The following is a 230,686-nucleotide window of genomic DNA, read 5'->3' as shown; positions in this document are numbered from 1 at the left end:
GAACAAAATGAAAATCGCACTGATCTTGCGAGTCAAGCTACTGGCTGCCATCGAGAATCTCGCTGAGGGCGTGCTCATTCGTCGCAGGCTTGCAGACGATAACCGCTACCCGCGACGGTTTTTATCAGCTTGTGTGAAGCCTCTCCGTCCACGGCCTTACGCAGCATGTACATATGCGAACGCAGGGCATCGTTGTCCGGAACGTGGTCATCCCAGATAAGCGTTTCCAGTTCATCCCTACGCACTAAACCCGGGGACCTGCGCATCAGCAAAGCCAGTAAGGACCGTCGAACCGGAGTCATTGCGAGTGTTTTACCAGCCCTCGTCACTCTTAGGGTGTTCAGGTCGAACCGCAAGTCAGCCACTTCCAGTACCTGCGACTCAAGCAGCGCGCCGTTCACGCGTTGCGTGACAACTCTTAATCTTATTTCGAGCTCTGCAAGTGCAACCGGTTTAACCAGGTAATCGTCCGCGCCCGTCAAGAACCCCTGAATTTTGTCTTCAACCTGATCTTTGGCGGTGATGACGATCACCGGGATGCGAGACTTCAACTGACTGCGAAGCTTCGCCAACATGGTGATGCCATCCATGCGCGGCATCATCCAGTCCAGCACGATGACATCGTAGCGGTTGCTCGCCAGCAAACTGAGGCCGGTCTCACCATCCGGGGCCGCATCGGGGTTATGACCACAGGCCAGGAGGTAATCATAAATGTTGGCAGCCAAGGCAGCATTGTCTTCAATGATGAGAACGCTCAGCGCCTGTTTGACCATAGTGTCCATGCTCACGACTCGACGTATTTGCAGGAAGTCAGAGCCCGTATCGCAGCGCACATCAGCGAGCATCTGGTACGGGCTAGTTGCAGATCAAAAACCTCGCGATATCCCGAAAAACGCAGACATCGAGCCGTTTGTGTCCTCGTCTACCAAGGGGCTATCGGTGATTTTCCCTGGCAGGTGTTCGTAGGAAACGTTAGCGATGAACGCCCACCGGTCCGCGAAGGGTCGGACGAAATCCAGACCTACGTGTTGCACCGTAGCACTGCCTGGGCGGTAATCGATTACGCCTCGGTCGACTTCGCCAGGCAGCGTACCGTAATAGTAGTTCGCCAGTTTTTTCGACAGGAAGGAAATACCGACGTTAGGCGTGATGCTGTTTTTTCCCCACTGCATGGGGTAGCCATATTTCAACCCTGCTTCATAGCCATCGGTCGCGTTACTGATGTCGCCTTTGACGTCGAGTTCCAGCTGCCCCAGGTCCCCTGTCCACGTGGCCGCAATGCCGAGGTCAATCGCATCGTCGCGATCTTCGAGCAATGAGCGGTCGATGCCACGCTCTGCCAGTTCGCGCCTGCCGAAATCTGAACGATCGATGCCATCCATGCGTGCAGACAGTGTCGCGTCAATTGCGAAGTCGTCACGCTTGAACAGATGCGCGCCCCCGGCTATTCCGCGCCAGAAAAAGCGCTCACTGTCATAGCTGATCAGAGGGAAAGGCGTTACTTGCGTGCCCTCACCAGCGTAGACGCCGCTTGATACAGCTGCGCCAAGCCCGAGGCCCCAGCGCGATTCCTGCGTTTGCCGGGTAGACACCGAAGTAGCGTCACTGCCGGAAATCTCGGCTTTGGCCATGCCGGAAACGGCACACAGCATGACGGACAAGATCAGAGAAGGCTTCATTGCAGCACCATGAATTCATTTGAGTGGAGTTGTGCGCCGTGCGCAGTGCTAACGCTGAACCACGGCTGTCGTCGAAATGTCGCTGAGCGTCTCTCAGCGCTTATTTAACGGGGCTGACTGCAAACCACGTCGGTGGTGATCGAGCCAAGGTAATTACTTGAATAGCGCACGGTATTACCCGGTCGCAGATAGAGGCCTTTTTTCACTTCGCGCGCCAGGTAGTCCTCGATGACACCGAGCTGTTGATCCCGGTTACTGGCGCCCATGAGTTGGTTGATAACGTCCGGGCCGGGCTCTTTGAACACCACGCCATCACCCGTACCTGTAAGCACTGCGCTACCTGTGCCGATTGCCGGGCGATCGACCATGGGGATACGGCCGCCTTGATATGACCAGGTGCGGGTCGTCGCTTGATCAAGTGTTTCCTGCACGATAGTGCGAAGGTCTTTGATCATATCGCCCGCTTTCGCGTGTTGACGTCGTTCGCCATCGACGTAGGTTTCAATGACGACATCGGCGAGAAAGGCCTTCCAGTCTTTGGGAACTACCAGAAACGGGCCCGTGGGAAAACGGTCGCTTCCGCTTTTCGCATCGGGGAAACCGTCCCCGGAGGCGACGTCCTTCAAGTTGATATTTCTGACCAGTGTCGCGCGATCACTGAAGTCCCCGCAGATGAAGAAGCCCTTGCGTGCTTCGTCGAAGTCCGCTGCGGATTTAAGCTCGCGGTCGAACCGTGCGCACACTTCAACCTCGTAATCCATCAAGGCGCCGGCTGCGGCAGTGATCTTTGAACGGGGACCGCCGGCAGGCGAAATCTTGGGGAACAGAAAAGCCTCGTCTACGCCTACTTCCTCGCCATGCTCTGGATAATTCGTGCCTGCCGCGATATGCGCCACACCCCGTGGGCCTACACCCATCAGCCGTATCAGCGGGTGCACTTGCGTCTGTGACGATTGGCCTGCCAGCGCGTCGAGTTGCGTGGTGCTGAAACGGTTGATGACATCGAATGCATCAGCGCTGTGAAGACCGGACAGTTCGCTCAAGTCGATTGCCGTGACGCTGGTTTCGGACAACGTGATGACCAGCAGAGTACTGACGGCGTTGCCTCTGCGCACTTGTGCAAAGGTGTGGGCTGTCTGCACCGGCGCCAGCATCGGTTTGGCCGCCGCCGCGTTGATGGAAAGCGCAGCTGTGCTTTCGGCGACGGGAATGGCTGTCGCTAATATCAGTGCCAGAACGGGTACGACAGTTCGGATTGGAGGCATGCGGGAGGCTCGGAATGGCGGTTTGGGAGTGCCTATTCTGGTGGCCTCGTGTCGTTGGATTGTCGTCTGGAATTACGAGGCTTAATCCATCAACAGATACATACCGTCACCGCCTCTCCACGGTCACACAAGTCCTCGAAAACATCGCTAGTCGAGCTGATTATGGTGGCGTCAGGGAGGAATAGAATTGTTGAAAACAACATCCATAAACTTGAAGAAAACCGCTCGCGCCAACTGAACCGACAAACGGTAATAAATAATTAATGACATTGAATCAATAGGTTATGTATCTAAAAAATACGCATTTAGGCAATCGACAAAAAGTAATCGTAGCGAACTATTTGGTCCAATCTATGGTTTTAAAACCTAGGACGTCCACTCTGCATAACAGGGAGTAGTAATGGACAACATAGTCATCGCCGATAAGTCGAATTCCCAGCTCACTGCCCAGAATTGGGGCAATGTGCAGCTCAATCAGCCCTCCGTTGTACAGATGCCTGTCAGGCCGGATCAGTTGGCGTCAACTAGCCGTAGCGGGCTCGATTTGATCGTCAATTTGAAAAGCGGCGAACAGATCAAAATCACCAATTTCTTCGTCACAAGTCCAGACGGCGTCCCGAATGACATCGTGTTTCAAGGCGATGATGCCAAGTTGTGGCAGGCGCGCTACAACGCCGAGCCTTTCGACGGCTTTACCTTTGACGAAATTGCTTCGCTTGACGACCTGGTCGCTGGCGTTGGTGTGGTTGACGGCGCAACGCCCGCGTGGGCGCTCGCCGGGCTCGGCCTGCTGGGTGCGGGCGGTGCAGCTGCTGCAGCCGGCTCGGGTGGCGGTGGCGGTGGCGCTAACGGGGATGGCGGCGGCGCTGATGCGACGCCTCCCGCTTCGGCAACCGGGCTGACATTGTCGGCGGATGGCCGGGTGTTGAGTGGCTTTGGCGAAGCCGGCAGTATCGTGGCGGTGCGCGACGCGGCGGGTAACGTCCTGGGCACAGGAACCGTTGGTGCTGACGGGCGTTTCCAGGTCGACCTGAGCGCTGCGCAGACCAATGGCCAGCCCCTCGGCGTCACGCTTACCGACGTTTCGGGGAATATGTCCACTCCGGGAGTGGTCACTGCTCCGGATACGACCGCACCCACAGCGCCGACAGATATCACCGTCAGCCCCGACGGCACCCAGCTCGGCGGGACCGGCGCGGCCGGCGCAACCATTGAGGTGCGCACCGCCGATGGCACACTGCTGGGCAGCGCAGTCGTGGCAGCGGATGGCACGTTCAGTGTCACGATCAGCCCTGCGCAAACCGGCGGTCAGCCGCTGACCGTGAATGCCACCGACGCGGCCGGTAATTCGTCGTCTGCCGTAACCGTAAGCGCACCGGACATTGCCGAACTGCAGACGCCCGCCAATCTGGGCTTGAGCAGTGATGGCAGCCAACTGACCGGCAGCGCCACGGCGGGCTCCACGGTGGAAGTGCGCGCAGCCAACGGCGAATTGCTCGGGCGCGCTACGGTGGGCGCCGACGGTACATTCACCGTGACGCTCAGCCCGCCGCAAACAAACGGCGAAGTAATCGGCGTGATCGCCGTCGATAGCCTTGGTGCACAATCGCCCGCCGTGTCCTTCAGTGCGCCGGACATCACCGGCCCCGGGGCCGCATCAGACGTGGCAATCAGCAGCGATGGACTCTCGGTCACTGGTCGTGGTGAAGCTGGCAGCACAGTGAGCGTCACGAATGCCCAAGGCACCGTGCTCGGCACAGCCCTCGTCGCGGCTGATGGCTCGTTCATCGTGCAACTCAGCACAGCCCAGACCAACGGTGAAGGACTCAATGTCCAGCTTACCGACGCCGCTGGTAACCTTTCGCCGGTGGTCACCGTGATCGCGGTCGATGCGGACGGCCTCGCTCAGCCGAGCGCCATCAATTTGAGCGTGGATGGCACTCAGTTGATCGGGAGCGGCCTTGCCGGTACGACCGTGACGGTCCGCGACAGCAGCGGCAACGTGCTCGGCTCCGCAGTGGTCGCAGCGGATGGCACGTTCAGCGTGTTGCTGAGCAGTCCACAGAACAACGGCCAGACGTTGCTGATCAGTGCGAGCGACAGCGTCGGCAACAGCTCCGCCCCGCTGCCGTTCGTGACGCCCGATACTCAGGCGCCGGGGGCGCTCTCTGAACTCGCGGTCGACGCCCAAGGGCAGTCACTGACCGGTAGAGGTGAAGTGGGCGCATCGGTCACAGTGCGCGATCAGACTGGCAACATCATTGGTACCGGCACGGTCGGCGGCGATGGCCGTTTCAGCGTCAACCTGTCGACGCCGCAAACGGATGCGCAGCAGCTTCAAGTCATTCAAACCGACGCTGCCGGCAACCCGTCCGCACCAGCCATCGTGACGGCACCCGACCTGACGACACCGATCGCAGTAACCGACGTTTCTATTTCGGCGAACGGTGCCGTGGTCACCGGTGCGGGTCAGGCAGGCGCCACCGTTACCGTAACGGACGCAGGCGGCGTGGTCCTGGGAACAGCCGTCGCTGGCAGCAATGGCCGTTTCGAAATCAACCTTTCCCCGGCACAAATCAACGGCCAGGACCTGAGCGTCGTGCAGACTGACGCCTCCACCTCGGCGTCCCCTGCGGTGCCGGTGCAGGCCCCCGACATTCAGGCACCTGTCGCCCCGTCGAGTTTGTCTCTTGACCCAACGGGCATGGTGCTGACCGGCCAAGGCGAGCCTGGCGCGACAGTGACCGTCAGGGACTCGGCCGGCAATACGCTGGGCACGGCAACCGTGGACGGCAGCGGTGCATTCTCGGTAACGCTGAACAGTGCGCAGAACGATGGCCAGCAATTGCAAGTGAGCCAATCGGATGGCGTAAACGTTTCCCCCTCTACCCCGTTGACGGCGGCGGATACCACGGCACCGCTGGCGCCTGGCAATGTACTGCTCGGCAGTAATGGCGTGACGTTGACCGGTACCGGGCAAGCCGGCAGCACGGTTTCGGTCAGTGCGCCGGATGGCACGGCACTCGGCACGGCGGTGGTCGCCAGCGACGGCAGTTTCACCGTCAACCTGAGCCCGGCACAGCTTGACGGCCAGGTGCTGAGCGTCACCCAAACCGATGCGAGCGCTCTGCCCTCGCCGGCCACTTCTGTCACCGCGCCTGACATCACGGCTCCGCCAGCACCGACCGGTCTGGTCATCGACCCGGCGGGCAGCACGCTGACCGGCACGACTCAGCCCGGCAATACGATTCAGGTGCTGGACGTCGATGGCAATGTTCTCGGCGGCGCAACGGCTGATGGCAATGGCGCGTTCACCGTCACCCTCAACACCGCGCAGAGCAATGGCGAGGCCTTGCAGGTGGTGGCGTCGGATGGCGCCAACAGTTCGCTGCCGGCCAGTGTCGTCGCACCGGACAGCACCCCTCCCGCGCCGGTGAGCAATTTAGTAATCGACCCGACCGGTACTCAAGTGTCCGGCACTGCGGAGCCCGGTACCACGGTAACCGTCAGCATTGCCGGCGGCAGCGTGCTCGGCAGCGCGGTCGCAGGTGCGGATGGCAGTTTTGTCGTCACACTCGATCCTGCCGCCGGCATTGGCAGCAATCTGGAGGTCATCAGCACTGACGGCGGCGGCAACGATTCGCCGGCCGTTCCGCTGGCAGGCCCCGACGGGACCCAGGTAGCGACGCCCAGCGATCTGGCGCTAAGCGCTGACGGTTTCATTTTGACTGGCGCGGGCACGCCCGGCTGCACCGTTACCGTGACCAACAGCAATGGCGACGTCCTCGGGTCCGGGCTCATCAACAGCTCCGGCCGTTTCACGTTATTGCTGAACGCGAAACAGATTAACGCACAAGTACTGCACGTCACCGCCACCGATCCTAACGGTGAAGTGTCCGTCCCTGGCACCCTGACGGCGGGCGATGGCACGCCGCCGGACGCAGTGACCAACCTGGCCTTGAATGCCAATGGCAGTGCGCTCAACGGCCGAGGCGAAGCCGGTGCCACGGTGACCGTGACCGACAGCAGCGGCACGCTGCTGGGCACGGCACTGGTCGCCAGCAATGGCACCTTCAGCATGGCGCTGACGCCAGCGCAGCTTAATGGCCAGGCGCTGAGCGCAATCCAGAGCGACGCTGCCGGTAACGCGTCACAGCCTGCCAGCATTATCGCGGCGGATCTGCAGCCACCAGCAGCGGCCACCGGGCTCACCATCAATGGCATCGGCACCGTGGTCAAAGGCCAGGGCGAAGCGGGTAGCACGGTTACCGTGCGCGATGCCGCCGGCAATGTCCTGGCAACTGGCGTGGTCGATCAAAGCGGCAATTTTCAGGTCACCCTGCCCAGCGCCCAGAACAGCGGCGAAAGCTTGCAGGTCACACTGACGGACGCAGCCGGTAATGCCTCGCCCATTACGGGCGTGGACACCACCGACAGTCAGCCCCCGGCAGCCGTGCAGAACACGCTGATCAGCGCCGATGGCACCACACTCAGCGGGACCGGTGAGGCCGGTGCGACGGTGAATGTCACCGACGCTAACGCAACCTTGCTGGGCAGCGCCGTCGTCGGCGAGGATGGTTCATTTAGCGTGACCCTGGCGCCAGCGCCTACCAATGGCGAGCCTTTGGCGATTAGTCAGACCGACCCAGCGGGCAATGTTTCGCCGTCGACCAGCCTCAATGCACCCGACATCAGCCCTCCAGCCGCACTGACCCAGGTCGCAGTGAACGCGGACGGTGTGACGGTGACCGGTCATGGCGAGCCGGGCGCCACCGTGTCGGTACGCAGCGCCGACGGCACCGTGCTTGGCACGGCGTTGGTCAGCGGCGCCGGCGCTTTCAGCGTCACCTTGAGCTCACCGCAGATAAACGCCGAGGTGCTGACGGTCACCCAGGAAGACCCGCCCGGCAATGTTTCAACAGCGATCGAGGTGGTATCGGTGGATCTCACTGCGCCGGCCGCTCCGAGTGCATTGACCCTTAATGCCGGTGGCTTACAACTGGCTGGCAACGCCGAAGCAGGCAGCAGCGTGACTGTGCGCGACAGCCAGGGTAACGTGCTCGGCAGCACGACCGCGGCTGCCAACGGTACCTTTCAACTGACGCTCAACAGTGCGCAGGTCAATGGACAGGTGTTGAACGTCACGGCCAGTGACGCGGCAGGCAATCCATCAACCCCGGCCCTGTTCAGCGCCGCCGACACTACCGCGCCGGCGGCCGCGAGCAACCTGGCGATCAGTACCGACGGCACGACATTGACCGGTACAGGCGAAGCAGGCGCCAGCGTGGAAGTCCGCGACGGCGGCGGCAATCTGGTGGGTACCGCGACCGTCGGCAGCAATGGCAGCTTCAGCCTCACACTGTCTCCGGCCGCAGTAGCGGGTGCGACGCTCTCGGTTGTTCAGATCGATGCTGCTGGCAATACCGCACCGCCGGCACCGATTACCGCGCCGGGCAATCTGGCAGAAAGCGCGCCAACCAATCTGGCGCTCAGCGTGGACGGCTTGACGTTAACCGGCACAGCAAGCGCTGGCAGCACCGTGAGCATTCGCAATGCCTCGGGCGTGTTGCTGGGCACCGCGCTGGTTACGGGCGATGGCACTTTCACTGCCACGCTCAGTGCCGCTCAACTCAACGGTGAGCAACTCTCGGCCGTGGCAACTTCGAACACCGGCATCAATTCGTCACCCACCGCCTACACCGCCACCGACATCAGTGCACCATCACCGCTCAGCGAACTGAACCTGGCGCCCAACGGCACGACCTTGACCGGACGCGGTGAAGCGGGCGCCACCGTGACCGTGCTCGGCAGTGGCGGGGTCATCCTCGGCAGCGCACTGGTGGCCGCCAACGGCACCTTTAACGTTACGCTCAGCCCGGCGCAAATCGCGGGCCAGACACTCAGCCTCAGCCAGGCGGACGCCTCCGGCAATGAGTCCGGCAGCGTCAATCTGATCGCGCCAGACCTGGTAGCACCCGATGCACCTGTCGCGCTGTCGATCAGCAATAACGGTGCGGTGTTGTCAGGTGTGGGTGAGGCCGGCACCACGGTCAACGTGTTCAACGCAGCTGGAGCGCTGGTGGGTACCGGCAGCGTGCGCATTGATGGCACGTTCGCAATCAACCTGACCACGCCGCAAGCAAACGGCCAGGCCCTCACGGTGTCTTTGACGGATGCGGTGGGCAACACGTCGGTCGCGACGCCGTTCACCGCTGTCGACAGCACTGCGCCTACCGCCGTTTCGCAACTGACCATCGGCGGCGATGGTGCGACATTGACCGGCCGCGGCGAACCCGGCGCGCAGGTCAGGGTTATCGACAGTGACGGCAACGTGCTCGGTACCGCCACCGTAAGCGCAACCGGCACCTTCAGCCTGACGTTGACGCCAGCGCTGACCAACGCCGAAGTGGTGACGATCGTACAGGCCGACGCTGCTGGCAACGATTCCCCACCGGTGAGCCTGACGACGCCGGACTTCACACCCCCCGATCCGCTCGCCAACGTCAACATCAACGCATCGGGCGCGCTCGTCACAGGTACTGGCGAGCCTGGCGCAACCGTAACGGTCCAGGATGCCAATGGCACCTTGCTCGGCACCAGCCTCGTACTCGCCGACGGCTCGTTCAGCGTGACCCTCAACCCGCCTCAGATCAACTTGCAAATCCTCAGTGTTCAGCAGGCCGATCCGCCCGGTAACGTCAGCACGCCGGTGACGGTCACTGCACCGGACCTGACGCCTCCAGCGACGGCCATCGGGCTGCAACTGGATGCTGACGGTGACCTGCTCACCGGCAGCGGCGAAGTCGGCGCCAGCGTCAACGTGACGCTGGCCGATGGCACGGTCGTGGGCACCGGCACGGTCGGCATCGATGGTCGTTTCGGGATCACCCTGACCCCAGCGCAAACCAACGGTGAATCGCTGTTCGTGGTGCTCGAAGATGCGGCTGGCAACACGTCGCCGGCCGCCACGCTGGCGGCGCCCGACAGCACGCCTCCCGCACCTTTGAGTAACGTGGACATCGACGCAGGCGGCAGCTTCGTCAGCGGTTCCGGTGAGCCCGGCGCACGAGTGTTGGTCAGCAATGCTGCGGGCACTATCATCGGAACCGGGACCGTCGCGGCCGATGGCAGTTTCAGCGTGACCCTCGAGCAGCCACAACTCAACGGCGAAGCTTTGTCCGTTGTACAACGCGATGCGGCAGGCAATCCCTCCCCTGCTGTGCCCGTCACCGCCCCGGATATCACCGCACCAGCACTGCCCGCAGTGACCGCCCTCAGTCCCGATGGGCTGACGCTGACGGGCACCGGTGAAGCCGGCGCCACCGTACGCGTCACCAGCGCAGCCGGAACCTTGCTCGGTAGCGCGACAGTAGCGGCCGATGGCACGTTCAGCGTAGCGCTTGGCACAGCGCAGCTTAATGGTCAGGTCTTGAGCGTGAATCAGACGGACACGGCGTCGAACACTTCAGCGACACTGCCGTATCAAGTGGCCGACGTCACCGATCCGCTGCCAGTCGCCAACCTGACCGTCAGTCAAAACGGCTTGACCGTGACCGGCACCGGTGAAGCCGGCGCGATGGTCATGGTGCGCGATGGCGCGGATTTACTCGGCACGGCGACGGTGGCAGCCGATGGCAGTTTCAGCGTGACGCTGTCGGCGGCACAACTTGAAGGCAGGACACTGTCCGTTGTCCAGGCCGACGCCGCCAATAACCTGTCCGAGCCAATACTCGTCGCGACTCCGGACAGCACCGCACCAACGCCGCCGACCGTCACATCGTTGACGGGTGCAGGCACCCTGCTTGCGGGGACCGCCGAAGCGGGCAGCACGGTGACGGTGTTGTCGGCCAACGGCACACTGCTGGGCACAGCAGTAACGCCGGGTGACGGTACCTACACCGTCACGCTCAGCCCCGCCCAGGCCAACGGCCAGTTGTTGTCGGTGATAGCGACAGACGCGGCCGGCAATGCGTCGCCGGCGCTGCTTTACCCTGCGCCTGATATTACCGCCCCCGATGCCGTCAGCAGCCTGACAATCAGTGCCGACCTCACTCAACTGGCCGGTCGTGGCGAGGCCGGCGCCAGTGTCGAGGTGACCGACGCGCTCGGCAATGTCGTTGGCAGCGCAACGGTGGCGGCCAACGGTACCTTCCTGATTGCCCTGGACGCGGGCATCACTGCCGGCCAGGTGCTGACAGTGAACCAGACTGACGTGGCCACCAATGTGTCTGCTGACGCCAGCCTGACCGTACCGGCGGTTCCGCCCCCGGATGCGCCCGGCAATCTCGCCCTCACACCTGATGGCGTCACGCTGTCCGGCACTGCCGCGATCGGCACGACCATCAACGTCTACGGCGTTGATGCCAGCCTGATCGGCACAGGTCTTACGGGAGCCGACGGTACGTTCAGTGTGGTGCTGACGCCGCCGCAAACCAATGGACAGAGCCTGGAAATTACCGCCAACACCGCGCTGGGCGGCGCGTCGCTACCTACCGAAATCCTCGCCGCCGATACGACGCCGCCCTCGTCGCTCGGCGATCTGGCTGTCAACGCCACCGGCACACTGGTCAGCGGGCGCGGCGAAATCGGCGCCACGGTCACCATTTCGACCGCAGGCGGCGCCGTTCTGGGCACTGCGGTCGTGGGCGCCAATGGAACCTTCAGCGCGCCGCTCAATGCACCGCAAGCGAACGGTCAGATTCTCAACGCCGCTCAAACCGATGGCGCCGGCAATACGTCGTCCACCCTCAACGTGACGGCGCCAGACATTACCGCCCCGGCGGCACCGACGGCGCTGGCGCTGACCGGTGCAGGCCTGGTGCTGGGCGGGCTCGGTGAAGCCGGAGCCACGGTCAGCGTGCGCGGCGCGGGTGGCACGATTTTGGGCACCGCCACCGTCGCCGGCGACGGCACGTTCTCGGTGACTTTGTCTTCCGCGCAACTCAATGGGCAACTCCTGAGCGTCAGGCAAAGTGACGCCGCGGGGAATATTTCGCCGTCGACCAACCTGAGCGTCGCCGATACAACGCCACCGACACCGCTGAGCAATGTGACCCTGAACAGCGCGGGGCTGGCTGTCAGCGGCACGGGCGAAGCCGGCGCAACCGTCACCGTGACCAACGCTGTCGGTACTGTGTTGGGCACCGCCGTGGTCAATGGCGGTGGCACCTTCACCGTTCAACTGTCCAGTGCACAGCTGAACGGCCAACAGCTGAACGTCGTACAATCCGACCCGGCGGGCAATCTGTCTGCGGTATTCAACCTTACGGCGAATGATGTCCAGGCCCCGGTCGCGCCGAGCGGATTGGCTTTGGCTGCTAATGGCCTGACCTTGAGCGGTGTCGGCGAACCGGGTGCCACGGTCAATGTCTATGGCGGGGGCGGCGCTTTGCTGGGCACCGCGATCGTGGGCGGTGGCGGCACCTTCAGTGTTGACCTCAATGCCGCGCAACTGGATGGACAACTGTTGACCGTGCGACTGGTCGACCCGGCCGGAAACCTTTCGCCCAACGCCAGTCTGGCCGCTGCGGACATTACCGCGCCCGGCGCCCCGACCGGCGTCAGCGTCAACGGCAGCGGCACGTTGGTCACTGGCGCTGGCATTCCCGGCTCGACGATCAGCGTGCGTGACGCTGGCGGTACGCTGTTGGGCACCGCCACCGTCGCCGCCAATGGCAGCTTCTCCGTGGTGCTGGCGTCGGCACAAATCAATAGCCAAGTGCTCAGCGTGACTCAGGCGGACCCGAGCGGGAACGTTTCGGTGGTGGCGACCGCTACCGCGCCAGACCTCACGCCACCCGCTGCTGCCACGGCGCTGCTGGTCGGCGCCGACGGCCTGACCGTCAGTGGTAGCGGTGAGCCCGGTGCAATCGTCACGATCAAATCCGCCGGCGGTACCGTTCTGGGTACTGGTACCGCGAATGGCGCCGGGCTGTTTACCGTTGTCCTGAACAGCCCACAGATCAATGGAGAAAACCTGACCGTCAACCTGAGCGACAGCCGCGGTAACGTCTCGGTCGCCGCCAGCGTCACGGCGCCGGATGTCGACGTAAACGCGCCGGTTGTCGCCAACGATAACCTGGCCATCGGCACCGTCACCCTGGCTCCGGCCACTGCGTCGCAGACGTTCAACGACTCGTTCACGACGCTGCTGTCCGGATTTTCGAAAACCTTCACCTTCGCCGTTGCCAGCGGAGCGCGTCTCGATCCGACGTTGACACTGACCACCAGCAGCCTGATTTCGCTGATCGATGGCGTGGTCTATACGCTTCAAGTGAAAAACGCCAACGGCGAATGGATTACGCTGGACGTCAACGGCAGCGGCGGGCTGGTTGACCTGGTTGGCCTTGCCGGCCAGGGCGTGCGGGTGGACATCGATAATCTGCTGGCGGGCGAGTACCGGCTGACGGTGTCGAGCACCGGTATCAGCGTGCTGACCACGGTCAATACGCAGCTGCAACTGGACGTCAGCAGCCTGACGCAGTTCAACGCCATTGCGGGGCCGGCGGTTATCGGCAACGTCATCACCAACGTGGGCGTCGACGGCACGGTTGACCAGACCGGACCGGATAACGGCGCGCAATTGCAGGTCATGAAAAACGGTGCGTATGTCGGTGCCGGGGCTGGCACCACTGTGCAGGGGCTGTACGGTACGCTGACCATCGATGCGAGCGGCAACTACAGTTACACACCGAACGGCAGTGTCACCAGTGTCGGCAAGGTCGACGTCTTCAGCTATCAGCTGGTGCACCCGAACGGCTTGAGTGACACCGCCAATCTGTACGTGCGCATCGACAGCCCGCAAGCCACCGAAGTCTGGAATGACGCAAACCTGGGCAGCCCAGCGCTGGTCGTGGACGCCACTGCGGACGTCGCCTCGACCGATATCACACTGGTCAACCGCGAAGTGACCACCAACTCCAACCTCGGCAGCTTCAACGTGTTGCTCGGCGGCGGCAGCGGCAACTACAACACCAGCGTGGCGACCGATACCGTCAGCGACCTGACCGTTGTGGTCAATTCGAGCAACCTGCTGAGCTTGTTGGGTTCAATGACGGTGGGCCTGTACAAATTCAACACCGCCACCAGCCAGTATGTGCTGGTCAAGAGCTATGGCGGCGGTGCGCTGCTGAATCTGGGCGGCGGCAAATACGGGATCACCTTCGACGATCAGACATCGGGCAACTATCAAGTCAGGGTTTCAGTGGGCGGCCTCGGCCTGCTCAGCACGGTCAATACCAGCCTGATCAACGTGGCGACCTACACCAATCAGTTTGTGGCCGGCAGCTACACGCCGGTGTCGGGCAATCTGCTCACCGACACCGTGGGGGGCGGCGCCGACGTGTTGGGCTCGGTCTATACGTTGCTGAGCGTGCTGGTCGCGGGGAGTTATGTGGCGCCGGGCTACAACGGCATAACGCTGGTTGGCACGTACGGTTCGTTGCTGGTCCAGGCCAATGGCAACTACACCTACACGCTCAAGCCCGGACTGACCGACGCGGTCATTGGTCAGGAAGACGTGTTCAGCTATCAACTGACGCACCCGAACGGCACTGTCGATACGGCAACGCTGACCATCGACCTGAACCATGCCGGCGCTTTCGCCAGCACGGCCTTCTCGCTGGCAAGCGATGAAAGTGTGTTCGCACAGTCCGTCGGCAGCGAATTGATTCAGGGAACCGAGGGTAACGACACGCTGGACGGTTCGCAAGGCGGCGCGGTTTCGCTGCAAGGCGGGGCCGGAGACGACACGCTGATCATCACCGATCAGCAGTTCACGTCGGTCGACGGTGGCACCGACACCGACACATTGCTCTGGGCCGGCGGCGACGTGGCCATCGACCTGGGCGATCTGCTGAGCCGGATTCACAACATCGAAGTACTCGACCTCAACCATTCCAGCGCGGTATCGCTGACGCTGAATCTCAGCGATCTGATGGCCATAACGTCCAGCGACAACAACACGCTGATGATCAAGGGGGACAGCAACGACAGCGTACACATGACTGATGGCTGGACAGCTGGCGGCATGCAACAGGCCGACGGCATCGACTATCTCCAATACACAGCGCAGGAGGACCCGAGCCACCATTTGTGGGTGCAGAACAGCATTCAGGTGGTTTGAAACGCGACATCGGCAATGACCGTCTCTCAACAGTAAGGGAAGCCTGTGGAGTCAGTTTTACGCAAAAAATGGCCGGTGATCCTGTTGTCCATCGGCTTGTACCCCTCCTTAATCGTCGGCGCCCGCGCCGACGACAATCTCGACAACAGCTTGCGCAGCATCAGCCCGACGCAACTGCAATCGCCAATGCCAAATGCCGGCGGCCCGCGCCCTGCCCCTATACAGCGCGAGTCTGACGACGCCGCCGCTCAAAGTCTGGGGCTGGAACAAGCGGTCAGGCTGGCAGTGGATTGGCACCCCCGCATCGGCGAGGCCATCGGCACCCTTTTGCAACAGGGCGAAGGTGTGAATGTGGCCGAATCAGGCTACTACCCGCAAGTCTCCGGCGGCATCAAGGGCGGCTACACCAGCGGATACGGGAGCGATGCCGGCAGCCAGTCGGTGAGCATTTCGCTCAAGCAGATGCTCTACGACTTCGGCAAGGTCTCCAGCGCCGTGGACGCTTCCCGCGCCCGGGTAGCCCGCAGCCAGGCCGGCATTTTGCTGGCAATCGACGACATTGCCCGTGACACCTCGCGGGCCTACATCGAGGTGCAGCGCTATCAGCGTCTGCTGGACATCGCGCGTGCGCAAATCCAGGGCATCGGCGGCATCGTCGACCTGGCAAAGCAGCGCAATGACATGGGCGCCAGCACCCGCTCCGATGTGGTTCAGGCGCAGTCCCGAGCAGAAGGCGCGATGGCCACGTTGCAAGAATTCAAGGCGCAGTACGCGCGCTGGCAGGCGACCCTGACCAGCCTGCTCGGTCGCCGCACGCCACCCGCCGTCGGTGAAACGGTCGCGCCGACGCTGAGTCAGGCCTGCGATGCTTCGCAAGTGTCCGATGCCCTGCCCGCCGTCTTGCAAGCCGCCGCGCAACGCACCCAGGCGCAAGCCGAACTGGCGCAGGCCAAGGCTGAGGCCTATCCCACGCTGTCGCTGCAACCGTCGCTCAATCAATACCTGGACGATAACTATGACGACCAGAATCCGGCGGCGGATCGCACCCAGGTCGGGATCTTCCTCAACCTTGAAATCCCGATCTATCAGGGCGGCGCCATCAGCGCCCGGAGCCGCGCGGCCGGTCATGCGCTGACTGCCGCGGATTCGGCCGAAGATTTTGCGCGACTGCAGGCGCGCCAGGGTCTCAGCGAAGCCCAGGCGCAGACCTCCGGGCTGAATCGTCGCCTGCGCTCGCTGGAATACCGCCAGACCAGCATCACCGAGGCTCGCCAATTGTATGGCCGCCAGTACCTGGAACTGGGCACCCGCCCGTTGCTTGATTTGCTCAACGCCGAGCAGGAAATCCACCAGTCGCGCTTCGACCTGGTCAATACCCAGGCCGAACTGCAACGTCTGCAGATCGACTGCTTCTACAACAGCGGTGCGATGCGCCGGGTCTTCGGTATTGACCACAGCGCCATCCAGAATGTCGAGATACTGCCATGACCGATGCCAGCGTCCTCACCTCCGAGCCCGCGACTGCCGAGGCTCGAGAAGATTATTCGCCGTGGCTCGAAGCGGTGCTCAACGTCGCGCGGCACTATCGCCTGGACATTTCCCCGGAGAGCGTGCGTCTGGCCTCGGTGCACAGCGAGGGCCGCCTCGAAGCAGTCGTCCGGCACATGGCCCGCCAGGCCGGACTGAGCGTGAAGTTCGCGGTGTTCGATACCAAGAGCCTGAGCCGCTGGCGTACGCCTGTGGTAGTTCAACTGCGCGATGGCCAGGTCGGCGTCATCGAGAGTATCGGTGAGACGGGCGAGCTCGGCGTATGTTTCAGCGGCGATCAAGGCTTGCAGAGCCGCGTGGACGCCGCGGTTCTCGCCGAGCAGGCCGTGCGCACGCTGATCCTGCGACCGACGCAACCCGTGGCGGACGTTCGCACCAACGACTACATCAAACCGTACGACGAGCACTGGTTTCGGCGCATCGTCCTGACCGACCTGCGGCCCTACAGCCAGGTCATGCTCGCCTCGTTGGTGGCGAACCTGCTCGGCATGGCCGGGGTACTGTTCTCCATGCAGGTGTATGACCGGGTGATCCCGGCCGAGTCGTTGCCCACGCTCTACGTACTGTTCGGCGGCGTGATGCTCGCCCTGCTGTTCGATTTCGTGATGCGCATCCTGCGTCTGCGCATCACCGATGTGCTAGGCAAGCGCGCCGACCTGCGCGTCTCCGACCTGGTGTTCGGTCATGCCCTGCGCCTGCGCAATTCAGCCAGGCCGAAATCCACTGGCTCATTTATCTCTCAGTTGCGCGAGCTGGAGCAGATTCGCGACCTGATCACCTCGAGCACTGCCACAGCGCTGGCCGACATGCCGTTTTTTCTACTGTTCCTGCTGGTGTTTTATCTGATCGGTGGCCCGCTGGTGCTGATCCCCTTGGTGGCGCTGGTGCTGATGCTGTTGCCAGGGATCGTTGCGCAACCGCGGCTGGCAAAATTTGCCAATGCGTCGATGCGCGAAGCCGCCCTGCGCAATGCCATGCTCGTCGAAAGCGTGCAAGGCCTGGACGACATCAAAGCGCTGCAGGCCGAGCAACGTTTCCAGCAACAATGGAATCAGTACAACGCCGCCTCGGCTGATAGCAGCCTGCGCTTGCGCACCTTGACCAACAGCCTGGTGGCCTGGACGCAGAACGTGCAAGGCGGGGTTTTTGCGGTGGTCATCGTGTTCGGCGCACCGATGGTGATTGCCGCAGACCTGACCACCGGCAGCCTGGTTGCGGCCTCGATTTTGTCGTCGCGCATGATGGGGCCGATGGCGCAACTGACCCACGTGCTCACCCGCTGGCAACAGGCCAAGGTCGCGCTCGAAGGCTTGAACCGGATCATGCAAATGCCGGTGGATCATCCCGAAGGCAGTCAGCGCGTGCACCTGCCGGCAATTCGCGGTGACTACCGGATGCGCCAGGCCGGTTTCCGCTACAGCGAGGAATCCTCACCGGCGCTCACCGGCATCGACCTGAAGATTCAGCCCGGCGAACGCATTGCCCTGCTCGGCCGCAACGGTGCCGGCAAGTCGACGCTGCTCCAGGCGCTGGGCGGCGCGATGGATCTGAGTAGCGGTGAAACCACGCTGGACGGCATATCACTGGCGCACCTCGACCCCGCCGACCTGCGACGCGATGTCGGCCTGCTGTCACAGCAGGCGCGGCTGTTCCACGGCACGTTGCGCGACAACATCACCCTCGGCGCGGGCCAAGCGAGCGATCAGGAAATCATCGCGGCGCTGACTGTAACTGGCGCTCTCGACTTTGTCCGCCAGTTACCCAAAGGCATGGACCATCTGATACTCGAAGGAGGTCTTGGCCTGTCCGGCGGTCAGCGTCAGAGCCTGCTGCTGTCGCGGCTGTTGATCCGCCAGCCACAAGTGTTGTTGCTGGACGAGCCGACTGCCGCGCTCGATGACGTTACCGAACGTTTGCTGCTGGAGAAACTGGCGAGCTGGGCTCAGGGCCGAACCCTGGTGGTCGCAACGCACCGGCTCAGCGTGCTGCAACTGGTGGAGCGGATTATCGTGCTGGATAACGGGCGCATCGTCATCGACGACCACCGTGACGCGGCCCTCGCCCGCTTGCGTGCGCCTGGCAAGGGAGCGGCAGTATGAAATCGATGATAACGGACGTACCGGAGCCGATGTCCTACCTCGACGGGCGCGACGAGCGTGCCATCGCAGGAGGCGCGCGGGTAATCTGGGGTTGCGCGCTGATGCTCGCCTGTTTCATCGCCTGGGCAGCGTGGTTCGAGGTGGTGGAGGTCTCCAACGGCACCGGTAAAGTGGTGCCCAGCTCTCGCGAACAAGTGATTCAGTCAATGGAAGGCGGCATTCTTGAACAGCTCAACGTCACCGAAGGTGCACTGGTCGAACGTGGCCAGATCCTCGCGCAGCTCGACCCGGTGAAAAACCAGTCCAACGTCGGCGAAAGCGCGGCCAAGTACCGCGCGGCGTTGGCCAGCGTCAATCGACTGCAAGCCGAGGTCAGCGAAAAACCATTGGCGTTCGACCCGTCGCTGCAGGAATTTGCGGACTTGATCCGCGCCGAAACCGAGCTCTACCGCACCCGCCGCAAAGCCCTGGCGCAAACCCTGGACGGCATCCAGAGCTCGCTGAAACTGGTGCGCAGCGAATTGGAGATCACAGAGAATCTGGCGAAGATCGGCGCATCGAGCCGGGTCGAGGTGTTGCGCCTGACCCGTCAGCGCTCGGAGCTGGAATTGAAGGCGACCGAAGCGCGCTCCGACTACATGGTGCGCGCCCGCGAAGACCTGGCCAAGGCCAACGCCGAAGCGCAGATGCTCGAAGCGGTGATCCGTGGTCGCACCGATTCGCTGTCACGCCTGACCTTGCGCTCGCCGGTGCGCGGGATCGTCAAAGACATTGAGGTCAACACGATTGGCGGCGTGATCGCGCCCAATGGCCAAGTGATGCAGATCGTGCCGCTCGATGAACAATTGCTGATCGAGACGCGCATCTCCCCGCGCGACATTGCTTTTATCCATCCCGACCAGCCCGCGAAGGTCAAGATCACGGCCTACGACTATTCGATCTACGGCAGCCTGGACGGCCAAGTGGTAACGATCTCCCCGGACACCCTTCAGGACGATGCCAAACCAGAGATCTTTTACTACCGCGTGTTCATCCGCACTCACTCGGATGAACTGCGCAACAAGGCCGGCAAACGCTTCGCCATCGTGCCTGGCATGATCGCCACGGTCGATATCCGCACGGGCGAAAAAACCGTGCTGGATTACCTGATCAAACCGCTCAACCGAGCCCGCGAAGCATTGCGCGAACGCTGATCAGCGACTGGCCAGTTTGGTGGCCGGCGGCGCAGCCGGAGCAACGCTGGCGAGGTAGCGCGACCACTCGCGATTGATTTCGGCGTAGGGCAGGAAAATGCTGACCCGCGGTTGGTCCATCAGGTCTGCGCGTTTGAGTCTGCTGACATCATCGCGGGTCAGGAACGCCACGTTGATCCCGACCGCTTTACCATCGGCGGAAAATACCGGGCCGCCCGACATGCCTTTGGCCAGTGCGCCAGTGTGGGTGCCGTAGAGCACATTGCCCTCTTTGACGTCCAGGCGAACCATGGCCGGCAAGGCAAGACCGCTGCCTTTGACCGACATGTACAGCGAATTGAACCCGACCGAGGTCAGTGCTTCGCCCGGCTTGTAACCACGCCATGACGGTACGCTGCTGGCCTTGTGACGGAAGAACTGCACGTCCGCCTGCCCCTGGAAAACCGCCCCCGACAAATACGGGATGTGCTTTACCGTGACGGCGTATTCCTCGTTCCATTGCACGGCCGAACCCATCAGCACGTAAGGCAAAGGCGCGCCGGAGTGAACGATAAAGGCTTGGTCGAAAACAGGATCCTGGATAAAAGCGACTGGCATTCCATTGCACCCGCTGAGCAGCAACGAAGCTGCAACAAGTGACTTGAGGGGGCGCATTGTTGACACACTGGGAAGTCGAGAGGGGGTGCAATATGTCATTGCGCCATCATTTTAAGCAATAGGCTAAACCTACCGCTTGTCGACTTCCAATACAGTGAGTTAATTGGATCCAGTTAGGGCGTGCCCGCAACACCCTGTCCACTGGCGCTATACCTAAGCTCCAGCCTGGGCGTGGCAGCATGACCGTCAGTCAGAATGCGAACTGCCCGTGGGGTCGTCCAGTTGAATGACGTTTCCCTTACTCCAGGCATCGGCCCCCGCGTCGATATCAGGTGCAGGGATGTCGGCTCGCGCCTTCTTCTTCTCCGAGCTGTTTATGCCAAATCTGTTATCCCGTTCCCTGACCATTTTCGGGTCGGCCTGGCCATCGGCAGTGAATCCCATCATCAGTTGAGGAACACCCAAAGGCAGCTCTTTATTCAGGTCGGTGTGCCACGTATGCCATGTCTTGCCATAGGTATTAACGAGCTTTTCCATGAGCGCATGTTCGGCAACTTCTGGAATCCCGGGCGCAATTAATTGACCCGACTTCACCTCATGAACATGGCTGTGCCACAGCGCCTTTTCCGCACCGGGCAATCTGGCGAACAGTTGCTTGCTGATGATGTATTCCACTCCCATCAACTTGGCGTCCTTGCGATTGCCGTCGTAGATCACGCACTGGATGACCTCTTCGTTCAGGATCGAACAATAGTGGTGAGCTTCCATCTGCACGTCGCGGTGCCCGTTGTAGAAATGAAATCCATCGAGGTAGGCGTTGAGCGCTTCGATCGGCGGGCGCGATTGAAGCAGCGCTGCGCCCGCCTCCAGCGTTTTGGTGCTGGAAGTCTTCGCCTCGCCCGGTGCAAGCACCTTCGACGCCGTATTGTTGCCCGCGCACGCAGTCAGCAACCCGATGACGGCGAACGTCATCACTGTTCTGGACGCGATCTGATAATCAGCATTGAACTTGATCTCTTTCATTGCCCTGACTTCCTTCCATTGGCGATGCAGTCACCGTTGGACAGTGGAAGTGCCGATGAGATCAAAAAAACGCTCGGGGCAGGCTCATCCACACGTAGCCCAGACTCGCGGAATAAAGGAAAGCCAGGTTGAATGACCGGTACCCACCGAGCAAGCTCAGGAAAGAACCCGTCATTCACGCAAATGCGTTCGCCCGAGGAGGAAAACCCTGCCTCCCCGCGTATCGCGGTTTTCCAGCCGAACGCCCATGCATGTAAACATCAATTGCCCTGGCCGCAGCTCTGGGAGTAGGAGCCATAGTCGAACGCCTGAGTTGCACCAGCCGAATCAAGGTAAGTCAGCCGAGTCTGGACGATCCCGCAGCCGGAGGCCGATGCCTCTTTAATCGACAGTACTTTGGCAATGTCCAGATGATCGCCGTACATGTAAGCGGCAGGTTTGACTTCGTTCTGAGCGTTCGCTGCGACTGCGCTCACGCTGAGCAGGGCAAACAATGAAGCGAGGCTGAGGTTCTTCCAGTTCATGACATATCTCCGAACGTTGAGGGCATATGCGAGACGGGATGTGCTGTCTCGTTGGTTCCCATTTAACGGCCGTCAGGTATCCCGGATGTGTCACTCAGGGCTTCGAAATAAACATTACGTATCGACAGGCAGCCTGGATACACAGCGATACATTTCGAGCTGGGCGCTTTTTTTCAGTGTGAGTTGAAAGGGCTGATCCCCTATCTGCAGAAACGGAGAAAGGCGGGGTTTGTCGTCAGGGTTTGGCTTGATGCGCCTCGCCAACATGCGCATCCATCGGCTTCGTCTCCGGCACGATAAAACTCACCACTGTACTGGTGAGGATCTTGTGAGTCGGGTCAGCCACCTCCAGCAACACCTTGTGAGGGCCCGGCGTCAGCCCGACCAGAATAATCGGGTCTTCACTGGTGTGCGCCCATGTTCCCTTCCAGTCATCGACGGTCACATGCAGGTGGCCGAGACGCGGTGATACCTCCTGCGCCTCTTTGCCAAACACCGGAATGATCCTGGCGTGCTCGGCTCGATACTGAATAATGACAACACCACGAGCGAGCGGCGCGGCCAGCGGTGGATAGGCAATAAGTCGGGGCGCTGTTTCGGATTCCAGCGGGAGAATGGGCGGCGGGCTGTTATCGGCGAGCCCCTGCCCGGACGCTGCCATACACAGAACGAAGCCCAAAGCTGGAGCTGATGGATTTCCGAGAGCAAGGCGCATGGAATTTTCCTCCCGAGTGATCCTGTTAAGGCTAGATCAAACCGGGCAGTTGTCTACGCCTGCCAATGGGTTTTGGCCACTCGAAACGGCCTAGCAACCAAGGGCATCTGCCGCTTCCGTGAGGGAGTCGACGATCACATCCCAATCCTGTTCAGCCTTCAGGTCAGATGTCTGGCCTGGCCCATGTTCAGTCGGGCGCCGAACAAACACCGTTTTGAGCCCAATAGCACGAGCGGCGGCCAGATCGGAATTGTGCGCAGCCACCATCGCGATTTGCGCCGGTGCCAGGCCCACGGCCTTTGCGGACTTCAAGTAGGTCTGCGGCTGAGGTTTATAGGTTCCGGCGATCTCCGCGCCGAGGATCACATCCCAAGGCAAACCGCCGAATTTCGCGAGATTGAGCATGCCGGCAATGTGCCCGTTCGACAGCGCACCGATCGAGAATTTGCCCTTCAGTCGCGTTAGTGCAGTGACGGAGTCAGGCCAAGGGTCGAGCCTCTCCCATGCCTTGTTGAGGTCCACCAGTTCGGCGTTTGTAATTCCGCCAAAATCGGCGTCGTGCCTGGCCAGCACGGATTCCAGATTTTCCCGGTTCAGAACATCGAGCGTCACGAACGGCCGCTCTCCAGAGCGCACGCGTTGCATGGAGGGTTGATAGAGCCCTCGCCACTGATCGGCGAAGTCGAGGGGGTCAACGTTCAGACCATGACGCTGAAGAAATGCAGCCGCGGCTCGGGCGACACCGCTCCGCCAGTCCACGACGGTTCCGAACACGTCGAAACCGAGAAAACTTACCTCGTGCAGGTTGGTCATGCGGTTGCTCCTGAAATAAGACGTGTGATTTTTTCAACCCACTCACTTGGAGAATCCTCGCCCACCAAGCGGGCAATGCATCGAATCCGTAGTAAGGCACATTGACCGCTATTTTGTACTGACCTCGGGGCACGCCATTTCATTTCATCGGTAGCCGATTAGAAACTCATTTAAGGGACTTGTGCTTCACGTATTATGGTATACCATCAGACGCACAGACACCTTTCACCCGATACGGAGCAGCTCATGAGTTTCGAAATTCGCAAGATCGTCAGCTATGTCGAAGAAACCTTCATCGAAGGCGGCAAAGCCACCGATAAGCCAGTGACTATGGTCGGCCTGGCCGTTGTCATGAAAAATCCTTGGGTAGGCAATGGCTTCGTCGAAGACCTGAAACCACAGATCAGAGCCAACTGCTCCGATCTCGGCGCGATGATGGTCGAGCGTCTGGTGAGCATCATTGGCGGCGCCGAAAAAATCGAAGCGTATGGCAAAGCTGCCGTCGTTGGCGCAGACGGCGAGATCGAACATGCCTCCGCCGTGATTCACACCTTGCGTTTCGGCAATCACTACCGTGAAGCGGTCAAGGCCAAGAGCTATCTGAGCTTTACCAACAAGCGCGGTGGGCCGGGCAGCTCGATTCAGATTCCGATGATGCATAAGGACGACGAAGGTCTGCGTTCGCACTACATCACCCTGGAAATGAAGATCGAAGATGCGCCCCGCGCCGACGAAATCGTCGTGGTATTGGGCTGCGCCGATGGCGGTCGCCTGCATCCTCGCATTGGTAACCGCTACATCGATCTGGAAGAACTGGCCGCTGAAAAAGCCCAGTAATTCTGCCGAGTACCAAAACAAAAAGGCATGCAGGAGCGCTCCATGATTCGGCTCACCGCTGAACGCACCCCGGCTGGCACCAGTTACCTGGCGACCGGCCAAGGCCAGCCCGTGGTCTTGATCCACGGCGTGGGCCTGAACAAAGAAATGTGGGGCGGCCAAATCGTTGGCCTGGCCACCCAATACCGTGTGGTTGCCTACGATATGCTCGGCCACGGTGCCAGCCCGCGTCCTGAAAGCGGTACACCGCTGCTGGGCTACGCCGACCAGTTGCTGGAATTGCTCGACCACCTGCAATTGCCTCAAGCGACGGTGATCGGCTTCTCCATGGGTGGCCTTGTCGCCAGAGCATTTGCGTTGCACTACCCGCAACGCCTGCAAGGCCTGGTGGTACTCAACAGCGTGTTCAACCGCAGTCCCGAACAGCGCGCCGGGGTCATTGCCCGCACCGCTCAAGCGGCCGAACACGGCCCGGATGCGAATGCGGAAGCGGCGCTCTCCCGCTGGTTCAGCCGCGAGTATCAGGCCGCCAACCCGGCGCAGATTGCCGCGCTGCGCCAAACGCTGGCGGACAACGACCCGCAGGGCTATTTGACCACTTACGAGCTGTTCGCCACACAAGACATGTACCGCGCCGAGGACCTGGGCAGTATTCAAGCGCCGACCCTCGTCGCCACGGGCGAGCTGGACCCCGGATCAACACCGCAAATGGCCAGACAGCTGGCCGCGCAAATTCCCGGAGCCACCGTTGCCGTGCTCGCCGAGCAACGGCATATGATGCCCGTAGAATCGCCGCGCCTGGTCAACCAGCTGCTGCTGGAATTCCTCGACACTGCGCACTCCCGACCCACCCAGATAAAGGGGATCGTTGCATGACGCTCGCACGCTTCCAGATGTGCATTGGCGGTGAATGGGTTGACGCCCTCTCCGGCAAGACTTTCGACAGCCTCAACCCAGCGCTGGCAGAACCGTGGGCGCAACTGCCCGATGCCGACGAAGCCGATGTGGAGCGCGCCGTACAGGCGGCGCAAACGGCTTTCGACAGCCCTGCCTGGCGCGGATTGACGGCCACCGCCCGCGGCAAGCTGCTGCGCCGCCTCGGCGACCTGATTGCCGAAAACAAGGAGCAGCTGGCGCAACTGGAAAGCCGCGACAACGGCAAGCTCATTCGCGAAACCCGTGGCCAGGTCAGCTATCTGCCGGAGTTCTTCCACTACACCGCAGGGCTCGCCGACAAGCTCGAAGGCGGCACTCTGCCGCTGGACAAGCCGGATCTGTTCGCCTACACCGTGCACGAAGCCATGGGCGTGGTCGCCGCGATCATTCCCTGGAACAGCCCTCTGTACCTGACCGCGATCAAGCTGGCCCCGGCCCTGGCCGCTGGCAATACCATCGTGATCAAACCTTCGGAGCACGCTTCGGCGACCATTCTCGAGCTGGCGCGTCTGGCACTTGAGGCCGGCATTCCGCCCGGCGTGGTCAACGTCGTCACGGGTTATGGGCCGAGCACCGGCGCCGCCCTCACCCGCCACCCGCTGGTCCGCAAAATCGCCTTCACCGGCGGCGCGGCGACCGCGCGACATGTCGTGCGCAGCAGCGCCGAAAACTTCGCCAGGCTGTCGCTGGAACTGGGTGGCAAGTCACCCAATATTATTTTCGCCGATGCCCACCTCGACAGTGCAATCAACGGCGCGATTGCCGGCATCTACGCTGCCTCTGGCCAAAGTTGCGTGTCGGGCTCGCGCCTGCTGGTTCAGGACGAAATTTACGATGAGTTTGTCGAACGGCTGATCGAACGGGCCAAACGCATCCGCATTGGCAACCCGCAGGAAGACAGCAGCGAAATGGGCCCCATGGCCACTGCGCAACAGCTGGCAGTCGTCGAAGGTCTGGTCGCTGATGCTATCGCCGAAGGGGCGCACCTGCGACTGGGTGGCAAACGCCCGCAGGGTTTGGGCGAAGGCTGGTTCTACGAACCCACGCTGTTCGAGTGCGACCGCAATTCGATGAAAATCATGCAGGAAGAAGTGTTTGGCCCGGTCGCCTCGGTCATCCGCTTCAAGGATGAAGCCGAGGCGCTGGCGATTGCCAATGACTCGCAATTTGGCCTCGCTGCAGGCATCTGGACCCGCGACCTGGGGCGTGCACATCGCCTCGCCCGGGACGTGCGTTCGGGGATCATCTGGGTTAACACCTACCGCGCGGTCTCGGCCATGGCGCCGATCGGCGGCTTCAAGAACAGCGGCTATGGACGCGAGAGCGGCATCGATTCGGTGCTGGCCTACACCGAGTTGAAGACGGTGTGGATCAATCTGTCCCAGGCGCCCATGCCTGATCCGTTTGTGATGCGTTAGGAGAATTTTGAAATGATCGAACCCGGCATTTACAAAGACGTCATGAGCTCCTTTCCATCAGGGGTAACGGTAGTCACCACACTCGACCCGGAAGGCGGCATCGTCGGCATCACTGCCAGCGCCTTCAGTGCGCTGTCGATTGACCCCGCGCTGGTGTTGTTCTGTCCCAACTACGCCTCCGATACCTATCCGGTGTTGCGCGACAGCAAGCAGTTTGCGATCCACCTGCTGTCCGCTGACCAGACAGCCGAAGCCTATGCCTTCGCCAGTAAAGGCAAGGACAAAGCCAAGGCCATCGAGTGGCACCTGAGCGAGTTGGGCAACCCGTTGCTGGCCAAGGCGACGGCGATCATCGAGTGCGAACTGTGGCGCGAATACGACGGCGGCGATCACGCGATCATCGTTGGCGCAGTGAAAAACCTGATCCTGCCCGAGCAGCCGGTGACGCCGATGATCTACCACAAAGGCAAGCTGGGCGCCCTGCCCGTCCTGACCTGACCAACCCAAAAACTGTAGGAGCGAGCCTGCTCGCGATGCGGTGCACCCGTCATGATTGATGCTGAATGTACCCCAGCCATCGCGAGCAGGCTCGCTCCCACAGGTGATCTACCTAAAACTCCAGGAGCCAGCATGAGTCCAGCAGCCTCACTACTGTTCCGCCAGCAGGCCTACATCGATGGCCAATGGCTCGATGCCGCCGATGGCGCCAGTCAGGAAATCTTCAATCCGGCGAACGGCGAATTCATCGGACGGGTGCCAAACCTTGGCGCGAAGGAAGCAAAACAAGCCATCGCGGCCGCTGACAAAGCATGGCCAGCGTGGCGCGCATTGACCGCCAAGGAACGCAGCCAGATTCTCAAGCGCTGGCATGCGCTGATGCTCGAGAACTCCGACGCGCTGGCAGAAATCCTCACCCTCGAACAAGGCAAGCCGCTGGCGGAAGCCAAGGGGGAAATTCTCTACGCGGCGAGCTTCATCGAGTGGTTCGCCGAAGAGGCCAAGCGCATCTACGGCGACACCATACCGAGCCACAAAAGCGATGCACGCATTGTGGTCAGCAAAGAGCCCATCGGCGTCGTTGCGGCCATTACACCGTGGAATTTTCCGGCAGCGATGATTACCCGCAAGGCCGGCCCGGCGCTGGCCGCTGGTTGCCCTTGCATTGTCAAACCCGCGCCCGAAACGCCATTCTCGGCGCTGGCCATGGCCGCTCTGGCCGAGCAGGCCGGCATCCCGCCGGGTATTTTCAATGTCATCACTGGCGACGCCATCGCCATTGGCGCCGAGCTGACGTCAAGTCCTTTGGTGCGCAAGCTGTCGTTCACCGGCTCCACCGCCATCGGCAAACTGCTCATGGCGCAGTGCGCACCGACGCTGAAAAAAGTCTCGCTGGAGCTCGGCGGCAATGCGCCCTTTATCGTTTTCGATGACGCCAATCTGGAGCGCGCCGTCGAAGGGGCGATGATCGCCAAGTTTCGCAACGCCGGGCAGACGTGCGTGTGCGTCAATCGCTTTCTGGTGCAGGCCGGCATCCACGACGCGTTTGTAGCGCGACTGGCCGAACGCGTGGCCGAACTCAAGGTGGGCAGCGGCTTCGAGCAAGGCATCAATCAGGGCCCTTTGATCAATGAGCGCGCCGTGGCCAAAGTCGAAGACCACGTGCAGGACGCCTTGAGCCAGGGCGCGCAATTGCTCTGCGGCGGCGAGCGTCATGCATTGGGCCACGGGTTCTTCCAGCCGACCGTCCTGGCCGGCGTAACCCTGGCGATGAAAGTCGCCCGGGATGAAACCTTCGGTCCGCTGGCCGCCGTGTTCCGCTTCGACACCGAAGCCGAAGCCGTTCACATGGCCAACGACACCGAATTCGGCCTCGCCGCCTATTGCTACACCCGTGATCTGGGTCGCGCATGGCGCATGAGTGAAGCACTCGAATACGGCATGGTCGGCATTAACGAAGGGTTGATCTCCACGGAAGTTGCCCCCTTTGGCGGGATCAAATCTTCGGGTCTCGGCCGTGAAGGCTCCAAGTACGGCATCGAAGATTACCTGGAACTCAAATACACCCTGATGGGTGGGCTGGACGACTTCGGGAGCACGCCGCGATGAGTACCGACAAGTACGAAAACGGCTTGCAGATCCGCACTCAGGTGTTGGGCGAAGCCTACGTGAAACGCTCGATCGAGAACGCCGACGACTTCACCCGCCCGCTTCAGGAAATGGTCACCGAATACTGCTGGGGGCATGTCTGGGGCCGGGAGGGTTTGTCGCTTAAAGAGCGCAGCATGATAAACTTGGCCATGATTTCGGCCCTCAATCGGCCGCACGAGCTCAAGCTGCATGTACGTGGTGCCTTGCGTAACGGGCTGAGTCGTGAACAAATACGCGAAATTCTGCTTCAGGTCGGTATTTATTGCGGCGTTCCCGCGGCCGTCGATAGCTTCCGGCTCGCCCGTGAAGCGTTCGCCGAAGCCGATGCCGAGGCCTCCAGTTAACCTTTGGCTGTTGATTGACTGAGCACGATGATCCACGGATCGAAGTGCTCTTTTTGCATGGACAGCCACACTCAGAGCGGACCCCATGAAACGCCTGCCACTCGACGACAGCTTCAAGGTCAATCGCAATCCCGTTACCCTGCGCGAAATCGTGCTGGACAAGCTGCGCACCGCCATCATGAACTTTCAGCTCCTGCCGGGAGACCGTTTGGTCGAACGCGATCTGTGCGATCGTCTTGGCGTCAGTCGCACGTCGGTTCGCGAAGCATTGCGTCACCTGGAGTCCGAGGGGCTGGTGGAATTCGCCGATGCCAAGGGCCCGCGCGTGGCGATCATTACCCTCGCCGATGCCGTCGACATCTACGAGCTGCGGTGTGTCCTCGAAGGATTGATCGTTCAGCTGTTCACCCTGCGCGCCAAGGCGAAGGACATCAAGGCCTTGGAAAAAGCCCTTGCAGAGAACCGCAAGGCGCTCAAAGAAGGGGAACTGCAACAGGTCATCGACTCGGTACAAGGCTTTTACGACGTCTTGCTCGAAGGCTCGGGCAACCACGTGGCGGCCACCCAACTGCGTCAGTTGCAGGCACGCATCAGCTACCTGCGAGCGACTTCGGTGTCCCAGGAAAATCGCCGTGGCGCCAGTAACCAGGAAATGGAACGCATGGTGGAAGCGATCAAAAGCGGTGATGCTTTGGCCGCACATCAGGCGTGCGTCGATCACGTTCGGGCTGCCGCCGCCGTCGCCCTCGATTACCTCAAGCGCAAGCAGGAAGAAACCGGCGAACTGCCGCTGATCACCCTGCCCATCGCCCTCAAAGAACCACGCATAGGTCGCTAATCATGTTCAGCCCGAGCTTTTGTCCAAAGTGTGGCGGCGCTGACCTCAATCAGCAGCTGCCACCGGGCGATACGCACGAGCGACTGATGTGTCGAGGTTGTGGCTACATCCATTACATCAATCCGAAAATCATTGCCGGCTGCATCATCGAGCAGGACGGCAAATACCTGCTCTGCCAACGTGCAATCCCACCGCGCCCTGGCACCTGGACGCTGCCGGCAGGCTTTATGGAAGGTGGTGAGACCACCGAGCAGGCGGCGCTACGCGAAGTGTGGGAAGAAAGCGGTGTCCGTGCGGAAATTCTTTCGCCCTACTCGATTTTCAGCGTGCCGAAAATCAGCGAGGTGTACATCATCTTCCGCGCCATCGCGCTGGAGATCACCGGGCAATACGGGCCGGAGACGCTCGATTACAAATTCTTCGCGCCTGAGGATATTCCTTGGGAGAGCATTTACTACCCGGCGATCCGGCAGATTCTTGAGCGGTATATCGAGGAGCGGCAGGCGGGGGTTTACGGGATTTATATCGGCAATGATGACACCGGGAAGATTCACTTTATCCGCTAGCCGTGTATTTGTAGGAGCTGGCTTGCCAGCGATGGCGCCCTGCAGTTGACTGCGATCCATCTGCGAATGATGAGTCGCCTGTCAGGCAGCCATCGCTGGCAAGCCAGCTCCTACAATTGCTTCGGGCGCCACCCCCGGCCGTGCTCAAACCGGCGCCACGCCCTCTACGATAATGATCTGCGCCTGTGCCACACCTTCGCGATGGCGCTTGGCCTCCTGGTACTCATTTGACCGGTAACACGCGAGCGCCTGCTCGTAGGAATCAAACTCGATCACCACATTACGTTGCGCCTCAGGCCCTCCCTCCAACGCTTCGCTGCGCCCGCCCCGAGCCAACATCCGTCCGCCGTACAACGCGAAAGCCGCAGGCGCCCGCTGGGTGTATTGGCTGTATTGATCGGCATCCGCGACATCGACATGAGCAATCCAGTACGCCTTCATAGTGACCTCTCAGTGATTTCTGTATTATGGTATACCACATAATATCTCCATCAAACACTGAGAATCCGCACATGGCCTTCAACAGTATCGAACAAATAATCGAAGATTATCGTCAAGGCAGAATGGTCCTGCTGGTCGATGACGAAGATCGAGAAAACGAAGGCGACCTCCTGCTGGCTGCCGACTGCTGCACCGCGCAAGCGATCAGTTTCATGGCCCGCGAGGCGCGCGGCCTCATCTGCCTGACCCTGACCGATGAACATTGCCAACGCCTGGGACTGGAACAGATGGTGCCGAGCAACGGCAGCGTGTTCAGTACCGCCTTCACCGTGTCGATCGAAGCGGCGATCGGCGTCACCACTGGCATTTCCGCTGCAGATCGGGCGCGCACCGTGGCTGCCGCTGTTGCCACCGGAGCCGGCCCCGCGGACATCGTGCAACCGGGCCACATCTTCCCTCTGCGGGCCAAGGAAGGTGGCGTGCTGACCCGCGCCGGACACACCGAGGCCGGTAGCGATTTGGCCCGTCTGGCCGGATTCACCCCCGCGTCGGTAATCGTCGAAGTCATGAATGACGACGGCACGATGGCCCGCCGCCCCGACCTGGAAATCTTCGCGCGCAAGCACGGCATCAAGATCGGCACCATCGCCGACCTGATCCACTATCGCCTGAGCACCGAACACACCGTGGCACGCATCGGCGAGCGCGACTTGCCCACGGTGCATGGCACCTTTCGTCTGGTGACCTTTGAGGATCGCATCGAAGGCGGCGTACACATGGCAATGGTAATGGGTGAACTGCGCCGCGATGAACCGACGCTGGTGCGCGTGCATGTCATTGACCCACTGCGCGATCTGGTCGGTGCCGAATACAGCGGGCCGTCGAACTGGACGCTGTGGGCCGCACTTCAACGGGTAGCTGAAGAAGGCCGCGGCGTGGTGGTGGTGCTCGCCAATCACGAATCCTCGCAGGCCTTGCTGGAACGGATCCCGCAACTGACCCAACCACCGCGTCAATTCAGCCGTTCGCAGTCACGGATCTATTCTGAAGTGGGCACCGGCGCGCAAATCCTGCAAGACCTGGGGGTGCGCAAGCTACGTCATCTGGGTCCTCCGCTGAAATATGCAGGCTTGACCGGCTACGACCTGGAAGTGGTGGAGAGCATACCGTTCAGCCAACAGTGACGAAGCGCTTGTGGCCAGGAGCTTACTCCCGCTGGGGCGCGCAGGATCCCGGACCGGAGACCGGGACGTCGTGAGCGAACCTAGGGCCGCTTCGCGTCCAGCGGGAGCAAGCTCCCTCGCCACAGAAGGCATCCGCGAAGCATCAAAACGCGATTTTTGGCAGATAGCCGGTAAGGCGAAACGCTTGCACAAAGTTTGGAATACCATAATATGATATTCCATAGACCGGACGACCGTAACAGGCAAGACGGACCTACTGCTCCCGATAGGCGGGCACTCCAAGCCCCGCTCATAAACACAACAATGAGGGCGTGAAAATGGTGTTGAACAAACGTGCTACCGCGATTCTTTTTGCGGGACTGCTCAGCGTGACCAGCCAGGCGTTGATGGCTGCCGAAAGCGTGAACTTCGTCAGTTGGGGCGGCAGCACCCAGGACGCGCAGAAGCAGGCCTGGGCCGACCCGTTCAGCAAGGCCAGCGGCATCACCGTGGTGCAGGACGGTCCTACTGACTACGGCAAACTCAAAGCCATGGTCGAGAGCGGCAACGTGCAGTGGGACGTGGTCGATGTCGAAGCCGACTTCGCCTTGCGCGCCGCCGCTGAAGGCTTGCTCGAACCGCTCGATTTCTCGGTGATCCAGCGTGACAAGATCGACCCGCGTTTTGTGACGGATCACGGCGTCGGCTCGTTCTTCTTCTCCTTTGTCCTCGGCTTCAACGAGGGCAAGCTCGGCGCCAAGAAGCCCGAAGACTGGTCCGCGCTGTTCGACACCAAAACCTACCCCGGCAAACGCGCACTCTACAAATGGCCAAGCCCAGGCGTGCTCGAACTGGCGCTGCTGGCTGATGGTGTAGCTGCCGACAAGCTCTACCCGCTGGACCTGGACCGCGCCTTCAAAAAACTCGACACCATCAAGAAAAATATCGTCTGGTGGGGCGGCGGTGCCCAGTCGCAGCAGTTGCTTGCCTCGGGCGAAGTCAGCATGGGCCAGTTCTGGAACGGTCGAATCCACGCCCTGCAAGAGGATGGCGCCCCGGTCGGCGTGAGCTGGAAACAGAACCTGGTCATGGCCGACATTCTGGTCATCCCCAAAGGCTCGAAAAACAAAGCGGCCGCGATGAAGTTTCTGGCCAACGCGAGCAGCGCCAAAGGGCAAGCTGATTTCTCCAACCTGACCGCCTACGCCCCGGTTAACGTCGACAGTATCGCCCGCCTAGATTCGGTGCTGGCGCCCAACCTGCCGACAGCTTATGCCAAGGATCAAATCACTCTCGACTTCGCGTACTGGGCCAAGAACGGTCCGGCCATCGCGACACGGTGGAACGAATGGCTGGTCAAATGAAAGTGACGGCAACCACGTCCCGTCAATCCACACCGACCGGGGGCGCCGCGAGCGCTGCCGGGGCGGTTCCTGGCCTGGTGAAAGTCGCCTCGCAAGCGCCTTCATTGACCCAGCGCTGGCGTGGCGCAAGTAACCTGATTCCTGCCCTGCTGTTCCTCGGCCTGTTCTTTCTGGCGCCATTGATCGGCCTGTTGCTGCGCGGTGTGCTCGAGCCCGTTCCGGGGCTGGGCAATTACGAGCAGCTGTTCGCCAACTCGGCGTACGCGCGGGTATTGCTCAACACCTTTTCGGTGGCCGGGCTGGTAACACTGTTCAGTCTGCTGCTGGGCTTTCCGCTGGCCTGGGCGATCACGCTGGTACCACGCGGCTGGGGCCGCTGGATCCTCAGTATCGTGCTGTTGTCGATGTGGACCAGCCTCCTCGCCCGCACCTATTCCTGGCTGGTATTGCTGCAAGCCTCCGGGGTGATCAACAAGGCGCTGATGGCGATGGGCATCATCGATCAACCGCTGGAAATGGTGCACAACCTGACCGGCGTAGTGATCGGTATGAGCTACATCATGATCCCGTTCATCGTGTTGCCGTTGCAGGCGACCATGCAGGCCATTGACCCGATGATCCTGCAAGCAGGCTCGATCTGTGGTGCCAGCCCGTGGACCAATTTCTTCCGGGTGTTTTTGCCGCTGTGCCGGCCAGGACTGTTCTCCGGTGGCTTGATGGTGTTCGTGATGTCGCTCGGTTACTACGTCACCCCGGCGCTGCTCGGCGGTGCGCAGAACATGATGCTGCCCGAGTTCATCATTCAGCAGGTGCAGTCGTTCCTCAACTGGGGACTGGCGAGCGCCGGTGCCGCGCTGCTGATCGTGATCACCCTGGTGCTGTTCTACTTCTACCTGAAGCTTCAGCCGGAATCCCCGGTTGGCGCCAGTAACGCGAGGTAAACCGTCATGCTCCTGACCCCTAATGCCATGAGCCCCCGGATGCGTTTCGGCCTGTACTTCACGACGGGGCTGATCGCGCTGTTCCTGTTGTTGCCGATCGTTTTCATCATCCTGCTTTCATTCGGTTCTTCGCAGTGGCTGGTCTTCCCGCCACCGGGCTGGACGCTGAAGTGGTATGGCCAGTTCTTCTCCAATCCGGACTGGATGAATGCCGCGATCGCCAGCCTCAAGGTCGCCGTACTGACCACGTTCTTCGCCGTGGCGCTGGGCCTGCCTACTGCTTTCGCGTTGGTCCGCGGACGCTTCCCAGGGCGGGAAATGCTCTACGGATTGTTCACCCTGCCGATGATCGTGCCGCTGGTGATTATCGCGGTCGCCGTGTATGCGCTGTTTCTCAAACTGGGGTACACCGGGACGATGTTTGCGTTTGTGGTCAGCCACGTCATTGTCGCGCTGCCGTTCACCATCATCTCGATCATCAACTCGCTGAAGCTGTTCGATCAGTCGATCGAAGATGCTGCGGTGATCTGCGGTGCCTCGCGCCTGCAAGCGGTATTCAAGGTGACGTTTCCGGCGATTCGCCCGGGGATGGTTGCCGGTGCGCTGTTTGCGTTTCTGGTCTCCTGGGACGAAGTGGTGCTGAGCGTGATGATGGCCAGCCCGACCCTGCAAACCCTTCCCGTGAAAATGTGGACCACTCTGCGCCAGGACCTGACGCCCGTGATCGCCGTCGCGTCGACGCTGCTGATCGGCCTCTCGGTATTGGTCATGGTCATCGCCGCCGCCGTTCGCCGGCGCAACCCAATCAGCGCTTGAGCGCCAGGAGAACGACATGAGTGCCGTCATCAAAGATCCCGCGCAGCAAACCGACCAACCCTTGGTGAGCCTGCGCAATCTGAACAAGTACTACGGCGACTTCGCGGCCGTGGACGACATTTCGCTGGACATCAAGGATGGTGAATTCCTGACCTTCCTCGGCTCCAGCGGTTCGGGTAAAAGCACCACGCTGTCGATGCTCGCCGGGTTCGAAACCCCGAGCAGCGGCGAGATCCTGGTCAACGGCCAGTCGTTGGTCAACGTGCCCCCGCACAAACGCGACATCGGTATGGTGTTCCAGCGCTACTCGCTGTTCCCTCACCTGTCAGTGCGCGACAACATCGCGTTCCCGCTGGCGATTCGCAAACTGGCCAGCGCCGAGCGTGAACGTCGGGTCGACGCGATGCTCAAGCTGGTGCAGCTCGAGCAATTTGCTCATCGGCGCCCTTCGCAACTGTCCGGCGGCCAACAACAGCGCGTCGCCATCGCGCGGGCGCTGGTGTACGAACCACGCATTCTGCTGATGGATGAACCGCTCGGCGCGCTGGATAAAAAGCTGCGTGAAGACTTGCAGGATGAACTCCGCCAACTGCATCGACGTCTGGGCATCACCATTGTTTACGTGACCCACGATCAGGAAGAAGCCATGCGCCTGTCGCAAAGGATCGCGATTTTCAGCCATGGAAAAATCGTCGGCCTGGGCAGTGGCTTTGACCTGTACCAGAATCCGCCGAATGCGTTTGTCGCGTCCTTCCTCGGCAACTCGAATTTCCTCAAGCTCAAGGCCCAGGGCAATGCCGTCGCAACATTCGAGAACCAATCGCTGTCGATTCGCCTGACCTCCGGGCTCCAAACAGATCAGGATGTCTTGCTGATGGTCCGGCCGGAAAAAGCCTTGGCATTAAGCGTCGACCAGGCCGCACAAGAGCCGCTGGCAGCCGGCTGGAACGAAGTCTCGGCCATCGTGGGGGAAGTGTTGTTCCTCGGTGAAAGCCAAACCTGCACCGTGATGACCTCGGGCGGCACCTCGATGACGGTGAAGGCGCTGTCCGCGGCCGGCATGCCGTTGAAGACCGGCGACCCAGTGCTCGTCCGCTGGGCCACGGCAGATGCGTGTGTGTATACCGAGTGGGCCGAGAGCGATCTGAACAAGGCGGCAGGGGCGCACTGATTGTCTGGTGTGCGAGATCCAAGTGTCACCCTCGGGGTCGCCGCAACGTCGGGTTGCGGTGGCCCATTTTTTTCTGTTTTCAGGCGTGAGAATATTCATCGGGGAACAACTCTTACGTCCGGATAAAGAAAATCAATATGGTATCCAGATGAGCCGTCGCCAATAGCGACGTGCACCCCACTCACTCCTTCATTCATCTGAGAGTTAATTCCATAATCGATATGAGGACCGACTGCAGCGTTAACACCAATTGCAAATTCTGTAAGCATCACCCCTCGGGAACCAGCGGCCAGTTCCAAAAGCCCAACATGCTCTGCCTTCGCCGTTTTGAATGAAGTGATGCGATTATCATCAACTGTCAGCAATGCACCCTCTTCGGAAACGCACTTGCGCAACTGCTGTAATGAATCCTCCCAAGTGTCTGAAATCAAAAATCCGCGCTGGCTAGCACGGCCATTATGCTGACAACCTTTCAGGCTAAGATAAATGAAACCTCCGGCTATAGATGTAGGATGAGTCTGTAGCCACACTCCGAAAATTATGAGTTTCTCAGTTTTATCTTTTTTCAGCCTTTCAGGCTCGCTAGGTTATTCGGTGGCTTTTCTTGAATCAAAGCTCATCGATACTTACCGAGGACTCTTCAATGCAACCACAAAAAAAATACCTCACAGAGGCCGCCACCGATCAGGCTCTAAAGCTCCAGGACCTCACTGAGAAAAGCTCCCCGGATCACGCAATCCGACTACTCATAAATGAAATACTCTCCGGGCTCTGCGATAAGGGTTGGCCGCAGGCCGTAATCCACACCGGGCCGAGGATTGTTTCGGCGCAGGACAACTACGGATTGCTGGGATATGACCCCGCCGAAATAACCCTCGGCAGTGAACACACCCCGTTGGGTCGACGACGATTCGTTGCTGCGCACACAGACAACCAGCCAGATTCCGACAGCTATCCAGCAAGCTGCGTTTACCCGGCGCCCAGGCGAGATGATAGTGCTGGCAGCACCCGGGATCACTTTCCGACGCGATAGTCGCGATCGCTGGCATTGCGCGGAACCGCATCAAATGGATGTTTGGGTGCTCGGTGATCCCGAATTGTCGACGCACGCGCACCTGTTACGTTTGGTCAGCGATATTTTGATATCCGCTGTCCCTGGCAGGTCTTGGGTCCACAGCCCTAATGCCCACCATTACACCGAAGGCGGCATCGAGGTAAACGTGCTGAATGAGGGACATCCCGTCGAAGTGCTGGAGTGCGGAAGGATTGCAGCGTCACTACTGAACCGGTTGCAAATAGATCCGTTGCAACACGGGGGACTGGCGCTCGGCATGGGGCTGGATCGCCTGACCATGTTGCGCAAAGGCATCCCCGACATTCGTCTGCTACGGGATCAGAACCCACGTGTACAAGCGCAACTGCATGACCTGGCCCCCTGGAAGGCGGTGTCGCGCCTGCCCTCGATCACTCGTGATATTTCCTTGGCGGTCACACCTGGACTGAGCGAGGAAGTGCTGACAGAACGCATGCTGCAAGCCGCTGGCGACTGCGCTGACTGGATCGAAGAAATGCAAATCAAAGGTCGTTGGGAGCTTTCAGACTTACCCATGCAGGCAATCGAGCGCCTCGGCCTTTTACCCGGCCAGGAAAACGTGCTTCTGCGCGTTGTACTGCGTGACTGCTCGCGGTCTATCACCACCGCTGAAGCGAACACCCTTTATGCCAGGATCCAGTCGGCATTACATGAGGGTGCTCCGGGCGCCGGCTACAGAATGGACTCGGCTAACACTTAAAATCTCGCCCGTTGCCAGGCTTCGGCCGGGCAACGGGAAATAATGCGAGTCCTCAATCGCTATACCCCAACCGCGCTGCCCTGCCCTCCTGCGTCTGCCCCCGCGTCGCCAGGCAGTAATACAACGGACAGGTCACCACCAGTCCCACCAGCCAGGACAAATCCGCCCCTTCAACAAGATTGGCGTACGGCCCTACATACAACGAGGTGTTGGCAAACGGCAGCTGCACAATGATCCCGATGAAATACGCCACAATCGCATGCAGATTAAAGCGCCCGTAAATGCCGCCATCGGCACGGAAGATCGAGGCGATGTCGTAGTTGCCGCGCTTGATCAGGTAAAAATCGATCAGGTTGATCGACGCCCACGGCACCAGCACCAGGAGCAGCGCCAGAATCAGCCCGATGAATTGCGAGATGAAATCCGCCGAGGCGCCCAGCGCGACCAGGCAGCAACCCGCCAACACCACACTCGAGAGCACCACGCGCACCTTGACGCTCGGTGTCCATTGACTGGCGAACGTCTGGATCGAGGTGATGATCGAGAGCACCGCGCCGTACAGGTTCAGCGCGTTGTGGCTGATGATATTAAGCAGGAACAACACCATCAAAATCGGTCCCAGCCAGCCGGTAGACTGCTTCACAGCGTCCATTGCCTCGGTGCCTTCCGGGGTGGCCAATACCGCGACCGCGCCGAAGGTGAACGACAAGATCGTGCCCAGCGTAGCGCCCAGATAAGTGGCCCAGAACGGCTTGGCAATGCCGATGTCCGCTGGCAGGTAACGCGAGTAGTCAGACACGTAAGGTGAGAAGCTGATCTGCCAGATGATCCCCAGCGACACAGTGGCGAGCCAGCCGGACAGATTGAATTCGCCACGGGTGAAAAAATCGACGGGCAGTTCATGGGCAAAAATGTAGATGAAGCCAGCGAGCAAGGCGCTGCCCATGACCCAGGTCCCGATACGGTTGAGCGTGTGGATGAAGCGGTAGCCGATGATCCCGATTGCGGTGGCGCTGAGCGCGCCGATGATGATGCTAACCGGGACAGGCACCGAAGGCGCCAGGCCGACAATCGATTTGCCGGCCAGGACAATGTTGGAAATGAAGAAACCGACGTAGATCAGCGCAGCGAAGAACACGATCAGCAGTGCGCCGTAGCGTCCGAACTGACCTCGACTCTGCACCATTTGCGGAATGCCCATTCGCGGCCCTTGAGCCGACGCAAGTGCGATCACCAACCCGCCGATCATGTGCCCAAGCGCAATCGCCAGCAGACCCCAAAACAGGTCCAGGTGGAATACCTGAACCACCATGGCACCGGTGACAATCGGCAGTGGCGCAATGTTGGTGCTGAACCACAGGGTGAAAAGATCGCGGGCCTTCCCGTGGCGCTCAGCGAGTGGGACGTAGTCGACTGTATGATTCTCGATCAACGGATCTTGCCGGGTCATCTGGGACATAGGAATGAACTCGAGTTTGTCTGATCTTATATTTGTATGAAGCCAAACCGGGGGAGCTCTTTTGGCTGCCCCTCAGATGCAGGCCATATTATGGTATTCCAAACATTTCACAAGACTGATGCGCCCTTTAAGTGACCAGCTGATACGCATTTCCATGGCCATAATACGCTCCGTCCGTTCGTATAACCCCGTATTCACTGGCTTAAACCTGATGGGGTCACGTTTATCGGACGATTTAAACAGTCCTTGCAAAACACGTATTACGGTATACCATCAGACCTATAAGCCCATAAAAATTCGCACATCCGAGGACCGTCCAATGATCGATGCAGGCATCTACAAACAAGTCATGGGCTCGTTCCCGTCCGGTGTAACCGTCATTACCACACTGGATGACGATGGCCAGATTGTCGGTCTCACAGCCAGCGCTTTCAGCTCGCTGTCGATCGAACCGGCACTGGTGCTTTTCTGCCCTAACTACAGTTCCGATTCCTACCCAGTGCTGATCAAAAACAAGCGATTTGCCATCCACGTGTTGTCAGGCGGTCAGCAGAGCGAGGCCTATGCCTTCGCACGCAAGGGCAAGGACAAAGCCCAGGGGATCGAGTGGACGTTGAGCGAGTTGGGCAATCCGATTCTGGCGAACGCGACCGCCGTCATCGAATGCGAATTGTGGCGTGAATACGAAGGTGGAGATCACGCGATTATGGTGGGTGCAGTCAAAAACCTGATCGTGCCCCAGCAGAAAGCGGGACCACTGGTCTACTGCCACGGCAAAATGGGCGAATTACCCGTAATGGCTTGAGAAATCGACGCTCAAAAATTTTGAGCCTTTCTCGTATTATGGTATACCAGAATTAACAGGCCTTCAGTCGATTGGCCGTCAACAAAAGTTCAGAGGTAACGCGTCATGAAATTTTCCCTGTTCGTGCACATGGAACGTTGGGACGAAAGTGTCAGCCATCGTCAGCTGTTCGAGGATTTGACCGAACTGACGCTGATGGCCGAGGCCGGCGGTTTCAGCACCGTGTGGATCGGCGAGCATCACGCCATGGAATACACCATTTCGCCAAGCCCAATGCCTTTACTTGCCTATCTGGCCGCCAAGACCACCACTATCCACCTGGGCGCCGGTACTATCATCGCGCCGTTCTGGCATCCGCTTCGCGTAGCCGGTGAATGTGCGTTGCTGGACGTAATCAGTAACGGCCGGATGGAAGTTGGATTGGCGCGCGGCGCTTATCAAGTGGAATTCGACCGCATGGCCGGCGGCATGCCTGCCTCCTCCGGCGGCCAGGCACTGCGGGAAATGGTTCCGGTAGTGCGCGCACTGTGGAAAGGCGATTACGCCCACGACGGCGACATCTGGAAATTCCCGACGTCCACCAGCGTACCCAAGCCGATCCAGCAACCCAATCCACCGATGTGGATCGCCGCACGCGACCCCGATTCACACAACTTCGCGGTGGCTAACGGCTGCAATGTGATGGTCACGCCGCTGATGAAGGGCGATGAAGAAGTGCTGGATCTGAAGAACAAGTTTCAAGCAGCGCTGGACAACAATCCGGACGTGCCGCGCCCGCAACTGATGGTGCTGCGTCACACCCACGTACACGGTGTGGACGATCCCGAAGGCTGGAAAGTCGGGGCCAAGGCAATCTCCCGGTTCTATCGCACTTTTGATGCCTGGTTCGGCAACAAGACAGCGCCAGTCAACGGTTTCCTGGAGCCAAGCCCCGAAGAGAAATTCGCCGAGCGTCCAGAGTTCACCCTCGACAGCCTGCACAAGACCGCCATGATCGGCACCCCCGAAGAAATCATTCCGCGCATCAAGTACTACCAGGAATTGGGCGTCGACGAATTCAGCTTCTGGTGTGATAACAGCTTGCCCCACGCGGAAAAGAAGAAATCCCTGGAGCTGTTCATCAAACACGTGGTTCCGGCTTTTCGTTAATCCAGCTAACCGGCCTTCCGGCTGCTAAACCGGAGGGCTGGGTCTACTTTGTCATAGCGCAATCTTCAGCCCTTCTCTACCTCTTCCCATTGACGCGCACCTGGTCGCCCCATCGGCACGGGAGCTCGAACCTGTCGATCTGCTGCTCGCGTCCCGCGAGATCTGCTAGCTATCCCCTCACATCGCTGACGTTGATAGTCACCATCAGCCCAATGAAGTTCTCAAAAAAACCGAGCGGCGTAACACTAGACCCATACCCACTTACAACGCTTCGGAGTACACAGACATGAAAAGCCAACTCTTCTTCGGCATCGCTTTCTCGGTACTGGCCGCCAACACTTTCGCCGCTACTTCCCCAAATGCTATCGCCGAAGGTGGTTCTGATCGCCTGATCGAAAGCCGCATCGCCGCTGACGGTTCTGATCGTCTGATCGAAAGTCGCATCGCCGCCGACGGTTCTGACCGCCTCATCGAAAGCCGCATCGCCGCTGACGGTTCTGATCGCCGGATCGAAAGCCGCATCGCCGCTGATGGTTCTGATCGTCTGCAGCAGAATCGGGTTGCACTGAGCCCGGCCAATGCAGCAATCGATGGTGTGCTGGTTGCGGATGTCCGCGCAGAGTTCGGTTCGAAGTATCAGCGCTATTGATTCGCCGCAGTGAATCGGTAAACCCCAAAAGCCCGGTGATCCCGGGCTTTTTGCTGTGTTCATTTTGATGAAGCGCCCCTCAAGGCGCATCCACCACGATGTACGTCACATCACTGCCCTGATACTGCGGTTGATACCAGGTCGAACCGCATTGCATGTAAGCCATGTTGTAGCGAATGACTTGCACGCAACAGCTGAGCATTTTTGCCGGTGTGATTGCCCCAGCCCCGGTCTCTGCCAGACACGGCAGTGCCCGTTTGGCGGTTCAAGCGGCAAGCAAAGAATGAAAATCGACACTTGGCACGATCGAAACACCATGGACAACAAGCGCGAATAGTAATTCTTCCCATTTGCACTAACTTCGCAAAGCCCTTATCCTTGCGACCCAGCGGCGCGGTCTTCCGACAACTGCGCTGCCGGCTGACGCCTGTTACCAACAGGTCAGCAGGCTGCTGGCGGCAGGAGTGGACACAATGAACTGGAACGGTATCAATCTCAGGTGGGCCTACACGGATCTGCTGCTCAGCCTGAGTCGGCAGACCCGTTGCGTGCACGACGCCTACGATATCCTCCACGATGCGTTCGTGCGCTACATGCTGGCCAGCCAACGAATCACCATTGATCAACCGAACGCTTACCTGCGCCGCGTCGCGCATTCCGTGTTGATCGATCATTACCGCCACGCCGCGCGATACGTCGCGTTGATAGACGAGAGCGGCGTCAGCCCTCAGCTACACCAGACCGACGACTTTGCCCCCTCTGCCGAGCATCTGGTCGACATGCAGCAGCGTCTTGAAGCTTTGCAGCGCATCCTCGATTGCCTGCCCGCGCGCTGCCGCGAAGTGTTCTGGCTGGCGCGCATCGAAGGCCATCGCCAGGCTCATATCGCGACCATGCTGGGCATTAGCCTGAACATGGTGGAGCGCCATTTGATGCGTGCGTTGCTGGATTTGCGCGCGGCGCGGGAAGCGCTTTGCCCATGAGTTCACCGCGCGAAGAGGCTGCCGTCTGGTTCGTCCGCTTGCTGGAGGTGGAAGACGATCATCAGGACCGTGCCCGGTTCAACCAATGGTTGCGTGCCGACCCTCGGCATCGGGCCGAGTACCAGGCATTTTCCGAGCTGTGGGGCGACTTTGCCTCCACCCGCAAGACCGAAGCCCTGGCGCAGCAGATGGAGAAAAATAACGGACGGCGGCGATTCCTGCGCAACGGCATGTTGGGGCTGGTCGGGCTGCTGGTCGGCAGTTTGTCGTGGCGTCATTGGACGAAAAGCGGCGTTTACGAACAGTATTTACAAACGACCAAAGGTCAACGCCAGCCATATCGATTGCCCGATGGTTCGCAACTTTCGCTAGGCGCCGACACGCGCATGCTGGTTCGGTTTGACGGCCAGCAACGCCTGCTCTTGCTGTTGCAGGGCGAAGTAATTTTCGATGTGGCCCGCGACGTCGAGCGACCGTTTGTGATCGACGCCGGATTGGCGCGCGTGACGGTGCTGGGCACGCGCTTCGCGGTCAATCGACTGCACGACAGGCTTCGGATCAGCCTCGAACGCGGCCAGGTGCAAGTCGACAGCGAGGCAACCCGCTTGCAAATGCACCCGGGCGATGTGGCGCAGGTCATTCGCGGTGAGCCCCTCAAACGCTTGCCCTTGCCGGCAGATAACGCCTTCGCCTTCGAGCGCGGGCGACTGGTTTTTACCCAGGCGGATCTCGCGGAAATCGCCGACAGCCTTTCACGCTATCGAGAACGTCCGGTGATCACGCTGCCCGGAAAGAAGTCGCCGTTGATTACCGCCGTCGTACAGCTTGCCGACATCGACAGCTTCCTGGCGGCGTTGCCGGCCGTGGCGCCGGTTCAGGTCACACAGCTTGATGGCAGTACTCAGTTGCGGGCGCGTTGACGATGCCGCTGAAAAGAATTCGCACGACGACATCAGGGTTTTGCGAGCTACCGCGTCATTAGGTATCTGCTCCCTAAAACGAGAAAACCCATGCATCGTCATTCCTTGAATTCACTGGTGGTTGCCCTGTCACTGGCGCTGACCGGGCACGCGTTGGCGGCCCCCATTGCCTTTGATTTACCCTCGCAGTCGTTGGCAACGTCGCTGCGACAATTGGGCGAACGCGCAGGGCTGACGATTGCAGTGGATGACGGTATCGTTGACCAGCGCAGCGCGCCGGCGCTCAGGGGCACGCTAGAGCCCCTTGATGCGCTGCAACGCTTGCTCGACGGCAGCGGCCTGACTTACCAGCAGCAAGGCTCGACGCTGGTCATTTCGCAACGCAACGACACGGCAATCGAGCTCGGCAGCACACGTATCGAAGGCCAAGGCATGGGCCAGGCGACGGAAAACTCGGGGTCTTACACCACCGGCCTGACCAGCGTCGGCTCGAAGACTCCAACGAGTCTGCGTCAGACGCCACAGTCGATTTCCATCGTCAGCGAGCAGTTGATGGACGATCAGCAAATGACCGACATCAACGATGCGATGCGTGCAACGCCGGGCATTTCCGTGCAGAACAACACCTACCGCACCTTCGACATTCTTTCGCGCGGCTTCACCATTCAGAACTTCCAGCTCGATGGCGCGGCGCCCATGGCCCAAGGCAGTTCGCTGGGCAGTTTCTATTCGTCCAACGTCTACGATCTGGCGGAATTCGATCACATCGAAGTGCTGCGCGGCACTGCAGCTTTATTCGGTGGCACGGGGGACCCAGGTGGCTTGGTGAACATGGTGCGCAAGCGCCCGATGGACACGTTTCAGCTGAAGTTCAGCGCCTCGGCCGGCAGTTGGGACAACTACCGCCAGGAACTGGACGTCACCGGGCCGATTGCCTTCGACGGCAAACTGCGCGGGCGGATGGTCGTGGCCAACACCGATCGCCAGTATTTCGTGGATAACCGCAGCACCGAAAAACCGTTCGTGTATGGCGTGCTGGAGGCCGACATCACCGACGATACGATGCTCACCGCCGGCATCCGCTACAACAAATCCCACGAAAACGGTACCCAGAGTTCAGTGCCGCGTTACCTGGACGGCTCCGACATTGGCCTGCCAAGGCGCACCGGCATGAGTGAAAACTGGGCCTACACCGATGCCACCGGCCGCGAGGTGTTCGCCAAAATCGACCATCAGCTGTCCGATGACTGGAAGCTCAACGTGTCGTACACCGACCTCTGGGATGTCGGCTATTTCAAAACCACCACAGCCAATGGCGTGGGCATAAACCCCGCCACCGGCACTGGCCTGACGTGGTTCGGCAGTTCGAGCAAACAGGAAAACCAGCAGCGCATGCTCGACACCAACCTGTCCGGCACCTTCCAGATGTTCGGCCTGCAGCACGATCTGGTGGTAGGTGCGGACTACCAGGAAATCTCCAGCCGCTGGCTGGGCACTGGTCGCTATCCATCAGCGGGTGGCCCTTTGAGCCCGTTTGACCCAGACAGCACGCCATTCCCGGAACCGGCCAACGATCGCAATTACACCCGCGACTACAATCCCAACGACCAGAAGCAATACGGTCTGTACGGCAGTTTGCGTCTGCAACTGGCCGAGCCGTTGCACTTGATCCTCGGCGCGCGGGTTCAACGCTACACATTCGAACAGACTTACCAGACCCGTGTCGGCACGACCTGGACCACGCAGTCGAACATCGACATGCGTGAGCCGACCAAAGTCACGCCCTACGGCGGCCTGGTCTACGACTTGAACGATGAGTGGTCGGTCTACGGCAGTTACTCGGAAATTTACAAACCCCAGGTCAACCTGCTGCAAGGTCCCCTGCCCGGCTCGCCGATGGACGCGATGGAAGGCAAGACCTATGAAACCGGTTTGAAAGGCGAGCTGTTCGGCGGCGCGGTCAACACCAACATCGCGCTCTACTACACCACGCGCGAGAACCAGGGCGTGCGCGATCCGGCCTTTCCGACCAACGACTTTGCCTTCTCCGGCAGTTGCTGCTGGCTGGACCAGGGCGAAGTGGTCAGCAAAGGGGTCGACATGGAAATGTCCGGCGAAGTCATGCCCGACTGGATGCTGATGGCTGGCTACACCTACAACAACAACCGCAACCGTAATGCCAAGGCACCGATCAGCACGCAGACGCCCAAACACCTGTTCAAGATGTTTTCGACGTATCGCCTGCCGGGCATGCTGTCAGACTTCAAGGTCGGCGGCGGCGTCAACCTGCAAAGCTCAAACTACTTCAGCGGCACGGTCACGGCTAACGGCGCCAGTAATGCCTATGACTTCAGCCAAGCGGGTTACGCGGTGTGGAACGCCTTGGCGGAATACCGGGTGGACGAGCACTGGACGGTCACCTACAACGCCAACAACATTTTCGACAAAACCTACTACGCGACGGTGGGCTCAACGTCCGCCACCAACTGGTATGGCGAACCCCGCAACCACATGCTGACGTTGCGCGGCACGTTCTGGTGATCTTCGGAAAACCCGCTTCACATCGATCACATTATTTTCACATGCACCAGCGTACGGTGTACCCAGCTCCTTTGTGATTACCAGCCCGCACCCCCCCATCGCGGGCTTTTTTTTGCCTGCGATAAAGTGGGCGGAATATTTCCCGCCCCACGACAAGCAAACACAAAGAAGGATTGCCAGGATGGATTACCGCATTCGAAGTGCGATGCAAGAAGATGTCATCGACATAAGCCAAGTGATTGTCGCAGCCCTGCGTCAAACCAACGCCCAGGACTACACGCCGGAAATCATCAGCGAAGTGGAGAAACACTTTTCTCCAGAGGCGATCGGTCAACTGCTGGTTCAGCGGGAGGTTTTTGTGGCTACGGTCGAAGGTGAGATTGTCGCAACGGCCAGTCTCGATCGAGACGTCGTCCGCAGCGTTTTCGTCGATCCGCTATTTCAAAGGCATGGCCTGGGAAAAGCACTGATCGCGATGATCCAGTCAGTTGCCCTGAGCAAAGAGGTCCGACTGCTGCGTGTGCCCTCTTCCATCACCGCAGAAGGGTTTTACGCTTCGCTCGGTTTCAATAAAGTTCGCGACGAATTTCACGGCGCAGAGCGCACGATCATCATGGAAAAGCGGCTGTAACGAATACCGTCTAACCGCACATTACCGCCGAGCAACGAGATCACGACCAAAGCAAAGCCCCTCATCCATGAGGAGCCATCCCCCTGTCAGCTGAACAAATCAACACCCAGCTGGAAGGCCACCCACAGCGCGAGGCCGGTGGCGAACAGCAGTGCGATGTTTTCGAACAGGTTGTTGCGATACTTCTTGTCCAGCAACGACTTCTGGTTGGACATGATCAGCAGACCCAGAGAAATCACCGGCAAGCCAATGATGTTCAGGGCGCTGACGCCAATCGTCAGGGTGACGAAGTCGGGCATGCCCGGCAGCGACCAGATCAGCGGCGTGACCAGGATGAACAGCATGAACCACTTGTGCATCGGGTCATGGTGAAACTCTTTGCCGTACTTTTCGCGGCGCTTGGGCTGCACGTGCTGGAAGGCATCGGTGATGAGCATCGGGAACGCGGTGGTTTTGCCCGAGATGCTGGCAAACAGCGTGGCGAAGACGCCGATGAAGAAAACGTACCAACCGATTGGGCCGAAGAATAATTCAAGGGCCTTGCCCAGGTCGCTCAAGGTTTTAACTTCGATGCCATTGGGCCGAAGGATTTCTGCGCCGACGATCCAGATCGCCAGGTTGATCACGATCCCGACGAACACGGCAAACAGCAAATCATTACGCTGAATGCGTTTGTGCTCGGGGCCGACCCAACCCTTCTGACGCATTACGTACGGGTGAACGAAGTTGGCAATCGAGCCAGCCACCGCGCCAATTACCGATACCGCCACCAGCAACGCGCCGTGCACACCTTCATCGGGTGGAATGCTGAAGCCGATGGTGCCTTTGACGATGCCGACCACGTCCGGACCGGACATCACCGCCAGAGCAATGAACGCCAGCGTCATGATCGCCAGCAGCACTTTCATCACGCCTTCGATCATCGAATAGATATTGCGTCCAACCAGCAGCCACACCGCAATGACCACCGCGACGGAGCACAACAACGGATGGTCGATTTTCAGCAACATCGCCAGGGATTCACCGGCGCCCTTGATCATGTAGGCGTTCATCAAGTGGCCCATCAACAGGGCGTACACGAGCATGAACCAGGCGAAGAAGGGATTCAGTTGGGCGTAGCCCTGGAGGATGGTCATGCCCTGGTTATTGCACAACTGGAAGCGGGCAATGATGTTGACGATCAGGTAGCGCAGCAGCAACGACACTGCCAATACCCACATCATCGCGTAGCCGTAGTTTGCTCCGGCGACAGAAGACGTGATCAGGTCGCCCGCCCCCAGCCAGGACAACACGGCGATAATCCCTGGACCTAGAAGCTTCAATATCCGTGAGAAGCGATTTTGCGTGGGCGCAAGGGCTTGGCCTTCGACCGATGGAATGCTCGGCATAGAGGAGTATCTCCATTATTTTTTTTGTGAGAACGGACGCAGTCGAACATGGAGGTACGTCGTCGTACAACCTTTCTTGCACGGAGAGTGTAAGAAAATGTTTCTGCGCTGAGTGCAGCCCATGAAAAGCGAGCGCGCCGCTTCAGCCCAGCACTCTCAGCGTCGGTCCTGACTACGCAGACGACACTTTTGAGCTGAGACGATTCAGCGGCTTCCTGAATAATCGCAAGATCATTGATGAAATCGTCGAGGTTCAGCATGACCAGCGCCGCTACCGAGCAAGTCAGCCCGAAAACGCTGAAAAAAGTGATTGTCGCCGCGGCCATCGGCAACTTCGTCGAGTGGTTCGACTTTGCCGTTTATGGCTTTCTGGCCACGACCATCGCCCAGCAGTTTTTCCCCAGTGGCGATGCCAGCGTCGCCCTGCTGAAAACGTTCGCGGTGTTTGCCGTGGCCTTCGCCTTCCGGCCGCTTGGGGGGATTTTCTTCGGCATGCTCGGAGATCGGATTGGTCGCAAGCGCACGCTGGCCATGACCATTTTGCTGATGGCGGGTGCGACGACCCTGATCGGTCTGCTGCCCACCTACGCCGCGATTGGCGTGATCGCACCGATCCTCCTCACCCTGATCCGCTGCGCTCAAGGGTTTTCTGCCGGGGGCGAATACGCGGGTGCGTGCGCCTATCTGATGGAGCATGCGCCGAATCACAAGCGGGCCTGGTATGGCAGTTTTATTCCGGTGTCGACCTTCTCCGCTTTCGCGGCGGCCGCTGTGGTGGCTTATGCGCTGGAAGCCTCGTTGTCGGCCCAAGCCATGGGCAGTTGGGGCTGGCGCCTGCCGTTTCTGATCGCTGCGCCGCTGGGTCTGGTGGGGCTTTATCTGCGCTGGAAGCTTGATGAAACCCCGGCATTTCAGGCCGTCACGCAGGAGCACGCGGTGGCGCATTCGCCACTCAAGGACACCCTGCGCAACCATGGCGCGGCCATTTGCTGTCTGGGCGCGTTCGTCTCGCTCACCGCCCTGTCTTTTTACATGTTCACCACTTACTTCGCGACTTACCTGCAAGTGGCCGGCGGTTTGAGCCGTGCTACGGCGTTGCTGGTGTCGCTGATCGCGCTGATTTTTGCCGCAGCGATCTGCCCGCTCGCCGGGTGGTATTCCGACCGGGTCGGGCGGCGGATGACCGTGATGACGGCGTGTGCGCTATTGATTGTCGCGGTGTATCCATCATTCCTGATGGCCAGCTCCGGCTCGTTCGCAGCGTCCATTGCCGGCGTCATGCTGCTGGCGATTGGCGCGGTGTTGTGTGGCGTGGTCACCGCCGCCCTGCTCTCGGAGACCTTTCCCACGCGCACCCGTTACACCGCGTCGGCGATCACCTACAACATGGCGTACACCCTGTTTGGCGGCACCGCGCCGCTTGTGGCAACGTGGTTGATCAGCGCCACCGGCAGCAATCTCTCGCCGGCGTTTTATTTGATGGCCGTGGCGTTGATGGCGTTGGCCGGTGGACTGGCACTGCCGGAAACCTCGCGAATTTCCCTGCACGATATTCCCGCAGGCGATGCCAAAACGGCGAAACCCGTCGTGGTCTGACGGTCAAAAAAAATCCCGTGTTGGCGGGATTTTTTTCACTCGGGACTGGCGGTGCCGGCACTCGGTCTAAGGCAATGCCGACTCGACGGCAGGTTGCTCATGAACGGCGACTTCAGGCCACTGCGTCAGCACGTCGAAGCCATCGTCCGTCACCGCGATCATGTGCTCCCACTGCGCGGAAAGGGATTGATCCTTGGTGACCACTGTCCAGCGATCGCCCAGGGTTTTCACGTGACGCTTACCGGCGTTCAGCATCGGCTCGATGGTGAATATCATGCCCTTCTTCAGCTTCAGGCCCTGCCCCGGATAACCGTAATGGAGAATCTGCGGTTCATCGTGATACACCTTGCCGATGCCATGGCCGCAATATTCGCGCACGACGCTGAAACCGGCGTTCTCGGCGACCTGCTGAATGGCATGGCCGATATCGCCCAGCGTCGCGCCGGGCCGCACGACACGGATGCCCGCCCACATGGCTTCATAAGTGGTGTCGATCAGCCGCTGTGCCTCGGCACTCACTTCGCCCACCCGGTACATCCGGCTCGTGTCGCCATACCAGCCATCCTTGAGGACAGCGATGTCGATGTTGAGGATGTCGCCGTCCTTCAGCGGCTCATCTGAGGGAATGCCGTGGCAGACGGTTTCGTTGACCGAAGCGCAGATGGTTTTTGGATAGCCGTGGTAACCGATGTTGCCCGGGATGGCTTTCTGCACGTCGACGATGTACTGGCGGCACAGGGCGTCCAGTTCATTGGTGCTGATGCCCGGTTTGACATGAGGTGTGATCATCGCCAGCACTTCAGCGGCCAGGGCGGCGGCGGCGCGGGATCGGGCGATGTCTGCGGCGCTGTGAATGATGACATTCGCCTTCATGCTTCTGCCCCCGTTGTTGCGCGGGCGGCGCTGCTCGCCGGCAGCGCGCTGGCATCGCACAAGTGCGCAACATCAAGGCCGCCCGCCAGCTCGGCGCGAATCAGCAATCGGTTGATCTCGTTGTGATTGAGTTCTGGATGCAGCTCGGCGAGCATGCCGATACGCATCCAGTGCTCGGCTTGAGCGTTGATCGAACGGCTTAGCGCATTGCCGGCGATGCGCAGATTGTCATGCATTGCTTCGGAAATTTTGACGATGCCCATCACTCACACCTATACGAAACGACTATGAAACGTATATTAGACAGACAACCTGAGGATCGCAACGGTCAATTGCTCAGAACGATCGCGCTTGCTGTAGAGTCCAAGCGAGAGACTTCGATCGAGTGGCCGCAATGATGTTCAACGCACTGGTTTTCTTCACCACGCTGATCGGCATGGAAGTGTTCGCGTTTTTTGCCCATAAATATGTGATGCACGGTTTCGGTTGGGGCTGGCACCGCTCCCACCACGAACCCAGAACCGGCTGGTTTGAAAAAAACGATCTGTACGCAGTGGTGTTCGCAGCGTTTGCCATTGTATTGATTGCGCTGGGCACGCAAGGGATGCACCCGCTGGAATGGATTGGTGCAGGCATGACGGCTTATGGTTTTCTGTATTTTCTGGCGCACGACGGTCTGGTGCACAAGCGCTGGCCGTTGAAATTTGTACCTCGCTCCGGCTATCTCAAGCGCCTATATCAGGCTCACCTGATGCACCACGCGGTGTCTGGAAAAGACCGCTGCGTGTCCTTCGGCTTTCTCTTTGCGCCGTCTACCGCACGCCTTCGTGCACAGCTGCGCAAGTTGCACGCGGGGCCGCTTCACAAGGGTGACGAGGACGTTGCCACAACGTCGCCGGACGCGGCGGCCACTGCTTCGCGCGGCGAGTAAAGGCCCGCCAGGCACCCAGGCTGATCAAGCGTAATTTATCCAGCTTCGAAGTCGACACACGTACATCCCACGCCCGCGCTCCGGCAGCGTTGACCTTGACACCGATCTCGCGATACACCCCGCCCGCCGTGGCAACTGCCCACGCCGAGCGGCCGCTGAGTGACGCCATGCCGGCCTCGGCGCTGGCGTAATACGGCTCGGCCAGTGCTATCAAACGTTGCGCCAGCACGGCGACGCTTTGACGGTATTGCGGCTCAGCGAGGTGCTCGCGTGGTATCCCCAGTTCTGCCAGCCAATCGGCTGGCAAATAACAGCGCCCCACACCAGTATCCTCAATAATATCGCGGGCAATATTGGTCAGCTGGAATGCCATGCCCAGGTCACAGGCGCGGTCCAGCGTGGGCTCGTCGCTGACGTTCATCACCTGCGCCATCATCAACCCGACCACGCCCGCCACGTGATAGCAATACTCGAGCGTGTCGTCGATGCTCAGGTATTCGCGCTGATGCACATCCATCGCAAACCCGGCGAGATGATCCATCGCATAGGCCTGACGAATGCCGTGGCGCTCAACCACCTCTTTAAACGCGGCAAACGCCGGCGTCGAGACCGGGCGACCGGCATACACGTCCTGGGTCTGCGCAATCAGATCGTCCAGGCGCTGCTGCGCCAGCCCGGCATCCAGTACTGTCGCCGAGTGGCCAGCCTCCTGACCATCGATCACGTCATCACAATGTCGGCACCACGCGTACAGCATCACCGCACTGCGCCGGGTCACGGGATCGAACAAACGCGACGCCGCCGCGAAGCTCTTCGAGCCGACGGTGATGCTCTGCGTGGCGTGGTCCAGAAGTGCTTGCTGATCGCTCATCGCTGCAAGTCTCCAAGCATGAGCCCGGCGGTTGCCTTGGCGGAGCCGATGACCCCCGGCACGCCGGCACCGGGATGCGTGCCCGCGCCCACCAGGTAGACGTTGCCCAGGCTCGCGTCGCGGTTGTGCGGACGGAACCAGGCGCTTTGCCGCAATATCGGTTCCAGCGAAAACGCCGAGCCCAGGTGCGCGTTCAGCTCGTCGCGAAAATCGTTGGGCGTGAAGATGCGGCTGGTGACCAGATCTTCACGCAGACCGGGCATGTAATGCTTTTCCAGGTAGGCGAAAATCCGGTCGCGGTAACGCGGCCCTTCTACATCCCAATCGATCGACGCGTTGCCCAGATGCGGCACCGGCGACAGCACGTAATGGCTGGAGCAGCCCGGTGGCGCAAGGCTTGGATCGGTGATGCACGGCGCATGCAGGTACAGTGAAAAGTCCTCGGCCAGTGCCTCGCCCTGGAAAATCTCGTTGATCAACGCGCGATAGCGCGGGCCGAAGCAGACGGTGTGATGTTGCAACTGGGGCTGCGGCCGCTTGAGTCCGAAGTGGATGACGAACAGCGAGTTACTGAAGCGTTTGCCCTTCAACCGGGCGCTCTCTTTTTGACCGCGCGGATGATCACCCAACAGCGTCGCATACGTGTGGATGACATCGGCATTCGAGGCGACGCTGTCCGCCTGAAACTGCCGACCGTCCTGCAGACGCACACCCGTGGCGCGGTCGCCGCTGACTTCGATTTTCGCCACATCAGCGTTCAGTTCGACCCGCCCCCCGATGTCCTCGAACAGCTTGACCATGCCCTGCACCAGCGCACCCGTTCCGCCCTTGGGAAACCACACGCCCCACTCGCGTTCCAGCGCATGAATGAGGGTGTAGATCGACGACGTCGCAAACGGATTACCCCCCACCAGCAGCGAGTGAAAGGAAAACGCCTGGCGCAATTTGTCGTCTTCGATGAACTGCGACACCATCGAATACACACTGAGCCAGGCCTGCAGTCTGGCCAGTTGCGGCCCGGCCTGGACCATGTCGCGAAAGGACAGGAACGGCACGGCACCGAGCTTCAGATAACCTTCCTGAAACACCGCTTTCGAATACGCCAGAAAACGCTGATAGCCGGCGACGTCATTGGGGTTCATCGCATGAATCTGGCGGTCCAGCGAGACCTGGTCATTGCCGTAATCGAACGACGTGCCATCCTCCCAGCACAGCCGATAAAACGGCGAAACCGGCAGCAGCTCGACGTAATCCTTGATCGATTTGCCCGCCGCGCTGAACAGTTCTTCGATCGCGCTCGGATCGGTGATCACCGTAGGCCCGGCATCGAACGTGAATCCCTGATCGTGATAAACGTAAGCTCGGCCACCGGGTTTGTCGCGCTTCTCCAGCAACGTGGTCTGCACACCGGCAGCCTGCAGACGGATCGCCAGCGCCAGCCCACCAAAACCTGCCCCAATAACGATTGCAGTCTTTTGTTCAGTCATCGGAAGTTCTCATAATGCCGGGGCCGAAGCCGGAGAGCGGCGTGCACGGCCTCACCGACCGGGACCGGTGGTTTGCCTGTAAGCACTCGAAGTTTGTCGCGCAGTGAACTGTCGCCCGCATAAAACCGCTCGATCAGCCCTTCGGACAAACCGTAAAAACGCTGCATGACTTGCCAGCGATCCTGTGGACGCCCCGCCAGAAAAAGCATGCGATTGAGCAGCCGATAGAAGCCCTGACGCTGCCATTGCTGCCGGGCGCATTCACGCATGCCGCTGGCGAGCGAGTCGGCGTCGAGTGATTGCTGCGTGGCGATCCAGTCCGCGAGCCGCACCGCGTGCGGCAACGAATAGCCCGTGGTGCAGTGGAATAATCCGGCGCGCAGACCGGAGCGCGGCTGGCCCTGAGCCTCATCCCAGAACGCCTCGAAATCGCCCGCCAACGTGATCGGCAAAACGCCCTGCTCTTCGCGCAAACAGGCGGCGACGGACCAGCCCTGCTGACGCACATAGTCGGCAATGTGCTGGCGCAGTTGTTCATGGGACAGCGATTGGCGATCGACATAATGAGTGTCTTCGACGAGCACGGTGTCGGCGGAAAACGGCAACACGTAGACAAACCGATAGCCGTCGCCCTGCGCGACGCGCGCGTCCATGATGATCGGCGACGTCAAACCGTGGGGCGCGTGCAGGCGCAGTAATTGCCCGAGAAAGGCCTGTTTGCCCAGCACCATGTGGGCACTCGGCTGTACGCCGCGACCGTCAATAACGGCAGCGGCCTGGAGAGTCTCACCGTTTTCCAGCACTACGCTGCGTCGGGTGATTTTGGCGATACGCTGGCCGGTCCGCAGATCCGCGCCCAGCGCCGGCTCGATCACAGTGGCAAACCGTTCCGACGTGATGCTCGCGTAGCCGCTGTTCATACGGCGGGACCGTGCCGGGAAGTGCACGTAATAGCTCGGCCAGGTTTTGACAACCAGCGGCGTGATCCATCGATGCTGTGCCGCGCTGAGGTCGCCGTGATGGAAAGACCAGGTGTGGTTGCCGCCCAGTTTCGGCTGTTCTTCAATGCACAGTACGCTCAGGTCTGGGCGGGTCTGTTTGAGGCGCCAGGCAATCAGTCCATTGGCCAGACCGCCACCGGCGAGAATCAGGTCGTGGCTCATATCACTTCTCCGGTCCACACGGGCTGCCCGCTGCGGATCGCCGCCTCGACGATGCTGGCCGCGCGCGCCACGCCACCAGCGGTGTGTATATCGGCCGCCAGCCAGTTGAGCGGCTCCGGCGGATGGGCGAGCAAGCCCTGCAAATGGCGGCTTATGGTCGAAGCACCCGCTCGACGATTCACGCTCACACCGGCGCCGCTGTAATTGACCCGCGCCGCAACGCCAGGCTGATCGAAGGCGATGGGCATCACCAGCATCGGCGTGCGCGCCAAAATTGCATCCATCACCGTGTTCATACCGCCATGGGTCACGACCGCATCCGCCTGCTGCAGCGCCCATTGCTGAGGCGCGAAATCCGTGACCCAGGTCGCGCCCTGGCGCTGCAACGTCTGCTCCTGAGCACTGGTCAATCTGCCGCAATGGGCGATCAACAGCTGTGCGTCGATGCGTCGGCAGGCCTTGGCAATTTGCTTGAACATGCCCAGCCTCCCGCCTTGCATCGTTCCCAGACTAGCGAAGACAAATGGCCGGTCTGCTTCGATGGGCCAGTCGCCAGACGTCTCGGACGACAGCGCCCGCAACGGGCCAACGGCATGAAAATGCGCCGGCCTGTGTTGGCGCGGGAAATCGAAGCTGTCGGTGGTCTGGCTGATCTGTGCCAGCGGCGACAGGTAATGATGCACGCCATCGCGAGGCGGGATCGACAGTTGTTTCGAGGCCTGATGCAGGACGTCGCGCAACGGCCTCATGAACCAGTCATGCACCTGGCGGCTGCCGTCGTAAATGCGCTGGCTGCGTTCGTCGGTGGCGTAGGCAAACGGCATCACCGGCAACGGCAGCTTTGGTTCGCGGTTGATCGGCAACGCACAGGCCACCGATATAAAGGGCAGCCCTAGCCCCTCGGCGACCAGGCCACCGGCCGCCTCCATCTGATCGCAGAGCATCGCGTCGACGCCCTCGCCTGCCAATGCCGCGGGCAGTTCGGCACACAGCATCGCCGTGCTGTCACACAGGTCACGGATTACCCGGCGCAAACCCAGCGGATTGCCCGGATTCGCCGCGCGGCGCAATTGGCGTTCGAGACTGCCGGGCGGATGACTGCCGGCGCCCAGTGCGCGAAAGCCGATACGCGGATCGGTCAACCACTGACGCGTGTCGGCCTGCTGGAAAAACGTGACACGGTGCCCTCGATCCAACAACTCCCCGCTCAGCGCCTGAAGCGCCTGGAAATGACTGTAAAAACCGGGAGCGATCACTGCAAAATGGCTCATGGCTGCAAATCACCCAGTTTCAAAGGCGCCAGCAACCGGGCGTGACGTAACGCCTTGAGATCAGATGAGCCGGTGCAGAAACAGGCAATGCGCAGCTGACGGATAACAATGTCGAAGTGCTCGATGACGGCCGCCGTGGACAGTGTTGCGTCATGCAGAACACCGGCCGCCTGCCCCACCAGATCAGCGCCCATCCGAATCGCTTTTGCCGCGTCGACACCGTTACGAATGCCACCCGAAGCAATTAAAGTTACATCCGGCAATACTTTTCGAACCATCGCCAGACTGTTCACCGTTGGAATGCCCCAATCGGCGAAGGCCATGGCCACTTCCCGATCCGCCGGCAGCGCGGCCCGTTCCGCCTCGACAGCTGCCCAACTCGTGCCGCCGCAGCCGGCGACGTCTATCACGCGCACGCCGGCCTGGACCAATGCCACTGCCACGTCTGCGGACAACCCGGCCCCAACTTCCTTGACGATCACCGGTACGCCAACACTGTCGACGGTTCGGCGGATGGCCTCCAGCACCCCGCGCCAATCCTTGTCGCCTTCAGTCTGGACGGCTTCCTGCAGCGGGTTCAGATGAATGATCAGCGCGTTGGCCTGCAAATTGTCGACGGCCCGCCGAGCCAGATCCATTCCGTCTTTTTCCAGCAATTGCGCGGCGCCGATGTTGCTCAGCAACGCGATGTCCGGCGCCAGTCGACGCAGTTCGCGGGTCAGGCCCTGATCATTACCGCTGCGCAGACCGACCCGCTGGGAGCCCACTCCCATGGCAATCCCTAGCGCCTGCGCGGCTTCGGCCAGATGGCGGTTGATCGCGGTGGCGCGCTCTGCGCCGCCGGTCATGGAGCTGATCAGCAGCGGCGCACGCAAGGGAATCCCGAGCAGGTTGCTATGCAGATCGACCGTAGCCATATCCAGCTCCGGTAGCGCACAGTGCTCGAACCGGACCGCCTCGAGGCCATTGCTGACGCCATGGGCTCCGCCCTGTCGGCCCAACACGATGTCCAGATGATCGTCCTTGCGCCGACTCAGGTCGCTTTTATTCATGGCTACTCCATTTACTCGGATCAATTTTGTCCGGACGCGGTCTGCTGATTGAGTAGTGTTGTACAAAGATCCTGCTAATGTACAGGTTATGTACAAGGTAACTTGAATCTTGAGGCATTCCGGGGCGCAACTCGTTCCGTGATAATCAGCACATTAGTAGTGAAGCAGATAGACTTTTCAGCGTACTCAGCAAGGTGGAAGCGGTGATGACAGTGAATTCAGGCTCGGGCATTGATAACGGCTTCGTCGAGCACCTCGCCGCATTGCGGGCAGCGATCGATTGCCGCTTGCAGCAATTGCTGCCAGATGCTGGCAACGAGAGCAATCTGATCACCCAGGCCATGCGCGAAAGCACCTTGGCGCCGGGCAAGCGCATGCGCCCGATCCTGTTGTTGCTCGCAGCTGAAGGCCTGGGGCACAAGGGCAATCAGGCGCTGGACCTGGGGTGCGCGGTCGAGATGGTGCATGCCGCCTCGCTGGTGCTCGATGACATGCCCTGCATGGACGACGCCCGCCTGCGCCGTGGTCGTCCTACCGTACACCTGCAATTCGGTCAGGACGTGGCGATACTCACCGCCGTAGCGTTACTGAGCCGGGCCTTTGGCGTCGTGGCGGCCATTGAAGGCCTGGCACCGGAAATCCGCACGCAATTGGTCGAGGTCATGGCCAACGCGGTCGGCACGCAAGGCTTGGTGCTGGGCCAGTTTCAAGACCTGCGCGACGGTCAGAAAAGTCGCGACGCCGAACAAATCGCCCTGACCAACAGCCTGAAAACCGGCGTGTTGTTCGGCGCCATCATGGACATGGCGTGGCTGGTGGGCAGCGCCGACCCGCAGATGAGGCCGGTACTGCAAAGCTTCGCCATGGAACTGGGCCAAGCGTTTCAGCTGTACGACGACTTGCAGGACAAATGCGTCGACAACAACAAGGATCAGGACAAGGACAAAGGCAAATCAACCTTCGTCTCGCTGTACGGTGAGCAACGTGTTACCGAGCGTTTGCGCGCTCATCTGGCGAACGCCGAACAGCACCTTTACCAGGTTTACGGCGGTTCGCCGATGATCGGCTGTTACATGAAGATGATTTTCTGGAACGCCTCTGTTAGCCGGTGATGACGTTCACTGCACCAGTTTTTCGACGTTCTGACGCAATATCGCGGCGTCGGTAAAGCGCTGTTCGCGGGTCACTTTGCCATTGTTCAGCACCAGCCATTGCACGCTCTCGCGGTCGCCGTCATAACGCGACGCAACCCGCCCATCCTGATCGAGCATGATCCGGTACTTGGCCGAACGCATTGCCGGCACCGCCACCAGTTTCACCAGCGATGGCATTTTCTCGATGTCGGCGACGTACACCACATGTCGCGCTTCCAGATAGCCGGCCGGCTGGTCTTTCAACGCTGCATCCAGCAACTTTGCCGCCGCCATGCTACGAGCGATCAAAAGCACCTGCGCGTCATCGCTGAGGGTGTACGCCTGTTCATGCTGGTCGAGCAGCGTCCATTTCACCACTGGTTTTGCGGCCTCATCGGCCACGGCAGAGAAGGCAAACAAACTGAACACAAGTGCTGCGAACCGCATAGACAGATCCTTTTCAAGGGAAGAAGGTTTTGGCCGATATCAATAATGCGGCTAACCGTACGCGTTGCCGCGCTGATCGGGAAGTGCAATATATCCGCATATCGGACTGCACCGTGGTGACCGTTGTCACGTTCCTGGAGGTAGCCAATTCTGCGGACTAACCTTTTGTAGGAATGAAGGCTTCACAGATTCGGCGTATGGTCAGCGATATTTAGCTGTACGCGGCCACTTGCGAACCGCCCTTGCCAAGGAAGACACATGATTATTTCTTCAACATCCACAAACGCCGCGATGTCCGCTTACACCTCGGCGGTCGACAACCGTTCCGCGACCCGTGCGCGGCAGGCCGCTGTCGAGGATGATCAGGCACAAACGCAAAACAATGATTCGGTGAGCCTTTCCACTACGTCGACCGCTTACAGCAACTCGATTGGCGGTAACGCGCCGTTCTTCCCGGTTCGTCCCGGAATGAACGCCGACGCACTGGTGTTGGGCGTATCCGCACCCGGTGCCGTTTCCAGCTCCAAGGACAAGACGTTCGCCGAAGTGGCCACCGATGCGCGCAAACGTATGGATGAGAAATACGCGCTGATGAACGCCAGCGGCAAACCGTTCACCGACAGCGATGAAGACCGTAATGCGCTGATGGGCGATCTGGATCGACGCTCCCTGAACGCCGTGGCGACCAATCAGGGCGGCACCTTCACTGCGCAGGAACAAGCCTCGGCCCAGGCCTTGATGCGCCAACAGGCGCGGCTCGCCACCGGCTACTACAGCGGACCGGTCGATCAGCAGAAAAACTGGAAAGATCCGTTTGCCGATGATCCATATGCACGCGCCAGCGCCGCGCTGGACTTCATGAACAACATGAGTCCGGAAGAGAAAGCCAGCCCCGAGTGGCTGTCTCAGCATCAGACGCTGGAGGCCGCACTGAACCAAAGTACCAGCCTGGCCCCTACCGAGAAAAAGTCCGGGCATTTCCCCAATCTGGCGGAAATCCTCGCCGGTGTCGTGACGCAACCTGAGCAGGAGCAGAACAGTTCAGGCAAAAATGCAGACCCGAGTGTTCAGGTGATGAAAAAACTGCAATCGCTGATTTCGTAATCCTGTTGTCCGCTGATCACATTTGAATGCAGACCGGTGCATCGGTCTGCATTCAGGGTTAGCCCTTCACCGCCGCCTCAATCGCTGCGACATCAATCTTGCCCATCTGCATCATGGCCTCGAACGCGCGTTTCGCCACCGCCGGATCGGGGTCGTTGATCGCGGTGGTTAGCACGCGCGGTGTGATCTGCCACGACAGTCCCCACTTGTCCCGGCACCAGCCGCAGGCACTTTCCTGGCCACCGTTGCCGACAATCGCGTTCCATAAACGGTCGGTTTCCGCCTGGTCGTCGGTTGCCACCTGAAATGAAAACGCCTCGCTGTGGGTGAACGCCGGGCCACCGTTGAGCCCGAGACACGGGATGCCCATCACCGTGAATTCCACCGTCAACACATCGCCTTGCTTGCCCGCCGGATAATCACTGGGCGCGTGCATGATCCTGCCGACTGCACTGTCCGCAAACGTCTGCGCGTAAAACTTCGCCGCATCCAGCGCGTCGCCGTTGTACCAGAGACAAATCGTGTTTTTGCTGATCATCGTGATGCTCCAGAACTGAACTTGAAGCGTTCAGTCTAGTGGCGGTTGCGGGGTGAGAATTTCGGGCCGTTGAACGGTCTACTCCTCACGGCGCCCGGTGCCCTCGCGATCGCCCGGGTAGCTGCGGGCGAGCGGAAACGCAGGCAGCCAGGATTCGCGACGCACGGTCCAGCTTTCGTACGTGGGGGTCAATTGGTCAGGGGCATCCAGGCAGCCCAGGTTGATTTCGATTTCATCGACGCTGCGGTTGAATACCGAGGAGCCGCAGCGCGGACAGAAATGCCTTCCCGCGTAGTCGCGGGTTTCGCCAGTGATCGTCACTGCATTCTCAGGAAATATCGCCGAGGCGTGGAACAGCGCTCCGTGGAATTTGCGGCAATCAAGGCAGTGGCATAGTCCTACACGGTATGGCTGACCAGACGCTTCGATACGTAGATCGCCACAGAGGCAGCCACCGGTGATGGTTTGCATGCTTGTCTTCCTCTCTATCGTATTCCGGGTCTTCGGTAAAAATAGACTGTTCAGTAGCCGGGATCGATGTGAGTGAATCTCCACTGGTCGCGCGAACTTGCTCTATAGACGCAATACAACTAGATTTGAATCCATAGATTCAGAAGCGAGATTTGATATGGCCGTTGCTCTTCAGGAAAAAGCCTTCTCCAAAAGCCAGTGTGTGGCCGGCTTGCGCGCAGCCGTGGGTATTCTGGAAAAGTGGACCGCTTCCAGTGACCAGGCCTGCCGCATCCTGCGCATCTCCCGCAGCACATACACGCGCGCCCGACAACGCGACCCGGACTGGGAAGTTGCTCTGGACGCTGATCAAATGCAGCGCATCAGTTTTGTCCTCAACATCCATGCCGCCCTTCGCCTGGTGTTCGATAACCCGGACAACGTGTACGGCTTCCCTTCGATGGTCAACAACAACGAATTTTTCAATGGCCGCAGCCCACTGGAGATCATGGCGCAGGGCGATATGGTCTCCCTGTACGAAACCTTCCGGCGCATTGACGTGTTGCGTGGCGCGCAGTGGTAGCGCTGAATGATCTGGCAGAGTCTGCCGGCAAGCGCATACAGGCTTATCGACTGGTCAACTCGAAGTTTCCGCCTATCGCGCTCTTTAACGACGTCGCCGATGCGGATGAATTCGAAGTGCTGTATCAAATCCAGGAATTGACCAACCCCAGACTGAAAAATGAACTGGGTCGCCTCGAGTTGATTCCTCGACGCGAGATTCCGTTCGGTATTCCCGGCTGCTCTTACGCCATAGCGCCCTTCACCCACGTCAACCCGGCGGGCTCGCGCTTCAGCGACGGCAGCTTCGGCGTGTTGTACCTGGCCGATACCCTGGAAACGGCGCTCGCCGAAGTTCGTCATCATCAAAGCCTCTATTGGTCCAACGTCCCCAGCCTCAACTACGAACGCTTTGTGTTTCGTGGGCTGTCATGCTCTTTCTCGGATAAAGGCATGAGAGACGCCGCAACGATTGCGATCACAGACCCGATTTACGACCCCGACGATTACAGCTATTCCCGCCTGCTGGGAACGCTGATCAAAAAAGCACGCTGCCCGGGCATTCGCTATCACTCGGTGCGAATGCCGGGCGGTTACTGCTGGGCGCTGATGACACCGAAAGTGGTGTTATCGGTGATTCAGACAGCGCACTACGAGATGGTCTGGAATGGTCAGTTGACGAGCGTGAGTGAGATTAGTGAGGCGTGAGGGATCGGCGTGTGGTGGCGATTACCAACTGCCGTAGGGGATGCCGTATTTTTCTATGTAGCGCTTCGCTTTTTCACTGACTGGGTAGGCGTACCTTCCTTCGGTCTTACCTTGACTAGGCCCCAAGGGTTCTACAACCGCTTGCGCTCTGGCGACTTTTATCTTGTTAAAGCATTGGTCTTCTACCCATATCTGAACCACGCCGCCAGGCGCCAGCCCGACATAAACTGCTGCACGGTAATTTGCAGAATCTTGAGGTCTGCTCGGGCAACGTTGGTAGGTGGAGTCGTGCATTATTTGTCGTGCCTCTGCCGGTATAACGACCCATGCATGATAGGTTTGCGGCTCCACTATAGATTGCCAGCGAACATATATGCGCTTGGGTAGTCCTGCCCCGACCACTCCTCGAACACTGCCACTGATGTGACGGCCCCATCCCCGAGCTGCCTCAGTTCCATCCTCTGGCTCCCCCCCAGAAGCACGCCCCCCACCCGTACGGTTGAAGATCTTGCCATCGATGTCTTCAACTGCGCTGTCTTCCACCCAGGTCTTCATATAAAAAGGCTCGTTGAAGCTCAGGCTCCACCATGGATTTTTGGGATCAGCTTCACCGAAAAGCGATTGGGCTGCCTGACAGCCGGAAACCAGCAAAGCAATTAATAAGATGACCATGAATCGCATTAAAATAGCCTCCAGCCTGGATCCGCCACATGAGGATGGCGAACGCGAACTCCGTCGTTGGTTGGTGCATTTGTATAGCGTATTTTCAATCCGCGCTCGCGGTTACCGCCCACCGGGTTGCTCCAATTAGCTGACATATGAATGTATCTGAGCTTCAACAGCTCCTCCTCTTCGGGGAGCGGTTCGTATTGGCCCGAAAGTACGCGCTCAGAGAATCGCTCAATCTCAGGTGGAATGCCATAGGCAGGCGTTGCAGGAATATCGTCAAACTGGACGCCTTTCTCCTTCGCTAATTTATGCATCAAGAGAAGGGACACTATTGACAACTTTCCGCTAACGGATCTTTTCAATTGCAAACCGGCGTATGCCCTGACTTCATTCGAGCCTAGATGATCTTGCTCGGACCTCGCTAAATCTGTCGGGACAGGTGTCACGACCTCCAACATCTCCTCTGGCCAGCCCTCGGCGATCCATTTGGCTTTTTCCTGAAGCGCATCTTGATAAATCGACGTAGTACGTATGTCGCTATTTGTAGTAATCGTGAGTGCTTGCATCGGGCTAACCAGTACGCACTCCTCAATTTCTTCGCGATAACCACCGCCGATATCAGAATGCACACCCGGCAGTGAAATCTCCCGGTGTGCTGGAATGACAGTGCTTAGTGCAAAGTTAGCCCGATGCTCGTCGCGCGCAGTTATATGGACAACGTCGGTGAAATACTTTCTGTCCAGGTATAAATTTAAGCCAGGTGCCACAGGACTTTTTATATCACCGAAGTTTGTAATGCCAGCAACAGACGGCACGGTGTCAAACAGCCCTACAAAACCGACGATAATCTCTCTGTTGTATTGGCCGTCAAAGCTCATGCTTAGTCCGTTAGCGTTGGACCTGAGCACTTCCCCCAATGGACCATGCTTGCACCTTACGATTTCGTTGGCAAAGTGCCGTGCTGCAGCAGCACCTCGGCTGAACCCAAAAATATCGAATGTCAACAAAGCAATTTCGCCGTCAGGATTTCGTTCAATAACCCGCTTGATTAACATTTTTAAATCGGCAAACGCTTGCAGCACTTTACCTGCGACGCCCGTGGTTCCTCGACCACTTGCAGCGCTCAAAAGGCTATCTTCTGTTCCCGCATCGGTGCCAATTCCTTCGACATAAAGGCTACGAACTACAAGTCTGCTCGAATTTCCGTCATCAACATCTTTAGATTCCGGATAGAGATCAAACAGCTTAGAGACATTACTCACATCATTCCCATAACTCCCCTCCGGATCCGCCATATACGGCTTGCAGCTCGCATCGACATCTTCGGGGCGGATGGGGTGGTGGGCGCCGCAGAGCAGGCCTGAGGCCGAGTTGTTGGCGTTGTTCAGCGTACCGTCGAAGAACACGCCGATGCGTAACGCGACGCGGATTTTTTCTTTCGCGGCGGCGGGTGCCTTGCCGTGTTTTTCATATTCGGCCCAGCGCTCGGCGTGGATGTCGACGGGCTTGGCTTCGTCGTATCGGAAGTTTTTCGGGGGGTTGGGGACGTATCCACTCATTCCTTGATCACCTGCTCCTTGGTAACGGGCGCAGAGAGTGTCATTGCTCAGGCGATCAGGCAACGCCTAGCTACGGGCCATCATCAGAGGATGGCCCGGTCATCCAGACATTGCTGGCGTCGATAGTCACCATCAACCCAATGAAGTTCTCATAAAAATTGCGCGGCGTAACATCGCATCCATACCAACCAATAACACCCGGAGCACACCATCATGAAACGCCAACTCTTCCTCAGTATTGCTTTCTCGGTTCTTGCAGTTAACGCTTTCGCCGCCACCTCTGCTCACCCGATTGTCGCCGAAGGTGGCTCCGATCGTCTGATCGAACGCCGCGTTGCCGAAGGCGGCTCCGATCGCTTGATCGAACGCCGCGTTGCCGAAGGTGGCTCCGATCGCCTGATCGAACGCCGCGTTGCCGAAGGTGGCTCCGATCGCCTGATCGAACGCCGCGTTGCCGAAGGTGGCTCCGATCGCCTGATCGAACGCCGCGTTGCTGAAGGTGGCTCCGATCGCCTGATCGAACGCCGCGTTGCCGAAGGTGGTTCCGACCGGCTGATCGAAAGCCGCAATGTATGAGTGAATACGTGCGCAGCAACACCGAACGAAGCCCGGCTAAACAGTCGGGCTTTTTTTATGTGGCCAGCAAAGGGAAATGCTTGCTGGACGACCGGTCAGAAAATCCTTCGAACGTCATCGTCACCGCGCCTTCAAAGAAGTAAGCACAGCACCCGCGCTGCGCACAGGAGCGATCATGAATAACGACAATTACCTGCAAGGTGGTACGGGCAGCGAAGAACCGGTCCCCGTGTCCAATCCGGAGAATCCGGGGCATCACGATGAAGGTACCAATGTCGACGATCACGTACCGCTCGACCCGAATGACGACAGCCCGGTCGAAGACGAACTGGCGGGTCGCTAAAATCGTTCAAGGCTCATGCGACGTCATCGCCTGAGCCTGCCACAGCGCTCTGAACGGTCCATCGCGCTTGAGCAGGTCTTCCGGCATACCGTCTTCAACAATTTCCCCCTCATGCAGCACGATCACCCGGTCGAAATTGGCGATGGTCGATAACCGGTGGGCGATTGCCAGCACCGTTCGCCCGTGCATCAACGCGGTCAGTGCGGTGCGAATCACCGACTCGGTCTGCGAGTCCAGCGCGGAAGTCGCCTCGTCCAGCACCAGAATCGGTGCGTTCTTGAGAAACGCCCGCGCCAGCCCGAGACGCTGGCGCTGGCCGCCGGAAAGCATCGCCCCGCGCTCACCGATCAGCGTCGAATAACCATGCGGCAAGGCCCGGATGAACACGTCGCAGTAGGCTTGTTTCGCGGCGTCCATCACTTGCTCTTCAGTGGCTTTCGGCTGACCGTAGGCGATGTTTTCGAAGATGCTGCGGTTGAACAGCGCCGCCTCCTGGGGCACCACGGCGATTTGCCGGCGCAAACTGTTCTGGCTCACCGTACGGATGTCGCGGTCATCGATCAGGATGATGCCGCTGCGTACGTCATCCAGGCGTTGCAGCAAATTGATCAGGGTGGATTTGCCCGCGCCGGAAGTGCCGACCACCCCCACTGTCTGCCCCGCCGGAATGTCCAGAAACAGGTGTTTGAATACCTCCCGACCATCCGGATAGCTGTAGCTCACATCGATGAATTTTATGCTGCCGCGGGTTGCCTGCATCTCCTCCGGCGCGTCGGACAAGGCATGCGGTTGCACGATGATGCGCAGGGTTTCAGAGATATCGCCGAGCTGCTGCGAGGTGTCGACCAACGCCAGCGCCAAGTCTCGGGAGCCGTGGAGGATGCGGAAGGTCAGCGCGCTGATCATCACCACGTCGCCGGCGGTAATGCCGGCCTCGCGCCACAGGCTGATTGCCCAGATGAGCATGCCGCCCGCCATCACCGACAGAAAAATATCGTGCAGCACGCGGGCCTTTTCCAGATAGATCCAGCTGCGTCGCTGGGCCTTGGCTTCGACGCCGATGGCGCGTTCCAGCCGCTGCCGTTCGCGGTTGCGCGCGGAGAACGCTTTGATCGTCCAGACATTGGAAACCAGGTCAACAATTTCGCCGCCGACCCGCGCCGATTGCGAGGCAAAATCGATGTGCCGTTTACGCCCGCGAATCCCGAAAAACGTGATCAGCAGGCCGACGACAAAAACGCAGCCGATCAATGCGCCGGCCATGCCGATGCTCACCGTGGAGAGCACAATCACGGCGCCGAGAAAATCCACGCACGGCGGAATGATCTTCCACGCCAACCCTCCGTAAATCGACCCGGCGGCCGCGCCAGCCGAGGAAATCCGGTTGGCCAGAGCCCCGGCGAAATGCTGGGAAAAATAGCGCATGGGGTGGCCGGTCAAGTGACTGAACAGGTCGACCCGCAAGTCTGCGCAACTGGCGACTACGGTGCGACAGCCGAGCCATCCACCCAGCCGCCAGAAAATATTCTCCAGCACGATCAAACCGATAAACAGTGTGAACGGAAACCAGATGTGCGCGCTGGCCCGATCTCCCAGGGTCATGACGTCCACCAGCAATTTCATGCCGTATTGCACGGCAACTGCGCAGCTCGCGGCGCCCACGACCAGAAAGAGCATCCCGCCAAAATGCCAGGGACGTCGAAGCACATAGCGCCATAAAAACGCTACCGGTTGATCGGGCAACTGTTGTTCTTCGACTTCCTCTTCACGGTCCATGGTCGTCCGCACCGGGGGGAGTGAAACGTTGCGTCAGTTGTTGCAGCGCCAGGGCAAGCGGATGGCAGGCCGCACGTTGGCCTTCGCCATCGGCGTAACCGAACAGGCCGGCCGGGCAATAGCGGTCGTTGTCCCAACCGGGGTAATCGAGAATCGGGTACCAGCAAATGCCTTCAATCGGCACACCGCGACGTATTGCCAGTTCAACCTGCTCGCTGACATACGCCAGCCACGGCACACGCTCTTCGCCTTCTGCACCGGTTTCCGAGATGAACATCGGCCGTCGATAGCGTTGATGCACCTCGCTGAGCATGCCCGCCAGCGGTCGATATTGTGGCGCATCGCGGAGGATTTTCGGGCCGTTGAGAATCCACTGGTTATGCGGGTAGTAATTGATCCCGATGATGTCCAGATAAGACTCCTGCCCGCCCAGACCCGGCCACTGCCTGCCGGTGAGCAATTCCCAGGCATCGAACTGTGACTGGCGATAATCCTCGGCAGCGTTCACCTGATCGATACGGTGCGAACCGGCAATCACGTTGATCAACGGTTCACACTGCACAAACCGTGCGGTCGGCGCCTGTTCGCGGATCGCTTCGATGGCGGCGATGCTCGCACGCACCAGTTGATGCTTGAGCTCCAGGCCGCGTCCTTGTGCCGATGGATTGAAATACCCGACTGCCCCGCCCGCCCAACTCCAGAACGAAATTTCGTTCAGCGGCGAATAGAACGGCACCTCAATCCCCTCCTCCCTGACCAGTCGCGCAACCGCCCCACAGAACTTCGCAAAACGTTCGACGAACGCCGGGCGCCAGATGTCCAGGTCATCGGGGTAACCGTAGTGACACAGGTCCCAGATCACCTGCAGATCGCTCGCCTGCGCCGCTCGAAGCATCGGCAGGAAACTGCTCCAGTCGTAATGCCCCGGACGCGTCTCGATCAAGTGCCAGCGCAAACCATCGCGGACACTGCGAATGCCGGTCGCCGCCAGTTGCCGATAGTCACTCTGCACCCACCGCGCATGGCCGGTAGACGTTGAAAGGTCCAGCCGCCGCCCGTCGTTGCGGCGATGGGAGGAGCATTCGTAGCCGCCCAACAGAAAACTGTTGAACGTCCCGGGCGCCGTCATGAGGCCCGGGCCGGCTCGGCGGCGATCATGACTCCACTCCATCGGCCGGCACATTCGCCTCGGTGGCTGCTTCAGCGATGCGTTGATAAAGTGCCAACGCCTGGCCGACTACCTGATCCATGTTGTAGTACTTGTAGGTCCCCAGCCGACCGAGAAAAGTCACGTTCGGCGTGGTGTCGGCCAGCGCCTTGTAGCGCTTGTACAACTCGGCATTCTCCGGACGCGGCACTGGGTAATAGGGATCGCCGTCCGCACAGGGATATTCGTAACTGATGCTGGTCAGCGGGTGGGTTTGCCCGGTCAGGTGTTTGTATTCGGTGATGCGCGTATAGGGCACCGCTTCGTCGGGATAGTTGACCACCGACACCGGCTGAAACTGCGCCTGATTGAGCGTTTCGTGCTGAAATTTCAACGAGCGGTATGGCAGCTTGCCGAAGCAATAATCGTAATACTCATCGACGGGACCGCTGTAAACGAGGTGGTCGTAGCTGACCTGATCGCGCACACCGATGAAGTCGGTGCTCAGCAGGATGTCGATGTTCGGGTGTTCGAGCATGCGTTCGAACATGCGCGTGTAGCCGTCCAGCGGCATCATTTGAAAGGTGTCACCGAAATAGCGATCGTCACTGTTAGTGCGGGTCGGCACGCGCGAGGTCACCGATTTGTCGAGGTCCGACGGATCGAGGCCCCATTGTTTGCGCGTGTAACCACGGAAAAACATTTCATAGAGTTCCCGACCGACCTGGTTGATCACCACATCTTCCGAGGTACGAATGCTCTCCACCGGTTGCGCACGGCTGGCCAGAAATTCGGCGGCTTGTGGCTCGGTCATGTTCAAGCCATACAACGTGTTGAGTGTTGTCAGGTTGATGGGGATGGGCACCAGGTGCTCAGACACCTGCGCCAGCACACGATGTTCATACGGGCGCCATTCGGTAAATTTCGATAGGTACTGAACGATCCGCTCGGCATTGGTGTGGAAGATGTGCGGACCGTATCGATGAACCATGACGCCGGCCTCATCGAAATGGTCATAGGCGTTGCCACCAATGTGCTCGCGCCGATCGATCAGCAGGACGCGTTTACCGAGGCCGCCAGCCAGACGCTCAGCCAGAACGCTGCCGGCAAATCCGGCACCCACGATCAGGTAGTCGTAGCGTTTCGCAGCGGAGCCGTCGATGGCAGATTGCAGGGTTATCTCAGGCATTCGATCTGCTCCTTCATCACGGCGCAGGTCTTGTCCCATGACATGCCGTCGAGGACGGTGTCGATGCGTTGGGTGAACGCTGCGGTGTCGCTGTCATCGGTCAGAATGCTCTCGATGGCAGCGATGAATTCAGTCGCCGACGCGGCGATTTTTACCACGCCGCTGTCGCCGTAAGTGCGCACGACATCAGTGATGGGTGTGGAGACCACGGCGCATCCGCCTGCGAGGTATTCCGGTGTTTTGGTGGGGCTGATGAAGCGAGTCGATTCGTTCAGGGCGAACGGCATCAGCGCAACATCCCAACCGGCCAGGTACGCCGGCAACTGCGAATAATCCTTGCTGCCCAGATAATGAATATTGGGATAACGCGGCAGCATCGCCGGGTCGATCTTGACCACCGGACCGATTAATACGATTTGCCATTGCGGCCGCTGGCGGGCCAGTTCATCGACTAGCGCGACGTCGAAGCGCTCGTCTATCACGCCGAAAAATCCCAGCCGAGGATGGGCAATATTTATCTGATCGGCCGGTTCAGCAGGCGATTGGCGTGCGGCACCGAAATGCTTGAGGTCAACACTGCTGGGCACGGCATGCGCGTTTGCGTGAAGTTTGCGCTTGGCTTCCCAAAGGCTGTAACCACCGGTGAATACCACGTCGGCCCGATTCATCAACTGCCGTTCTTTTTCCACCAGTTCCCTGGGTGCGCCTTTGAAGGCGGACAGTTCATCCATGCAGTCGAAAATGGTGACCTGCCCTTCGAGGTGCGAGGTGAAATCCAGACTCATCGGCGTCAGGTACCACAACAACAATTGCGACGGCGCCTGGACTGCCAGGTAGTCGTCCAGCAATTGCCGCTGGGTAGCGTTGATTTGCTGCGGATCGAGGCCGCCGCGCATGTGCGGCACGAGGACAGTCACACCCTCGGACGGTTGCGACTGTTCGAGCCAGGCGATGTCTTCGGCATCGTGAATCGGCTCTTCGAAAAACAGCACATCGTAGTCCTTGGCCAGGCGCGACATTACATGTTGCGGGCGCTGATAAACAAAGCCCCAGCGTAAGTGCGACAGGCACAACAGAACAGGACGCAAAGACAGCGCGAGGTGCGGATCGGTGGACAGGGAAGTCGGTGTCAGTTGCGAGTCAGGTTGCTCAAGAAGATTCATAAAAATTTCCTTTCGGTCATTGCCAAAACAAAATTCGAAGCAGAGTAACCACCTGACTTCGACGCTAACCCATGCGACTGAAGAGCAGATTCCGTGATTGGCTATCACCTTCTGCACGCTTCTAAGGTTTTGAGGCACTGCGTATCGCCAGCGTTCAAAAGCCTTTTGTTTAAAGCGGATGAAGGGTATGTACCGGTCGCACTAATTCTCTGAACTAGTCGGATATGCCGACCCCATAACTACAAGCGACGCAACTTTGCTCGCCTCGGGATGAGGGTGGGATCATGATTTTGGTGACCGGAGGTGCTGGCTATATCGGGGCCCACGTATGCGTGGAACTACTGCGCAAAGGCCACGATGTCTTGATACTGGACAACCTGTGCAACAGCTCGCGAGTCGCGATAGAACGAGTCGCCGCAATCGCCGGTGCGCGACCGGGCTTCATTAAGGGTGATGTGCGCAATCGCACGCTGCTCGAGCGGATTTTTGATGATTACCCCATCGATGCCGTAGTGCATTGCGCCGGCCTGAAAGCCGTGGGCGAGAGCGTGCGCGAACCGTTGCGTTATTTCGAAACCAATGTCAGCGGCAGCGTGACGTTATGCCAGGCGATGGCGAATGCTGGCGTGCACACGTTGTTGTTCAGCTCCTCGGCGACCGTCTATGGCGATTGTGCGCAGATGCCGATCAACGAAGCCTGTGTGCCGGGTCAGCCGGCCAACCCTTATGGCCATTCAAAACTCATGGCCGAGCATGTCATGACCAGCATTGCCCGGTCGGATGAACGCTGGTCGGTGGGTCTGTTGCGCTACTTCAATCCGATCGGCGCGCATCGCAGCGGCGGTCTGGGTGAAGCGTCAACCAATACACCGAATAATCTGCTGCCGTATCTGTTGCAGGTAGCCACCGGAGAGCGCGACGCGCTGAATGTCTTCGGCGACGACTACGCCACACCCGACGGCACCGGTGTACGCGATTACATCCATGTGATGGACCTGGCGGCGGGACATCTCAAAGCGCTGGATTACCTGCAACACAAAACCGGCGTGCATGTGTGGAACCTCGGCACCGGGTGCGGTTATTCGGTACTTGAAGTGGTGCGCGCGTTCGAGCGCATTTCCGGGGTGCCCGTTCCCTTGAACTACAGCCCTCGCCGCAGTGGCGACATTGCTCAATGCTGGGCCGACCCGGGCAAGGCCGAGCGTCAGCTGGGCTGGCGTGCGACACGAGATCTGGATGAAATGTTGCGGGATGCCTGGCGCTGGCAGTGTCAGAATCCCAAAGGTTACGAAGCGGCAGCGTTGGTGAGCTAACCGATAAACCTGTCGCAGCCTGCGTCGGTCTGTGTAGCAGCTGGCGCAGCCTGCGTCCGGCTGCGCAGCGGTCGCTAATCCAAATCACGCGATAAGCCTGATTCACTGCGCAGGATGATTTTACGACTGCTGCGCAGTCGGACGCAGGCTGCGCCAGCTGCTACGAAGTGCGGGGTTGTACGGCCTCTAAAACGAATCAAGCCCCGCACTGGCAGGGCTTGAAAGGTGTCACGCGGCATTAAGACTTACGCGCGCCACCGCCGGAGCTTTGACCTCCTTTTTTGCCTGCTTCCGAGGCTTTTTGCTTGTCGTCGGCGAAGTTGCCGCCGCGACCGCTGCCTTGTCCGCCGCTGCCCGAAGCGCTACCCGAAGCCTGGCCGCCTTTCTTACCGGCTTCAGAAGCTTTCTGCTTGTCATCGGCGAAGTTTCCGGTGTTTTTGTTTCCGGTATTAGCCATTTTCGTTCACCTCTACATTGCTGGAATCGAGCACGGGGCTCGTTTAATTCCGAGAGGTGCAGCAAGCCGAAAGTTTGATCGAAATGCACACGTCACGACGAGCGGGCACCGCTCTCGATTCCACTTTAACCCAGCGACGTATCGAGGAACATCATCACACCAAAGCCAAGCATCAAACCCAAGGTCGCGGGTGTTTCATGACCGTTACGGTGGGTCTCGGGAATTACCTCGTGGGACACCACGAAAATCATCGCGCCAGCCGCCAGCCCCAACGCCACGGGGTAGCCCAACGCAAAACCCGACGAAACACCCAGCCCGATAATTGCGCCCAAAGGTTCCATCAGCCCGGACCCTATGGCGACCAATGCCGCACGAATCGAAGAGATACCCGTCACCCGCAGCGCCAGCGCAATGGCCAAGCCTTCCGGAATGTCCTGAATGGCAATCGCAGTCGTCAGCGGCAGCCCGACTTTCATGTCACCGTCGGCGAAGCTGACACCAATGGCCATGCCTTCCGGCAGGTTATGCAGAGTAATCGCCAGCACAAACAACCACACCCGGTTGAGCCGCTGGACATCCGGCCCACGGCGACCGCTCTTCTGGTGTTCATGGGGGACAAAACGGTCGAGACCGACCATCAATGCCACGCCCAACGCCATGCCGAATACAACGACGGCAGCCGCAATCATCTTGTTGCCGGTGATGGATTCAGCAGCCGCAATACCGGGGAGAATCAACGAAAAAGAACTCGCCGCCAGCATCATGCCGGCGGCAAAGCCGAGCATGGTGTCCTGGGTGCGCACAGCCACGTCGCGCAGCACCAACGCCAATGTCGCGCCCAGCGCTGTCGCGCCAAAACCTGCCGCGCCACCGAGCATGGCGTAGCGCAGCACTTGCGGGTTTGATTCGGTCAATGCGCTATAACCGCTAAAGAGCAACAGCAGTGTGACGACAATCAAGGTTAACCAGAACAGAACGCCCGGCCAGCTACCGCTCTTGGCCATTTCGAGCCATGAACGCGATGGATGTGCACCAGACGAAGCTGGATCCGACATAAAACCTCCTACCGACCGTTTGCCCGTTTGTTGCCTGTTCGTGAGACGCCCGCCTGTATTTGCCGGGTAATGCGCTGGGCCTCTTGTTCAAATGACCTGGCGGTCGCGTTGAACAGACCCGAAACATCTTCAACGAAATTGACGGACAGACCTCTGGATTTTGCAACCATTGCTTCTCACCTCTACCAACTGTAGCAACTTAAAGGCACCGCACGCCTTATCGGCGTGCGGTGAACGCAGTGACGCTTCACACATCGGGTTTGACCAGCAACCCGGAACCGATATCAGCACCGGTCATTGGGTCACTGTCGGGGTCGGACATCGTGCGGGCCTTCATGTCCATCAACAGTTCTTCTTCATCGGCACTCAACTCGACGCTGGCCGTGCCATCGCCGCCATCAACGGCCGGCATTGGCTCTTCCACAAATTCCCAATCGTCGCCCTGATTCCACGGCCCGCGAGTGCTGCCTTCGCCCTGGGACATGTTGTAGTAGACGTTGGTGAACTCCGGATTGCCGGGCAATTTGCCTTGGGGGAAGTTCGGCTGGATCGAGTGCAGCGCTTTCTCGAAGGACAGTTGATGCGCGATCTCACGCGTCATGAGAAAGCCCAGCGCTTCTTTCACGCCGGGGTCATCGGTGACGTTCATCAAGCGTTCGTAGACAATCTTCGCGCGGGACTCGGCGGCAATGTTGGAACGCATGTCCGCGGTAGGCTCGCCAATGGTATCGATGTAAGCCGCCGACCACGGCACTCCGGCCGAGTTGGTCAGTGGCGCACCGGCGCCATACAGGATCTGGGTGATGTGCGAGTCGTTGCCCGCGCCGTTGATGGCACGGTATAGCTCGCCCTCTTCTTCCACGCCTTCAGCCAAACGGCCTTTTGCGCCCTTGTTGAGCATGACGATGATCGAACCGACGATCTCAAGGTGACTGAGTTCTTCGGTGGCGATGTCCATCAGCAGATCTTTCCTGCCTGGATCATCTTCGGCCAACGCCTGGGTGAAGTAGCGGGAGGCGGCTGCCAGCTCACCTTGTGCCCCGCCAAATTGTTCGAGCAACAGGTTAGCCAACCCTGGATTGGGTTGAGCAACCCGCACGGTGTATTGAAGTCGCTTGTTATGTAAAAACATGACTGGATCTCCTCAGGCCAAAAGGCGCCGATACTCATCCGGGGATGGCTCGAATGCGGCGCCCACAGTTATCTGAAGCACGGTCCCGTTTGAAAATTTTAAAAAAATTGGCGCCTCGCGACGAGCGGCATGAAACCCCGATTTAACGCCCGGTCGTCGGCGCGCTACTGCGTGCGCTCAAACTTTCTACAGCGCCGATTCGTCTATATTGCACCCGGAGCGGATCTGGTCTTTGTAGCAGCTGGCGCAGCCTGCGTCCGGCTGCGAAGCAATCGTAAACCGGTCAACGCGGGGAATCAGGACAACCGTGATCTCTGGACTTACGACTGCTTCGCAGCCGGACGCAGGCTGCGCCAGCTGCTACAGAATCGTGGTTATCACTGACGGCAGTCACCATCAACCTTTGCTTTTGCTCGGATCGGCAGAACGCGGGAAGGTGCGTTCTTCTTCGAGGGTGCCGTCCTCGCGGTGAATTTTCAGGGACGCAGTTTTGCCGTCCAGAAATTCGCGCGCCAGTTTGATGATTTCCGCCTTGGTCGAAGCCGTTTTCGAAGCACGGTCCGCGCCTTGCTTTTTCAATGACCAGCCGGTGTCGGTTTTGGTGATGTGATAGTTGTCCATCCGATCTCCTCGCGCCCGTGGCGCATTAGCGATGTGGTGTGCTGTTGACCGCTGCCCTCGTCATGAGTTTAAAAAGTGGTCGGGGGATGACCCTGCTTGGTGTTAAATAGGCCACCTCAGGCTACAGCTCACACCCTGTCGCGTATTCAGTGCAACGAGAACCGATATGAACGCCTATTCCAACACCAGCGAATTCCCTGCCATCGGCACAACCACGGTGGTCAGCGCATGATTGAAGTGACTGAAGTTTCCATTGCCGAGCTGCGTGCGGCGCTCGAATCCGGCCGGACCACGGCGGTCGAACTGGTTCAGGCCTATCTGGAGCGGATCGAAGCCTTCGACGGGCCGACCACCCCGACCGCGCTGAACGCAGTCGTGGTGCATAACCCGCAAGCACTGGAAGAGGCACGCGCATCCGACGCGCGCAGGGCCAAAGGCGAAACACTCGGCCCGCTCGATGGCATTCCTTACACCGCCAAGGACAGCTACCTGGTGAAAGGTCTGACCGCTGCGTCGGGCAGCCCGGCCTTCGTCAATCTGCTGGCCCATCGCGACGCATTCACTATTGAACGGCTGCGCGGCGCCGGGGCGATCTGCCTGGGTAAAACCAACATGCCGCCGATGGCCAACGGCGGCATGCAACGCGGCGTCTATGGCCGGGCGGAGAGCCCGTATAACGGCGACTACCTCACCGCGCCTTTTGCCTCGGGTTCCTCCAATGGTGCAGGCACAGCGACGGCCGCCAGTTTCGCTGCCTTCGGCCTCGCCGAAGAAACCTGGTCGAGCGGTCGCGGGCCGGCGTCGAACAATGGTCTGTGCGCCTACACGCCGTCACGCGGGGTGATCTCGGTGCGCGGCAACTGGCCGCTGACGCCGACGATGGACGTGGTTGTGCCGTTCGCCAGAACCATGGCGGATCTGCTGGAAGTGCTCGATGTGGTGGTCGCGGAAGACCCCGACACCCGCGGCGATTTGTGGCGTTTGCAACCCTGGGTGCCGATTCCGAGCGTTGCCTCGGTGCGCCCGGCCGCTTATCCGCAATTGGCGGCTGATAGCGCTGCGCTGGCCGGCAAGCGCTTCGGCATACCGCGCATGTACATCAACGCCGACCCCGACGCAGGCACCGCGCAGGCGCCCGGCATTGGCGGGCCAACGGGCCAACGGATCAACACGCGGCCTTCGGTCATCGCCCTTTGGCAAGAGGCCCGACACGCGCTCGAAGCTGCCGGCGCGCAAGTGATCGACGTCGACTTCCCGCTGGTCTCCAATTGCGAAGGCGATCGTCCAGGCGCACCGACGGTGTTCACGCGAGGCCTGGTGTCCAAGGAATTTCTCCACCACGAATTGTGGGACCTGACCGCCTGGGCCTTCGATGATTTTCTGCAAGCCAACGGCGATCCGCAGCTGAACCGCCTTGTGGATGTCGACGGCCCGCTGATTTTCCCGCACGACCCCGGCACCCTGCCCAACCGTGAAGGCGATCTCGTCGCCGGCATGGACGAATACGTGCGCATGGCTGAACGCGGCATCACGCCGTGGAATGAAATCAGCACGGTGGCGGACGGCTTGCGCGGGCTCGAGCAAACCCGGCGCATCGACCTTGAGGACTGGATGGATGAACTGGGCCTGGATGCGGTGCTGTTCCCGACCGTCGCAGACGTCGCACCGGCCAATGCCGATATCGAGCCAGCGTCGGCCGATATTGCCTGGAGCAACGGCGTCTGGGTGGCCAACGGCAACCTCGCCATCCGTCATCTCGGCGTGCCCACGGTGACGGTGCCGATGGGCGTGATGGCAGATATCGGCATGCCGGTCGGGCTGACATTTGCCGGGCGCGCCTACGACGATTCCAACCTGTTGCGCTTCGCCTCGGCATTCGAATCGACAGGGTCAAAACGCCTGATCCCGCCGCGCACTCCGCCGCTGTCTGCCCGCTGAAAAATCGGGACTGGAGCATTCAGTCCCGCCTCTCCAAGGCTACTTGACCAGACGCTTTTCCTTGGACGGCCGATAGCCGAAATAGGCGCTGTAGCATTTACTGAAGTGGCTGGGCGACACAAAGCCACAAGCCACCAGTACGTCCACCTGGGACAGTTCCGTGTGCTGCAGTAACCGCCGGGCCTCGGTGATGCGCAGCTCCATGTAATAGCGTTGCGGCGTGGTACCCAGTTGTTCCTTGAACAAACGCTCCAGCTGGCGGCGTGAACGACCGGCGTAAATCGCCAACTGCTCCAGTTCCAGCGGTTCTTCAAGGTTGGCGTCCATCAGCTTCACCACTTCTCGCAGCGGTGCACTGACGCAGACATTTTCCGCCAGCTTGATGCGCCGATAGCGCGATTCCTCGAACGCCAGAATATCCTCGATGCCTTCAACCAGCGCCTTGTCGTGCAAGCCCTTGATCCAGTCCAGCGCCATGTGAAAAGCCCCCGAAGGGCTGGACGCGGTAAGCCGGTCTCGATCGATCACATAAGGTTCGCTGGTGACATGGGTGGCTTTGGAAATTTCCGCCAGTGCCGGACGGTGCTCGGGGTGAATCGCACAGCGGTAGCCATCGAGCACCCCCGCGCTGCCGAGAAACCACGCGCCGTTCCACAGGCCGGCAAGGATAACGCCGTGATCCGCCGCCAGCCGCAGCAAGTAGTTGAGTTCATCGCCGGCGTTCAGTTCGGTGCGGTAGCCGCCGCAAATCACCAACAGATCGAGGTCATGGATTGCCGATGTATCGATGCGCCCGTCGGGGCGGATCACCAGACCGAGGTCGCTGATGACCTCGCCGTCATGCAGGCCGAAGGTGCGCGATGAGAACAAACCCGGGCGCAGCAGATTGGCCGTGACGATCGTGTCCAGCGCTTGGGTGAATGCGGGCAGGGAGAAATGCTCAAGCAGCAGGAAACCGGTGCGGGTGATCCGAGCCGGCTGAGATGGCTCATTCAGATAGCGGAGGTTTTTGCCCTTCATGCCACCGCTGAATTGACGTCTTTCGGTCAAGGTGCGACTCACTCGGCTGCGTTGATGAACCTGGCGTCAGGTGCGCTGATGAAACGCCATGCTAACCGTAGATCTTCGACAAATATATCAATCCTGATACATGCCCCCTCGCACCTGTGGTACATAACCATGACCGCGCGATCCAAGAGGTTTGCTTATGTGCCGCTCTTCCCGTTTGCCGCTGCTCGCCGCCCTGCTCGCTCTGTTCGCGGGCGCCGGACACGCCGCCACGCCTTCGCCGGCACCCGACAGTCTGCAACCGCTGCTGGCGACCATGTACGAACGCCTGAACATCGGCGATCTGGCGGCGTTGGCCAAGTGGGACAGCGGCAAGCCGATCCAGGACAACGCGCGGGAGGCGCTGGTCATCGCCGATGCACGCAGGCAGGCCACGCAGAACAAGGTCAACGCGGACGAGTTCGCCGACCTGATCGCCGCGCAGATTGAGGCCAGCAAAGTGGTGCAATACGGGCGACTTGCGCAATGGCAGGCAGCGGGCAAGGCGCCCCCTACCCCTCGACTAGATCTGGAGAAGCAGATTCGCCCGCAACTGGATCAGTTGCAGCAGCGTCTGTTGCAGCAATATGCGGCTTTTTCGCGGTATCGCACCGACCCGGATTGCCCGCACTGGCTGGGCAAGACCCGCGCAACGTTGATCAAGGATCAACTGCACGGTCAGGCGCTGATCCGCGCGTCCGGTGAACTGTGTGCCGTCGGCCGCTGACGCCAGGCCTCCTCGACATCGCACCCGCTGAAAAAAATCCGGACCGCTACGACGCCCGATCGACTACCATGCCCGCCGCCGGTTTCCAAATGGGATTAATAGGGAATCCGAGGTGCCTTGCATGGCATCAAACGGAACTGCCCCCGCAACTGTAGATGCCGAGCCTGCTCCTCAACTGCCACTGGGATGATTCCCGGGAAGGCTGGAGCCAGGCGACGACGCATCAGTCAGGAGACCTGCCGGCCAAGCAAATCACTAACCGGCGGGGTGTCCGGGAAGGACATCCTTGCGCCCGGTTCCCGAGTTACAACGGCAGCGATCAACGATGTGTTTCCAGTCCGTACCCTGCTTTTATGTACGGTCAACCGGAGATTGCGTCATGCGGCTGTCGCGCCTTGCCACCCTCGTCACTGCCTTGGGTTTTTCCACCCTCGCCCATGCGGCACCGACTCACTATCCCCTGACGGTGGAAAACTGCGGCAGCACGCTGACGTTTGCCCAGGCGCCGAGCCGCGCGGTGACCATTGGCCAGGCCGGCACCGAGATGCTCTACGCCATGGGCCTGAGCGACAAGGTGGTCGGCACTTCGTTGTGGTTCAACAATGTGTTGGCGCAATACCAGCCCGTCAATGACCGCATCGAGCGTCTGGCCGACAACGAACCGAGTTTTGAAGCGGTGATCGGCAAGCGTCCGCAACTGGTCGCCGTCGAGCTGGAATGGATGGTCGGGCCGCAAGGCGCGGTCGGCACCCGCGAGCAGTTTCATGAGATGAACATCGCGACCTACCTGATACCCTCCGATTGCGAAGCCAAGGACAACCTGGTCGGCGCCGACGGCACGCGGCTCGAAGCCTTTCGCGTTGACAGCCTGTACAAAAGCATCAGCCAACTGGCGCAGATTTTCAACGTGCAGGCGCGCGGCCAACAACTGATAGCAACGCTCAAGGCCAGCCTGGCGAAGTCGGTGGCGACGGCCGCGCAGAACAAGGATTTGCGCCACACCAGCGCACTGTTCTGGTTCTCCAGCGCCAGCCTCGACATCGACCCTTACGTTGCCGGACACAAAGGCATTCCCGATTTCATGCTCAACACCCTGGGCGTGCGCAACGTGGTGGAATCCGACGAAGAATGGCCGACCGTGGGCTGGGAAACCATCGCCAAGGCCAACCCGACCTTTCTGGTGATCGCGCGCATGGACCGCCGCCGCTTCCCGGCTGACGACCACCTGAAAAAACTCGAATTCCTGCGCAGCGACCCGGTCACCCGCAACATGGACGCGGTGAAACACAACCGCATCATCATTCTCGATGCGATGGCCATGCAGGCCAGTGTGCGCATGTTCGAGGGTCTGGAAACCCTGGCGACGGCCATCCACGGCTACGACCTGGGGCAATGACGGCGATGCTGATGCGTACAGTCCTCGCGCTGGTGACCTTACTGGCGGCAGTGATTGCCGGCGTGACCATCGGTGAAACGGCCATTGAGCCGGGCGTGGTGTTTCAGGTGCTCGCGAACAAACTGTGGGCCGCCGGTCATGTGCTCGACCCGATCGATGAAGGCATCGTCTGGAATTACCGCCTGACCCGCGCCCTGGTCGCCGCGGCCTGTGGTGCCGGGCTGGCGACGTGCGGGGTGATTCTGCAATCGCTGTTGCGCAACCCGTTGGCCGATCCTTATCTGCTGGGCATTTCCGCCGGTGCCTCGACCGGCGCCGTGCTGGTGACGCTGCTGGGCTTGGGTGCGGGGCTGATTTCGCTGTCAGTCGGCGCGTTTGCCGGCGCGGTGGCAGCCTTCGCGGTGGTGGTGTTGCTGGCGCGGGCCAGCGGTGCGCCGGGGCGAACCGGGCAGATTATTCTGGCGGGGATCGCCGGCTCGCAGTTGTTTAATGCGCTGACCGCGTTTCTGATCACCAAGTCGGCCAGCGCCGAACAGGCGCGCGGCATCATGTTCTGGCTCTTGGGCAATCTCAGCGGGGTGCGCTGGCCGTCAGTGTGGCTGGCGGTTCCAGTGGCGTTGGTCGGTTTGCTTGTTTGCCTGTGGCATCGGCGCACACTCGACGCCTTCACGTTTGGTGCCGACTCGGCCGCCTCGCTAGGCATCGCGGTGCGTCCCGTGCAATTTCTGCTGATCAGTTGCGCGGCGCTGGTGACGGCGGTGATGGTCTCGATTGTCGGCTCGATCGGCTTCGTCGGGCTGGTCATCCCCCACGCTGCGCGGCTGTTGTTGGGCACCCAACATGCCCGCCTGTTGCCGGCCAGTGCGCTGGGGGGCGCGGTGTTCCTGATTGCCGCCGACATCCTCTCGCGCACGCTGATCAAAGGCCAGGTGATCCCGGTGGGCGTCATCACCGCGCTGGTCGGCGCGCCGGTGTTCGCGCTGATTCTGATCGGCCGAAGGAATGCGCGATGAATGCCGTGCAGTCTGTTGGCGACGCCGTGTTGCGATGTGAAGGCCTGGGGTTTCATGTTCGCGACGTCGAGCTTTTGCACAACGTCAATCTGGAGGTGCGACGCGGCGAAACCCTGGGCATTGTCGGGCCCAATGGCTCGGGCAAATCCACCCTGCTGAAACTGTTGGCCGGTTTGCGCATCCCCGGCCGGGGCGCCGTCTACCTCAATGGCAAAACACTCAAATCGGTGGCGCGACGTGCGATTGCGCAGACCCTCGCCGTGGTCGAGCAACAGGCCGATACGCTGGACACCATCAGCGTATTTGACGCCGTCGCCCTCGGCCGCACGCCCTGGCTGTCGGCCTTGCGCCCATGGTCGAGTGAGGATGACGCCATCGTCCAGCAGGCGTTGCGCGATGTCGATGCGGCGCATCTTGAAAGACGCAGCTGGCACAGTCTGTCCGGCGGCGAACGCCAACGCGTGCACATCGCCCGCGCACTGGCCCAGCGTCCACAGATTCTGCTGCTTGACGAGCCGACCAATCACCTGGATATCCAGCATCAACTGGCGATTATGCAAGTCGTGCAATCGTTGCCAGTGACCACGCTGATCGCCCTGCATGACCTGAATCAGGCGTTGAGTTGCGACCGTCTGGCGGTGCTCGAACGCGGGCGTCTAGTGGCGCTGGGCAAACCACTGGAAGTGCTGACGCCCCACCGTTTGCGCGAGACATTTGGCGTGCAGGCGCACTACCTGGTCGACCCGTTCGACGGCGCGCAGATTCTGCGGATCAGGCCGGCTTGAAGCCGGTGTGAAGCAAATAGCGCTGCCCTCCCCCTCACGGGAAAGGGCAGACACTGGTTTCAGGAGTGGTTGATGTCGCGGTCTTTGGTTTCCGGGAGGAAGAAGATCCCGAGTACCGCTGTCATCAGGGCGATCACGATCGGGTACCACAGGCCGTAGTAGATGTCGCCGGTCGCGGCAACCATCGCGAATGCCACGGTCGGCAGGAACCCGCCGAACCAGCCGTTACCGATGTGATACGGCAGCGACATCGAGGTGTAGCGAATGCGCGCCGGGAACAGTTCCACCAGCCACGCCGCGATTGGCCCGTAAACCATGGTCACATAGATCACCAGGATGGTCAGCAGGAGCAGCACCATCGGATAGTTGGTTTTCGCCGGGTCGGCTTTCTCCGGGTAACCGGCTTCCTTAAGCGCACCACCCAAGGTCGCGATGAAGGCGTCGTTGCGAGCCTTGAAATCGGCGCCCGGCATGTCGGTGCCTTCGAAGCTCGGGATGACCCTGTCGCCAATCCGTACTTGCGCGACTGTTCCCGCCGGCGCTTCTTCGTTCTTGTACGGGATGGCTTTCCTGGCCAACTGGGTCTTGGCGAGGTCGCAGGAGCTGGTGAATTTGGCCTTACCCACCGGGTCGAACTGGAACGAACACTGGTTGGGATCAGCAATCACCGTCACCGGGTTCTTCGCCTGCGCGGTGAACACATCGGGGTTACCGTACTGGGTCAGCGCATGGAAGATCGGAAAGTAGGTCAGCGCCGCAAGAATGCAGCCGGCCATGATGATGCCCTTACGCCCGATGCGGTCCGACAGGCTGCCGAAAATCACGAAGAACGGCGTGCCGATCAGCAACGAGCCGGCGATCAGCAGGTTAGCGGTCTGCGCGTCTATCTTCAGGGTTTGCAGGAGGAAGAACAGCGCGTAGAACTGCCCGGTGTACCACACGACTGCCTGGCCCGCAGTGCCGCCAAGCAGCGCCATGATGACAATTTTCAGGTTGTCCCAGCGGGCGAAAGACTCGGTCAGCGGCGCCTTGGATGACTTGCCTTCGGCCTTCATTTTCAGGAACACCGGCGACTCGCTCAGTTGCAGGCGGATATAGACCGAGACGATCAGCAGCAGGATCGACAGCAGGAACGGTATCCGCCAGCCCCACGCCTCAAAAGCTTCAGTGCCCAGAATGGTGCGGCAGGTGAGGATCACCAGCAGCGACATGAACAGGCCAAGGGTCGCGGTGGTTTGAATCCACGAGGTGAAAAACCCGCGGCGGCCCTTGGGTGCATGCTCGGCCACGTAGGTCGCCGCGCCGCCATATTCGCCACCGAGCGCCAGGCCCTGCAGCAAGCGCAAGGTGATCAGGATGATCGGCGCCGCAACCCCTATCGTTGCGTACCCCGGTAGAAAACCGACGATGGCGGTGGAGACGCCCATAATCACAATAGTGATCAGGAAGGTGTGTTTGCGCCCGATCATGTCGCCCAGCCGGCCGAACACGATGGCGCCGAAGGGTCTAACCGCGAAACCTGCAGCAAATGCCAGCAGCGCAAAGATGAACGCCGTTGTCTCGTTGACGCCGGCAAAGAAGTGTTTGGCGATGATCGCCGCGAGGGAACCGTACAGGTAAAAGTCGTACCACTCGAACACCGTGCCCAAAGACGAGGCAAAGATGACCTTGCGCTCCTCTTTGGTAATCGTGTGTTTGGGCGTGCTGCCTGTAGAAGTGTTGTCGATTGCGGCCATGGGTCATCTCCGTCTTTCTTGTTGTAGGCCGGAGTACCTCACTACCATTTGCCGCACCCAGGCCCCAGGGCTGATGTCATCGGATTACGGTGTGCGCGAAGCGTGCAACAGGCAAAAGGCCTTGCATCGCTGCAAAGCCTTTGAAGGAAGCATAATCATGTTCTGCCAGATATCCACTCGCCATCATGCGTAAATCCGGGCCATCGTCTGGAAATCGGTCAATTTCCCTGACAAAAGCCCTGTCAGCCTGGGGTGCGTGCCGCGTTTGCGGTGATTCAACTCACGGCTGGCGGCTGCTGACGCTTTGCGCGCCCTGCTCGAACATGGCTTCGAAACGCGGCTTGTTCGCGGCGTAATAGGCAGCCACGGCTTTATCCGAAGACGTTTCACGTGCCTGCATCATCAATGCTTCGAGGTCAGCCTGGGGGATCGAATAGTGAGCGAAGAAGTACGCCACTTCCGGGTACTGCGCACTGAAACCCTTGCGCGCCACGGCGTGAATCTGCTCGGCGCCGCCGAAAATCTTCTTGGGGTCGTCAAGGTAGCGCAGCGACCATTTGGAGAACATCCAGTGCGGGCTCCAGGCGTTGACCAACGACCATTTATTGCGTTTGAGGTTGCGATCCAGCTCGTTGAGCATGCCGCTCTCCGAGGACGCCACCAGCTTGTAACCGGTGAGTTTGTATTCCTCGATGGCCTGGACCGTGAGCTTGTACTGGCCGTTACCGACTTCCGAGGTGAGGATCTTGCCCTCGAGCTTTTCCCTGACCGCCGGCTTGTTGAGGTCCTCGACGCTGGAGATTTCGCTGATCGGGATCGACGTCGGCACGGCCATGCCGATGCGCCCTTCATAGAGAACGCCGAGGTCTTCCAGGCGATCCTTGTGCTTGTCGTAAAACGCCTTGTGGGTGCTCGGTAGCCAGACCATCGGGATCAGATCGATGTTGCCGTTGGCCAGCGCCTGAAACTGGATGCCGATATCGGCCATGACCAGTTTGACCGGTTGCTTGAGGTGTTCCTGCAACGCGGTAGTGGCCAGTTTGACGGTGATTTCGGTGTCGGACCAGTTGACCCAGCCAATGCGGATCGGCGGTCGATCGGCGGCGTGGGTCCACGTGGCGCTGGCGGCCAGAACCAGGCCTGCCAGGCAAGCGCTGGCTACTTTTCGATACGGCGAATGAGCGTTCATCAGGCGTCTTCCTATTGGGATGGGATAGGCAGCTTGCTTCACTTGAACGGCCTTACGGTCGTGATGGCTGCAGTCTCGGGCTGCTTCATCGTCGGGGCCTCGTGACTTTCGTCGCGGCCCTTTCGAAGCTGATCTTATGCCCGGCTTTCAAGCCACGCAAGAGAAATGTACACGTGTGTCAGCGATGATTGACACCCGTGTACATTTATCCTAGTTTCAAGTCGCCGAGTCTGATGATGCCCAACCTGGAGCGCCTCTGAAATGTCCAGTGATCCCCTGCTGCAACCCTATAAAATCAAGCACCTGACCCTGCGCAACCGGATCATGACGACCGCGCACGAACCGGCGTATCCCGTGGACGGCATGCCCCAGGCGCTGTACCGCGCCTATCACGTCGAACGTGCAAAGGCCGGCGTTGCCCTGACCATGACGGCGGGGTCCGCCGCGGTATCGCGAGACAGTCCGCCGGTGTTCAACAACATCCTTGCGTACAAGGACGAGGTGGTGGGATGGCTGAAGGACCTGACGGACGAATGCCACGAACACGGCGCGGCGGTGATGATCCAGTTGACTCATCTGGGTCGCCGCACGCGGTGGGACAAGGCTGACTGGTTGCCGGTGGTTTCACCCTCGCACCGGCGCGAGGCGTCGCACCGTTCGTTCCCGAAGAAAATGGAAGACTGGGACATTGAGCGCATCATCAAGGACTACGTCGACGCTGCCGAACGCATGCAAGCCGCAGGGCTCGATGGCTTGGAATTGCAAGCGTACGGGCATTTGATGGATCAGTTCTGGTCACCGCTGACCAACGACCTCGACGGCCAATATGGCGGGTCGCTGGAGAACCGCATGCGCTTCACCTTCGATATTTTGCGCGGGATTCGCCAGCGCGTCGGCGAGAATTTTCTGCTCGGCGTGCGCTACACCGGTGATGAAACCCTGCCCGGTGGTTTCAACGCGAGCGAGGGGCTGCAGGTTTCGCACATGCTCAAGGACAGCGGTCTGGTTGATTTTCTCAACGTGGTGCGCGGGCATATCGATACCGATGCGGGCCTGACCGATGTGATCCCGATCCAGGGCATGCGCAACTCGCCGCACCTGGATTTTGCTGGTGAGATTCGTTCGGCAACAGGCTTTCCGACGTTCCACGCGGCAAAGATTCCTGACGTTGCCACTGCGCGCTATGCGATCGCTTCGGGCAAGGTCGACATGGTCGGCATGACCCGCGCGCACATGACCGATCCGCACATCGTGCGCAAGATCATCGAGAAGCGCGAGGAAGACATTCGCCCGTGTGTGGGCGCCAACTATTGCCTGGACCGCATCTATCAGGGCGGCGCCGCCTATTGCATTCACAACGCGGCGACCGGCCGCGAAACCAGCATGCCTCACGACATTGCCAAGGCGGCGCTCAAGCGCAAAGTGTTGGTGATCGGCAGCGGCCCGGCGGGACTGGAAGCGGCGCGAGTCGCGGGCGAACGCGGGCATGACGTGACCGTGCTGGAGGCGGCCGACCAGCCCGGCGGGCAGATCCGCCTGACGGCGTTGAGCGAACGGCGCCGCGAGATGATCGGTATCATCGATTGGCGTATGGCGCAGTGCGAGCGGCTGGGGGTGAAATTCCACTTCAACACCTGGGCCGAAGCCGACACCGTGCTGGCGCATGAGCCGGATGTGGTGATCGTCGCCACCGGCGGCTTGCCGCACACCGAGGTGTTGCGCCAGGGCAATGAGCTGGTGGTGTCGACCTGGGACATTATTTCCGGCGACGTAAAACCGGGGCGCAATGTGCTGATTTTCGATGACGCTGGTGATCATGCAGCGCTGCAGGCTGCGGAAGTTATTGCGCGCAGTGGTGCGACTGTAGAAATCGTTACACCGGACCGGTCGTTTGCGCCCGAAGTGATGGCCATGAACCTGGTGCCGTACATGCGCAGTCTGCAGGACCTGGACGTGACGTTTACCGTAACGTATCGGGTCGAGTCGGTGGAACGGCGCGACGGCAAACTTGTTGCGACGTTCGGCAGCGATTACGGAGCAGTGAACAAGCAGCGCGTGGTCGATCAGGTGGTGGTCAATCACGGGACAATTCCGCTGGACGACCTGTATTTCGAGCTGCGCCCGCATTCGCGCAACGGCGGCGCGGTGGAACACCACGATCTCATCGCCGGCCACCCGCAAAACATCATCACCCACCCGCAGGGCCTGTTTCAATTGTTCAGAATTGGCGACGCGGTGGCTGCACGCAATACCCATGCAGCGATTTACGATGCGTTGAGGTTGGTGAAAGACCTCTGAGCGAATGGGTCCCGGCAGATCACATTTTCTGTCCAGGCCACATATCTGCAGGAGCGAAGCTTGGTCGGGGCGGCGTTCCGACGATGGCGGCGGGTCAGGCAACATCGATGCTGACTGTGCCGGCCTCATCGCGAGCAAGCTTGCTCCTACGGAATTGTGTTCGAGCGCAAATCCTCTGCACGCCGCCGATCTACCGTAGGAGCAAGCTTGCTCGCGATGGCGGTGGGTCAGGCAAATTGATGCTGACTGTGCAGGCCTCATCGCGAGCAAGCTTGCTCCTACGGAATTGTGTTCGAGCGCAAATCCTCTGCACACCGCCGATCTACCGTAGGAGCAAGCTTGCTCGCGATGGCGGCGGGTCAGGCAACATTGATACTGACTGTGCCGGCCTCATCGCGAGCAAGCTTGCTCCTACGAAATTGTGTTCGAGCGCTAATCCTGTGCACGCCGCCGATCTGCCGTAGGAGCAAGCTTGCTCGCGATGGCGGTGGGTCAGGCAACATTGATACTGACTGTGCCGGCCTCATCGCGAGCAAGCTTGCTCCTACGGGATGGTGGTAGGCCACAAATCCTCTGCACACCGCAGCTCCTACGCAATTGTGTGCGACCGCAATTTCAGGGGTGGTTACAGGCCTTTACGGGCCAGGTCCGCGCCTTGCTTCACGGCATTCCCGATGATGCTTTCGATGTGCTGATCGGTCATCGCTTGCAGCGCCGCTGCGGTGACGCCGCGGTAGGCCTCGAGGGTTTCGAGCATCTGCAACGGGTCGTTATCGGCCAGCAACTGCCCGCCGCCGACCACCACGCCATGGGCGGCGCGATGGGCGATGGCTTCGGGAATACCGGCGAGAATCGCCTGGCTGACCAGCGCTTTGTACAGCAGCGCCGGAAACGCCGGCCCGGTACCCGACAAAGCACTGAGGTAGTCGATGCAATCTTCGTTCGGCACTTCATCCGCCGTGCCCACGCACTCGAACATCTGCTGCACAAATTGCCGATCGTGTTCATCCAGCGCGCCGGCACTGAACCACGGGGTGTACGACTGGCGTATTTGCACCGCAGCATTCGGCATCGCCCGAACCACCCGGTCTGCTCCGGTAGCTTCGCAGATCAAAGAGGCAGGCACACCCGCCATCAGCGAGACGACCGTTTTGCCTCGCGCATGGATCGTCAACTCGCGAAACTGCTCGGGCCTGATCGACAGAACGACAATGTCACTCAGGTCCACCAACTGCTGATTATCCGCCAGTACCCGCACCTGCGGCCCGAACGTGCCAGCACCCGAGCGATTGGAAATCAGCAGACGATCGGCACTCACGACGCTGCGCTCCAGCAGCGATCTGGCAATCGCCCGCCCCAGCATCCCGGTGCCGCCAATAATCCCCAGCGTCTTATTCTGCATCGGGATCCGCCTGCGCAAAGGTGTCGACCAGTGCCACAAACACCCCAGGCTCTTTCTCCGCATAACCGAACTTGCCGAAAAAGCGGTCGAGCTCGCGCCGCTTAGGAACCTTGCCGGTAAACACACTGACGTACTGCGGAATGCGCCGAAACCGCACAATCACGTCTTCGTTGGTTTTCATGGAGATGTAACCGATCTGCGTCAGGTAAATCGTCCGCGCCCGTGTGTCAGCGGCCTCAGGCTCGTAGCCAAAACGGCGGAACATCGCCGCCAACGCGTTGATCCGCGCCTCGTCGGCGCGCGCAATTTCGGCGGTTACCTCCTCAGACTGCAGAGCCCAACTGCGCACCGCGAATTCGAATTGCGAGTCGAACAACTCAGGATTCAGCCAGCATTCGAAAACGTTGAGGATCGCTTCGCTAATGCTCTCCGCATAGCTCTCGCTCTGGGTAAGCAGCCCGCCGGTGTTCTTGTCGCGCCAGCGTGCCAGCAGCGCGGCCAGCAGCTGTTCGCGGTCTGAATAAAACCAGTAGAAACTGGTGCGCGACAGGTTCAGTCGCTTGGCTAGCGGCATCACGCGCACCGCGTCGACCCCGGATTCCTTCAGCGCTTCATAGGCTGCATCCAGCCAGCCATCGACCGAGCCGCGCCATCCCGCATCCTGCGCCTTGGTGCGCGTTTTTGCTGCTTGCGACATGTTCGGAATCCACCCTGAAACAGAAATTCTGCCCCACTTTACCGCGCGGACTCCATTGCGTACACAACCTGTACACCGACGTACATTTTCTCGGCAAACTCAAACGCTCGCTTGCGCTACCTTCGCCTCGCGTCCTTTGAAGGCCAGGCCGAAACAGAAAAATATCGCCAGGGCAAAACCCGCCGGGAACAGCCAGATGCTCTTCCAGTCATGTCCGTCGGCCATTGCGTAGTGGTCGGTTACCTGCCCGGCCACCCAGAAACCGATCAGCATGCCCAAGCCATAAGTCGCCAAAGTAATCAGCCCTTGAGCCGAACTTCTGAAGCGCTCCGACGCTTTTGCATCGGTGTAAATCTGCCCCGAGACGAAAAAGAAGTCATAGCAGATGCCGTGCAGCGCGATGCCGGTGAACAGCATGAACGCCAAATCACCGTTATTGCCGAAGGCGAACAGCACATAGCGCAGCGCCCAGGCCAGCATGCCCACCAGCAACGCAATCTTGATGCCGAATCGGTGAATGAACAGCGGCAACAGCAACATGAACAGCACTTCGGACACTTGCCCGATGGCCATCTTCGCGGTCGGATTGGTCACGCCGATTTCTGCCAGAAACGGATTGGCGTTCTGGTAATAAAACGCCAGCGGAATGCAGATCAGGATCGACGCAATGAAAAACACCAGGTAACTGCGATCCTTGAGCAAACCCAATGCGTCCAGGCCGAGCATTTGCTTGAGCCCGCCGCTGCCGGTTTCAGGCGGCAACGGTGCGGTGCGCGGCAGGGTGAAGCTGTACAGACCCAACACCAGTGAAGCAATTGCCGACATCAGGAAAGTATTGCGCAAACCGCCCGAAGAAATGGCCCCCTGCGAATCCCAGGCAAAGACAAAACTGATCACCACGCCGGCCACGATCCAGCCGATGGTGCCCCACACACGGATGCGCGAAAACTCCGCCGCCGGGTCGCTCATCTGGCGGAACGCGACCGAATTCACCAGTGCCAGAGTCGGCATGTAGATCATCATGTAAGCCAGCACGAACGGATAAAAAGTGCTGAAGTCCGGCGCTGCGTAGAGCTGATACAGCAGCACCGCGCCCACCAGATGCAGCACGGCGAGGATCCGTTCAGCATTGAAAAAACGGTCAGCGATCAGCCCGATCACGAACGGGGCGATGATCGCGCCCCAGGACTGGGTCGAGAACGCCATACCGATCTGCCCGCCAGTGGCGCCCAGATTGCTGGCGAGGAAGGTTCCGAGGGTGACGAACCAGCCGCCCCAGATAAAAAACTGCAGGAACATCATGGCGCTCAAGCGCGCTTTCATCGTGGTCATAACGGGTCACCGTCTTATTGTTTTTGTTGTTGGATAATGATGATTGCGGCGCCCGTCAGGCGTCAGGCAATCCCAGCAAGCGTCGATTGAAACCTTCGTCGGATTGCACGCTGACAAAATCGTCGAAAGCCTTTTGCGTCTTGTTGATCATGTGTTGCTCGATGAAGGCAGCCCCTTGCGCAGCGCCCTGCGCGGAGTCCTTCAGGCAGCATTCCCACTCCAGCACTGCCCAACCGGCGAAATCGTATTGGGTGAGTTTGCTGAAGATGGATTTGAAGTCGATCTGGCCATCGCCCAGCGAGCGGAAGCGCCCCGGCCGATCAACCCAGCCCTGATAACCGCCATACACACCGGAGCGCGCGTCGGGGCGGAATTCGGCGTCCTTGACGTGGAACATGCGGATCCGCTCGTGATAGCGATCAATGAAGCCCAGGTAGTCCATTTGCTGCAGCAGCAGGTGACTCGGGTCGTACAGGATCGCGGCGCGTGGGTGGTGATCGACCGCCTCAAGGAAACGCTCGAACGAGGCGCCGTCATGCAGGTCTTCGCCGGGGTGAATTTCGTAGCACAGGTCAACGCCGGCCTCTTCGAAGCAGTCGAGGATCGGCAGCCAACGCTTGGCCAATTCGGTGAACCCCTGTTCGACCAAACCGCTCGGCCGCTGCGGCCACGGGTACAGGTAGGGCCACAGCAGCGCCCCGGAAAATGTCGCGTGCGCGGTCAATCCCAAGCGCTGACTGGCACGCGCCGCCAGCTTCAACTGGTCGATCGCCCATTCGGTCCGTGCTGGCGGCTGACCGCGCAAATGCGCCGGGGCGAAGTCGTCGAACAGTGCGTCAAACGCCGGGTGCACGGCCACCAGTTGGCCCTGCAGGTGCGTCGACAATTCGCTGATCTCGACACCGGCTTGTGCGCATACGGCTTTGAGTTCGTCGCAGTATTCCTGGTTGTCGGCCGCACGGGCGAGGTCGATGAATTGCGTGCCCAGCGTCGGTAGCTGAATCGCCTTGTAGCCTTGTGAAGCGGCCCAGTGAGCGATATTGCTCAAGGTATCGAATGGCGCTTCGGCGGACATGAATTGCGCGAGAAATATTCCCGGGCCGCGCAGGCCTGGCTGTGCAGTAGCGTTCACGGTTGGGTGCTCCGGGTGCGTGGGCAGACCAGGTCGGTCCACTTGGTGTTGCCACGGTGATTGGCGATTGCCGCTTCGATGAACGCCATGCCGCGCAATCCGACATCAATGCCGGGTACGCCGGGCGCCTCATTGCCGGTGACCTTGCTGCGAATGGCCGTGGCGAAATCGCCGTAGAGATTGGCCATGGCTTCCAGATAACCTTCGGGATGGCCTGCAGGCAGGCGCATCCGCTGGGTTGCGGCTTCACACAGCCACGGCTGGCCGACACCGGAACGCAGGACGCGCATTGGCTGATCGAGGGCACGATGGATCAGGCTCGCCGGTTCTTCCTGGCGCCATTCAAGACCGCCCTTTTCGCCATAAACACGGATCTTCAACGGGTTTTCTTCGCCCGCGCAAACCTGGCTGGCGATCAGCACACCGCTCGCGCCGTCAGCCATCTTCAGCAGCATGGCGGCGTCATCGTCCAGTTGCCGGGTGGCTACATGGATATTGAGCATCGCGCACAATTGCGTGACCGGTTGATCCGCGACGAACTCGGCCAAGGAAAAAGCGTGGGTGCCGATGTCGCCAATGCAACCGCCCAAGCCGGAATGCTCCGGCTGATCGCGCCAGCCCGCCTGCTTGTTGCCCTGCCCCGCGACATCCTCGCTCAGCCAGCCTTGCGGGTATTCAACGATGACCTTGCGCAGGGTGCCAATCGCGCCATCGCGAACCATCTGCCGTGCCTGCCAGACCATCGGATAACCGAGGTAGGTGTGGGCCAGGCCATAAAGACGTTTGCTGTCTTGCACCACTGTTTTCAGCGCAAGCACCTCGGCCAGGTTCAGTGCCGCGGGTTTTTCGCTGAACACATGGAAGCCCGCTTTTAATGCCTGAGTGGCAATTGGTGCGTGCAGATGATTGGGCGTGACGATGATCAGCAGTTCCATGCGCTGCTCGGCCGGCAGCGCGGATTCGCTATCAAGCAGCTGCTGCCAATCGCTGTAACAGCGTGAAGCCTCAAGCCCAAGCTGCGCACCGGTGCTTTGGTTGTTGCACGTATCGCGACTGAACGCGCCGCACACCAGCTCGAAACGCCCGTCGAGACCGGCCGCCTGACGGTGAGCCTGGCCGATGAAGGCGCCTTCGCCACCGCCGACAAACCCGATTCTTATTTTTGCCACTGGAACATTCATCGCAACGCTTCTCTGTTTTTCCGGCAGTTTCAGGCTTAAGCTCAGTTGACGATGTAACCGGTTACATCATGGGCGAAATTTAAGCTGAGTTTTACGGGGTGTCAAACACTGGCTGGCCAACGCCGGCACATTTCAGGCTTCTGTGTCGCTGCGTTAAACTCGCCGGCCGCACTGTGTTCAACGAGGTGAACTTGTCCAATATCCGTGAAGTAGCCCGCCTTGCCGGGGTCTCGGTGGCGACGGTATCGCGAACCCTGAAGTCGCCGGAACGGGTGCTCCCGGAGACGCGGGACAAGGTCAATGCCGCTGTGGAACAGGCTGGCTATCGTCCGAATCTGATGGCCGTGCAGTTTCGCTCGCGGCGCACCGGCAATCTGGTGATCCTGGTGCCGGCCATCGCCAATACGTTTTTCGCCCGGGTGATCAGCGGCGCGCAACAGGCCGCTCAGCTCGCCGGCTATCGGCTGTTGCTGTGCGATACCCAGGGGCGCGAAGAAATCGAACGGGAATTCGCCGAGCTGGTGTACGCCCATCAGGCCGACGGCGTGATTCAGTTGCGCGCCTATGACCCGTTCGAAGCGCCCTTCCCCAGCGCCGAAACCCCACCGATCGTCAATGCCTGCGAAGTGATTCAAGGCGGACGCCACCCCACCATCAGTCTCGACAACCGCGCCGCTGCCAAGGCAATGACCGAGCACCTGATTGAACTGGGCCACCGCCGCATCGGCCTGATCAAAGGCCCCAAAAGCAGCCCGCTGACCCGCGACCGCGTGGCCGGCTATCAGGATGCGTTGCGCGAGGCGGGTATCGCCAGCGACACCGGCCTGATCTGCCACGGTGATTTCACTTTGAAGGCCGGTCAGGACGGCGCCGCTGAAATGCTCGCCCTCTCCGACCGCCCCACGGCGCTGTTTTGTGAAAACGATGAAATGGCCATCGGCGCGTTGAAGCGCATCAAGCAATTGGGCCTGCGCGTGCCCGAGGACATTTCATTGGTGGGCTTTGACGACATTCCTTTCGCGCAATACTGCGACCCGCCGCTGACGACCATTGCGCAACCGGCCGAAATTTTTGGGCGCAAAGCCGTGGAAATGCTGATCGCGCTGATCGAGAAAAAGCCGCTTGAACAACGGCATGTGATCCTGCCCTTCGAGTTGACCTTGCGTAACAGCACGGCGGCTGTCAAAGCGCGCGACGATCAGTCACCGGGGCGTGTTGCTCCATCAACTCGGCGATCCAGTCGATGAACACGCGCAGTTTGAGGCTGATGTGCCGATTCGGCGGGAAGGCCACGTACATGGGCATCGGATCGAGTCGCCAGTCCTCGAACAACGGCACCAGTTCGCCTCGCGCGACGTGCGCCCTGGACATGTAGTCGGGCAACCACAACACGCCCATCCCGGCCAGGCCCGCCGCGAGGTAGGCATTGCCATCGTCAACCGCCAACACGTAGCGCCCGTTGACGTGAACGCTCTCGTCGCCCCGGCGCATGGCATACGGCAGCGCTTTGCCGGTGCGCGCCCATAAGTAGCCGACGATCCGGTGAGCCGAATCCTCGAGCGCCTGCGGGTGCATGGGCGTGCCCAGGCGTTGCAGATAACCGGGCGCTGCGAACACGCCAAGCTGCAGATCACCGATCCGCCGCGCCATCAGCGATTGGTCGGTCAGTTCACCGCCGCGCACCACGCAGTCGACGTTCTCGCGGATCAGATCGACGATCCGGTCGCTGACGCCCATGTCGATCTGGATGTCCGGGTAGCGCGCGTGAAAATCCGGCAGCGCCGGCATCAGAATCATCCGTGCAAACGGGCTGGGCACGTCCACCCGTAATCGGCCGCGAGGCAATGCTGCTGCGGCAGACAAACCCGTCTCGGCATCATCCAGATCAGCCAGCAGTTTGACCGCACGCTCGTAGAATGCCGCGCCGTCGGCGGTTACGTTGACCTTGCGCGTGGTGCGGTTGAGCAATTTGACGCGCAGCCTGGCCTCCAGTTGCTGGACCAGTTGCGTCACGCTGGTCTTGCTCATGTGCAAGGTGTCCGCCGCCTTGGTGAAACTGCCCGTTTCGACCACTCGGGCAAACGCTTGCATCGCATCGAAACGGTCCATTTACATTCCCGGGATTGTTTGAGTTTTACAAACAGTGATGGCTAGAGTTGCTGGTTTATCCCGTGGGTACAAGCCCCTTAAAGTCTCTTCATCGTTAACCGAGGAGACCACAACATGACCAATACCCGCGATGTAGTTTTTCCAGCTGGCCGCCAAGCGCTTTACGAGCTCAACCGTTACTCACCGGCGGTTCGCGCCAATGGCTTCATGTTTGTGTCCGGGCAGGTTGGCAGCCGTGAAGACGGCTCACCCGAGCCGGAACTGGACACGCAGGTACGGCGAGCGTTTCAAAATCTCAACGCCGTTCTGGAGGCAGCCGGTTGTACGTTTGACGACGTGGTGGATGTGACGGTGTTTATCGTTGATCCGGCCTCAAAGTTCGAACAGATCTGGAGCATCGTGCCGGAGTTTTGGGGCAACGCCCCGTTTCCGAATATTACGTGCGTCGGTGTGACCTGGCTGTACGGGTTTGATTTCGAGATCAAGGTAATTGCGAAGTTGCCGCAGGGGTGATGTGGGCGTCTTGCCCTTAGACTGGCGTACGCAAGATCTGTAGGAGCCGAGCTTGCTCGCGATGGCGGGGTGTCAGGCTTCGGTTGTTTTGAGGGTGTACACTCGGTGCCTCGCCCTGGCTGTCAAACGCGGTGCAGTGCGCCTGCGTGATGCATCGCCAGGCGGCCGGTCTTGTCGCTCTTGACCTCGTATTGAGGTTCGTCGCGTGAGGCCGGCCGATGTTTGCCCATGAACTCGACGTCTTTGACGTGCACCTTGGTGACCTTGCCATGGATCTGGCCAGCCTCGGAGTTCCAGTGGACAGCGTCGCCAACCTTGAATGAAGGGGTCATGGTGTTCTCCTGCAGTCACAGCAATGGTCAGGGGATTGCTAAATCCGACACCTCGGGCGGCTGGAACGTTTCAAGATACGCCAACACATCATCGATCTTCTGCGCATCGCTCATGCCCCAGAAAATCATGCGAGTGCCGGGCACCACCGCTTTGGGATCTTCGAGGTAGGCAGTCAGGGTTTCGCGGGTCCAGACGATACCGGCAGCTTTCATCGCGTCGGAGTAGACATAGTCGGTAGTGCTGCCGGATGCCCGCCCGAAAATACCGTTGAGCTGCGGACCAAAGGAACCCCGCGCCGACTCACCCACCTGATGACAACCACCGCAGATCCGCTTGAACAGTTTCCCGCCGTCCTCGGCATCACCGGCAGCGTAGGCCTGCTGGCCGAACAGTGAGGTAATGAGCGCCAAAGTGCAGGTGGTGAGTGAGGCTTTGTTCATGTAGAGGTCCAGATCGGTTGTTCCAAGTGTGCAAAGAATGCCCAAAGTATTCGCCATGTTCTCACACACGAAAACCAAAAAAGCCCCGCAGGCGCAAACCTGCAGGGCTTTTTCTGTGGCTCCCCGGCTTTTCAGCCAGCGGAGTTTTTCACCATCCGCTCGCTTGCAGGCGAGCCAATGCCATTACTGAGCGTTTTTCAACTTGATCACATCGCCGGACACCGTGGTGGTGTAGCCGGTCAGTACGTACGCCCAGAACCAGTTTTCCTGGACCTGGGTGTTGATCAGTGCGTCGCCGCCCTTGGCTTTGATCGCGGCTTCTTGGGCGCGGATGAAACGGTTGTTATGGCGAATCGGGATGCAGCCGAACAGCAGCATGCCGGTGGCGCTCGCTTCGCTATGGCCAATCACGGTGTATTGGCTGGCGTCGTACTGACGGGACTTCATCGGGACGCCGGTGCAGCCTGTCATGATCAAACCCAAGACGCTGACGGCAAGCACTTTGCTGAGGTAATTCACTGAGTAACTCCATGAGAAAACGCCCGGGATCCATCTCTCGGGCGGCGCACACTCTAGCGGAAAAGATGGCCAGATGATATCGCTCGATAGCCGTCCGAGGCACTGGCAGCGACCTTTCTTTGCGCATACCATGCCGCCACTCCTGCCGTCAGAATGTGCTCATGATCAAAGCCAGTTTGCGTAGCCGCCTCACTATATGGTTTGCCGGTTTGTCGTTGCTCACCTTGCTGAGCGTGGGCTTCTACGTCGGCCACATCGCCACCGGGCAGATGAAACAGGCCAGTGGCAATGCGCTCTTGAGCACTGCTCGTTCAGCTTCAGAACTGCTGGGCGCGCAGTTGCACGAACGGCAACTGGAAGTTTCGCTGCTGAGCCGCGCCCCGCTGTTCAGACGTGGCAACCTGGACGATCCGGACATCCTGACGTCGATGGAATTGCGCTCACAATCCCGCGCCGAATATGCCTGGATGGGCGTGGCCGATGCCGAAGGGCGTGTACGCCAGGCGGCGAGCGGCTTGCTGGTCGGCCAATCGGTGCAGGCGCGGCCATGGTTCCAGGCCGGCTTGCGCGGCGCCTACACAGGCGACCCGCACGAGGCTGTTTTGCTCGCCAAGTTGTTACCGGGTAATGCAACAGGCGAGCCGCTGCGTTTCATCGATTTCGCCGCGCCGATTCTCGATAATCGTGGCCAGGTGGTCGGGGTGCTGGGCGCCCACGCGCATTGGAGCTGGGTGACCCGGATCGTCGATTCAGCGGTGCGCAAAGGCGCGATGCCGGACGTCGAAGCGCTGATTGTCGACCACGACGGTAAGGTGCTGTACCCGGAAAATCTCATGGGTGAACAGCTGTCCAACCTGCCGACAATGTCGAGCGACGCCGGCACAACGCCTGGCTGGTCGGTGGGCAACGGCTTCCTCACCAGCATTGTTGCTGTGCCTACGCCGGCGGGCACCGACCTGACCTGGTACATCGCCGTCCGCCAGCCGCTGGACATTGCGCTACAGCCCGCGCGCGTGCTGTTTTACGAACTGCTGATGCTGGGCGTAGCGGCGGCGATTGTCTTCGCCTTGGTCGCCTATTACCTGGCCCTGTCCCTGAGCCGTCCCATCGAGCAACTGGCCAGGTCAGCCCTACGCGTGCAAAACCAGCAAGCCGGGGCGACGTTTTCGCTGAATCACCCGGTACGGGAAATTGCCCAGCTGGGCCAGTCGATGCATGGCATGACTCAATCGTTGCTCGGCAAGGAACGCGAACTGCAGGAGGCCAACGCCTCGCTCGAAGCCACAGTCGCGCAACGCACCGCCGCCCTTACCGAGGCCAACGCCGAGCTGTTGAAACTGGCGACCCACGATGCCCTGACCGGCGCGTTCAACCGTCGACGTTTTGATGAAAAACTGGCCGAGTACAGCCTGCTGTTTCAGCGCACCGGGCGCACGTTCGCCTTGCTGGTGATCGACGCCGACCACTTCAAAAATATCAACGACACTTACGGTCATGACGTCGGCGATGACGTGCTGCGGCAATTGGCCCAACTGATTCAGAGCAGCACCCGCGTCACCGATTTCGTTGCCCGTTACGGCGGTGAGGAGTTCGCAGTGCTGCTGCCGGATATCGAAGCGCCGGAGAGCCCGGAGGTCGTTGCCGAGAAGATACGCGCTGCGATTGCCGGGGCGACTTTCGATACGGTGGGCAAAGTCACCGTCAGCATTGGTGTCGGTCTGGCAAGGCTGTCGGACGGCACCACGACGGCGCTGATCAAGAGAGCCGATCAACAGCTGTATGAAGCGAAGCGCGCGGGACGAAACACGGTGGCGTTCAATTCGGGAGACAGCGGCAAACCGATTATTTCCTGACGCCCGCTGCCGATTTATCAAATCGTCGTTTTCAGGGCGTTGTACCAGTGTGCATAGGGCGTATTGGCAACCTTGTGCCGATTGAAGTCGGGACTGCCGTCGTCCCACCAGACGGGGCCCCGCTCGCCCAGCCCTACCTTGGCGGTTTGCACCCGTGCTCTGGCCGCCTTCATGTGCGCGGGGTCGCCGCTGGCTTTCGCAGCCTTGACCTCACAGCGCGCGGCCATCAATTCGTCGACGAGTTGCTGCCGCGCTTCCTCGCTCAGGGAAGGATCAGAGCAGCGCCATAATTGTTCCTTGACCACAAAATAGCGACCGTCCGGCGTCGTCGGGTTCATCTTCGATACTCCTGTTGCAACGGCATGAACTCGCTCATTCGCGCACAAGGTAGCAGATCGACAATCAGCAGGCGGCATGTGATCCAGATCACATTGCCCTTGATGGACTACGGTTATCAGCACGGACAGGCACTAACCGCAGGCATCCCTGTCTCTAACTGCAACGCATTACCAACCCCCGGTATGAGTGCCGCAGCGGATTGCACCAGCCCGTAGGAAAAGGATTCGTCGATGCCTGGCCGCCAACAGCCGAAGTCACCGCCAACAATCCCGCCTGGAACCGCAGCACCGAAACCGGTCAGGGCCGGCGCAACATTCCGCCTGATCGTCAGCTTCATGCTGCTGGTCATCATGGCCTTCGTAACCGTCGAGGGCTGGCGGATCTGGCGCGACTATCGCTCGGCTTTCGCAACGGCCCGGGGCTCCGTGACGAACCTCGCACGCGCCACGGCCCAACACGCGGAAGATGCCATCCGGCAGGTGGACATACTGACCGCTGCCCTGAGCGAGCGCGTGGAAGGCGACGGCCTGCAAAATATCAACGTCGCGCGTATTCACAATCTGCTGGTTCAGCAATCGAAGATCATGCCGCAGCTGCACGGGTTGTTTGTGTACGGCGCAGATGGCCAGTGGATCGTCACCGACAAGCAAGAGACTCCAGAACCGGCCAACAACGCCGACCGTGATTATTTCCAGTACCACCGCACGCATGACGATCGCAATGTACGCATCGGCAAAGTAGTCAGAAGCCGCTCCACCGACGATCTGATCATCCCTATCTCACGCCGCCTGAATAACCCCGATGGTTCCTTCGCGGGCGTGCTGCTGGGGACAATTAAGGTCAGTTATTTCGTCGATTACTACGGCGACTTCAAGATTGACGACAAGGGCGCGCTGGTTCTGGCCCTGCGCGATGGCACGATTTTGGTGAGACGCCCGTTCATCGAGTCCGTGGTGGGTAAAAGCCTGGCGAACAGTGAGATCTTCAGGCGCTATCTGCCCATCTCCAACGAAGGCGTCGCGGAAGTCAAAGCGGTTGTCGACCACACGGATCGTCTCTACGGCTACCGCGCGCTGAGCACCTACCCGCTTGTTGTCGAAGCCGGACTTTCACGCGATTCGATCACGGCCCCGTGGTGGCGGGACCTGCTGAAATCCGGGTTGGTGCTGGTTTTCCTGATTCTGGTTCTGACGGTCTTCGGCTTGATCGTGCTCAGCCAGCTTCGCCAGAGAATGGCCATGGCCCGTGAGATACGGCACGCGCATCAGGCCATGCGGGAAATGGCGCTGACAGACAGTCTCACTGGCCTGGGCAACCGTCGGCGCCTGGATGCGGCGCTGATCGATGAAATCCGTCTGGCAAAACGTCAGGGCTCAGCGCTCGCGCTGATCATGCTCGATGTCGATCACTTCAAACGCTACAACGATGCCTATGGCCACGCCGCCGGTGATGACTGCCTAGGCGCCGTCGGCCGCGCGATCCAGCAAGCGGTCAAACGCCCCGGTGACCTTGCCGCCCGCTACGGTGGCGAAGAATTCACCGTGCTGCTGCCTAATACCGACAGCGCCGGCGCAGTGCGAGTGGCCGAAGAAATCCTGCAGGCCATTCGTGCACTGAATATCGAGCACTCCGGGCATCCGTTGGGCAAAGTCACGGCCAGCGCGGGCATCACCACGGGGCACCCGGCCACGACTGAGGTGACCTCGGCGACGTTACTCAAATCGGCTGACCGCTGCCTGTATCTGGCCAAGCAGCAAGGCCGCAACCGTTGGTGTTCGGATGACCGGCCGGTTGAGCGATCCAGCGGTGGATAAATGCCGGCCTGGCGCTTATAGCGGGCAGTCCTCGCGATCCAGACGCTCGCGCAGAAATTCCACCAACGCCTGCACTGGCCTTGAGCCCTGACGATGCTGCGGATACACCGCGGACAATGTCAGCGGTCCTGTGCGAAACTCATCCAGTACGGTGACCAGGCTCCCCTCTCGCAACGCCGCCCCGACAATGAACGTCGGCAGATACGTAATCCCGAGGCCCGCCACCGCCGCGTCCTTGAGCACCTCGCCATTATTGACCCGCATCCGCCCGGCGACATTCACTGCCAGCGGCTTGCCCGGCCCTTCGAAACGCCATTGCACCTGTCGACCATGGCCATAAGGCAAACAATCGTGCCCCTGCAAATCCTCAGGCTTGAGCGGCGTACCGCGCTCCTTCAGATACGCTGGGCTGGCGCAATACACACGATCCACAGAGGCAATCCGCCGGGCAATCAGCGTTGAATCTTCAAGAACGCCAATGCGCAGCGCCAGGTCATAGCCTTCGCCGAGCAAATCCACCGAGCGATCACTCAAGTCCACTTCAACAGTGACGTCCCGGTAGCGCTGCAAAAACAGTGGCAGCAAACAGCCCAGATGCGCCAGTGCAAAGGACAGCGGCGCACTGACCCGGATCGTCCCGCGCGGCTCGCTGGTCTGCCCGGCGATGCCCTGCTCGACTTGCTCGACATCACCGAGCAAGCGCAATGCTGACTCGTAGTAGCTCTGCCCCAGGGGCGTGACGTCGAGACGTCGGGTCGAGCGGTTGAGCAGGCGCACACCCAAACGTTCTTCAAGCTGCATCAGGCGACGGCTGACGAATTGCTTGGACAGGCCGAGCTGATCAGCGGCCGCGGTGAAGCTGCCGGAGTCCATGACCTGGCAAAAAATACGCATATCTTCGAAAGGGTTCATTGTCACGCCTTGGTTGACAGTCAAACACGTTATAGCGGCTTTTTCACTTTCGAGCATCCTATTAATCTGTGTCCACGGTGCTGATGAAGCCCACCTCCATGTGACCTCACAGATTAATTAAAAAGGATTTACTCGATGAACATCGTCAAAAAAACCTTGGCCGCATCCTTCCTCGCTCTCGCCGTCGGCAATGCATCCGCCGCCGGTAGCCCGGGTGTCGAGCACAACACCCAGGCGTTCCTCGAAGCGCTCGCCGCTGGTGGTGGCAAACCGCTTGAACAGCTGAGCCCGAAAGACGCACGGGCCGTACTGACCGGCGCGCAAGCATCGGTGAAGGTCGACCTGTCGGGTGTAGATGTCAGCGAGCGTGCGATCAAGGTTGACGGCCAAACCATCAAGCTGAAAATCGTCCGCCCGGCCAAGGTCAAAGGCAAGTTGCCGGTGTTCATGTTCTTCCACGGTGGCGGCTGGGTATTGGGCGATTACCCCACTCACCAACGTCTGATCCGCGACCTGGTAGTCGGCTCCGGTGCGGTGGCGGTGTACGTCGATTACACGCCGTCGCCAGAAGCGCAGTACCCGACCGCGATCAACCAGGCCTACGCCGCGACCCGCTGGGTGGCCGAGCATGGCAAGGAGATTGGCGTCGACGGCAAGCGTCTTGCGGTGGCCGGCAACAGCGTCGGCGGCAACATGGCGGCGGTCGTGGCCTTGATGGCCAAAGAACAGAAAACGCCGGCGATTCGGTTTCAATTGTTGATGTGGCCAGTGACCAATGCGCAGTTCGACAGCGGTTCTTACCAGCAATTTGCCGAGGGCCACTTCCTGACCAAAAACATGATGAAGTGGTTCTGGGACAACTACACCACCGACGCCAGCGAGCGCGCACAGATTCACGCCTCGCCGTTGCAGGCCAGCGCCGACCAGCTCAAGGGCTTGCCCGCCGCGCTGGTGCAGACCGCCGAGTTCGACGTGTTGCGCGACGAAGGCGAAGCCTATGCCCGCCATCTCGACGCGGCGGGCGTGCCAGTCACGGCGGTGCGATACAACGGGATGATTCACGACTTCGGGCTGCTGAACCCGCTGAGCCAGATCCCGGAAGTGAAGGCTGCGGTGCGTCAGGCGGCACTGGAGCTGAAGACGCATTTGAACTGAATGCTCCCCCTTCGCCACCAGCAATGTGTGGCGAAGCTGCTGTTCTGTAGGAGCCGGCTTGCTGGCGAAGGCGCCCGCAAATGCGCCATCGCCAGCAAGCCGGCTCCTACGAAAAGCGATTGCGCACTCTTCTCCCTCTCCTCCCCGCCGTCTGGAGTTCCCATGTCCTTCTTCCTCGCTCACCTGCTGTCCTGGAGTGCCCTGTTGCTGGTGATCGACACCGTGCTCTGGCATGTGGCGCCGTTCACCCATCGCGTCACTCGCGTCGGCGTGCGTCTGGCGTTGTTTGTGCTGTTCAGCGCGCTGATCATCAACGCTGGCGTCAGCCCCTTGCAGGCGCCGCTTTTGGCCGAGGATCGCGTGGCGCAATTGGGCGCCACGGCGCTGGGGATTCTCTGGTGGCTGTACGCTGCGCGGGTCCTCACCGAAGTGATCGGCCTGGTGCTGATGCGGCGCATCGGTCACAGCGGTCGGTTGTTGCAGGATGTCATCGGCGCGCTGGTGTTCCTGATCGCCATCGTCGCAGCGGCGGGTTACGTGCTGGAACTGCCGGTGAAAGGTTTGCTGGCGACCTCGGGGGTCGTCGCAATCGTTGTCGGTCTGGCGTTGCAAAGCACCTTGAGCGACGTGTTTTCCGGGATCGTCCTCAACACCACCAAGCCGTATCAAGTGGATGACTGGATCGCAATCGACGGCGTCGAAGGCAAGGTGCTCGACATCGACTGGCGCGCCACTCACCTGCTCACCAGCGCCGGCAGCACGGCGGTGATCCCGAATTCTGTAGCGGCCAAGGCCAAGATCGTCAATCTCAGTCGGCCCAATGACCGGCACGGCGTGTCGATCAGCATCATGGTGCCCAATCACATTCGCCCGCGTCGAGTGCTTGATGCGCTGGAGCGCACGCTGCAAGGCAGCAGCCGTTTGCTGCTTGATCCGGCACCAAAAGTCGTGCTCAAAGAGACCGGCGAAACCATGTCCGAGTACGTTGCGAGCGGTTTCATCGCCGAGCTCGGGAAAAAGAGTGAAGTGCGCAATCAGCTGTTCGACCTGGCGCACCGGCACCTTGAAGCGGCGGGTATTTCCCGTCAGCTCGATGGCGTGATCGAACCGACGACCCGTGCCCGTGCCCTGCTCGATGAGGTGAAAATCTTCCGTTCACTGAGTCAGGACGAACGCGATCAACTGGCGCAGTCGATGGTTGCCCAGCAATATGCAGCGGGCCAAGTGGTGCTGGATCTGGGCGAAGTGCCGGACAGTCTGATGGTGGTTGCTACCGGTGTGGTCAGCGCCACCGTGCCCGACGGCAGCGGGCACATTGAAGCCGGCCGCATGGGCCCGAGCGAAGTCATGGGCGAACAAAGCATCCTCGCTGATACACCGTCGCAGGCAACCTTCACCACACTGACCTCGTGCATCATCTACCGCATCGACAAAACCCTGACGCGCAATGTCATGGAGCAACGCACCGAAGTGAGCCGGGCACTGAACAAACTGCAAGCGGTGCGCCAGCAAAACAGCCGACAGGCGTTGCTGGCCAAGCCGGTGCAGATCAAGAAAGGTGGGTTTCTCAGTTGGTTGCAGAAGCGTCAGCCGACGTAGTTTTGGCTAATCAGCTGGCCACAAGATTATTGTGCAAGCAAGACAGTTCTTGTGGCGAGGGAGCTTGCTCCCGCTGGACTGCGTAGCGGTCCCCTGCTTTTTTGTAACAAGGGGGCTGCTTCGCAACCCAGCGGGAGCAAGCTCCCTCGCCACAAAATCTCATCATCACAAAATCTCATCATCACAAAAGATCAGCACCACAAAAGCAGATCACTAGAAAAGCCCTCGCCACAGAGACTCCCCTCACCTTGAGACTGAAAAAAATGCCCGCACAATGGCGGGCATTTTTTTCGCCACAGGACTTACTTCGCGCTCAGCACCGAGTAGCTGTTCATCAGGTTGCGGTAGTTTGGAATGCGCGGCGACAGCAGGTTCGCCAGGCCTTCCATGTCGTTGCGCCAGTCGCCCTGCAGCTCGCACGCCACCGAGAACCAGTTGACCAGTTGCGCACCGGCCGCAGTCATGCGCGCCCAAGCAGCTTGCTGCACGGTTTCATTGAACGTGCCGGAAGCGTCGGTGACCACAAATACATCAAAGCCTTCAGCCAGTGCCGACAGGGTCGGGAACGTCACGCACACGTCAGTCACCACACCGGCGATGATCAATTGCTTGCGACCGGTGGCTTTCACCGCTTTGACAAAATCTTCGTTGTCCCAGGCATTGATCTGGCCTGGACGCGGAATGTACGGCGCATCCGGGAACTGCTCTTTCAACTCAGGAACCATCGGGCCGTTCGGGCCGTTTTCAAAACTGGTGGTGAGGATGGTCGGCAGTTTGAAAAACTTGGCGACGTCGCCCAGGGCCAGCACGTTGTTCTTGAATTCATTGGGCGAGAAATCCTGCACCAGCGAGATCAGACCGGTCTGGTGGTCTACCAACAGCACCACAGCGTCGTCTTTGTTCAGGCGTTTGTAGGGAACATTGCTCATGTGAAACTCCTCGAGGGATGGTTGTCGCTGGCAGCGCCGGCACGTCGGGCCGACGCTTTATCATGTTCATCAGAAAGCGAAACACGAGCAGCCGAAGGCGCCCCAGAAACCGGCAAAGTCACTCACCGGCGCATTCGACAAACGCGCGCGGTCATGGCTGTGCGCGTGCACGCCACACGGCCCGCTGCAATGGTGCACCTGCGCCTGCATCGGAGAAGTCGGCCGCCAGTGTCCCGGCACCTTGGCCACCGGCGACCAGTCCGGCAGCACCGGTACGCTGGCCGGGCCGAGTTTTTCGAAATCTCCGGCGGCGTACACCACCTTGCCGCCGACCACAGTCAACAGTGACTCGATCCACTTGATCGCTTCTTCGTCGACGCTGAAAAAATCCGCGCTCAACGCTGCAAGGTCAGCCAGTTGCCCGACCTTGATCATGCCTTTCTTGCCCTGTTCGGAAGAGAACCAGGCGCTGCCGTGGGTGAACAATTCCAGCGCGGTCTGGCGCGATAGGCCTTCGCTGTGCAGTTCCAGCCCGCCGACCGTGCGGCCGCTGACCATCCAGTACAACGAAGTCCATGGATTGTAGCTGGACACCCGCGTGGCATCGGTGCCGGCACCGACCGGTACGCCTTCGGCCAACATGCGCTTGATCGGCGGCGTCGCTTCGGCGGCTTTGGCACCGTAACGCTCGACAAAATATTCGCCCTGAAACGCCATGCGATCCTGAATCGCAATGCCGCCACCCAACGCCCTCACCCGCTCGATGTTCTGCGGCGTGATGGTTTCCGCGTGATCGAAAAACCATGGCATACCGTTGAACGGAATGTCGCGGTTGACCTTCTCGAACACGTCGAGCATGCGGCTGATGGACTCGTTGTAGGTCGCATGCAAACGGAACGGCCAACGCTGCTCGACGAGGTGGCGGACCACCGGCTCCAACTCGTCCTCCATGGTTTGCGGCAGGTCCGGACGCGGCTCGAGGAAGTCCTCGAAATCCGCCGCGGAAAACACCAGCATTTCCCCGGCTCCGTTGTGGCGCAGGTAATCATCGCCCTGATGCAGCGTGACGCTGCTGGTCCAGTTCTTGAAATCGGTGAGTTCTTCTTTCGGCTTTTGGGTGAACAGGTTGTAAGCGATGCGGATAGTCAGTTGCTGGTCCTTGGCCAACTGCTCGATCACTTGATAATCGTCCGGATAGTTCTGGAAACCACCGCCGGCATCAATGGCGCTGGTAAGGCCCAAGCGGTTGAGCTCGCGCATGAACTGGCGGGTCGAGTTGACCTGATATTCCAGCGGCAGCTTCGGCCCCTTGGCCAGCGTCGAGTAGAGGATCATCGCGTTGGGTCGAGCGACCAGCATGCCGGTCGGCTCGCCGTTGCTGTCCCGGACGATCTCGCCACCCGGTGGATTCGGCGTATTGCGCGTGTAGCCCGCCACTCGCAGCGCGGCGCGGTTGAGCAAAGCGCGGTCGTACAAATGCAGGACAAACACCGGGGTGTCCGGCGCAGCCTGGTTGAGTTCTTCAAGGGACGGCATGCGCTTTTCGGCGAACTGGAATTCGTTCCAGCCACCGACCACGCGCACCCATTGCGGGGTCGGCGTGCGATCGGCCTGATCCTTGAGCATGCGCAACGCATCGACCACCGACGGCACGCCTTCCCAGCGCAGTTCGAGGTTGTAGTTCAACCCGCCACGGATCAGATGCAGGTGCGAGTCGTTGAGGCCGGGGATGACGCAACGGCCCTTGAGGTCGATGACCTGGGTGCCGGAACCACGCAGGGCCATGGCTTCGGCATCGGTACCGACGGCGGCAAAGCGACCTTCGCTGATCGCGACGGCGCTGGCGCGCGGGTTTTCCCGGTCAACGGTATGAAATTGGCCATTGAATAAAATCAGGTCGGCGTTCATCGCGTTTCCTTGGGCTGAGTGGAGGGAGACAGCCAGGGCGCGAACAGGCGCGTCGCCAATGGCATGAACAGATACACCACCGAGAACACGATGGTCAGCGTGATCAGGAACGTCGCGACCACGTAGTTGGAGAGAAAAGCATGCAGTTGCAGCAATGGTCCCCAGAGCAACGGCACCAGCAGCGTGTGCGGCAGAATCACCAGCAGCGTCACCACTGCCTGTTTCCAGCGTGGCGGTGGCGGTGAACCCGCTTCGGCCGGGGCGAACCAGAACTCGTTGACCGGGTTGACTTCAGTCTGGTCGCCATCGGCCAGCATCGGCGTGGCTTCGTTAACAAGTGCCTGGCGCTGGGGTGAATCGAGCCAGCGCTGCATCGCCTCGGTGGAGCAAAAGCGCAGCACGCAGGTGTACAGGTCGAGGCCGGCGTTTTTGCCGCGCATCACATCGACACCTAAGTGCCCGTCCTGCTGCCCGGCGATGCTGACAATGTTGCGCAACCACGCCTCGTAAGCCACTTCAAAACCGGCCTTGACCCGGTGCTTGATAACCAGGGTCACGACTTCATCGAAGCTTTTTTTGGCAAGCTCGGGCTGGATGGAATCAGGCATAACGTAAAGCTCCGGCGAAACGCACATTGAGCGCCAGCCTTCCCGGCCCGGCGATAAAAACGCTGGTGAAAACGATCAACAGTAACCAACCGAACTGCCCTTCGGCGAGGGTCCACTGCGGGTGCACTACCAACATCGCGATCAACAGCACGGACAAAATCGGCAGACAGGCCAGACGTACCAGCGCCCCTGCGATGATCAGCAACGGGCAGAACACCTCGGCGAATATCGCCAGCATCAACGTGACGTGGGCGCCGAGGTTGAAGGGATCTTCGATGAGCTGCAGTTCGGCGCTGTAGTTAAGCAGCTTGGGCAGACCGTGAACCCACAGCAAAAAAAGCCCACCGCTGACGCGCAGGAAAAGCAAGCCGAGGTCGGGAGCGCGTTCATCCCATTGCGATGTGTTCATGGCCCGCCCGCACAGAAAAAAACCGCCGGCGTGGGTGCGCCGGGAATGGTTTGATAGTGCCCGGGTCGGGGGGTTGGGAAATTGGATGTACGTGCTGTTTTTTTCGGAGGAGCTTGCAGATGACCGCTCTCACCCACAGCGGGTTGAGCGACGCCTGCAGGGCCGGAGAATCACTCATTCTCTTCCTCAGGCACAATCTTGCTCTGCGCCAGATACCGATCCAGCGTCTCATTCTGCACCGCAGCCGCGTTATCCCCCGCCACCGCCCACAACTTGCGCTCGATCCCCTGCGTCAGCAAATGCCCCACCGCCGACTCGATCGCCGACAGCACACACAACTGCGCCGGCTCGTTAGTGGTGTAGCCGACTTCAGCCTCGAGCAACTTCTTGAACTCGATAAACTTGAACACCCCGGCACTGCGCCCGACCGAATAAATCGTCTTGCTGGTCATCACGTTCGCCAACACCTGCCCACTGCGCACATCTACCGCACGGAGGTTCACCGAGACCTGATCCACCCGGTACTCCCGGGAAATATCAATCCCCAGATACCGCGCGCCCTCGCCGCCACTGCGCACGTTGGTGTCATACGCAATGATTCCACCCTCGAGCATCAGATTCGCCGCCTGCAACGGCGGCAACTCACCCTGAATATTCACCGGCGTATTGGCCTTTTTCTGCGACGCGCGAATGATCTTGCGCTCGGTCAGCAGATTCTGCAGCCCCTCACGTTCCAGCACCACAAACCAGCCGCTCGCCTGCAACGCATCCATCAGCATGCTCGCCGCGCCCTGGGTCACGCTGGTGGAAAACGAACTGGCCGGGGTCGGTTTGTATTGCCCGGTCTGATCGCGAAAACCATAGACCACCGCCATCAGGCGCCCCTTGGGCCGTGGCATGTTGAGCAGATCGTAATAGGTCGACGCCCGTGGTGTCAGCGTCGGTGATTCGGTGTCCTGCTCGGCACCCATCGGCTCACGCAAACTGCAACCCTGCAACGCCGCCAGCATCAGCCCAACCAGTATTATTTTTTTCATGTCCGTCACTCCCCGTCGACCCGAGTCCCCTTCAAGGGGCCAGTCCATTCACCTGGATTTCAGAAATTTCACCCGTCACCCGATCGGTCACCACAATCGTCAGCGCGCCCGAGTCGTCGAGCACATCGACGATAAAAGCATCGGTGGACAAGCTGCCGGTGTTGCCGGTGGAGATGTTGTCCAGCAACTGCCCGAGCAAGCGCGATTCCAACTGATTGCTGAAGCGCTCCAGCGCTGAGGTGCCGGCCAGCGATGAGCGGCTTTTCAGATCGGGGTCGTCGTAGTCGTTCTGCGATTGCGCGTTATTGAGCAGCCAGGTGCCGTTCAACGGGTTGCCGCCAAACGACGGATTGATCGGCGTGTAAACCAGCTCCGTGGCCTGGACCAGGCCGCCGCTGACAAGGCCAAGCATCCATAAGCCGGTGCACTGCGAGAGCGTTTTGGTTTTCATAATTCGTCCCTCTCAAGGTCCGTGGTGTCCTGCAACAAGGCTTCCAGCTTGCGCTGAACTATCTGTCCGCGAACCCAGTCGGCAGCGTCGGACGCCTCCTCCTTCAGCTCGACGGTGTTGGGCGGCAGAAAGCGCCGGTAAACCAATCGCTGTTGATATTCCACGGTCACCAGGCTGCCCCAGCGCGCCGAAGGTCGTTCGCGTACCACCAGGTTGAAATCCATCGGGCTGGTGGCGCGCAGGCGTTCGGTGAACGCGTAATAAAACTCGTGGCCAATGTGCGAAATCGTGTCATCGACGACGAAACCCAGCAGTTCGTCCTCTTCGGCGGCCGAGGCAAACGAAGCGCTCAATATCAGGACCAAGGCGATGCAGAATCTGTTCATGGCTGCACTCCCGGCGCTGCACCAGGCTGGGCTTTCGGCCCGGGCGCGCCTTCGAGGAAAGCTTTCTCGGCAACGAACTGCCAGTCCGCGTAGCTGGCCATCCCGGTGAAATCCGACCACTGCGCGGGGAAGTCCGCCTGCTTCATCGGCTTGTCCGTGGACGGGCTGTTGAGGCCAGTGATGCGCCCGTCAAACCCACGCATCAAGGTCCATTCGCCGCCGCCAACCGGGTCCGGGTACAGCTGCCGAATGTGGGGCTTGGCATTGGGGAAACGCTCGTCCTGCAAAAGGTCCGCCAGCTCTCTGGGGTACTGCGCCAGACCTGGCGAACTGCGGTAATAGCTGCGCAAGGCCTGCGCGTATTGGGTGCCGACCCAGAGCAACTGGCGCTCGCGATCGCGCTTGGAGGCGGTCGACCACAATTGGCCGGCACTCGCCAGGCCCATGCCCATCAGCACGATCAGGAACAGCACGCCGAGGTAGGTGATACCCTCCTCGCCAGCCGGCTTACCACTCGGAATAAAGGCTGCCATCGCGCGCCCTCCCGGTGGCACCGCTTTTGATATCGGCCACGCCGCCCGCCACGCCGTCCGGCGGCGCGACCAGCACCCAAAGGTCCTTGCGCTCGGCAATCGGATCGGTTGGCGGGTTGCGCAGGTAGCGCTGCTCCACCAGCTGCTCGATGGAATCGGGATAGCGCCCGGTGTCGCCGTAATAGTGATCGAGCGCCTCGCGCATGGCGGACAGGCTCTGGCGCAGCGTGGTCTCTTTCGATGCTTCGAGGCTGTTGAAATAACGCGGCAAGGCGATGGTCATCAGGGTGGCGATGATTGCCATGACCACCATCAGTTCGAGCAAGGTAAAACCCTTTTGCCGAGTCATGATCACCACTCCCGATACGCGATGCCGTTGAGCCCCTTGCCACGCGATTGCGAGTAAACGTCAAACACGTCCTCGCCCTCGCGCGGGTTCAGCGCCGTGCTGTCATAAGAGCGCACGCCCCAGCCGCCTTCGTCATCACGCTTGACCGGTGCCAGCGGATCGCGCGGCACGCGGCGCAGGAAATAGAACTTGGCACCTTTGGCACTGCGCACATCGCGCACGCCTTCGACCAGCACTTGCAGGTTCGGCGGGTAACCGCTGCTGTTCAGCGACTTCTCGATGTACCCGGCGTCGAACGCACGTTTGTAGGCGTCGATGGCGTCGCGAATCTGGTACAGCGCGGTACGCAATTGCTGCTCTTTGCCCCGACGCACCACGGTCTCGGTCAGGGGCGCAGCCATGCCGGCCAGCAGGCCGATCAGGGCCAGCGTCACCACGACTTCGATCAAGGTAAAACCGCGCTGCGAGGCGTTCATGATCAAGGCTTCCCGACAACGACTGGGGCGTTGACCGCGACCGGATGGTCGAGGCCCGCAGGCTGAGTCGAGGTCTGCATGCGCCGGTCCGGTGCCTGGATGTGCAGACTGGTTTCGGTGCCGGTGGGGAATTCCATGTCCGACGGGCTCTGGTACGGCAGGTTTCGTACGATGCGCGGCGTGATCGACAGCACCAGCTCGGATTTGCCAACGGTGTCCTTGTTGCTGCCGAACAAACGGCCCAGCCCGGGGATGTCGCCAAGGCCTGGAATCTTGTTGCCGGTGGCGCCGTGATCGTTGCGCATCAGCCCGGCGAGGATCTGCGTTTCGCCGTCATGCAGACGCAAGGTGGTCTGCGCATTACGGGTGTCGACCTGCACGGGAATGGTGCCCTGCCGGGTCGGCTCAAGCGGCGTTGCGTTACTCACTTCCAGCGCGATCTTGATCGCGACTTCACCGTTGAGGTGCACGGTCGGCTGCACTTCCAGCTTCAGACCGACGTCCAGGTAAGTCACGCTCTCGGTGATCACCGGCCCTTGGGTGGAAGGCACCGACGTGGCGCTGATGATCGGTACGCGCTGACCAATGTGGATGCGCGCCTGTTCACGGTTGCTGACGCGAATCACCGGACTGGCGAGGGTGTTGATGTCGTTGTCCTGCGCGTTGATCTTGGCCTGTGGCGACGGCGAAATGCTGATCCGGCTAGAGTTGATGCCTTTGAGCTGATCGAGCAACGTCACCGCCGAGCCATCGCTGTTGACCACGCCGAAGGTGTTCGGCCACTGCAGGCCGAGGTCGAGAATCCGCTGGGTGGCGACTTCCATCACCTCCACTTCCAGCACCACTTCGGGGTTGGACTGGTCCTGCGACTGCAGGAGCTTTTCCGCCATGCGAATCGCGTCTTCGCTGTCGCGCATGGTCAGGGTGTTGAGGCGTTCATCAACGAACACGTCGCGGGTCTTGAGCATGGTTTTGATCATGTTCAGCGCGGTGTTGGCGTCGATGCTCGTCAGGTAAAAGGTACGCATCACCAGCTCTTGATAATCCTTGAGCTTTTGCGGCGAGTCCGGGTAGATCAGCAAAGTGTTTTCGTTCACCACTTTCTGATGCAGCTGGTTCTGTTGCAGCAGCAGTTCCACGGCGTCTTCAATGCGCACGTCACGCACGAAGATGGTGGCTTTCATGTCCGGGCGCAGGTCTTTGTCGAAGATGAAATTCAACCCGGCGACCTGCGACAGCACTTCGAAAATGGTCTTCAGGTTGGCGTCGCGAAACTCCAGGGTCACCGGCCGATCCAGCCGTGTGCGCAGTTGCGGATACGGGATGACGTTGCGGCTCTGCACCAGGCGAATATTGCCTTGCAGTTCCAGCGCGCCGTCGTTTTTCGGGTCCAGTTCGAGGATCTGTTTGACCTGGCGATCGGCGCCGTAAATGTCGCCGCGACGCAGGTCGCCCCGGGCCAGTTCGAGTTTTTCATCCATGCTGCGCAGGTAGTCGAGCTGGCGCAACGCGTCCTGCGCACGACGGTTGTTCGGTTCGATGGTCAGCACCCGGCTGTAACCCATGCGCGCCTGGGGAAAATCACGGTGCGCACGGTCGGCATCGGCTTCAGTCAGCAGCGCAGTGATCGCTTTCGCACGGCCGCTGTTCAAGGCCAGATGCAGTTCCGTGTCACGAGGATTTTCACGCAGGCCATCTTCGATCCGCGCCAGGCCGGCTTCGTACTGGCCCTGTTCGATCAGGTCGGACGCTTCCTTGTTGGCGACCTGGGCCGAACTGCACGCGGCCAGCGCGGTGCACAGGCACAAACTGGTCAATAAACGGGATCTGTTCATTGCGCGCTCCCCACAGACAACGTCTGGGATAAATGCAGAGGCAGGTAGACCAGGCTCAATTCCACATCGGAAATACCCTCGATCCGCCACGTTTCGTCGATCACATCCCCTTTGCGTACGACGTATATTTTCTCGCCGTTCTGCAGAAAAACCTGCAAGTCGGAACGGTCATCCATGCGGCCAACAAACTGGAACGGCATCGGCGGTGCAGTGGGGACTTGCACGACCGGGGCGACGCTGATGGGTTGTTCAATGACGGTGGCGATCTTCGGTGCGGCTTTCCAGCTGCGCGCGGCGAAAAGGTCACCGGCCGGGCTGAGGTCCTTGACCACGGCGGTTTTCTTGCTCGTAGAAGCCGCCGGCAGCGTGCCGACGTTTGTGCCTTTGGCCGGGCGGGCCACCACGGCGACCACATCGCTGTTGTCCGTGGGCATCAGGTATTCAGGCAACCAGGCCAGCGCCGCCGCGACGACGAAGAAACCGAGCCATCCCGCTACGCGTTTGGTATTCATCATGACCTCGACAAGTAAAGGGTCATGCGGATCCGGCCGGTCAGGTCGGTGTCGGCGATCTTCTTGCGCTGGAACTCGACGTCTTCCACCACCACGGCCGGCAGTTGCAACAGCAAGGCATGCAGAAAGCGCCGCAGTTGCGGGTAGCTGCCGCGCACGGGCAGCAGAATTTGATAACGCGCCAGGTGAGTTTTCGGATCGATACCCAAGGCGTATTCACCACGGGCCAGGGTGATGTGTTCCTGCGCGGCCAACGCGTAGATTTTGTCGATGGCGACCGTGGCCTGCGGTTGTGATGGCAGCTTGCTGCGGAAGTCATCGAGCTGGCGCTGCGGCACCACTGGTGCGGCGACGCTGCCGTTCTCGACGCGGGCCAGGTACTCGCCGGCTTCGCGCGTCTGCTGGCTGAGCTGTTGCAGCGATTGCCAGTCCGGCATCAGGCCCGCCAGGCCATACACCAACGCCACCAGCACCATCGCCAGCCCCGCAAGTCCTGGCACGCCGAGCCCTTGCAGATATTCGTGGACGATCAATTTAGGGATTCGCATCGCCAATCTCCCAGGTAGCCGACAGGTTGAATTGCACCGGGCGTTCCGCCACGTTGGCGACGATTTCGTGGCTCAGCAGCGACACATCGGAGAGCTCGTCGCTGGCTTCGAGGTTGCGGTGGAAGCCGAGCATCGCTTCCAGGTCTTTCGCCTCGGCGCTGATCCGCACCTGACCTTTGCGCGCATCCGGGGTCAGTGCCAGCAGCGCGATGTTGTCCCGTGGCATGCTTTCGAGCATGGCGAACAGGTGCTCCCATGGCCGCCGCAGCTGTTGCGAGACCTTGCGCATTTCCGCGAGGTTTTGTGCCTGTTCGCGGGTTTCGGCCGGGGTCAGGCTGGTCTTGCTGCCACTGTCGCCGGTAAGCACACGCTGCGCGGTTTGCAAGTGGCCTTGCTGTTGCGCCGCCTGCTCACTGAGGTGGTGCTGGACGAACAGGCAACCCACCGTTAATACGGCGCCGACGGTGAGCAGGCTCCAGCCCAAAGGACCGGAGCGGCGACGTGGCTGAAAATCGAGCATCAGCGGGCGCATGTCAGGCCACCGCCCGGGACATCACGTACAGGTAATCGCGTACGTGGGTCCGGTCTTCTTCGAGGGTGCGCAACTGCACACCGGGCACATCGGGTTGCACGTCGACACGCGCCGGCGCATGCAGATAAAGGTTCAGCGGTCGCTCGCTGGTCGAGGCCTGCAACTGACTTTCGCGGCCGATCAGCGCGCTCAATGCGGCGTCACTGTCACCAGTGCCGACGGAGCGCACCGAGGCCCAGCGCCCTTCGCGGGCCACCAGCAGCACGCTGCGCACCGGCTCGGCGACCACGAACAGAAAGTCACCAGCGTCGAAGCTTTTGTCGAAGTGATTGAACGCCGCCATCAGGTACGGTTGCACCGAACCCAGCCGCACTTCGCGCGCGCTGGCGAGGTTGCGCAGACGCTCGAGCAACTCCTGCGGCAGCGCCGTGGCTATGCGGTCGTAACCGGCAGGCTCCGGCGACAACACAACGTTCCAGGGCTGGGTCGGTACGCCATACAGGTCTTCGAAACACAGCGTGGCGAAACCGAGCAATTCGGCCGGGCTGCTGATCTGGTCGCTCCAGGGCACCAGGCAAAAACGCCCGAAGTGCCCGGAAATTACCACGCTCAACTCAGCCCCAGGGCGAGTGTGTTCTGCGAGCAGGTGGTCGAGGGTTTCCAGCGCCACCGACCAGGCATGAAAACCTTCGTCGATGAAGCCGACGCTGCCCAGCCACAGGGTTTCGCTGCCCTTGCGCTGGCCGAGGCCGACGCCACTGGCGCCGAGCACGGCGATAAAACGATCACGAGACAAAAGTGACACGATTGATCTCCTCGAGCGTGGTCCGCCCTGCCTGCACCAGTTCCAGCGCCGACTCGCGCAGCAAGCGCAAGCCTCGTTTGCACGCGTGAGCCTTGATCTTCGAAATCGGTTGGCGCTCGACGATCATCTGCCGCAGCTCGTCGTCCAGGTGCAGTAACTCGGCAATCGCCGTGCGCCCGCGATAGCCGGTGCCACGGCAATTTCCGCAGCCTTTGCCATGCACAAATTGATAGTGATCGACCTGCCGAGGATCGAGCCCCGACGCCTGCAACTCTTCATCGCTGGGATTGCTCGGCGTACTGCAGGTGGCGCAGACCAGGCGGATCAGCCGTTGCGCCAGCACCGCATTGAGCGCCGAGACCAGGCTATAGGGGTCGATTTCCATCTGGGTGAAACGGCCGATCACGTCGAACACGTTGTTGGCGTGAATGGTGGTGAATACCAGGTGGCCGGTGAGCGCCGATTGCACGGCGATCTGCGCGGTGTCCGGATCGCGGATCTCGCCGACCATGATCTTGTCCGGATCATGGCGCAGGATCGAGCGCAGGCCCCTGGCAAACGTCAGGCCTTTTTTCTCGTTGACCGGAATCTGCAGCACGCCCGGCAACTGGTATTCCACCGGGTCTTCGATGGTGATGATCTTGTCCACGCCGTGGTTGATCTCGGTGATCATCGCGTACAGCGTGGTGGTCTTGCCGCTGCCGGTCGGGCCGGTCACCAGCACCATGCCGTAGGGTTCGGCGGCGAGGCGGCGCAGTTGACGCAAGGTCTCGTCTTCGAAACCCAGCGCCTGCAACTGAACGCCACAGACCTTGTCGGCCAGGTCCTGTTTGTCGAGCACCCGCAGCACGGCGTCTTCGCCAAAAATGCTTGGCATGATCGACACGCGGAAGTCGATCTGCCGCCCGCTGATGCCGATCTTGAAGCGACCGTCCTGGGGCACGCGTTTCTCGCCGATGTCCAGCTCGGCCATGACCTTGACCCGCGATAACACCTGTTCGGCGAACTCGCTGCCCTGGATTTTGCTGATGTTGTTGAGCACGCCGTCGATCCGGTACTTGATCACCAGACCGCTGCCGGTGGTGCCCAGGTGGATGTCGCTGGCGTGCATTTTCAGCGCGTCGTACAGGGTCGAGTTGACCAGTTTGACGACGACACTGGCGTCCTCGCTGATGCTGGTCAGGGACAGACTTTGCAGGTTGTCGATTTCGATATGGGCGCCGGCCTGGGCGTTGAGCGATTCCACCGCGTGAAAACTTTCTTCGTGACGCGCCAGATAGGCTTTGAGGTCATCGGCATGCACCAGGTACAGCGGCGCGCCGTGCAGGCAGTCGTCGATCCAGGCCAGACGGCCGCTGTCGAAGGGGTCGGCAAACACGCCGATGACAGCGTCGTCGTGGCGCAGCAGGATGAATTCACGTTTGAGGCATTGGGCCAGGGTGACCCGGTCGAACACCGGCGTGGCGCTGAACAGGGTGTCGGTGTCGAGCACCGGATAATGCAGGGTCGCGCCCAGGCACTGAATGAACGGCCTGGGCGCCAGTTCGCAAAGCACCCCGAGGGCTTCGAGCATGCGCTCGCCGGAGGTGGTTGCACGAGCGCGGGCCTGGGCCAGTTGTTCGCTGGTGAAACGGGACGGTGTGCAGTCCAGCAGCGCCGGCTCTACGGCAAGGGATAGAAGGTCCATGGCTTGCTCTCCAACGCCGGGGGCTTGAAGCCCTGTCGACGCGGCGAGCAGTTACGGCGAGAGCCGAACCTCTTGTCGCGTCACTAATCCCCGGTGAGCAATTGTTCGTCGTCTGGTGCCATGGAAGTCGACGGGTTGCGTCGACGATCTGCCAGCACCCAACTGCCGTCGTACAACTGCAGCGGGAAACTCTCGGTCCTGCTCTGGCGTCGTTCGACGAAACCTACGGATGTGTCCATGCCTGCTCTGGGTTCGCGCTTGATTCCCAGAAGATCACAAACTGCACGGGCCAATTCCGCCAACGGAAAGGGTTTGAACAGGATATGGCTGACGCCCAACTGGCGGGCCCGTTCGCAAACTTCGGCGGTCGGGTGCCCGGTGATCAGCACAAAATGACACTTCCCGTTCTGGCGGACGGCATCGAGCACCTCAAAACCTTCCATATCAGGCAAGCGGTAATCGAACACCATCACATCGGGTGCAAAACGTTCGGCTTCACCGATTCCCGCCGCACCTTCATGTGCCATCCGGACGTCCAGACCTTGCGCTTCAAGGTATTCCTTGAGGTTTTGAGCAAGGAGTTGTTCGTCTTCAACAACCAGTACTTTGTTTACCAAGGTGGACTCCTTGAAACCGCAGGTCCGAGAAACGTACCTGGCGGAGTGCGCGCCTTATTGAGGCTAACGCACACTTCATGCCAGGCTTAGCGCCGGTTCTATTGCCGCTGCATGTCGTTGTAATTCATGGAAAAGCCAACTGGTCCTGGCACCCCGCCCCCCAACTGTGGGGAAGCGTACGGAGAGGGTCAGATCCTTTCCCCACTATTGGGGGGGAAACTTCAGTCATCGTCAATCCGTTCGATTCGATTGCTTGATCGCAACTGAGCCAAGACCTGTTCCCGCACTTCAGCCTGTTGCTGTCGGGCAAGGTGCGCCCGAACTATTTCAAGCCCTTCTTCTTCTGAGACATCGGCGGCCTGCATGTGGTTCTCAAGAATAATCAGATGCCAACCCACTGCCGTGCGCACGGGCTCACTGACCGCGCCGGGTGTGAGCGCAAACGCGGCGGCGTCGAACTCCGGCAGCATGCGCCCGCGAGCGAAGTAGCCGAGGTCACCGCCATTGCTGGCCGAGCTGTCTTCGGAACCCCTTTGAGCCACGCTGGCAAAGTCCGCACCCTGGCTGATTTTTTCCTGCATTTTTACCAGGCGTAGCCGCGCTGCTTCGACTGTCGCGGCATCGGCACCGCCAGGCACTTTGACCAGGATGTGACGGGCCTGAATTTGCTCGGGCCGGCTCATCGCGGCGCGATGTTCGGCGAAGAACGCACGCACCTGTTGCTCATCCGGTGCGCTGCCCTTGGTCAATTCGGCGAACACTTGCTGCGCCGCCAGCTCGCGGCGGGTGTACTCGACAAATCCCGGCTCGTCGAAACCGGCATCGCTCAGGCGTTGGGCAAATTTGTCCGGGCCGCCAACGGCCTGGCGAGTTTGCTCGACCTGCGCCTGCACCGTGGCGTCGCTGATCACCACCCCGCGCTTGACGGCTTCCTGCCACAGCAATTCGCGGTCGATCAGGGTGTCGAGGGCCGCCTGACGCAGCTGTTTGTAGGCCTTGGGATTGCGAATGTTGCCCACGGCGCGCCCCTGATCCTCGAGGAATTCAGCGAAATAGCGTTCGAGGCGCATCTCGGAGATTTCTTCGCCATTGACCCGTGCAGCCACCGGACCATTGTTGGCGAACGCGACTGGCAGCCACAACGCAAGCAGGATCAACACGCTGGTGATTTTCATGATCGGCCTCCGCTCAGGGCATTGCGGCAATGGGTTTATAAGGGGCGACCCGATAGAAGCGCTGGTCGGGCAGCTCCACGGTGACGATGTGCGCACCACTCAGGCCCAGGCGTCGACCCGGGCCGAAGCTGATCAGCGGGGTCAGGCCGGTCTCGAAGTCATGCAGGCCTTCCAGGGCGCTGACCAGTTTCTCGCGACTGGCATCGCGCCCGGCCTGCTTCATGCCTTCGCTGAACAGCAGCATCGAACTGTAGGCGCCGACCTGCAGCACCGTGTGCTCACCGCCCAAACCTTGATGTTCGCGCAAACGGGTCAGGGCCGTGCGCCCGGCCAGGGTCCAGTCGCTGGGCACAAACGGGTAAGCGAGAAACACCCGCCTGGAAAAACCACTGGGCACCTGCATCAGGTCCCCCGCCACCTGGTTCGAGGCGGCGAACAAATACGGCACCTGCCCGGCGCTTTGCAAGCGTTCGGCAAGCTTGCTGAAGCCGCCGCTGCTGCCCAGGTAAAACACCGAGCGCGAGCCCAGTGGCAACGCGTCCTGCGTCACGTCATAGGTTTGCAGACTGACGTTTTGCCAGGCGCGGTCCTGCAAGTACTGAGCGAGATTCTGCGCGGCCAGGCGCTGGTTCGACTCATTCGGATGGATGATTAAGGTCGGCCCTTGCAGCACGCGCAAGCGCTCGGCGGCGTAATCAGCGAGCGCGATCATCTGTTCGCGCAGGCCCGGCAGCAATTCGAAAATCTGCCGACTGCTTTGCGCGCTGCCCAACAGCGACAGTGGCCCGATCAGTGGAATGCCGGCGCTTTCCAGGCGCTGTGCCAGGTCCGTGCCCAGTGCCGGTGCCAACGGTGCAATCAGGGCGAACACCTGTTCTTGCTCGATCAAGCGCTGCAAGGCCTGTTCGGCGCTGGCGCGGTCCGGGCCCGGATCGACAATCGTCAGATGCACTTGCCGACCGTGCAGGCCGCCGGCCTCGTTGATGCGCGCGACACTGCCGTTGAGTACCGCTGCGACGGTGGCGCCCTCCTCGGCCAACGGCCCCTTGCTCGGCAGCAAAGTGCCCAGGTGCAGAGTTCCCGGGGTCAGCCCTGGATCACGATCATCAGCAATCCGCTTCAGGTAGGCGCTCAGGTTGCGCTGGTCCTTCATCGACAGGACGAACCGTGGCATCGCCGGGTCGAGCCGATGGTTACCCGGATCGCGCCCCTGCTGAACCGCCCGCGCCAGGCTGCTTTCGGAATAGGCCGGATAGTTACGGCCGTTGATTTGCTGCTGGCCGTAGGTGCTGCTCAGTCGCGACCAGCTGATATCGGGCGGGCGCACGCCACCTTCAGGCCGCCCGAGGCCATCGGCGCCATGGCAGTTGGCGCAGGGCAAACGGGTGGCGGGCAACAACACGTCCGCCGCACCGACCCGCGCCATGATCGGATCACCGCTGGCCGACACGCCCTCGCGGTAAAGCCGCTTACCCGCGCTTTCACTGGGGCTGAGGGGCAGCGCGTGCACGGTCAAACTGAGACCACCGAGCACCAACAGGCAGAGGGCGAATGAAGTGTTCACGGCCCTGACTCAACGGCCGGCCACGGGCATTGCCAGCAGCTGCAGGCGCTGGGCGATGGCAGCGGCCGGTGCATCGGGGCGGATCTTGCTCCAGCGTTTGTTGGCCACGTCACCAACGATCAGCTGTGTGGAATGCTGTTCGGGGCTCGGGATGATCTGGCCGATGCGGCTCAATACAAGGTCCATTTGTGCCTTGTCGCCGGTCAGAAAAAGCCAGTGGGGGCCATCGACGCCCTGCTTCAAGGTGTAAGCCTTGAGCACCGCCGGGGTGTCCCGCAGCGGATCACTGGTAAGGGAAATAAAGGTGATGCCGTCCGCCTTGTCGCCCAATACTTCACGCACCTGCTTGAGCTTTTGGGTGATCAGCGGGCAGGCATCGGTGCAATGGGTGAAGATCACGTTCAACAGCACGATGCGGTTCTGCAAGGCATCGCTGTAAAAGCGCAGGGTTTCGCCGTTCTGATCCTGCAGCGGGGTGTCGGTGAACCAGGTTTTTGCGTCACGGGTGCCGGGGGCCGGTTGCGCCGCCCTTGCTGTTTCTGCCGCTGGCTCTGTGGCCGCAGCCGGTTGATGACCTTCGTGGGAGAACGCCGGAAAACTCATCATGGTGAGGAAGATCAACGCGAGCGCTTTCATGGGTGGTGCTCCATGGCTATAGCGGTGTGCTTGGCGTGGCTGTTGCGCAGGCCGCTGAGTTTTTCCACTTCTCGGCTCAGAACCGCCGGGTCGGTAAACCCGTAGTAGCGCGTCCAGTGGCGGCTATTGCCGTCGCCGACGAGGATCAGCGGCTGATGGCTTTTGAAGTCGCCGCTGAAGCTGCCCAGACCCTTGAGGGTTGCGTTGACCGATTGCGTGCTCCCGGTCAGCCAGCTCCAGCCCGGGCCGTTCTGGAATGCACGGGCGTAGTCATTCAAGCGCTTGGGGTCGTCGCGCTGCGGATCGATGCTGATCGACACCAGTTGCACCTCGCTGCCGACCCGGGCGCCGAGCTGTTTCTGCACCTTGCCCATGATCGACGACACCACCGGGCAGACCGTGGTGCAACTGGTGTAGATAAAACTCATGACGACGATTTTGTCGGTCACCAAGTCCTTCTCCAGGCGCACCGCTTTGCCGCTCTGATCGACCAGCGCAACGTCGGCGAATTTCACCTGAGCGCTCTCGGCGCTGGCGCTTTTGGCGGACATGTCATGCCCGGCGTGTTCGTCCGCCGAGTGCGCCAGGACTTGACCGATGCCAGCGGCCAGGAGGCAGAACGTCAGCAGTCCACGGTGTGCGAATCGGTTCATGTCGATTTCCCCTTCAGTGGGCGTTGCCGGGCAAGACCCGAACGCTGGCAAAAGTCTTGTCATCGAAGCTCGCGCCGAGGGACGCCGCACGCACATGCAGGTACCAGGCGCCGTTCTGGTCGAGGCTCACCGGGGCTTCATAGATGCCGTTGCCGACTTCCAGCGCGGCGACCTCCTGGGCACGCGAAGACGGCGCGCGGAAGTAACGCACCTGAACGTCCTTGACCCCGCTGCGCCGCGCTTTCTGCTGGCCCTGAACGATGCGAAAGCGCACCACGTAAGGGTTGCCTACGGACGCTGTGTATTTGTCGAGCATGAACTCGACCTTCGGTGGACCGGCCAGTGGGTTGACGTTTTTATCCGCCTCCACCGCAGCGCTGAAGCAATGGATAATGTTCGGCTGGTTGAGCAGGAACGCCACGTCGAAGCGTCCGGCGGCCGGCAGTTTGACCCGCGCGCTGTAGAGTCCCGGCTCGACCTCGCGCAAGCTGCGGTCGATGACCAGCGCCGCGCGCGCCACTTGTCCGCGATTGGGGTAACCGGACATCGGTGCGTTCATGCCTTCAGCGTAGAAATAGGTGGTGTTGTCCACCGGGTTGACCACGAACACCGCGTTGTCATCGCGCGACACTGCCAGGCTCGACGCCAGTGGCAAGTCACCGGCCAGGCGTGGTGCCTGCGGGCCGGCTTCGAAACCCTGGCTGATCGGCGTACGGCCTTCGCCCAGCGACGACAGGTTGATCATGGTGACCTTGGCCGAGGCGAGTCCGCGGACGTAGGCGTAGGCCTTGGTGAACACCACTTGATAGGGTTCGGCAGACACGTCCAGTTGATGGATCAGCGAGTCGGTGGCGGCGTCGATCACCGAGGCCTGGTTCTCGAGGGTATTGAGGGCGATGCCGTACCGGCCGTCCGCACTGAAGCCCATCGGCCCAAGGCCCTGATTGACGTTGATCACCTTGCGCACAGCGTGGCTGACTGCGTCGACAACGGTCACGGTACCGTCCTTGCCATCCGCCACGTACACCGCCTGGGACAGCGGCGAATAGGCGACTGACAGCGGGTGCGAACCGGTTTTGAGTTGTTTGCTGACGGTCAGGGTTGCGATGTCGATGATGCTCAGTGTGCCGTCGTCGCGGTTGGTGACGAAGGCATGCCGGCTGTCTTTGCTGAAGGCGATTTCGTGATGACCGGGGCCGGTGGCGAGGGTTTTCAGGTGTTTGAGACTTTGTGCGTCGATCACGGTGACGCCGGATTCTTCCGCCTTCGCGGCATTGTTGCCGACCCACAGCAGGCGCTCGTCCGGTTGCAGCGCGACGCGTACCGGGTTGCTGCCGGCGCTGACCGAGTCGATCAATTTGAATTGCTGACTGTCGATCACCGCGACTTCGCCGGCAGTGGGCATCGAGATGAACACGCGTTTGTTGTCGCGCGGTGTGACCCAGTCCATGGGCGGCTGCTTGATCGCGATGCGCGCCATGGTGCTGGTGACGCCGCCCACCGAGACGGTCGGGTCGACCACCGAGACGCTGGCGTCGCGGTTCATCACCATCAGGAAATAGCTGTTGAGGTCGAGCAGTGGTCGCGCGCCGATGTTCGATTTGAGGAACACCCCGACCCGCGATTTGCAGCTTTGCTCACGGCCCTGGGCCTTGTCGCCGGCAACGGTTTCCGGGTCGAGCCAGGCACCAGGGGCGACGCCGGAGAGCGGCTGGCCGGAGGTGCTGTCGTTGATGCGAAAGCGCACGTCGGCGAATTCGCCTTCGCGCAGCACGCCGTCCTTCGCCAGGGACTGCATCTCCAGCGCGATGGAGACACCGTCGCGGACCAGGGTCTGATCGTTGGCGGTGACCGGCATTGCGGCGGGTGCGGCGGGTGCGGCGGTTGCGAGCCTGGTCGGCGCGGTGGTCGTCTGCCCCACCGTTAGCCATATCAGCCCAAGCCCGGCCAGCAACGCGCCGGTGGTGAGTTTGATGGTCCTGTTCATGGTGATTCTCCCCTCATCAATCTGCCTTGGGCGCGCCGCTGTGGGAGCGAGCCTGCTCGCGAAGAAGTCACCTCGGTTTGCAGTGAGGCGAATAACGCTTTCGCGGGCAGGCTCGCTCCCACAAGGTGTGCGGCGTCTCCCGCCACACACCTCAACCTTCCTTTCTACGGAGCCGGGGCGGGTTCTGGTTCATTGGTAACCCGCAGCAATCCCCACAAACCGGCGGCGCTGCCGAACGAGGCGTTGTCGCGGTAGAGGTAGTCGCCCGGGATCGCATTGCTGCCGCCGGCGCTCGGGTGCATGAAGCTGAAGTGCGCTGCTGGCAGCACGCTTTCCCGGGCGCCGATGTACATCGACATCGGGTTGTAACCGAACCGCACCGAGCCAATGCCTGGCGCACTCAACGGGTAACCACTGGCATCGCTCTTCTCCGACAGGAACGGGTTGACCGACCAGACGTGACCGTCGAGCTGGAAGGTCGAACCACGGCTGCCACCGGACGGCATCAGGATATGCGTGCGGAACGGTTGCCCCAGTTTCACATAAAACACCGGCGTCTGCGGATCACCGGCCACTAGCGCGTTGCTGAAAGCCATGTGCGCATTCGGCACGTCGCCGTAGGTGCCGGGGCTGCCGGCGTGACCGAACGGTGCATCAGGGGCCAGGCCGAAGCGGAACCACATCGGCTCAACCTTGTAGTTGGCGGCCATGCTGGCGTTGTCTTTCGGATCATTCGGTATGCCGTTGCCTTCCGAGGCGATGCCTTCGACCGGGCGGCCATTCGCCCAACGGGTGTTCAAGGCTTTCTGCCACACCATCGCAAAGTCGCGATAGACCGTCTGCCCCGGCGCGGTCACCGTGGCTGAAGCACGCTTGGCATCTTCAACCCAGGTCGAACCGATCGGCAGCACGCTCATGGCCCCGCCCAGGCCTTTTTGCGGTTGCTTGATCACATCCGCCGGGGTGAAATTCAAGCCGCCGAATTCCACCGCCGTGGCGTTGATGTTGTCGACGTTACGGCCCAGCTGAGTGACCGGTTTGCCTTCGCGTTCCAGGTGCCCGGCGTAGTACTGATAGGTACGGGTCGGGTAAGCACCGGTGCTGCCGACACGCGGTGGCACGGTCTGGATCGGGTTGGCGCCGACGTTGGTGCCATCGGATTTAGTGATGTCATAGGCCAGCAATTGCGCATGCAAGCCAACGTGGCTGGACGGCCGCAACAAGTTGTTGTTGAAGGTCGTCGAACCTTGCCCGTCGTTGCGGTCACGCTTGGCCAGGCCCTGCAGAATCGCCGTTTGGGCCAGGTCAGGCATCACACTCGGCAAGCGGTTTTCCAGGGTGATGTTGATGCAATCACCCGCAGCGGCGCGCAGTACCAGCGGCTCGACCGGTATGCCGGGCTTGAGCTTGCCGGTGGCTGCATCGAGATCGCCCTTGCGCACATACAACACGGCAGTCGGGTCATGCAGCGGCCCGCTCTGCCCGCCGATGGTGAAGGTCTCGCCATCTTCCGGATCGGTGATGGTGACCTGCGGGATGCTCACGGTCCGCGAGTTGTACACCAGGGTGCCTCCGGCCGCATTCAACGGACCGCCGACGTGTTGGCCAATCCCGGCTGGATCGCCGATGGTCAGGCCCAACGGATTCGGCAGGATGTCGTTAGCCAGCACCGCGACCACATCGTAGTTGCGCTGCACGGTGGGCCGTGTGCCGATGCCGTTGGGGTTGGCGCTCATCCGTGGGCAGGTGCCATCGAACGCCACGGTGTTGCGCATGCCCATTGGTTTCGGATTGTTCGGCAACGCGAACAGATCGCTGCGCTGCGCGGTGTAGTTGCGCATCACGCCCCAGATGCCATTCCAGTAGCCTTCGAGCGAAGCGTCCATCGAGTAAAGGTAATCGCCGGTGGTCGCCGCTGAACTGGAGAGCATCGAAACAGGTGCCACGAAGCCCATCTGCTCTGAGATCCCGACCATCTGCGACGCGCGCCAGCCCGAGTTGGAGCTGTTGCCGTAGCCGGTGCCACTTTGCAGCCATTTCACCCCGTGCAACGTCACGTTGTGCTCTTCTTCGTGACCGCCGGCGTGTACCCGCAGCCGCACGTTGTCACCGGTGTAGGTACGCAGCATCGGCGTGAACGGATCGCCCGGCTCTGAACCACGGTTGATGTGCGGCGGGAACAGCGTGGTGCCACCGGTTGGGCCGCTCGCCGAGGTGATCAGGTTGGGCGCCAGGTTCATCACCGGAATCGCCCGGTCGGTACGGCTTTGCATGGCGTAAGCGAGGTCACCGCCAAGGCCGTCGGCCTGCATGCCGCGCTTGCCGTCCGGGCCGACCTTGTTCGGGTCGTACACCCGCAGGGCCAGCGGTTCGTTACGGTAATTGACGACGAACATGCCCGGATCATCCACCGAGATCGCTTGCGGGCAAGGCCGGCTTGGGCAGACCGGCAGCACCCCGCCACGCACTTCCACCACTTGTTCGAGCAACTGGCTGGTGTTGTCGCGCACCGGCGGGTTAATCGCGTAGCGGAACGTGTCGGCAGTGGCCGGGAACGCTTGTGGATCCGGCACGCCATTGGGCCCGGCACCAACATAGACGCCGGCTTCATAGGCGTGCTGGAAGTCGCTGTACTCCAGGAAGAACTCGCGGAAGCTGTCATTGCGGCCGTCACCGTCGATGTCGCCGGTAGAGACCACCGCTTGCCACGAAGTCGGCCCGCCATCCTGCCGTGCACCGCTGTGCAAAGGTTCGCCGGTTTCGCCATGGAACCAAGTGGAACCGGCAGGCTCGGCAAGCACGGTGGCGTACAGACCGATCTGCTGGTGCGTCGATGGGCCGAGGTGGTCGTGGGTGAAAATGGTGCCCAGGCCACGATCGACGCCTTTGATGTTGATCACCGGATCGATGAACCAACGCTGCATTGCTGTCCGCGCACCCACCCAGTCGGCCCGGCCGAACTGGCCGAAGTACGGGTGATTTTTCGCTTTCGGACACGCGGGTGTGCCGTCACGCGGATCCGCGCCTTCGCAGTCGTTGAACTCACGAATCGCCTCAATGCGTTCCTGCACGGCGCCAGGTGAGAGCACGCCGTCTTCGTAGTTCCAGCCGTTGGCCGAACCATCGGCTGAGGTCAGGTCCCATTTCGGCAAATGAATGTGCTGGCCGATCACGTCGGTCGGTGTGCGTACCTGATAATCGTCCATTTCATAAGTGGCCGGCACCAGGTTGGTTTGCAGGTATTGCACGCAATCGAAGGTGTTCATGCGCATCACCAGCGGCTCTGGCGGACGCTGTTTGGTGATCACCGGCCAGGCGTCTTCCCACAATGCGAGGATGCGCGCTTGCGGGAAGTGATAACCGACTTTGTTGTACACCGCGTCAAACTGGATGTTGGCGGCTTTATAGACACGCGGACGGTCGGCGGTGAAGTTCGAGCTGCCGAGAAACGACATGCCGTCGGCGCGCTCGCCGCTGGCAAATTCACCCGTGCCGGCGCTGCTGGTCAGACGTTTTTGCCGGTCATCCATGCACGGTTCGTAATAAGGCGCGCCAGCGATTGGCAGTGCGCCGTTGGTGCGGAAGCTGCGCGCCACGATTTGATTACCCGGCAGCAAGGCGAAGCTCGGGTGATCTTTTTTGGAGTGGAACAACATGGCCGCCTGTTCGACTTCAGTGCCTTCTTCGGGCAGGTAAATCGGTTTGGCGCGGGTCACTGACTTGGAGAAATCCAGAGAGGTGGTCACGGTCTGCGCCTGGCCACCGGCCGAGACGCCATCCAGCGTGTGCCGCCCCAGTCCGCCGTCCCAGCCGCCCGACTGCGCAGGGTCAAGGTTGGCCCACAAGGCATTGCCGCTGGCTTTCAGGCTTTGCGCCGTGGCGGCGTCGAGCATGTCCAGAGGCGGCGTTGGCGGGCGTTGGCCGACCGAGCTTTCCATGCCCCCGATCCAGAACGGATAGCCAGGGTTTTTCAGGCTGCCGTCGGCGTTGCGGTTGGCTTCACTGCGATCCACAAGGGCCAGGGAACCGATGGCCTGCACATCGCCGGGGCCGTCGTCATCGCCGGCTTCTTCATCATCATCGTCATCGCCGGCGGCGAGCAGGGTTGTGCCGACTTTAGGCACCACTGCAACTTTGCCCGGCATGGGCGGCATGGCTTTGCCAGGCAGCGGCACGATCGCGGGGATCGGGGTGCCTGCAACAATTTCGCCATCGGGCAAGGCCCGTGCGCCTGCCGCCGGTTTACCGCTGCGCAATGCGAAAGGCTCACTGTGGAAGCCGTCCTCGCCCTGCTGCGACACTTCCAGTCTGGTGCCTTCTTCGAACACGTCATGCACTCGCCACATGGCCCACATGCCCTGGGCGAAGTGCGGGTAGAAGTGGCAGTGATAGACGGCATCGCCAGCGACGCGGTTGCGGTTGCCTGAACCGCCGTTGGCGATTTCATAGGTGTAGCCGGAGCCCGGACCGATGCCCTGGGCGTCGAGGTAATCGGAGTTGTCGTCATTGGGATTGAACAGCCACTGGTGTCCGTGCAGGTGGAAGATGTGGTGTTCATAACCATTATGCGTGTTGCGGAATTTGACGAAGTCACCGATGTAACTGTGGTTGACGTTGGAAGGTTCGGACGGGTACAGCGCCATGGTCGCCTTGATTCCGACCTGATCAGCGCTCGGTGTCTGCCCCGGGGCGATGTTTTCCAGGCCGGAGTTGGCTGGTACGTCCACCAGCATCGCGACGTCACCGACGGTATGCGAACTGAGGAAAAACTCCTCATAGGCGCAGGACAGGCAATCGTGCATCGGCCCCACACCCAGGCGGTTGGCGAGCACTTCGGCGCCCAGGCCGCCGGAGCCGTAGTTGATCATGAAGGAGTCGCGGGTCGGTTCCAGCACATGGCCCATCACCGGGTCCGCCCAGTAAGCGGGGAATGCCTGGGTCACGGCGGTTTCATCCTGGAATTGCGAGGAGAAATCGCGGAAGGCTTCAAGTCGATTCGGTATCGCCGGGTTGCGTTTGCCGAGGGTTTCCAGCGGATACGTTGAGGCCGGGAAACTGCCGTCGGCGTTACTGCCCATGACCACGGCATCGGCTTCGGTGGTGATGATCTCATTGCCATCGATCATACCCAGGATCGGCGTACCGGCCTTGCCTTCACGGATCCACGGTTCGCGCTGCGGGTAGCGCGCCTGGTAATCGACGATGGGCTGGCCGGCCGGTGTACGGCCGGTGCTGGCCAGGCGCATTTCTTCTTCAGTCAGCGTATTGCGATAAATTTTTGCCCCTTTGGGCATCACTGCCACCTGGCCGAACAAACCATTGGCATTGTTGCCTGCGGTGCCTTCGCTGCCGAACGTCGCGCCACGGCTGCTGACGGTGAACGCACCTTCGCGCTCGGCGTACAGGGTGTAGGTGCGGCTGGCGCCGGGGGCGATCAGGGTATTGGCGTTTCGCCCGGTGTAGGAGGAAATGTCATCAATGCTGTTGACCGCTTGCAGGCCGTTGACCTGGAAACCGACGTGACGATCGCGCACCTGCTCATCGGCCTTGAAGGATTGCTGATTGGCGTTTTGCAGGTCTTCATCTTCGTGGCCTTCCTCTTCTTCGCCCTCCTCCTCGCCGCCATCGTCCGAGGAGTGTGGGTTGGCTTGATAGGCCAGCAGGTTTTGCAGGTTGACGGTCAGGCAGTCGCCGGCAGCGACCCGCAGCACCAGTGGCCGAGGGCGTTTGTCCGGGCGCAGCGACACTTTCCCTGGCACCGCCGCGCCGCCCTGGGCCAGCGACTTATCGTGGTCGTCGACCACGTCGCGGCGCAGGGCGTACATCATGCCGTTGACGTTCTGCGCACCGAGGCGGTTGAACATCAGCGGCTGGTCCAGCGCCACGACGTTGGCGACCAGGTTGCGCTCACAGCGCAGGGCTGCTTGCGCTTGACTGAGGCCGATCATCGACGTCACCAACAGCAGCAAGTGGAACAGAGACTGAGCGTTGGATTTGCCGGTCATGATGATGGACCTCGCAGTAGGTGCTCAAAGGAATGGTTCACGACAATGTCGCTGGAGCAATCGGCATGCCATAACAAATTAGTTAATTGATTCAGTGAGTTGCGAACCGATTTGAATAGGCCGGGGGATATTCCCCACCCAATCCCCCTATTACGGGCGGGCCTTAGCCAACGTGCTCTGTCACGGCTGTGAAGGCCGCATCCGTTTCTGTAGCAGCTGTCGAGCCTGCGAGGCTGCGTCCGGCTCGGGCCACGTGCAGTATTTGGATTGAGCGAAGCGCCGAGCGCGATCGTCGGCCTGGTGTTCCCCCACATTCGGGGCACCCCCCAGTCACAGCGGCGCATCCACCGCCAGGCCTTGCAATCGCCGGTATTGGCGCAGCACATTCGGCACGTAACGCTGGGTTTCGGTGAACGGCGGGATCACGCCGCCACGGCTCAGGACCGCCTGCGGCCCGGCGTTATAAGCGGCCACCGCGAGGCTGATGTCGTTGTCGAACAGGATCATCAAGCGCTTGAGATAACGCGCTCCTCCCTGAATATTGGATTTGGGGTCATAGACGTCCTCCACCCCCAGCTCGCGAGCGGTGTCGGGCATCAGCTGCATCAACCCGCCCGCACCTTTCGGCGACGTCGCTTCGGCGTTGTAACTGGACTCGGCCTGGATCACCGCGTGCAACAACGCGGCCGGCAATTGATGCGCTGTGGCCGCCGCCGAGACCAGTTCGGCATAGGGCTGCCGGGCGATCATTTGCGGTTGCTGATCAAGGCTGACCAGCGACGATTGCGGGTCGCGAATGACCCGTTCATAAGTACGGCCGGGACGGTGGACATTGGACAGCACGTAGCTGCCCTTGGCGTCTACGGAAACGAACACATCGGCCTGAGCGACGCCGGTCAGCAGCAGAAAACCGAGCAGTCCGGTGGTGAGTGTTTTCATTGTTGTGCCTCCCCTGACCGGCCCCGGAAAGTGGGGGTAATGCCCCAATGGACGGTCGTGGATCAGCCATACGCAAGCACTGTGCCGCAACTGCAAAGCCCCGTAATTCGGGAAGTTGAGGAGGATGCCGAACCGTGAGCATGGCAATTGCATAAGACCTCTCAGCGACCCTTCTGCCTAATTGTGTGAGGTCATCATGAAACAGCGTCTGCGTTGTGCTCCGCGTTCCCAACGCGGGTTTACCCTGCTCGAACTGTTGGTGGTGCTGGTGGTGCTGGGGCTGTTGGCCGGTATCGTCGCGCCGAAGTATTTCGCTCAACTCGGCCGCTCGGAAGTGAAGGTGGCCAAGGCGCAAATCGAAGGCCTGAGCAAAGCCCTGGACCTGTATCGCCTGGAGGTCGGCCATTACCCGTCGACCGAACAGGGGTTGCAGGCGCTGGTCACCGCCCCCAGCGATGAAACCCGCTGGACCGGTCCGTACCTGCAGAAAAAACTCCCGCAGGATCCGTGGGGCCGTAACTACGCCTACCGCCACCCCGGCGAAAACGGCGAGTACGATCTGCTGTCGATGGGCAAGGACGGCCAGCCCGGCGGCGAAGGCGAGAACGCCGAAGTCACCAGTTGGCAATGACGGGAGTGTCGAGCATGCGCTTTCATCTCAAAGCCGTGGGCAAGGCCGGTGTGGTCTCGATGACGGTCGAAGCGCCTGGCCATAGCGAAGCTCGGCGCATCGTTGAAGATCAGGGTTTGCGCGTGGTCAGCCTGCACGTCGAGCGACACTGGCGAGCGCTGCGATTGCGCAAAAAGGAAACCTTCAACCTGGTGCTGTTCAGCCAGGAACTGACCACTTTGCTGAATGCCGGGCTGCCATTGATCGATGCGCTGGAAAGCCTCGCAGAGAAAGAAAGCGCTCCACAGGCGCGCAAGACATTGAGCGAACTGGTGCGGCTGCTGTACGAAGGTAAATCGTTCTCCCAGGCGCTTGGCCAGTTGTCTGCGGTGTTCCCGCCGCTGTATGTCGCATTGGTGCAATCCAGCGAAAAAACCGGCGCTGTCGGCGACGCGCTGGGCCGTTACGTCAGCTACCGCCAGCGCATGGACGAGGTGCGGCAGCGCATCGTCAGCGCCTCGATCTATCCGCTGCTGTTGCTGGTGGTTGGCGGTGGCGTGGTGCTGTTTTTGATGGGCTACGTGGTGCCACGTTTCAGTCTGGTGTTTGAAGGGCTCGGTTCGAATCTGCCGTGGCTGTCGCAGGTTCTGATGAGTTGCGGCATGTTCCTGCATGCGCATCAGGGCGAGTTTTTCGGCGCACTGGTGACGATCATCGTCGGCCTCGCCTTCCTCCAGCGCCAACCGGCCTTCCGCCGCGGCGTCGACCGCCTCATCGAAAAACTCCCGGCGGTGCACCAACGCATCTTCATGTACGAACTCGCCCGCTTCTACCGATCGCTGGGCATCCTGCTGCAAGGCGGCATCCCGCTCGTCACCGCCATGGGCATGGTCCGCAATCTGCTCACCGTCGGCTCCCGCGTGCGTCTCGACCAGGCCTGCGAACGCGTGCGCGAAGGACAATCGCTGTCCGCCGCCCTCGAACTCAACCAGCTCGTCACCCCCGTCTCCCTGCGCCTGCTGCGCGCCGGCGAACAGTCCGGCAACCTCGGGCAAATGATGGAACGCAGCGCCGATTTCTACGACGAAGAAATCAGCCGCTGGATCGAATGGTTCGTGCGTTTGTTCGAGCCGCTGCTGATGACATTTATCGGGTTGTTGATTGGCGTGATCGTGATTCTGATGTACATCCCGATCTTTGAATTGGCGTCGAGCATTCAGTGAACTTGGAGGTTTCAGTGGTAAATTGATGCCTGATCGGCGCAGCGCTTCTACATTCGATGTGGACTTCAGCCTATAAAGAACGCATTCGCGACGACTGATCACCCATCAGTCCCATCAGAGCTGACCCACTTGGATGGCAAAACCTCAATGACATTGGATGAGCACGATTTAGCGCAGGTGCGGCGGTTCAACAAGACGCTCGCCTGGTTGCCGCGCTTCCGCATCCGCAATCGCGTCACCCCGCGTGTGATTCAGGCACTCTTGCGCCTGGGCCAGATCGGCGGTGCAGGCAAGCTGGCCCGGCATGGCGTCGAAGCTGAGACGCGGGTGATCCGCGTTGATGGCGTGGCTGTTTCCTTGCGGATCATCAGACCGAAAGGACCGGTAAAAGGCGTCGTGCTGGACTTTCACGGTGGCGGCTGGGTGATCGGCAATGCGCAGATGAACGATGCCTTCAACGTCGCCATGGTCAACGCGTGCAATGTCGCAACGGTCTCGGTGGATTATCGGCTGGCGGTAACGACACCGGTTGAAGACCTGATGAGCGACTGCCTGGGCGCAGCGCGCTGGCTGTTGAGTGACGACTGCGAAGAATTTGCCGGCCTTGCGGTGATCGTCGTGGGTGAATCCGCCGGCGGGCATCTCGCCGCCGCCACCCTGCTGGCGCTCAAGGCATGGCCGGACTTGCTTCGCCGGGTGAAGGGCGCGGTGCTTTACTACGGCGTCTACGACCTTACGGGAACCCCAAGCGTACGCGCCGCAGGCCCCGAAACGCTCGTACTGGACGGCCCCGGCATGGTCGATGCCTTGCGCATGCTCACCCCGGATTCAAGCGACGAGCAACGTCGGCAACCGCCGCTGTCACCGCTGTATGGCGACTTTGACGGTCTGCCTCCCGCGCTGCTGTTTGTCGGCGAACTGGACCCGCTGCGTGACGACACGCTCGAGATTGCCGAGCGCTGGAAGCCGTTTGCGCAGATCGACGTGCACCTGTTGCCGGCGTGCCCGCACGGGTTCATCCACTTCCCTACGGCCGCAGCAGCCAAGGTGCTGGCGCATAGTCGGGAGTGGATCAGTCAGCGAATCCATCCTCAGATTCGCTGACTGACCTGCACTACCCACATGTTATCGAACACTGTGTTCAATTTCTTCGGTGGCGCTGACTCCTCGCTGTTTAATCATTTAAAAAAAACCCCGCAACCCAGTAGGGAGCGGGGTCAAGAATTGGTTGGTTGCGGCCAACCAAAGGAGCTCGGTGAGGCGTTGACAAAAACAGGTCCGGCAAGAACCTCAACAACACGGTGAAATGTGAAGTCAGAACGTTCGATGGAGGTGATTTTCCAGCCTTTGCCGGAAAAACAAAACTTGCGTTTGGTAATGGTCACTATTACTTCTAACGATAGTTGCGCGCCGCGCAGGCGAATGCGTACTCCATCACAAAAGACAGATGAGGATCTCTCCTTGAGAACGTTCGATCTGATCCGCGACGCCGTGCTGCCTGAGTTCCGCGATCGGGTGGCTGAGTACCTGGCCCAGTACGAAACCGTATTACTGGCTGAAACCGCGCCTGACCCTGAGCTTGTTTCAGCAACCGCCAATCAGTTGCGCGGTTATTTGCGCGGTTTGAATACCACGCGAGTGTTGGGCATGGCCGATTGGGAGGAACTGGATCGGCGCGTGGTGAACACGTGGCTCTAGCGGTCGATGGGCTGGACTGAGCTGTCGGTCGGGCACGCCAGCAGCTCGCTGATCCACCGCACTTCCTGAGCGAGCTCCTGCACCTTCTCTTCGGGTATTGCCTGGCGCGCGCGACCCAAATGAATCAAGGTTTTCTGCTTCTCGCGCAGTCGGCGTTGCCACTTGGCGAGGAACACTGCGCTGCGTGCCTGCATCTGCAGGGGCCCGAAGTACAACTGTTCGGCCGTGTATTGCACGGTCCCGACGTATTCGGCGACGATGATTTCGTAGTCGAAGCGATTTTCCCGCAGCAGTTCTTCGCAGAGGATGCGGTAACCGTTGCCCATCAGCCAGTGGCGCAGGGGTGGCTCGCCGCCGTTGGGTTGCAGAATCAAGCGTTCGCGGCGGCTGAGGCGGGCCTTGCCAGACTCCAACAGGTCGCGAATGGTCTCGCCACCCATGCCGCAAATGGTGATAGCGGTTATGCCATCATCGGGCTCGATTGCCGCCAGGCCATCGGCCAGACGCACGCTGATCTGCTGGGCGAGCTGGTTATCGCGCACCGTGCGTTCGGCTGCGTGGAACGGCGTAGACGCCACCTCCCCCGCCACCGCCGCGGTGATGGTGCCTCGCCGCATCAACGCCACCGGCAAGTAGCCATGATCCGAACCGATATCGGCCAGCCGCGCACCGGCAGGCACATGCGCCGCCACCCGCTCCAGGCGCATGGACAATGTGTGTGGGCTCAACGGTATTTCCTTTTAACGTGGTGCGTAGGGCAACAGCACAGGCTAGCTATGGTCCATGGAGCTGACGCCGGTTTCAACTCCTGAATATTTCGACACCCACCGCCATCGCGAGCAAGCTCGGCTCCTACAGGTTTTGCGGGGAGCCTGATTTCTGTGACCGCCGCAGAGCCATATGGAGAATTGCTGTGGCCTTTAGCGAGTAAGCAACGACGTCGCCAACAGTGCCTGCAACCCCATTGGTTTGGCGAAGTAATAACCCTGAGCCTGTCCGGCGCCCATTTCGCGCAGCAATACCAGCGTTGCTTCGTCCTCGACGCCCTCGGCCACCACGCTGAGGTCCAGCGATTCGGCCATGCGCACGATCGCCCGCACTATCGCGCGGCTGCGGGCGCTGGTGGTCAGTTCGAAGATGAATGACTTGTCGATCTTCAAGCCGCTGAAGCGGTATTGGTGCACATAGCTGAGGGACGAGAAACCTGCGCCGAAATCATCCAGCACCACCGACATGCCGTTGTCGGCCAATTGCTGCATGGTCAGTCGGGCCATCGCCGGTTCGGCGACCAGTGCGCCTTCGGTCAACTCCAGGCAGATCCGCGAAGGCGCAACATCATGCCGGGCCAGCAGTGCCAGCACATCACTGGCAAAATCCGCGCGCGTCATGCTGTAACTGGAGCAATTGACGTGCACTGGCGGCCAGTTGGCATGTTCGGGCAGGGCGAGGATTTCCGCGATGCTGTTGAGCATGTACAAATCCAGCCGACCGATCAGCCGCAACCCCTCGACATCCGGCAAAAACTCACCCGGCGCAATCACCCGTCCACCCGGTTGATGCCAGCGAATCAGCGCTTCCAGGGCCAGCAACTCACCGCTGTCTACGCTGACAATCGGCTGGAAATAGGGCAGGAGTTCGTCGGTGCGCTTGAGTGCATTTCGCAACGCGCCCTCCTGCTCAACCTGGTCGGACACCTCGCGACGCACTTCTTGATTGAACACCGCGTAACTGTCGCGCCCGGCACTCTTGACCCGATACATGGCTGCATCGGCGTCGCGCAGCAGGTCGGCGGGCTCGTCATGGAATTGGCTGTCGGCACCGACGATGCCGATGCTGCAGGACGAAAACACTTCGTGGCCATTGATCAGGAACGGCAGGTCGAAGGCCACCAGAATCCGCTCGGCAATCTCGATCACTGCCTCCAGCGGCGCGTCCGGGGCGAGCACGGCAAACTCGTCGCCGCCCAGACGCGCGAGCATGTCCGTTTCGCGCAGACAACTGCGCAACCGCTGCGCTGCCTGCCGCAGCAGCAGGTCACCAAAATGGTGGCCGAAGCTATCGTTGACCATCTTGAAGCGGTCCAGGTCGATGAACATCACCGCCAAGTGCCCGCCTTCGCTTTCGAACCGCGCCCAGGCCAAATCGAGGCGTTGTTGCAGATAAGTGCGATTGGGCAAGCCGGTGAGCGCGTCGTGGAAGTTTTCGTGCTGCAGCCGAGCATTGACGTGATCGAGCTCACGGGTGCGGCTCTGCACTCGCGCTTCCAGTTTAAGGTTGGCAGCGTGAATAGCTTCCGCGGCGGTGCGCCGTGACAACGCGGTATCGATATGCCGCGATACGAAGGTCAGCAACTCCTGGTCGCGCAACGTGTAGCGCACCAGCGAGGTGTAGCTTTGCACTGCCAGCACGCCACGCACGGCATCGCCTTCGAACAGCGGAATGCCCAGCCATGAATAGGATCGAACGTGCTCGTCGGCCAGTTGGATTTCGCCAAGTGCGGACAACCGCTCGGCCTCGTTGACGTCGATCAGGCAAGGGCGACGCTGACGGATGATGTACTCGGTCAAGCCTCGACGACCACGCCGCGCGACCGGGCAAGTAGTCAGGCGCTCATCGACGTAATAAGGAAAGGTCACTTCACCGGTCGCTTCGTCGAACAGCGCAATATAGAAGTTCTGCGCGAACAGCAGCTCAGCGACGATGCCATGCAAGGTCTGAAACAGCTCGGTCATGTCGCCGGGCTGGCTGGACAGTTCGGCGATCTGAAACAGTGTGCTCTGCAAATGTTCGGCGCGCTGGCGGTCGGCGACTTCCTGGCGCAAGGCATCGTTGAGCGCGGACAGTTCGAGGGTGCGGCGCAGCACCGTTGCTTCCAGGTCGGCACGGTGCAGAATCCGGTCCAGCGCCATGGCCACGTGGCGCGCTACCACCAGAAACAACGCGCGATCTTCGGCGCTGTAGGTGCGGGAAACGTCGTAAACCTGCATCGCCAACATGCCGAAGACGTCGTCCGACGCGTTCTTCAACGGCGCGCCCATCCAGAACTCGGGACGGTCACCCACGCAAAAAAAGCGCCCCTCGTCCTGCGCTGCACATATGCCTGCCGCGTCGATCAGCAGAGGCTGGCCGGTGGTCAGCACTTGCGCGGTCAGCGACAGGTGTGAAGGGTCAAGGTATTCATAGTGCTCGGACTCCACCGCATCAACGTCGATGATGTCGACGTAATACGGATAGTCGATTTTGCCGGTGTGCGGGTCATACAGCGCGAGGTAGAAGTTCTCGGCATCGATCAGACTGGCCAGCAGCCGGTGTACGCCGACCAGAAACACTGAGCGGTCGCGGGTCGAACTGGCCAGGTAGGTGATTTCATAAAGCACGCGCTGGGTGATTTGCGCGCGGGCCAGGGTGTTGGTCTGCACCTGAATGCCGAGGCGCTGGGCAAAACCGGCGAGCGCCGGCTCCGCCGCATCGTCGAGGGGCGCGAGCAGCCAGCCCAGCACGGTTTCGCCACTGCCAGTCGGCCAGCGGTGCAAATACCGGGACTGGCAAAAGGCGTCAAACGCTTCATTGGCGATGCTGGACGGCCACTGCATGCGCGGATCGCCCTGCCCCATCAAATGCATTTGCTCACCGGCGCGATACACCACCCATGCGGTGGTGTGTGCCCAGTTTCTCGCTGAATCCAGCAAGTGTTCAACCGTGTCTTCATTGCCAGCGTAAGCCATGCCGACCCTGCCCAGATTCCCTTTCGATGAAGATGCAGCAACATCGCAATCGTTCGATTGCCGCAGTGAGTCCGTCAATGGACAAACACTCATCAGCGCTCCCGGAGCCAGAGACTGGCGATACTTTTTTATGATTGCCAGCAGTGTGCCAGTGAACATCTCGTTTAAAGCTTATGAGAATTTTTTTCAATGGGTTTCTTTGATTTAGCGGCAAGTGCGGCAAGTTTAGCGGGTGTTAGGCATTTACGGCGTCGCAGATAGCGACGCGGAGCGTCCCGGGAGGCGTTCCCACGCGAGGGAACGATCATTAACTGCAGGACGCAGGCTTCGCCAGCTGCTACAGGGTTGCGATCAATCAAAAAACGGCCCAACCAACACCCGACTCCCGACAAAAAAGCTGTCCGCGACCAACCGCAAAGGCTGCAGGTCCAGAGCGCTCGCACCATCGGCAATCAACTGCTGAAAATGACGATACACCGCCGCATACTCCCCCTCCTCCGACACCACCTGAGGAACCCCATCAATACTCAACAGCGCGCCACCGTTGTCCAGCCGCAAAACACCCTCGCTGCAGCGAATCTCAATGCTCCAGAGTTCGTCATGACCGTGGTCGAAATCGAACTCGGCCCGCACCTCCAGATGCTGCGCATCCGACATTTTGATCGATGCAGCAATCGGCGACTGGCAATTCTCGGGAACACGTAACTCGGCCGACCCGACAAACAGCGGCAACGCCAATAGATGAGTAACAATCGACAAGGCATTGATGCCCGGATCGAAAACGCCCAGACCACCCGGCTGCCAGATCCACGTCTGGCCGGGGTGCCACTTGCGCACGTCCTCCTTCCAGTCAATCTGAACGCTTTGCAACGTGCGGCCGGCCAGCCAGTCGCGGGCAGCCGCAATGCCCGGCGCATAGCGCGAATGCCAGGCAAACAAACCACTGACGCCCTGCTGCGCAACCTGATCCACCAACGCCATCGCTTCACCGAGCGTGGCACATGGCGGTTTCTCAACCAGCACGTGCTTGCCCGCGGCTAACGCTTGCTGCACCAAGGCAAATCGTCCTTGCGGCGGCGTGCAGAAGGCAATCGCATCAACGTGCGGACCGCGTTCAAGCAGCTCGCTCAGCGAACGAAAGTTTTCCACGCCAGCGCAAGGTTGCCCTTGCGTCGCGACAGACACCAGCTCAAACGCGGGATTGGCGTTGATCGCAGGAACGTGTTGATCCTGGGCAATCTTGCCGTAACCCACCAGACCGAGACGGATCGGTTGCATCAATGACTCCTGTTGTTTTTCTTGTCTTGAGAAACGAATAGGCGAGATTACGTTTCTCTGGACAAGAAGTCATTGGTGGCGTGTTCGGATGCGCATCGTCAAATCGCTTGATCGACAACCTCAATCTGCATCACCCCGACCAACTCGGCCTGCTCCAGAATTTCTTCCGGCGTCGCGTCTGCGTTGGGCATGATCAGGCTGTTTTCGCTGTCGCCAAAATGTAACTGCAGAAGGTGCATTGCAGCCTCATGAACAGGCAGCGCGGGGTCTTTTAGCTCGAAGGTATGCTCGCGGGTCTCGCCATTGAACAGATATTTCACAGTGTATTCATGCATGTCGGATTCCTCGAATGGGATGAGTGCAGCTGTTTATCCTGACTTGATGGTCAGTTTTTAGTTCAACCGGAATCACAGGCATTCATGCGCGATATCGTGGACTGCAGTGCGCTGCTGGTAGGCTAGCGGCCTGACACGATTTTGATAAATGTAGGCTGGAGCGGAACATGGCAGTAAATAGCTTAAGAATGCTGTCGGTCGGCGAGGTTGCGCGGCGAGCCGGGGTAGCCGTTTCAACACTGCACTTCTACGAAAAAAAAGGCCTGATCGCCAGTGTCCGCACCAGCGGAAATCAGCGCCAGTTCCCGGCGCATGTGTTGAGATACGTCGCTGTGATCAAGGTTGCGCAGCGCGCCGGCATTCCTCTGAAAGAGATCAAGCAGGCGCTGGATGCCTACCCGTCGGACGGCAAGCTCTCGGCTGGGCAATGGCGCGATATCTCCACGCAGTGGCGAGACAACCTCAACGCTCGCATCGTCATGCTCACGCGTCTGCGCGATGAGCTGGATGGCTGCATCGGCTGCGGTTGTCTGTCACTGGAAGACTGTCCACTGCGAAATCCGGCCGACAAGTTCGGTGAGCAAGGTCCGGGCGCTGGCATTCTGGAGCGCGAATAGCAGCAAGCACATGTCCGGCAAAAGGGGCTTGACCTCAATATACGTTGAGGTCTGACGATTCGGCTTCATTCACTTGGAGAGTCCGTCATGCCATCCGAAATATCTTCGCCCGCGTTCACCCTGTCCAATCCTGCCGGCCTTTACGACCCCACGGACAACGCCTATTCGCACGTCGCTCAAGTCCCCCTTAACGCGCGGATAGTGCACCTCGCCGGTCAGGGTGGGCAGGACCGCGAAGGCTATCTGGCGCCAGGCTTTGCGGAGCAGGTGCGGCAAACGATCGCCAACGTCGAGATCGGCCTCGCAGCGGCCGGCGCCACGCTCAATGACGTCTATAAACTCACCATACTGGTGGTCGATCACTCCGAATCACGCCTCGCCGAATGGGCTGCTGAGGCAAAACGGGCGTGGGGATCGCACCTGCCAACCGGCACGCTGATCGCGGTCCCGCGGCTGGCGCTGGACGGCATGCTGGTGGAAGTCGAGGCGATTGCCGCACTGCCTGCTGCATAGCCGTAACGCGATCCTGAACAGACGTTGGTACGGTTAGTGGGTATGATCCGGGAACCCATTCATGGTGGAACCACGCTTATGCCCGCATCCCTCACCCGCCCCTCCCGCGCACCAATGCTCAAGCCAGGCGAGACCGTGGTCTTGTTCGACGGCGTGTGCAAGCTGTGCAATGGCTGGGCGCGATTCCTGATCCGTCATGATCGCCAGCAGCGCGTGCGGTTGGCGACAGTGCAGTCACCCGAGGGGCAGGCACTGTTGGCCTGGGCCGGGCTGCCGCTGGATGAGTTCGATACCATGGCAGTGATTCGCGACCAGCACTATTGGGTGCGCTCGGATGCCTTTCTTGAAGTCATCAACCAACTGCCTGCTGGCTGGGCTGTGTTGAAACTTCTGCGCTACTTTCCCCGCTCATTTCGTGACTGGTGCTACGACCGCATCGCACTGAATCGTTATCGGATGTTCGGAAAATACGACACCTGCCTTCTGCCTGATCCCGATCATGAGCGTCGTTTTCTGAAGGCGCCGGTGTGAGCGCATTGCCCGCATGAAGTCGCTTACAGCAGCAACTGCAGCACCTGACCCGGCGTCATCTTCGTCACCATGATCAGCACGATCACAAACATCCCGGTGAAACCGCACCCTTCAGATACAGCATGATCAGCCCTGCCCGTCCGAAAAATGCACGGCCAGGCTCACGTTTTCCGGTTCATTGATCGCGGCCATGTACTCGTCGACCGAGATTTCACCGACGCACGCCCGGGCGCCGGGTTCGGGCGAGTATCCCCCGGCGATTTTTGCCGCCAGAGCGACGGCGGCACAGCTCGGGATTTCCGGGCCTTTGTCATTCAGCGCGGTCAGCTGCACGGTCATTGACAATGGCTGGCCGTTGGCGCCAAGACCTTTGACATCGATATACAGCGCACTTTTACCGTCGCCAAAGCGTTCGAACCAGAGCCCCCAGCGATGCAGTCTTGCCGCCCATGGTGCAGGGTCACGGACGATGCCCGTCCTCAGCGCTTGCGCCAGCAAATAATTGGCCACTCCGCCCAGCTTGAGCCCTAACCCGGCCTTGAAGGCCAGGTTTTGCGCGCCATAGCGGCTGGGGAAAATATCCATGTCCGGTACATCGACTTTGGCCAGCAAACGCGTGCCCAAGTGCCCCATCTTGCGCAGGGTCAGGTCTTGCCAACCCAACACTTCATGCACCTGGCCGTTCCTGAGTTGCTTGATCGGTTTGCCGGCATAGGCCAGCACACCTTCGACGGTGGACAGGCCGGGCATCTTGGCTGATGAGGTAATGCCATGTTCGATCGAATCGATACGCGTAAAGCGATGCCACTGCTGATCGATGAGTGCGGCCGATAACGATGGCACCGAACTGCAACCGCTGAGTACCGCCACACCCACCTCTCGAGCGCGGCCGTCGAGAACGCCAATACCGCTGACGAAGGTTCTGCAGTCAGACAAGTCGCAGTAGTTCACACCGGCATCGATGCAATGCTCGGCAACGGCATAGGTCTGCCCCTGGAACGGGCCGCCGGTATGAATGACCAGATGAATGTCCATCGACAGCAGAACCGCCTTGAAATCGGCGCCCATGGCATCGCCGCACCATCCTTCGCAGGCCTTGCCCGAACGGCTCTTCAGCTCGTCGAGTTTGACTTGCAACTTGCGCGCATCGCGGCCTGAAATCACCAGCTCGACATCTGGCATCTCCACCAGATGCCTGCAAACGATGCTGCCAAAATTACCGTACCCGCCGACCACCATCACCCTCAGAGCCATGCCATTCTTCCCTAACTGTTTGATCGCGCGATGCGCAGTCCTTGAACAGGTGGCGAGCTTCTCTGATAAAGGTGGGCCAGGCAAGCGTGGTCACCGCGCACCGCGCCGGCTCTGCTCTGGCGAATCATCTCTCACAACGCCTTGGCCCAATCGCGCAGCAGGTACTTCTGAATCTTGCCGGTCGAGGTTTTCGGCAACTCGCGGAACACCACGGTTTTAGGCAACTTGAAACCGGCCAGATGCTCACGACAGAACAGAATAATGTCAGCCTCACAAGTGACTGCGCTGTCGACCTTGAGGGTGATGAAGGCACACGGCGTTTCCCCCCATTTCTCGTCCGGGCGGGCGACCACCGCCGCTTCCAGCACAGCCGGATGGCGATAGAGAACATCCTCGACCTCGATGGTGGAAATATTCTCGCCACCGGAAATGATGATGTCTTTGAGTCGGTCCTTGATTTCGACGTAGCCATCCGGGTGACGGACCGCCAGGTCGCCGGTGTGAAACCAGCCCCCTGCGAAGACCTCGCGGGTCGCTTCCGGGTTCTTCAGGTAACCCTTCATCACCGTGTTGCCGCGCATGAAGATTTCGCCAATGGTGACCCCGTCGCTCGCCACCGGTTGCAGTGTTTGCGGATCGGCCACCATCAAACCTTCCAGCGTCGGATAACGCACACCCTGACGCGACTTGATCCGGGCGCGCTCATCGAGCGGTTTTTCATCCCACTCGCCATGCCATGCGCACACCGTCACCGGCCCGTAGACCTCGGTGAGCCCATACACATGAGTGACCTTGATGCCCATTTCCTCCACCGCGCCAATCACTTTCGCCGGCGGTGCTGCACCGGCCACCATGGCATCGACCGGATGCTCGATAGGCACCTTGGCCCCATCCGGCAGATTCACCAGCGCGTTGAGGACGATGGGCGCGCCGCACAGGTGGCTGACCCGGTGTTCACGAATCAACGCGAGAATGTGCAGCGGCTCGACGCGGCGCAGAAACACGTGGGTACCTGCAAGCGCTGTAACCGTCCACGGATAACACCAGCCGTTGCAGTGGAACATCGGCAACGTCCACAAATACACCGGGTGATTGCCCATCGCCCAGGTCATCTGGTTGCCGAGCGCATTCAGGTAGGCGCCGCGATGATGGTAGATCACGCCCTTCGGATTGCCGGTGGTGCCCGAGGTGTAATTGAGCGAGATGGCTTGCCACTCGTCATCGGGCCATTGCCAGGCGAATTGCGGATCGCCCTCGGCGAGTAACGCTTCATAGTCCAGATCGCTGAGCACGCTGCCTTCGCCGTACTCCGGATCGTCCACGTCGATCACCCACGGCGGATTTTCCAGCAGCGTCAGCGCCGCGCTAACTACGCTGTGAAATTCGCGATCGGCGAACAGCACTTTGGCCTCGCCGTGTTCGAGCATGAACGCAATCGCTTGCGCATCCAGACGCACATTGAGGGTATTAAGCACTGCGCCGATCATGGGCACGGCAAAGTGCGCTTCAAGCATCGCCGGAATGTTCGGCAGCATCACCGCCACCGTGTCGCCTTTTTTGATGCCGCGTCTGCTGAGTGCGCTGGCAAGGCGCCGACAACGCTCGTAGGTGTCCCGCCAGTTGCGGCGCAGCGAGCCGTGAATCACGGCGGGATAATCGCCGTAAACCGAGGCCGTGCGCTCAATGAAGCTCAGCGGCGAGAGCGCCATGTGATTGACCGGCAACGGCGCCAGGTGCTGTTCGAAAATAGACATGAGTTTTTCCTGTGGGGAGGTTGCCGGCCAAGCGCTCTGCGCCGGCAAAATCCCGTGGCTGATTGTTAGCTCTGTTCAGGCACGCTTAGTGTTTGTTCAAGTGTTCTGACGTTTACGCTGGAACGCCCGCCATGTCATCGCCCAATGTTGCGGATCGTCCATGTTGGCGCCTTTCAAGCGATGAATCGCCTGGTTGTGCGGCGACGTTTTGACGATATCCGGATTGGAATAGGCCTCGTCGGAAATCTGCGCCAGTACCGCGATCCAGGTGTCCAGCGCCTCCTTGCCATACATCTCGCCCGGCTCCGGGGTAAAGGGCTCTTCCACCAGCCACGGGTGATGGCTGCTCCACATCGGGTCGATGCCGAAATCACTCATGCGATTCTGCACGTCGTGCACATCCACGCCGGTTTCTTCCTTGAGTTGCTGCAGGCTGTAGCGGGTCATTTCCAGGCGCGGGCTGGTGGCATCCGGGTGTGAGCGGGTCACGCCACGAATGGCCAGCAGGCCTTTTTCCATGTAGTTGTTGGCCAGCACCGAGATGTCCGAGGCTTCAGCCATGCCCTCTGCGCCCATCGCGCGGGACCATGCGTAGGCTTTAAGGATCACCGGCACGTTGCCCCAGAACTCGCGGATCTTGCCGCAGCTTTGCGGACGGTCATGATCAAGGCTGTAGCGCTCACCATCAAACGCCACCACCGGTGCCGGCAGAAAAGGCGCCAGCTCGGCGGAGCAGCCATAAGCCCCGACAGCCGGCCCGCCCACGCCACTTTTCGGCGCGCCGAAGGTTTTGTGCAGCATGAACATGCAGGCGTCAAAGCCGAGTTCACGGGCGCGGATTTTGGTCATCGCGCCATTGAAGTTGGCGTGATCGTAGAAGCACAAACCGCCCGCCTCGTGCACCAGCCGCACCCATTCGCGAATCTCGGGGTTGTAGACGCCCATGTCGTCGGGGTTATTCACCATCAACGCCGCGGTGCGACTGGACACGGCCGCCTTCAGTGACTCGAGCGATGGATAGCCGTTTTCTTCAATCATCAGCGTGATGACCTTGAAGCCGGCCGCCGCTGCCGTTGCTGCGCTGCTTGGGTGAGTCTGGATGGTCGTGATGATTTCGTTGCGCTGTTCCAGTTCACCGCGCGAAGCATGGTAAGCGCGGGTTACCGCACAGCTGGTATACGCCGCATCCGCACCGCCGCCGGCCTGGAAAATAAACTGATCCATGCCGGACAATTCGCGAAGAATCGTGTCCATGCTATGGACGATTTCAAGCGCGCCCTGCAGGGTAGACTCGTCCTGATAGGGATGGACTTCAGTTATCTCGGGACGCCAGGCCATCGCTTCGTTTATCTGCGCGTTGTACTTCATCGTGCAGGTCCCGAACAGGCTGATGCCCATCATGCCCAATGTCTGTTGCGACAGACGCAGGTAGTGATAGAGCACCTCGGGTTCGGACATTTCCGGCAAGGCCGGTTTTTTGTCGCGACGCATCGATACCGGCACCAGTCCGTCTACGCTGCCGACGGCCGTTTGCACGTCTTCCTCAACATCGGAAAAAATCAGCCCGCGACGGCCCGGATAGCCCATTTCCATGATGACCGGCTCGCTCCAGACCGGAGCATGGTATTCCCTGAGTGTGGTGCTCATTGTGCGATTACCTCTTTGAGTGCGTCGGCCAGACGCTCAAGATCGGCCTGGGTGTGAACCTCGGTGACGCAGTAAAGTGCGCTGGCGCCAAGCTCCGGGAAGTCCCGGGTTAGGTTTTTGCCGCCGAAGATCCCGAGGTCGAGCAGGCGCTTGTTGATGTCTGCCACGGAGTGCCCGGTGGCATCGAAATTCACTACGAATTCCTTGAAGAAACCCGACGGGAAGGTCACCCGCACGCCGGGAATCTGCCCGAGCAGTTTTGCCGCGTAATGCGCCCGTTGCAGGATCACGCCGCCGACATCTTCGAAACCTTGTGGCCCCATCATCGCCATGTACACCGCATTGGCGATGGCCCACATGTACACCGAGTGGCCGGTCCAGTCGTTGCCCTTGTCGCGCAAGCCATAGGACGATTGTTCGAACAGGCTCAGGCCAAATCCGTATTCACCCGGCTTGGTGGTGGGCGCGATGCTGATGAACAGCGTCGGGTATTGATGGGCGTAGCGCTCTTCATCCCGGGAGGCGATGAAACCACTGACGCCGCCCCCGCAGTTCATGTGCACACCCAGTGGCTGCGTAGTGCCGACCACAATATCCGCGCCGAAATCGATGGGTGCCGCGAGCACGCCGAGGGAAATCGGGTCGACCCCGACAATTACTTCGGCGCCCGCAGCGTGCGCAATAGCGGCAATTTCCGCGCCCTGATGTTCGATGACACCGAGGTACGACGGCGTTTCGAAATAGACCGCTGCGGTGTTCGCGCCGACGGTCGCGCGCAGATGATTCAGATCGATCACGCCGGTGGCCGGATCGTAATCGACGAGCCGTACGGTGATGTGGCTGGGCATCTCGACGGGTTCGCAGTAATTGCGAATGACCGAGAGCCGCTCCGGATCGATGGCGCGCACCACGGCGACCTCGTTGCGGCCATTGATGCGCGTGGCCATGCGGATCGCATGCCCGGCGGCGCAACCCCAACTGCGCACCGGCAGGCCGACCAGGTCCATGTTGAGCAACTCGCCGAGCTGGCTGCAGAATTCAAACCAGGCCTGATTGCGCCCGTGGTCGGAACTCGGCTCGCCGAACACCGACGTCAGCCATTCATTGCGCCGCACCACTTCGTCGCAGGCGGCGGGCACATGGTGTTGCCAACTGCCGGCGCCGAGAAAGTTGAGGTATTGCTCGGTGGTCTTGTTCTTCGACAGGATGCTCAACAGGTGCCGACGAAGCTGACTCTCGTTGAGCGCCGGCGGCAAATTGATTGGTCGCTTGAGACGATGCTCGGCAGGAATCTGCTGGAACAACTGCTCGATGCTGTCCACACCGATCGAGTCGAGCATTTCCTGTTGGATTGCGGGAACGGAATTCGCCATGTAGGGATGGGCGACATGAAGACTCATGGGGTTAACCTCGTTTGAGTTCAGGTGGGACGGCTGATCAGGATGTAACCTTGAAGAAAACCGACCGGTCAGGTCCGGTGTGCACGCGCCTGTAGCCGGCGAGCATGGCGTCGACTTCGGCATCGCCGGTGTCGACGCGCAAACACCCGGCTTCCAGGGAAAGAAGCTTTTCGACGGTGGTGATCACGATGATGTTGTCCGCGCCTGTGCGGCGGATGATCTCGGCGCTGATCTGCTGATTGCCGCGGCCGAAGAGGCTGCCATGGCCACCGAGCACGCCGACGATGATCCGCGCCTCACGCCCCGCCATCAGTTGCAGGATTTCGTGCTCGTTGAGGTCAGCGCCGACGCGTACGCCGTTCAGCACCGCGTCCACGCCCAGCAGCGTGGAAGGAAGACCGAGGGCTGACATGACCCGCCGCGTCGTGGTGCCAGGCCCGACGATGTACAGGCAGCCTGTGCGCATCTCGCGGACGATCTGCCGGCTCGCAGCATCGAGCGTGGCGTTTTCGCCAGGCCCGGAACCGGCCTTGGCGTTTTGCACCAGGTGACGTTCATAGGGGCTGCGGGCGTAGCCGTACAGCCGCGTCGACACCTGATCGTTGCGGATCGCCGCCTCGTCGATGTCCATCACTTCGGCTTCGCGCGAGCGCAGCGAACCGGCACCGGCGATGAATCGCGAGGCCAGATGCCCGGCGTTCTCCGGGGTCGTGCCAAACACCGCCGAGTACATTTTCACGCCGGTGGGAATGCCGAGGATCGGCACGCGGTCGTTGACCATGCCGAGCACATCGCGCGCCGTGCCATCGCCACCGGCAAACAACAGCAGATCGACCGAGGCGCGCAGCATGGCGCGGGCGGCATTGCGCGTGTCTTCCGGCAGGCTGCAGCCGCTGCGTGTGCGGTACACCACGATCGGCTCAAGGCCGGCGGCGCGCGCCACGTCCTCGCCCAGTTCGCCGGAGCCGGTAACAAGGTGGAATGGCGTGCTTGAAGCAGCCAGTCGTTTCAGCGCCTGCAACGCACGCTCGCTGGAAAGCGGCCGCGCACCGCGTCTTTTTGCCTCTTCCAGAACACCGGCACCATCGGTGCCTTTCAAGCCGACCCGCCCGCCCATACCGGCGATGGGGTTGACGATAAGCCCGATGGTTATGCGCGTGTGCATGTGCTGAATTCCTCTGCTGAATGCGGCTCGGCGGACCGAATCACGCCTGTGGCGGCAAATTGCATACGCCGCGTATGTCGGCTATATTAGGACATGCATCGCGTATGTCAACTGGCATACGTCGCGTATGACACTAATTTTTGAGGATGACGTTCTGATGGCACAGAAGCGCGCGGACATGATTTTGGAAACTCGCGGCAAGCTGATAAGGGCTGCGCGAGAGGCCTTTGCGGCGAAGGGATATGCAGACAGTTCGATGGACGAACTGACGGCTGAAGCGGGTCTGACGCGGGGTGCCCTCTACCACCACTTCGGTGGCAAGAAAGGCTTGCTGGAAGCGGTGATCGCGCAGATTGACGGGGAAATGATTGAACGCCTGAGTGTGATCATCAATGAGGCCAGCTCGACGTGGGAAGGTTTTATCGACGAGTCCATCGCCTATATCGAAATGGCGCTCGAACCGGAATTCCAGCGCATCGTGCTGCTTGACGGGCCCGCGGTACTGGGCGACCCAGCCGGCTGGTCGAGCCAGAACGCGTGCATGCAAAGCACTCAGCGCAGCCTCCAGAAACTGATCGACGAAGGCACGGTGCACGCAGTGGATGCAGAGGCGATGTCGCGTCTGATCATGGGCTCGTTGCTCGGTGCTTCGTTATGGATTGCCAATGCCGACGACCCCCAGTCCGCGTCGCGCAAGGCAGTGGAGAGCTTCGTGACACTGGCTTCGGGGTTGCTGCTGGACAGCGGGAAGAAAGGCGGGGTGAAGAAAAGTTGAAACTTCGTGTCTCACGAACATAGCCCAGCACCGACGCGTATTACGCCTGCATCAACTACAGTGGAATGACTCTGCACAAAGCCAATAAAAGACGGAGCCTTTCCCATGCGAGTGATCAACCGCCTCACCCTTCTGGCCGCTGCTGCCGCATTGGCCGTGACGACCGCCGCACACGCCGCCCCGGTGTTTATCAACATACTCACCGGCGGCACCAGTGGGGTTTATTACCCGATTGGTGTCGGCCTGTCGCAGATCTACGGCGACGGCATTCCCGGGGTCAAGACGTCAGTGCAGGCCACCAAGGCCTCGGTAGAGAACCTCAACCTGTTGCAAGCCGGTCGCGGTGAGTTGGCGCTGGCGTTGGCCGACTCGGTGGCAGATGCAAAAAACGGGGTGGAAGACGCCGGGTTTAAGGCGCCGCTGACCAAACTTCGCGCCATCGGCGGCGCGTACCCCAACTACATCCAGATCGTGGCCAGTCAGGAGTCAGGGATCAAGACGCTGGCGGACCTCAAGGGCAAGACGATCTCGGTCGGCGCGCCGAAGTCCGGCACCGAGCTCAATGCGCGGGCCATTTTCAAAGCGGCAGGCCTGACCTATGAAGACATGGGCAAGGTGCAATACCTGCCGTTCGCCGAGTCCGTCGAGCTGATCAAGAACCGCCAGCTGGACGCGACTCTGCAGTCGTCCGGTCTGGGCATGGCGGCCATTCGTGATCTGTCCTCGGTCATGCCGCTGAACTACGTTGCCGTACCAGCCGACGTCGTCAGCAAAATCGGCAACCCGGCGTACCAAAGCGCGATGATCCCCCCGAATACCTACGACGGCCAGCCCGAGGCGGTGCCGACGGTGGCGATCACCAATATCCTGGTGACCCGCGCCGATGTGCCGGATGACGTGGCGTATGAAATGACCAAACTGATGTTCGATAACCTCACGCGGCTGGGTAACGCTCATTCGGCAGCGAAAGACATCAAGCTGGAGTCCGCGAGCAAAAACCTGCCAATCCCGCTGCATCCTGGCGCCGAACGGTACTACAAGGAAAAAGCTGCGCTGTGATGGCGCGTGGCGCAGCGGCATACCCTGCCCCTGCCCCTGCGCCCGCGCATCACCCTTCTTTGCATTGTGATCATGAGGCAGGCAGTTAATGAGTGAAGATCAGCACGGTATTCCGGCGAACCCGCGGGACTGGCCAAAAACCCTGTTTTACGTGGCGCTGGCGTTTTCAGTCTTTCAGATCGTGACCGCTGCGTTTTCGCCGGTGTCCAGCCAGGTGTTGCGCGCCGTGCACGTGGGCTTCCTGCTGTGGGTGGTGTTTTTGAGCTACCCCGCCTACGGCAGAAGTCGGCCGTGGCAACCGCTGGCCTGGCTGCTGAGTCTGGCCGCTATCAGCACCGCGATTTATCAATGGGTGTTCGAGGCGGACCTGATCCAGCGCTCAGGCGACCTGACGCCCAGCGACATCGTCGTGGGGCTGGTCTTGATCATTCTGGTGTTCGAAGCAGCACGCCGGGTGATGGGCATCGCGTTGCCGATCATTTGCGGGCTGTTCCTCGCCTACGGTTTACTCGGTGAATTCTTGCCGGGCGAGTTGGCTCATCGGGGTTACGGCTTCGATCAGATCATCAATCAGCTGTCATTTGGCACCGAGGGTTTGTACGGCACGCCGACGTACGTGTCGGCCACTTATATTTTTCTGTTCATCCTGTTCGGTTCATTTCTCGAGCAAGCCGGGATGATCAAACTGTTCACCGATTTCGCCATGGGCATATTCGGCCACAAGCTCGGTGGCCCGGCGAAGGTCGCGGTGGTTTCATCGGCCTTGATGGGCACCATCACCGGGTCGGGGATTGCCAACGTCGTCACCACCGGGCAGTTCACCATTCCATTGATGAAGCGCTTCGGCTATCGCGCCGCATTTGCCGGTGGCGTCGAAGCGACGTCGAGCATGGGCAGCCAGATCATGCCGCCGGTCATGGGCGCGGTGGCGTTCATCATGGCCGAGACCATCAACGTGCCGTACGTCGAGGTAGCCAAAGCGGCATTGATCCCCGCGATGCTCTACTTCGGCTCGGTCTTCTGGATGGTCCACCTGGAAGCCAAACGCTCCAACCTCAAGGGCCTGCCGAAAGATCAATGCCCGAGTGCACTGGGGGCGATCAAGGAAAACTGGTACCTGCTGATCCCGCTGCTGGTCTTGGTCTATCTGCTGTTTTCCGGTCGCACACCACTGTTTTCGGGCATGGTCGGGCTGGCGCTGACGGCCATCGTGATCCTCGGTTCGGCGATCATTCTGAGAGTCTCCAGCTTCGCCTTGCGCTGCGCCTTCTGGGTGGCGCTAGGCGTGCTCTGCGTGGGTTTCTTCCAGCTCGGTATCGGGGTGATCTTCGCGGTCATCGCCGCGTTGGTGGTGGTCTGCTGGTTCATCAAGGGCGGTCGCGAGACGCTGGAAATCTGCCTGTTCGCGCTGGTTGACGGCGCACGTCACGCGGTGCCTGTGGGGATCGCCTGCGTGCTGGTCGGGACCATCATCGGCGTGGTGTCACTGACCGGCGTGGCGTCGACGTTCGCCGGTTACATATTGGCGATCGGGCGGGACAACCTGCTGCTGTCACTGATCCTGACGATGATCACCTGCCTGGTGCTGGGCATGGGCATTCCGACCATTCCAAACTACATCATCACCAGCTCCATTGCTGCGCCTGCACTGCTGGAACTGGGCGTGCCGCTGATCGTTTCGCACATGTTCGTGTTTTATTTCGGCATCCTTGCCGACCTGACGCCGCCGGTAGCGCTGGCCTGCTTTGCCGCCGCGCCCATCGCCAGGGAGTCAGGTTTCAAGATCAGCCTGTGGGCGGTGCGGATTGCCCTGGCCGGGTTCGTCATCCCGTTCATGGCTGTCTACAACCCGGCGCTGATGATGCAAGGCGACAGCCTTTGGATGACTGCCTACATGCTGATCAAGACTGTCTTGGCAGTCGGCTTGTGGGGCATGGCGTCCACCGGTTTTCTGCAACAGAAGATGCCGATGTGGGAACGCTTGGCAAGCTTCGCTGCGGGCGCCTTGCTGGTGGTCGCACTGCCGCTCACCGACGAGATCGGTTTCGCGCTCGGCGCGCTGATCATCGCCCAGCACCTGTGGCGCTCGCGACACACCCGGCTGGCACAGGCATGATCGGTGTGTGCCTGGGCCTGGCGGGAGTGGTTTGGGCTCAGCTTCCCATCGTCAATTTCACCCTGGCGTGGGATCACACCGTCGAAAAGATCCGCTGGGAGGAAGACTACCGCGTCACCGCACAAGGGCTGGTGCTGGGTGAAGCGCGGGTGCGGGGAAATGGCGCGGGCATGGAAATCCCTGCAGAGGCACGCTTGGTCGACGGTAGCTGGCACTACCGTCGGGCGTTGCCGCCGTTGCCATCGTTGCACCTAGGCAGGACACCGGAAGCGGGCGATTACCAGCTGTGTTTCGACGGCAGCTGTCACCCGTTCAGCAAATGGATTGGCGCTCCGGACAGTGGCCAGCCGTCCGTACAGCTGTGGGGCTGCGAGATTGCCGCTCTGCACTGAACAGAGCGACAGACGACTCAGCGATTGTTGCGCAGGATGGAAAAATTAAGCGCTGCAGCCACCGATAGCCAGGCAAGGTAAGGAAACAGGATCAGCCCGGTCACCAGATCAAAACGCAACGCCATCACCACCATATACGCTACCACCAGCCACAGAAGCACGAGGATCATCAGGGCGGCAAAGATCTGGTGCGCGCCGAAAAACACTGGTGTCCAAAGCGTGTTTAGGGCGATCTGCGCCGCCCATAATGCCAACAGCAACTGGCTGCCGGGTAACAGCGTCAAGCGATAGCCGACCCAGGCTAGCAGCAGATAAATGATCGTCCAGGCCACCGGAAACAGCCAGTTGGGTGGCGTGAAGCCGGGCTTCTTCAGCTCGTTGTACCATTGGCCGGGTTTGAACAGGATGCCGGTGCTCGCCGCGGCACCGCAGGCTATAAGAAAAATGAAAAAGGTCATCGTCCGTCCTTAGCTGAGGCCAGCTGTCTGAGGTTGGTAAGCCATGTTGGCAGTCTCAGGGTTGGACGTCAGGCGAAGCAAAAAGTCGCCCGCCAAAAAAGTTTTCTCGGTCGATCGTGGATACACAGGGCACAGCTTGCGGGCACCACCCGGTCAGACCCGCTTTTCCACACCGTTGAAACGCGCTTCAAAATCCTGCGCCAACTGCTCCAGCGTAACGCTGCCCAAACGCGCGATCAGCAGCGCCTGAGCGGCATCGAATGCGTCGGTGAGCGCCGCATTCACCGCTTGTTCCACCAGACATTCGGGGTGGTCAGTGGACAGGCCAATGGCGAACAGCGAAGACGAACCCAGCGCCTGGTGAATATCCAGCAAGGTTATTTGCGTCAACGGTTTGGCCAGGGTCCAGCCGCCGCGATGGCCCTTCTCCGAACGAACATAGCCCTCCTCCTTGAGCAACGCCATGGTCCGGCGCACCACCACCGGGTTGGTGCCGAGCATCTGCGCAATGGTGTCGGAAGTGGCGGGCTGATCGTGACGTGCGATGTGAATCAGCACGTGAAGCATCCGTGACAGGCGAGTGTCGGTTCTCATAGACGACGAATCCGGGCAAATAGATGCGCCGAGTATGAATCGCTACATCGAAAGTTACGAGACCATTGACAGCCTGCTTTCACGTAACTTACGGTGTGTCGAGAATTTATCGAGCGCTCTTGAAGAGCACGGAGTGGTCATCATGGTCTACGACATCATCATCGTTGGCGGCAGTTATGCCGGAATTTCCGCAGGCCTGCAGGTGGCGCGCGCACGTCGCAAAGTGCTGGTGATCGACGGCGGACAGCGACGCAATCGCTTCGCCCACCATTCCCACGGTTTCCTTGGACAGGACGGGCGAGACCCGGCCTTGATCGCCAGCGATGCGCGCACGCAGTTACTGGCGTATCCCAACGTTGAATGGATTCTCGAGTTGGCGGTGCGGGCGGTCAAGCGTGGCAATGAATTTGAGATCATCCTCGCCGATGGCCAGTCGTTCGCCGGTCGACGGCTGATCCTGGCGACGGGCGTGACCGACGAATTACCGGCCACTCCTGGTTTGGCGGAGCGCTGGGGCCAATCGGTATTCCACTGCCCGTATTGTCACGGGTACGAGTTGAATCAAGATCCAATCGGTGTTCTCGCGACCGGTCCGCTGTCCATGCACCACGCCCTGATGCTGCCCGACTGGGGGCCGACTACGCTGCTGCTTAATGAAGCGTTCGAGCCGGACGCCGAGCAGTTGGCCAGCCTGCAACGACGCGGCGTGGCCCTGGAGCGCGACTCGGTGAAATCCCTGAGCGGGCACGCCGACGTGACGTTGAGCAGCGGCAGAATCTTGCCACTGGCGGGGGTGTTCGTACTGCCGCGTTGCCACATGGCGGCGCCACTGGCCGAACAACTGGGCTGTGAGTTCGAACCTGGCCCAATGGGCGATTTCATCAAGGTCGACGCGATGCGTGAAACCAGTGTGACGGGCGTGTTTGCCTGCGGTGATGCGGCTGTGGCGGCGGGAAATATCGCCATAGCAGTCGGTGACGGAGCGCGCACCGGCGGCGCGGCTCATCAATCGTTGATTTTTCGCTGATTGAAGGGCTGCTGGAACCGATCCGGTTGAACCTCCGCCACGCACGCGGGCTCAGAAAACTATTCACCGGAGAACCTTATGACCCAGACAGCATTGATCGTGGGCGCCAGCGGCATCGTTGGCAGCGCCATCACCCAGTTACTCATCGACAATAAATGGCAGGTTGCAGCGCTTTCCCGTAACCCCGCCCCGGCACCGGGAGTGATTCCAGTGGCTGCGGACCTGCAGGATCCGTCGTCGTTGAAGCAAGCGCTGGCGGATTTGAAACCGACCCATGTGTTCATCACCACGTGGTCGCGGCAAGCCACGGAAGCGGACAACATCCGCGTCAACGGCGCTATGGTGCGCAACGTCCTCGACGCGGTTCGCCCGGCGCAAAGTGTTCAGCATGTAGCGCTGGTAACCGGCTTGAAGCACTACCTGGGGCCCTTCGAAGCGTATGGCAAAGGCAGCCTGCCGCAAACTCCGTTCCGCGAAGAACAGGGTCGTCTGGACATCGAAAATTTCTATTACGTCCAGGAAGACGAAGTGTTCGCCGCCGCCGAAAAGGACGGCTTCACCTGGAGCGTGCACCGGCCTCATACCGTCACGGGTGTCGCCGTGGGCAACGCGATGAACATGGCAACCACCCTCGCCGTCTACGCCAGCGTCTGCAAACACACCGGCCGTCCGTTTGTGTTTCCTGGCTCCCGTGTGCAATGGGAGAGCCTCACCGACATGACCGATGCCCGGCAACTGGCGGCGCAACAACTATGGGCCGCCACCACACCCGAAGCGGCCAACCAGGCCTTCAACGTCACCAATGGTGATGTGTTCCGCTGGAAATGGATGTGGGGCCGAATCGCCGATTACTTCGGGGTGCAGCCCGCCGATTTCCCCGCAACCGTCTCGCCACTGGAGATACAGATGGCGGATGACCAAGCTGACTGGCAGCAGATCGTTGCTGAACATGGGCTGAAAGAATCGGATATCAGCCGACTGACTTCACCATGGCACACCGACGCAGATCTGGGTCGCCCGATCGAGGTGGTCACCGACATGTCGAAAAGCAGGGCCATGGGCTTCACTGCCTATCAAGCGAGCGATCAAGCGTTTTTCGACGTGTTCGAGAAATTGCGCGAGTCTCGCCTGATTCCCTGATCGTTCAACAAAATGGCGATCTGAGTCACCCGCCATGACCTCGATCCGGACAGCTCCTGCGGTGCAAACCTGCACTGCGGGTTGCACTATCCAGATTGATCGATTAGCACCACTTCTTGTATGACAACACATCAAACAGCTACGACGAGTTATCGTTTCCGCCAACTGAAAAACCCTCACAGCAAACCCCTCTGGCAAGCCCCTCCTGTATTACACTCAATAAACACTGGCATAAATAACCATTACCGCCACATACCCCAGCCCCTTATGCAAAGAAACACGGCCTACCGCCGTTGCAGGGTAAAAAATCTACTTGTATGATGACTGACACCATAAACCCGCATAAAAATAATCAGTGGGAGTTTTGAATTGTGACCAATTCAAGCAATGCGTCTGTCGCTCCGGCAGAAGATTCAGTCCTGGCTCACGCCGTCCGTAAAGTGAAGAGACACGTACTCCCGCTTTTCGTCATCATGTTCATCCTCAACTACATCGACCGGGTCAATATCGGTTTCGTGCGCACGCACATGGAACATGACCTCGGTATCGGTGCAGCCGCGTACGGGCTGGGCGCAGGCCTGTTCTTCATCGGCTACGCCCTCTTCGAAGTACCGTCCAACATGCTGCTGCAAAAAGTCGGCGCTCGAATCTGGCTGACCCGCATCATGTTCACCTGGGGCATCGTCGCCACGATGATGGCGTTCATCCAGAACGAAACCCATTTCTACATCCTGCGCTTCCTGCTCGGCATTGCTGAAGCCGGCTTCTTCCCTGGCGTGATCTACTATTTCACCCGCTGGTTGCCAGGCGTAGAACGCGGTAAAGCCATCGCGATTTTCCTCAGCGGCTCGGCCATTGCATCGCTGATTTCCGGCCCGCTGTCGGGTGTTCTGCTGCAGATCGACGGCTTCGGCTTCAAGGGCTGGCAGTGGATGTTCGCCATCGAAGGTCTGGCCTCGGTGTTTCTGGGCTTCTTCGTGTGGTTCTGGCTCGACTCCAAACCTCATGACGCCAAGTGGCTGAGCCGCGAAGAGCAGGATGCGCTGGTAGACGCCATCGACCAGGAACAGCGCGACCGTGAAGCGCTGACCACGGTCAAACCCACGATCGGCAAGTTGCTCAGAGATCGGCAGATCGTGCTGTTCTGCGCGCTGTACTTCTGCATCCAGTTGACGATCTATGCCGCGACGTTCTGGCTGCCGAGCATCATCAAGAAAATGGGCGACCTGAGCGACATCCAGGTCGGCTTTTTCAACTCGATTCCGTGGCTGATTTCCATCATTGCGATGTACAGCTTCGCGGCGTTGTCCGGCAAGTTCAAATTCCAACAGGCCTGGGTTGCCACTGCCTTATTGATCGCCGCTGCGGGGATGTTCCTCTCGACCACCGGCGGGCCAATTTTTGCCTTCGTCGCCATCTGCTTCGCCGCGATCGGTTTCAAATCGGCATCGTCGCTGTTCTGGCCGATTCCTCAGGGCTACCTGGATGCACGGATTGCTGCGGCCGTGATCGCCTTGATCAACTCGGTCGGCAACCTCGGCGGCTTCGTCGCGCCGACGACTTTCGGTTTTCTCGAGCAGACCACCGGCTCGATTCAGGGCGGTCTATACGGCCTGGCCGGCACGTCGATACTGGCCGCGATCCTGGTTTTTTTCGCCAGGACCTCGCCTAAATCATCGTCCTTGCTGTCCCCGCCGATCGCCGCAGCCCCCACAGTGACCGTCAGCAAATCTCACTGACTTTTATTGATCGCTGAACGAACTCATTTGCAGGAATTTGCCATGAACGCTGAACACGCTGCCAACACCACCAAGTCACCGGTTATCACCAGTTTTCAAGTCGTCCCCGTCGCCGGTCACGACAGCATGTTGCTGAACCTGAGCGGCGCCCACGGGCCGTTCTTTACCCGCAATATCGTCATTCTCAAAGACAGCGCCGGCAATACCGGCGTGGGTGAAGTGCCGGGTGGCGAGCGGATTCGCGAAACCCTTGAAGACGCTCGCGGTTTGGTAATTGGCCAGCCGATCGGTCAGTACCAGCGCATCCTCAACCAGATGCGCACCACCTTTGCATCGCGTGACTCGGCCGGTCGCGGCCTGCAGACATTCGACCTTCGAATCACCATTCATGCGGTTACCGCAATGGAGGCCGCCCTGCTCGATCTGCTGGGTCAATTCCTTGAGGTTCCGGTCGCTGCGTTGCTGGGTGAAGGGCAGCAACGTGATGCAGTAAAAATGCTCGGTTATCTGTTTTACATCGGTGATCGCAACGTCACGGATCTGGCTTACCGCAACGAGTCGGATGCAGATAACGACTGGTTCCGCTTGCGTCACGAGAAAGCCATGACCGCTGAAGCCGTGGTGCGCCTGGCCGAAGCCGCAAAAGCCAAATACGGCTTCAACGATTTCAAGCTCAAAGGCGGCGTGCTGAGCGGCGATGCAGAAATCGAAGCCGTCACCGCACTGGCCAAACGCTTTCCCGATGCGCGCATTACGCTCGACCCGAATGGTGCCTGGTCGCTCAAAGAAGCCATCCGTTTGTGCCGCGACCAGCATCACGTGCTCGCCTACGCCGAAGATCCGTGTGGCGCGGAAAATGGTTATTCGGGTCGTGAAGTCATGGCCGAATTCCGTCGCGCCACCGGCCTGAAAACCGCGACCAACATGATCGCTACCGACTGGCGCGAAATGGGCCACGCGATCCAGCTGCAATCGGTCGACATCCCGCTTGCCGATCCGCACTTCTGGACCATGCAGGGCTCAGTCCGGGTGGCTCAGATGTGTCATGAATGGGGCCTGACCTGGGGCTCTCACTCCAACAACCACTTCGATATTTCCCTGGCCATGTTCACTCAAGTGGCGGCCGCTGCACCGGGCGAAATCACCGCGATCGACACGCACTGGATCTGGCAGGACGGCCAGCACCTGACCAAGGAACCGCTGAAAATCGAAGGGGGTTACGTCAAAGTGCCAACCAAACACGGTCTGGGCGTAGACATCGACATGGACGCCGTGGCGAAGGCACACGAGTTGTACAAAGGCATGGGACTCGGCGCTCGCGATGACAGTGTAGCGATGCAGTTCTTGATTCCAGGCTGGAGCTTCAACAACAAGCAGCCTTGTCTGGTGCGCTGATTTCTCGCCGGGCCTATGACTTAAAGCTGACCAAGGTGCGCTGGAGATGCTCGGCCGGCGCCCCTTCAAGCAATACCCCTCAGAAAGTTCGCTGACGGTGTACCATTGCGGGACACCATCAGAAGTCCTTCCCCCATGCCTACGGAAAGCGAAGAGGGTCGTCAGATAGCCGCTGCCCTTACGCAGCGGATAGGTGACACCTCTGACATCGCAAAGATTGCTAACGCCGTCGTTGCTACGCTGCAAGACATGAACGCAGCCCTTGCGCCGATTATTGGCGAGCGAGGGGTTGTGGCTCTTTTTCGTCGCAGCTTTATCGTCTGCAGTAAAAATCCGCGTCTGGCTGGTATGTATGATTCCCTTCTGCCGGCCATGACCCTGGCGGAACTCAAAATAGTTCTCCTGAAGCAAAGCGCAGGCAATGCGCTTTACCTGGGGGAGAACCTTCTTACCTCTCTGTACCAATTGCTAACCACTTTGATAGGGCCGTCACTGACGGCCAAATTGCTCCGTAGTGTGTTGCACACTTCTTCAAGCGACACCCCTGCGCAGGATATTTCGTCATGACCACGAAAGTGACAATCAACCGCCTGGCCACCGGCGTCCCTGGGCTGGACGACGTATTGGGTGGCGGATTACCTGAGTTTTCCTTCAATCTCATCGCTGGGCCACCGGGCTGTGGCAAAACCACCCTGGCGCATCAGATGATGTTTTCCCTGGCGACCCCTGAGCGCCCAGCATTGTTCTTCACCGTACTGGGTGAACCGCCATTGAAAATGCTGCGATATCAGCAGCAGTTCGACTTTTTTGATGATGAAGCGATCAACAAATCGATTCGTTACATCAATCTGGTCGACGATACCCTCGCCGGCAATCTGGACGAAGTGTTGCGGCGCATCGTCAGCGAAGTGGAAGCCCATTCGCCGTCCCTGGTGTTTGTCGATTCATTCCGTTCTGTGGTCCTGGCCAGCCAGACCCAGACCAACCCGAACAACAACTTGCCTCAGTTCGTGCAGCAACTGGGCATGCTGATGACCACGTGGCAGGCAACGACGTTCCTGATCGGCGAATACTTCACCGAAACCGATACCAACCCGATCTTCACCGTGGCTGACGGCTTGATCTGGCTGAGGCAGAGTGTCTATCGCAACTCGATGGTGCGCAAAATGGAAATCATGAAGATGCGCGGCCAGCCTACGGTGCCCGGTCTGCATACGTTTCGGATTGAAACCTCAGGGATCAAGGTGTTCTCGCCGGCCGTCATGCCGGGTCAGAACGCCGTTGAACTGCATACGACGGAGTCCTCCGCGCGGTTGAAGATGGGTGTGCCCCGCCTCGATGAAATGCTCGGTGGCGGGCTGCCGCGGGGTTATTCGCTGCTGGTTGCAGGGCCTTCCGGTTCGGGCAAAAGCATACTGGCTGCTTCCTTCCTCGAAGAAGGTGCAAAAAACGGCGAGACGGGTGTTGTCGCCGTTTTTGAGCAGCGTCCCGATCACTTGCGGAATGCCACCTTCAAAAAATTGATTGCAGATGGCCATGTAGCGCTGATAGACAGCCATGCGCCAGACCTGTCGATCGCTGAAATCGTCCATATGCTGTTGAAAGAGATCAAGCGACTGAACGCCACACGAGTCGTCATTGACTCGCTCTCCGGGTTCGAACTGGCACTTGCGCCCACTTTCCAGGAAGACTTCCGTCAATCATTGGCGTGGATGGTGAGCACGTTGACCAGCGCCGGGGCCACCGTGCTGATGACCTCGGAGCTGGAAGATCGCTATAACGATTTGCGATTCAGTCCTTATGGCACCGCCTTCCTGACCGATGCCATCATCGTACAGCGCTATATCGAGGTGGAAAGCCGACTGCTTCGCATCATGGCGGTGGTCAAGGTGCGCGCCAGTGCGCATTCCGATGAGTTGCGGGTTTACAACATTGATAGCAACGGATTGCAAATTGGCGACAGACTTCCTGAACAAGAAGGCCTGCTCGGTGGTCGACCTACCAGACAACGATTGGTGCACGACAAACCCTGAGGTGGCTATGGTCGATTCAATTCATGATTAAGGCGGATGGCAACAACGAGACGGAGCTCGCCAAGGCTGCTCTTGAGCTGCATCTGCTCGGCCAACAGGTCGAGGATAGACGCGCCACCCTCTCATCGCTGCAAAGCGAACTGGATGAGGCTCGTAAGCTGCTCAGCGACAGCCAGCACCTGGAAAACCTGATTGAAGCCAATCAACAACTGGTGCTGCGCATCCTTGGCCAGTCCGAAGCCTCCCCTCCCGTGCAGCCAGACTTATCGGTTGTACAGGAGCTGCGAAAAGCTAATCAAGAATTGACCACCGCCGCATTAAGGGCCCAGCAAATGCAGGCTTCGGCGGAGCTGGCTGTTGTTCAACAAAAGAGCATTCTCGCGATGGTTGCCCATGAACTTCGCAATCCACTGACCCCGATCAGCATGATTGCCGAACGCATGACCCGCCTTCCAAGCGGAGACCTGCCCGGGATGCGCGCGCTGATTGAAGGGAAGGTTCAGCACATTTCGCGAATGATCGAAGATTTGCTGGATGTCTCGCGGGCCAGTACGGGCAAGCTGAACATCCATTGCCGTGATGTCGATGTAGTGCAAGTCGTTCGCGAGGCCGCCACTGCGTGCATGCCGATGATGGCGGCGCAGAACCTGAATTTCAGCGTATACCTGCCCAAATGCGTCCTCTTGGTGAAAGGCGATCCAATTCGCCTGAATCAGATCCTCAACAACGTTCTGACTAACGCCGCCAAGTACACCCCGGAGCGAGGCTCTGTTGATCTGAAGGTCACGGCGGATGCCGGGACGGTCAGTATTCGCGTTACTGACAGTGGCATCGGCATATCTCCAGAGATACTGCCCACGATCTTTGATCCGTTCGTCCGGGATGTCACCGCCCAGGCAGTCAACAGATCAGGACTCGGACTGGGCTTGGCGGTCACCCGACAGCTCGTCGAAGCCCACGACGGTGAGGTTATCTGTAGGAGTGAAGGAGCCGGAAAAGGTAGCGAGTTCATTGTGACGCTGCCGTTGTTGACTTATGGCGCCACGACGTATGAGTGGTGATTACACTGCCGAGGGCGGGAAACACGTTAGCACTCGGCCCAGCTTCGATTGGAGTACCGGACGATGACATCCACGGAACAGCTGATTGAGTGGAACGCGCAATGGAGGCTTGTCAACGGCTCTATCACTTGCAGAGCGTGCCAGGCAGAACAGAAGGAGGCTGAAAAGGGCACGGCGTTCGTTCACGCGCCAGGGTGTGGTAATGCCTGTCGGGAAATCAATCCAGGAAAAGCGCTGGATGATATCGCTGCCTCTTTTACATGATGTGCGCTGTGCGAGAAGCCCCCGGAAACATGCAGCGACAGCGCTTGATCAGCGTTTAATCGCTGCAGCCTCAATCCCTCCATCCTGACGTCCATAGTTTCTCCCGCCGCATGAAGCGCACGCAAGTGGCGCCCCTGCGCATGTGAAAATTTTGTTAACTAACTGACTCGTCTATCTTTCTTCAGGTGTAACGATCTGAGACACTAATGCGAATTATTATTAGATGCGCTTGCATTCGATTCGTTTTGGTATCGCTTGGGGAATCAGATTGATGTCGTTTTACACCACAAACCGCCGTTGCAACCTCTCTCCCAGTCTGTTGGCATTGGCCATCGGCATGGCAAGCATTCCGCTAGCTTCAGCGGATGAGACGCCGCCCGCTGTTAAAGACGCTCCATCCAGCACTCTGGAGCTGGGCGCGACCGAAATCAGCGCCACCGGCTTGGGCAGCACCACCGAAGATACCGGTTCCTACACCACAGGCCCCATGCAGACCGCTACCAAGCTGCCACTGACCATGCGCGAAACGCCTCAAGCGGTCACCGTGATTACGCGTCAGCGCATGGACGATCAAGCGATGACCAGCATCAATGATGTGGTGAGGGGCACGCCGGGGCTGTTCCTCAGCCAGGCGAGTGGACCGGGTCGACAGACGTACAGCTCGCGCGGTTTCGACATCGACAACATCATGTATGACGGGCTGCCCAGCTCTTACCAGCCCTACACGATGCCCGTACAGCCGAACCTGGCAATGTTTGACCGCGTCGAAATCATTCGCGGCGCAACCGGTCTGGTGACCGGCGCCGGCAATCCTTCGGCCGCCATCAACATGGTGCGCAAGCGCCCCACGGCCGACCAGCAAGTGACCCTCACGGGCGCCGCCGGCAGTTGGGATGATTATCGCGGTGTGTTCGATGCGTCGAGCCCGCTGAACGAAAGCGGCACGTTGCGCGGTCGTGTGGTGGGCTCCTATCAGGGCGCCGACAGTTTTCGCGACAAGGAAGAAAACGATCACGGTCTGTTCTACGCCATCGGCGAAGCCGATCTGAGTGACAGCACCATGGCAACCCTGGGCTTTTCGCGCCAGAACGAGCAGACCAACTATTTCTGGGGCGGCTTGCCGATTGGCACCGACGGCCACCACCTGGACCTGCCCCGCTCCACCTACCCGGGCACGGATTGGGAAAACAAGAAGCTGCAGATCGATACCGTGTTCGGTGAAGTGGAGCATCGTTTCAACAACGACTGGAAGCTGCACGCCGCGGCCTCGGCTTCGACACTGGACGGTGAATTCTCCGGCACTTACCAGTCACGCTACGCAGGACCGCTGGAAACCACGGCCTATCAATCGCATCACACCGACAAACAAAACGCGCTGGACGTCTATGCCAGCGGCCCGGTCGAAGCTTTCGGCCGCACCCACGAAGTGGTCGTCGGCGCCAGCAACCGCGCTTACGATGCCACCACCAAAGAGTACAGCCCGTACACCACGGCGTGGCCGATCGGTGCGCCGAAGCCGGACTTTGTGCGTAGCGGCAAAACCCACAACGTCACCACTCAGGACGCCGTTTACCTCACGACCCGTCTGAGCCTGGCCGATCCGCTGACGCTGATTCTCGGCAGTCGCCTGGACTGGTACGACTACGACGACCGCTCCGGCGACGGCGACTTCAAAGTTACCCGCAACCTGACGCGTTACGCCGGCCTGATCTACAAACTCGACGACCACCACTCCGTTTACGCCAGTTACACCGACATCTTCACCCCACAAACTTCAAAGGACATTTCCGGCAAGCTGTTGGAGCCGATTGTCGGCGAGAACTATGAAGTCGGCATCAAAGGCGAATACTTCGACGGCGCACTCAATGCCAGCCTCGCGGTGTTCCAGATCGACCAGAAAAACCGCGCTTCGCTGGCGGACAGTCAGCTCGGTTGCCCGGTCATGACCTGCTACGAGACGTCCGGCAAAGTTCGCAGCCAAGGCCTGGACCTGGAACTGCAAGGCGCCCTCAGCGAGAACTGGCAAGTGGGTGCCGGCTACACCTACACCCGCGCGCACTACATCAAAGACGAAAACCCGGAAAACAAGAATCAGCGTTTCGACACCGACACGCCTGAGCATCTTTTGAAAGTCTCGACGGTGTATCGCCTGCAGGGGCCACTGGAGAAATTCCGCATTGGCGGCAACGTCTATTGGCAGAGCCGGATGTACAACGACGTGCCGCTCACCGCTGGCAGCTATCGCCTCGAGCAGGGCAGCTACGCCGTTACTGACTTGATGGCAGGCTACGAAGTCAACAAACACCTCGACCTGCAAGTCAACGCCAACAATGTGTTCGACCGGGTCTACTACTCCTCGATCGGCTACAACACCACTTGGGGCTCTACCGACAATTACGGCACGCCACGCAGCTACATGCTGACGGCCAAATACAAATTTTGAGTCGGTAATACGCAACGAACCGTTGCCGGAGACGCCACGCATGTCTTCAGCAACGGTCGCTCCAGCTGACGATGTCGACTACGTGGCCGCTGGTTTCGCGCAAATTTCTTGAACTAAAAGGTTGGTACCGTCCGTCTCGACCGGCACTAATAAACGAAATTCCGCCGGTTTCTGTACCTCACAGCTTATGCACGCGCTAACACCCGCAGTGGTGATTGCGCATTTAGCCTGCATGAGGAATGACCCAATGTTTTTACATAACAAACGCCTTCAGTACACCGTGCGAGTTGCGCAACCCAACCCGGGGCTGGCAAACCTGCTGCTTGAGCAATTTGGCGGTGCCAATGGTGAACTGGCAGCGGCAGCTCGCTATTTCACTCAGGCATTGGCGGAAGAAGATCCTGGTCGCAAAGACCTGTTGATGGATATTGCCACTGAAGAATTGAGCCACCTTGAAATTGTCGGTTCGATTATCGTGATGCTCAACCGAGGTGCCAAAGGGCAGTTGGCGGAAGGTGTGCAAGAGGAAGGTGAACTGTACCGGGCAATTAACGGCGCCGGTAACGACTCGCACATAACCAGCCTTCTGTACGGTGCAGGCGCACCACTGGTCAACTCCGCAGGCGTCCCATGGACGGCGGCTTACGTCGACTCGATTTCTGAACCTACTGCAGACTTTCGTTCAAATATCGCTGCAGAAGCACGGGCAAAAATCTTGTATGAACGCTTGATCAACGTGACCGATGATCCCGGCGTGAAAGAAGCACTGGGCTTCTTGATGACGCGAGAAATCGCGCACCAGAAGTCATTTGAAAAAGCGCTGCACGCCATTCAACCGAACTTCCCGCAAGGCAAGCTGCCCGGCGATCCGGCATTCACCAACAAGTACTTCAATATGTCAGGCGAGCCAAACGTGCGCGGCCCCTGGAACGAGGGTGCTGCGTGGGAATACGTTGAGAGCCCGGAGCCTGCCGTTGACGGCGGTGATGGCTCGGCTTCTGTGAATCTTTCCCGAGACGATGAAACTGTTCTGGAGGCGATGAAGATTCGCACTGCATCCGACCCGCTCAGCGAACCGGTTACAGGCGCAGATCTGGGATCAGGTTACGTGCAAGGCAAAGATGCTTGATTTGTGTTCAGCGACCTCCTCTGAGGTCGCACGACTTCAGGAGTGACGAGAATGGGACCCGATAACGGAACAGTGTCAGTTCAAGACCACTTCAACAAAGTGATGGACAGAGCCTTCGCTGGCTTTGAACACGATTGCAGACAAGCGTGCAGAGGACTCAAGGTTTACATGGCGGTGATTATCTTCGGGATAGGCACAACCCTGCCAAACGACCTGTCCGACCGTGAATAAGACCGAGTAGCGTGAATACGAAAATTCCTGGTGGAAATACCGCTAGCGCAGAAAGACTGAACGCTGGCCCCATAAACGTCTCGAAAAATTGAGCGTTCATTTTTCAATGCGTGGAGAACAGCATGAACCAGCGCAACCCTGACCCGTTAGAGCAGGTTTCAGAAACCGATAGAACCCATGAAGTCCCGACAAAAAAAGACAACTCGGATGTAGGCCTGACCGACGACGAGCGTGTCAGTCGCGAAGAATCTGAAGGTGATGGCGCACGCGTCAAACCCGGACCTGCTGACCTGGAAAGAGCTCCGATCCCCTAAGCTGGCCGTTTTGACTTGCCTGGAATGGAATTAGCCAGGGATGACATTTGAATACTGGAGTACTGCATGCGATCGCAAACCTCATTCATATTTGACCTCGACGGCACGCTGACTGACAGCGTCTATCAAAACGTCGCGGCCTGGAAAGAAGCACTCGATTCGGAAAATATTCCGCTCGCGATGTGGCGCATTCACCGGAAAATAGGCATGAGCGGCGGGTTGATGCTCAAGACGCTGTCCCGCGAAACCGGGCTGACGATCAGTCCGGAACAAGCGAAGAAGCTGAGCGAGAAACATGCGCAGGCCTATGAGGCTTTACAGGGTCAGATCATCGCGCTGCCCGGTGCAGTTGAGCTGCTGAACACGCTGACCGAGGAAGGCGTTCAGTGGTGCATTGCGACCAGCGGAGGCGTCGACACTGCGAGCATCAACTTGAAGGCCTTGAAGCTCAATGCCAAAGACATCAATCTCATCACCCGCGATGACGTCAAGTACGGCAAGCCAGACCCGGACCTCTTCCTCGCGGCCGCACAGAAAATGGATGTAGCAATAGAAGAATGCCTGGTCATCGGCGATGCGGTGTGGGACATGCTGGCCGCGAGGCGGTGCAAAGCGACCGGTATCGGGTTGCTTTCCGGTGGCTATGACCGCGGTGAGTTGGAGCGAGCAGGAGCGCTGAGGGTTTATGAAGATCCGCTGAGTTTGCTGCACCACCTGGATGAGGTGGCTTCGCGTCCCTGAATATGCACTGAGATTGCTGCATGGCCGAGTATTTGCGCGGCTGCGTTGCTGTGCGAGCTGATATCATGCAAGCGCTTACAAATTGGGTAGAGCGCTATGAATCGTCGTAAAAAAATACAGCAGTTATTAAAGGCGCACGCCAAAAAGGCCAGTGCCAAATTGGCACCGGCGAGCAAGTCCAAATACGTCAGCAAGGCTGACCGGCTGAAGCTGGCTGAGGAGTCCGTTGAGGGTACGGTCAACTCGTCCGACAGTTGATTCAAGCCGTCCTCAGGCCTACCTGCCAACTCTCATCACTGCGTGGTCAGCAGTAATAGTGAACAAACCACGCCAGCATCCTATTTGACAGAAAATTTGTTATTGGTCTTATTGGTCGTGCTATCAACGAACCAGATTGAGGCGCCATCACTGAGCACTTTGTTGCACTCCTTGCCATATTTCTGATAGCTCACGCAGATAATGTCCTCGGTCATGACCCATGACCCTTTTTGCAGGGCTTCACTGGAAATCTTTATCTCAGCAGTCCCGTCAGGGTTGAGTGTTTCGGTAAAGGAATAACCTGTAGCCGTCACACTCGAATGCTCACGACCTATCACCGTCGAGTTGATTTCGCCTGCGCTCAATTGTTTGGCGTTCGGTGGCGCAACCGCGTGCGCGTCGGCCGCAGCTTGATGACCAGAAGAAGCGCAGCCCGTTATAAACAGCACCATTAACAAGCAAAGTATTAATTTATTCATCACCTGCCCCCTTGTCATGAGCAACATATTCCAACGCGTTGAATATTAGCCGCGCACAAAGGCGTGAATATATTCATTCACGATAATTTCAATAGCGCGGAATAAACCTCTTTATCGGCAAGCTTTAATGCTCGCCGATATCTTTGCGAGAGCATTGTTCTGCATTACCTCTCCCCCGTGCTGCTCAAGTAGTTCGCGTCTGTGGCACTTACGTTCGGTACAAACCGTTGAGGTGGTGCCCGGCGACCCGCTGTGCACTCGCGCCAGCGGCTGGTGCGTGGCGGCGCGATTCGATCTCGCTCAAAAGGGAAGGTTCAATTCCAGACGATACGGCCGACCAACGGTAGCACTTTCAGGCATGAAGGCTGCAATGGCTCCTCTTGACGATCATTTGACGTCAAACATCCGCCATACGGATTCCACCGTCAGCAAGACCAACCGACACCGCCTAAATACGGTTCGAGCGTGACTGTGGCCGCAACATTCTTCGCCCTATAGGAATATCGCCATGATCGACCTCGGAAACTGGAATTTAAGCATCCCTGTAGGCAGCCCACCGGCCACCATAGAAACGCCCCGACTGGCGCAAGGTTTCAAAGACGAATATTTCAGTTCCGACGCCGCGACCCTTTCCTTTTGGGCGCCTGTGACAGGTTCCAAAACGGCCAACGCGAGTTACCCGCGTAGCGAGTTGCGGGAAACCAATACTGACGGGACGCTGCGCAACTGGACGTACTCGGCGGCGGATAACATTCTGCGGGCGAAACTTTCGATCAATCAGGTCCCCAGCTCTGGCAAAATCGTGATTGGCCAGATCCATAACAAGGACAGCAACAGCCCCATGGTGAAGCTGGAATACCAGTACAAGGAGAAGTCGTTAACGGGGAACATCGTCGCCAAGGTGCGCCTGCATCCTGACGATGAAGAGGGCCAGGTCATCACGCTGGTGAAGGGTGTTGCGCTCAACCAGAACTTTACCTACCAGATTCACCTGAGCCCGGGGGGCGCACTGGGCATCAGCGCGGCGGGGTACAACTGGAGATCCAAAGTCGACCCGAGCTGGAAGACCAAACCGCTGTATTTCAAAGCGGGTGCGTATGTGCAGGACAACACCGGCTACCCCACCGAAGGCGGAAAAGTGACGTTCAGAATGCTGGAGATCCACCACAAGATTTAGTGGGTTCTACAGTAGCGTAACCTGGCCACGCCTCGTCAATGTGCGTGGCCAGTACGCATGCACAGGCCTCATGCAGGCTTGGGAAATGCGCCGCCCGGTTCAGAGTCGGCATCTTGCACTGCTTCGTCATGACCCAGTTCTCGCGACACTGAAAGGCGCTCGTCATCGATGCGCTGAACCAGATTGAGCGCGCGTTCTGCACTGCCCAGCAGGGCCAGAATGGCACCCCGTTCATCCCATCCGAGTTTCAGTTCTGGCTGCAAGCAACGCTCGCGCAGTTCCAGCAATTGTTTGCTGTGGGCTTGTGGCAGATAAACGCCTTGCGGACCGTTTTTCACCGCAGGCTCGACGATATCCAAGACAGCCGCGACGATGGCCTGGCCGTTGGCAGAGAACACCTGGCGCTGAACCCGGCGGGTAATTTGCGACAAGGTCTCGGTCAGGCTCGCGCTGAAATCCTGTTCCTCGATCAGGCTCGCCAGCAGGTTGGTCTGGCGTTCGCTCAGGTCGTTCTTGAACATTTGTGCGGTGTAGCCGCGGATCTCCTGACTCAAAGAATCGAGAGCGTGCTCATGCTCGGTGGAGTTTTTCACTGTCTCGTGATCGCCCCGGGCTGCGGCCAACAGCAGGCCAGTGCCTTGAGTATGCCGCGCCAGTTCTTTGCTCACGGCCGCCACACCGGTGCTGAGGTTGCTCTGCGCTGCACGGTCCAGATAGCGTGGCATCGCGTAGTCCTCGACATCGCTGCGACCGGCACCAATACGAGACAAGACGCGGTCGAAGACGCCTATGAACGGGAACATCAGCGCCGTGTTGAACAGGTTGAAACCGATGGAGTACACCCCTACGGCCACCGGCACCAGCGGGAAGCTCTCCTTGCCATCGACCATCACCGACTTGGTCACGTCCATGCCAACCAGGCTCATCAGCCACTGCAGCAAATCCATCGACATAAAGAACAGCGGAAACATCGCGGCCACGCCGATCACATTGAATGAGATGTGCGCGTAGGCCGCGCGTTTGGCGTTCTTGGATAAATTAAGTGAGGCCAGCCAGGACGTGACAGTGGTGCCCAGGTCGGCGCCCAGGGAAAAAGCCACGGCGGTCTGCCAGTCCAGGACCCCCGCCGCTCCCAGCCCCATCACGATGCCGATGGTGGCGGACGACGAGTGGATCATTGCGGTGATACCTGCGGCCGTCAGTACGCAGATCGCCAGACCGCCAAAGCTGTCGGCCTGCAGACTGGAAATGACCGACATCACTTCGGGTAGATCGCGCAACGGTTTGAGGCCACCGGTTAACAGGTTCAGCCCATAGAAGATCAGAGAAAAGCCAATCACGGCAAGCGCGATGTTTCGGGTCTTTTCGCTTTTGCTGAAGACATAAACCAGGGCGAACAGCCCGGCAAAAATCAACCCCAATGGCCCCAGCGGCATGGCGATCAAGCCATTGCCCAGCGTGGTTCCGATATTGGCCCCCATGATGACGCTGATCGCAGGTCGCAGCCCCACGACCCCGGCATTGACCAGGCCGACCACCATGACGGTCATCGCGGTGCTTGACTGCAGCACGCCAGTAATCATCGTGCCGGCCGCCAGCCCCTTCGCCGGGGTGCCCGCCAATTTCGCCAGCCAGGCGCGCATGCGATTGGCCGCCAGATTGTTTATCCCGTCGGACATGAATTCCAGTCCGAGCATGAATATGCCCAGACCGCCTATCACGGGCACCAGCAAATCTCTGAAAATGTTGATTTCCAAGACGGCTCTCCAATAAACGGACGATGGCCGGCGCGGATCTCTGTCTACCGGACAGCATGCTCGGCAGGTACGCGGGGGCGATGCTTGAACGCTAGACACACAATGTGACGCATTGGTGAAGGACGCGTCAGGGTTCGACTTGGGGCGATGGCCGGTCTGCGGCCCCTGCCATCAGGGCCGCAAACGCGCCTGGAGCCGGCTTGCTGGCGATTGCGGTCTGTCTGCACCAGAGATGCAGACGCCGCAGAAGGTCTTGAAGGGCTCACGAGCGCCTGTCGGTCACCTACAACTTATAAGAAATACCCACCTGAACCGTCCTCGGCTCACCCGGGTAGGCGTAGATGTTGCCAAACGCACCCTCTTGATAATCGCGATCAAACAGGTTCTTCACATCAAGATTGAGCCTGACGTTGTCGTTGACCTTGTAGAAACCGAGCAGGTCCATAACGGTGTAACTGCCCATCGAAAACGCGGTATTGGCGGTCTGGCCCGCACGTTCATCGACGTACTTGCCACCCACCCCCAGGCCCAGGCCTTTCAGATGACCGTCCTGAAACTCATAGACGTTGAGCAGGCTGAAGCTATTCTTCGGAATGTTCATCAACCGGGTGCCCGACTGCAGGACGCTGTCTTTGGTCACTTCGGCGTCGACATAGGCGTAGCCACCGATCATTCGCCACTCTGGGGTCAGATTGCCTGCTACGTTCAGATCAAAGCCACGGCTGCGCACTTCGCCCGCTGCCACGCTGAACGTCGAGTCCACGGTATCCGTTGTCAGGACGTTGCGTTTTTCAATCTGATAAAGGGCTGCGTCCACGCTCAATTGACGATCCAGTGCCTCCCACTTGATGCCCATTTCATAGGACTTGCCTTTCTCCGGCGCAAAGCCGCCACCCTGCCGACTGGCCCCGGTATTGGGTTTGAACGAGCGCGCGGTGTTGGCGTACACCGCCACGCTATCGGTGAGGTCATACAGCACGCCAATACGCGGCGTCATCGCATTGTCGCTGGCCTGCCAGCTTCTGCCGCCCGGCACGAAGGTTTCATAATCATGCTCGAAACGTTCGAAACGGGCGCCCGCCAGCACCTTCAAGCGCTCGGTCAATGCCACTTGATCCTGAACGAAGGCCGCGTACGTCTTGAGGTTTTCCTTGTCGTGGGTCGGCGTGCGGGTCAAGGCCGGCCGTGGCTGACCATAAACGGGATTGAATATATCGATCGGGTAAGCGTCGACTGCACCACTGGAGCGCTGGATGATGGACTTGTAGTCGTAATCCTCGTACTCGATACCGGTCAACAAAGTGTGGTCGAAACCGCCGGTGGAGAAACGCCCGGTGAGGTTCAGTTGGGTGTCCTTGTCCGTCCATTCCAGTTTACGGTAGTTGAAGTTGCGTCCCAGCGTGCGCCCGTCCGCCGCCATGCCGTTGGCTTCGATGGCGTTGCCTTGCAAACTGCCATCCAGCCACTGGAAACCGCCGCCCAACGTCCAGTTGTCACTCAGGAAATGCTCGAAGCGCAACTGCGCCATGTTGTTGTCGTTGTGCAGTTTGCCGGCGTCTTTTTCACCGAAGAACGTGTCCCGGGACGCGGTGCCAATCTGATTCGGATAGCGCGTCACGCCGCGATCCAGTGGGTGGTTGTTGCGCATGAAGTCGCCTTCGAAGATCACCTTGGTGTCATCGCTGGCCTGCCATGAAATCACCGGAGTCACACCGTAGCGTTCGGTTTCGACATGATCGCGAAAAGTGTCGCCGCCCTCTCCCACCACGTTCAAGCGATAGGCTAGACGCCCCTCCTCGTCGAGCGGCCCGGAGGCATCCAGCGTGCCGCGGCGCATGCCCTGATCGTCGAGCTGGCTGCCCAGCGTTACGGTGCGCTCGGCCAGAGGTTGCTTGGAGACAACGTTGAATGTGCCGCCGGGATCGCCGCGCCCATACAGAGTGGTCGCCGGGCCGCGCAACACTTCCAGGCGCTCGATGGTGTTCGCGTCCGGCATGTTCGGATATCCGCGATTGATCGGGAACCCGTTGCGATAGAACTCGCCGGTGGTAAATCCGCGCACGGTAAACGTGGTGAGCCCCTGGCCGCCGAAGTTGTTCGCCCGGCCCACTCCGCCGGCATAATCCAGCGCGTCTTGCAGGCGAGTGGCGCCGATATCTTCTACGGCGTCCTCGGTCACGACACTAATGGACTGCGGCGTTTCGTGGATCGAGGTGTCTGTTCGCGTCGCACTGGCGGAGCGCGTCGCCCGGTAGCCCTGCACGGGCCCTTGTGCCGTTTCATAATCGGACGTTCCAACGATGTCAGTAGCCTGCAACTCCAGACTGTTTGTCGTGATTGTTGCCTGCTCCGCCCAGGCTGGAGCGGAAAACGCCTGAAGCACACAAATGGAAACCAGAGTACGACGCATCGAGCAAACCTTGAGAAAAAAGCCATATGGGACGGCATACGTGCCAGTAATCGCGGCGCATGGTATCCCATATCATTAGCTTCTGATACGTATTCTCATTTACAAGTATCCCAAGGCGCTGAAATTGGTCGCGTACCTTTGAACGTTATGTAGAAAATGCCACAGCCAAGTTAATGTGAAAGCGCACCCCTCCCCTTTTCAGTTTAATGAGGTTCGTCCCGTGACTGATTCCCCCTATGTCCCTCCGAAAATCTGGTCGAACGACACGTCATCCGGTGGCCAGTTTGCCAACATCAATCGCCCGACTGCCGGGCCGACTCACGACAAGACGCTGCCGGTCGGCAAGCACCCCTTGCAGCTCTATTCGCTGGCGACGCCCAACGGCGTGAAGGTGACCATCCTGCTTGAAGAGCTGCTGGCGCTGGGGCATGCCGGTGCCGAATACGACGCCTGGCTGATCCGCATCGGCGAGGGTGATCAGTTCTCCAGTGGCTTTGTCGAGATCAATCCGAATTCGAAAATTCCGGCATTGCTCGATCACAGCGTGCAGCCACCGATTCGCGTGTTCGAGTCCGGCGCCATCCTGCTGTATCTGGCTGAGAAATTCGGCGAGTTACTACCGACCGATCTCGCCGGGCGCACGGAAACCCTCAACTGGCTGTTCTGGCAGATGGGCGCCGCGCCTTACCTGGGCGGCGGTTTTGGACATTTCTACGCCTATGCGCCGGAGAAATTCGAGTACCCGATCAACCGTTTCACCATGGAAGCCAAACGGCAACTGGACGTGCTGGATCGGCGTCTGAGTGAAAGTCCGTACCTCGCCGGCGACAGCTATTCCATCGCCGACATCGCCGTCTGGCCGTGGTACGGCGAACTGGTGCGCAACAATGTCTATTCGGCCGCCGAGTTTCTGTCAGCCAGCGAATACGTTCATTTGCAACGCTGGGCGCAAGAGATTGCCAAGCGGCCGGCGGTTGTCCGTGGGCAACGGGTCAACCGCACGTGGGGCGATGAAGCGAGCCAGGTTGCCGAACGGCATCAGGCCTTCTGATTGGGCTCGACGGCAGCCCGCATGGCCACGCGAGAAAACGCATAGAGCAGCGTGCCGACCACGATCAACCCGCCGCCCCGCAGCCAGGTTTCCAGGCTTTGCTGGCTGAGCAACAAAAGGCAGGAAATGATCGCCAGCACCGGCACCCAGGTCGGCACGCGAAAATGCGCTTCTTCAACAGTGTCGCGACGCAGCACCAGCACCGCGACATTTGTGCTCATGAAAACGAAGAGCAAAAGCAACACGACGGTCTCGGCCAGGGTCGCGAGCGTTCCAGTGAGCGTCAATGCGATGGCGACCACGGTGGTAACGATAATCGCGACCCACGGCGTCTGCCTGTTTGGCAGCACTTTCGCCAGCGGACTTGGTAACAGTCCCAGACACGCCATGCCATAGGTCAGCCGACTCGCCATGATCATGGTCAGCAGCGCGCCATTGGCGACGGCGACCAGGGCGATGAAAGCAAACAAACGCGGCGGGATATTCAGCCCCGATGCGCGAACGACTTCGAGCAAGGGAGCCGAGGTCTGCACCAGTTTATCCATCGGCAGAACGGCAGACGCGGCAATGCCGACCGCCATGTACACGACACCTGCCGTCAGCAGCGCGGCGAACAAGGCGCGCGGATAAACCCTGCGCACATCGACGATTTCCTCCGCCAGATTGGCTGAGGTTTCGAAGCCCACAAAAGAGTAAAAAGCCAACAGAGCGGCACCCAGCACCGCCAGCGTGGGGCTGACCCCGGGCTTGAATTCCAGGCTACGTCCGAGGTCGGCTTCGCCCGTCTGGAAATACCAGGCAGCGGCGACGATCACCAGAATCAGCCCGGACAATTCGACCACGGTCATGAGCAGATTCGCGCCGAGGGATTCTTTGATTCCCCGGGCATTCAGCAGCGCGATCACCACCAGAAACGCCAGCGCGGCCAGGTGAGGTGGCACGCTGAAAAACGCTGCAAGGTAGTCACCGGCGAAAGCCAGCGACAGGCCCGCAGCGCTGGTCACCGCAGCTGCCAGCATGCAAAAGCCGACCAGGAAGGAAATCATCGGGGACTTGAAGGCTTTCTCGGCGTAGACCGAGGCGGCACCGGCGTGCGGGTACTTCGTCACCAGTTCGGCATAGGAGCCCGCCGTGAGCATCGCGAAGAACAAGGCGATCAACAGCGGTATCCAGATGGCGCCGCCCACTTCCCCGGCAATGGTGCCCGCCAGTGCGTAAACACCGGCGCCGAGCACGTCGCCGAGAATGAACAAAAACAGCATCGACCCGGTGATGGCGCGACGCAGTGGGGCCTTGGAGGTTGCGGAAGTCACTTTCATGCTCAGGTTCTCGGCGCGGATCTATCGAGCAAACCAGTGTTGGTTGCTGCTTGAGTTTGTCTGCAGTGAGAAGTTATCCGAGCCATGAAAGTTCAGTTCAGTTCTGTTTCACGGCGATCAAATGGCGTAACTCGCGCGGAGCTCCTCAACAGCGCGCTCATCGATGACGGGGCATAGACATCAACTTAAATCCATCAGGTTGTTCTTGAGAGTTGGCCACAGGGAGCCGCTGGCCGCGCGTCATCCAGCCGGCCGCTGCCCGTGAGGCAGAAGCCTTGGGATTCGGTTTTTTTCGCTGCGAGCGATCGTCGCGTGCGGGAGCGCAGTACCAACGGCCGCTGGCGCTGGTACTGCCTGTGCGGTTACTGAGCCTTGCGAACCGCCTGGATAATGACCTTCGCCACATCCGCCGGGCGCGACTGCTGGGGCACGTGGCTGGCGTCGACTTCGGTCATCTCGGCGCCGATTTTCCTGGCAAATGCTCGTTGCAGATCAGGCTGGATCATGCGGTCTTCACGAGCGACGACGTACGATGATGGTTTGCCTTTCCAGGCAGCGACGCTGGTTTTGTCGTCAAACGCCGAGGCACGGATCGGGCCCTGCGTCGCCGCCATCACTGCGGTTTGCTCGGGGGGAAGGTCTTGAGCAAAACCGCTGGCCATGCCCTGAGGCGTCATGTAGAGAAAGCCGTTTTTGTCGGCAGCGATCTCTTTCACGCCGGACGGCGCAGGGTACTCCTTGCCCAAATCCTCGGTGGCCTGACCAGCATCGGGAGCAAACGCGGCAACGTAAACCAGGCTGCGCACTTTCTTGTCGGTGCCGGCCTGACTGATCACAGTCCCGCCCCAGGAATGTCCGACCAGCACGACGTCGTTATCCTGGTTGTTCAAAACACGCTGAGTGGCTGCCACATCATCGGCCAGCGATGTCAACGGGTTCTGTACCACCGTCACCTTGATACCTTCGGCCTGCAGCAGCGGAACGACTTTGCCCCAGTCGGAGCCGTCGGCGAACGCACCATGCACAATCACTACCGAGGGTTGCGGGGAAGCAGCTGAACTGGCGCCGGAAAAAACCGCGGCGGTCATGGCGAGAGCGAGGGCGAGGGCGAGAGCTTTGGGTTTGAACATGATGCGATCTCCTGTGTGGGTGTGATCAGTTTCGGCGAGACCTGCGGGTGTGGGTATCGGTCGTTTGTCCGAGCCAGGTGAAAAAATGTCTGCTGGAAACCCTCAGCGGATCTGCAATGGAAACTGGTGATTGTGTTTCACCGGTTCGATGGCAAGGTTCAGCGCTTAAATCAGGCCTAAGGTCAGCGCCTTGAGCGTCGCCGCCGCCCGGGTCGAACATTGCAGTTTGCGGAACACACTTTCCACATGAGTACGCACGGTGCTGGGGCTAATGTGCAGCTGACGGGCAACTTCCTTGTTGCTGCCTCCCTGACTGATGCAGCGAAGAATTTCGGTTTCCCGCTCGCTGAGCAAACTGCCGCTGCCTTTCGAGGCCGGCACCAACGCTTCACCACGCGCCGCCGCAATCACGGCCTGACACGCGCGCGAATCGAACCGGCCCTTATCGGCCTCATCGAGCAGCAGGCGCGTCGTCTCATCCTCACTGAACGCCGGTCGCCACGGTCGCTGGCTGCGCAGTGCCTCCCAAGCCAGCGCAGCGGCCAGCAAGCGATGCTCCGCATTCAGCGAACTGGCGCTCAGATTACGGAAGGAGCCGCTGCCATCCAGCCGTTCATAGGCGTGCGCCGCCAATTGACCCGACTCGGCAAGGGCGGGAATCTGGCTGCAGGCGCGCGAAGTCCAATAAGGCACAAGACGCGCTTGTTCCCGATCGCCCTCCAGGAGCGCGCCCGGCGTGTTCCAGATGCGATTGGGCACCGCGGCCTTACCAATGCCGTGGATCAGCGCCGCTTGCCCCAATTGGTCAGTCGACGCTTGCGATAAATCCGAAAGCTGCGCGGCTGCCCGCACCAGGCTGGCCGAACGCCGCGAATAGCCTGCAAGCCAGGGCAACTTGAGATCGATCACATCACCGACCAGCGTCAGCGGCACATCGGCCTGGTCTGAACGCGAGCTCGCAGGCACTTCCGGCGGCAGGCGCAACTGTTCCAGCCAGTCGCCGGCATGTCGCAAGAGTTCCCCGGCCAGCGCGGCGGGATAACGTTGATCACGCATGCTGGCGATCCACTCCAGGGCGGCCTCCAGTCCGTGAACACGCGAGAGGATTTCCAGATCGCCGGCCAGCAATACCTGATAAACCACTTCAGGCACTTCAGGGTGACTCAGCCCGGAAGGCCTGCCCCCACCGTCGAACTGCTCAAATACGTTGCGCAGGCCAGACTCGACGCCTGCCCCAAGACCTAACGTCCGCGCGATATCCCCGGAAACCTCGCAGTGCACCTGCGCCAACGGTGTAGACCTGCGCATCGCTCGCAGGCCCGCAGCGCCCAACGTGTGACTGAGCATCGCGTTACGCCCTTCGACGTCGTCCCCCAGCAGACGCGTGAAACCTTCCGCATTGGCGGTGCATCCCGACCAGCGCAGCAGCGCAACTTGTCGCCCGACCTCTATGTGCTCGCCGTCACCGTCGCATGTGCGTGCGAGCAATTGCACCAAGCGCGCGGTACGCCGCGACTGATCGAACGGCTGGCCCATGCTCAGGTCGCCGACCATGGACAACGCCAAAACCGCACTTTCCCGCTCGACGAAGTCGCTTTGCAACATACCGCTCTCCATACTGGTTGGGCTTGGCCTATTAACAGTGATCCTGCCCGTTATTTTGAAGGCTGATCTTCGCTCATAATCCGAGCTACTGCCCCTGAAGCTTCCAGCTGCTCGAATGAGCGCCGGGCCTTCTCGACGATTTCGTCCGATGTGTCTCGACTGAACGCCATGTAGATCCTGGCAGGCTGGTCATCAATCGAATAGACGTCCTCCAGCAAGCTGAAATCCACCTGCGCGGCCGCACTTTCCAGCCGTGCCGAGTTCTCCGACATCGGTAGCAGCAGGACTTGCTGATTGAGCAATTTCTGAAAGTTAGCGTGATTATCAGTTGAAACAACCAGCCGCGTGAATCCTTGATGCTCCAGGAAAGTCTGCTTGGTATCGTTCCGCACCACCCCGACCGTGTAGCGTTTGCCATCTTCAAGGCTGTTCAGCGTGATATCGGTGCGCCCGCGCAATTTGTAGAACTTGATCGCAACCCGGTCGATCTCGCCCACCCACTTGAACAAGTCTTCGCGAATCGCGGTTCTCGTGAGCGGATAAATCAACACGTTCGGCTCATGCAAGGCTTTTTCGTAGGCCCGTGCCCACGGGTAAAGCGAGAGGCGATAGTCAGTCAGTGCAGCGCCACGCAAGGTTTCTTCGACGATGCGCGTCCCCGGCCCGACGACCTTGCCGTCACGAGGGTAAGCGTACATCGAGTCCTCGGTCACCACTTCAATCCCCTCAGCACGGGATTGCACGCTGACCACAGCCAGCAACAGGCATGCGCAAAACGTCATACGAAAATGCATACAGACCTCGTGGCCACAGTGGTTTATAAGGCGACGCGATTGCGTCCTTGAGACTTGGCCCGGTATAACGCCTGATCGGCGCGTTGCAACAATTGGTCGAAATGATCCATGGTCTGCGGGTCCAGCTCGGCGACCCCGATACTCAGAGTGACAAAGGGCGATACCGTCGAGCCACTGTGTGGCAATTCGCGCGCAGCCAGGCTTGCGCACAGTCGTTGTGCAGCGTTGCAGGCCTGCTCGGCATTGATGTTCGGCAAGACCACTACGAATTCCTCGCCGCCGACTCGGGCAGCCAGTTCACCCGAGCGTCCGAAGACCCCCCTCAGGGTTTCCGCGACCTGTTTGAGGCACTCGTCACCCTGCATGTGGCCGTAGGTGTCGTTGTAAAACTTGAAGAAATCGACGTCACACATGAGCACCGCCAGCGGTGTTTTGTGACGCATGGCACGGCGGAATTCCACATCCTTGAGTTCGTCGAAATAACGACGGTTGGCCAGCCCGGTCAGCGCATCGTGACGCGACAAGGCTTCGAGAGACTGATTAGCGGCTTTCAATTGCGCGGTACGCGCTTCGACCAGTTCGGCCAGATGATCGCGGCTGGAGGCAATGGCCAGTTCATCCGAACGCTGGCGCTCCAAATGGGCGTGAAGATTGTCCTGAAGCTCATTCACCTGGAATTCGAGCAGGCCCAGCTCGTCCTGACGCCGCACCGAGCGATGCAGCCTGAGGTGATTGCCGAGGGACTGTGGCGCAAGCTCGCCCAGATGCCGTGCAATGTGGACGACATGCACGGTCACCAAACGATTGAACATGGTCATGATCAGCCCGGCCAGCAGCAACGACTGAATCACCTGAGTGATAACGATGCCGCGCGCTTCGCCCCAAAGACGCTCCCGAAGCAAATTGGCGTCACCTTCGATTGTTAGCTCGCCGACAATTTCGTGAGCTCCCGCGTAAGGCTGCGCAACGAGCTGGCGATGCAACACCGGCGCCTTGTCCGACGAAGCGTCGGCGTACTTCTTCAGTTCAATGACTTCAGCTGATTGACCGGGCCGCGGGATGTTCAGCACCACACGCCCGACGGGCGCGGCGCTGGCGACGCTGGCGAGCTGCTTGTTCAGCGATTCACGGTCCATTTCCCAGATGGCATGCGACAAAGTGTTCTGGAACACCTGATCGATCAGGACGAGTTCCGAATTCATGTCCGCCAGATTGCTTTCCCAAGCGATCCATGTGCGCAACGAGACCATCGCCAACGTAAAAAGCAGACAAAACAAAAGCGTCGCCATGACCAGGCGACGCCCTAGCGAACTGAACTTCATCGCCTTGGTTTCCTGGGCTGAAGTTTCTTCAGATGTGCGCTCGAGATTGTCCACCCGGTCATAACCACTTGCGCATAATGGCGTCATAAACGCCATTGCGCCGGATGGTTTCCAAGCCTGAACGGAATTTCTCAACGGTCTGAACTGGTGTATTGCGGCTGAACGCCATGCTCAAGCCCTCCTCACTGGTGAGGTCCGGAAGCGGCAGGGAACGGATCAGCACCTTGTCCGGGTCCTCGCCATTCTGGCGGGTCAGGTACAGCGCGTTAAGTTCGTTGGAAATCCACAGCTCGACGTGATCGACCTTGAGCTTGCGGTAATTGTGTTCGTACTTGGTGCTCGACTGCAGTTCCTCACCGATACGAAAACCTTTCGAAATCAGATATTGCTCGCCCACATCCTGATTGACCGTGGCGATCTGATGACCGCGAGCATCGCTCAACGTGTTGAGTTTTACCGGCCGCTCAGCCAGTGAAAAGATGTACCACTGAGTCGGCGCAATCGCCCCTACCCATTGAAAAAGCTGCTCGCGTGCAGGCGTGCGGGCGATCGAATATATCAGCACATTGCTTTCATTGAGTGCCAGCTCATACGCACGCGCCCAGGGCATAGGCTGGATCGACGCTTCAACGCCAATCTCCTTGAGCACGGCCTGAACCACCTCGGTGCTCATGCCAGTCACCTGGCCATTCTGCGTCATGTTATAGGGTGGCAACTCTTCCGTGACGATCCGCAGTGCAGGCTCGGCGTAGGCCGCCGGCGCTAACTCGCAGGCAGCCAGCAGCGTGAGGACGCTGGACATCAGTAGGCGGTAAAGGGGCGAAGCCATAGACGATTACCTGGATTGACTCAAAACAGCAGGCGAGGCTGGGAGCCGTCGACATAGTTGTTATCGGCCGTGGTGGCGCGGGCTTGAGTACCGTCGGCCGAGGGTGGGTGCACCTGGGGGCACGAAAGAATTGGAACGGCGGCTTTTCCCCTTGGCGGCAGTCACTTGAGCCGGCACCCAGGTAGTTGCTCGGCGCACTGTTCAGGATTTTTTTCTGGAGCGAAATGCTGCCACCTTCATGCGGTTGCCGCAGGTCGCCATGCTGCACCAGCGGCGGCGGTGGGATTTGGTCAGATCGTGGAACAACAGCTCGCAGTCCTGGGCCTCGCATTGGCGGACGAACTGAAACTTATCGCCGGTGACCAGCCCCACCAAAGACTCGGCCACAGGTGCGAGCAGGCTTGCCGGGCTCCTGTCCCGCGGGTGAACCGCCACTCGGTACGCCCGCACTTCTTCATCCCATGCCAGCACCCTGGCAGGGCGACCCTCTTCAAGCACCTGGTTGATCACGCCGAGATCTGCAGGAACGCCATTCATCGCAGCGCGCACTACCACCCGTAAACACTCGCGAAGCTTGAGTGCTGAATCCAGCAGTCCACATGCATTTGTCTGGACAGATCCTTCCGGCAAAAGCCCAGCCATTTCCAGCCAGCTCTCCACGCTTTGCTCATCGGTAAGGCAGTCCTGATGTCGGTCATCTACTCCGTATTCGGTGTTGATGAAATCCAGTGCGAGGTTGTCGCCAAGGAAGAGCGCGTGAAACGAAGTACGGTCAGGATTCATGGTGTTTGTAACCCCTTAAAAGTTATTTGACAGGTTACCAAAATACTCTGTAACCTTCAAATGCGCACTTCAGAGGTTACGCGAGAGTTTCATGCCTCGCCTCTACGACACCGGCCACTTCGTGCTGGTAACCCACAGCAGAAATCAGGAGAACACCATGCAGAACGTCAACCCTTCGGCAGACACCACGTTCGTCACAGCCGCCCGAGCAGTTGCGCTAGCGGGGGTGGTATTGCCCTTGCTGATGATCGGTGTGCTGAAATTCACCCAAATCGAGGTAGAAGCGCTCAAGCCCTTGATAAACGGCACACCTTGGCTCGCTTGGCTCTATCTGGTTTTTGGGGAAGTGGGCACGTCTTATCTGCTGGGTGTTGTAGAGATGATCACCGCTGCCTTGCTCGTCGCGTCAGTCTGGTCAGCGCGCGCCGCTGTCGTCGGCGGTCTTCTCGGCACCCTGACGTTTCTTACGACTGTCTCGACCATGATGGCACTCCCGATATGGGAACAGGCATCCGGCAGCTTTCCCTGGCTGAACGCCCTCGGCACATTCCTGATCAAGGACATCGCTCTCTTGGGTATTTCGCTAGTGGTCATGGCTGAAGGCGTTGCCCGTTTACGCGCGAAGCGTGCGCTTTAAAGCGCCGAGTGCTAAAGAATGTTTATCGGCAACAATGGCCCCTACAAAGGGCGAGCACAGTTCGTTACGTAATGCGCTTGATCTACCCTTATCCCAGCGATCACCCATGATCGCACCAGCCCAGGAACTCACGATGCGTAACCATGCGCGGCTCTATCTCGCGGCCACACTGACAGCTGCCCTGTTCACCGGTGCAACCTATCCGCTGTCTTCCGTTGCAGGGCAAGCGTCACAGACATCGACCGTAGCGGCGGGTTCGACATCTAAACCAGCAAGCGCAGGCATCTACGCCTTCAACCTGGGCAAGTTCCGCATTACCGCTCTGAGCGACGGGACGCTGCCACTGGATCTGCATCCGCTCCTCAGAGGCATCAGTCCAAAGCAGATCGACGCACTGCTGCAACGCGGGTTTGCTCGCAACCCGCTGGAGACGTCGATCAATGCTTACCTTATCGATACGGGCTCACACGTGGTGCTGGTCGATACCGGTGCTGGTGAGTTGTTTGGCAAAGTCGGAGGAAAACTACCCGAAAGCCTGGCTGCCGCGGGTTATCAGCCGGCACAGATCAGCGATGTGCTGATCACCCACATCCATACCGATCACTCCGGCGGCCTGACACGCAGCGGGCAAATGATGTTTCCCAATGCGACCATCCACGTCGGTCAGGCCGACGTCGATTTCTTTCTGGATCGCGCCAATCTGGAAAAGGGCTTGAAGCCGGCGCATCTGGAAGAAGCGTTGAAGACCGTTGGCCCCTACCAGCGTGCAGGCAAACTGAAGACATTCGCTGCCCAATCGGAAATCATTCCGGGCATCACGGCCATTCCTACGCCGGGACATACCCCGGGCCACAGCTTTTTTCGGGTTGAAAGCGAAGGCGAGAGTATCGATTTCTGGGGCGATATCATGCACGTCGGCCTCATTCAGTTCGCGCGCCCAGAGGTGACTATCACCTTCGACGTCGACCAGAACACTGCTCGCGTCCAGCGGCTGGACCAGTTCGAGACCGCCGCAAATGAACAGCGTTTGTCAGCGGTCGCGCACTTGCCATTTCCGGGCATAGGCCACATTCGGCGCGAAGCCGGCAAGTATGAGTGGGTGCCCGTGCAATACCGCAATCGCGACTAATGGTGCACGCTTGGGCCTCAATTGAACAGGACGCAACACAGCGCGAATGGCTCCCCGGCTACGGAGGGGCCCACAGCGATACAACTCGGTAGTTTGTTTCAATAAGCGAGCCGCTAATGGCTAAATGAAACTTCTAAAATTTCGCAGCCCAACGTTTGAATGCCCGTCTGCCGCGAAGAACGCCCCATGACAGGAAAAGTCCAGCGCCGCTGGATACGATGAACAGCGCGATGATCTGCAGTAAATACAAACTGAAGCGCCATGGCTGCTCGTCAAAGACGAAATGCTCGGTGATCCTGTGGTGACGCAGGCCTGTGATCGCATCAAATCGCCAAATGGTCAGCGCGTTGAATATCTCCTCCGCTAGCGCCCAAGAGGCGAGCAGGAACACCAGCGCACCGATGAAACAGTAAATGCGGATTCGATACCCTGGAATCATAACGGCTCACTTTCCATAATCTGCCGACAACGCTATTGAATTTTCAACGCGGAATTCAGGCTCAATTAAGTCTCAGCAGCCGGACGCGGTCGACGATAATCACCGTAAACGTCCGCAGGGGCGATCTGGCATGAGGATTAGCGTTAGGCCACCGCTTTGTCTACAGGATTAGGGTGACCAAATTGTTAGCTGGACTGCGGAGTAGTCAGCGGCCCATTCGACACCACCCACCGCGTTCTGCGACATTACCCTCTGCCACTCTTAGAGGGATCTCCTGCAATGGACAGCACTCCGACATTTACCACCCCCCGCTTGCTTCTCACCCCGCTACAACTCACCGACGCACCCGATATCCAGCAACTGTTCGCACACTGGGAAGTGGTCCGCTACCTCGACAGCCGTGTGCCATGGCCCTACCCGGCTGACGGCGCGTTGACTTACGTGCGTGACATCGCATTGCCGGGCATCGCGGCGGGACGCGAGTGGCACTGGATGATTCGTCTGCGCGAGGCATCGACGCAAAGCATCGGCAGCATCAGTTTGTACGATCAGCCCGGCAACAACCGAGGCTTTTGGCTGGCGCCGCAATGGCAGGGAAAAGGCTACATCCGTGAAGCCTGTGAAGTGATCAATGCCTACTGGTTTGAAGAGCTGGCGCGCCCGGTCATGCAAGTGCCGAAGGCGGTGGAAAACCAAACATCGCGCAAGGTCTCTCTGCACGAAGGCATGCGAATGATCGAGACGCGGGAGGGCCAGTTTGTCTCGGGGCCGATGCTCAAGGAGATCTGGGAGATGACGCGCGCGGAGTGGTTCGGCAGAGGCTGCCGCTGACGCCGTGAAGCTAGATACCAAGGGAACACGTTTCACGTCTGGCCTTCCTGCTGGAATGAAAAGCTGCGCCTACTGGCGGTTGCGAGAGTCATGAGCTTCTAGCTCACTTGGAAAAAATGGCACAACAGGGTTGTGCCATGGGTTGTTGTCATTTGGCGAAGAGTTGGCTCATATCCTTGAAAGCCTTGAATTCGAGGGCGTTACCGCACGGATCGAACAGGAACATGGTGGCTTGTTCACCCACCTGCCCCTGGAAGCGGATGTAAGGTTCAATCACAAATCTGGTATCTAAAGACTTCAACCGCTCTGCGAGTGCTTCCCACTCTTCCCAACCGAGGATGATCCCGAAATGCGGAACAGGCACGTCGTGTCCATCCACGGCGTTACTGTGAACGCTTTCTTGCGAGGCGGTTTTGGGATGCTCATGGATCACCAGTTGGTGACCGTAGAAGTTAAAGTCGACCCATTGATTGCTGGACCGGCCCTCCTCCAGACCGAAAACCTCACCGTAAAAGGTGCGGGCTGCGGCCAGGTCGTAAACGGGGATTGCGAGGTGGAAAGGCGAGAGGCTCATCGGAACTCCAATAATCGTTTTTGTTGGGGTACAGCACAGCAGCGCCTGACTGATGATCGCGTGAAACGCGATGTTTCGAGCTTAGGCGTCCCGCCGACATCGATCCAGCGTGTTTGGCTTTGCCGGAGGATGGGTTCATCGTGGCCGGAAAATCAACCAACGTGACATCGGGCTCGTGCACAGGCCGCGCCGTGGCTTCTCCGAACAAGTACAAGTACTGGCGCAACTTATCCGCGAGCAGATGAAAACTGGCAGTGAAAGTTTTTTTCGGCAAATGCGCGTGGTGATTTGATGCCAGTCGCGATCATTCGTGACTGCACGTGACGGAGTGCCCACTGTGCTCCCGCAAGACTCTAATCTTCGAGAAAAGTTTAGAATTTATTAACTACCAATTTTATTTTTTAAAACAATCAGTTGGTTTCGTACAGCTCGGCTAAATCTGGATAAAAGGCATTTTTTTGACAAGCCCCGTTTGACAGTTCATTAAGACTGGTCAATAACTAAAACAGTCAATCCAGCAATCACATGCGTGGGAATTGCCGATTCAACGCTCTTCCCCAGAGCGACCTCCGTAAACCGTTATCTACAAGATCCCCAGCAAGGACCATGCGGTAGCTTTGTCCGGGTACTCCCCCTTTAGCCAAACTCTCTCCGACTACCCCTGACATCTCCGACAGGCCACCCTGCTTCAGCCATCTGACAGGTCGTTTCCACGCGATCTAGCCATGGCGTAATAAAAGGAGTAACCCATGTCAGACCAAGCCGCCCCTTTATCGCCTACCGTCTGCGTCGTGATCCCGATGTACAACGGCGCCGCCAGCATTGAGCAGACACTGGCGTCCCTGGCCGATCAAACCCGACTGCCGGATCACGTCATTGTCATCGACGACGGTTCCACCGATGACGGGCCGCAGCGTGTAAGAGACTTTGTGGCGCCGTTTCGCCTGACGCTGTTGCAGCAAGCCAACGAAGGCCAGTCCAGCGCCCGCAACCACGGGCTGCGGCATGCTGAAGAGACTTTTGTGGCAATGCTGGATGCCGATGACCAGTGGCTCCCGCAAAAGCTGGAGCTGCAACTGGCCCTGTATGACGAACTCACTCGTCAAGGACGGCCGGTGGGATTGATCGATTGCTACGCGCAGGTCAACTACAGCGACGGTCGGCGGCAGTTGGACAACATTCGCAAGAACGGCCGGCATTTCTTCGATTTCATCTACGCCAACGTTGTTAATGGCGTATCCACCGCGCTGGTCAAGCGCGACGTGATCATGCAACTCGGCGGCTTCGATGCCAGCCTGCGTTACTCTGAAGATCGTTACATGTGGACGCGCATCGCCGAACACTGGGAGATCCACACGGTGCCGCAAGTGCTATTGGAGCGCACGGTGAATAGCGGCAACATGACCGCGCAACCGAAGAAGTATTATCAAAACAAAATCAGGTTCATCGAGGTTTATCTGGCCCGCTACGGCGAGCAGCTGAGCAAGCAACAACGGATCGATTTCGTGCTGGGTAATCACACTGACTTTCTCAATGCGTTTTCCCGCAGAGCCGAACATGTCGAGGTCATCGGCGTGTATCGGAAAATGCTGGAATATTCCTGGCAAACGCTGTTCTTCGACAGCTGCAAACCGACCTTGCGCTACCTGTATGCCTGCGCCCGAACATTGCGCAAGGCAACAGCGTCGACTGCTGCTCAATGAACCAGAACTCATCCGCTTGACTCCCCGCAACCTTCACCCGCTTGCCCCTTAGCAAAGCGCCTGCGTGCATTCCCCGCACGTGGCGAACAAGAGGTCCGTCGCCATGCGCGACCTGCTCTTTGCGCACTTTTATCTTGTGTTAACCCCTTCTATGGCGTCGTAGCTTTCCTCTTTCCCCATCCCTCCCTGATTGAACAGCTCTGGGTGACAGGTGCACGGTACATCTGCACCCAAAGCTGCTGTGAGCTAAATAAAACCAAAGCTACGAACTTTTACTGCCGGTGTTACCGAAGCCAATAGCACTGTCAGGTGCATCATCTTCGCCCATAGCGAAAGCTGGACCCTCAAGGTGATACACCGTCGGTTCTTCCGAAAAATAATCCTGCAAGCCCTCCATGAACAGCCGATGGTCTTCACTTTCTTCGAAGCCCGGCGTGTGATCTTCAAGTGATTGCCAGCGCACGATCAGGTTGAACCGGTGTGGAGTTTCGATACCTTGCGCGAGCACATGACCGCGATAACCCTTTGCACGGCTGAGCAATGGAGCAACTTTGGCAAATGCACTTCTGAAATGTGTGAAGTGTTCTTCGCGCACAGGGAGCACAGCGATTTCATAAATCATGGCATGCCTCTTAATGACTTTTGCGGTTAGAAAATATGCACGTGCAACAGGTGCCTATGGCGCAACTGAAATGGCGATTTTTCCCTGGAGCCCGTTATCGCGACTTTCCAGGCGAGCATGGGCGAGCGGAATGTCGGCAAGCGAATAAACGGCGCCAACATGCGGCCGCAGCTGGCCACGCTCTATCAAGGCGCTCAACTCATCCAGCTTGCCGCGGTTTTGTCTGGTGAAGACGAAGTGATAACTGGCGTTTTTGCCCCAGGCCTGAACGACGTTTTGCGGCTGTGCGATGTCCACAATCGAGACAACCCGGCCAAGTTGTGCGAGTGCATCGGGGCTGCGCGACAAGGTGTTGCCACCGATGGTATCGAACACGACATCGACTCCGCGGCCAGCCGTTTCCCGCATGATGACGTCGACATAATCTTCTTTTTCATAGTCGATCATCACGTCGGCACCCAGGCTTTTTGCGAACTCGAAGTTTGCTTCACGCACGGTCGTGAACACCCTTGCGCCAATGGCTTTTGCCATTTGAATCGCGACATGACCGACGCCTCCCGCGCCGCCATGTATCAGGATGCTTTCTCCCACTCTGAGGGCCGCGCGGACCACCAGTGCTTCCCACGCCGTACCGCCGACCAAGGTCAGGCTTGCCGCCTCAAGATGGCTGAGCGAGGCAGGCTTTCTTGCGACAATGCTTTCGTGAGCAACGTGGTACTCGGCATAACTTCCTGGCCCGTCGAATATTTGCGGTGTGTACCAGACTTCGTCTCCAGGCGCGAAGGACGTCACACCCGGCCCGACGGCTTCAACAACTCCGGAAACGTCGTGGCCTGTAATGGTCGGCAATAGCACCAGGTCTGGATAATCGCCACGTCGCACCTGGAAATCCAACGGGTTGATGGAGGTTGCATGTACCCGGACCAGGACCTGCCCCGCTTGCGGAACGGGCGTGGGCACCTCGCTGAGTTCGAACGATTCCGGCCCGCCAAATGACTTGAGCAATAATGCTTTCATTTTTCAATCCTCATTTCGGTAAAAAGGGATATCGAGATTTCTCGATATCATTGGTTAAAAAATTTTTACGATCCTCCCCCGCGGCGAGAACGCTTAGCGGTGAGGGGTGAACCTGATGCGACTTGCCTTGCGTGTTACTCCATACCGATAGTAATACCTCATTTCGATAAAAAGGGATATCGGGATTTATCGATATCACGTGTTAAAAAAATCCTACAACTCTTTGCCTATTATCTCCGCCAGCATCTTGATAGCTGCTTCATTGCGCTTGTAGTAGGTCCACTGACCGATGCGCCGGACTTCGACCAGGCCCACTCGTTGCAGCGTCGCAAGATAATCGGACACGGTCGACTGCGAAAGCCCGACGCCTTCCTGAATGCTGCTGACGCAGACCCCCACCGTATGAACGTCACCTTCATCCTGCGGCGGAAAGTGCTTGGCGGGATCCTTCAGGCCTTTCAGGATTTCGAGTCGTGTACGGTTCGAGAGCGCTTTAAATATTTCGAGTAATTCCATGCGCCGATGATATCGACATTTCTCGATATGTCAATCCATCCCTCTCCTCCCCGTCACCTATCGAGGCGATAGCCCCATCTCTAATCTTCACAAGCAGTGCCCCAGATTGGGCTACGAGGTGGTTGGTGTGGACTCGGAGTTAATAAGGCGGTGTGTAAGCCGTGATGGTCTACCGCTAACCCGAAGTGCCCCGTGACTTGATAGCCGCCTACAGGATGCGCTGCTCATAAGTCACCTGGTCGTCGGCAACGGCTGGAATTCGCCGCGCTCCAGGTTTTGCACCCGGTTGCCCATGGCGTCCGTTGCATTGAGATCCGCGCCTTTGGCTACCAGTGATTCAAGAATATCTTTGCGGTGGAACAGCGCCGCGTACATGGCGGCCGTCTGACCAGCGTTATTGCGTTGATCGGGCGCGCAGTCAGCGGCGACCAGTTGCCGAGCGATGCTGAGTTCGCCTTTGAAAATCGCCCCCATCAATGCCGTGTTGCCCCTTAGATCTTTGGCGCAGGGATCCGCACCAGCGTTTAGCAGTCGGTTTACGGTAGGTTGTTGGCCGTGGTAAGCGGCGAGAATCAGTGCGGTATAGCCTTTTTCGTCCTGAACGTTCAGATCGAACCTGGCATTGATGAACTCGTTGAGCATGTCTTGGCGGCCGTCTCGGGCGGCCTGGAAAAACAGCTCCCTAAGTTGTGCCTGGGTATCGGCGGCGTTGCGGGTCTCTGACGGGCTGGCGTGGGCCGTGCCCGCAGTGACACACAGCAGCAAGGCATAAAGTGTTCTGCGCATGTGATGTCCTCCAAATGCCCCGACCCGCCGTGCAAACGGGCCGGGGTGATCGGTCAGTCCTTCAGTGCAGCGGCCAGTTGCTTGACCTTGGCCAGATCGCCCTTGGCAACCTTGGCTACGCCGGTGCCGTATTCCGGATCTGCCTTGTAGAGGAACGACAGCATGATGTTTTTGCTTTCGGTATCGGTGGTCGCCAGCGATTCACCAAAGCTCTGAATCAGGTCCTTGCGGTCCTTCTCGCTGTAGGAACGATACAAGTCGCCCGCCTGCTTGAAGTTTTGCTCGCGCTGGGTCTTCGCCTGTTGTGTGCTGCCGGACAATGGCAGTTGGCTGTAGCGCGCCTCTTCAACCGCTGGACGCGGATTGAGTCGGCTTGGCTCGTAGTTCACGCCGGTCGTGGTGTGCCCGGTATTGAGCGTGCCGTCCTGATTGCCGTTGTTGACCTTGACCCGAGGAGCGTTGATGGGAAGACTCAGCACGTTAGTGCCCACGCGATAGAGCTGCGTGTCAGCGTAGGAAAATACCCGGCCTTGCAGCAGGCGATCTTCCGAAGGCTCAATACCCGGCACGACGTTGGCGGGTGCCATGGCGACCTGCTCGGTTTCCTGGAAGAAGTTGCCCACGTTCTTGTTCAAGACCATCTGGCCGATTTTGCGCTCGGGAATACCTGGCCAGATTTTGGTGGCGTCCAGCGGGTCAAAGTCGAACTTTGCCAAGTCGTCAGGCTTGACCACCTGAACGTACAGGTCCCACTTGGGAAACTCGCCCTTATTGATGGCAGCAACCAGATCGTTGGTCAGGTGACTGTAATCCTTGGACTGCACTTCAGCCACCTGCTTTGGATCGAGGTTTTTCAGGCCCTGCAGGCTTTTCCAGTGAAACTTCACATAGTTGACTTCGCCCTTGGCGTTCACCAGTTTGTAGGCGTGCACGCCGTTGCCGTCCATGGTGCGATAGCTGGCTGGTGTGCCTTCGTTGGAGTACAGCAAAGTCAACGTGCGCGTGGCTTCCGGGACGTGGGAGAAGAAGTCGAAACGTCGCGAATCGTCATCCAGGTTGGTGCGCGGGTCAGGCTTGAAAGCGTGGACCATGTCCGGGAACTTGATCGCGTCGCGGATGAAAAACGTCGGGAAGTTATTACCGACCAGGTCCCAATTGCCGTCTGCAGTGTAGAACTTGGTGGCAAAGCCGCGGGGGTCACGCAGGGTTTCAGGGGAGTGGTTGCCGTGGACGACGGCTGAAAATCGCACGAATACCGGGGTGTGCTCGCCTTTGCGGAAGACCTTGGCCTTGCTCAGATCAGAGGCGTCGTCGGAAGCAACAAATTCGCCATGCACGCCAGTACCGCGCGCATGCACTACACGTTCCGGAATGCGTTCACGATCAAAGCGCTGGAGTTTTTGCAGCAATTGCACATCTTGCAACAGGATCGGGCCGGTTGGGCCTGCGGTCTGGGAGTTCTGGTTATCGCCGACGGCGGCGCCGTTGTCGCGGGTCAGGGTGTCTGCATAAGCTGCAGAACTGACTATCAGGCTTGCGCCAATCAGGCTGGCAGCAATTGGGGAGCGGGGTAAATACATCTCGGTCTCTCTCTGTTTTTGGTTGTTCTGAGAGTTCAAGCCTAGGGTTCAAGCACGCCATTGCTGAATTATTTCTGACTATGTGTTTGATAAATTAACAAATATTGACGAACGCCCAGCCTGCAAGTCCCGGAAGTCGGTCAGAGGAGTGCAGGCTGTAGCTGAAGTGACGCGCCCACGATGCCTGCACCAAAGACGACGACCCCTTTGCCATGACCATTCCCCATACCGACCTCCCGGCTGTCGATGTTCCGAAGGTACGCCAGCTGGATGATTTCAGGACATGGCAACCTGATAGTTCAGGGCTCTGTTGGAATGCCTGCTTCTCCCTCCTTTACAACCAAAACCCTTTATGCGGTTCGCTAGCCTCCTCTTCCAGCATCGGCCCCAACACACTGACCTTGCGCTGGCCCTTGGCAAACACTTCCCTGCACGGCAAGGCAAACGTCGGGTTCTCCGGATGGTCCCCCGTCAGTCCCAATAATGCATGTTCTGACAATGCGTAAACGACTCGGCCGATCCCGGTCCAATACACCGCGCCGGCACACATGCAGCAGGGCTCGGCGCTGGTGTACAGCGTGCACAGTTCGAGCTCTTCAGGAGATAACCGTTTGGCAGCGGCAGCCGCTGCGACCAGTTCGGCGTGCTGCGTAGGATCGCCCTCCGGCGGCATCGAATTGTTCCCCGCTTCGACAATCACCTTGCCGTTGCGGTCAGCCACCAATGCCGCGAACGGATGTCGGCCGCGCTCTTTCGATGCCTGCGACAACGCGATGGTCTGGCGCAGCAACGCCAGATCCTGATCGCTGACGCCGGCCGGAATGAGTTGAGTGAATTGATTCATGGGATAACTCCTGGGCAGTGGAAAAACAACAAATCAATCGGCCAGTTCAGCCGATGAGGCGCCGACGTTGTTGTCGGTCGATATTTTTTTATTGTTGAGCAGTACGTTGAGCAAAATGGCGGTGATTGCACCGAGAAAAATCCCGCTGTCCAGCACCAGTTTCAGCGTGGGAGCGAGGTGTTCGAACAATGCTGGAAAGGACATCGGCAGCACGCCGACACTGACCGAGACCGCGACGATGATGCCGTTGCGCGTGCCTTCGAATTGCACGCGCGACAGTTCCTGAATGCCGGCCACCGTGGTCATGCCGAACATCACGATCGCGCAACCACCCAAAACCGGAGTGGGCACCGCCGCGATCAATGCGCCGAGCTTTGGGAACAACCCCATCAGCACCATGATTGCCCCGGCAGCGGCCACGACGAAGCGGCTTTTGACGTTGGAGAGCGCAATCAAACCGGTGTTTTGAGTAAACGCGTTGTACGGAAAACTGTTGAAAAAGCCTCCGAGCATGGTCGACAGACCGTCAGCGCGGAAGGCATTGCCGAGGGTTTGTTGGGTGGTCGGCTTGCCGGTTAGTTTGCCGATGGCCAGGCAGTTGCCGGTGGTCTCGGCCATGATCACCAGCATCGCCAGGGTCATGATCAGAATCGGCACCAGAGAAAATTCCGGCGCACCGAATGCCATCGGCGCGCTCAGTTCAAACCACGCCGCTTCACTCACCCGACTGAATTGAGTCATGCCACAGGCGGCGGCGATCAAGCTGCCGACGAACAATCCGATGAGCACACTGAGGTTACCGAGAAAGCCTCTGCACTTGGCGTAGACCACCAGCGTGACACTGACCGTGGCCAGGCCCAGCAACAGATTGGCGGGGCTGCCGAAATCTGCCGCGTCAGGGTTGCCGCCGCCCAGCCAGATCGCGGCGGCCGGCATCAGTGAGATACCGATGATGGTGATCAGACTGCCAATCACCACCGGCGGAAAGAATCGCAGCAGGCGGCTGAACACCGGCGCCAGTGCGATGGTAATAAAGCCAGCGGCAATCACTGCACCGAAGATCTGACTAAGCCCGAACTCCTTGCCGATCATGATCATCGGCGCCAGCGCAATGAACGAGCAGCCCTGAATCAGCGGCAAACGCGCGCCGAATTTCCAGAAGCCTATCGCTTGAATCAACGTCGCCACGCCGGACGTCAGCAGGTTGGCATTGATCAGCAAAACGATCTGCGCCGAGGTCAGCCCCATCGCACTGCCCAGAATCAGCGGCACAGCCACCGCCCCCGCGTACATCACCAGCACATGCTGCAAGCCGAACGTGAACAACTGCCGCAGGGGCAAGATTTCGTCCACCGGATGAATGCGTTGTGTATTCATTTCACAAGCTCCTGAAGGTGCGGCGTAGGGTGTGATCGCGGGCATGCTCAGGGGCTCGGTAAGGAAAGCCGCCCCGAAGATGGACTGACGCGAGGCCATAGTTGAGCGTTTTAAGCGATGAAACAAATTGGCAACCATCGCTTTTTTCGATGGAGCAGACGCGGCACACTCAAGAATTCTTCATTCGCTGCGGGAGTACACCGATTGCGCTTCTCACTCGATCAACTGTTGATGTTCGTTCAAGTGGTCAAAAGCGGATCGTTCTCCGCCGCCGGCCGCAAACTGGGCAAGACGCAATCGACCATCAGCGCCGCGATTGCCAACCTCGAGACGGACCTGGGCGTCGATTTGTTCGATCGCACCAACCGCAGCCCTGCCCTTACCGGCAGCGGGCAGAAATTGCTGATCCAGGCCGAAGCGGTGCTGGAACGCTGCATGACGTTCGAGGCACACGCTGAATGCCTGTCGGAAAACGTCGAACCCAGCCTGACGCTGGCCATTGAAACGCCTTACGGGCCGATCATGCCGGTGCTTCAGGCCTTCGAGCAGGCGTTCCCCTTCGTCGACCTGATCATCCGCCATCCGGTGCACGGCGACGTCAGTGAACTGGTGAGCAGCGGCGAGGCGGTGCTCGGCGTGGCGTTTTCACAACCGGGCTATCTCAAGGAGCTGGCGTTCCAGCAACTGGGCAAATTGATCATGCTGCACGTCTGTCACCCCGACCATCCGCTGGCGCAACTCGACACCGTCACGTTCGATGACCTGCACGTGCATCGACGCCTGGCCTTCAGCGCCCATGCGAGCAAATTGCCCAGCAGCGAGTACTTGCGTTCGACTCAGTTGTGGCAAGCGGAAAGCTACCTGGCATTGCTGGAAATGGTCCGCGCTGCGCTCGGCTGGGCCACCCTGCCCCGGCAACTGATCCAGCGTGACTTGGCCAAAGGCGAACTGGTGGAACTGCAACTCTGCGCTTACCCGCACACCGACTGGCAAATCGGCGTCGACCTTTTATGGTCGCGCCAACGGCCCTTGGGCAAGGCTGAGCGCTGGCTGAAGGAAAAATTGCAGGGCAATAAAGTGTATGAGCTGGATCGAAATGGTCAGATCACTACGCTGTAGCGATGCTGTTTGAAGAGGTCGCGCGATCAGCACCACCTCACATTCATAAAACCGTAACAAGAATGTTGCAAAGTTCGGGAGCCCGTTATCACATGGAACTCCTTCGATGAAAAGTTTGATGAAGTCTGCAGCGCTGGCCATTACGGTTTCTCTTTGTGCCACCTCAGTGTCTTTTGCCGCAGAAAGCGTTCGCCTGACTGGCTCCGGCGCGAGTTTTCCGGCCCCGATCTACCTGACCTGGTTCAAGGATTTCAGCAAGAAAACCGCTGGCGTCACCGTGGATTACCAATCCAAGGGCAGCGGCGCGGGTGTGCAGGACTTCCTGAACAAAACCGTCGATTTCGCCGCCAGTGACTCGGCGATGAAAGACGAAGACATCGCCAAGGTGGCCGAAGGCGCGCAACTGCTGCCAATGACGGCGGGCGAGATTGTCCTGGCCTACAACCTGCCAGGCAGCCCTAAAGGGCTGAAACTGCCGCGCGATGTTTACTCCAACATCTTCCTTGGCAAGATCACTAAATGGAACGACCCGCAGATCGTCGCGGCCAACCCGGAGCTGAAGCTGCCTGACATGCCGATCACGGTTGTAGTGCGTGCAGACTCCAGCGGTACTACTGCGGTATTCACCAAGCACGTTGCGGCCATCAATCCAGAGTTCAAAACTGCGCTGGGTGAAGGCAACACCGTCAACTGGCCAGCCAGCGACAAATTCATCAAATCGCCGAAAAACGATGGTGTGACCGCCACCGTTCGCCAGACCCCGGGCGCGATCGGCTACATCGAGTACGGCTTTGCAAAACTGGCCAAGGTTGACTTCGCCCAGCTGCAGAACAAGGCCGGCCAATACGTTGTGCCTAACGCAGAAAGCGGTGCCGAGGCTCTGGCCGCGGTGAAGATGCCGGAAAGCCTGGTGGCCTGGTTGCCGGATCCGGACGGCGCCAAGTCGTACCCGATCACTTCCTACACCTGGATGATCTTCCGCAAGAAGAACGAAGACCCGGCCAAGGCCAAAGCCATGCGCGAGATGGTTGAGTACAGCCTGACCGAAGGTCAGAAAATCGCCGACTCGATGGGCTACATCCCTCTGCCGCCGTCGGTTGTCGACCAGGTTCGCAAAGCTTCCGCCAACATCCAGTAACGCTCGTGAGGCCGCTCTCGGTGTGGGCTGTCAGCCCCGCCGGGAGAGTTCCCCCCCTTGTTCCGGAATTAGCCCATGAACCAACCTTTTGTCGTACCGGTTAACCCGGACTCCGCCTGCCAACCACCCTCTACGAAGGATTTCATGGTTGACCGCACCTTCCGTGCGCTTGCGCGAATTGGTGTGATACTGATTCTGGCGGTGGTATTTGCCCTGGTGTTCGAGGTGGGACGCAAGGCACTTCCAGGCATGGAAAAGCACGGTTTTGACGTGCTGTTCGGCAGCGTCTGGGACGTTAACCAAGGCAAGTACGGCATTCTGCCGGCCATATGGGGCACGCTCTACAGCGCGTTCATCGCGCTGCTGATCGCGGGCTTTTTTGGCGTCAGCATGGCGATATTCCTGACTCAGGATTTCCTGCCCGCGAAACTGGCAGCCGTCTTTCGCACCATCGTTGAATTACTCGCGGCAATCCCCAGCGTCGTTTATGGGCTGTGGGGGATTTACGTAGTGATCCCGGCCATTCGGCCGCTGACCACCTGGTTGAACACTGAACTGGGCTGGATCCCGTTTTTCGGCACGTCCTTGAGCGGTCCGGGTTTACTCCCGGCCGCGCTGGTACTGGCCATCATGATTCTGCCGACCATCGCCGCCGTTTCCCAGGACGCCCTCACCGGCGTACCGATGAAAACCAAACAGGCCGCGTATGGCATGGGCACCACCCACTGGGAAGCGATTCTCAAGGTCATGGTGCCTTCCGCTGCCACCGGCATCTTCGGCTCCCTGGTCCTGGGCCTCGGCCGAGCACTGGGTGAAACCATGGCCCTGGCCATGCTCGTCGGCAACGCGAACAACATTTCGCTTTCTCTGTTTGCTCCGGCCAACACGCTGGCGGCCCTGCTGGCGCTGAACTTCCCCGAAGCCGGCCCCAACGAAATCGAAGTGTTGATGTACGCCGCGCTGGTGCTGATGGTGATCACGCTGCTGGTGAACATCCTCGGTTCCATGATCATGGTTTATGCCCAACGTGGTACCAAATAATGACTAACCTCACCTCCCCTATCACCGCCATGCCAAGCCTGCAGCGCAAGTTCGAAGGCCGCGCCCTGCGCAGCCTGGTGCTGACCACGCTGGTCTGGGCTGGCGCTCTGTTAGCCAGCGTGCCGCTGATTTCCGTGCTCTACATGCTGATCACGCGCGGCGGAGCTCGCCTGAGCATGGAAGTTTTCACCCAACTGCCACCGACCGGATTCGAGACGGGCGGCGGTTTCGGTAACGCGATGGCGGGTACCTTTGTGATGGTCGGCATCGCCGCAGCCATCGCGGTGCCGGTCGGCATCATGGCGGCGATCTTCCTGGCCGAACTCGGGCCGGACAGCAAACTCGCGAACGCCTCACGCTTTGCCGCCAAGATGCTCACGGGCCTGCCGTCGATTCTCGCCGGGGTTTTTGCCTACGCGCTGGTGGTGATGACGACCGGTACCTACTCGGCACCGGCGGGTGGCGTTGCACTCGCGGTACTGATGCTGCCGATCGTCGTGCTCACCGCTGAAGAGTCGATGAGGATGGTGCCCAAGGTCATGAAGGACGCCGCCTACGGCATGGGCTGCACCCGCTCGCAGGTGATCTGGAAAATCGTTCTGCCTACCGGCATGCCGGCCATCCTGACCGGCGTCATGCTGGCCGTGGCACGCGCCGCAGGCGAAACCGCACCTCTGCTGTTTACCGCGCTGTTCAGCAATTACTGGATCTTCCACGAAGGCAGCCTTGAAGTCATGAATCCGACGGCATCGCTCGCCGTGCTGATTTACAACTTCTCCGGTATGCCGTTCGACAACCAGCTCGAGCTCGCATGGGCGGCCTCGCTGGTGTTGGTGATGATCGTATTGGTCGTGAACATTGTCAGCCGTATTTTCGGCAAGCCCAAGTATTGATAACGGGAGCACCTGAATCTTGAACGTATCATCTGCGCAAATAGCCGCTCCGTTTGTCACCCAGGAACCTGTGGTCATGGACTGCAAGCTGGACAAGATTTTCTACGGCAATTTCCTGGCGGTCCGTGACAGCCACGTGCCGATCGAAAAAAACAAGATCACCGGCTTCATCGGTCCGTCGGGCTGCGGCAAAAGCACCGTGCTGCGCAGCCTCAACCGCATGAATGACCTGGTCAAAGGCTTTCGCTTCGAGGGCCATGTGCATTTCCTCGGCCAGGACGTTTATGGCAAGGGTGTAGATCCCGTGGTCGTGCGCCGCTACATCGGCATGGTGTTCCAACAGCCGAATCCGTTCTCGATGAGCATCTTCGACAACGTCGCCTTCGGCCTGCGCCTCAATCGCTACAAAGGCGATCTGGGCGACCGCGTCAAGCACGCTCTGCAAGGCGCCGCGCTGTGGGATGAGGTCAAGGACAAGCTCAAGGTCAGCGGCCTGTCCCTGTCCGGCGGCCAGCAACAACGGCTGTGTATCGCCCGCGCCATCGCGACCGAGCCAGAAGTGCTGCTGCTGGATGAGCCCTGCTCGGCACTCGACCCGATCGCCACCCGCCGGGTCGAGGAATTGATGGTCGAGTTGAAAAAGGATTACACCATCGCCCTGGTCACGCACAACATGCAACAAGCCATCCGCGTCGCTGACACGACGGCCTTTTTCTCGGTGGATATTTCCCAGGGCACGCGCACTGGTTATCTGGTCGAGATGGGCCCGACCGCGCAGATTTTCGACAACCCGCGTGAACAAATGACCGGCGATTACATCAGCGGCAAGTTCAGCTGATCAACGCATATCCGCTCAGGGCCGCATGCCGCCAGGCAGGCTCTGGCGGACATACGGTCGCATTACCTTCGTACCCAGCGTTATTCAGGAAAGCCAATGTCTGCAACACGTCGTCTTGATTTGCCAGCGATTGAACGCGCATTGCGTGAGGTGCAGAGCCGTTTTGCAGCGCTCAGCCAGCACTTTACCGAGCCGCGTGATCCCCTGACCGACGAGGTGCTACACAATATGCTGGAAGGTTATGCGCTGGTTGACGACTATGTCGCACGTGGCGTCGACCTGTTTGACCTGCAGCAACTCAACCTGATGCTGGAGATCAATGCCACCGTGCTGTGCGGGCGAGACCCGGCGCGCCGACTGGAATATGCTCAGCATCTGGTGGCCACCGAGGAGCACTTCTTCAACAACGTTGAGGGCGGGGTGAAAGACTTGTACAACTGGTACTGCGCGTATCACAGCGAATCCGTCTGGAAGCGTGCGGCCGGCGTCTATGTACGAATCCTTAGCAAGCCGCAACTGTTCATCGAAGGCAATAATCGCAGTGGCTCGCTCATCGTCAGCTACTTGCTCATGCGCGCAGGTTTGCCGCCGTTCGTGTTGAGCCTGGAGAACGCCGAGGGCTATTTCAACCCTTCATCGGTGATACGCAACTCCGCCAAGCACGGGGTCAAGGCGCTATACGAGCTGCCCAAGATCAAGAAAAAATATGCACATTTCCTGGAAGAACAGGCACCTGACCCGATGAAGTTTTTTCTCAAAGATGAGCCCTTCGCTGCTTATCAAGGAGGCCATTGATGAACGACTCTTCAGTGTTCGCCAAATTCCAGACCTCGCTCAGCCGTGCCGGCGAAGCCGTTCAGCGCGCCCTGCTGAGGCGCCAGGCACCGCGCGTACGCATTTCGTTTGATATCGATGACACGCTGGCCTGCCAACTGGACCACTGCGACGTCGAGCCAAGCCGACTGCCAGCCTTTGTTCACCGTTTGCTGGGTGAGCCGCTGCGTCTCGGCACCCGCTCGCTGACTCGAGAGTTACGTCGCCAGGGCTGCAGCATCTGGGTCTATACATCGTCCGGGCGAACGCCGGCTTACATCCGCCGCTGGCTGATGTTGTACGGGATCCACGTTGACGGTGTGGTCAACAGTGTTGTGCATAGCCGTGCGCTTGAGGCTCACGGGCTAGCAAACTCCCCCTCGAAATTTCCGCCAGCCTTCGATATCGACTTGCATGTCGATGATTCCGAGGGCGTTCGCAGCGAGGGCCATGATCACGGTTTTCGCGTTGTCGTCGTCGATCCGCAAGATGAACACTGGGCGCAGAAAGTCTTGAAGGCTGCCGCTGACGTTCAGGCACAGCTGGCGTGGCAGCAATCGCGCAGATACACCGGAACCGTGCAGCAACGGCCGGAAGTTTTTTCTTCCTGAGCGCAGGATGGGTCTGAGATTTTCCGGATCATTCATTTGCTGCAACACATGACTGAGAAACGTCAGACGCCCGGCCCATCATCGTAAAAAAAACGTCATATACGCGAACCACTATTGCAGACAGGCGACCCGCCGTTCTCTCGAGTGCACGCCATGACCACCCCGCTCCCTTCAGGACAGCTAGCAGACGCCGAAAATGAAGTGCACGCCGCACTCAAATCTCTGGTGGCTATGCGAAGAAAGATGGGCAGCGAAGCGTCTCCTCATTTTGACCTGTCACGCATCCATTCCAGCTATCGCGACAGCGCTGCAAACCTCCTTGACTACCTCGTCCTCAGGCGCCACGACATTCGCCCATTGCAGACTCAATTGACGGCATTGGGTTTGTCGTCACTCGGTCGATGCGAGCGCGACGTCCTCGGCTCGATAGACCGAGTGCTGCACGTGCTGGAGCGGATGACTTCACGCGGTGCGTCTTGCGGTAGCGAAGTGCAGAAAAGTCCCCCAATGCAGGCCACGAGCGCATTGGTTGAACACGGCGAGGCGCTATTCGGTAGCCACGACCACGACAGAGCCGTTCGTATCATGGTCACCATGCCGACTGAAGCCGCCATTGATTATGAGTTTGTCGAACGCCTGGTCGCGGCGGGCATGAACTGCCAACGGATCAACTGCGCGCACGATGGGCCGGAGCAATGGCTGGCGATGATCGATCACGTGCGCCGGGCCAGCCTCAAGCTACGTAAACCCTGTCAGGTGGCAATGGATCTGCCGGGGCCCAAGCTTCGTACCGGCCCTATTGCTGACGGCAAGCCAATACTCAAGATACGGCCGCAGCGCGACGAAACGGGCAACGTATTGAAATCTGCAAGACTTTATCTGACGTCAGACTCGGTTACGGCAACAGATGCCATCCAGTTGCCCGCTGACTGGCTGGAACCTATCGAGGTAGGTGACCAACTGAAATGCCGTGATGCGCGCTTTTCCAGACGCACGCTGCGAGTCATTGAAAAACAGGCTCAAGGTGTTCTGGTAGAGCTCGATAAGACGACCTATCTAATGTCTGGTCTGCAGTTGAAACTTCAGAATCCGGCCGGTCGCAAGGCCTCGGGGCGGATACTTGCTGTGCCCCCAAAGCCCCAGACCATCAAGCTGCACGAGGGCGACATTCTGACCCTGACCCTGGACCCTGATGAAGGGGCTCCGGCGACGGTTGACGAGGCAGGCAATGTGATTACGCCTGCCCACATCAGTTGCACATCGGAAGCGGTCTTTCAGGCTGCGAAACCGGGCGACCCGATATGGTTCGACGATGGAAAAATCGGCGGCGAGGTGTTATCCAAAAGCAGCCATGCGCTGCACATTGAAATTCACCATGCACCGGGCGGCGTGAAGCTCAAGGCTGACAAAGGCATCAATCTTCCGGACACCGATCTTGGTCTGAAGGCGTTGGGTATCGACGACGTCGCAGCGCTTGAATTTGCCGCCCGGCATGCCGACATCGTGCAACTTTCATTCGTTAATCAAACAGACGATGTGCTCGCACTTTTCCAGCATCTCGAACGCCTGGATGCCGAGCATTTAGGCGTGGTGTTGAAAATTGAAACCCGCCAGGGCTTCGACAATCTTCCGCAGCTACTGCTTGCCGGAATGAGGAGTCCACGGCTGGGTGTCATGATTGCTCGCGGTGACCTCGCGGTTGAAACCGGATTTGAACGCACCGCCGAGCTGCAGGAAGAAATGCTGTGCTTATGCGAGGCCGCGCATGTCCCCGTCATCTGGGCGACGCAGGTTCTTGAGTCGTTGGCCAAGACAGGAGCCCCTACCCGAGCAGAAATCACCGACGCGGCCATGGGCATCCGGGCCGAATGCGTGATGCTGAACAAAGGGCCATTCATCCTCAAGGCCGTTAATACCCTGGACGACCTGCTCAAACGCATGCAAAGCCATCATGACAAGAAACGCCCGATGTTGAGAAAGCTGCGCGTCGCAAAGCTACCGGTTCGATCAACCTAAGCCGACCGATCGACCACCGGCTCAAGCCGACTATGCTTGAGCAATGTCCTGACGGAGCCTCGAACACTGCGCTTGTCCAGGTCTTTTGTTGAGAACCAGCGACAGTCATCGATCTCGTTGCATGGGCGAGGCTTGGGCTGCCCTGCCAACGAAGCTTCGAATAAAAAGTGAGTGACCCTGCTGTCTTCATATTCGGAGATATAGGAGAGCTGATTAAAGGTCAGTCCAGTTTCCTCTACCATCTCGCGCAGGGCGGCTTGAAGAGGCGTCTCACCTTCTTCGATGCGGCCACCGGGCAAATTCCATTTCGCGTGGCGTTTGCGCACGAACAGTATTTCCTCGTCACGCCGATAGATCACCGTGGCGCGTCTTTTCAGATCCTTTTGCTTTGCTGCGGCGATCGTATGAACCATGAACGGCGCCCTCCATTTGATACCAGGTCAAGCACGAAGTAACCCGTTGACCATGGTGTGCCTTGAAGGTGTCGAATTGATGACCGTCAGTTTTTTTCTGCGGTTTTTTGGTTTTAGCGTGTGGCTGCCTGCGTGGAGGGGTGGCGTTCGACGCTGGACGATTCGAGGTCCGTTTGGGCGATGAACCTTATTAGTTCCACCCTCGTTCGAGGAAGTAGTTAGCGGTGGCCAGACCAAAGCCTGAAGCAACCGGTAATCTGTAGCGTTTTCAAAGGTAGCCTGCGGTGCAGGGGAACGAGGGGCTCTGTGACCGCGTTCGCCCTGCACTTTCAGTTAGATCGCGCCGGCGAGACGGGCGGCGAAGTCTCGATAGCTATGCAGTTCACGCCCAAGGATCGTGGTCAGGCGCTGGACATCGCCAGCCTCGGGGATCATCCCGTCGCTGACAAAACGCTCGGCCATAAGGCGCATTTCATAGGCCATCCACTTAGGCATGAAATTGGCCACGGTCTGTTCAAAGCCGCTCGGATCGTCACCCCCGTAAATGACCGGACGTGCCAGCACATCGGTCCATATCGCGGCAACATCTGAACCGGTCAGCGTATCGGGTCCTACCAGGTTGATGGTTTCAACCGGCAGCTTGCCCGGTGCCTGGTCGCGGCGCATCAGCTCAATGGCTGCCACTTCTGCGATGTCACGGGCATCGACCATAGCAATGCCCTTGCCGCCGATTGGCATCGGGTAGATGCCGTGTTCAAAGATGGCGTCCTTGACCATCACTTCATTGTCGATGAAGTAGGCCGGGCGCAGGATGGTGGCACTGAAGCCCATCTGCTTGATCATCTGTTCGGCACCGGACTTGACCGCGAAGTGCGGCACATTTACGAAGCGGTCGGCATGAATGACCGAGAGATAGACGACCCGTTCCACGCCCGTTTCTCGAGCAATGTTCAGCGCCAGCAGAGCCTGGGTGAACTCGTCCGCAGCCACCGCATTGAGCAGAAAGAAACTGGAGACATCGGTGAAGGCGCGGCGCAGCGATTCAATGTCCATCATCTCACCTTGCACCACGTCAACCTGCGGCGGAAAGTCAGCCTTGGAGGAGTCGCGGACGAGAACGCGCACGGCAGCATGACGTTTAAGGAGTTGTTCAACAACTTGGCGGCCGACTCTGCCGGTTGCGCCAGTAACGAGGATGGTCATGGTTATTCTCCGTAGGGATTTGAACGACAGCGCTAATATCGGTGTTTACAAAATGCTGCGATAGCCCTCAAATTTGCACACGGTGTTCCGCATATGGAACAGCAAATTTCGAGCGTTGAGCATGCTGCGCAGTCGGGTTAAGCGACTAGAGGTCTGTGCAACGCCCGCTGCCTCCGCCACCTCATAGGTAAACCCGTGGACCTACTCGCGCTCGCCGATTTCAATCTTGTTGCTCGTCATGGAGGGATCGGCCGCGCCGCACGTGCCAGCGGGCGACCGAAGGCGACGTTGTCGCGTCGCGTCGCAGATTTGGAGCGCAGCCTTGAGCTACGTCTGTTCGAGCGCGGGACGCGCGCACTCAAGCTCACCGAGGAAGGGCGAGCATTATTCGAAAGAACGGCAGCGTTGCTAAATGAACTGGACGAGAGCGTTGCCGCCATCGCTTCAGGTGGGGAGCGGCCACGGGGCACTCTGCGCATCAGTGCGCCTCTCTTTTTTGCCCAGGCGGCGATGGGAAAGCTCGCCGCAGGCTTTGCACTGAAATATCCGGAGGTCCGATTAGAGGTCACCACGGAGGACCGCATCGTCGACATGATTGAGGAAGGGTATGACTTGATCATTCGGGTCAATCCGGCGCCTGACGAGAGCCTTATCGGTCGCGTCTTACTGCGTGACCGACTGGTCGTCGTAGCCAGTCCTGCCTTCGTGCGTCCCGAGGGTGATGTGGCCGTACCGTCTGTGGTTCGAGGGGCAGGCGACCGAAGTCCGGTGTGGCATATCACGACGCCAGGTGGCAGGTCCCAGATAAACGTGGCAGCCGTCCTGAGCCTGTCTTCGATGTTCATGGTCCGTGATGCAGTCCGAGCAGGCGTTGGGGTCGCACGCCTTCCCGTTTCGCTGGTAGCCGGTGATCTGCTCAATGGACAGATGGTGCACTGGGGGGATGTAGAAGGGCCGGAAGTCGCGCTTTGGACGCTCTATCCATCAAGGCGGTTATTGAGCGCCCGCGTATCTGTATTTCTCGAGTACTTGAAAGAAGCTTTTCCCACGGGCAGACCAGAGGAACTGACAAGCTTTATCACAAGCTGACACACCGAACCGTAACCGACCTCAGCGAAGTTCGATCAGCATATCGAGAAAAGCGCGCACAGCAGGATTGGTGCGACGGCTCTCCGGCCAGATAGCCGTGATGTTGTCCCTCTGCACTGCGAACTCGGCCAGGATCGGGACTAACTCTTGCCGCTTCACCCTCGCAGCGGCCATGAAACTCGCGGCTATGCCTATACCCGCGCCCGCTGCCATCGCTGCCAGAATAGCCTCGCTTGCATCAACGACGACAGGCGATGACGGCACTATTTCGATTTCCTTATCGGCGATGCGAAATGGCCAGCGTAAGGTTTGACCGGAGTTTTGATAACGCAGGTTCACCGTTTCGTGCTCGGCCAGTTCATCAGGATGTCGGGGCGTGCCGCACCTGGCCAGATAGTCTGGAGAGGCATAACAACAGAGCGTGTATGGCATGAGCTTTCGGGACAAGAGCGATGAGTCCGAAAGCTCACCGATCCTTACCGCAAGATCAATGCCTTCCTCGACCAGGTCCACAATCCGGTCACTTAGCCGCAGGTCGATCAATACCTTGGGGTGGCGTTTACGAAACTCGGTGATGGCGGGCGCGATGATATGCATCCCGATGGGAAGTGACGTCGCAATCCGTAACGTGCCAGCAGGCTCGGATCGCGCTGATTTAGCTACTTGCTCGATCTCTTCTGCCTGGCGCAACAGCTGCAACACACGCTCATGAATATCGCGTCCTTCAACTGTGAGAGTCAGCGAGCGCGTGGTGCGGGTGAACAGCGACACGCCGAAATGGCGTTCCAGCCGCTGGATACTTTTACTGATCGCCGAGGGTGAAATGGACAGCGAGCGGGCCGCAGCCCGGTAGCTGCCCAGAGAGCCAGCCCGGGCGAATGCAATCATCCCGCTCAGTCGTTCGAATCCGATTGGTTCCTTCATGGCACCATTGAAACGAAATCCAACCTGATTATCAACCTCGCTGCCGCCAGTTACCTTAGATCGTCCCCCCATCGATACTAAAGAGGTTGTGATGAACGACATGATGAAAGCGGTGCAATTGCACGAATTTGGCGGCTCCGAAGTGCTGCGTTATGAGGATGCGTCCAGACCTATCGCCCAACGCGGCGAAGTGCTCGTACGTGTACGTGCAGCCAGTCTCAACCCGCCTGACTTCTATCTGCGAGACGGGTATAGGGCTTTACCACCTGAGTGGTGGCCAAATCCAACATTCCCGCTGATTTTGGGCACGGATGTATCCGGGGAAGTTGTAGCCGTTGGCGACGGAACTGGCAGCTTCAGCGTGGGCGACGAAGTCTACGCAATGGTGCGTTTCCCGAGAGATCTGATGACTGGCAGCGGCGCCTACGCCGAATACATATGCATCCATGAGACCGAGTTAGCGTTGAAACCCAGCGGCATAAACCACGTTCAGGCCGCGGGTGCGCCCATGTCGCTGCTTACCGCCTGGCAGTTTCTGATCGACCTGGGGCATGACGAGCCGAATCCATTTCAGTCGTTCCGACACGCGCCAGTCCCGCTGCGAGGCAAGACCGTGCTGGTAAATGGTGCCGGCGGTGGCGTGGGGCATCTAGCGGTGCAAGTTGCCAAATGGAAAGGCGCACGTGTGATTGCGGTCGCCTCCGGTAAGCATGAGAGCCTGCTTCGCGACCTAGGCGCTGAGTCATTCATCGATTACAAAAAGACGGCCGTTGAAGACGTCGCAAAGGATGTGGATCTGGTGATTGATGCCGTCGGTGGCGCGAATATGGAACGCTTTCTGAACGTCATCAAACCAGGCGGTGCCCTGTTTCTGGTCAACCCCATGGGTTTCTGCGGACATAAAGAAGCAACTGATCTGGGCATCACCGTTTCCTCAACGCAGGTGCGCTCCAACGGTCCCCAACTGGCAGAGGCTGGCCGCTTATTGGATGACGGCACTGTCCGCGTGGTGATCGACAGTACGTTTGCACTCGCCCAGGCGTCGGATGCGCACCACCGAGCTTCACAAAGCAGCATTCAAGGCAAAATCGTGCTTATCGTCTGAGTGACCACTGCCACCGATTTCCGAGCAATTCGGTAGTCGGGGGCCTACACCGAAAGGATGGCAAAAATGCTCATAGTGACTGGCTACCTCTACATCTCGTCCGCTCATATCGAGCGATTCCGAACCGAGTTTCAAACCCTTGCTGTCGACACACGAAAACGTAAAGGGAACATTTCCTACGACTCCGCCGTAGAAGAAAACGGCCAGAAGAAGCCGTTCGCTGACTAAAAATTTGGACCAGTTCACTGGGGTCTCACCGTCCACAGGTCATTGCTAGCTTGGTTTAAATCTGACATTTATCGACACGTCAGCAGATGTGGATTTCACGGGAATGCGCGATTTTCAGTCCGGTTTCGAGTACCCGTCGCGCTCGAAAACGTTTTTACACAGCCTCGGCCGAAAGCAGCCCTTAAATTCATAATATCTGTTCTATAAAGCTATAGGTCGTACGGGGAAATATGCCGCCCCGGATCAACGAAAAAAAAAGATCTAAGGCATCAGTTCCCCTTAAAATCTCAAGCGCCATCATTTAGCCATGCTGCGCAAGAAGTTGCGCAGCACCCCATAATAAAACACCCATCGAAAGCGCTACAGACCATACGCCACGTGGCCTGTAGCCAAGTGCGCAAGAAGTTGCGCAGTACTGCGCAACTTCTTGCGCACTTTCTCCTGATTATTCCGCTGAAAATCGCCCCGAAAGATGATCGACCACCGTGGCGACCCCGCCAGCCGGGCACTTCGCAAAACCTGGCACGCTCCTTGATAACAGTCAGGCACCCACCGGGCGATTTCGCCTCCCGGGCACTCTTATTTATTCAGCAAGGAGCACACCCATGGCTACACCAGCGTACATGTCGGTAACCGGCGAAAAACAAGGCCTGATCACTGCAGGCGCATTCACCGCCGACTCCGTTGGCAACACCTATCAGGAAGGTCACGAAGACCAGGTCATGGTTCAGGCGTTCAGCCACGACGTGATCATCCCGCGTGACCCGCAATCCGGCCAGCCAACCGGTCAGCGTGTACACAAGCCAGTCTCGATCACCAAGGTCTACGACAAGTCTTCGCCACTGCTGCAAGCCGCACTGACTTCCGGCGAGCGCATGAGCGAAATCGTTATCCAGTGGTTCCGTACTTCTGCTCAGGGTACCCAAGAGCACTACTACACCACCAAACTGGAAGACGCGATCATCGTCGCCATCAACAACAAGATGCACAACTGCCAGGACCCAGGCAACTCGCACTTCACCCACCTGGAAGAAGTGCAGTTCACCTACCGCAAAATCACCTGGACCCACGAAGTATCCGGTACTTCGGGTTCCGATGACTGGCGTTCCCCAGTCGTTTAATCGCGGCTGATCGTTACCCGCATCGGCCAGCTCTGCTGGTCGATGTCGTTTACGCCCTTTCAGAATTTTGCGTCTGCTGATTCCTTATTCAGGTCTTGGCAAACGCCGCAGTACTGCACGAGGAACAAGGGATGTTCGCGCCGGCCAATCAGACTCACTTTGCCCTGACCATTGAAGGCATTGCCCACGACTTTCAGGTGCTTGCCCTGCAAGGTCGGGAAGCCATCAGCCAGCCTTTTGTGTTCGAGGTGCAACTGGTCAGCGAAAAACCGGCCCTGGACCTCGAAACCATCCTGCACAAACCCGCCTTCTTGCAGCTATCGCCTGACGGCAGCGGCATTCATGGCCAGATCTATCGTGCGGCCCAGGGTGATGCCGGCAAACGCCTGACCCGCTATGCGGTGACCCTGCGCCCGCAACTGTCGTACCTGGCGCACCGCATCAACCAGCGCATTTTCCAGAACCTGACGGTGCCGAAAATCATCGCCAGTGTCCTCGAAGATCACGGCATTCAAGGCAATGCCTACGCCTTCAAGGTCGGGGCGGTTTATCCCGAGCGCATCTACTGCGTTCAGTACGACGAGTCAGACCTGCAGTTCATCCAGCGCCTGTGCGAGGAAGAAGGGATTCACTACCACTTCGAGCACACCACCACTGGCCACAAACTGGTGTTCGGCGATGACCAGACGGTGTTCCCGAAACTGTCCCCGGTGGCCTATCAGCAGGACTCCGGCATGGTCGCCAGCGACCCGGTGGTCAAGCGCTTCGACCTGCGCCTGGAAACCCGTACCAGCAGAACGACCCGTCGCGATTACGACTTCGAAAAACCCCGCATCACCCTCGAAAGCGAAAAGCGCGGCGACGCCCTGCCCGACCTCGAAGACTACGATTACCCCGGCAGGTTTGTGGACCGCGAGCGCGGCAAACACCTGGCCAACCGCGCCCTTGAGCGCCACCGTAGCGACTTCCAGCTGGCCGAAGGCAGAAGCGATCAGCCGATACTGGTCAGCGGCCATTTTCTCGCCCTGACTCAGCATCCAAAAGCCAAGTGGAACGATCTGTGGCTGCTGACTGAAGTGCTGCACGAAGGCAAACAGCCGCAAGTGCTGGAAGAGTCAGTCACCAGCGACACCACCGCACTTAAAGACGATTTCCATCAGGGCTACCGCAACCGCTTCCAGGCGACGCCGTGGGACGTGCCCCACCGCCCGCCCCTGACCCGGAAAAAACCGCGCATCCTTGGCAGCCAGAGCGCCGTCGTCACCGGCCCCAAAGGCGAAGAAATCCACTGCGATCAATACGGCCGCGTCAAAGTGCAGTTTCACTGGGACCGCGAAGGCCAGGCCGACGACAAAACCAGTTGCTGGCTGCGCGTCTCCTCGGCCTGGGCCGGCGCTCACTACGGCAGCATCGCCATCCCGCGCATCGGCATGGAAGTACTGGTCACCTTCCTGGAAGGCGACCCCGATCAACCTCTGGTCAGTGGTTGCCTGTTCCACAAGGAAAACGTCGTCCCCTACCCTCTGCCGGCCAACAAGACGCGCACCACCTTCAAGACCCTCAGCTCCATGGGTGGCGGCGGCTACAACGAACTGCGCATCGAAGATAAAAAAGGTCAGGAACAGATCTACCTGCACGCCCAACGTGACTGGGACGAAAACGTCGAGCACGACCAGAAAATCCGCGTTGGCAACGAACGGCACGACACCGTTGAAAAGAACAGCTACAGCGAGTTCAAGGCTGAAGAACATCACACCGTTTATGCCGATCGCAAGGTCGAGGCGCGGGCCAATGACCACCTGACTGTCGGCGTCAATCAGCACATCAAGATTGGGACTGGGCAGTTCATTGATGCGGGGCAGGAAATCCACCTGAGCAGCGGCATGAAAGTCGTGCTTGAGGCGGGGGCGGAACTGACGCTCATTGGTGGCGGTAGTTTTATCAAGATCGACGCCGGCGGCGTGACCATGAGCGGGCCGGTGATCAACATGAACTCCGGTGGTAGTCCGGGCAGTGGCACGGGCGCGGCACCGTTGTTGCCGGGGCCGTTGAAGCAGGCGGATGCGGATAAGGCTGGGCAGGTGTTGGTTCCGGTGCAGCGGCAGGCGTTGATGCAGAAGAAGCCGATTTGCGCGATCTGCGAGAAGGCCAAACTGGAGGCAAAGAATGCTTAAGTCGGAATTCCCATTGGAAAACGGTCTTCCCCAAGGTCTTCCGTGGAATGGCACGGTTGGTTTATTGCTTGATGGTGTCAGCGTTGAGAAGCTCCCACAGCACTTATATCAGTGGACAGAAAATCCTCAATTCGAGCCGCTTTATCTCGGGACACGCTGGGCAGAACTGGGCGATATTTCCCCATGCCTCGTGCTGATAAAAAACCAAAACGACCCGATCTTGGCTCAGTTCCTAAACGCCTCAAACCAGGAATGGGGTCACTTGGTGTTCAGCGATCAATCATGGGATCAACTGGTCGCACACTTTCGCTGGCTCACCAGCGTCTTGCACCCGATGGGCGAAGAAGTATTGTTGCGTATCGCGGATCCGGCCGTAACCCATGCACTGCTCGCCCACGCAGCAACCATCAAGGATCCGACCCTGTTCGGCCCATGCAAACAAATCGTTACTGCCGATGCTGCATTGGGTTGCTGGTACATAAACCAGCGGCCGAACAATTCTCCCGAGCCCGACAACAGTAAGCGCTATCGATTGACCGACGCACAACTCAGTCAACTGGATGAGGTGAACTTTCGCAACGTAGTAATGCGCCTTGATGCACACATGCAAGAATACTTTCCAAGCTATCAGGCACAGTCGACCTCACAGCAACGCTGGGAACACCTGCATGCGCTGGCGTCGACCTCCTATGATCGCGGCTTCAACACCGAACTCGATATCACCCTTTACGCCAATATTCACGGGTTCCTTGGCGAGCGGGCACTGGAAGAACACCCAGACCTCGACGCCATACTCAAAACCCCATCGGAACAAACGCCCGCTCAACGACTCCAACGGGTCGCTGATATTGCCCAGGAACGGGCTGAAACCCCGCGAAGGAGCCAAGGATGACAACGCCAACATCGACCGGCAAAAGCCCGAACAACGTTGCAAAAAGCCGGGACGACGGCAAGTGTGCCATGGGCGGTTGCTCGTTGATGAAGGCAAAAATCCAGCTCATCCCACTGCGTTACGGCCTCGTTGAACGACTCGACCCGTCAAGCGCGCTGATCATGCCGTACAAAACCACTTCTCGCCCACTAGGCATTCGATTGATGCGTAACGGCTGGCTCTATGTCATCGTCGACAAGGAGCCTGAAGCCGTTATGCACGAATACCGTATTCAGGACGGCATCGTTACGCAACTTCTGTGGGAGAAAGATGAGATCATCGCAAATAAACGCGAAAGTAATGTGGGCGAAGCCGTATTGGTCTTCCCGCGTTTGAGCAAACTTTACGTCAACTACTCCGAGGTGCAATGGACCGCCGCGAAATGCGCGCAGGTCATCAAGCACAAATCTGAACGTGAGTACTTCATGCAGAAGGTCGATCTCACCAATGCAGACCCTGAGAAAGGCGCAGCTAATCTACTGACTCCAAGTCAGGCGGAAAAGTGGATTGCGGAAGTTGCAGAGCAGCCGAGCAAAGACCCAGCAGCTACGGACGCCAAACCCGCAGAAAGCAAAGACTACCTCTGGGAGCAAGCATCGCACTTCAAAAAGACTCAACTGGGTGCGCTGAAAAAACAGGTCAAGGCAGAAAACGAGCGTGACCATCTGTATATGGTCATACAGGATGACATCGGTGTGCTGCGCGACCTCGCCGAACATCAGGATTTGGTAACTGGATGGATCAGTGACTGGAGTGATGCGGAGACAAACCAAAAGAAATATGTATTTGGTTGCTACATCGAATCCTTGTACACAGTCACCGGCGATACCATCCTGAATGCTGCGCAAGGCGATCCACGCTTTGCCAAACTCAAGGACGAAACAAGCGAAGAGCAACGGCAATCCATCATCGATTACGTCAACGTTAAAAATCAAACCCAGTATTCAGGCGCTGGTACGCATCGTGGGGCTATCGCAGCTTCAAAGTCGCGGATGCGTACGAGTCTTGGACTTTTGCATTCCAAGTACGAAGACCTGATCGAGACCATCGAAGACAACGCGGATGAATCGCTCAATGGCGCAAAAATGGGACAAGAAGGTATCAACGACCTGATTGACCGACCGGCTATGGAAGCCTTTCTTAAACAACAGCGAGCACAATTAAGCCGTTGGAATAAGCGGCTGGATCTGATAACTGAAGATCGAGTAAAATTAGTATGCGAAAAACGCTTCTATAAATCTGCCTGGTATTTTGATCCGAAACTTGCAACCCAACTCGAATCGTCTCTTGCTACTGAATACGCGTGCATTAGAGATATATGTCGCACCGACAAGGCTACCGAAGCGATTGCAGACCTAATAGAAAAAGAGCCCGGCTTTACAGTTCCAACCTTCTTTACTGCAAGTTTGACCGATCAGAAGGACCTGTTTGCGAAAATGGGCACGTTAATAAAATCGGCTCGGGATATACCCCTTTCAGCAAAGGACTTCCAAGGACTGCAAAAAATTAGTCGAGAGCTTGTAACGCTCCTGACCCAAGATCTCGCGACATCAATCAATCTAAGCAACGATGGTATAACTTTCGATCAAGCACGAAACACTGCTTATGAACCTGCCAAACAACTCCGCTTGGCGAATGCTCTAGAAGAAGCCATAGAAGGAATACGCAACGGCCGGGCAATAGACCCATCTAAAGTTCTGCGAAATATTCCCGGTTCAGCATGGATCGACGTACTAAGAACATTTGGCAAAAAAGGAATTACTCTTGAGTTTGCTTCTGCAAGCCAGCTTCATGCGTTCGAAGCTGACATGGCGAAACTCACCGAACTCCGCCAGCAGATGTCCTCGCTCAAAAACAAGATCAGGGAGACATTGGCTAACGAGCGAAAAGGTCGAGCCCCCAAGGGGAGCTATCGATCTTTGGTCGCACAGCGTAAATTTGTTCAGCAATCCGTCGCCCCGTTAGAGAAAAAAATCGCGCCTGCAATGGTTGCTGTTGGCGAAGGCCCGAGTAAAGCCAGTATAAAAATCAAAGGCCTAACCAGCGCCCAAGAAGCTGAATTCCACCGAATGGCCGAAGATCATCGCTTAAACACAGGCGATAAGGTAAGAGGACTAGGAAAAGATATATTTCAATCTGCGGGAGGCGACATTTTCGCATCAGCTGTATTTGTCGTTCAATTAATTAGCTTCGTCACTGTTTATTCAGAGTTAAGAAGAAAACCCAGCTGGGATAAAACTGATTACATTGCATTTGGCAATGCGTTCTTCTCTGCAAGCGGAGGAGGCTTTGCGGCTGCACAGGGGATATCGGCCACCACTCTAAACGTAGTCAAAAACAACTATTCAAGTGCAGCCGGCAAAGTCCAGTTGGCCGCGCGCATTGGAAAGCTCACGGGGGGTCTGGGACTAGCCGCTTACGGGTTCGGTATGGCGGCGGCAGCCACAAGCCTGTATGGGGAAAAAGGCTCTGTCGCTCGTTGGACTGAAGCCTTGAGGTCGGGAGATAGTGCAAAGCTGGCTGGTGCCAGCATGACAATCGCGGGCGATTCTGGACAGTTCGTCGTTAACGGTTGGGCAGTTGCACGAACAGGGCAATATATGTTTGAAGCGGCTTCAAATGTTAGCCAGGCAAGAGCTGTCGCTTGGGTCACAGCTGGTGGCAAACTTCTGAGCGTTGCTGCGAGAGCCAACTTGATAGGGTTAGGCTTGACGGTGTTGCAACTAGGTGGTGAGTGGATTTACAACCGAAACAATAAAACGAAGCTTGATAACTGGCTTCAGCAGGGCGCGTGGGGAAAGAAGAACCAAAATCGCGGATTCCAAGAAGATCGCATGCAATTGGCAGAGATCACTTCAACCCCTAAGGTCGGTCTGAGACAAATAAACAACAGACCTATTGCAGTGATTAGCATTCCAAATATAACGATTCGAGAGCTGGATGATGTTGGATTTGGCCTTACCGCGTATTGGTCAAGCAATCTCCAGCGCAATGACTGGGAACCTTGGACTGAAGCTTTGCTATATCAACTCAATTTACTGAGTCCACCAGACGCGCCACTCCAACTGGGGTTAGAAATTTTTGCACATGAGGCCAACGCCCAGCACGGTCTTGCCATAAAGTTGCGATACCATCCGCTCCCCGGTGTCCAAAAATACCAGGAAATAATGTTTGAAACCAAGACACTTAACGTTGGAAGCGGGAAGGAATTCTCAACAACCGGGTTTCTCAGCGCACGAAATACAACCGCTCAAGCATTCATTGTGACCACCGACACGCTGACTGTACTCGAATCATAAAAACAAGCCGGGCCAACATAATGTCTTCAATAAAAGAGCAATCCAGCGACGATCTAAATCTCAAAAAAATACGGCCCGTGGCTGGTGAGAAGCGTAAATTCGCGACAGGTGAAGCATTATTCCTTTCCCCGCTTCCGATACCAACGGGCGACGTCCCCATGGATTTGGGCGGAAGCTTTGTAGAGGTGAATGACACATTCCTCGACGTAGGCAGTAGTAATTTCGGCAAGGCTTTCCAAGCGAGAGCAATGATTGGACTCGGGATGATGTTTGTTTTTTCATGCCTGATTATTCTGCCTTTGCTTGCAGGATCTACTACCTGGGGAAACGCATTTTCCGAGTCCTTTTGGCACAGAACAGCAGGCATGTTCCATTTCGGTGTGACCTTTAGTATTTGGGGAGGAGGAATAGCTGCGCTCCTGGGTACTTACGTTGTCTTGAGCACTACCAGAGCGAAGTCGCGCACCCGTCCAATTAGATTCAACCGCCAAAGTCGTGAAGTCTGTTTCTTTCCCGAAGGTTCTGACCTCCCCGTCATTCAACCATGGGAAGAGACAGTCTCTTGGCTTTCAATCAGTACAGGTGTTACTGGAGTAGGCGTAACAAGCGCCTGTACATTTGGAATGGCGTTCGACGATTCCAAAGCTGACGTAGTGCATTTTGTGAGACAGGGCGTGATGACTCCTGCTCATGCCTTGGGTAAGTGGGAAGCCATACGGATCTATATGGAAAAAGGTCCAGAGTTCTGCCCTGGCAAAGCACCCTACGAGGGTCGCCACACCTTCGATAAGGCACGACAAGACATGCACGAGGAATACCAGCACAACGAACGCTCCGCTTTAGGAGTTGGTTGGTGGTACCTGACACATCTGATCACTTGGTGGCGTTTTCCGTACTGGGTGGCGGAATGGGACCATCGTTTCAGCATGAAATCTCTGCCTGATTCCATTGCTGAGTGGTCAAAATCCATACCGACTGAGCAATGGGCCAAACCGAGCAATGCATTGAAAGAGCAAAGCGCCGAGATCGAAAAGGCTTTTGCTCAGGGACAAGATTTCATGACGTACTTCAAGGCAAACCTAAACGAGAGCAAGGCGTAGGAATTAACAAATAGCTGAGCTATATAGTTGCCAAAAATCAGGTGACCCCATAACCGTTACATCAAGTCTGAGCTTCTACAAAACTGGAAGACGCGATCATCGTCGCCATCAACAACAAAATGCACAACTGCCAGGATCCGGGCAACTCGCACTTCACCCACCTGGAAGAAGTGCAGTTCACCTACCGCAAAATCACCTGGACCCACGAAGTATCCGGTACTTCGGGTTCCGATGACTGGCGTTCCCCAGTCGTTTAATCGCGGCTGATCGTTACCCGCATCGGCCAGCTCTGCTGGTCGATGTCGTTTACGCCCTTTCAGAATTTTGCGTCTGCTGATTCCTTATTCAGGTCTTGGCAAACGCCGCTGCACAGCACGAGGAACAAGGGATGTTCGCGCCGGCCAATGAAACCCACTTTGCCCTGACCATCGAAGGTGTTTCCGCTGATTTTCAGGTGTTTACCCTGCAAGGTCGGGAAGCCATCAGCCAGCCTTTTGTGTTCGAGGTGGAGCTGGTCAGTGAGCAGCCGTCGCTGGACCTCGAAACGCTGCTGCACAAACCGGCCTTCCTGCAACTGTCGCCCGACGGCAGCGGCATCCACGGCCAGATCTACCGCGCCGCGCAAGGCGATTCCGGCAAGCGTCTGACCCGTTATTCGATGACCTTGCGCCCGCAACTGGCGTACCTGGCACACCGCATCAACCAGCGCATTTTCCAAAACCTCACGGTGCCGAAAATCATCGGCATGGTGCTGGAAGATCACGGCATTCAAGGCAATGCCTACGCCTTCAAGGTCGGGGCGGTATATCCCGAGCGCATCTACTGCGTTCAGTACGACGAGTCAGACCTGCAGTTCATCCAGCGCCTGTGCGAGGAAGAAGGGATTCACTATCACTTCGAGCACACCACCACTGGCCACACACTGGTGTTCGGCGATGACCAGACGGTGTTCCCGAAACTTGCGCCCGTGGCCTATCAGCAAGACTCCGGCATGGTCGCCAACGATCCGGTGGTCAAGCGCTTTGACCTGCGCCTGGAAACCCGTACCAGCCGCACGACGCGTCGCGATTACGACTTCGAAAAACCGCGCATCACCCTCGAAAGCGAAAAGCGCGGCGATGCCGTGCCGGATCTCGAAGACTACGATTACCCCAGCAGGTTTGTGGACCGCGAGCGCGGCAAGCATCTGGCAAAACGCGCCCTTGAGCGTCACCGCAGCGATTTCCAGCTCGCCGAAGGCAGAAGTGATCAGCCGATACTGGTCAGCGGCCATTTTCTCGCCCTGACCCAACACCCGAAAGCCAAGTGGAACGATCTGTGGCTGCTGACTGAAGTGCTGCACGAAGGCAAACAGCCGCAAGTGCTGGAAGAGTCGGTGACCAGTGACACCACGGCGCTCAAGGACGACTTCCATCAGGGTTACCGCAACCGCTTCCAGGCGACGCCGTGGGACGTGCCCCACCGCCCGCCCCTGACCCAGAAAAAACCGCGCATCCTTGGCAGCCAGAGCGCCGTCGTCACCGGCCCCAAAGGCGAAGAAATCCACTGCGACCAATACAGTCGCGTCAAAGTCCAGTTCCACTGGGACCGCGAAGGCCAGGCCGACGACAAGACCAGTTGCTGGCTGCGCGTCTCCAGCGCCTGGGCCGGCGCCCAATACGGCGGCATCGCCATCCCGCGCATCGGCATGGAAGTACTGGTCACCTTCCTCGAAGGCGACCCCGATCAACCGCTGATCAGCGGCTGCCTGTACCACAAGGAAAACACCGTCCCGTACGCGCTACCGGCCAACAAGACACGCAGCACCTTCAAAACCCTGAGCTCCCCGGGTGGCGCTGGTTTTAACGAACTGCGCATCGAGGACAAAAAAGGCCAGGAACAAATCTTCCTGCACGCTCAACGTGACTGGGACGAAAACGTCGAGCACGACCAGAAAATCCGCGTTGGCAACGAACGGCACGACACCGTTGAAAAGAACAGCTACAGCGAGTTCAAGGCTGAAGAACATCACACCGTTTATGCCGATCGCAAGGTTGAAGCCAAGGCCAGCGATCATCTGACGGTGGCGGTTAATCAGCACATCAAGGTGGGAACAGGGCAGTTCATTGATGCGGGGCAGGAAATCCACCTGAGCAGCGGCATGAAAGTCGTGCTTGAGGCGGGGGCGGAACTGACGCTCATTGGTGGCGGTAGTTTTATCAAGATCGACGCCGGCGGCGTGACCATGAGCGGGCCGGTGATCAATATGAACTCGGGTGGTGGACCGGGTAGCGGCACGGGGGCGGCGCCATTGTTGCCGGGGCCGTTGAAGCAGGCGGATGCGGATAAGGCTGGGCAGTTGCTGGTGCCGGCGCAGCGGCAGGCGTTGATGCAGAAGAAGCCGATTTGCGCGATCTGCGAGAAGGCCAAACTGGAGGCAAAGAATGCTTAAGTCGGAGTACTCCCTCAAAAAAGAAGCGGACGCTTCAGACAAATTAGCTTTATTTAATTCCTTCTTTTCTATGGCAGGAGGCACCTTCGCCGCCGTCCAAGGCATCGCTATCACTAGTTTCTCTGTTGCAATAGAAAACTACTCCAGTGCTGCTGGAAAAATAAAACTGGCAGCTAGACTGGGTAGAATCACAGGTGCTTTAAGCCCCTTTGCATATGTTTTTAGCACTATCGCAGCTGGCACTGGTATTTACGGCGAAAAAGGCTCTGCGGCAAGATGGACTGAAGCTCTTCGCTCAGGTGATGGAGCCAAGCTGGCCGGTGCCAGTATGACTCTGGCTGGCGACTCGGGACAACTGATCGTCAATGGCTGGGCATTTGCTCGCAGTGGCAAGCACCTTATGGATGTCGTAACCACTACTAATCAGGCGCGTTCCTTAGCATGGGTAACAGCTGGAGGAAGGCTGCTTAGCGTTGCTGCTCGAGCAAACCTAATTGGACTCGTGTTGACTGGCTTACAGCTTGGTGGAGAGTGGATATATAACCGAAACAATAAAAGCGAACTGGACAAGTGGCTACTAAAAGGTCCTTGGGGTAAAAATAACGCCAACCGCAGCATGATTGAGGAACGTCTTTTACTAGCCGATATCAGTTCCGCGCCGCAAATAGCGCTACAACAAGTAAACAACAAACCTATGATTATATTACAGTTACCAGGATTGACTATTCGAGAATTGGATGAGGTGGGCTTGGGATTAAGTGCCTACTGGCTTACTAACCACCAACGCAATGACTGGGAGCCGTGGAGTGAGCCGATGCTCTATCAACTCAATCTGTTGAGTGCTCTGGATGCACCACTCAAACTTGGCTTTGAGATTTTTCACAATGAAACCAATGCGCAACATGGCATGGGTATTGCTCTGCGCTACCACCCTGTGGCAGGCGAAGAGACATTTCGAGAAAAGCGCTTCGAGTCTGTTACGCTTAACGCCCAAAGTGGCAAGCCGTTTTCACCAGTTTCAGTACTACGAACTCGAGCATCCGATGCTCCATGGTTAGTAATCAACAGTGAAGCCTTGAGTTCTCCAAACCTGACAGGTTGAAAGCATGTATTCGAACCTTAAGAAAAACGATGAGTTTGATTTCAAACAAAACCGACCTTTTGCGGGAGAACGCCGGCGCTTCGCTACAGGTGAAGCCATATTTTTTCTCACCGAAACCAATTCCGACGGGGCAAACGCCCATGGATTTGGGAGGAAGCTTCATTGAAGTAAACGATACGTTTCTTGATGTAGGCGGCAGTAATGTGAACAAGGCATTCCAAGCGAGAGTGATGATCGCAAGTGTAATGCTCATACTCATTTCATGTTTATTAATTGTTCCAACACTTGCAGGTCTCGCTGGAATCAATAATCCCTTTGGTCGGAGTTTCTGGTGGTACTTTAGCGATTTTTTTGAGTTTGGCTTGCTACTATCTTTCTGGTGCGCTGGAGGAGTGGCGATCCTCGGTAGCTATGTAGTAATCAGCAGTACCCTCAAAAAATCAAGGGCTCGTCCAATTCGCTTTAATCGCCAACGGCGTGAAGTCTGTTTTTTCCCTGACGGCTCTGATGAACCGATAATCCAACCTTGGGAAGATACTGTCGCCTGGCTTTCAATAAGTACGGGAGTTACGGGAGTTACGGGAGTAGGTGTAATGAGAAATTATACCTTTGGCATGGCCATCGATAACCCCGAGGCTGATACGGTACACTTTCTGAATCAAGAGGTAATGACACCTATTCATGGCTTAGGAAAATGGGAAGCCATCCGCATCTACATGGAAAAGGGCACTCAATTCTGCCCCGGCAAGGCCCCTTTTGAGGGCAGTCATAGTTTCAATAAAGAACGCGATGACATGCGAGAGGAATACCGACACAAGGAGCGCTCTGCACTAGGTGTGGCATGGTGGTATTTGACTCATTTAATTACGTGGTGGCGTCTTCCGTACTGGATAGCGGAATGGGATCACCGCTACAGCATGAAAGGATTTCCCGAGTCAGTTGAAAGGTGGTCTGAAGAGCTTCCACCCGAACAGTGGGCACAACCGAGCGCAGCGTTGAAAGAACAGTCAGCAAAAATCGAAAAAGCTTTTGCTCGTGGTCAAGATTTCATGAGTTACTTTGAAATAGATCTAGAGCGCTCATCGACGGAACAGGAAGCACAGCATAATTAACGAGGCGTAGGAGCCAAGAGAGCAAGGTGACAGGGTGACAGGGTGACAGGGTGACAGGGTGATAGGGTGATAGATGTATTTTTTAGAAAATAAATCTGTCACCTTTGCTTTGCTGTAGTTGCCTAAACTGCCTACATTTTTCGGTTGAATTGCATGCCATCCAAACCTGAACAGCAAGTCGAACTTGACCTTAAAAATCACCGCCCCACGGCGGGTGAAACTCGTCGTTTTGCCACAGGTGAAGCATTATTTTTCTCACCGCTGCCAGTTCCGACCGGGCAAATCCCAATGGATCTCGGCGGAAGTTTTGTTGAAGTCAACGACACCTATCTGGACTTGGGTAGTAGCAATCTCACCAAGTCTTTCCAAGCACGATTAGCTGTGTCACTCCCAACAGTCGTAGTTATCGTTTGTCTATTTTTTCTCCCAACATTGATGGGCTTCGCAGCATTCATAAACCCATTCGGCAGAAGCTTCTGGTTTTACTTCAACGATTTTTTTGAGTTCGGAATATCACTAGCGCTCTGGTGTGGAGGGGGAGCAGCGCTGATTGGACTGTACGCGATTATCAGCACCACAAGGAACAAAGCCCGCGCTAGACCCATCCGATTTAACCGTCAACGCCGAGAGGTCTGTTACTTCCCGAGTGGCTCCGACGAAGCCGTGATCCAGCCTTGGGAAGACACGGTTGCGTGGATATCAGTCAGTACCGGATTCACTGGAGTAGGCGTAATCAGTAGCTACACCTTTGGCATGGCAATAGATAATCCCAAGGCCGATACGGTGCACTTTCTCACACAAGAGGTCATGACTCCTGTTCATGGACTAGGCAAATGGGAAGCCATACGTGCCTACATGGAAAAAGGACCGGAGTTCTGCCCTGCTAAAGCACCCTACGAGGGTCGCCATACTTTCGATAAAGAACGAAAAGACATGCACGAGGAATACCAGCACAACGAACGTTCCGCATTAGGAGTTGGTTGGTGGTACCTGACACACCTGATCACTTGGTGGCGTTTTCCGTATTGGGTAGCAGAATGGGACCATCGTTTCAGCATGAAATCTCTACCTGAATCCATTGCTGAGTGGTCCAAACCTCTTCCGCCTGAACAATGGGGCAAGCCAAGCCCAGCGCTTAAAGAGCAAAGCGCGAAAATCGAAAAAGCCTTTGCTCAAGGGCAGGATTTTATGACGTACTTCAAGGCAAACCTAAACGAAAGCAAGGCAGAATAATAAAAAACAGCTGAGCTATATAGTTGCCAGAAATCAGATAGTCCGATAACCGCCGGGTCAAATCTAAACTTTTACAAAAATTAAAAACAAAGGGGATGATTTATTTTCAAAAGAAAATAATCCCGCCCCCTTTTCGAGCATCTAAACTACGACGTTGGTTACGCAAAATAGCAAGCTACTTTCGGCTGTCTCTGTATTAAAGTCGCGCAAAACCGATGCACCATGGCTATTGGTCAACAGCGACTTCCTGTAGGTGCCCGCCTCACCACTTTTCGGTTGAATTACATGTCATCCAAATCAACAAATAACGACGACCTTCATCTCAAGCAACAGCGCCCCGTCGCTGGTGAATCTCGACGTTTTACTACTGGCGAAGCAGTGTTTTTCTCGCCACTACCCGTCCCTACCGGCCAGATCCCAATGGATTTGGGGGTGGGCAGTTGCACGACCAGGGCAATATATGTTTGAGGCGGCTTCAAATGTTAGCCAGACAAGAGCTGTCGCTTGGGTCAAAGCTGGTGGCAAACTTCTGAGCGTTGCTGCGAGAGCCAACTTAATAGGGTTAGGCTTGGTTTTTATTTGCAAGAACGCAAGCTGGTTCCGCCGCCTGACTTGGAGGATTCAGCACAAGTCGCATGACTGTCAACACTGAGGAGCGCGATTGGGGAAGAATCCCCACTGTCCGGCACTGACTCGCCTCTAATTCTGTAGGTACCTGTGAACGACCGCATTTGGCCGTTTTCTGCCCCTCGCGACAGTCAGAAAACGGCCAATAACGGCCAGTCGTTCCAATCGCCCTTGGTTGCCATCTCGCCCCGCTCGAACCCGCCAGGCATACAACCCCAGGGTTGCAACCGCATGCCTTGCTGAAATAAAGGTGACACTTGCATTGAGTGTCACCTTCATACGTTAGCGAGGCCGGGGCCTCAGCTCCTGTTTAGACGGCCTTTTTCTCGGCGTTGAAGCCGTCGAAATTATCGAACACGCCCATAAAGCCGGGAATGCTCGCTTCACGCGCCCAGTCGCGCTGCAGTTCGCAGTACATCTGTACGCGGCTGATCAGTTTTGCACCCGCCTGCTCCATGCGGCGCAAAGCTGCTTCGTGCGCGGCAACGGAGGTTCCACCGACCGCATCCACCGGGATATAGACCTCAAAACCTTCTGCGATCGCGTCGAGTACCGGGAAGGCCAGACAGGCTTCGGTCCACAGCGCGGTCATGATCAGTTTGCGGCGCCCGCAGGCTTTGACCGCCTGCTTGAATTCGCTGTCCTCCCAGCTATTGATCGAGGTGCGGTCGTAGGTAGGCAAGTGGCCAAGCACGTCTTGCAGTTGCTGAATAGGCGGCTTGTTGCGACCGGTGCCGACGTTGACGGTCGAGTGGATGATCGGGAGATTGAAATTAACCGCCGCCTTGGCGACGCTTGTAATGTTGAACACCAGTTCTTCGCGCGGCATCGAACGGATCGAGGACACCTGGATCGGCTGGTAGTCGATGATGATAAACGCCGAGTTCTCGGGCGTCAGGAGTTGGTCGGTGTGGGGATTACGGATCGTTTCGCTCGTCATGGCAGGTCCTCGTTATGGATGGGAGCCGCGCGTGCAGTTGGGCTGAATATCGCACGCGCTCAGGCGACGATCACGAACCTGACACTGCTGCAAACAAGCCAAGCGTCAGCCGCGTCGTGGCCTGTGAGCGGCATATTGCTGTTCCCTCAAGCGCACCGGTAGTAGCATTGCTCGACTAGCTGTGTCGCGAAAAGGGGAACGCCGAGTTGGATATCGAAGAGCTACAGACATTTGTCGAGGTTGCCGATGCCGGGGGCGTTTCGCCTGCTGCGCTTCGGCTTGGAGTATCCAAGTCGATCGTCAGTCGCAGGCTGGCGCGCCTCGAAACAGAGCTTGGCGTGCAGCTGCTGACCCGGTCCACCCGTGGCGCAGCGCTGACAGAAGCCGGTGCCACGTTCCGCGAACACGCCGCCAAGGCGTGTGCCGAGATTGAATTGGCACGGGAAGCCATTCTGCCCGCGGGGCCCCTGCGTGGTCGTCTGCGGGTTGCCGCACCGCTGTCTTTCGGACCGACGCATTTCGCCCCGGTGGTGGCAGAGATGGCGCGCCGACACCCACAGCTGAATATTCAGACCTGCTATAGCGATCGCTTCGTAGATCTCATTGCCGAGGGATACGACTGTGGCATACGGGTTGGCTACCTTCCTGACTCCAACCTTGTCGGCAGACGTGTGGGCCCGATCGGCGTCCAACTGGTCGCGAGCCCAGGCTACATCAAGGCTTATGGCTCACCGCAACGGCCGGAGGAACTGGCCTCCCATCAAGCTCTGATGCAGAGCACTGAGGCCTGGCAGTTTATGGACGGCAGCAAGATTGTTTCGGTTCGCCCGCAAGGGCGGTTCAAAGCCGACAACGGCGTCGCGCTTGCCGCCGCTGCCGTAGCAGGGCTGGGGGTCGCTTACCTGCCCAATTGCCTCACCCATGACAGCCTCGCCTCGCAGGCACTGGTGCCAATCATGACGAATTATCCACCGCCTCCTGCGGGAGCGTACCTGGTCCGCCCTCCAGGTCAGCATCCCGCGCGGAAGATCCGTGTCCTCACCGAACTCCTGATCGAGTACTTCGGAAAGTCTCCACACTTTGCAGGGGCCGGCTCTACCCTGCCCTCCGAGTCTGCTCCATAACAGTTTCTGGCCGATTGTTGCGCTATTGCGGTGGTATTGGCGGGATCGGTCGTCAATGGCGTCGCCGGCGGAGTTGTCGCGGACTCGCTGGATGAGGAACTGGAGGAATTTCCGCATTGGGACATTTTCTGACTGAACCACAACTGACAGACGTCAGAGCCGCACTGTCCGAACTATTCAACTATTTTCCGACCGATTACGCCTACATCGCGCGCCAGGTCAAAGGCGTCGATCCTGACGTACTCTACGAAATCTTTTATTCAGAAGTGGGGCCCGTTTGCTTTTCCAATCTTGCAGCAGTCTTGCCCACTGTCTGGACAGGCTTTGACTCCGACTGGCTCAGAGCGACGATCGAGGAAAGGCTGGTGGCGCGGAACCGTAATTGATTACGCAGGCAGTTTGATAAGGTGCTGGTCCGATGGCTGCAATACGAATACGACTGCATGTGGAAGGTAATTGCTCGCAGGCTTTGAACCCCAGCGTTCAATGGACTTTTACTCGCGGAACATCATGGAAAACCGGTGACCGTTACTGGCTGTTTTCTGCTCCTGTTGTAGGCAGCGTTCGGCCGATTGCAGTCCATGGTGACAGGCAGCTATCGGCCAATACCTGCCTGTCACGACAGACCGTTATCGACCTGATGCAGCCCTTCTTTTTCATTGCGTCTGTAACTGTCGGCAGCCGACTGTCGGCTCTCGACAGGCCCGACGCATCGGGCTTGCACTGGATTACTTGCGGTGCAATTGCTGCTGGGAATGTTTCACTCGAAAGGTCAGGTCAGGACTTAGAATGCGGCTGAGCGATTCTTTCCCTGCGTACACGGATTAAAAATCTGGCGAATACTTTCGCTGGTTCCTATATAGGTTTTGGTACCTGGTACCGCCACAGCCGAGTAATTCTCGCGATCGGTGACCTGAATAAAACTTCCTTGCGCAGCCGTGAAGCTCTCAGTGTTTGGCGGCACTAGCACGCTCAGGAATTGGGCTTTCTTGTCGAGGGCCAAGGCACCTCCCACGGTAATTGGCGCCAGCATGGCGGCCCAACGTTCACTGAATAGGTAGAAGGTATCGGCTGCGGCTCTGCCACTTTGCAGGTGGGCACACTGCACATCGCTGGCGTTGATGACTTCAGCTTGCTGGTAGATGCCGCCCTTATAGAAGGCCAGCACTAGCTTGCTCTTGGTCAGCACACCCAAGCCTTGCTTGGGTCTGCACACTTGCAAATCACCATAGGGAGATAAACACCAGTTGGTTTCGGTAATAGTGACGATTTCGTCTGCGCTGAGCTTCAGATCGCGTTCAATATTGGCGCGGGCTTCCGGGGTTTTGTAAGGGATGGCGCATGCGCTCAATAGAGCTGCGAGGGTGAGAGCGAGTAGCGGGGTTCTCATCAAGCGTCCTTTGCTGCTGGAAGGTGCATGTAAATGACGAATATTTTTTGCAAATCTCTTCCTTCAAGACTCTACGAGTCAAGCAATCGCGAGAGCAGGAGAAAATAGCCGTCGTTGGGATTGGGTTCTGAGACAAGAATATCAAAGCGGACGATGTGATCGACAAACTCTAGCCGCTGATGACGGCTGAGCAGATCCTCCACCGGTCTACGCACCGGGAAAATTATACAGATCGCGCTGAGTTTGAAGAGCGGTTGGAGAATCTGCTAAAACTCGTCGTGTGAATTTCTCGACAGCTAGCGCGCGCCTGAGATCCATTTGGGGCAGACGCCGCGTCGTGCGCTGACGTCCAAAAAGCAGCAATCGTGAGAGTCCGCCTTTGGCCGATTTCAGTCGGTCATGGCAGTCAACAATCGGCCAATCACAGACGTTGGATCAGATGCCCCCCGTCAAACCTCTTTCCGCGCCGTGAAAAAAGCCATCACCCCGGCGAGCACGAGCAAAAGCGCACTCGCCAGAAATGTCATGCGATAACCGCTCCCGTCGAACAGCAGCCCGCCGAGGGTTGAGCCCAGTGCAATCGATAGCTGAATGACTGCCACCATCAGGCCGCCGCCGGCTTCAGCATCCTTGGGTAACGCCTTGGCCAGCCACGACCACCATCCCACCGGTGCTGCCGTCGCAATCAGGCCCCACAGCCCCAGCAATACAAAAGCTGCCACGACGCCGCTACCGAAGACAATCAAGGAAATTGCGATGGCGGCCATCAACAGTGGAATGCAGATCAGTACCCGATACATGCCGGTTTTCAAAAAACTGCTGATCAGGACGGTGCCGACAAAACCCGTCACACCGATGACCAGCAGGATCATCGACAACAGGGAGACACCCACACCCGTGACGGTCTCCAGGAATGGGCGCAGATAGGTGAACAGTACAAACTGGCCCATGAAAAAAATGCCCACGCTAAGCATGCCGAAACTGATCAAAGGTCTCTTGAACAGTCGAAAGACATTGCCTGCGTCCGCCTTGCGCGGTGCCGCCGCCATGGCTGGCAGACTGATCCATTGCCAGATCAACGCGATGATCGCTACCGGAATCAGGCAGGAAAAAGCACCTCGCCAGCCGATGACACTGCCCAGATAGCTTCCCAGCGGAGCGGCCACCACCGTTGCCAACGCATTGCCGCCGTTGAAGATGGCCAAAGCCTTGGGCACGCTACGGGACGGCACCAGGCGCATGGCCATTGCTGCCGACATCGACCAGAAACCGCCGATCACCACGCCGATCAGCGCACGACCGATCATGTACACCGTATAGTTCGGCGCCAGCCCGACTACCAGCCCCGACACGCACATCATCCCGGTCAGTATCAGCAACAGCGTCTTGCGGTCCAGTGCGCCGGTGAGCCGGGAGATCGACAGGCTGGTCAGCACCGCGAAGGCGCCGGAGATGGCGATTCCATACCCGGCCAACCCTTCACTGATCTGCAGATCCGAGGCAATCGGTGTGAGCAAACTGACCGGCATGAATTCCGAGGCGATCAGCGCGAATACGCAGAGTGTTATCGCAAAGATGCCACTCCAGTAAGCCGGTGCCTCTGCAGTGCCTGCCGAACCGAGTGCATCATCTACCGGTGTGTCGAATACTTGGCCCGTCATTCAAGTGTCTCGCTCATCTTCAGTACTCCGTTTCACATAGATGACAGAGCTTGACGGATTCTGGATATCTTGATTAGTAGGCGTAATCTTCACGTAGTTTTGAGAAAAGCTCAGCAATGGCCAATACCAAAGTCAACGACCTTCAAGCCTTTCTGGCGGTGGCGCGCGATGAGAGCTTTACCAAAGCCGCTGCCAGACTGGGCGTAACGCCTTCGGCGCTGAGCCATACGATTCGGGCACTTGAACAACGGTTGGGAATACGTCTGCTGGCCCGAACGACACGCAATGTGTCGCCCACAGAGGCCGGAGAACGGTTGATGCGTTCGATCGCTCCACTGTTTGACCAGATAGCTGTCGAGCTCGAAGCGTTGAGCGAATTACGGGACAAGCCCAGTGGCACGATTCGTATTTCCTGCACTGACGATCAAATCGAGTTGTGCATCCGGCCGATGCTTGCAGGCTTCTTGAAGCAGTACCCGGATATCACGCTGGAGTTCTACGTCGACTATGGATTCACCAATGTCGTCGAGGAACGCTTCGATGCCGGCATTCGCATGGGCGAATCGATCAGCAAAGACATGATCGCCGTTCGCATAGGGCCGGATTGGCGCTTGGCCGTGGTGGGTTCTCCAGCCTACTTCGAACACCATCCGGTACCCACGACGCCCCATGAGTTGACCGACCATGATTGCGTCAATATCCGGCACAGGCCATCAGGCGTGATCTACGCGTGGGAGTTTGAACATGATGGTAAGGCGTTCACGGTCAAGCCAGATGGGCAACTGGTTTTCAACAGCATCATGCATGTGCTCAATGCCGCCGTTGACGGCATTGGTCTGGCGTATGTGCCTGAGCAACTGGTCGCTCCGTATCTGGCCGACGGCCGTCTAAAAGAAGTCCTGGCCGACTGGTGTCCGGTGTTTCAGGGTTACCATTTGTATTACCCCAACAGACGCCAGGCTTCCCCTGCCTTTTCTGCGTTGGTCGAGGCGCTGAAATACCAAAGTTGAGCGGTGTGCATTCCCCCTCAGGCGTTGTTAATCGCGCCGTCCGGTTACTGCTTGGTACCCGGCAGCAGTTCAAAGTCGGTTGTAAACGGCGTCATGGCCGCCAGTAGCACTTTGAACGGTTTGGGATTGCCCTCGAAGGTAGCCTTGCCGTCCTTGACGAGCTGATCGAAGCTGGTCTTCCTCGCCATCACGCCTTCAAGCGCAGAGCGATCGAGGGTGATGGTCAGGTCGGCGTTTTTGGCTTGTTGCCCCTTGATGCTGGTC

At 59.1% G+C, this 230,686-nt stretch carries 205 protein-coding genes, 3 pseudogenes and 1 riboswitch (1 of these 209 cut by a window edge); of the genes and pseudogenes, 99 read left to right on the top strand and 109 right to left on the bottom strand.

Going from position 1 to position 230,686, the window contains the following annotated elements:
* Positions 1-74: 74 nt before the first annotated feature.
* From ACYZTS_RS18085 to ACYZTS_RS18075, 3 genes are all read right to left on the bottom strand, one after another.
* Positions 75-773: a response regulator transcription factor gene (locus ACYZTS_RS18085; protein ID WP_028622895.1), complete on the bottom strand. Its 699-nt coding sequence runs from the start codon at positions 771-773 to the stop codon at positions 75-77.
* A 93-nt stretch (positions 774-866) separates the two neighbouring features.
* A complete protein-coding gene (locus ACYZTS_RS18080; protein WP_461990953.1) occupies positions 867-1,679 on the bottom strand; it encodes a MipA/OmpV family protein in 813 nt (270 codons plus the stop codon).
* A gap of 104 nt (positions 1,680-1,783) precedes the next feature.
* Entirely contained in the window at positions 1,784-2,833 is a 1,050-nt protein-coding gene (locus tag ACYZTS_RS18075; protein WP_161781297.1) for a fumarylacetoacetate hydrolase family protein, read from the bottom strand.
* 511 nt (positions 2,834-3,344) lie between these two features.
* Here ACYZTS_RS18075 and ACYZTS_RS18070 point away from each other — a divergent pair.
* Genes ACYZTS_RS18070 through ACYZTS_RS18055 form a run of 4 tightly spaced genes read left to right on the top strand, consistent with a single transcriptional unit; the run spans position 3,345 to position 19,908 of the window.
* The gene (locus ACYZTS_RS18070; protein WP_461990951.1) at positions 3,345-15,068 is read left to right on the top strand and encodes a BapA/Bap/LapF family large adhesin; all 11,724 of its coding nucleotides are present in this window, start codon (positions 3,345-3,347) and stop codon (positions 15,066-15,068) included.
* Positions 15,069-15,113: 45 nt separating this feature from the next.
* On the top strand, positions 15,114-16,556 hold the full coding sequence (locus tag ACYZTS_RS18065) for a TolC family outer membrane protein (RefSeq protein ID WP_461990949.1): 1,443 nt from the start codon (positions 15,114-15,116) through the stop codon (positions 16,554-16,556).
* Positions 16,553-18,715: a type I secretion system permease/ATPase gene (locus ACYZTS_RS18060; protein ID WP_461990947.1), complete on the top strand. Its 2,163-nt coding sequence runs from the start codon at positions 16,553-16,555 to the stop codon at positions 18,713-18,715. Before ACYZTS_RS18065 ends, ACYZTS_RS18060 begins: the two co-directional genes overlap by 4 nt.
* A 5-nt stretch (positions 18,716-18,720) precedes the next feature.
* A complete protein-coding gene (locus tag ACYZTS_RS18055; RefSeq protein WP_461996473.1) occupies positions 18,721-19,908 on the top strand; it encodes an HlyD family efflux transporter periplasmic adaptor subunit in 1,188 nt (395 codons plus the stop codon).
* Here ACYZTS_RS18055 and ACYZTS_RS18050 read toward each other — a convergent pair whose 3' ends face one another.
* The 5 genes from ACYZTS_RS18050 to ACYZTS_RS18030 form a co-directional block, all read right to left on the bottom strand.
* Positions 19,909-20,505: a serine protease gene (locus ACYZTS_RS18050; protein WP_461990945.1), complete on the bottom strand. Its 597-nt coding sequence runs from the start codon at positions 20,503-20,505 to the stop codon at positions 19,909-19,911.
* A 246-nt stretch (positions 20,506-20,751) separates the two neighbouring features.
* Positions 20,752-21,477 carry an OBAP family protein gene (locus tag ACYZTS_RS18045; RefSeq protein ID WP_461996471.1) on the bottom strand — a complete coding sequence of 242 codons (726 nt, stop codon included), beginning with the start codon at positions 21,475-21,477 and terminating at the stop codon, positions 20,752-20,754.
* A 311-nt stretch (positions 21,478-21,788) separates the two neighbouring features.
* A complete protein-coding gene (locus ACYZTS_RS18040; RefSeq protein ID WP_028622900.1) occupies positions 21,789-22,052 on the bottom strand; it encodes a DUF2790 domain-containing protein in 264 nt (87 codons plus the stop codon).
* A gap of 235 nt (positions 22,053-22,287) precedes the next feature.
* On the bottom strand, positions 22,288-22,767 hold the full coding sequence (locus ACYZTS_RS18035) for a DUF6130 family protein (protein WP_461990943.1): 480 nt from the start codon (positions 22,765-22,767) through the stop codon (positions 22,288-22,290).
* 90 nt (positions 22,768-22,857) lie between these two features.
* Positions 22,858-23,580 (bottom strand): haloacid dehalogenase type II, encoded by a 723-nt coding sequence (locus ACYZTS_RS18030; RefSeq protein WP_461990941.1) that lies wholly within the window; start codon positions 23,578-23,580, stop codon positions 22,858-22,860.
* Between the two features lie 246 nt (positions 23,581-23,826).
* Here ACYZTS_RS18030 and ACYZTS_RS18025 point away from each other — a divergent pair, with 246 nt between their 5' ends.
* The 8 genes from ACYZTS_RS18025 to ACYZTS_RS17990 all read left to right on the top strand — a co-directional run bounded on the left by ACYZTS_RS18025 (position 23,827) and on the right by ACYZTS_RS17990 (position 30,667).
* Complete coding sequence (locus tag ACYZTS_RS18025; RefSeq protein ID WP_028622903.1) at positions 23,827-24,417, top strand: amino acid synthesis family protein; 591 nt, start codon at positions 23,827-23,829, stop codon at positions 24,415-24,417.
* Between the two features lie 42 nt (positions 24,418-24,459).
* Positions 24,460-25,293, top strand: coding sequence for an alpha/beta fold hydrolase (locus tag ACYZTS_RS18020; protein WP_461990939.1), 834 nt, complete (start codon positions 24,460-24,462; stop codon positions 25,291-25,293).
* Positions 25,290-26,771, top strand: a complete 1,482-nt coding sequence (locus ACYZTS_RS18015; protein WP_028622905.1) for an aldehyde dehydrogenase — start codon at positions 25,290-25,292, stop codon at positions 26,769-26,771. The genes ACYZTS_RS18020 and ACYZTS_RS18015 overlap by 4 nt, the downstream gene beginning before the upstream one ends.
* 12 nt (positions 26,772-26,783) lie before the next feature.
* Positions 26,784-27,269, top strand: a complete 486-nt coding sequence (locus ACYZTS_RS18010; protein WP_461990937.1) for a flavin reductase family protein — start codon at positions 26,784-26,786, stop codon at positions 27,267-27,269.
* 132 nt (positions 27,270-27,401) lie between these two features.
* Entirely contained in the window at positions 27,402-28,877 is a 1,476-nt protein-coding gene (locus ACYZTS_RS18005; protein WP_028622907.1) for an NAD-dependent succinate-semialdehyde dehydrogenase, read from the top strand.
* Positions 28,874-29,263, top strand: a complete 390-nt coding sequence (locus ACYZTS_RS18000; protein ID WP_028622908.1) for a carboxymuconolactone decarboxylase family protein — start codon at positions 28,874-28,876, stop codon at positions 29,261-29,263. The genes ACYZTS_RS18005 and ACYZTS_RS18000 overlap by 4 nt, the downstream gene beginning before the upstream one ends.
* An 85-nt stretch (positions 29,264-29,348) precedes the next feature.
* Positions 29,349-30,101 carry a GntR family transcriptional regulator gene (locus tag ACYZTS_RS17995; RefSeq protein ID WP_028622909.1) on the top strand — a complete coding sequence of 251 codons (753 nt, stop codon included), beginning with the start codon at positions 29,349-29,351 and terminating at the stop codon, positions 30,099-30,101.
* Between the two features lie 2 nt (positions 30,102-30,103).
* Positions 30,104-30,667, top strand: a complete 564-nt coding sequence (locus ACYZTS_RS17990) for an NUDIX hydrolase (RefSeq protein WP_461990934.1) — start codon at positions 30,104-30,106, stop codon at positions 30,665-30,667.
* A gap of 144 nt (positions 30,668-30,811) precedes the next feature.
* On the opposite strand, the gene ACYZTS_RS17985 is transcribed toward ACYZTS_RS17990, so the two are convergent.
* Positions 30,812-31,108 carry a DUF1330 domain-containing protein gene (locus tag ACYZTS_RS17985; RefSeq protein WP_461990932.1) on the bottom strand — a complete coding sequence of 99 codons (297 nt, stop codon included), beginning with the start codon at positions 31,106-31,108 and terminating at the stop codon, positions 30,812-30,814.
* Between the two features lie 71 nt (positions 31,109-31,179).
* On the opposite strand from ACYZTS_RS17985, the gene ribBA reads away from it, so the two are divergent.
* From ribBA to ACYZTS_RS17960, 5 genes are all read left to right on the top strand, one after another.
* The gene (gene ribBA, locus ACYZTS_RS17980) at positions 31,180-32,292 is read left to right on the top strand and encodes a bifunctional 3,4-dihydroxy-2-butanone-4-phosphate synthase/GTP cyclohydrolase II (RefSeq protein ID WP_461990930.1); all 1,113 of its coding nucleotides are present in this window, start codon (positions 31,180-31,182) and stop codon (positions 32,290-32,292) included.
* Between the two features lie 317 nt (positions 32,293-32,609).
* The gene (locus ACYZTS_RS17975) at positions 32,610-33,635 is read left to right on the top strand and encodes an ABC transporter substrate-binding protein (protein WP_028622913.1); all 1,026 of its coding nucleotides are present in this window, start codon (positions 32,610-32,612) and stop codon (positions 33,633-33,635) included.
* Positions 33,632-34,576: an ABC transporter permease gene (locus tag ACYZTS_RS17970; protein ID WP_028622914.1), complete on the top strand. Its 945-nt coding sequence runs from the start codon at positions 33,632-33,634 to the stop codon at positions 34,574-34,576. The genes ACYZTS_RS17975 and ACYZTS_RS17970 overlap by 4 nt, the downstream gene beginning before the upstream one ends.
* Before the next feature lie 6 nt (positions 34,577-34,582).
* The gene (locus tag ACYZTS_RS17965; protein WP_461990927.1) at positions 34,583-35,392 is read left to right on the top strand and encodes an ABC transporter permease; all 810 of its coding nucleotides are present in this window, start codon (positions 34,583-34,585) and stop codon (positions 35,390-35,392) included.
* A gap of 16 nt (positions 35,393-35,408) precedes the next feature.
* Positions 35,409-36,563: an ABC transporter ATP-binding protein gene (locus tag ACYZTS_RS17960; protein WP_028622916.1), complete on the top strand. Its 1,155-nt coding sequence runs from the start codon at positions 35,409-35,411 to the stop codon at positions 36,561-36,563.
* A 95-nt stretch (positions 36,564-36,658) separates the two neighbouring features.
* Here ACYZTS_RS17960 and ACYZTS_RS17955 read toward each other — a convergent pair whose 3' ends face one another.
* Positions 36,659-36,928: a hypothetical protein gene (locus ACYZTS_RS17955; protein WP_152635563.1), complete on the bottom strand. Its 270-nt coding sequence runs from the start codon at positions 36,926-36,928 to the stop codon at positions 36,659-36,661.
* A 549-nt stretch (positions 36,929-37,477) separates the two neighbouring features.
* On the opposite strand from ACYZTS_RS17955, the gene srmL reads away from it, so the two are divergent.
* The gene (srmL, locus tag ACYZTS_RS17950; RefSeq protein WP_461990925.1) at positions 37,478-38,356 is read left to right on the top strand and encodes a PheS-related mystery ligase SrmL; all 879 of its coding nucleotides are present in this window, start codon (positions 37,478-37,480) and stop codon (positions 38,354-38,356) included.
* Positions 38,357-38,408: 52 nt separating this feature from the next.
* Here the strand turns inward: srmL and ACYZTS_RS17945 are convergent, their stop codons facing one another.
* Positions 38,409-39,815 (bottom strand): purine-cytosine permease family protein, encoded by a 1,407-nt coding sequence (locus ACYZTS_RS17945; protein WP_461990923.1) that lies wholly within the window; start codon positions 39,813-39,815, stop codon positions 38,409-38,411.
* Between the two features lie 319 nt (positions 39,816-40,134).
* Between ACYZTS_RS17945 and ACYZTS_RS17940 the strand changes: the two genes are divergently transcribed.
* The 7 genes from ACYZTS_RS17940 (at position 40,135) to ACYZTS_RS17910 (ending at position 47,493) form a co-directional block, all read left to right on the top strand.
* On the top strand, positions 40,135-40,620 hold the full coding sequence (locus tag ACYZTS_RS17940) for a flavin reductase family protein (protein ID WP_461990921.1): 486 nt from the start codon (positions 40,135-40,137) through the stop codon (positions 40,618-40,620).
* Positions 40,621-40,725: 105 nt separating this feature from the next.
* Positions 40,726-41,769: an LLM class flavin-dependent oxidoreductase gene (locus ACYZTS_RS17935; protein ID WP_028622921.1), complete on the top strand. Its 1,044-nt coding sequence runs from the start codon at positions 40,726-40,728 to the stop codon at positions 41,767-41,769.
* A 286-nt stretch (positions 41,770-42,055) separates the two neighbouring features.
* Positions 42,056-42,418 carry a hypothetical protein gene (locus tag ACYZTS_RS17930; RefSeq protein WP_050483134.1) on the top strand — a complete coding sequence of 121 codons (363 nt, stop codon included), beginning with the start codon at positions 42,056-42,058 and terminating at the stop codon, positions 42,416-42,418.
* 473 nt (positions 42,419-42,891) lie between these two features.
* A complete protein-coding gene (locus ACYZTS_RS17925; protein WP_033050675.1) occupies positions 42,892-43,401 on the top strand; it encodes an RNA polymerase sigma factor in 510 nt (169 codons plus the stop codon).
* A complete protein-coding gene (locus ACYZTS_RS17920; RefSeq protein ID WP_461990919.1) occupies positions 43,398-44,321 on the top strand; it encodes a FecR family protein in 924 nt (307 codons plus the stop codon). The genes ACYZTS_RS17925 and ACYZTS_RS17920 overlap by 4 nt, the downstream gene beginning before the upstream one ends.
* Positions 44,322-44,411: 90 nt before the next feature.
* Complete coding sequence (locus tag ACYZTS_RS17915; protein ID WP_028622924.1) at positions 44,412-46,862, top strand: TonB-dependent siderophore receptor; 2,451 nt, start codon at positions 44,412-44,414, stop codon at positions 46,860-46,862.
* Between the two features lie 181 nt (positions 46,863-47,043).
* Positions 47,044-47,493, top strand: a complete 450-nt coding sequence (locus ACYZTS_RS17910; protein WP_461990916.1) for a GNAT family N-acetyltransferase — start codon at positions 47,044-47,046, stop codon at positions 47,491-47,493.
* A gap of 86 nt (positions 47,494-47,579) precedes the next feature.
* Here ACYZTS_RS17910 and ACYZTS_RS17905 read toward each other — a convergent pair whose 3' ends face one another.
* Complete coding sequence (locus ACYZTS_RS17905; RefSeq protein ID WP_461990915.1) at positions 47,580-48,881, bottom strand: Nramp family divalent metal transporter; 1,302 nt, start codon at positions 48,879-48,881, stop codon at positions 47,580-47,582.
* Between the two features lie 258 nt (positions 48,882-49,139).
* Between ACYZTS_RS17905 and ACYZTS_RS17900 the strand changes: the two genes are divergently transcribed.
* Positions 49,140-50,477 (top strand): MFS transporter, encoded by a 1,338-nt coding sequence (locus tag ACYZTS_RS17900; RefSeq protein WP_461990914.1) that lies wholly within the window; start codon positions 49,140-49,142, stop codon positions 50,475-50,477.
* 66 nt (positions 50,478-50,543) lie between these two features.
* On the opposite strand, the gene map is transcribed toward ACYZTS_RS17900, so the two are convergent.
* On the bottom strand, positions 50,544-51,350 hold the full coding sequence (gene map / locus ACYZTS_RS17895; protein ID WP_028622927.1) for a type I methionyl aminopeptidase: 807 nt from the start codon (positions 51,348-51,350) through the stop codon (positions 50,544-50,546).
* Positions 51,347-51,613 carry a ParD-like family protein gene (locus ACYZTS_RS17890; RefSeq protein WP_028622928.1) on the bottom strand — a complete coding sequence of 89 codons (267 nt, stop codon included), beginning with the start codon at positions 51,611-51,613 and terminating at the stop codon, positions 51,347-51,349. Before ACYZTS_RS17890 ends, map begins: the two co-directional genes overlap by 4 nt.
* Positions 51,614-51,744: 131 nt before the next feature.
* On the opposite strand from ACYZTS_RS17890, the gene ACYZTS_RS17885 reads away from it, so the two are divergent.
* Positions 51,745-52,281 (top strand): sterol desaturase family protein, encoded by a 537-nt coding sequence (locus tag ACYZTS_RS17885; protein ID WP_461990912.1) that lies wholly within the window; start codon positions 51,745-51,747, stop codon positions 52,279-52,281.
* On the opposite strand, the gene ACYZTS_RS17880 is transcribed toward ACYZTS_RS17885, so the two are convergent.
* Genes ACYZTS_RS17880 through fni form a run of 5 tightly spaced genes read right to left on the bottom strand, consistent with a single transcriptional unit; the run spans position 52,163 to position 58,125 of the window.
* On the bottom strand, positions 52,163-53,152 hold the full coding sequence (locus ACYZTS_RS17880) for a phytoene/squalene synthase family protein (protein ID WP_461990910.1): 990 nt from the start codon (positions 53,150-53,152) through the stop codon (positions 52,163-52,165). The two genes, ACYZTS_RS17885 and ACYZTS_RS17880, sit on opposite strands and share 119 nt — an antisense overlap.
* Positions 53,149-54,639, bottom strand: coding sequence for a phytoene desaturase (locus tag ACYZTS_RS17875; protein ID WP_461990908.1), 1,491 nt, complete (start codon positions 54,637-54,639; stop codon positions 53,149-53,151). Before ACYZTS_RS17875 ends, ACYZTS_RS17880 begins: the two co-directional genes overlap by 4 nt.
* A complete protein-coding gene (gene crtY / locus ACYZTS_RS17870; protein WP_461990906.1) occupies positions 54,636-55,802 on the bottom strand; it encodes a lycopene beta-cyclase CrtY in 1,167 nt (388 codons plus the stop codon). The genes ACYZTS_RS17875 and crtY overlap by 4 nt, the downstream gene beginning before the upstream one ends.
* Positions 55,799-57,073: a glycosyltransferase gene (locus tag ACYZTS_RS17865; RefSeq protein WP_461990904.1), complete on the bottom strand. Its 1,275-nt coding sequence runs from the start codon at positions 57,071-57,073 to the stop codon at positions 55,799-55,801. Before ACYZTS_RS17865 ends, crtY begins: the two co-directional genes overlap by 4 nt.
* A complete protein-coding gene (gene fni, locus ACYZTS_RS17860; RefSeq protein ID WP_461990902.1) occupies positions 57,070-58,125 on the bottom strand; it encodes a type 2 isopentenyl-diphosphate Delta-isomerase in 1,056 nt (351 codons plus the stop codon). The genes ACYZTS_RS17865 and fni overlap by 4 nt, the downstream gene beginning before the upstream one ends.
* Positions 58,126-58,331: 206 nt before the next feature.
* Here fni and ACYZTS_RS17855 point away from each other — a divergent pair, with 206 nt between their 5' ends.
* Entirely contained in the window at positions 58,332-59,237 is a 906-nt protein-coding gene (locus ACYZTS_RS17855; RefSeq protein ID WP_461990900.1) for a polyprenyl synthetase family protein, read from the top strand.
* 6 nt (positions 59,238-59,243) lie between these two features.
* Here ACYZTS_RS17855 and ACYZTS_RS17850 read toward each other — a convergent pair whose 3' ends face one another.
* Positions 59,244-59,705 carry a hypothetical protein gene (locus ACYZTS_RS17850; RefSeq protein ID WP_028622936.1) on the bottom strand — a complete coding sequence of 154 codons (462 nt, stop codon included), beginning with the start codon at positions 59,703-59,705 and terminating at the stop codon, positions 59,244-59,246.
* A 258-nt stretch (positions 59,706-59,963) separates the two neighbouring features.
* Between ACYZTS_RS17850 and ACYZTS_RS17845 the strand changes: the two genes are divergently transcribed.
* Complete coding sequence (locus tag ACYZTS_RS17845) at positions 59,964-60,809, top strand: hypothetical protein (RefSeq protein ID WP_028622937.1); 846 nt, start codon at positions 59,964-59,966, stop codon at positions 60,807-60,809.
* 58 nt (positions 60,810-60,867) lie between these two features.
* On the opposite strand, the gene ACYZTS_RS17840 is transcribed toward ACYZTS_RS17845, so the two are convergent.
* Positions 60,868-61,347 (bottom strand): VOC family protein, encoded by a 480-nt coding sequence (locus tag ACYZTS_RS17840; RefSeq protein WP_028622938.1) that lies wholly within the window; start codon positions 61,345-61,347, stop codon positions 60,868-60,870.
* 78 nt (positions 61,348-61,425) lie between these two features.
* Positions 61,426-61,818, bottom strand: coding sequence for a GFA family protein (locus tag ACYZTS_RS17835; protein WP_461990897.1), 393 nt, complete (start codon positions 61,816-61,818; stop codon positions 61,426-61,428).
* Positions 61,819-61,975: 157 nt separating this feature from the next.
* Here ACYZTS_RS17835 and ACYZTS_RS17830 point away from each other — a divergent pair, with 157 nt between their 5' ends.
* Positions 61,976-62,380, top strand: a complete 405-nt coding sequence (locus ACYZTS_RS17830; protein WP_028622940.1) for a hypothetical protein — start codon at positions 61,976-61,978, stop codon at positions 62,378-62,380.
* Positions 62,374-63,066, top strand: a complete 693-nt coding sequence (locus ACYZTS_RS17825; protein WP_461990895.1) for an RES family NAD+ phosphorylase — start codon at positions 62,374-62,376, stop codon at positions 63,064-63,066. The genes ACYZTS_RS17830 and ACYZTS_RS17825 overlap by 7 nt, the downstream gene beginning before the upstream one ends.
* A 21-nt stretch (positions 63,067-63,087) precedes the next feature.
* On the opposite strand, the gene ACYZTS_RS17820 is transcribed toward ACYZTS_RS17825, so the two are convergent.
* Positions 63,088-63,747 (bottom strand): DUF2931 family protein, encoded by a 660-nt coding sequence (locus ACYZTS_RS17820; protein WP_461990893.1) that lies wholly within the window; start codon positions 63,745-63,747, stop codon positions 63,088-63,090.
* Complete coding sequence (locus ACYZTS_RS17815; protein ID WP_461990891.1) at positions 63,747-65,294, bottom strand: phospholipase effector Tle1 domain-containing protein; 1,548 nt, start codon at positions 65,292-65,294, stop codon at positions 63,747-63,749. The genes ACYZTS_RS17820 and ACYZTS_RS17815 overlap by 1 nt, the downstream gene beginning before the upstream one ends.
* Positions 65,295-65,507: 213 nt before the next feature.
* Between ACYZTS_RS17815 and ACYZTS_RS17810 the strand changes: the two genes are divergently transcribed.
* Complete coding sequence (locus tag ACYZTS_RS17810) at positions 65,508-65,870, top strand: hypothetical protein (RefSeq protein ID WP_461990889.1); 363 nt, start codon at positions 65,508-65,510, stop codon at positions 65,868-65,870.
* A gap of 175 nt (positions 65,871-66,045) precedes the next feature.
* On the top strand, positions 66,046-66,213 hold the full coding sequence (locus tag ACYZTS_RS17805) for a hypothetical protein (protein WP_161781298.1): 168 nt from the start codon (positions 66,046-66,048) through the stop codon (positions 66,211-66,213).
* A 6-nt stretch (positions 66,214-66,219) separates the two neighbouring features.
* Here ACYZTS_RS17805 and ACYZTS_RS17800 read toward each other — a convergent pair whose 3' ends face one another.
* Genes ACYZTS_RS17800 through ACYZTS_RS17785 form a run of 4 tightly spaced genes read right to left on the bottom strand, consistent with a single transcriptional unit; the run spans position 66,220 to position 71,488 of the window.
* A complete protein-coding gene (locus ACYZTS_RS17800; RefSeq protein ID WP_028622945.1) occupies positions 66,220-67,989 on the bottom strand; it encodes an ABC transporter ATP-binding protein in 1,770 nt (589 codons plus the stop codon).
* The gene (locus ACYZTS_RS17795) at positions 67,979-69,118 is read right to left on the bottom strand and encodes a glycoside hydrolase family 1 protein (RefSeq protein ID WP_461990887.1); all 1,140 of its coding nucleotides are present in this window, start codon (positions 69,116-69,118) and stop codon (positions 67,979-67,981) included. Before ACYZTS_RS17795 ends, ACYZTS_RS17800 begins: the two co-directional genes overlap by 11 nt.
* A 25-nt stretch (positions 69,119-69,143) precedes the next feature.
* On the bottom strand, positions 69,144-70,325 hold the full coding sequence (gene glf / locus ACYZTS_RS17790) for a UDP-galactopyranose mutase (protein ID WP_028622947.1): 1,182 nt from the start codon (positions 70,323-70,325) through the stop codon (positions 69,144-69,146).
* Complete coding sequence (locus ACYZTS_RS17785; RefSeq protein ID WP_461990884.1) at positions 70,313-71,488, bottom strand: glycosyltransferase family 1 protein; 1,176 nt, start codon at positions 71,486-71,488, stop codon at positions 70,313-70,315. Before ACYZTS_RS17785 ends, glf begins: the two co-directional genes overlap by 13 nt.
* A gap of 284 nt (positions 71,489-71,772) precedes the next feature.
* On the opposite strand from ACYZTS_RS17785, the gene galE reads away from it, so the two are divergent.
* Positions 71,773-72,801, top strand: coding sequence for a UDP-glucose 4-epimerase GalE (gene galE, locus ACYZTS_RS17780; RefSeq protein WP_461990882.1), 1,029 nt, complete (start codon positions 71,773-71,775; stop codon positions 72,799-72,801).
* Between the two features lie 238 nt (positions 72,802-73,039).
* On the opposite strand, the gene ACYZTS_RS17775 is transcribed toward galE, so the two are convergent.
* The 4 genes from ACYZTS_RS17775 to ACYZTS_RS17760 all read right to left on the bottom strand — a co-directional run bounded on the left by ACYZTS_RS17775 (position 73,040) and on the right by ACYZTS_RS17760 (position 76,066).
* Positions 73,040-73,258 carry a KGG domain-containing protein gene (locus tag ACYZTS_RS17775; protein ID WP_461990880.1) on the bottom strand — a complete coding sequence of 73 codons (219 nt, stop codon included), beginning with the start codon at positions 73,256-73,258 and terminating at the stop codon, positions 73,040-73,042.
* Positions 73,259-73,383: 125 nt separating this feature from the next.
* Positions 73,384-74,262, bottom strand: coding sequence for a ZIP family metal transporter (locus ACYZTS_RS17770; protein WP_236645628.1), 879 nt, complete (start codon positions 74,260-74,262; stop codon positions 73,384-73,386).
* Between the two features lie 298 nt (positions 74,263-74,560).
* Positions 74,561-75,445: a manganese catalase family protein gene (locus ACYZTS_RS17765; RefSeq protein WP_461990879.1), complete on the bottom strand. Its 885-nt coding sequence runs from the start codon at positions 75,443-75,445 to the stop codon at positions 74,561-74,563.
* 396 nt (positions 75,446-75,841) lie between these two features.
* Complete coding sequence (locus ACYZTS_RS17760; RefSeq protein ID WP_028622655.1) at positions 75,842-76,066, bottom strand: DUF2188 domain-containing protein; 225 nt, start codon at positions 76,064-76,066, stop codon at positions 75,842-75,844.
* A gap of 228 nt (positions 76,067-76,294) precedes the next feature.
* On the opposite strand from ACYZTS_RS17760, the gene ACYZTS_RS17755 reads away from it, so the two are divergent.
* Complete coding sequence (locus tag ACYZTS_RS17755) at positions 76,295-78,004, top strand: amidase (protein WP_461990876.1); 1,710 nt, start codon at positions 76,295-76,297, stop codon at positions 78,002-78,004.
* Positions 78,005-78,043: 39 nt separating this feature from the next.
* Here ACYZTS_RS17755 and ACYZTS_RS17750 read toward each other — a convergent pair whose 3' ends face one another.
* The gene (locus ACYZTS_RS17750) at positions 78,044-79,054 is read right to left on the bottom strand and encodes a GlxA family transcriptional regulator (RefSeq protein ID WP_461990874.1); all 1,011 of its coding nucleotides are present in this window, start codon (positions 79,052-79,054) and stop codon (positions 78,044-78,046) included.
* A 157-nt stretch (positions 79,055-79,211) separates the two neighbouring features.
* On the opposite strand from ACYZTS_RS17750, the gene ACYZTS_RS17745 reads away from it, so the two are divergent.
* The 4 genes from ACYZTS_RS17745 to ACYZTS_RS17730 all read left to right on the top strand — a co-directional run bounded on the left by ACYZTS_RS17745 (position 79,212) and on the right by ACYZTS_RS17730 (position 82,972).
* Positions 79,212-79,778, top strand: a complete 567-nt coding sequence (locus ACYZTS_RS17745; RefSeq protein ID WP_461990873.1) for a chorismate mutase — start codon at positions 79,212-79,214, stop codon at positions 79,776-79,778.
* 62 nt (positions 79,779-79,840) lie between these two features.
* Positions 79,841-80,036, top strand: a riboswitch (cobalamin riboswitch).
* A gap of 121 nt (positions 80,037-80,157) precedes the next feature.
* Positions 80,158-81,174 carry an ABC transporter substrate-binding protein gene (locus ACYZTS_RS17740; RefSeq protein ID WP_461990871.1) on the top strand — a complete coding sequence of 339 codons (1,017 nt, stop codon included), beginning with the start codon at positions 80,158-80,160 and terminating at the stop codon, positions 81,172-81,174.
* Between the two features lie 8 nt (positions 81,175-81,182).
* Entirely contained in the window at positions 81,183-82,187 is a 1,005-nt protein-coding gene (locus tag ACYZTS_RS17735) for a FecCD family ABC transporter permease (protein ID WP_461996469.1), read from the top strand.
* Complete coding sequence (locus ACYZTS_RS17730; RefSeq protein WP_028622649.1) at positions 82,184-82,972, top strand: ABC transporter ATP-binding protein; 789 nt, start codon at positions 82,184-82,186, stop codon at positions 82,970-82,972. The genes ACYZTS_RS17735 and ACYZTS_RS17730 overlap by 4 nt, the downstream gene beginning before the upstream one ends.
* Before the next feature lie 59 nt (positions 82,973-83,031).
* Here the strand turns inward: ACYZTS_RS17730 and ACYZTS_RS17725 are convergent, their stop codons facing one another.
* A complete protein-coding gene (locus tag ACYZTS_RS17725; RefSeq protein WP_461990868.1) occupies positions 83,032-84,708 on the bottom strand; it encodes an MFS transporter in 1,677 nt (558 codons plus the stop codon).
* Between the two features lie 280 nt (positions 84,709-84,988).
* Entirely contained in the window at positions 84,989-85,897 is a 909-nt protein-coding gene (locus tag ACYZTS_RS17720) for a glycine betaine ABC transporter substrate-binding protein (RefSeq protein WP_461990866.1), read from the bottom strand.
* A gap of 261 nt (positions 85,898-86,158) precedes the next feature.
* On the opposite strand from ACYZTS_RS17720, the gene ACYZTS_RS17715 reads away from it, so the two are divergent.
* Positions 86,159-88,195 carry an oxidoreductase gene (locus ACYZTS_RS17715; protein ID WP_461990864.1) on the top strand — a complete coding sequence of 679 codons (2,037 nt, stop codon included), beginning with the start codon at positions 86,159-86,161 and terminating at the stop codon, positions 88,193-88,195.
* A 625-nt stretch (positions 88,196-88,820) separates the two neighbouring features.
* On the opposite strand, the gene ACYZTS_RS17710 is transcribed toward ACYZTS_RS17715, so the two are convergent.
* The 5 genes from ACYZTS_RS17710 to ACYZTS_RS17690 all read right to left on the bottom strand — a co-directional run bounded on the left by ACYZTS_RS17710 (position 88,821) and on the right by ACYZTS_RS17690 (position 93,939).
* Complete coding sequence (locus tag ACYZTS_RS17710; protein WP_461990863.1) at positions 88,821-89,597, bottom strand: pyrroline-5-carboxylate reductase family protein; 777 nt, start codon at positions 89,595-89,597, stop codon at positions 88,821-88,823.
* Entirely contained in the window at positions 89,587-90,294 is a 708-nt protein-coding gene (locus ACYZTS_RS17705; protein ID WP_028622644.1) for a TetR/AcrR family transcriptional regulator, read from the bottom strand. Before ACYZTS_RS17705 ends, ACYZTS_RS17710 begins: the two co-directional genes overlap by 11 nt.
* Positions 90,295-90,393: 99 nt before the next feature.
* The gene (locus ACYZTS_RS17700; RefSeq protein ID WP_461990860.1) at positions 90,394-91,626 is read right to left on the bottom strand and encodes a nucleoside permease; all 1,233 of its coding nucleotides are present in this window, start codon (positions 91,624-91,626) and stop codon (positions 90,394-90,396) included.
* A gap of 55 nt (positions 91,627-91,681) precedes the next feature.
* Positions 91,682-92,701, bottom strand: a complete 1,020-nt coding sequence (locus tag ACYZTS_RS17695) for a sugar phosphate isomerase/epimerase family protein (RefSeq protein WP_461996467.1) — start codon at positions 92,699-92,701, stop codon at positions 91,682-91,684.
* A 53-nt stretch (positions 92,702-92,754) separates the two neighbouring features.
* Positions 92,755-93,939, bottom strand: a complete 1,185-nt coding sequence (locus ACYZTS_RS17690) for a Gfo/Idh/MocA family protein (RefSeq protein WP_033050594.1) — start codon at positions 93,937-93,939, stop codon at positions 92,755-92,757.
* Between the two features lie 191 nt (positions 93,940-94,130).
* On the opposite strand from ACYZTS_RS17690, the gene ACYZTS_RS17685 reads away from it, so the two are divergent.
* A complete protein-coding gene (locus ACYZTS_RS17685; RefSeq protein ID WP_050483113.1) occupies positions 94,131-95,186 on the top strand; it encodes a LacI family DNA-binding transcriptional regulator in 1,056 nt (351 codons plus the stop codon).
* On the opposite strand, the gene ACYZTS_RS17680 is transcribed toward ACYZTS_RS17685, so the two are convergent.
* Complete coding sequence (locus ACYZTS_RS17680; protein WP_461990857.1) at positions 95,122-96,048, bottom strand: LysR family transcriptional regulator; 927 nt, start codon at positions 96,046-96,048, stop codon at positions 95,122-95,124. The genes ACYZTS_RS17685 and ACYZTS_RS17680 overlap by 65 nt on opposite strands.
* Positions 96,049-96,162: 114 nt before the next feature.
* Between ACYZTS_RS17680 and ACYZTS_RS17675 the strand changes: the two genes are divergently transcribed.
* Positions 96,163-96,561 carry a RidA family protein gene (locus tag ACYZTS_RS17675; protein ID WP_028622639.1) on the top strand — a complete coding sequence of 133 codons (399 nt, stop codon included), beginning with the start codon at positions 96,163-96,165 and terminating at the stop codon, positions 96,559-96,561.
* 122 nt (positions 96,562-96,683) lie between these two features.
* Here ACYZTS_RS17675 and ACYZTS_RS17670 read toward each other — a convergent pair whose 3' ends face one another.
* The 3 genes from ACYZTS_RS17670 to ACYZTS_RS17660 form a co-directional block, all read right to left on the bottom strand.
* Positions 96,684-96,893: a hypervirulence associated TUDOR domain-containing protein gene (locus ACYZTS_RS17670; RefSeq protein ID WP_028622638.1), complete on the bottom strand. Its 210-nt coding sequence runs from the start codon at positions 96,891-96,893 to the stop codon at positions 96,684-96,686.
* A gap of 27 nt (positions 96,894-96,920) precedes the next feature.
* Complete coding sequence (locus ACYZTS_RS17665) at positions 96,921-97,334, bottom strand: c-type cytochrome (RefSeq protein ID WP_028622637.1); 414 nt, start codon at positions 97,332-97,334, stop codon at positions 96,921-96,923.
* Positions 97,335-97,517: 183 nt separating this feature from the next.
* Positions 97,518-97,853 (bottom strand): hypothetical protein, encoded by a 336-nt coding sequence (locus ACYZTS_RS17660; RefSeq protein ID WP_028622636.1) that lies wholly within the window; start codon positions 97,851-97,853, stop codon positions 97,518-97,520.
* Positions 97,854-98,014: 161 nt separating this feature from the next.
* On the opposite strand from ACYZTS_RS17660, the gene ACYZTS_RS17655 reads away from it, so the two are divergent.
* Entirely contained in the window at positions 98,015-99,706 is a 1,692-nt protein-coding gene (locus tag ACYZTS_RS17655; protein ID WP_461990854.1) for a sensor domain-containing diguanylate cyclase, read from the top strand.
* A gap of 17 nt (positions 99,707-99,723) precedes the next feature.
* Here the strand turns inward: ACYZTS_RS17655 and ACYZTS_RS17650 are convergent, their stop codons facing one another.
* Positions 99,724-100,044, bottom strand: a complete 321-nt coding sequence (locus ACYZTS_RS17650; RefSeq protein ID WP_461990852.1) for a hypothetical protein — start codon at positions 100,042-100,044, stop codon at positions 99,724-99,726.
* A gap of 231 nt (positions 100,045-100,275) precedes the next feature.
* On the opposite strand from ACYZTS_RS17650, the gene ACYZTS_RS17645 reads away from it, so the two are divergent.
* A complete protein-coding gene (locus ACYZTS_RS17645; protein ID WP_461990850.1) occupies positions 100,276-101,859 on the top strand; it encodes a sensor domain-containing diguanylate cyclase in 1,584 nt (527 codons plus the stop codon).
* 15 nt (positions 101,860-101,874) lie between these two features.
* Here the strand turns inward: ACYZTS_RS17645 and ACYZTS_RS17640 are convergent, their stop codons facing one another.
* Entirely contained in the window at positions 101,875-102,771 is an 897-nt protein-coding gene (locus ACYZTS_RS17640; RefSeq protein WP_028622632.1) for a LysR family transcriptional regulator, read from the bottom strand.
* Between the two features lie 135 nt (positions 102,772-102,906).
* Between ACYZTS_RS17640 and ACYZTS_RS17635 the strand changes: the two genes are divergently transcribed.
* Both ACYZTS_RS17635 and ACYZTS_RS17630 read left to right on the top strand, forming a co-directional pair.
* A complete protein-coding gene (locus tag ACYZTS_RS17635) occupies positions 102,907-103,926 on the top strand; it encodes an alpha/beta hydrolase (RefSeq protein ID WP_461990848.1) in 1,020 nt (339 codons plus the stop codon).
* Between the two features lie 162 nt (positions 103,927-104,088).
* Positions 104,089-105,525, top strand: coding sequence for a mechanosensitive ion channel domain-containing protein (locus ACYZTS_RS17630; RefSeq protein WP_461990846.1), 1,437 nt, complete (start codon positions 104,089-104,091; stop codon positions 105,523-105,525).
* Positions 105,526-105,827: 302 nt separating this feature from the next.
* Here ACYZTS_RS17630 and ycaC read toward each other — a convergent pair whose 3' ends face one another.
* The 24 genes from ycaC to ACYZTS_RS17510 form a co-directional block, all read right to left on the bottom strand.
* Positions 105,828-106,454, bottom strand: a complete 627-nt coding sequence (gene ycaC, locus ACYZTS_RS17625) for an isochorismate family cysteine hydrolase YcaC (RefSeq protein ID WP_028623251.1) — start codon at positions 106,452-106,454, stop codon at positions 105,828-105,830.
* 69 nt (positions 106,455-106,523) lie between these two features.
* Positions 106,524-108,362, bottom strand: coding sequence for an amidohydrolase (locus ACYZTS_RS17620; protein WP_461990844.1), 1,839 nt, complete (start codon positions 108,360-108,362; stop codon positions 106,524-106,526).
* The gene (locus ACYZTS_RS17615) at positions 108,359-108,970 is read right to left on the bottom strand and encodes an antibiotic biosynthesis monooxygenase (RefSeq protein WP_461990842.1); all 612 of its coding nucleotides are present in this window, start codon (positions 108,968-108,970) and stop codon (positions 108,359-108,361) included. The genes ACYZTS_RS17620 and ACYZTS_RS17615 overlap by 4 nt, the downstream gene beginning before the upstream one ends.
* On the bottom strand, positions 108,963-109,379 hold the full coding sequence (locus ACYZTS_RS17610; protein WP_028623248.1) for a DoxX family protein: 417 nt from the start codon (positions 109,377-109,379) through the stop codon (positions 108,963-108,965). Before ACYZTS_RS17610 ends, ACYZTS_RS17615 begins: the two co-directional genes overlap by 8 nt.
* A 170-nt stretch (positions 109,380-109,549) precedes the next feature.
* Positions 109,550-110,416: a CsgG/HfaB family protein gene (locus ACYZTS_RS17605; RefSeq protein WP_028623247.1), complete on the bottom strand. Its 867-nt coding sequence runs from the start codon at positions 110,414-110,416 to the stop codon at positions 109,550-109,552.
* 31 nt (positions 110,417-110,447) lie between these two features.
* Positions 110,448-110,867, bottom strand: coding sequence for a curli assembly protein CsgF (locus ACYZTS_RS17600; RefSeq protein ID WP_461990839.1), 420 nt, complete (start codon positions 110,865-110,867; stop codon positions 110,448-110,450).
* Positions 110,864-111,253, bottom strand: a complete 390-nt coding sequence (csgE, locus tag ACYZTS_RS17595; RefSeq protein WP_461990837.1) for a curli production assembly/transport protein CsgE — start codon at positions 111,251-111,253, stop codon at positions 110,864-110,866. Before csgE ends, ACYZTS_RS17600 begins: the two co-directional genes overlap by 4 nt.
* Positions 111,250-111,786, bottom strand: a complete 537-nt coding sequence (locus tag ACYZTS_RS17590; protein ID WP_461990836.1) for a type II secretion system protein — start codon at positions 111,784-111,786, stop codon at positions 111,250-111,252. Before ACYZTS_RS17590 ends, csgE begins: the two co-directional genes overlap by 4 nt.
* Positions 111,761-112,135, bottom strand: a complete 375-nt coding sequence (locus ACYZTS_RS17585) for a type II secretion system protein (RefSeq protein WP_028623243.1) — start codon at positions 112,133-112,135, stop codon at positions 111,761-111,763. The genes ACYZTS_RS17590 and ACYZTS_RS17585 overlap by 26 nt, the downstream gene beginning before the upstream one ends.
* Positions 112,136-112,137: 2 nt before the next feature.
* Positions 112,138-112,611 (bottom strand): type II secretion system protein, encoded by a 474-nt coding sequence (locus ACYZTS_RS17580; RefSeq protein WP_461990834.1) that lies wholly within the window; start codon positions 112,609-112,611, stop codon positions 112,138-112,140.
* Positions 112,612-112,613: 2 nt separating this feature from the next.
* Entirely contained in the window at positions 112,614-114,446 is a 1,833-nt protein-coding gene (locus ACYZTS_RS17575) for a secretin N-terminal domain-containing protein (RefSeq protein WP_461990832.1), read from the bottom strand.
* A complete protein-coding gene (locus ACYZTS_RS17570; RefSeq protein WP_028623240.1) occupies positions 114,443-114,958 on the bottom strand; it encodes a hypothetical protein in 516 nt (171 codons plus the stop codon). The genes ACYZTS_RS17575 and ACYZTS_RS17570 overlap by 4 nt, the downstream gene beginning before the upstream one ends.
* Entirely contained in the window at positions 114,958-115,506 is a 549-nt protein-coding gene (locus ACYZTS_RS17565) for a GspMb/PilO family protein (protein ID WP_461990831.1), read from the bottom strand. Before ACYZTS_RS17565 ends, ACYZTS_RS17570 begins: the two co-directional genes overlap by 1 nt.
* Entirely contained in the window at positions 115,493-116,038 is a 546-nt protein-coding gene (locus ACYZTS_RS17560; RefSeq protein WP_028623238.1) for a PilN domain-containing protein, read from the bottom strand. The genes ACYZTS_RS17565 and ACYZTS_RS17560 overlap by 14 nt, the downstream gene beginning before the upstream one ends.
* 1 nt (position 116,039) lies before the next feature.
* Positions 116,040-116,843: a hypothetical protein gene (locus ACYZTS_RS17555; RefSeq protein ID WP_028623237.1), complete on the bottom strand. Its 804-nt coding sequence runs from the start codon at positions 116,841-116,843 to the stop codon at positions 116,040-116,042.
* Positions 116,824-118,530: a GspE/PulE family protein gene (locus ACYZTS_RS17550; RefSeq protein ID WP_461990829.1), complete on the bottom strand. Its 1,707-nt coding sequence runs from the start codon at positions 118,528-118,530 to the stop codon at positions 116,824-116,826. Before ACYZTS_RS17550 ends, ACYZTS_RS17555 begins: the two co-directional genes overlap by 20 nt.
* An 83-nt stretch (positions 118,531-118,613) precedes the next feature.
* Positions 118,614-119,147: a response regulator gene (locus ACYZTS_RS17545; protein ID WP_461990827.1), complete on the bottom strand. Its 534-nt coding sequence runs from the start codon at positions 119,145-119,147 to the stop codon at positions 118,614-118,616.
* 221 nt (positions 119,148-119,368) lie between these two features.
* Complete coding sequence (locus ACYZTS_RS17540; RefSeq protein ID WP_461990825.1) at positions 119,369-120,322, bottom strand: peptidylprolyl isomerase; 954 nt, start codon at positions 120,320-120,322, stop codon at positions 119,369-119,371.
* Positions 120,323-120,335: 13 nt separating this feature from the next.
* Positions 120,336-121,886 (bottom strand): cytochrome c/ABC transporter substrate-binding protein, encoded by a 1,551-nt coding sequence (locus tag ACYZTS_RS17535; protein ID WP_461990823.1) that lies wholly within the window; start codon positions 121,884-121,886, stop codon positions 120,336-120,338.
* A gap of 9 nt (positions 121,887-121,895) precedes the next feature.
* The gene (locus ACYZTS_RS17530; protein ID WP_461990821.1) at positions 121,896-122,522 is read right to left on the bottom strand and encodes an SCO family protein; all 627 of its coding nucleotides are present in this window, start codon (positions 122,520-122,522) and stop codon (positions 121,896-121,898) included.
* The gene (locus ACYZTS_RS17525) at positions 122,519-123,175 is read right to left on the bottom strand and encodes an SCO family protein (RefSeq protein ID WP_461990819.1); all 657 of its coding nucleotides are present in this window, start codon (positions 123,173-123,175) and stop codon (positions 122,519-122,521) included. The genes ACYZTS_RS17530 and ACYZTS_RS17525 overlap by 4 nt, the downstream gene beginning before the upstream one ends.
* Positions 123,176-123,188: 13 nt before the next feature.
* Complete coding sequence (locus tag ACYZTS_RS17520) at positions 123,189-125,162, bottom strand: YncE family protein (RefSeq protein ID WP_461990817.1); 1,974 nt, start codon at positions 125,160-125,162, stop codon at positions 123,189-123,191.
* A gap of 164 nt (positions 125,163-125,326) precedes the next feature.
* On the bottom strand, positions 125,327-131,167 hold the full coding sequence (gene mnxG, locus ACYZTS_RS17515) for a manganese-oxidizing multicopper oxidase MnxG (protein ID WP_461990815.1): 5,841 nt from the start codon (positions 131,165-131,167) through the stop codon (positions 125,327-125,329).
* 330 nt (positions 131,168-131,497) lie between these two features.
* Positions 131,498-132,106 carry a lytic transglycosylase domain-containing protein gene (locus tag ACYZTS_RS17510; protein ID WP_461990813.1) on the bottom strand — a complete coding sequence of 203 codons (609 nt, stop codon included), beginning with the start codon at positions 132,104-132,106 and terminating at the stop codon, positions 131,498-131,500.
* A 196-nt stretch (positions 132,107-132,302) separates the two neighbouring features.
* On the opposite strand from ACYZTS_RS17510, the gene gspG reads away from it, so the two are divergent.
* The 3 genes from gspG (at position 132,303) to ACYZTS_RS17495 (ending at position 135,043) form a co-directional block, all read left to right on the top strand.
* Positions 132,303-132,737: a type II secretion system major pseudopilin GspG gene (gspG, locus tag ACYZTS_RS17505; RefSeq protein ID WP_028623227.1), complete on the top strand. Its 435-nt coding sequence runs from the start codon at positions 132,303-132,305 to the stop codon at positions 132,735-132,737.
* Between the two features lie 14 nt (positions 132,738-132,751).
* Positions 132,752-133,939 (top strand): type II secretion system F family protein, encoded by a 1,188-nt coding sequence (locus tag ACYZTS_RS17500; protein WP_461990811.1) that lies wholly within the window; start codon positions 132,752-132,754, stop codon positions 133,937-133,939.
* 147 nt (positions 133,940-134,086) lie between these two features.
* Positions 134,087-135,043 carry an alpha/beta hydrolase fold domain-containing protein gene (locus ACYZTS_RS17495; RefSeq protein ID WP_461990809.1) on the top strand — a complete coding sequence of 319 codons (957 nt, stop codon included), beginning with the start codon at positions 134,087-134,089 and terminating at the stop codon, positions 135,041-135,043.
* A 113-nt stretch (positions 135,044-135,156) separates the two neighbouring features.
* On the opposite strand, the gene ACYZTS_RS17490 is transcribed toward ACYZTS_RS17495, so the two are convergent.
* On the bottom strand, positions 135,157-135,324 hold the full coding sequence (locus tag ACYZTS_RS17490) for a hypothetical protein (protein ID WP_461990808.1): 168 nt from the start codon (positions 135,322-135,324) through the stop codon (positions 135,157-135,159).
* Between the two features lie 76 nt (positions 135,325-135,400).
* Here ACYZTS_RS17490 and ACYZTS_RS17485 point away from each other — a divergent pair, with 76 nt between their 5' ends.
* The gene (locus tag ACYZTS_RS17485; RefSeq protein WP_461990806.1) at positions 135,401-135,637 is read left to right on the top strand and encodes a hypothetical protein; all 237 of its coding nucleotides are present in this window, start codon (positions 135,401-135,403) and stop codon (positions 135,635-135,637) included.
* Here ACYZTS_RS17485 and ACYZTS_RS17480 read toward each other — a convergent pair.
* The 4 genes from ACYZTS_RS17480 to ACYZTS_RS17465 all read right to left on the bottom strand — a co-directional run bounded on the left by ACYZTS_RS17480 (position 135,634) and on the right by ACYZTS_RS17465 (position 140,975).
* Positions 135,634-136,365 (bottom strand): tRNA (adenine(22)-N(1))-methyltransferase, encoded by a 732-nt coding sequence (locus ACYZTS_RS17480; protein WP_461990804.1) that lies wholly within the window; start codon positions 136,363-136,365, stop codon positions 135,634-135,636. The genes ACYZTS_RS17485 and ACYZTS_RS17480 overlap by 4 nt on opposite strands.
* A gap of 192 nt (positions 136,366-136,557) precedes the next feature.
* Positions 136,558-139,455: a sensor domain-containing phosphodiesterase gene (locus ACYZTS_RS17475; protein ID WP_461990802.1), complete on the bottom strand. Its 2,898-nt coding sequence runs from the start codon at positions 139,453-139,455 to the stop codon at positions 136,558-136,560.
* Positions 139,456-139,713: 258 nt separating this feature from the next.
* A complete protein-coding gene (locus tag ACYZTS_RS17470) occupies positions 139,714-140,640 on the bottom strand; it encodes a Gfo/Idh/MocA family protein (protein ID WP_461990800.1) in 927 nt (308 codons plus the stop codon).
* 98 nt (positions 140,641-140,738) lie between these two features.
* Entirely contained in the window at positions 140,739-140,975 is a 237-nt protein-coding gene (locus ACYZTS_RS17465; RefSeq protein WP_028623221.1) for a hypothetical protein, read from the bottom strand.
* Between the two features lie 167 nt (positions 140,976-141,142).
* Between ACYZTS_RS17465 and soxR the strand changes: the two genes are divergently transcribed.
* From soxR to ACYZTS_RS17450, 3 genes are all read left to right on the top strand, one after another.
* A complete protein-coding gene (soxR, locus tag ACYZTS_RS17460; protein ID WP_461990798.1) occupies positions 141,143-141,592 on the top strand; it encodes a redox-sensitive transcriptional activator SoxR in 450 nt (149 codons plus the stop codon).
* Positions 141,593-141,679: 87 nt separating this feature from the next.
* Entirely contained in the window at positions 141,680-142,105 is a 426-nt protein-coding gene (locus tag ACYZTS_RS17455; protein ID WP_033050705.1) for a RidA family protein, read from the top strand.
* Between the two features lie 78 nt (positions 142,106-142,183).
* Positions 142,184-142,636 (top strand): thiol-disulfide oxidoreductase DCC family protein, encoded by a 453-nt coding sequence (locus ACYZTS_RS17450; protein ID WP_461990796.1) that lies wholly within the window; start codon positions 142,184-142,186, stop codon positions 142,634-142,636.
* 23 nt (positions 142,637-142,659) lie between these two features.
* On the opposite strand, the pseudogene ACYZTS_RS17445 reads toward ACYZTS_RS17450, so the two are convergent.
* From ACYZTS_RS17445 to ACYZTS_RS17420, 6 genes and pseudogenes are all read right to left on the bottom strand, one after another.
* A pseudogene (locus ACYZTS_RS17445) lies at positions 142,660-142,740 on the bottom strand (DUF2269 domain-containing protein); the annotation flags it as partial.
* Positions 142,741-142,762: 22 nt separating this feature from the next.
* Positions 142,763-143,890, bottom strand: coding sequence for a saccharopine dehydrogenase NADP-binding domain-containing protein (locus ACYZTS_RS17440; RefSeq protein ID WP_461990794.1), 1,128 nt, complete (start codon positions 143,888-143,890; stop codon positions 142,763-142,765).
* 131 nt (positions 143,891-144,021) lie between these two features.
* Complete coding sequence (locus ACYZTS_RS17435) at positions 144,022-145,644, bottom strand: acyl-CoA synthetase (protein WP_461990792.1); 1,623 nt, start codon at positions 145,642-145,644, stop codon at positions 144,022-144,024.
* Between the two features lie 96 nt (positions 145,645-145,740).
* On the bottom strand, positions 145,741-147,291 hold the full coding sequence (gcvPB, locus tag ACYZTS_RS17430) for an aminomethyl-transferring glycine dehydrogenase subunit GcvPB (RefSeq protein ID WP_461990790.1): 1,551 nt from the start codon (positions 147,289-147,291) through the stop codon (positions 145,741-145,743).
* Positions 147,288-148,691 (bottom strand): aminomethyl-transferring glycine dehydrogenase subunit GcvPA, encoded by a 1,404-nt coding sequence (gene gcvPA, locus ACYZTS_RS17425; RefSeq protein WP_461990788.1) that lies wholly within the window; start codon positions 148,689-148,691, stop codon positions 147,288-147,290. Before gcvPA ends, gcvPB begins: the two co-directional genes overlap by 4 nt.
* Positions 148,692-148,728: 37 nt before the next feature.
* Complete coding sequence (locus ACYZTS_RS17420; RefSeq protein ID WP_461990786.1) at positions 148,729-149,856, bottom strand: ATP-NAD kinase family protein; 1,128 nt, start codon at positions 149,854-149,856, stop codon at positions 148,729-148,731.
* 157 nt (positions 149,857-150,013) lie between these two features.
* On the opposite strand from ACYZTS_RS17420, the gene ACYZTS_RS17415 reads away from it, so the two are divergent.
* The 4 genes from ACYZTS_RS17415 to ACYZTS_RS17400 all read left to right on the top strand — a co-directional run bounded on the left by ACYZTS_RS17415 (position 150,014) and on the right by ACYZTS_RS17400 (position 154,198).
* On the top strand, positions 150,014-150,631 hold the full coding sequence (locus ACYZTS_RS17415) for a TetR/AcrR family transcriptional regulator (RefSeq protein ID WP_461990784.1): 618 nt from the start codon (positions 150,014-150,016) through the stop codon (positions 150,629-150,631).
* Between the two features lie 105 nt (positions 150,632-150,736).
* Positions 150,737-151,690, top strand: coding sequence for a TAXI family TRAP transporter solute-binding subunit (locus ACYZTS_RS17410; RefSeq protein WP_461990782.1), 954 nt, complete (start codon positions 150,737-150,739; stop codon positions 151,688-151,690).
* An 88-nt stretch (positions 151,691-151,778) separates the two neighbouring features.
* Positions 151,779-153,806 (top strand): TRAP transporter permease, encoded by a 2,028-nt coding sequence (locus ACYZTS_RS17405; protein ID WP_461990780.1) that lies wholly within the window; start codon positions 151,779-151,781, stop codon positions 153,804-153,806.
* Positions 153,803-154,198, top strand: coding sequence for a DUF1850 domain-containing protein (locus ACYZTS_RS17400; RefSeq protein WP_461990779.1), 396 nt, complete (start codon positions 153,803-153,805; stop codon positions 154,196-154,198). The genes ACYZTS_RS17405 and ACYZTS_RS17400 overlap by 4 nt, the downstream gene beginning before the upstream one ends.
* Positions 154,199-154,215: 17 nt before the next feature.
* On the opposite strand, the gene tspO is transcribed toward ACYZTS_RS17400, so the two are convergent.
* Positions 154,216-154,656, bottom strand: coding sequence for a tryptophan-rich sensory protein TspO (tspO, locus tag ACYZTS_RS17395; RefSeq protein ID WP_028623208.1), 441 nt, complete (start codon positions 154,654-154,656; stop codon positions 154,216-154,218).
* Positions 154,657-154,809: 153 nt separating this feature from the next.
* On the bottom strand, positions 154,810-155,250 hold the full coding sequence (locus ACYZTS_RS17390) for an Rrf2 family transcriptional regulator (RefSeq protein WP_461990777.1): 441 nt from the start codon (positions 155,248-155,250) through the stop codon (positions 154,810-154,812).
* A 142-nt stretch (positions 155,251-155,392) separates the two neighbouring features.
* Between ACYZTS_RS17390 and ACYZTS_RS17385 the strand changes: the two genes are divergently transcribed.
* The 12 genes from ACYZTS_RS17385 to ACYZTS_RS17330 all read left to right on the top strand — a co-directional run bounded on the left by ACYZTS_RS17385 (position 155,393) and on the right by ACYZTS_RS17330 (position 169,025).
* A complete protein-coding gene (locus ACYZTS_RS17385) occupies positions 155,393-156,277 on the top strand; it encodes an NAD(P)/FAD-dependent oxidoreductase (RefSeq protein WP_461990775.1) in 885 nt (294 codons plus the stop codon).
* 78 nt (positions 156,278-156,355) lie between these two features.
* Positions 156,356-157,417: an SDR family oxidoreductase gene (locus ACYZTS_RS17380; protein ID WP_461990774.1), complete on the top strand. Its 1,062-nt coding sequence runs from the start codon at positions 156,356-156,358 to the stop codon at positions 157,415-157,417.
* Between the two features lie 371 nt (positions 157,418-157,788).
* Positions 157,789-159,156: an MFS transporter gene (locus ACYZTS_RS17375; RefSeq protein WP_461990772.1), complete on the top strand. Its 1,368-nt coding sequence runs from the start codon at positions 157,789-157,791 to the stop codon at positions 159,154-159,156.
* A gap of 42 nt (positions 159,157-159,198) precedes the next feature.
* A complete protein-coding gene (gudD, locus tag ACYZTS_RS17370; protein ID WP_461990771.1) occupies positions 159,199-160,551 on the top strand; it encodes a glucarate dehydratase in 1,353 nt (450 codons plus the stop codon).
* Between the two features lie 135 nt (positions 160,552-160,686).
* Entirely contained in the window at positions 160,687-161,118 is a 432-nt protein-coding gene (locus ACYZTS_RS17365; protein ID WP_461990769.1) for a hypothetical protein, read from the top strand.
* Entirely contained in the window at positions 161,115-162,584 is a 1,470-nt protein-coding gene (locus ACYZTS_RS17360; protein WP_028623201.1) for an ATPase domain-containing protein, read from the top strand. Before ACYZTS_RS17365 ends, ACYZTS_RS17360 begins: the two co-directional genes overlap by 4 nt.
* 23 nt (positions 162,585-162,607) lie before the next feature.
* Positions 162,608-163,645: a sensor histidine kinase gene (locus tag ACYZTS_RS17355; protein WP_461990767.1), complete on the top strand. Its 1,038-nt coding sequence runs from the start codon at positions 162,608-162,610 to the stop codon at positions 163,643-163,645.
* A gap of 535 nt (positions 163,646-164,180) precedes the next feature.
* Positions 164,181-166,352, top strand: a complete 2,172-nt coding sequence (locus ACYZTS_RS17350; protein WP_461990766.1) for a TonB-dependent siderophore receptor — start codon at positions 164,181-164,183, stop codon at positions 166,350-166,352.
* A gap of 247 nt (positions 166,353-166,599) precedes the next feature.
* The gene (locus tag ACYZTS_RS17345; RefSeq protein ID WP_461996465.1) at positions 166,600-167,481 is read left to right on the top strand and encodes a manganese catalase family protein; all 882 of its coding nucleotides are present in this window, start codon (positions 166,600-166,602) and stop codon (positions 167,479-167,481) included.
* A gap of 353 nt (positions 167,482-167,834) precedes the next feature.
* Positions 167,835-168,026 carry a hypothetical protein gene (locus ACYZTS_RS17340; protein ID WP_461990764.1) on the top strand — a complete coding sequence of 64 codons (192 nt, stop codon included), beginning with the start codon at positions 167,835-167,837 and terminating at the stop codon, positions 168,024-168,026.
* Between the two features lie 66 nt (positions 168,027-168,092).
* Positions 168,093-168,767, top strand: coding sequence for an HAD family hydrolase (locus tag ACYZTS_RS17335; RefSeq protein WP_461990762.1), 675 nt, complete (start codon positions 168,093-168,095; stop codon positions 168,765-168,767).
* A 96-nt stretch (positions 168,768-168,863) separates the two neighbouring features.
* Positions 168,864-169,025 (top strand): DUF2986 domain-containing protein, encoded by a 162-nt coding sequence (locus ACYZTS_RS17330; protein ID WP_461990760.1) that lies wholly within the window; start codon positions 168,864-168,866, stop codon positions 169,023-169,025.
* An 80-nt stretch (positions 169,026-169,105) separates the two neighbouring features.
* Here ACYZTS_RS17330 and ACYZTS_RS17325 read toward each other — a convergent pair whose 3' ends face one another.
* Entirely contained in the window at positions 169,106-169,504 is a 399-nt protein-coding gene (locus ACYZTS_RS17325) for a hypothetical protein (RefSeq protein WP_152635565.1), read from the bottom strand.
* A 508-nt stretch (positions 169,505-170,012) separates the two neighbouring features.
* On the opposite strand from ACYZTS_RS17325, the gene ACYZTS_RS17320 reads away from it, so the two are divergent.
* Complete coding sequence (locus ACYZTS_RS17320) at positions 170,013-170,681, top strand: polysaccharide lyase family 7 protein (RefSeq protein ID WP_028623194.1); 669 nt, start codon at positions 170,013-170,015, stop codon at positions 170,679-170,681.
* A gap of 68 nt (positions 170,682-170,749) precedes the next feature.
* Here ACYZTS_RS17320 and ACYZTS_RS17315 read toward each other — a convergent pair whose 3' ends face one another.
* Both ACYZTS_RS17315 and ACYZTS_RS17310 read right to left on the bottom strand, forming a co-directional pair.
* Positions 170,750-172,438 (bottom strand): Na/Pi cotransporter family protein, encoded by a 1,689-nt coding sequence (locus ACYZTS_RS17315; protein ID WP_461990758.1) that lies wholly within the window; start codon positions 172,436-172,438, stop codon positions 170,750-170,752.
* A gap of 283 nt (positions 172,439-172,721) precedes the next feature.
* The gene (locus ACYZTS_RS17310; protein WP_461990757.1) at positions 172,722-174,848 is read right to left on the bottom strand and encodes a TonB-dependent siderophore receptor; all 2,127 of its coding nucleotides are present in this window, start codon (positions 174,846-174,848) and stop codon (positions 172,722-172,724) included.
* 220 nt (positions 174,849-175,068) lie between these two features.
* Here ACYZTS_RS17310 and yghU point away from each other — a divergent pair, with 220 nt between their 5' ends.
* Positions 175,069-175,899 carry a glutathione-dependent disulfide-bond oxidoreductase gene (gene yghU / locus ACYZTS_RS17305; RefSeq protein ID WP_461990755.1) on the top strand — a complete coding sequence of 277 codons (831 nt, stop codon included), beginning with the start codon at positions 175,069-175,071 and terminating at the stop codon, positions 175,897-175,899.
* Here yghU and ACYZTS_RS17300 read toward each other — a convergent pair.
* The 7 genes from ACYZTS_RS17300 to ACYZTS_RS17270 all read right to left on the bottom strand — a co-directional run bounded on the left by ACYZTS_RS17300 (position 175,887) and on the right by ACYZTS_RS17270 (position 183,681).
* Positions 175,887-177,218 (bottom strand): APC family permease, encoded by a 1,332-nt coding sequence (locus ACYZTS_RS17300; RefSeq protein WP_461990753.1) that lies wholly within the window; start codon positions 177,216-177,218, stop codon positions 175,887-175,889. The two genes, yghU and ACYZTS_RS17300, sit on opposite strands and share 13 nt — an antisense overlap.
* A gap of 362 nt (positions 177,219-177,580) precedes the next feature.
* Positions 177,581-178,348 carry an alpha/beta hydrolase gene (locus ACYZTS_RS17295; RefSeq protein ID WP_461990751.1) on the bottom strand — a complete coding sequence of 256 codons (768 nt, stop codon included), beginning with the start codon at positions 178,346-178,348 and terminating at the stop codon, positions 177,581-177,583.
* A gap of 165 nt (positions 178,349-178,513) precedes the next feature.
* Positions 178,514-179,953 carry an HD domain-containing phosphohydrolase gene (locus tag ACYZTS_RS17290; RefSeq protein WP_461990749.1) on the bottom strand — a complete coding sequence of 480 codons (1,440 nt, stop codon included), beginning with the start codon at positions 179,951-179,953 and terminating at the stop codon, positions 178,514-178,516.
* Between the two features lie 50 nt (positions 179,954-180,003).
* Positions 180,004-180,747, bottom strand: coding sequence for a substrate-binding periplasmic protein (locus ACYZTS_RS17285; protein WP_461990747.1), 744 nt, complete (start codon positions 180,745-180,747; stop codon positions 180,004-180,006).
* Positions 180,748-180,770: 23 nt separating this feature from the next.
* Positions 180,771-182,069, bottom strand: coding sequence for a diguanylate cyclase (locus tag ACYZTS_RS17280; RefSeq protein WP_050483141.1), 1,299 nt, complete (start codon positions 182,067-182,069; stop codon positions 180,771-180,773).
* A gap of 58 nt (positions 182,070-182,127) precedes the next feature.
* Positions 182,128-182,898, bottom strand: a complete 771-nt coding sequence (locus tag ACYZTS_RS17275; RefSeq protein WP_461990746.1) for a substrate-binding periplasmic protein — start codon at positions 182,896-182,898, stop codon at positions 182,128-182,130.
* A 201-nt stretch (positions 182,899-183,099) separates the two neighbouring features.
* A complete protein-coding gene (locus ACYZTS_RS17270; protein WP_461990744.1) occupies positions 183,100-183,681 on the bottom strand; it encodes a CGNR zinc finger domain-containing protein in 582 nt (193 codons plus the stop codon).
* A 157-nt stretch (positions 183,682-183,838) separates the two neighbouring features.
* Here ACYZTS_RS17270 and ACYZTS_RS17265 point away from each other — a divergent pair, with 157 nt between their 5' ends.
* Positions 183,839-184,318, top strand: coding sequence for a DUF417 family protein (locus ACYZTS_RS17265; RefSeq protein ID WP_461990742.1), 480 nt, complete (start codon positions 183,839-183,841; stop codon positions 184,316-184,318).
* Positions 184,308-185,447, top strand: coding sequence for an MBL fold metallo-hydrolase (locus ACYZTS_RS17260; RefSeq protein WP_461990740.1), 1,140 nt, complete (start codon positions 184,308-184,310; stop codon positions 185,445-185,447). The genes ACYZTS_RS17265 and ACYZTS_RS17260 overlap by 11 nt, the downstream gene beginning before the upstream one ends.
* A gap of 133 nt (positions 185,448-185,580) precedes the next feature.
* On the opposite strand, the gene ACYZTS_RS17255 is transcribed toward ACYZTS_RS17260, so the two are convergent.
* Complete coding sequence (locus ACYZTS_RS17255) at positions 185,581-185,886, bottom strand: hypothetical protein (protein ID WP_461990738.1); 306 nt, start codon at positions 185,884-185,886, stop codon at positions 185,581-185,583.
* Positions 185,887-186,165: 279 nt separating this feature from the next.
* Here ACYZTS_RS17255 and ACYZTS_RS17250 point away from each other — a divergent pair, with 279 nt between their 5' ends.
* Positions 186,166-186,717 (top strand): GNAT family N-acetyltransferase, encoded by a 552-nt coding sequence (locus ACYZTS_RS17250; protein ID WP_461990736.1) that lies wholly within the window; start codon positions 186,166-186,168, stop codon positions 186,715-186,717.
* Positions 186,718-186,865: 148 nt separating this feature from the next.
* Here the strand turns inward: ACYZTS_RS17250 and ACYZTS_RS17245 are convergent, their stop codons facing one another.
* Positions 186,866-187,291, bottom strand: coding sequence for a VOC family protein (locus tag ACYZTS_RS17245; protein ID WP_461990734.1), 426 nt, complete (start codon positions 187,289-187,291; stop codon positions 186,866-186,868).
* A gap of 749 nt (positions 187,292-188,040) precedes the next feature.
* Here ACYZTS_RS17245 and ACYZTS_RS17240 point away from each other — a divergent pair.
* Complete coding sequence (locus tag ACYZTS_RS17240) at positions 188,041-188,994, top strand: glycosyltransferase family 2 protein (RefSeq protein WP_461990732.1); 954 nt, start codon at positions 188,041-188,043, stop codon at positions 188,992-188,994.
* Positions 188,995-189,256: 262 nt separating this feature from the next.
* On the opposite strand, the gene ACYZTS_RS17235 is transcribed toward ACYZTS_RS17240, so the two are convergent.
* From ACYZTS_RS17235 to ACYZTS_RS17205, 7 genes are all read right to left on the bottom strand, one after another.
* A complete protein-coding gene (locus ACYZTS_RS17235; RefSeq protein WP_461990730.1) occupies positions 189,257-189,616 on the bottom strand; it encodes an antibiotic biosynthesis monooxygenase family protein in 360 nt (119 codons plus the stop codon).
* Positions 189,617-189,670: 54 nt separating this feature from the next.
* Positions 189,671-190,633: a zinc-dependent alcohol dehydrogenase family protein gene (locus ACYZTS_RS17230; RefSeq protein ID WP_461990728.1), complete on the bottom strand. Its 963-nt coding sequence runs from the start codon at positions 190,631-190,633 to the stop codon at positions 189,671-189,673.
* 213 nt (positions 190,634-190,846) lie between these two features.
* Positions 190,847-191,149 carry an ArsR/SmtB family transcription factor gene (locus ACYZTS_RS17225; RefSeq protein ID WP_028623177.1) on the bottom strand — a complete coding sequence of 101 codons (303 nt, stop codon included), beginning with the start codon at positions 191,147-191,149 and terminating at the stop codon, positions 190,847-190,849.
* Positions 191,150-191,380: 231 nt separating this feature from the next.
* Positions 191,381-191,935: an ankyrin repeat domain-containing protein gene (locus ACYZTS_RS17220; RefSeq protein WP_461990726.1), complete on the bottom strand. Its 555-nt coding sequence runs from the start codon at positions 191,933-191,935 to the stop codon at positions 191,381-191,383.
* A 53-nt stretch (positions 191,936-191,988) separates the two neighbouring features.
* Positions 191,989-193,515 (bottom strand): catalase KatB, encoded by a 1,527-nt coding sequence (gene katB, locus ACYZTS_RS17215; RefSeq protein WP_461990724.1) that lies wholly within the window; start codon positions 193,513-193,515, stop codon positions 191,989-191,991.
* 334 nt (positions 193,516-193,849) lie between these two features.
* Positions 193,850-194,359, bottom strand: a complete 510-nt coding sequence (locus tag ACYZTS_RS17210) for a nucleoside deaminase (protein ID WP_461990722.1) — start codon at positions 194,357-194,359, stop codon at positions 193,850-193,852.
* A gap of 33 nt (positions 194,360-194,392) precedes the next feature.
* Positions 194,393-195,736, bottom strand: coding sequence for a nucleobase:cation symporter-2 family protein (locus tag ACYZTS_RS17205; protein WP_461990720.1), 1,344 nt, complete (start codon positions 195,734-195,736; stop codon positions 194,393-194,395).
* Positions 195,737-195,940: 204 nt separating this feature from the next.
* Between ACYZTS_RS17205 and ACYZTS_RS17200 the strand changes: the two genes are divergently transcribed.
* The 8 genes from ACYZTS_RS17200 to ACYZTS_RS17165 all read left to right on the top strand — a co-directional run bounded on the left by ACYZTS_RS17200 (position 195,941) and on the right by ACYZTS_RS17165 (position 204,205).
* On the top strand, positions 195,941-196,855 hold the full coding sequence (locus tag ACYZTS_RS17200; protein WP_461990718.1) for a LysR family transcriptional regulator: 915 nt from the start codon (positions 195,941-195,943) through the stop codon (positions 196,853-196,855).
* A gap of 106 nt (positions 196,856-196,961) precedes the next feature.
* Positions 196,962-197,993 (top strand): phosphate ABC transporter substrate-binding protein PstS, encoded by a 1,032-nt coding sequence (gene pstS, locus ACYZTS_RS17195; protein ID WP_461990717.1) that lies wholly within the window; start codon positions 196,962-196,964, stop codon positions 197,991-197,993.
* Positions 197,994-198,068: 75 nt separating this feature from the next.
* The gene (gene pstC, locus ACYZTS_RS17190) at positions 198,069-199,034 is read left to right on the top strand and encodes a phosphate ABC transporter permease subunit PstC (RefSeq protein WP_028623167.1); all 966 of its coding nucleotides are present in this window, start codon (positions 198,069-198,071) and stop codon (positions 199,032-199,034) included.
* Positions 199,034-199,927, top strand: a complete 894-nt coding sequence (gene pstA, locus ACYZTS_RS17185; protein WP_461990716.1) for a phosphate ABC transporter permease PstA — start codon at positions 199,034-199,036, stop codon at positions 199,925-199,927. Before pstC ends, pstA begins: the two co-directional genes overlap by 1 nt.
* A 76-nt stretch (positions 199,928-200,003) precedes the next feature.
* On the top strand, positions 200,004-200,765 hold the full coding sequence (gene pstB / locus ACYZTS_RS17180) for a phosphate ABC transporter ATP-binding protein PstB (protein ID WP_050483139.1): 762 nt from the start codon (positions 200,004-200,006) through the stop codon (positions 200,763-200,765).
* A 96-nt stretch (positions 200,766-200,861) separates the two neighbouring features.
* Complete coding sequence (locus ACYZTS_RS17175; RefSeq protein WP_461990714.1) at positions 200,862-201,560, top strand: hypothetical protein; 699 nt, start codon at positions 200,862-200,864, stop codon at positions 201,558-201,560.
* On the top strand, positions 201,560-202,189 hold the full coding sequence (locus ACYZTS_RS17170; RefSeq protein ID WP_461990712.1) for a hypothetical protein: 630 nt from the start codon (positions 201,560-201,562) through the stop codon (positions 202,187-202,189). The genes ACYZTS_RS17175 and ACYZTS_RS17170 overlap by 1 nt, the downstream gene beginning before the upstream one ends.
* A gap of 153 nt (positions 202,190-202,342) precedes the next feature.
* The gene (locus tag ACYZTS_RS17165) at positions 202,343-204,205 is read left to right on the top strand and encodes a pyruvate kinase (RefSeq protein WP_461990710.1); all 1,863 of its coding nucleotides are present in this window, start codon (positions 202,343-202,345) and stop codon (positions 204,203-204,205) included.
* Here ACYZTS_RS17165 and ACYZTS_RS17160 read toward each other — a convergent pair.
* Together ACYZTS_RS17160 and ACYZTS_RS17155 are read right to left on the bottom strand one after the other, a co-directional pair.
* Entirely contained in the window at positions 204,202-204,618 is a 417-nt protein-coding gene (locus ACYZTS_RS17160) for an NUDIX hydrolase (protein ID WP_461990708.1), read from the bottom strand. The genes ACYZTS_RS17165 and ACYZTS_RS17160 overlap by 4 nt on opposite strands.
* A gap of 333 nt (positions 204,619-204,951) precedes the next feature.
* Entirely contained in the window at positions 204,952-205,821 is an 870-nt protein-coding gene (locus ACYZTS_RS17155; protein ID WP_461990706.1) for an SDR family oxidoreductase, read from the bottom strand.
* 195 nt (positions 205,822-206,016) lie between these two features.
* Here ACYZTS_RS17155 and ACYZTS_RS17150 point away from each other — a divergent pair, with 195 nt between their 5' ends.
* Complete coding sequence (locus tag ACYZTS_RS17150) at positions 206,017-206,910, top strand: LysR family transcriptional regulator (RefSeq protein ID WP_028623158.1); 894 nt, start codon at positions 206,017-206,019, stop codon at positions 206,908-206,910.
* 21 nt (positions 206,911-206,931) lie between these two features.
* Here ACYZTS_RS17150 and ACYZTS_RS17145 read toward each other — a convergent pair whose 3' ends face one another.
* On the bottom strand, positions 206,932-207,936 hold the full coding sequence (locus ACYZTS_RS17145; protein WP_461990703.1) for a LysR substrate-binding domain-containing protein: 1,005 nt from the start codon (positions 207,934-207,936) through the stop codon (positions 206,932-206,934).
* Here ACYZTS_RS17145 and ACYZTS_RS17140 point away from each other — a divergent pair.
* The 12 genes and pseudogenes from ACYZTS_RS17140 (at position 207,926) to ACYZTS_RS17085 (ending at position 223,670) form a co-directional block, all read left to right on the top strand.
* Complete coding sequence (locus tag ACYZTS_RS17140; protein ID WP_461990702.1) at positions 207,926-208,939, top strand: NADP-dependent oxidoreductase; 1,014 nt, start codon at positions 207,926-207,928, stop codon at positions 208,937-208,939. The two genes, ACYZTS_RS17145 and ACYZTS_RS17140, sit on opposite strands and share 11 nt — an antisense overlap.
* Positions 208,940-209,005: 66 nt before the next feature.
* Positions 209,006-209,167 carry a hypothetical protein gene (locus ACYZTS_RS17135; protein ID WP_461990700.1) on the top strand — a complete coding sequence of 54 codons (162 nt, stop codon included), beginning with the start codon at positions 209,006-209,008 and terminating at the stop codon, positions 209,165-209,167.
* Between the two features lie 605 nt (positions 209,168-209,772).
* Positions 209,773-210,288, top strand: coding sequence for an Hcp family type VI secretion system effector (locus tag ACYZTS_RS17130; protein ID WP_461990698.1), 516 nt, complete (start codon positions 209,773-209,775; stop codon positions 210,286-210,288).
* A gap of 131 nt (positions 210,289-210,419) precedes the next feature.
* Entirely contained in the window at positions 210,420-212,462 is a 2,043-nt protein-coding gene (locus ACYZTS_RS17125; RefSeq protein WP_461990696.1) for a type VI secretion system Vgr family protein, read from the top strand.
* A complete protein-coding gene (locus ACYZTS_RS17120; RefSeq protein ID WP_461990694.1) occupies positions 212,455-213,354 on the top strand; it encodes a DUF4123 domain-containing protein in 900 nt (299 codons plus the stop codon). Before ACYZTS_RS17125 ends, ACYZTS_RS17120 begins: the two co-directional genes overlap by 8 nt.
* Positions 213,351-216,692, top strand: a complete 3,342-nt coding sequence (locus ACYZTS_RS17115; RefSeq protein WP_461990693.1) for a toxin VasX — start codon at positions 213,351-213,353, stop codon at positions 216,690-216,692. The genes ACYZTS_RS17120 and ACYZTS_RS17115 overlap by 4 nt, the downstream gene beginning before the upstream one ends.
* 20 nt (positions 216,693-216,712) lie before the next feature.
* Complete coding sequence (locus ACYZTS_RS17110) at positions 216,713-217,792, top strand: DUF6708 domain-containing protein (protein ID WP_461990691.1); 1,080 nt, start codon at positions 216,713-216,715, stop codon at positions 217,790-217,792.
* A 74-nt stretch (positions 217,793-217,866) separates the two neighbouring features.
* Positions 217,867-218,049, top strand: a pseudogene (gene tssD, locus ACYZTS_RS17105) (type VI secretion system tube protein TssD); the annotation flags it as partial.
* A gap of 131 nt (positions 218,050-218,180) precedes the next feature.
* Positions 218,181-220,223 (top strand): type VI secretion system Vgr family protein, encoded by a 2,043-nt coding sequence (locus ACYZTS_RS17100; protein WP_461990689.1) that lies wholly within the window; start codon positions 218,181-218,183, stop codon positions 220,221-220,223.
* Positions 220,216-221,325, top strand: coding sequence for a hypothetical protein (locus ACYZTS_RS17095; RefSeq protein ID WP_461990687.1), 1,110 nt, complete (start codon positions 220,216-220,218; stop codon positions 221,323-221,325). The genes ACYZTS_RS17100 and ACYZTS_RS17095 overlap by 8 nt, the downstream gene beginning before the upstream one ends.
* A 29-nt stretch (positions 221,326-221,354) precedes the next feature.
* Positions 221,355-222,437, top strand: a complete 1,083-nt coding sequence (locus tag ACYZTS_RS17090; protein WP_461990685.1) for a DUF6708 domain-containing protein — start codon at positions 221,355-221,357, stop codon at positions 222,435-222,437.
* 153 nt (positions 222,438-222,590) lie between these two features.
* Positions 222,591-223,670 carry a DUF6708 domain-containing protein gene (locus tag ACYZTS_RS17085; RefSeq protein ID WP_461990683.1) on the top strand — a complete coding sequence of 360 codons (1,080 nt, stop codon included), beginning with the start codon at positions 222,591-222,593 and terminating at the stop codon, positions 223,668-223,670.
* A 937-nt stretch (positions 223,671-224,607) separates the two neighbouring features.
* On the opposite strand, the gene ACYZTS_RS17080 is transcribed toward ACYZTS_RS17085, so the two are convergent.
* A complete protein-coding gene (locus tag ACYZTS_RS17080) occupies positions 224,608-225,237 on the bottom strand; it encodes a hydrolase (RefSeq protein WP_461990681.1) in 630 nt (209 codons plus the stop codon).
* Positions 225,238-225,443: 206 nt separating this feature from the next.
* Here ACYZTS_RS17080 and ACYZTS_RS17075 point away from each other — a divergent pair, with 206 nt between their 5' ends.
* Together ACYZTS_RS17075 and ACYZTS_RS17070 are read left to right on the top strand one after the other, a co-directional pair.
* The gene (locus ACYZTS_RS17075) at positions 225,444-226,361 is read left to right on the top strand and encodes a LysR family transcriptional regulator (protein WP_461990679.1); all 918 of its coding nucleotides are present in this window, start codon (positions 225,444-225,446) and stop codon (positions 226,359-226,361) included.
* A gap of 116 nt (positions 226,362-226,477) precedes the next feature.
* Positions 226,478-226,834, top strand: a pseudogene (locus ACYZTS_RS17070) (DUF7079 family protein).
* 311 nt (positions 226,835-227,145) lie between these two features.
* Here ACYZTS_RS17070 and ACYZTS_RS17065 read toward each other — a convergent pair.
* Together ACYZTS_RS17065 and ACYZTS_RS17060 are read right to left on the bottom strand one after the other, a co-directional pair.
* The gene (locus ACYZTS_RS17065) at positions 227,146-227,751 is read right to left on the bottom strand and encodes a hypothetical protein (protein ID WP_461990678.1); all 606 of its coding nucleotides are present in this window, start codon (positions 227,749-227,751) and stop codon (positions 227,146-227,148) included.
* Positions 227,752-228,200: 449 nt separating this feature from the next.
* A complete protein-coding gene (locus ACYZTS_RS17060) occupies positions 228,201-229,412 on the bottom strand; it encodes an MFS transporter (protein ID WP_461990676.1) in 1,212 nt (403 codons plus the stop codon).
* A gap of 116 nt (positions 229,413-229,528) precedes the next feature.
* Between ACYZTS_RS17060 and ACYZTS_RS17055 the strand changes: the two genes are divergently transcribed.
* The gene (locus ACYZTS_RS17055) at positions 229,529-230,422 is read left to right on the top strand and encodes a LysR family transcriptional regulator (RefSeq protein ID WP_461990674.1); all 894 of its coding nucleotides are present in this window, start codon (positions 229,529-229,531) and stop codon (positions 230,420-230,422) included.
* Between the two features lie 44 nt (positions 230,423-230,466).
* On the opposite strand, the gene ACYZTS_RS17050 is transcribed toward ACYZTS_RS17055, so the two are convergent.
* Positions 230,467-230,686 carry the 3' end of an alkyl/aryl-sulfatase gene (locus ACYZTS_RS17050; protein WP_461990672.1) on the bottom strand. Its footprint extends 1,817 nt past the window's final position, so the window shows 220 of its 2,037 coding nt (coding positions 1,818-2,037); the start codon falls outside the window, past its right edge; its stop codon occupies positions 230,467-230,469.

It is taken from the genome of Pseudomonas sp. TMB3-21 (assembly GCF_054898145.1).
This window is presented reverse-complemented; position numbering and strand designations above follow the sequence as displayed.

Coding starts and splice junctions, on each gene's coding strand:
- ACYZTS_RS18085 (WP_028622895.1), bottom strand. CDS start 773: ATGGTCAAACAGGCGCTGAGCGTTCTCATCATTGAAGACAATGCTGCC.
- ACYZTS_RS18080 (WP_461990953.1), bottom strand. CDS start 1,679: ATGAAGCCTTCTCTGATCTTGTCCGTCATGCTGTGTGCCGTTTCCGGC.
- ACYZTS_RS18075 (WP_161781297.1), bottom strand. CDS start 2,833: ATGCTGGCGCCGGTGCAGACAGCCCACACCTTTGCACAAGTGCGCAGA.
- ACYZTS_RS18070 (WP_461990951.1), top strand. CDS start 3,345: ATGGACAACATAGTCATCGCCGATAAGTCGAATTCCCAGCTCACTGCC.
- ACYZTS_RS18060 (WP_461990947.1), top strand. CDS start 16,553: ATGACCGATGCCAGCGTCCTCACCTCCGAGCCCGCGACTGCCGAGGCT.
- ACYZTS_RS18055 (WP_461996473.1), top strand. CDS start 18,721: ATGATAACGGACGTACCGGAGCCGATGTCCTACCTCGACGGGCGCGAC.
- ACYZTS_RS18050 (WP_461990945.1), bottom strand. CDS start 20,505: ATGCCAGTCGCTTTTATCCAGGATCCTGTTTTCGACCAAGCCTTTATC.
- ACYZTS_RS18045 (WP_461996471.1), bottom strand. CDS start 21,477: ATGACGTTCGCCGTCATCGGGTTGCTGACTGCGTGCGCGGGCAACAAT.
- ACYZTS_RS18040 (WP_028622900.1), bottom strand. CDS start 22,052: ATGAACTGGAAGAACCTCAGCCTCGCTTCATTGTTTGCCCTGCTCAGC.
- ACYZTS_RS18035 (WP_461990943.1), bottom strand. CDS start 22,767: ATGCGCCTTGCTCTCGGAAATCCATCAGCTCCAGCTTTGGGCTTCGTT.
- ACYZTS_RS18030 (WP_461990941.1), bottom strand. CDS start 23,580: ATGACCAACCTGCACGAGGTAAGTTTTCTCGGTTTCGACGTGTTCGGA.
- ACYZTS_RS18025 (WP_028622903.1), top strand. CDS start 23,827: ATGAGTTTCGAAATTCGCAAGATCGTCAGCTATGTCGAAGAAACCTTC.
- ACYZTS_RS18020 (WP_461990939.1), top strand. CDS start 24,460: ATGATTCGGCTCACCGCTGAACGCACCCCGGCTGGCACCAGTTACCTG.
- ACYZTS_RS18015 (WP_028622905.1), top strand. CDS start 25,290: ATGACGCTCGCACGCTTCCAGATGTGCATTGGCGGTGAATGGGTTGAC.
- ACYZTS_RS18010 (WP_461990937.1), top strand. CDS start 26,784: ATGATCGAACCCGGCATTTACAAAGACGTCATGAGCTCCTTTCCATCA.
- ACYZTS_RS18005 (WP_028622907.1), top strand. CDS start 27,402: ATGAGTCCAGCAGCCTCACTACTGTTCCGCCAGCAGGCCTACATCGAT.
- ACYZTS_RS18000 (WP_028622908.1), top strand. CDS start 28,874: ATGAGTACCGACAAGTACGAAAACGGCTTGCAGATCCGCACTCAGGTG.
- ACYZTS_RS17995 (WP_028622909.1), top strand. CDS start 29,349: ATGAAACGCCTGCCACTCGACGACAGCTTCAAGGTCAATCGCAATCCC.
- ACYZTS_RS17990 (WP_461990934.1), top strand. CDS start 30,104: ATGTTCAGCCCGAGCTTTTGTCCAAAGTGTGGCGGCGCTGACCTCAAT.
- ACYZTS_RS17985 (WP_461990932.1), bottom strand. CDS start 31,108: ATGAAGGCGTACTGGATTGCTCATGTCGATGTCGCGGATGCCGATCAA.
- ribBA (WP_461990930.1), top strand. CDS start 31,180: ATGGCCTTCAACAGTATCGAACAAATAATCGAAGATTATCGTCAAGGC.
- ACYZTS_RS17975 (WP_028622913.1), top strand. CDS start 32,610: ATGGTGTTGAACAAACGTGCTACCGCGATTCTTTTTGCGGGACTGCTC.
- ACYZTS_RS17970 (WP_028622914.1), top strand. CDS start 33,632: ATGAAAGTGACGGCAACCACGTCCCGTCAATCCACACCGACCGGGGGC.
- ACYZTS_RS17965 (WP_461990927.1), top strand. CDS start 34,583: ATGCTCCTGACCCCTAATGCCATGAGCCCCCGGATGCGTTTCGGCCTG.
- ACYZTS_RS17960 (WP_028622916.1), top strand. CDS start 35,409: ATGAGTGCCGTCATCAAAGATCCCGCGCAGCAAACCGACCAACCCTTG.
- ACYZTS_RS17945 (WP_461990923.1), bottom strand. CDS start 39,815: ATGTCCCAGATGACCCGGCAAGATCCGTTGATCGAGAATCATACAGTC.
- ACYZTS_RS17940 (WP_461990921.1), top strand. CDS start 40,135: ATGATCGATGCAGGCATCTACAAACAAGTCATGGGCTCGTTCCCGTCC.
- ACYZTS_RS17935 (WP_028622921.1), top strand. CDS start 40,726: ATGAAATTTTCCCTGTTCGTGCACATGGAACGTTGGGACGAAAGTGTC.
- ACYZTS_RS17930 (WP_050483134.1), top strand. CDS start 42,056: ATGAAAAGCCAACTCTTCTTCGGCATCGCTTTCTCGGTACTGGCCGCC.
- ACYZTS_RS17925 (WP_033050675.1), top strand. CDS start 42,892: ATGAACTGGAACGGTATCAATCTCAGGTGGGCCTACACGGATCTGCTG.
- ACYZTS_RS17920 (WP_461990919.1), top strand. CDS start 43,398: ATGAGTTCACCGCGCGAAGAGGCTGCCGTCTGGTTCGTCCGCTTGCTG.
- ACYZTS_RS17915 (WP_028622924.1), top strand. CDS start 44,412: ATGCATCGTCATTCCTTGAATTCACTGGTGGTTGCCCTGTCACTGGCG.
- ACYZTS_RS17910 (WP_461990916.1), top strand. CDS start 47,044: ATGGATTACCGCATTCGAAGTGCGATGCAAGAAGATGTCATCGACATA.
- ACYZTS_RS17905 (WP_461990915.1), bottom strand. CDS start 48,881: ATGCCGAGCATTCCATCGGTCGAAGGCCAAGCCCTTGCGCCCACGCAA.
- ACYZTS_RS17900 (WP_461990914.1), top strand. CDS start 49,140: ATGACCAGCGCCGCTACCGAGCAAGTCAGCCCGAAAACGCTGAAAAAA.
- map (WP_028622927.1), bottom strand. CDS start 51,350: ATGAAGGCGAATGTCATCATTCACAGCGCCGCAGACATCGCCCGATCC.
- ACYZTS_RS17890 (WP_028622928.1), bottom strand. CDS start 51,613: ATGGGCATCGTCAAAATTTCCGAAGCAATGCATGACAATCTGCGCATC.
- ACYZTS_RS17885 (WP_461990912.1), top strand. CDS start 51,745: ATGATGTTCAACGCACTGGTTTTCTTCACCACGCTGATCGGCATGGAA.
- ACYZTS_RS17880 (WP_461990910.1), bottom strand. CDS start 53,152: ATGAGCGATCAGCAAGCACTTCTGGACCACGCCACGCAGAGCATCACC.
- ACYZTS_RS17875 (WP_461990908.1), bottom strand. CDS start 54,639: ATGACTGAACAAAAGACTGCAATCGTTATTGGGGCAGGTTTTGGTGGG.
- crtY (WP_461990906.1), bottom strand. CDS start 55,802: ATGAGCCACGACCTGATTCTCGCCGGTGGCGGTCTGGCCAATGGACTG.
- ACYZTS_RS17865 (WP_461990904.1), bottom strand. CDS start 57,073: ATGAGCCATTTTGCAGTGATCGCTCCCGGTTTTTACAGTCATTTCCAG.
- fni (WP_461990902.1), bottom strand. CDS start 58,125: ATGAATAAAAGCGACCTGAGTCGGCGCAAGGACGATCATCTGGACATC.
- ACYZTS_RS17855 (WP_461990900.1), top strand. CDS start 58,332: ATGACAGTGAATTCAGGCTCGGGCATTGATAACGGCTTCGTCGAGCAC.
- ACYZTS_RS17850 (WP_028622936.1), bottom strand. CDS start 59,705: ATGCGGTTCGCAGCACTTGTGTTCAGTTTGTTTGCCTTCTCTGCCGTG.
- ACYZTS_RS17845 (WP_028622937.1), top strand. CDS start 59,964: ATGATTATTTCTTCAACATCCACAAACGCCGCGATGTCCGCTTACACC.
- ACYZTS_RS17840 (WP_028622938.1), bottom strand. CDS start 61,347: ATGATCAGCAAAAACACGATTTGTCTCTGGTACAACGGCGACGCGCTG.
- ACYZTS_RS17835 (WP_461990897.1), bottom strand. CDS start 61,818: ATGCAAACCATCACCGGTGGCTGCCTCTGTGGCGATCTACGTATCGAA.
- ACYZTS_RS17830 (WP_028622940.1), top strand. CDS start 61,976: ATGGCCGTTGCTCTTCAGGAAAAAGCCTTCTCCAAAAGCCAGTGTGTG.
- ACYZTS_RS17820 (WP_461990893.1), bottom strand. CDS start 63,747: ATGCGATTCATGGTCATCTTATTAATTGCTTTGCTGGTTTCCGGCTGT.
- ACYZTS_RS17815 (WP_461990891.1), bottom strand. CDS start 65,294: ATGAGTGGATACGTCCCCAACCCCCCGAAAAACTTCCGATACGACGAA.
- ACYZTS_RS17810 (WP_461990889.1), top strand. CDS start 65,508: ATGAAACGCCAACTCTTCCTCAGTATTGCTTTCTCGGTTCTTGCAGTT.
- ACYZTS_RS17805 (WP_161781298.1), top strand. CDS start 66,046: ATGAATAACGACAATTACCTGCAAGGTGGTACGGGCAGCGAAGAACCG.
- ACYZTS_RS17800 (WP_028622945.1), bottom strand. CDS start 67,989: ATGGACCGTGAAGAGGAAGTCGAAGAACAACAGTTGCCCGATCAACCG.
- ACYZTS_RS17795 (WP_461990887.1), bottom strand. CDS start 69,118: ATGACGGCGCCCGGGACGTTCAACAGTTTTCTGTTGGGCGGCTACGAA.
- glf (WP_028622947.1), bottom strand. CDS start 70,325: ATGCCTGAGATAACCCTGCAATCTGCCATCGACGGCTCCGCTGCGAAA.
- ACYZTS_RS17785 (WP_461990884.1), bottom strand. CDS start 71,488: ATGAATCTTCTTGAGCAACCTGACTCGCAACTGACACCGACTTCCCTG.
- galE (WP_461990882.1), top strand. CDS start 71,773: ATGATTTTGGTGACCGGAGGTGCTGGCTATATCGGGGCCCACGTATGC.
- ACYZTS_RS17775 (WP_461990880.1), bottom strand. CDS start 73,258: ATGGCTAATACCGGAAACAAAAACACCGGAAACTTCGCCGATGACAAG.
- ACYZTS_RS17770 (WP_236645628.1), bottom strand. CDS start 74,262: ATGGCCAAGAGCGGTAGCTGGCCGGGCGTTCTGTTCTGGTTAACCTTG.
- ACYZTS_RS17765 (WP_461990879.1), bottom strand. CDS start 75,445: ATGTTTTTACATAACAAGCGACTTCAATACACCGTGCGGGTTGCTCAA.
- ACYZTS_RS17760 (WP_028622655.1), bottom strand. CDS start 76,066: ATGGACAACTATCACATCACCAAAACCGACACCGGCTGGTCATTGAAA.
- ACYZTS_RS17755 (WP_461990876.1), top strand. CDS start 76,295: ATGATTGAAGTGACTGAAGTTTCCATTGCCGAGCTGCGTGCGGCGCTC.
- ACYZTS_RS17745 (WP_461990873.1), top strand. CDS start 79,212: ATGTGCCGCTCTTCCCGTTTGCCGCTGCTCGCCGCCCTGCTCGCTCTG.
- ACYZTS_RS17740 (WP_461990871.1), top strand. CDS start 80,158: ATGCGGCTGTCGCGCCTTGCCACCCTCGTCACTGCCTTGGGTTTTTCC.
- ACYZTS_RS17730 (WP_028622649.1), top strand. CDS start 82,184: ATGAATGCCGTGCAGTCTGTTGGCGACGCCGTGTTGCGATGTGAAGGC.
- ACYZTS_RS17725 (WP_461990868.1), bottom strand. CDS start 84,708: ATGGCCGCAATCGACAACACTTCTACAGGCAGCACGCCCAAACACACG.
- ACYZTS_RS17720 (WP_461990866.1), bottom strand. CDS start 85,897: ATGAACGCTCATTCGCCGTATCGAAAAGTAGCCAGCGCTTGCCTGGCA.
- ACYZTS_RS17715 (WP_461990864.1), top strand. CDS start 86,159: ATGTCCAGTGATCCCCTGCTGCAACCCTATAAAATCAAGCACCTGACC.
- ACYZTS_RS17710 (WP_461990863.1), bottom strand. CDS start 89,597: ATGCAGAATAAGACGCTGGGGATTATTGGCGGCACCGGGATGCTGGGG.
- ACYZTS_RS17705 (WP_028622644.1), bottom strand. CDS start 90,294: ATGTCGCAAGCAGCAAAAACGCGCACCAAGGCGCAGGATGCGGGATGG.
- ACYZTS_RS17700 (WP_461990860.1), bottom strand. CDS start 91,626: ATGACCACGATGAAAGCGCGCTTGAGCGCCATGATGTTCCTGCAGTTT.
- ACYZTS_RS17695 (WP_461996467.1), bottom strand. CDS start 92,701: ATGTCCGCCGAAGCGCCATTCGATACCTTGAGCAATATCGCTCACTGG.
- ACYZTS_RS17690 (WP_033050594.1), bottom strand. CDS start 93,939: ATGAATGTTCCAGTGGCAAAAATAAGAATCGGGTTTGTCGGCGGTGGC.
- ACYZTS_RS17680 (WP_461990857.1), bottom strand. CDS start 96,048: ATGGACCGTTTCGATGCGATGCAAGCGTTTGCCCGAGTGGTCGAAACG.
- ACYZTS_RS17675 (WP_028622639.1), top strand. CDS start 96,163: ATGACCAATACCCGCGATGTAGTTTTTCCAGCTGGCCGCCAAGCGCTT.
- ACYZTS_RS17670 (WP_028622638.1), bottom strand. CDS start 96,893: ATGACCCCTTCATTCAAGGTTGGCGACGCTGTCCACTGGAACTCCGAG.
- ACYZTS_RS17665 (WP_028622637.1), bottom strand. CDS start 97,334: ATGAACAAAGCCTCACTCACCACCTGCACTTTGGCGCTCATTACCTCA.
- ACYZTS_RS17655 (WP_461990854.1), top strand. CDS start 98,015: ATGATCAAAGCCAGTTTGCGTAGCCGCCTCACTATATGGTTTGCCGGT.
- ACYZTS_RS17650 (WP_461990852.1), bottom strand. CDS start 100,044: ATGAACCCGACGACGCCGGACGGTCGCTATTTTGTGGTCAAGGAACAA.
- ACYZTS_RS17645 (WP_461990850.1), top strand. CDS start 100,276: ATGCCTGGCCGCCAACAGCCGAAGTCACCGCCAACAATCCCGCCTGGA.
- ACYZTS_RS17640 (WP_028622632.1), bottom strand. CDS start 102,771: ATGAACCCTTTCGAAGATATGCGTATTTTTTGCCAGGTCATGGACTCC.
- ACYZTS_RS17635 (WP_461990848.1), top strand. CDS start 102,907: ATGAACATCGTCAAAAAAACCTTGGCCGCATCCTTCCTCGCTCTCGCC.
- ACYZTS_RS17630 (WP_461990846.1), top strand. CDS start 104,089: ATGTCCTTCTTCCTCGCTCACCTGCTGTCCTGGAGTGCCCTGTTGCTG.
- ycaC (WP_028623251.1), bottom strand. CDS start 106,454: ATGAGCAATGTTCCCTACAAACGCCTGAACAAAGACGACGCTGTGGTG.
- ACYZTS_RS17620 (WP_461990844.1), bottom strand. CDS start 108,362: ATGAACGCCGACCTGATTTTATTCAATGGCCAATTTCATACCGTTGAC.
- ACYZTS_RS17615 (WP_461990842.1), bottom strand. CDS start 108,970: ATGCCTGATTCCATCCAGCCCGAGCTTGCCAAAAAAAGCTTCGATGAA.
- ACYZTS_RS17610 (WP_028623248.1), bottom strand. CDS start 109,379: ATGAACACATCGCAATGGGATGAACGCGCTCCCGACCTCGGCTTGCTT.
- ACYZTS_RS17605 (WP_028623247.1), bottom strand. CDS start 110,416: ATGAAAAAAATAATACTGGTTGGGCTGATGCTGGCGGCGTTGCAGGGT.
- ACYZTS_RS17600 (WP_461990839.1), bottom strand. CDS start 110,867: ATGAAAACCAAAACGCTCTCGCAGTGCACCGGCTTATGGATGCTTGGC.
- csgE (WP_461990837.1), bottom strand. CDS start 111,253: ATGAACAGATTCTGCATCGCCTTGGTCCTGATATTGAGCGCTTCGTTT.
- ACYZTS_RS17590 (WP_461990836.1), bottom strand. CDS start 111,786: ATGGCAGCCTTTATTCCGAGTGGTAAGCCGGCTGGCGAGGAGGGTATC.
- ACYZTS_RS17585 (WP_028623243.1), bottom strand. CDS start 112,135: ATGACTCGGCAAAAGGGTTTTACCTTGCTCGAACTGATGGTGGTCATG.
- ACYZTS_RS17580 (WP_461990834.1), bottom strand. CDS start 112,611: ATGAACGCCTCGCAGCGCGGTTTTACCTTGATCGAAGTCGTGGTGACG.
- ACYZTS_RS17575 (WP_461990832.1), bottom strand. CDS start 114,446: ATGAACAGATCCCGTTTATTGACCAGTTTGTGCCTGTGCACCGCGCTG.
- ACYZTS_RS17570 (WP_028623240.1), bottom strand. CDS start 114,958: ATGAATACCAAACGCGTAGCGGGATGGCTCGGTTTCTTCGTCGTCGCG.
- ACYZTS_RS17565 (WP_461990831.1), bottom strand. CDS start 115,506: ATGCGAATCCCTAAATTGATCGTCCACGAATATCTGCAAGGGCTCGGC.
- ACYZTS_RS17560 (WP_028623238.1), bottom strand. CDS start 116,038: ATGCGCCCGCTGATGCTCGATTTTCAGCCACGTCGCCGCTCCGGTCCT.
- ACYZTS_RS17550 (WP_461990829.1), bottom strand. CDS start 118,530: ATGGACCTTCTATCCCTTGCCGTAGAGCCGGCGCTGCTGGACTGCACA.
- ACYZTS_RS17540 (WP_461990825.1), bottom strand. CDS start 120,322: ATGAAAATCACCAGCGTGTTGATCCTGCTTGCGTTGTGGCTGCCAGTC.
- ACYZTS_RS17530 (WP_461990821.1), bottom strand. CDS start 122,522: ATGAAAGCGCTCGCGTTGATCTTCCTCACCATGATGAGTTTTCCGGCG.
- ACYZTS_RS17525 (WP_461990819.1), bottom strand. CDS start 123,175: ATGAACCGATTCGCACACCGTGGACTGCTGACGTTCTGCCTCCTGGCC.
- ACYZTS_RS17520 (WP_461990817.1), bottom strand. CDS start 125,162: ATGAACAGGACCATCAAACTCACCACCGGCGCGTTGCTGGCCGGGCTT.
- mnxG (WP_461990815.1), bottom strand. CDS start 131,167: ATGACCGGCAAATCCAACGCTCAGTCTCTGTTCCACTTGCTGCTGTTG.
- ACYZTS_RS17510 (WP_461990813.1), bottom strand. CDS start 132,106: ATGAAAACACTCACCACCGGACTGCTCGGTTTTCTGCTGCTGACCGGC.
- gspG (WP_028623227.1), top strand. CDS start 132,303: ATGAAACAGCGTCTGCGTTGTGCTCCGCGTTCCCAACGCGGGTTTACC.
- ACYZTS_RS17500 (WP_461990811.1), top strand. CDS start 132,752: ATGCGCTTTCATCTCAAAGCCGTGGGCAAGGCCGGTGTGGTCTCGATG.
- ACYZTS_RS17495 (WP_461990809.1), top strand. CDS start 134,087: ATGACATTGGATGAGCACGATTTAGCGCAGGTGCGGCGGTTCAACAAG.
- ACYZTS_RS17475 (WP_461990802.1), bottom strand. CDS start 139,455: ATGAGTGTTTGTCCATTGACGGACTCACTGCGGCAATCGAACGATTGC.
- ACYZTS_RS17470 (WP_461990800.1), bottom strand. CDS start 140,640: ATGCAACCGATCCGTCTCGGTCTGGTGGGTTACGGCAAGATTGCCCAG.
- ACYZTS_RS17465 (WP_028623221.1), bottom strand. CDS start 140,975: ATGCATGAATACACTGTGAAATATCTGTTCAATGGCGAGACCCGCGAG.
- soxR (WP_461990798.1), top strand. CDS start 141,143: ATGGCAGTAAATAGCTTAAGAATGCTGTCGGTCGGCGAGGTTGCGCGG.
- ACYZTS_RS17455 (WP_033050705.1), top strand. CDS start 141,680: ATGCCATCCGAAATATCTTCGCCCGCGTTCACCCTGTCCAATCCTGCC.
- ACYZTS_RS17450 (WP_461990796.1), top strand. CDS start 142,184: ATGCCCGCATCCCTCACCCGCCCCTCCCGCGCACCAATGCTCAAGCCA.
- ACYZTS_RS17440 (WP_461990794.1), bottom strand. CDS start 143,890: ATGGCTCTGAGGGTGATGGTGGTCGGCGGGTACGGTAATTTTGGCAGC.
- ACYZTS_RS17435 (WP_461990792.1), bottom strand. CDS start 145,644: ATGTCTATTTTCGAACAGCACCTGGCGCCGTTGCCGGTCAATCACATG.
- gcvPB (WP_461990790.1), bottom strand. CDS start 147,291: ATGAGCACCACACTCAGGGAATACCATGCTCCGGTCTGGAGCGAGCCG.
- gcvPA (WP_461990788.1), bottom strand. CDS start 148,691: ATGAGTCTTCATGTCGCCCATCCCTACATGGCGAATTCCGTTCCCGCA.
- ACYZTS_RS17420 (WP_461990786.1), bottom strand. CDS start 149,856: ATGCACACGCGCATAACCATCGGGCTTATCGTCAACCCCATCGCCGGT.
- ACYZTS_RS17415 (WP_461990784.1), top strand. CDS start 150,014: ATGGCACAGAAGCGCGCGGACATGATTTTGGAAACTCGCGGCAAGCTG.
- ACYZTS_RS17410 (WP_461990782.1), top strand. CDS start 150,737: ATGCGAGTGATCAACCGCCTCACCCTTCTGGCCGCTGCTGCCGCATTG.
- ACYZTS_RS17405 (WP_461990780.1), top strand. CDS start 151,779: ATGAGTGAAGATCAGCACGGTATTCCGGCGAACCCGCGGGACTGGCCA.
- ACYZTS_RS17400 (WP_461990779.1), top strand. CDS start 153,803: ATGATCGGTGTGTGCCTGGGCCTGGCGGGAGTGGTTTGGGCTCAGCTT.
- tspO (WP_028623208.1), bottom strand. CDS start 154,656: ATGACCTTTTTCATTTTTCTTATAGCCTGCGGTGCCGCGGCGAGCACC.
- ACYZTS_RS17390 (WP_461990777.1), bottom strand. CDS start 155,250: ATGAGAACCGACACTCGCCTGTCACGGATGCTTCACGTGCTGATTCAC.
- ACYZTS_RS17385 (WP_461990775.1), top strand. CDS start 155,393: ATGGTCTACGACATCATCATCGTTGGCGGCAGTTATGCCGGAATTTCC.
- ACYZTS_RS17380 (WP_461990774.1), top strand. CDS start 156,356: ATGACCCAGACAGCATTGATCGTGGGCGCCAGCGGCATCGTTGGCAGC.
- gudD (WP_461990771.1), top strand. CDS start 159,199: ATGAACGCTGAACACGCTGCCAACACCACCAAGTCACCGGTTATCACC.
- ACYZTS_RS17365 (WP_461990769.1), top strand. CDS start 160,687: ATGCCTACGGAAAGCGAAGAGGGTCGTCAGATAGCCGCTGCCCTTACG.
- ACYZTS_RS17360 (WP_028623201.1), top strand. CDS start 161,115: ATGACCACGAAAGTGACAATCAACCGCCTGGCCACCGGCGTCCCTGGG.
- ACYZTS_RS17355 (WP_461990767.1), top strand. CDS start 162,608: ATGATTAAGGCGGATGGCAACAACGAGACGGAGCTCGCCAAGGCTGCT.
- ACYZTS_RS17350 (WP_461990766.1), top strand. CDS start 164,181: ATGTCGTTTTACACCACAAACCGCCGTTGCAACCTCTCTCCCAGTCTG.
- ACYZTS_RS17345 (WP_461996465.1), top strand. CDS start 166,600: ATGTTTTTACATAACAAACGCCTTCAGTACACCGTGCGAGTTGCGCAA.
- ACYZTS_RS17340 (WP_461990764.1), top strand. CDS start 167,835: ATGAACCAGCGCAACCCTGACCCGTTAGAGCAGGTTTCAGAAACCGAT.
- ACYZTS_RS17335 (WP_461990762.1), top strand. CDS start 168,093: ATGCGATCGCAAACCTCATTCATATTTGACCTCGACGGCACGCTGACT.
- ACYZTS_RS17330 (WP_461990760.1), top strand. CDS start 168,864: ATGAATCGTCGTAAAAAAATACAGCAGTTATTAAAGGCGCACGCCAAA.
- ACYZTS_RS17325 (WP_152635565.1), bottom strand. CDS start 169,504: ATGAATAAATTAATACTTTGCTTGTTAATGGTGCTGTTTATAACGGGC.
- ACYZTS_RS17320 (WP_028623194.1), top strand. CDS start 170,013: ATGATCGACCTCGGAAACTGGAATTTAAGCATCCCTGTAGGCAGCCCA.
- ACYZTS_RS17310 (WP_461990757.1), bottom strand. CDS start 174,848: ATGCGTCGTACTCTGGTTTCCATTTGTGTGCTTCAGGCGTTTTCCGCT.
- ACYZTS_RS17300 (WP_461990753.1), bottom strand. CDS start 177,218: ATGAAAGTGACTTCCGCAACCTCCAAGGCCCCACTGCGTCGCGCCATC.
- ACYZTS_RS17295 (WP_461990751.1), bottom strand. CDS start 178,348: ATGTTCAAACCCAAAGCTCTCGCCCTCGCCCTCGCTCTCGCCATGACC.
- ACYZTS_RS17290 (WP_461990749.1), bottom strand. CDS start 179,953: ATGTTGCAAAGCGACTTCGTCGAGCGGGAAAGTGCGGTTTTGGCGTTG.
- ACYZTS_RS17285 (WP_461990747.1), bottom strand. CDS start 180,747: ATGCATTTTCGTATGACGTTTTGCGCATGCCTGTTGCTGGCTGTGGTC.
- ACYZTS_RS17280 (WP_050483141.1), bottom strand. CDS start 182,069: ATGAAGTTCAGTTCGCTAGGGCGTCGCCTGGTCATGGCGACGCTTTTG.
- ACYZTS_RS17275 (WP_461990746.1), bottom strand. CDS start 182,898: ATGGCTTCGCCCCTTTACCGCCTACTGATGTCCAGCGTCCTCACGCTG.
- ACYZTS_RS17270 (WP_461990744.1), bottom strand. CDS start 183,681: ATGAATCCTGACCGTACTTCGTTTCACGCGCTCTTCCTTGGCGACAAC.
- ACYZTS_RS17265 (WP_461990742.1), top strand. CDS start 183,839: ATGCAGAACGTCAACCCTTCGGCAGACACCACGTTCGTCACAGCCGCC.
- ACYZTS_RS17255 (WP_461990738.1), bottom strand. CDS start 185,886: ATGATTCCAGGGTATCGAATCCGCATTTACTGTTTCATCGGTGCGCTG.
- ACYZTS_RS17250 (WP_461990736.1), top strand. CDS start 186,166: ATGGACAGCACTCCGACATTTACCACCCCCCGCTTGCTTCTCACCCCG.
- ACYZTS_RS17245 (WP_461990734.1), bottom strand. CDS start 187,291: ATGAGCCTCTCGCCTTTCCACCTCGCAATCCCCGTTTACGACCTGGCC.
- ACYZTS_RS17240 (WP_461990732.1), top strand. CDS start 188,041: ATGTCAGACCAAGCCGCCCCTTTATCGCCTACCGTCTGCGTCGTGATC.
- ACYZTS_RS17235 (WP_461990730.1), bottom strand. CDS start 189,616: ATGATTTATGAAATCGCTGTGCTCCCTGTGCGCGAAGAACACTTCACA.
- ACYZTS_RS17230 (WP_461990728.1), bottom strand. CDS start 190,633: ATGAAAGCATTATTGCTCAAGTCATTTGGCGGGCCGGAATCGTTCGAA.
- ACYZTS_RS17225 (WP_028623177.1), bottom strand. CDS start 191,149: ATGGAATTACTCGAAATATTTAAAGCGCTCTCGAACCGTACACGACTC.
- ACYZTS_RS17220 (WP_461990726.1), bottom strand. CDS start 191,935: ATGCGCAGAACACTTTATGCCTTGCTGCTGTGTGTCACTGCGGGCACG.
- katB (WP_461990724.1), bottom strand. CDS start 193,515: ATGTATTTACCCCGCTCCCCAATTGCTGCCAGCCTGATTGGCGCAAGC.
- ACYZTS_RS17210 (WP_461990722.1), bottom strand. CDS start 194,359: ATGAATCAATTCACTCAACTCATTCCGGCCGGCGTCAGCGATCAGGAT.
- ACYZTS_RS17205 (WP_461990720.1), bottom strand. CDS start 195,736: ATGAATACACAACGCATTCATCCGGTGGACGAAATCTTGCCCCTGCGG.
- pstS (WP_461990717.1), top strand. CDS start 196,962: ATGAAAAGTTTGATGAAGTCTGCAGCGCTGGCCATTACGGTTTCTCTT.
- pstC (WP_028623167.1), top strand. CDS start 198,069: ATGAACCAACCTTTTGTCGTACCGGTTAACCCGGACTCCGCCTGCCAA.
- pstA (WP_461990716.1), top strand. CDS start 199,034: ATGACTAACCTCACCTCCCCTATCACCGCCATGCCAAGCCTGCAGCGC.
- pstB (WP_050483139.1), top strand. CDS start 200,004: ATGGACTGCAAGCTGGACAAGATTTTCTACGGCAATTTCCTGGCGGTC.
- ACYZTS_RS17175 (WP_461990714.1), top strand. CDS start 200,862: ATGTCTGCAACACGTCGTCTTGATTTGCCAGCGATTGAACGCGCATTG.
- ACYZTS_RS17170 (WP_461990712.1), top strand. CDS start 201,560: ATGAACGACTCTTCAGTGTTCGCCAAATTCCAGACCTCGCTCAGCCGT.
- ACYZTS_RS17165 (WP_461990710.1), top strand. CDS start 202,343: ATGACCACCCCGCTCCCTTCAGGACAGCTAGCAGACGCCGAAAATGAA.
- ACYZTS_RS17160 (WP_461990708.1), bottom strand. CDS start 204,618: ATGGTTCATACGATCGCCGCAGCAAAGCAAAAGGATCTGAAAAGACGC.
- ACYZTS_RS17155 (WP_461990706.1), bottom strand. CDS start 205,821: ATGACCATCCTCGTTACTGGCGCAACCGGCAGAGTCGGCCGCCAAGTT.
- ACYZTS_RS17140 (WP_461990702.1), top strand. CDS start 207,926: ATGAACGACATGATGAAAGCGGTGCAATTGCACGAATTTGGCGGCTCC.
- ACYZTS_RS17145 (WP_461990703.1), bottom strand. CDS start 207,936: ATGTCGTTCATCACAACCTCTTTAGTATCGATGGGGGGACGATCTAAG.
- ACYZTS_RS17135 (WP_461990700.1), top strand. CDS start 209,006: ATGCTCATAGTGACTGGCTACCTCTACATCTCGTCCGCTCATATCGAG.
- ACYZTS_RS17130 (WP_461990698.1), top strand. CDS start 209,773: ATGGCTACACCAGCGTACATGTCGGTAACCGGCGAAAAACAAGGCCTG.
- ACYZTS_RS17125 (WP_461990696.1), top strand. CDS start 210,420: ATGTTCGCGCCGGCCAATCAGACTCACTTTGCCCTGACCATTGAAGGC.
- ACYZTS_RS17120 (WP_461990694.1), top strand. CDS start 212,455: ATGCTTAAGTCGGAATTCCCATTGGAAAACGGTCTTCCCCAAGGTCTT.
- ACYZTS_RS17115 (WP_461990693.1), top strand. CDS start 213,351: ATGACAACGCCAACATCGACCGGCAAAAGCCCGAACAACGTTGCAAAA.
- ACYZTS_RS17110 (WP_461990691.1), top strand. CDS start 216,713: ATGTCTTCAATAAAAGAGCAATCCAGCGACGATCTAAATCTCAAAAAA.
- ACYZTS_RS17100 (WP_461990689.1), top strand. CDS start 218,181: ATGTTCGCGCCGGCCAATGAAACCCACTTTGCCCTGACCATCGAAGGT.
- ACYZTS_RS17095 (WP_461990687.1), top strand. CDS start 220,216: ATGCTTAAGTCGGAGTACTCCCTCAAAAAAGAAGCGGACGCTTCAGAC.
- ACYZTS_RS17090 (WP_461990685.1), top strand. CDS start 221,355: ATGAGTTTGATTTCAAACAAAACCGACCTTTTGCGGGAGAACGCCGGC.
- ACYZTS_RS17085 (WP_461990683.1), top strand. CDS start 222,591: ATGCCATCCAAACCTGAACAGCAAGTCGAACTTGACCTTAAAAATCAC.
- ACYZTS_RS17080 (WP_461990681.1), bottom strand. CDS start 225,237: ATGACGAGCGAAACGATCCGTAATCCCCACACCGACCAACTCCTGACG.
- ACYZTS_RS17065 (WP_461990678.1), bottom strand. CDS start 227,751: ATGAGAACCCCGCTACTCGCTCTCACCCTCGCAGCTCTATTGAGCGCA.
- ACYZTS_RS17060 (WP_461990676.1), bottom strand. CDS start 229,412: ATGACGGGCCAAGTATTCGACACACCGGTAGATGATGCACTCGGTTCG.
- ACYZTS_RS17055 (WP_461990674.1), top strand. CDS start 229,529: ATGGCCAATACCAAAGTCAACGACCTTCAAGCCTTTCTGGCGGTGGCG.